General features: G+C 64.3%; 188 protein-coding genes, 3 tRNA genes and 1 pseudogene (1 of these 192 running past the window's edge). 116 read left to right on the top strand and 76 right to left on the bottom strand.

What is annotated here, in order from left to right; genetic code table 11:
- From J3474_RS19925 to bla, 3 genes are all read right to left on the bottom strand, one after another.
- A protein-coding gene (locus J3474_RS19925) for a DUF1153 domain-containing protein (protein WP_013834041.1) crosses the window boundary here: on the bottom strand, positions 1-167 show its 5' portion. Its footprint begins 136 nt before the window's first position; the window shows 167 of its 303 coding nt (coding positions 1-167); its start codon is at positions 165-167; the stop codon falls past the left edge of the window.
- Positions 168-724: 557 nt separating this feature from the next.
- Positions 725-1,624: a 50S ribosomal protein L11 methyltransferase gene (locus J3474_RS19930; protein WP_007014760.1), complete on the bottom strand. Its 900-nt coding sequence runs from the start codon at positions 1,622-1,624 to the stop codon at positions 725-727.
- Positions 1,621-2,541 carry a subclass B3 metallo-beta-lactamase gene (gene bla / locus J3474_RS19935; RefSeq protein ID WP_207095343.1) on the bottom strand — a complete coding sequence of 307 codons (921 nt, stop codon included), beginning with the start codon at positions 2,539-2,541 and terminating at the stop codon, positions 1,621-1,623. The genes J3474_RS19930 and bla overlap by 4 nt, the downstream gene beginning before the upstream one ends.
- 149 nt (positions 2,542-2,690) lie before the next feature.
- Here bla and sdhC point away from each other — a divergent pair, with 149 nt between their 5' ends.
- Genes sdhC through J3474_RS19955 form a run of 4 tightly spaced genes read left to right on the top strand, consistent with a single transcriptional unit; the run spans position 2,691 to position 5,996 of the window.
- Entirely contained in the window at positions 2,691-3,086 is a 396-nt protein-coding gene (gene sdhC, locus J3474_RS19940) for a succinate dehydrogenase, cytochrome b556 subunit (RefSeq protein WP_038576757.1), read from the top strand.
- Positions 3,087-3,098: 12 nt separating this feature from the next.
- Entirely contained in the window at positions 3,099-3,485 is a 387-nt protein-coding gene (gene sdhD, locus J3474_RS19945) for a succinate dehydrogenase, hydrophobic membrane anchor protein (protein WP_207095344.1), read from the top strand.
- On the top strand, positions 3,485-5,293 hold the full coding sequence (gene sdhA, locus J3474_RS19950; RefSeq protein ID WP_007014764.1) for a succinate dehydrogenase flavoprotein subunit: 1,809 nt from the start codon (positions 3,485-3,487) through the stop codon (positions 5,291-5,293). Before sdhD ends, sdhA begins: the two co-directional genes overlap by 1 nt.
- 4 nt (positions 5,294-5,297) lie before the next feature.
- Entirely contained in the window at positions 5,298-5,996 is a 699-nt protein-coding gene (locus J3474_RS19955; RefSeq protein ID WP_207095345.1) for a hypothetical protein, read from the top strand.
- Between the two features lie 220 nt (positions 5,997-6,216).
- Here J3474_RS19955 and J3474_RS19960 read toward each other — a convergent pair whose 3' ends face one another.
- Together J3474_RS19960 and J3474_RS19965 are read right to left on the bottom strand one after the other, a co-directional pair.
- Positions 6,217-6,903, bottom strand: coding sequence for a hypothetical protein (locus J3474_RS19960; protein ID WP_207095346.1), 687 nt, complete (start codon positions 6,901-6,903; stop codon positions 6,217-6,219).
- A gap of 50 nt (positions 6,904-6,953) precedes the next feature.
- On the bottom strand, positions 6,954-7,823 hold the full coding sequence (locus tag J3474_RS19965; protein ID WP_207095347.1) for a neutral zinc metallopeptidase: 870 nt from the start codon (positions 7,821-7,823) through the stop codon (positions 6,954-6,956).
- A gap of 229 nt (positions 7,824-8,052) precedes the next feature.
- On the opposite strand from J3474_RS19965, the gene J3474_RS19970 reads away from it, so the two are divergent.
- The 4 genes from J3474_RS19970 (at position 8,053) to J3474_RS19985 (ending at position 12,869) form a co-directional block, all read left to right on the top strand.
- Entirely contained in the window at positions 8,053-9,567 is a 1,515-nt protein-coding gene (locus tag J3474_RS19970; protein WP_207095348.1) for a M20/M25/M40 family metallo-hydrolase, read from the top strand.
- Positions 9,568-9,672: 105 nt separating this feature from the next.
- Positions 9,673-11,130 (top strand): IMP dehydrogenase, encoded by a 1,458-nt coding sequence (guaB, locus tag J3474_RS19975; RefSeq protein WP_007014769.1) that lies wholly within the window; start codon positions 9,673-9,675, stop codon positions 11,128-11,130.
- A gap of 10 nt (positions 11,131-11,140) precedes the next feature.
- A complete protein-coding gene (locus J3474_RS19980; protein WP_207095349.1) occupies positions 11,141-12,313 on the top strand; it encodes an RsmB/NOP family class I SAM-dependent RNA methyltransferase in 1,173 nt (390 codons plus the stop codon).
- A 13-nt stretch (positions 12,314-12,326) separates the two neighbouring features.
- A complete protein-coding gene (locus J3474_RS19985; protein WP_041559068.1) occupies positions 12,327-12,869 on the top strand; it encodes a tetratricopeptide repeat protein in 543 nt (180 codons plus the stop codon).
- Positions 12,870-12,961: 92 nt separating this feature from the next.
- Here J3474_RS19985 and J3474_RS19990 read toward each other — a convergent pair whose 3' ends face one another.
- Complete coding sequence (locus J3474_RS19990; RefSeq protein WP_013834028.1) at positions 12,962-13,444, bottom strand: RNA pyrophosphohydrolase; 483 nt, start codon at positions 13,442-13,444, stop codon at positions 12,962-12,964.
- A gap of 250 nt (positions 13,445-13,694) precedes the next feature.
- Between J3474_RS19990 and J3474_RS19995 the strand changes: the two genes are divergently transcribed.
- Positions 13,695-15,641 (top strand): 2-oxoacid:acceptor oxidoreductase subunit alpha, encoded by a 1,947-nt coding sequence (locus tag J3474_RS19995; RefSeq protein ID WP_207095350.1) that lies wholly within the window; start codon positions 13,695-13,697, stop codon positions 15,639-15,641.
- Positions 15,642-15,644: 3 nt separating this feature from the next.
- Positions 15,645-16,688: a 2-oxoacid:ferredoxin oxidoreductase subunit beta gene (locus tag J3474_RS20000; RefSeq protein WP_007014774.1), complete on the top strand. Its 1,044-nt coding sequence runs from the start codon at positions 15,645-15,647 to the stop codon at positions 16,686-16,688.
- 106 nt (positions 16,689-16,794) lie between these two features.
- On the opposite strand, the gene J3474_RS20005 is transcribed toward J3474_RS20000, so the two are convergent.
- The gene (locus J3474_RS20005) at positions 16,795-17,502 is read right to left on the bottom strand and encodes a phosphatase PAP2 family protein (protein WP_207095351.1); all 708 of its coding nucleotides are present in this window, start codon (positions 17,500-17,502) and stop codon (positions 16,795-16,797) included.
- Positions 17,503-17,543: 41 nt separating this feature from the next.
- On the opposite strand from J3474_RS20005, the gene J3474_RS20010 reads away from it, so the two are divergent.
- Positions 17,544-18,941 carry a deoxyribodipyrimidine photo-lyase gene (locus tag J3474_RS20010; RefSeq protein WP_207095352.1) on the top strand — a complete coding sequence of 466 codons (1,398 nt, stop codon included), beginning with the start codon at positions 17,544-17,546 and terminating at the stop codon, positions 18,939-18,941.
- Between the two features lie 55 nt (positions 18,942-18,996).
- Positions 18,997-20,304, top strand: coding sequence for a cyclopropane-fatty-acyl-phospholipid synthase family protein (locus J3474_RS20015; protein ID WP_207095353.1), 1,308 nt, complete (start codon positions 18,997-18,999; stop codon positions 20,302-20,304).
- A gap of 32 nt (positions 20,305-20,336) precedes the next feature.
- On the opposite strand, the gene J3474_RS20020 is transcribed toward J3474_RS20015, so the two are convergent.
- The 3 genes from J3474_RS20020 to purF all read right to left on the bottom strand — a co-directional run bounded on the left by J3474_RS20020 (position 20,337) and on the right by purF (position 22,953).
- On the bottom strand, positions 20,337-20,681 hold the full coding sequence (locus tag J3474_RS20020; protein ID WP_013834023.1) for a PilZ domain-containing protein: 345 nt from the start codon (positions 20,679-20,681) through the stop codon (positions 20,337-20,339).
- Positions 20,682-20,765: 84 nt separating this feature from the next.
- Positions 20,766-21,497, bottom strand: coding sequence for an SDR family oxidoreductase (locus J3474_RS20025; protein ID WP_013834022.1), 732 nt, complete (start codon positions 21,495-21,497; stop codon positions 20,766-20,768).
- A 7-nt stretch (positions 21,498-21,504) separates the two neighbouring features.
- Entirely contained in the window at positions 21,505-22,953 is a 1,449-nt protein-coding gene (purF, locus tag J3474_RS20030) for an amidophosphoribosyltransferase (protein WP_007014780.1), read from the bottom strand.
- A gap of 295 nt (positions 22,954-23,248) precedes the next feature.
- Here purF and J3474_RS20035 point away from each other — a divergent pair, with 295 nt between their 5' ends.
- The 6 genes from J3474_RS20035 (at position 23,249) to J3474_RS20060 (ending at position 31,638) form a co-directional block, all read left to right on the top strand.
- Entirely contained in the window at positions 23,249-24,490 is a 1,242-nt protein-coding gene (locus tag J3474_RS20035; RefSeq protein ID WP_207095354.1) for a lipoprotein-releasing ABC transporter permease subunit, read from the top strand.
- Positions 24,483-25,202 carry an ABC transporter ATP-binding protein gene (locus J3474_RS20040; RefSeq protein ID WP_207095355.1) on the top strand — a complete coding sequence of 240 codons (720 nt, stop codon included), beginning with the start codon at positions 24,483-24,485 and terminating at the stop codon, positions 25,200-25,202. Before J3474_RS20035 ends, J3474_RS20040 begins: the two co-directional genes overlap by 8 nt.
- A 116-nt stretch (positions 25,203-25,318) precedes the next feature.
- Positions 25,319-25,603, top strand: coding sequence for a hypothetical protein (locus tag J3474_RS20045; RefSeq protein ID WP_207095356.1), 285 nt, complete (start codon positions 25,319-25,321; stop codon positions 25,601-25,603).
- A gap of 104 nt (positions 25,604-25,707) precedes the next feature.
- The gene (locus tag J3474_RS20050) at positions 25,708-26,196 is read left to right on the top strand and encodes a glutathione peroxidase (RefSeq protein WP_013834019.1); all 489 of its coding nucleotides are present in this window, start codon (positions 25,708-25,710) and stop codon (positions 26,194-26,196) included.
- Between the two features lie 136 nt (positions 26,197-26,332).
- Positions 26,333-29,938, top strand: coding sequence for a DNA polymerase III subunit alpha (dnaE, locus tag J3474_RS20055; RefSeq protein ID WP_207095357.1), 3,606 nt, complete (start codon positions 26,333-26,335; stop codon positions 29,936-29,938).
- 101 nt (positions 29,939-30,039) lie between these two features.
- On the top strand, positions 30,040-31,638 hold the full coding sequence (locus tag J3474_RS20060) for a long-chain fatty acid--CoA ligase (protein ID WP_207095358.1): 1,599 nt from the start codon (positions 30,040-30,042) through the stop codon (positions 31,636-31,638).
- 39 nt (positions 31,639-31,677) lie between these two features.
- Here the strand turns inward: J3474_RS20060 and J3474_RS20065 are convergent, their stop codons facing one another.
- The 5 genes from J3474_RS20065 to cpdR all read right to left on the bottom strand — a co-directional run bounded on the left by J3474_RS20065 (position 31,678) and on the right by cpdR (position 35,295).
- Positions 31,678-31,959: a hypothetical protein gene (locus tag J3474_RS20065; RefSeq protein ID WP_041559067.1), complete on the bottom strand. Its 282-nt coding sequence runs from the start codon at positions 31,957-31,959 to the stop codon at positions 31,678-31,680.
- 112 nt (positions 31,960-32,071) lie between these two features.
- Positions 32,072-33,142: a PA0069 family radical SAM protein gene (locus J3474_RS20070; protein ID WP_207095359.1), complete on the bottom strand. Its 1,071-nt coding sequence runs from the start codon at positions 33,140-33,142 to the stop codon at positions 32,072-32,074.
- Positions 33,143-33,288: 146 nt separating this feature from the next.
- Positions 33,289-34,512 (bottom strand): NADP-dependent isocitrate dehydrogenase, encoded by a 1,224-nt coding sequence (locus J3474_RS20075; protein ID WP_207095360.1) that lies wholly within the window; start codon positions 34,510-34,512, stop codon positions 33,289-33,291.
- A 234-nt stretch (positions 34,513-34,746) separates the two neighbouring features.
- A tRNA-Val gene (locus tag J3474_RS20080) sits at positions 34,747-34,821 on the bottom strand.
- Positions 34,822-34,920: 99 nt separating this feature from the next.
- Positions 34,921-35,295, bottom strand: coding sequence for a cell cycle two-component system response regulator CpdR (cpdR, locus tag J3474_RS20085; protein ID WP_041559465.1), 375 nt, complete (start codon positions 35,293-35,295; stop codon positions 34,921-34,923).
- A 163-nt stretch (positions 35,296-35,458) separates the two neighbouring features.
- On the opposite strand from cpdR, the gene J3474_RS20090 reads away from it, so the two are divergent.
- Entirely contained in the window at positions 35,459-36,412 is a 954-nt protein-coding gene (locus tag J3474_RS20090; RefSeq protein WP_207095361.1) for an N-formylglutamate amidohydrolase, read from the top strand.
- A gap of 319 nt (positions 36,413-36,731) precedes the next feature.
- On the opposite strand, the gene J3474_RS20095 is transcribed toward J3474_RS20090, so the two are convergent.
- Together J3474_RS20095 and J3474_RS20100 are read right to left on the bottom strand one after the other, a co-directional pair.
- Positions 36,732-37,502, bottom strand: a complete 771-nt coding sequence (locus J3474_RS20095) for a SapC family protein (RefSeq protein WP_207095362.1) — start codon at positions 37,500-37,502, stop codon at positions 36,732-36,734.
- 122 nt (positions 37,503-37,624) lie between these two features.
- Entirely contained in the window at positions 37,625-39,046 is a 1,422-nt protein-coding gene (locus J3474_RS20100; protein ID WP_207095363.1) for an FAD-binding oxidoreductase, read from the bottom strand.
- Positions 39,047-39,222: 176 nt separating this feature from the next.
- On the opposite strand from J3474_RS20100, the gene J3474_RS20105 reads away from it, so the two are divergent.
- Together J3474_RS20105 and J3474_RS20110 are read left to right on the top strand one after the other, a co-directional pair.
- Entirely contained in the window at positions 39,223-39,855 is a 633-nt protein-coding gene (locus tag J3474_RS20105) for a hypothetical protein (protein WP_207095364.1), read from the top strand.
- Between the two features lie 156 nt (positions 39,856-40,011).
- Positions 40,012-41,418, top strand: coding sequence for a DEAD/DEAH box helicase (locus J3474_RS20110; protein ID WP_207095365.1), 1,407 nt, complete (start codon positions 40,012-40,014; stop codon positions 41,416-41,418).
- A 72-nt stretch (positions 41,419-41,490) separates the two neighbouring features.
- On the opposite strand, the gene J3474_RS20115 is transcribed toward J3474_RS20110, so the two are convergent.
- Positions 41,491-43,767 (bottom strand): ATP-dependent helicase, encoded by a 2,277-nt coding sequence (locus J3474_RS20115; protein ID WP_207095467.1) that lies wholly within the window; start codon positions 43,765-43,767, stop codon positions 41,491-41,493.
- Between the two features lie 147 nt (positions 43,768-43,914).
- On the opposite strand from J3474_RS20115, the gene J3474_RS20120 reads away from it, so the two are divergent.
- Entirely contained in the window at positions 43,915-44,508 is a 594-nt protein-coding gene (locus J3474_RS20120) for a hypothetical protein (RefSeq protein WP_207095366.1), read from the top strand.
- Positions 44,509-44,577: 69 nt separating this feature from the next.
- Here J3474_RS20120 and rsmD read toward each other — a convergent pair whose 3' ends face one another.
- Complete coding sequence (gene rsmD, locus J3474_RS20125) at positions 44,578-45,147, bottom strand: 16S rRNA (guanine(966)-N(2))-methyltransferase RsmD (RefSeq protein ID WP_207095367.1); 570 nt, start codon at positions 45,145-45,147, stop codon at positions 44,578-44,580.
- Positions 45,144-46,088 (bottom strand): pseudouridine synthase, encoded by a 945-nt coding sequence (locus J3474_RS20130; protein ID WP_207095368.1) that lies wholly within the window; start codon positions 46,086-46,088, stop codon positions 45,144-45,146. The genes rsmD and J3474_RS20130 overlap by 4 nt, the downstream gene beginning before the upstream one ends.
- A gap of 97 nt (positions 46,089-46,185) precedes the next feature.
- Between J3474_RS20130 and J3474_RS20135 the strand changes: the two genes are divergently transcribed.
- Positions 46,186-47,898: an MFS transporter gene (locus tag J3474_RS20135; protein ID WP_207095369.1), complete on the top strand. Its 1,713-nt coding sequence runs from the start codon at positions 46,186-46,188 to the stop codon at positions 47,896-47,898.
- A 65-nt stretch (positions 47,899-47,963) separates the two neighbouring features.
- Here the strand turns inward: J3474_RS20135 and J3474_RS20140 are convergent, their stop codons facing one another.
- Genes J3474_RS20140 through trpB form a run of 3 tightly spaced genes read right to left on the bottom strand, consistent with a single transcriptional unit; the run spans position 47,964 to position 51,324 of the window.
- The gene (locus J3474_RS20140; RefSeq protein ID WP_207095370.1) at positions 47,964-49,298 is read right to left on the bottom strand and encodes a folylpolyglutamate synthase/dihydrofolate synthase family protein; all 1,335 of its coding nucleotides are present in this window, start codon (positions 49,296-49,298) and stop codon (positions 47,964-47,966) included.
- Positions 49,299-49,302: 4 nt separating this feature from the next.
- Positions 49,303-50,079 (bottom strand): tryptophan synthase subunit alpha, encoded by a 777-nt coding sequence (trpA, locus tag J3474_RS20145; RefSeq protein ID WP_207095371.1) that lies wholly within the window; start codon positions 50,077-50,079, stop codon positions 49,303-49,305.
- 3 nt (positions 50,080-50,082) lie between these two features.
- Positions 50,083-51,324 (bottom strand): tryptophan synthase subunit beta, encoded by a 1,242-nt coding sequence (gene trpB / locus J3474_RS20150; RefSeq protein ID WP_207095372.1) that lies wholly within the window; start codon positions 51,322-51,324, stop codon positions 50,083-50,085.
- A gap of 248 nt (positions 51,325-51,572) precedes the next feature.
- On the opposite strand from trpB, the gene J3474_RS20155 reads away from it, so the two are divergent.
- On the top strand, positions 51,573-52,040 hold the full coding sequence (locus tag J3474_RS20155) for an outer membrane protein (RefSeq protein WP_007014806.1): 468 nt from the start codon (positions 51,573-51,575) through the stop codon (positions 52,038-52,040).
- Positions 52,041-52,131: 91 nt separating this feature from the next.
- Here J3474_RS20155 and J3474_RS20160 read toward each other — a convergent pair whose 3' ends face one another.
- Positions 52,132-52,773 carry a phosphoribosylanthranilate isomerase gene (locus tag J3474_RS20160; protein ID WP_207095373.1) on the bottom strand — a complete coding sequence of 214 codons (642 nt, stop codon included), beginning with the start codon at positions 52,771-52,773 and terminating at the stop codon, positions 52,132-52,134.
- Between the two features lie 50 nt (positions 52,774-52,823).
- On the opposite strand from J3474_RS20160, the gene J3474_RS20165 reads away from it, so the two are divergent.
- Positions 52,824-53,246 (top strand): DUF4019 domain-containing protein, encoded by a 423-nt coding sequence (locus J3474_RS20165; protein ID WP_207095374.1) that lies wholly within the window; start codon positions 52,824-52,826, stop codon positions 53,244-53,246.
- A gap of 16 nt (positions 53,247-53,262) precedes the next feature.
- Here J3474_RS20165 and J3474_RS20170 read toward each other — a convergent pair whose 3' ends face one another.
- From J3474_RS20170 to purB, 4 genes are all read right to left on the bottom strand, one after another.
- Positions 53,263-54,015 carry an SIMPL domain-containing protein gene (locus J3474_RS20170; RefSeq protein ID WP_013833998.1) on the bottom strand — a complete coding sequence of 251 codons (753 nt, stop codon included), beginning with the start codon at positions 54,013-54,015 and terminating at the stop codon, positions 53,263-53,265.
- A 78-nt stretch (positions 54,016-54,093) separates the two neighbouring features.
- Complete coding sequence (gene pyrF / locus J3474_RS20175) at positions 54,094-54,774, bottom strand: orotidine-5'-phosphate decarboxylase (RefSeq protein ID WP_013833997.1); 681 nt, start codon at positions 54,772-54,774, stop codon at positions 54,094-54,096.
- A 2-nt stretch (positions 54,775-54,776) separates the two neighbouring features.
- On the bottom strand, positions 54,777-55,127 hold the full coding sequence (locus J3474_RS20180) for a LapA family protein (RefSeq protein WP_013833996.1): 351 nt from the start codon (positions 55,125-55,127) through the stop codon (positions 54,777-54,779).
- A 77-nt stretch (positions 55,128-55,204) separates the two neighbouring features.
- Positions 55,205-56,518: an adenylosuccinate lyase gene (gene purB / locus J3474_RS20185; RefSeq protein ID WP_013833995.1), complete on the bottom strand. Its 1,314-nt coding sequence runs from the start codon at positions 56,516-56,518 to the stop codon at positions 55,205-55,207.
- A gap of 384 nt (positions 56,519-56,902) precedes the next feature.
- Between purB and J3474_RS20190 the strand changes: the two genes are divergently transcribed.
- From J3474_RS20190 to J3474_RS20200, 3 genes are all read left to right on the top strand, one after another.
- On the top strand, positions 56,903-57,430 hold the full coding sequence (locus J3474_RS20190) for a helix-turn-helix transcriptional regulator (protein ID WP_242528506.1): 528 nt from the start codon (positions 56,903-56,905) through the stop codon (positions 57,428-57,430).
- A gap of 203 nt (positions 57,431-57,633) precedes the next feature.
- The gene (locus tag J3474_RS20195; protein ID WP_207095376.1) at positions 57,634-59,268 is read left to right on the top strand and encodes an alpha-D-glucose phosphate-specific phosphoglucomutase; all 1,635 of its coding nucleotides are present in this window, start codon (positions 57,634-57,636) and stop codon (positions 59,266-59,268) included.
- Positions 59,269-59,408: 140 nt separating this feature from the next.
- A complete protein-coding gene (locus J3474_RS20200; RefSeq protein ID WP_207095377.1) occupies positions 59,409-60,251 on the top strand; it encodes an arylamine N-acetyltransferase in 843 nt (280 codons plus the stop codon).
- A gap of 5 nt (positions 60,252-60,256) precedes the next feature.
- On the opposite strand, the gene J3474_RS20205 is transcribed toward J3474_RS20200, so the two are convergent.
- From J3474_RS20205 to J3474_RS20220, 4 genes are all read right to left on the bottom strand, one after another.
- On the bottom strand, positions 60,257-61,462 hold the full coding sequence (locus J3474_RS20205; protein ID WP_207095378.1) for a cytochrome P450: 1,206 nt from the start codon (positions 61,460-61,462) through the stop codon (positions 60,257-60,259).
- Between the two features lie 111 nt (positions 61,463-61,573).
- Positions 61,574-62,101: a molybdenum cofactor biosynthesis protein B gene (gene moaB / locus J3474_RS20210; RefSeq protein ID WP_207095379.1), complete on the bottom strand. Its 528-nt coding sequence runs from the start codon at positions 62,099-62,101 to the stop codon at positions 61,574-61,576.
- Complete coding sequence (locus J3474_RS20215) at positions 62,091-63,905, bottom strand: lytic transglycosylase domain-containing protein (protein WP_207095380.1); 1,815 nt, start codon at positions 63,903-63,905, stop codon at positions 62,091-62,093. Before J3474_RS20215 ends, moaB begins: the two co-directional genes overlap by 11 nt.
- Before the next feature lie 69 nt (positions 63,906-63,974).
- A complete protein-coding gene (locus J3474_RS20220) occupies positions 63,975-64,730 on the bottom strand; it encodes a uracil-DNA glycosylase family protein (protein WP_207095381.1) in 756 nt (251 codons plus the stop codon).
- 103 nt (positions 64,731-64,833) lie between these two features.
- Between J3474_RS20220 and J3474_RS20225 the strand changes: the two genes are divergently transcribed.
- From J3474_RS20225 to J3474_RS20235, 3 genes are all read left to right on the top strand, one after another.
- On the top strand, positions 64,834-66,483 hold the full coding sequence (locus J3474_RS20225; RefSeq protein ID WP_007014821.1) for an electron transfer flavoprotein-ubiquinone oxidoreductase: 1,650 nt from the start codon (positions 64,834-64,836) through the stop codon (positions 66,481-66,483).
- A 75-nt stretch (positions 66,484-66,558) separates the two neighbouring features.
- Positions 66,559-67,374, top strand: a complete 816-nt coding sequence (locus J3474_RS20230) for a 4-(cytidine 5'-diphospho)-2-C-methyl-D-erythritol kinase (protein ID WP_207095382.1) — start codon at positions 66,559-66,561, stop codon at positions 67,372-67,374.
- On the top strand, positions 67,371-68,093 hold the full coding sequence (locus J3474_RS20235) for an N-formylglutamate amidohydrolase (protein ID WP_207095383.1): 723 nt from the start codon (positions 67,371-67,373) through the stop codon (positions 68,091-68,093). Before J3474_RS20230 ends, J3474_RS20235 begins: the two co-directional genes overlap by 4 nt.
- Positions 68,094-68,166: 73 nt before the next feature.
- Here J3474_RS20235 and J3474_RS20240 read toward each other — a convergent pair whose 3' ends face one another.
- Positions 68,167-68,592 carry a DUF3806 domain-containing protein gene (locus J3474_RS20240; protein WP_038576783.1) on the bottom strand — a complete coding sequence of 142 codons (426 nt, stop codon included), beginning with the start codon at positions 68,590-68,592 and terminating at the stop codon, positions 68,167-68,169.
- A gap of 217 nt (positions 68,593-68,809) precedes the next feature.
- Here J3474_RS20240 and ilvD point away from each other — a divergent pair, with 217 nt between their 5' ends.
- From ilvD to J3474_RS20260, 4 genes are read left to right on the top strand one after another with little or no spacing between them, the layout of a single operon-like run.
- Positions 68,810-70,666, top strand: a complete 1,857-nt coding sequence (gene ilvD, locus J3474_RS20245; RefSeq protein WP_007014825.1) for a dihydroxy-acid dehydratase — start codon at positions 68,810-68,812, stop codon at positions 70,664-70,666.
- A gap of 5 nt (positions 70,667-70,671) precedes the next feature.
- Entirely contained in the window at positions 70,672-71,115 is a 444-nt protein-coding gene (locus J3474_RS20250; protein WP_207095384.1) for a hypothetical protein, read from the top strand.
- Entirely contained in the window at positions 71,075-72,514 is a 1,440-nt protein-coding gene (locus J3474_RS20255) for an NAD(P)H-hydrate epimerase (RefSeq protein ID WP_207095385.1), read from the top strand. The genes J3474_RS20250 and J3474_RS20255 overlap by 41 nt, the downstream gene beginning before the upstream one ends.
- Positions 72,511-73,779, top strand: a complete 1,269-nt coding sequence (locus J3474_RS20260) for a class I SAM-dependent RNA methyltransferase (RefSeq protein WP_207095386.1) — start codon at positions 72,511-72,513, stop codon at positions 73,777-73,779. Before J3474_RS20255 ends, J3474_RS20260 begins: the two co-directional genes overlap by 4 nt.
- 30 nt (positions 73,780-73,809) lie before the next feature.
- Here J3474_RS20260 and J3474_RS20265 read toward each other — a convergent pair whose 3' ends face one another.
- The 6 genes from J3474_RS20265 to J3474_RS20290 form a co-directional block, all read right to left on the bottom strand.
- Positions 73,810-74,070, bottom strand: coding sequence for a hypothetical protein (locus J3474_RS20265; protein ID WP_207095387.1), 261 nt, complete (start codon positions 74,068-74,070; stop codon positions 73,810-73,812).
- 95 nt (positions 74,071-74,165) lie between these two features.
- Positions 74,166-74,396 (bottom strand): hypothetical protein, encoded by a 231-nt coding sequence (locus J3474_RS20270; protein WP_041559061.1) that lies wholly within the window; start codon positions 74,394-74,396, stop codon positions 74,166-74,168.
- Positions 74,397-74,473: 77 nt separating this feature from the next.
- Entirely contained in the window at positions 74,474-74,902 is a 429-nt protein-coding gene (locus J3474_RS20275) for an MAPEG family protein (RefSeq protein ID WP_041559060.1), read from the bottom strand.
- Positions 74,903-74,953: 51 nt separating this feature from the next.
- Positions 74,954-75,919, bottom strand: a complete 966-nt coding sequence (locus J3474_RS20280) for a threonine/serine dehydratase (RefSeq protein ID WP_207095388.1) — start codon at positions 75,917-75,919, stop codon at positions 74,954-74,956.
- Between the two features lie 15 nt (positions 75,920-75,934).
- Positions 75,935-76,579 (bottom strand): class I SAM-dependent methyltransferase, encoded by a 645-nt coding sequence (locus J3474_RS20285; RefSeq protein ID WP_242528507.1) that lies wholly within the window; start codon positions 76,577-76,579, stop codon positions 75,935-75,937.
- Positions 76,576-77,793, bottom strand: a complete 1,218-nt coding sequence (locus J3474_RS20290) for a DUF3419 family protein (protein ID WP_207095389.1) — start codon at positions 77,791-77,793, stop codon at positions 76,576-76,578. The genes J3474_RS20285 and J3474_RS20290 overlap by 4 nt, the downstream gene beginning before the upstream one ends.
- A gap of 217 nt (positions 77,794-78,010) precedes the next feature.
- Here J3474_RS20290 and J3474_RS20295 point away from each other — a divergent pair, with 217 nt between their 5' ends.
- The 3 genes from J3474_RS20295 to J3474_RS20305 all read left to right on the top strand — a co-directional run bounded on the left by J3474_RS20295 (position 78,011) and on the right by J3474_RS20305 (position 82,151).
- Positions 78,011-79,222 carry a saccharopine dehydrogenase family protein gene (locus J3474_RS20295; RefSeq protein ID WP_007014834.1) on the top strand — a complete coding sequence of 404 codons (1,212 nt, stop codon included), beginning with the start codon at positions 78,011-78,013 and terminating at the stop codon, positions 79,220-79,222.
- Between the two features lie 131 nt (positions 79,223-79,353).
- Entirely contained in the window at positions 79,354-80,556 is a 1,203-nt protein-coding gene (locus J3474_RS20300; protein ID WP_207095390.1) for a carboxynorspermidine decarboxylase, read from the top strand.
- A gap of 368 nt (positions 80,557-80,924) precedes the next feature.
- Entirely contained in the window at positions 80,925-82,151 is a 1,227-nt protein-coding gene (locus J3474_RS20305) for a type III PLP-dependent enzyme (RefSeq protein ID WP_007014837.1), read from the top strand.
- Between the two features lie 85 nt (positions 82,152-82,236).
- Here the strand turns inward: J3474_RS20305 and J3474_RS20310 are convergent, their stop codons facing one another.
- The 4 genes from J3474_RS20310 to murI all read right to left on the bottom strand — a co-directional run bounded on the left by J3474_RS20310 (position 82,237) and on the right by murI (position 86,501).
- Entirely contained in the window at positions 82,237-83,337 is a 1,101-nt protein-coding gene (locus tag J3474_RS20310; protein WP_207095391.1) for an NADH:flavin oxidoreductase/NADH oxidase, read from the bottom strand.
- A 192-nt stretch (positions 83,338-83,529) separates the two neighbouring features.
- Complete coding sequence (hemA, locus tag J3474_RS20315; protein ID WP_207095392.1) at positions 83,530-84,744, bottom strand: 5-aminolevulinate synthase; 1,215 nt, start codon at positions 84,742-84,744, stop codon at positions 83,530-83,532.
- A gap of 102 nt (positions 84,745-84,846) precedes the next feature.
- A complete protein-coding gene (locus tag J3474_RS20320) occupies positions 84,847-85,659 on the bottom strand; it encodes a hypothetical protein (protein ID WP_207095393.1) in 813 nt (270 codons plus the stop codon).
- Entirely contained in the window at positions 85,656-86,501 is an 846-nt protein-coding gene (murI, locus tag J3474_RS20325) for a glutamate racemase (protein WP_207095394.1), read from the bottom strand. The genes J3474_RS20320 and murI overlap by 4 nt, the downstream gene beginning before the upstream one ends.
- A gap of 94 nt (positions 86,502-86,595) precedes the next feature.
- Between murI and plsY the strand changes: the two genes are divergently transcribed.
- The 5 genes from plsY to J3474_RS20350 all read left to right on the top strand — a co-directional run bounded on the left by plsY (position 86,596) and on the right by J3474_RS20350 (position 92,910).
- A complete protein-coding gene (plsY, locus tag J3474_RS20330; RefSeq protein WP_207095395.1) occupies positions 86,596-87,183 on the top strand; it encodes a glycerol-3-phosphate 1-O-acyltransferase PlsY in 588 nt (195 codons plus the stop codon).
- A 13-nt stretch (positions 87,184-87,196) separates the two neighbouring features.
- The gene (gene dprA / locus J3474_RS20335; RefSeq protein WP_207095396.1) at positions 87,197-88,312 is read left to right on the top strand and encodes a DNA-processing protein DprA; all 1,116 of its coding nucleotides are present in this window, start codon (positions 87,197-87,199) and stop codon (positions 88,310-88,312) included.
- Positions 88,313-88,460: 148 nt separating this feature from the next.
- Positions 88,461-91,103, top strand: coding sequence for a type I DNA topoisomerase (gene topA, locus J3474_RS20340; protein ID WP_207095397.1), 2,643 nt, complete (start codon positions 88,461-88,463; stop codon positions 91,101-91,103).
- Positions 91,104-91,173: 70 nt separating this feature from the next.
- Positions 91,174-91,353, top strand: coding sequence for a hypothetical protein (locus tag J3474_RS20345; RefSeq protein WP_041559057.1), 180 nt, complete (start codon positions 91,174-91,176; stop codon positions 91,351-91,353).
- Positions 91,354-91,443: 90 nt separating this feature from the next.
- Complete coding sequence (locus tag J3474_RS20350) at positions 91,444-92,910, top strand: MFS transporter (protein ID WP_207095398.1); 1,467 nt, start codon at positions 91,444-91,446, stop codon at positions 92,908-92,910.
- Positions 92,911-92,940: 30 nt separating this feature from the next.
- Here the strand turns inward: J3474_RS20350 and J3474_RS20355 are convergent, their stop codons facing one another.
- The 4 genes from J3474_RS20355 to lepB form a co-directional block, all read right to left on the bottom strand.
- Complete coding sequence (locus J3474_RS20355) at positions 92,941-94,062, bottom strand: SGNH/GDSL hydrolase family protein (protein ID WP_207095399.1); 1,122 nt, start codon at positions 94,060-94,062, stop codon at positions 92,941-92,943.
- On the bottom strand, positions 94,059-94,952 hold the full coding sequence (gene era, locus J3474_RS20360) for a GTPase Era (protein WP_207095400.1): 894 nt from the start codon (positions 94,950-94,952) through the stop codon (positions 94,059-94,061). The genes J3474_RS20355 and era overlap by 4 nt, the downstream gene beginning before the upstream one ends.
- Before the next feature lie 124 nt (positions 94,953-95,076).
- Positions 95,077-95,745 carry a ribonuclease III gene (rnc, locus tag J3474_RS20365; RefSeq protein WP_007014850.1) on the bottom strand — a complete coding sequence of 223 codons (669 nt, stop codon included), beginning with the start codon at positions 95,743-95,745 and terminating at the stop codon, positions 95,077-95,079.
- Between the two features lie 2 nt (positions 95,746-95,747).
- A complete protein-coding gene (gene lepB, locus J3474_RS20370; RefSeq protein ID WP_013833964.1) occupies positions 95,748-96,596 on the bottom strand; it encodes a signal peptidase I in 849 nt (282 codons plus the stop codon).
- Between the two features lie 141 nt (positions 96,597-96,737).
- On the opposite strand from lepB, the gene pgi reads away from it, so the two are divergent.
- The 14 genes from pgi (at position 96,738) to J3474_RS20440 (ending at position 114,603) form a co-directional block, all read left to right on the top strand.
- Positions 96,738-98,258 carry a glucose-6-phosphate isomerase gene (pgi, locus tag J3474_RS20375; RefSeq protein WP_207095401.1) on the top strand — a complete coding sequence of 507 codons (1,521 nt, stop codon included), beginning with the start codon at positions 96,738-96,740 and terminating at the stop codon, positions 98,256-98,258.
- A gap of 199 nt (positions 98,259-98,457) precedes the next feature.
- Complete coding sequence (locus J3474_RS20380) at positions 98,458-100,704, top strand: S8 family peptidase (RefSeq protein ID WP_242528508.1); 2,247 nt, start codon at positions 98,458-98,460, stop codon at positions 100,702-100,704.
- A 136-nt stretch (positions 100,705-100,840) separates the two neighbouring features.
- The gene (gene gor, locus J3474_RS20385; protein WP_013833961.1) at positions 100,841-102,187 is read left to right on the top strand and encodes a glutathione-disulfide reductase; all 1,347 of its coding nucleotides are present in this window, start codon (positions 100,841-100,843) and stop codon (positions 102,185-102,187) included.
- A gap of 103 nt (positions 102,188-102,290) precedes the next feature.
- Complete coding sequence (locus J3474_RS20390; RefSeq protein WP_242528509.1) at positions 102,291-103,307, top strand: cytochrome c oxidase assembly protein; 1,017 nt, start codon at positions 102,291-102,293, stop codon at positions 103,305-103,307.
- 162 nt (positions 103,308-103,469) lie between these two features.
- Positions 103,470-104,996: an acyl-CoA carboxylase subunit beta gene (locus tag J3474_RS20395; protein WP_013833959.1), complete on the top strand. Its 1,527-nt coding sequence runs from the start codon at positions 103,470-103,472 to the stop codon at positions 104,994-104,996.
- Positions 104,997-105,190: 194 nt separating this feature from the next.
- Positions 105,191-106,375 (top strand): acetyl-CoA C-acyltransferase family protein, encoded by a 1,185-nt coding sequence (locus J3474_RS20400; RefSeq protein WP_207095403.1) that lies wholly within the window; start codon positions 105,191-105,193, stop codon positions 106,373-106,375.
- A 4-nt stretch (positions 106,376-106,379) separates the two neighbouring features.
- Positions 106,380-106,817 (top strand): methylmalonyl-CoA epimerase, encoded by a 438-nt coding sequence (gene mce / locus J3474_RS20405; RefSeq protein ID WP_013833957.1) that lies wholly within the window; start codon positions 106,380-106,382, stop codon positions 106,815-106,817.
- Positions 106,818-106,924: 107 nt separating this feature from the next.
- Positions 106,925-109,063, top strand: coding sequence for a methylmalonyl-CoA mutase (scpA, locus tag J3474_RS20410; RefSeq protein ID WP_207095404.1), 2,139 nt, complete (start codon positions 106,925-106,927; stop codon positions 109,061-109,063).
- Between the two features lie 20 nt (positions 109,064-109,083).
- The gene (locus J3474_RS20415; protein ID WP_207095405.1) at positions 109,084-109,887 is read left to right on the top strand and encodes a DUF3445 domain-containing protein; all 804 of its coding nucleotides are present in this window, start codon (positions 109,084-109,086) and stop codon (positions 109,885-109,887) included.
- Between the two features lie 10 nt (positions 109,888-109,897).
- Positions 109,898-110,950 carry a biotin synthase BioB gene (bioB, locus tag J3474_RS20420; RefSeq protein WP_013833954.1) on the top strand — a complete coding sequence of 351 codons (1,053 nt, stop codon included), beginning with the start codon at positions 109,898-109,900 and terminating at the stop codon, positions 110,948-110,950.
- Positions 110,951-111,068: 118 nt separating this feature from the next.
- Positions 111,069-111,425, top strand: a complete 357-nt coding sequence (locus J3474_RS20425) for a lysozyme inhibitor LprI family protein (protein WP_242528510.1) — start codon at positions 111,069-111,071, stop codon at positions 111,423-111,425.
- Complete coding sequence (locus J3474_RS20430; protein WP_207095406.1) at positions 111,425-113,446, top strand: acetyl/propionyl/methylcrotonyl-CoA carboxylase subunit alpha; 2,022 nt, start codon at positions 111,425-111,427, stop codon at positions 113,444-113,446. Before J3474_RS20425 ends, J3474_RS20430 begins: the two co-directional genes overlap by 1 nt.
- 3 nt (positions 113,447-113,449) lie before the next feature.
- On the top strand, positions 113,450-113,821 hold the full coding sequence (locus J3474_RS20435; protein WP_207095407.1) for a tRNA-binding protein: 372 nt from the start codon (positions 113,450-113,452) through the stop codon (positions 113,819-113,821).
- The gene (locus J3474_RS20440; protein ID WP_207095408.1) at positions 113,821-114,603 is read left to right on the top strand and encodes a thioesterase family protein; all 783 of its coding nucleotides are present in this window, start codon (positions 113,821-113,823) and stop codon (positions 114,601-114,603) included. The genes J3474_RS20435 and J3474_RS20440 overlap by 1 nt, the downstream gene beginning before the upstream one ends.
- Positions 114,604-114,610: 7 nt before the next feature.
- Here J3474_RS20440 and J3474_RS20445 read toward each other — a convergent pair whose 3' ends face one another.
- The 4 genes from J3474_RS20445 to J3474_RS20460 all read right to left on the bottom strand — a co-directional run bounded on the left by J3474_RS20445 (position 114,611) and on the right by J3474_RS20460 (position 118,281).
- Positions 114,611-116,017: a peptide MFS transporter gene (locus J3474_RS20445; RefSeq protein ID WP_207095409.1), complete on the bottom strand. Its 1,407-nt coding sequence runs from the start codon at positions 116,015-116,017 to the stop codon at positions 114,611-114,613.
- 98 nt (positions 116,018-116,115) lie between these two features.
- Positions 116,116-116,301, bottom strand: a complete 186-nt coding sequence (locus J3474_RS20450; protein WP_041559054.1) for a DUF3008 family protein — start codon at positions 116,299-116,301, stop codon at positions 116,116-116,118.
- Between the two features lie 298 nt (positions 116,302-116,599).
- Complete coding sequence (gene aroB, locus J3474_RS20455; protein ID WP_013833948.1) at positions 116,600-117,715, bottom strand: 3-dehydroquinate synthase; 1,116 nt, start codon at positions 117,713-117,715, stop codon at positions 116,600-116,602.
- The gene (locus tag J3474_RS20460; RefSeq protein ID WP_041559053.1) at positions 117,706-118,281 is read right to left on the bottom strand and encodes a shikimate kinase; all 576 of its coding nucleotides are present in this window, start codon (positions 118,279-118,281) and stop codon (positions 117,706-117,708) included. The genes aroB and J3474_RS20460 overlap by 10 nt, the downstream gene beginning before the upstream one ends.
- Positions 118,282-118,352: 71 nt before the next feature.
- Here J3474_RS20460 and J3474_RS22930 point away from each other — a divergent pair, with 71 nt between their 5' ends.
- From J3474_RS22930 to J3474_RS20475, 4 genes are all read left to right on the top strand, one after another.
- Positions 118,353-118,487 carry a hypothetical protein gene (locus J3474_RS22930; protein WP_256437862.1) on the top strand — a complete coding sequence of 45 codons (135 nt, stop codon included), beginning with the start codon at positions 118,353-118,355 and terminating at the stop codon, positions 118,485-118,487.
- Complete coding sequence (locus J3474_RS20465) at positions 118,484-120,367, top strand: hypothetical protein (protein WP_207095410.1); 1,884 nt, start codon at positions 118,484-118,486, stop codon at positions 120,365-120,367. The genes J3474_RS22930 and J3474_RS20465 overlap by 4 nt, the downstream gene beginning before the upstream one ends.
- 4 nt (positions 120,368-120,371) lie before the next feature.
- A complete protein-coding gene (locus J3474_RS20470) occupies positions 120,372-121,265 on the top strand; it encodes a tyrosine recombinase (protein WP_207095411.1) in 894 nt (297 codons plus the stop codon).
- Positions 121,266-121,348: 83 nt separating this feature from the next.
- Positions 121,349-122,854 (top strand): M48 family metalloprotease, encoded by a 1,506-nt coding sequence (locus tag J3474_RS20475; RefSeq protein WP_207095412.1) that lies wholly within the window; start codon positions 121,349-121,351, stop codon positions 122,852-122,854.
- 105 nt (positions 122,855-122,959) lie between these two features.
- On the opposite strand, the gene J3474_RS20480 is transcribed toward J3474_RS20475, so the two are convergent.
- Both J3474_RS20480 and J3474_RS20485 read right to left on the bottom strand, forming a co-directional pair.
- On the bottom strand, positions 122,960-123,127 hold the full coding sequence (locus J3474_RS20480; protein ID WP_007014874.1) for a Flp family type IVb pilin: 168 nt from the start codon (positions 123,125-123,127) through the stop codon (positions 122,960-122,962).
- Between the two features lie 125 nt (positions 123,128-123,252).
- Positions 123,253-123,438 carry a Flp family type IVb pilin gene (locus J3474_RS20485; protein WP_007014875.1) on the bottom strand — a complete coding sequence of 62 codons (186 nt, stop codon included), beginning with the start codon at positions 123,436-123,438 and terminating at the stop codon, positions 123,253-123,255.
- Positions 123,439-123,538: 100 nt separating this feature from the next.
- On the opposite strand from J3474_RS20485, the gene J3474_RS20490 reads away from it, so the two are divergent.
- The 3 genes from J3474_RS20490 to J3474_RS20500 all read left to right on the top strand — a co-directional run bounded on the left by J3474_RS20490 (position 123,539) and on the right by J3474_RS20500 (position 124,215).
- Positions 123,539-123,958: a (deoxy)nucleoside triphosphate pyrophosphohydrolase gene (locus J3474_RS20490; RefSeq protein WP_207095413.1), complete on the top strand. Its 420-nt coding sequence runs from the start codon at positions 123,539-123,541 to the stop codon at positions 123,956-123,958.
- A gap of 44 nt (positions 123,959-124,002) precedes the next feature.
- Positions 124,003-124,079 (top strand) — tRNA-Arg (locus tag J3474_RS20495).
- 59 nt (positions 124,080-124,138) lie between these two features.
- Positions 124,139-124,215 (top strand) — tRNA-Arg (locus J3474_RS20500).
- Positions 124,216-124,364: 149 nt separating this feature from the next.
- On the opposite strand, the gene J3474_RS20505 is transcribed toward J3474_RS20500, so the two are convergent.
- Positions 124,365-125,711, bottom strand: coding sequence for a chloride channel protein (locus J3474_RS20505; protein WP_013833941.1), 1,347 nt, complete (start codon positions 125,709-125,711; stop codon positions 124,365-124,367).
- A 219-nt stretch (positions 125,712-125,930) separates the two neighbouring features.
- Positions 125,931-126,533, bottom strand: a complete 603-nt coding sequence (locus J3474_RS20510) for a hypothetical protein (RefSeq protein ID WP_013833940.1) — start codon at positions 126,531-126,533, stop codon at positions 125,931-125,933.
- Positions 126,534-126,737: 204 nt separating this feature from the next.
- On the opposite strand from J3474_RS20510, the gene J3474_RS20515 reads away from it, so the two are divergent.
- The 4 genes from J3474_RS20515 to J3474_RS20530 all read left to right on the top strand — a co-directional run bounded on the left by J3474_RS20515 (position 126,738) and on the right by J3474_RS20530 (position 130,778).
- Positions 126,738-126,968, top strand: coding sequence for a hypothetical protein (locus tag J3474_RS20515; RefSeq protein WP_207095414.1), 231 nt, complete (start codon positions 126,738-126,740; stop codon positions 126,966-126,968).
- 61 nt (positions 126,969-127,029) lie between these two features.
- Positions 127,030-128,568, top strand: a complete 1,539-nt coding sequence (locus J3474_RS20520; protein ID WP_207095415.1) for a phospholipase D-like domain-containing protein — start codon at positions 127,030-127,032, stop codon at positions 128,566-128,568.
- Positions 128,565-129,173 (top strand): GTP cyclohydrolase I FolE, encoded by a 609-nt coding sequence (folE, locus tag J3474_RS20525; protein WP_207095416.1) that lies wholly within the window; start codon positions 128,565-128,567, stop codon positions 129,171-129,173. Before J3474_RS20520 ends, folE begins: the two co-directional genes overlap by 4 nt.
- 123 nt (positions 129,174-129,296) lie before the next feature.
- Positions 129,297-130,778: a hypothetical protein gene (locus J3474_RS20530; protein WP_242528511.1), complete on the top strand. Its 1,482-nt coding sequence runs from the start codon at positions 129,297-129,299 to the stop codon at positions 130,776-130,778.
- Here J3474_RS20530 and J3474_RS20535 read toward each other — a convergent pair.
- Together J3474_RS20535 and J3474_RS20540 are read right to left on the bottom strand one after the other, a co-directional pair.
- On the bottom strand, positions 130,764-131,444 hold the full coding sequence (locus J3474_RS20535) for an SDR family NAD(P)-dependent oxidoreductase (protein ID WP_013833936.1): 681 nt from the start codon (positions 131,442-131,444) through the stop codon (positions 130,764-130,766). The genes J3474_RS20530 and J3474_RS20535 overlap by 15 nt on opposite strands.
- Before the next feature lie 197 nt (positions 131,445-131,641).
- Positions 131,642-132,121, bottom strand: coding sequence for a peroxiredoxin (locus J3474_RS20540; protein WP_013833935.1), 480 nt, complete (start codon positions 132,119-132,121; stop codon positions 131,642-131,644).
- A gap of 179 nt (positions 132,122-132,300) precedes the next feature.
- Here J3474_RS20540 and J3474_RS20545 point away from each other — a divergent pair, with 179 nt between their 5' ends.
- From J3474_RS20545 to trxA, 9 genes are all read left to right on the top strand, one after another.
- On the top strand, positions 132,301-132,831 hold the full coding sequence (locus tag J3474_RS20545; protein ID WP_013833934.1) for a hypothetical protein: 531 nt from the start codon (positions 132,301-132,303) through the stop codon (positions 132,829-132,831).
- Positions 132,832-133,006: 175 nt separating this feature from the next.
- Entirely contained in the window at positions 133,007-134,494 is a 1,488-nt protein-coding gene (ahcY, locus tag J3474_RS20550) for an adenosylhomocysteinase (protein WP_007014888.1), read from the top strand.
- A gap of 189 nt (positions 134,495-134,683) precedes the next feature.
- A complete protein-coding gene (locus J3474_RS20555) occupies positions 134,684-137,038 on the top strand; it encodes a PAS domain-containing sensor histidine kinase (RefSeq protein ID WP_207095417.1) in 2,355 nt (784 codons plus the stop codon).
- Positions 137,035-137,481, top strand: coding sequence for a tRNA (adenosine(37)-N6)-threonylcarbamoyltransferase complex ATPase subunit type 1 TsaE (tsaE, locus tag J3474_RS20560; protein ID WP_207095418.1), 447 nt, complete (start codon positions 137,035-137,037; stop codon positions 137,479-137,481). Before J3474_RS20555 ends, tsaE begins: the two co-directional genes overlap by 4 nt.
- Entirely contained in the window at positions 137,478-138,473 is a 996-nt protein-coding gene (locus tag J3474_RS20565) for an aminoglycoside phosphotransferase family protein (RefSeq protein WP_242528512.1), read from the top strand. Before tsaE ends, J3474_RS20565 begins: the two co-directional genes overlap by 4 nt.
- Positions 138,470-139,195 (top strand): nucleotidyltransferase family protein, encoded by a 726-nt coding sequence (locus J3474_RS20570; protein ID WP_007014892.1) that lies wholly within the window; start codon positions 138,470-138,472, stop codon positions 139,193-139,195. Before J3474_RS20565 ends, J3474_RS20570 begins: the two co-directional genes overlap by 4 nt.
- Positions 139,188-142,184, top strand: a complete 2,997-nt coding sequence (locus J3474_RS20575) for a PD-(D/E)XK nuclease family protein (RefSeq protein ID WP_207095419.1) — start codon at positions 139,188-139,190, stop codon at positions 142,182-142,184. The genes J3474_RS20570 and J3474_RS20575 overlap by 8 nt, the downstream gene beginning before the upstream one ends.
- Positions 142,181-145,681, top strand: coding sequence for a double-strand break repair helicase AddA (addA, locus tag J3474_RS20580; RefSeq protein ID WP_207095420.1), 3,501 nt, complete (start codon positions 142,181-142,183; stop codon positions 145,679-145,681). The genes J3474_RS20575 and addA overlap by 4 nt, the downstream gene beginning before the upstream one ends.
- 76 nt (positions 145,682-145,757) lie before the next feature.
- A complete protein-coding gene (gene trxA / locus J3474_RS20585; RefSeq protein ID WP_007014895.1) occupies positions 145,758-146,078 on the top strand; it encodes a thioredoxin in 321 nt (106 codons plus the stop codon).
- 76 nt (positions 146,079-146,154) lie between these two features.
- On the opposite strand, the gene J3474_RS20590 is transcribed toward trxA, so the two are convergent.
- The 3 genes from J3474_RS20590 to argJ are packed head-to-tail and all read right to left on the bottom strand — an operon-like array spanning position 146,155 to position 148,810.
- Positions 146,155-146,964 carry an inositol monophosphatase family protein gene (locus J3474_RS20590; RefSeq protein WP_207095421.1) on the bottom strand — a complete coding sequence of 270 codons (810 nt, stop codon included), beginning with the start codon at positions 146,962-146,964 and terminating at the stop codon, positions 146,155-146,157.
- Positions 146,961-147,584 (bottom strand): glutathione S-transferase family protein, encoded by a 624-nt coding sequence (locus tag J3474_RS20595; protein ID WP_207095422.1) that lies wholly within the window; start codon positions 147,582-147,584, stop codon positions 146,961-146,963. Before J3474_RS20595 ends, J3474_RS20590 begins: the two co-directional genes overlap by 4 nt.
- A complete protein-coding gene (gene argJ / locus J3474_RS20600) occupies positions 147,584-148,810 on the bottom strand; it encodes a bifunctional glutamate N-acetyltransferase/amino-acid acetyltransferase ArgJ (protein WP_013833927.1) in 1,227 nt (408 codons plus the stop codon). Before argJ ends, J3474_RS20595 begins: the two co-directional genes overlap by 1 nt.
- A 71-nt stretch (positions 148,811-148,881) precedes the next feature.
- Between argJ and J3474_RS20605 the strand changes: the two genes are divergently transcribed.
- The 5 genes from J3474_RS20605 (at position 148,882) to J3474_RS20625 (ending at position 156,293) form a co-directional block, all read left to right on the top strand.
- Positions 148,882-149,241 (top strand): hypothetical protein, encoded by a 360-nt coding sequence (locus J3474_RS20605; protein WP_242528513.1) that lies wholly within the window; start codon positions 148,882-148,884, stop codon positions 149,239-149,241.
- 108 nt (positions 149,242-149,349) lie between these two features.
- Positions 149,350-152,088 carry a preprotein translocase subunit SecA gene (secA, locus tag J3474_RS20610; RefSeq protein ID WP_207095423.1) on the top strand — a complete coding sequence of 913 codons (2,739 nt, stop codon included), beginning with the start codon at positions 149,350-149,352 and terminating at the stop codon, positions 152,086-152,088.
- Between the two features lie 223 nt (positions 152,089-152,311).
- Positions 152,312-154,411, top strand: coding sequence for a TonB-dependent siderophore receptor (locus J3474_RS20615; protein WP_207095424.1), 2,100 nt, complete (start codon positions 152,312-152,314; stop codon positions 154,409-154,411).
- A gap of 2 nt (positions 154,412-154,413) precedes the next feature.
- Entirely contained in the window at positions 154,414-154,989 is a 576-nt protein-coding gene (locus J3474_RS20620) for a hypothetical protein (RefSeq protein WP_207095425.1), read from the top strand.
- A complete protein-coding gene (locus J3474_RS20625) occupies positions 154,986-156,293 on the top strand; it encodes a PepSY domain-containing protein (protein WP_207095426.1) in 1,308 nt (435 codons plus the stop codon). The genes J3474_RS20620 and J3474_RS20625 overlap by 4 nt, the downstream gene beginning before the upstream one ends.
- A gap of 215 nt (positions 156,294-156,508) precedes the next feature.
- Here J3474_RS20625 and J3474_RS20630 read toward each other — a convergent pair whose 3' ends face one another.
- The gene (locus tag J3474_RS20630) at positions 156,509-156,925 is read right to left on the bottom strand and encodes a hypothetical protein (RefSeq protein WP_207095427.1); all 417 of its coding nucleotides are present in this window, start codon (positions 156,923-156,925) and stop codon (positions 156,509-156,511) included.
- A gap of 347 nt (positions 156,926-157,272) precedes the next feature.
- Between J3474_RS20630 and J3474_RS20635 the strand changes: the two genes are divergently transcribed.
- From J3474_RS20635 to J3474_RS20645, 3 genes are all read left to right on the top strand, one after another.
- A complete protein-coding gene (locus J3474_RS20635; protein WP_207095428.1) occupies positions 157,273-158,511 on the top strand; it encodes a site-specific integrase in 1,239 nt (412 codons plus the stop codon).
- Between the two features lie 263 nt (positions 158,512-158,774).
- On the top strand, positions 158,775-159,317 hold the full coding sequence (locus J3474_RS20640) for a hypothetical protein (protein WP_207095429.1): 543 nt from the start codon (positions 158,775-158,777) through the stop codon (positions 159,315-159,317).
- Complete coding sequence (locus tag J3474_RS20645; protein ID WP_207095430.1) at positions 159,277-159,507, top strand: hypothetical protein; 231 nt, start codon at positions 159,277-159,279, stop codon at positions 159,505-159,507. The genes J3474_RS20640 and J3474_RS20645 overlap by 41 nt, the downstream gene beginning before the upstream one ends.
- 188 nt (positions 159,508-159,695) lie before the next feature.
- On the opposite strand, the gene J3474_RS20650 is transcribed toward J3474_RS20645, so the two are convergent.
- The 5 genes from J3474_RS20650 to J3474_RS20670 form a co-directional block, all read right to left on the bottom strand.
- A complete protein-coding gene (locus J3474_RS20650) occupies positions 159,696-159,869 on the bottom strand; it encodes a hypothetical protein (RefSeq protein WP_207095431.1) in 174 nt (57 codons plus the stop codon).
- A gap of 125 nt (positions 159,870-159,994) precedes the next feature.
- Positions 159,995-161,044 (bottom strand): sugar phosphate isomerase/epimerase, encoded by a 1,050-nt coding sequence (locus J3474_RS20655; RefSeq protein WP_207095432.1) that lies wholly within the window; start codon positions 161,042-161,044, stop codon positions 159,995-159,997.
- A 32-nt stretch (positions 161,045-161,076) separates the two neighbouring features.
- Positions 161,077-162,051: a sugar phosphate isomerase/epimerase gene (locus tag J3474_RS20660; RefSeq protein WP_207095433.1), complete on the bottom strand. Its 975-nt coding sequence runs from the start codon at positions 162,049-162,051 to the stop codon at positions 161,077-161,079.
- A gap of 19 nt (positions 162,052-162,070) precedes the next feature.
- The gene (locus J3474_RS20665) at positions 162,071-163,219 is read right to left on the bottom strand and encodes a Gfo/Idh/MocA family protein (RefSeq protein ID WP_242528514.1); all 1,149 of its coding nucleotides are present in this window, start codon (positions 163,217-163,219) and stop codon (positions 162,071-162,073) included.
- Positions 163,220-163,223: 4 nt separating this feature from the next.
- The gene (locus J3474_RS20670; protein ID WP_207095434.1) at positions 163,224-164,459 is read right to left on the bottom strand and encodes an MFS transporter; all 1,236 of its coding nucleotides are present in this window, start codon (positions 164,457-164,459) and stop codon (positions 163,224-163,226) included.
- A 219-nt stretch (positions 164,460-164,678) separates the two neighbouring features.
- On the opposite strand from J3474_RS20670, the gene J3474_RS20675 reads away from it, so the two are divergent.
- Together J3474_RS20675 and J3474_RS20680 are read left to right on the top strand one after the other, a co-directional pair.
- Positions 164,679-165,701, top strand: coding sequence for a LacI family DNA-binding transcriptional regulator (locus J3474_RS20675; RefSeq protein ID WP_207095435.1), 1,023 nt, complete (start codon positions 164,679-164,681; stop codon positions 165,699-165,701).
- A gap of 73 nt (positions 165,702-165,774) precedes the next feature.
- Positions 165,775-166,683, top strand: a complete 909-nt coding sequence (locus tag J3474_RS20680) for a LysR family transcriptional regulator (RefSeq protein ID WP_207095436.1) — start codon at positions 165,775-165,777, stop codon at positions 166,681-166,683.
- Positions 166,684-166,685: 2 nt separating this feature from the next.
- On the opposite strand, the gene J3474_RS20685 is transcribed toward J3474_RS20680, so the two are convergent.
- Positions 166,686-167,837, bottom strand: a complete 1,152-nt coding sequence (locus J3474_RS20685; protein WP_207095437.1) for an isovaleryl-CoA dehydrogenase — start codon at positions 167,835-167,837, stop codon at positions 166,686-166,688.
- 97 nt (positions 167,838-167,934) lie between these two features.
- Here J3474_RS20685 and J3474_RS20690 point away from each other — a divergent pair, with 97 nt between their 5' ends.
- A complete protein-coding gene (locus tag J3474_RS20690) occupies positions 167,935-168,828 on the top strand; it encodes a LysR family transcriptional regulator (protein ID WP_207095438.1) in 894 nt (297 codons plus the stop codon).
- 17 nt (positions 168,829-168,845) lie between these two features.
- On the opposite strand, the gene J3474_RS20695 is transcribed toward J3474_RS20690, so the two are convergent.
- From J3474_RS20695 to J3474_RS20705, 3 genes are all read right to left on the bottom strand, one after another.
- Positions 168,846-169,355, bottom strand: coding sequence for a MarR family winged helix-turn-helix transcriptional regulator (locus J3474_RS20695; protein ID WP_207095439.1), 510 nt, complete (start codon positions 169,353-169,355; stop codon positions 168,846-168,848).
- A 185-nt stretch (positions 169,356-169,540) separates the two neighbouring features.
- Positions 169,541-170,533: an ABC transporter substrate-binding protein gene (locus J3474_RS20700; protein WP_207095440.1), complete on the bottom strand. Its 993-nt coding sequence runs from the start codon at positions 170,531-170,533 to the stop codon at positions 169,541-169,543.
- Positions 170,530-171,732 (bottom strand): Gfo/Idh/MocA family protein, encoded by a 1,203-nt coding sequence (locus J3474_RS20705; RefSeq protein ID WP_308632988.1) that lies wholly within the window; start codon positions 171,730-171,732, stop codon positions 170,530-170,532. Before J3474_RS20705 ends, J3474_RS20700 begins: the two co-directional genes overlap by 4 nt.
- A gap of 148 nt (positions 171,733-171,880) precedes the next feature.
- Between J3474_RS20705 and J3474_RS20710 the strand changes: the two genes are divergently transcribed.
- The 4 genes and pseudogenes from J3474_RS20710 to J3474_RS20725 form a co-directional block, all read left to right on the top strand.
- On the top strand, positions 171,881-173,212 hold the full coding sequence (locus J3474_RS20710) for a Rieske 2Fe-2S domain-containing protein (RefSeq protein ID WP_207095442.1): 1,332 nt from the start codon (positions 171,881-171,883) through the stop codon (positions 173,210-173,212).
- Entirely contained in the window at positions 173,209-174,075 is an 867-nt protein-coding gene (gene nadC / locus J3474_RS20715) for a carboxylating nicotinate-nucleotide diphosphorylase (protein ID WP_242528517.1), read from the top strand. Before J3474_RS20710 ends, nadC begins: the two co-directional genes overlap by 4 nt.
- A 79-nt stretch (positions 174,076-174,154) precedes the next feature.
- Positions 174,155-175,339 (top strand): alpha/beta hydrolase, encoded by a 1,185-nt coding sequence (locus J3474_RS20720; protein WP_207095443.1) that lies wholly within the window; start codon positions 174,155-174,157, stop codon positions 175,337-175,339.
- A 235-nt stretch (positions 175,340-175,574) separates the two neighbouring features.
- Positions 175,575-176,597: pseudogene (locus J3474_RS20725) on the top strand (strawberry notch-like NTP hydrolase domain-containing protein); the annotation flags it as partial.
- A 203-nt stretch (positions 176,598-176,800) separates the two neighbouring features.
- Here J3474_RS20725 and J3474_RS20730 read toward each other — a convergent pair.
- The 4 genes from J3474_RS20730 to J3474_RS20745 all read right to left on the bottom strand — a co-directional run bounded on the left by J3474_RS20730 (position 176,801) and on the right by J3474_RS20745 (position 182,767).
- Complete coding sequence (locus J3474_RS20730) at positions 176,801-178,054, bottom strand: site-specific integrase (RefSeq protein WP_037554234.1); 1,254 nt, start codon at positions 178,052-178,054, stop codon at positions 176,801-176,803.
- The gene (locus J3474_RS20735; RefSeq protein WP_152567572.1) at positions 178,051-178,494 is read right to left on the bottom strand and encodes a hypothetical protein; all 444 of its coding nucleotides are present in this window, start codon (positions 178,492-178,494) and stop codon (positions 178,051-178,053) included. Before J3474_RS20735 ends, J3474_RS20730 begins: the two co-directional genes overlap by 4 nt.
- Positions 178,491-180,653: a site-specific integrase gene (locus J3474_RS20740; RefSeq protein WP_207095444.1), complete on the bottom strand. Its 2,163-nt coding sequence runs from the start codon at positions 180,651-180,653 to the stop codon at positions 178,491-178,493. Before J3474_RS20740 ends, J3474_RS20735 begins: the two co-directional genes overlap by 4 nt.
- A gap of 119 nt (positions 180,654-180,772) precedes the next feature.
- Positions 180,773-182,767, bottom strand: coding sequence for a hypothetical protein (locus tag J3474_RS20745; RefSeq protein WP_054946292.1), 1,995 nt, complete (start codon positions 182,765-182,767; stop codon positions 180,773-180,775).
- Between the two features lie 81 nt (positions 182,768-182,848).
- Here J3474_RS20745 and J3474_RS20750 point away from each other — a divergent pair, with 81 nt between their 5' ends.
- The 15 genes from J3474_RS20750 (at position 182,849) to J3474_RS20820 (ending at position 192,641) form a co-directional block, all read left to right on the top strand.
- Positions 182,849-184,213: a strawberry notch C-terminal domain-containing protein gene (locus J3474_RS20750; protein WP_376706549.1), complete on the top strand. Its 1,365-nt coding sequence runs from the start codon at positions 182,849-182,851 to the stop codon at positions 184,211-184,213.
- 113 nt (positions 184,214-184,326) lie between these two features.
- A complete protein-coding gene (locus J3474_RS20755; RefSeq protein ID WP_207095445.1) occupies positions 184,327-184,812 on the top strand; it encodes a hypothetical protein in 486 nt (161 codons plus the stop codon).
- Positions 184,805-185,440 (top strand): hypothetical protein, encoded by a 636-nt coding sequence (locus tag J3474_RS20760; RefSeq protein WP_207095446.1) that lies wholly within the window; start codon positions 184,805-184,807, stop codon positions 185,438-185,440. The genes J3474_RS20755 and J3474_RS20760 overlap by 8 nt, the downstream gene beginning before the upstream one ends.
- Positions 185,441-185,474: 34 nt before the next feature.
- Positions 185,475-186,176: a hypothetical protein gene (locus J3474_RS20765; protein ID WP_207095476.1), complete on the top strand. Its 702-nt coding sequence runs from the start codon at positions 185,475-185,477 to the stop codon at positions 186,174-186,176.
- Between the two features lie 116 nt (positions 186,177-186,292).
- A complete protein-coding gene (locus tag J3474_RS20770) occupies positions 186,293-187,498 on the top strand; it encodes a DUF932 domain-containing protein (RefSeq protein ID WP_207095447.1) in 1,206 nt (401 codons plus the stop codon).
- A 73-nt stretch (positions 187,499-187,571) separates the two neighbouring features.
- Positions 187,572-187,859: a hypothetical protein gene (locus J3474_RS20775; RefSeq protein WP_207095448.1), complete on the top strand. Its 288-nt coding sequence runs from the start codon at positions 187,572-187,574 to the stop codon at positions 187,857-187,859.
- A 131-nt stretch (positions 187,860-187,990) separates the two neighbouring features.
- Positions 187,991-188,245, top strand: a complete 255-nt coding sequence (locus J3474_RS20780) for an antitoxin (protein WP_207095449.1) — start codon at positions 187,991-187,993, stop codon at positions 188,243-188,245.
- The gene (locus J3474_RS20785; protein WP_207095450.1) at positions 188,242-188,553 is read left to right on the top strand and encodes a type II toxin-antitoxin system RelE/ParE family toxin; all 312 of its coding nucleotides are present in this window, start codon (positions 188,242-188,244) and stop codon (positions 188,551-188,553) included. The genes J3474_RS20780 and J3474_RS20785 overlap by 4 nt, the downstream gene beginning before the upstream one ends.
- 163 nt (positions 188,554-188,716) lie before the next feature.
- On the top strand, positions 188,717-190,396 hold the full coding sequence (locus J3474_RS20790; RefSeq protein ID WP_207095451.1) for an ATP-binding protein: 1,680 nt from the start codon (positions 188,717-188,719) through the stop codon (positions 190,394-190,396).
- A 231-nt stretch (positions 190,397-190,627) separates the two neighbouring features.
- Positions 190,628-190,897 carry a hypothetical protein gene (locus J3474_RS20795; protein ID WP_207095452.1) on the top strand — a complete coding sequence of 90 codons (270 nt, stop codon included), beginning with the start codon at positions 190,628-190,630 and terminating at the stop codon, positions 190,895-190,897.
- A gap of 59 nt (positions 190,898-190,956) precedes the next feature.
- Entirely contained in the window at positions 190,957-191,163 is a 207-nt protein-coding gene (locus J3474_RS20800; protein ID WP_067734561.1) for a hypothetical protein, read from the top strand.
- Between the two features lie 142 nt (positions 191,164-191,305).
- Complete coding sequence (locus J3474_RS20805) at positions 191,306-191,551, top strand: AbrB/MazE/SpoVT family DNA-binding domain-containing protein (protein ID WP_039286629.1); 246 nt, start codon at positions 191,306-191,308, stop codon at positions 191,549-191,551.
- Positions 191,548-191,937, top strand: a complete 390-nt coding sequence (locus J3474_RS20810; RefSeq protein WP_207095453.1) for a type II toxin-antitoxin system VapC family toxin — start codon at positions 191,548-191,550, stop codon at positions 191,935-191,937. The genes J3474_RS20805 and J3474_RS20810 overlap by 4 nt, the downstream gene beginning before the upstream one ends.
- Positions 191,934-192,155: a hypothetical protein gene (locus J3474_RS20815; protein WP_207095454.1), complete on the top strand. Its 222-nt coding sequence runs from the start codon at positions 191,934-191,936 to the stop codon at positions 192,153-192,155. The genes J3474_RS20810 and J3474_RS20815 overlap by 4 nt, the downstream gene beginning before the upstream one ends.
- 273 nt (positions 192,156-192,428) lie before the next feature.
- Positions 192,429-192,641: a DUF5818 domain-containing protein gene (locus tag J3474_RS20820; protein ID WP_207095455.1), complete on the top strand. Its 213-nt coding sequence runs from the start codon at positions 192,429-192,431 to the stop codon at positions 192,639-192,641.
- A 76-nt stretch (positions 192,642-192,717) separates the two neighbouring features.
- Here J3474_RS20820 and J3474_RS20825 read toward each other — a convergent pair whose 3' ends face one another.
- Positions 192,718-193,002, bottom strand: a complete 285-nt coding sequence (locus J3474_RS20825; RefSeq protein WP_242528519.1) for a hypothetical protein — start codon at positions 193,000-193,002, stop codon at positions 192,718-192,720.
- Positions 193,003-193,104: 102 nt separating this feature from the next.
- On the opposite strand from J3474_RS20825, the gene J3474_RS20830 reads away from it, so the two are divergent.
- From J3474_RS20830 to J3474_RS20845, 4 genes are all read left to right on the top strand, one after another.
- Positions 193,105-193,566 (top strand): DUF736 domain-containing protein, encoded by a 462-nt coding sequence (locus J3474_RS20830; RefSeq protein ID WP_207095456.1) that lies wholly within the window; start codon positions 193,105-193,107, stop codon positions 193,564-193,566.
- Positions 193,567-193,660: 94 nt separating this feature from the next.
- Positions 193,661-194,659, top strand: coding sequence for a DUF2493 domain-containing protein (locus J3474_RS20835; RefSeq protein ID WP_207095457.1), 999 nt, complete (start codon positions 193,661-193,663; stop codon positions 194,657-194,659).
- 68 nt (positions 194,660-194,727) lie between these two features.
- Positions 194,728-194,949, top strand: a complete 222-nt coding sequence (locus J3474_RS20840) for a DUF6117 family protein (protein WP_207095458.1) — start codon at positions 194,728-194,730, stop codon at positions 194,947-194,949.
- 431 nt (positions 194,950-195,380) lie between these two features.
- Positions 195,381-196,361: a DUF2493 domain-containing protein gene (locus tag J3474_RS20845; protein ID WP_207095459.1), complete on the top strand. Its 981-nt coding sequence runs from the start codon at positions 195,381-195,383 to the stop codon at positions 196,359-196,361.
- A gap of 160 nt (positions 196,362-196,521) precedes the next feature.
- Here J3474_RS20845 and J3474_RS20850 read toward each other — a convergent pair whose 3' ends face one another.
- Positions 196,522-196,830 carry a hypothetical protein gene (locus tag J3474_RS20850; RefSeq protein ID WP_242528520.1) on the bottom strand — a complete coding sequence of 103 codons (309 nt, stop codon included), beginning with the start codon at positions 196,828-196,830 and terminating at the stop codon, positions 196,522-196,524.
- 512 nt (positions 196,831-197,342) lie between these two features.
- Here J3474_RS20850 and J3474_RS20855 point away from each other — a divergent pair.
- From J3474_RS20855 to J3474_RS20875, 5 genes are all read left to right on the top strand, one after another.
- Positions 197,343-197,642 carry a CopG family transcriptional regulator gene (locus J3474_RS20855; protein WP_207095461.1) on the top strand — a complete coding sequence of 100 codons (300 nt, stop codon included), beginning with the start codon at positions 197,343-197,345 and terminating at the stop codon, positions 197,640-197,642.
- A gap of 58 nt (positions 197,643-197,700) precedes the next feature.
- A complete protein-coding gene (locus J3474_RS20860; RefSeq protein ID WP_207095462.1) occupies positions 197,701-199,803 on the top strand; it encodes a type IV secretion system DNA-binding domain-containing protein in 2,103 nt (700 codons plus the stop codon).
- Positions 199,800-202,763 (top strand): MobF family relaxase, encoded by a 2,964-nt coding sequence (mobF, locus tag J3474_RS20865; RefSeq protein ID WP_207095463.1) that lies wholly within the window; start codon positions 199,800-199,802, stop codon positions 202,761-202,763. The genes J3474_RS20860 and mobF overlap by 4 nt, the downstream gene beginning before the upstream one ends.
- A 31-nt stretch (positions 202,764-202,794) precedes the next feature.
- The gene (locus J3474_RS20870) at positions 202,795-203,337 is read left to right on the top strand and encodes a lytic transglycosylase domain-containing protein (RefSeq protein ID WP_308632992.1); all 543 of its coding nucleotides are present in this window, start codon (positions 202,795-202,797) and stop codon (positions 203,335-203,337) included.
- 365 nt (positions 203,338-203,702) lie between these two features.
- Positions 203,703-204,734: an IS110 family transposase gene (locus J3474_RS20875; RefSeq protein ID WP_207095464.1), complete on the top strand. Its 1,032-nt coding sequence runs from the start codon at positions 203,703-203,705 to the stop codon at positions 204,732-204,734.
- Positions 204,735-205,026: the final 292 nt, after the last annotated feature.

Consider the following 205,026-nt stretch of genomic DNA (forward strand, 5'->3'; position numbering starts at 1 on the left):
CAAGCCTCGGTTGCCGACAGCAGCCCGCCATTGACGGCTGCGACGACTTCCGCCTTGCGCCTCACGACCCAGCGCGACGTATTCGCTGGAGGCAGATTCTCTCGCTTGAGAGCTTCACCCAGGGGCCCGACGACCGTCTCAGGACGGGTCCGTTCAGATTGCAGCATGTGATGCCTTTCGAGCTAGTTAGTACCAGCCCCCCTTGGCCTCAGATTCTTGGCTCAAAGTGTTAATGACCGCTCACTTGAAATGGTTAATTTCATCTTAGGGAACGAACTCCAAGAGTTTGAGTAACTTGGGTAATCTTCCAGAGTGTGAGCGGCTGATCGTTTACTTTTGCTTCACGTTTCTTAACCTCTCGGTCCCGGTGCCGAATGGATGTGCAAACCTCTGAATTCGTGCGGATTGCTCCCAGGAGGCGAGGGCCAAAGGAAGCGGGCGCGTTCCTCGCCGGGGCCGCTGCCCGGCCGCCGCAGACGCTGAAAACCCGGCTTCGAAGGGCCTGGAATGACTTTTTGGCGCGGTTATCGGGACGACCTGCGCGAAGAGTGCGATGGGCCGTTGCCAGGGGCTTTCCGTTGGACGCCCGAAACCTTTCGCGCAGAAGTGCCAAGGCGCGCTGCCGTTGCCGCAGCGGTCCTTCGCCAGATCAGGAATCGGTGGGGGATGAGGCCCGATGCGCGGCACAGTATTAAGCCGCGCATCGGGATCTATCCGCAGGGTACTAGCGGCGCTTGCGCAACCACAAAATCGACCAGTCGCCGTTTACGAGTCGGGCTGCGAGTCGCATTCCCGCCTTGCGGCAGGCAGAGCGCACGGCGGTTTCCTGAGTCTCGAGCAGACCCGCCAGGAGCAGGTGCCCGCCCGGAACCAGCGAGGTCGCGAAGTCCGGGGCCAGGCTCACCAGCGGGCCGGCCAGGATGTTCGCCATGATCAGGTCGTAGGGCCCGCGCGCCGCGAGCAGGGGATGGTTCATGCCATCCGCCACCGTCATCACGAGTTGGCCGCCGCGCGGCCCCATGGCGATGCCGTTCGCGGCGGCATTGTCGCGCACGACGTCGACGCAGACCTGATCGATGTCGCTGGCCGTCGCGAGCGCCGATGGCCAGAGCGTCAGCGCGGCGAAGGCGAGAAGACCGGTGCCGGTGCCGATATCCGCGCAGTTGCGCACGACAACGCCCTGCTTGCGCATGTGCGTCAGCATCGAAAGGCAACCCGCGGTCGTCGCGTGCTGGCCCGTGCCGAAAGCCTGGCTGGCGGGAATGGTGAAGTCGGTCACGCCCGGTTCGTTCACAGCCGGGTGATCGGGCGTGTGGACGTGAAAGCGACCGGCGCGGATCGGCTCGAGACCCTGCTGGCTTGTAACGAGCCAGTCGGTGTCCGGCAGCTGCTCGACGATCAGTTCCGGAACCTCGCCGGCAAAGAGCGCGGCAATCGCGCCTTTCTCGGCTTCGCCCGGCTCGTCCGCGAGCCAGGCTTCGAGTTGCCAGTCGTCCGGCTTGTCCTCGGCGATCTCGCTTCCGGACAGGACGATCTGCGGATCCCAGTCGAAGGCGTCCTCATGGGCGAGGAGGGCACCCTCGATGACGCTGCGCGGGGCAAAGGCGGTGATCTTCCAGCTCACTGCGCGGCCTCCCCGGCTTCCTCGGCGAGGCGCTTGGCGAAATAGCTTCCTGCAGCCTGCGAATAGGCGGCGCAGGCCTGTGCGTTCACCAGTGGGGCCTTGCCTGAAAGGCGGTCGAACAGGTTGCTGGCCGAGGGGTGGGGGGTGACGAGAATGTCGCAGGGCAGCTGGGCGATTCGCGACAGGCCGGTGCGGATCCTCGCGATGCGATCGGGATGATCGGAGAAGCGATAGTCGTCGGCCGAGATCGTCGTGGCACTGTCCGCATAGGCGATCATCCTGCAGGTGAAGGCTTCATCGCAGGCCTGCCAGGTCCAGCTTGCCGATCCGGGCGAGTGGGCGGGAGTTTCATGTACGGTCAGGGCAAGCCGGCCAAGCGTGACCGAGTCCCCGTCGACAAGGACGCGCGCGACATGGACAGGGGGAAAGCCCTCGATCAGGCCGGACTGGGGGTCATCGGCAGAAGGCTTGCCGCTTTCCAGCGCCTGCCGAGCCGAGGCCACAGCGGCGATCTGCGCGCCGGTGGCCTTCTGCAGCTCGGCAATGCTGCCGGCATGGTCATGATGTTCGTGGCTGGTGAGAATCCAGCGTACGTCCGCGGGATCGAAGCCAAGCTCGCGGATGTTGGCGAGGACCAGCGGCGCGGCGTCAGCCGGGCCGCTGTCAATCAGGACATGCCCATCGTCGGAGGTGACGAGGATCGAGGCGATGCCGCAGGTGCCGACGTACCAGGTGTTGCCGTATATATGCGCAGGCGGTGCGGGGTGCGACCAGCCTTCGCGGCCGTCGAGGCCCTTGCAGGTCGTCGCGAGAGTGGTTGGGGGCGCTTTGGCCGCGCTGTCGCGGGCCTGTGCGATCGAGGGGGGAGTAGCGGCGATCAGCGCCGCCAGGACCATGTTCTTGACGATGCGACTCATGTGGGCCGCTTTAGTCCCCACCCGTTACATAGGCCAGTAGGCGCGCGATAAGTTGCCTTGCGGAACTTGCACGCTGCCGCGATTTGGCTAAGGGGACTTCGACGAAGGCAGTGTCACTGGCTGCCGCAGGCAAGGGGATTCGCAAGAGCATGGCAAACGCCGGTACCAAGAACCGTCCGCTGTCGCCGCACCTCCAGATCTGGCGCTGGGGTCCGCACATGTTCGTTTCGATCATGCACCGCGTGACCGGAAACGGAATGGCTTTCGCTGGACTGGGCGTGCTGTTGTGGTGGCTTGGCGCACTCGCAAGCGGGCCTGCCGCTTATGCGACTTTTGCATGGGCCATGACCACTCCGATCGGTTACATCGTGCTGGTCGGCATCTCCTGGGCCTTCTTCACCCACATGATGAGCGGCCTGCGCCACTTCGTGCTCGACATCGGCGCCGGCTTCGAACTCAAGACGAATCGCACCTGGTCGATCCTTTCGCCGGTCCTGGGCGTGGTTCTCACCGTCGCCTTCTGGGCGATCCTGCTGCTTCGCTGAGGAACGAAAACAATGGGTAACGGAACATCCATCGGCCGCGTTCGCGGCCTCGGCTCGGCCAAGACCGGTGCGCACCACTGGCTGGTGCAGCGCTTCACCGCCATCGGCAACCTGCTGCTGGTGCTCTGGCTCGCCGTCTCGATCCTGCTGCTGCCGGACATGACTTACGCCTCGGTTTCCGAGTGGCTCTCCACGCCGGTTCCGGCGACGGCAATGGCGCTGCTGGTCGTGTCGACCTTCTGGCATGCACGCATCGGCCTGCAGGTGGTGGTCGAGGACTATGTCCATGAGCACGCCAACAAGTTCGCCTGCATCGCCGCCCTGAACCTTGCCGCATTCGCTGGCGCCGCCTTCGGCGTCTTCTGCGTCGTCCGCCTCGCGCTGGGAGCCCACGCCTGATGTCCGCCCCTGCTTACAAGATCATCGACCACATCTATGACACCGTCGTCGTCGGCGCCGGTGGTTCGGGTCTGCGTGCCACGATGGGCTCGGCCGAAGCCGGCCTGAAGACCGCGTGCATCACCAAGGTCTTCCCGACCCGTTCGCACACCGTTGCGGCGCAGGGCGGCATCGCCGCCTCGCTGCAGAACAACACGCCGGACCACTGGACCTGGCACATGTACGACACCGTCAAGGGGTCGGACTGGCTGGGTGACCAGGACGCCATCGAATACATGGTGCGCGAAGCTCCGCAGGCGGTCTACGAGCTGGAGCACGCCGGTGTGCCCTTCAGCCGCAACGCCGACGGCACGATCTACCAGCGCCCGTTCGGCGGCCACATGCAGAACATGGGCGAAGGCCCGCCGGTGCAGCGCACTTGCGCCGCCGCCGACCGTACCGGTCACGCCATGCTGCACGCGCTGTACCAGCAGTCGCTGAAGTATGACGCGGACTTCTTCATCGAATACTTCGCGATCGACCTGATCATGGACGGCGGCAAGTGCGTCGGCGTGATTGCGCTGTGCCTCGATGACGGCTCGATCCACCGCTTCCGCTCGCAGGCCGTCGTGCTTGCGACCGGTGGTTACGGCCGCAGCTACTACACCGCCACTTCGGCCCATACGTGCACCGGCGACGGTGGCGGCATGGTCCTGCGCGCCGGCCTGCCCCTGCAGGACATGGAATTCGTGCAGTTCCACCCGACCGGCATCTACGGCGCGGGCGTGCTCATCACCGAAGGCGCGCGCGGCGAGGGCGGCTACCTCACCAATTCCGAAGGCGAGCGCTTCATGGAGCGCTACGCGCCTTCCGCGAAGGACCTCGCCTCGCGCGATGTCGTCTCGCGCTCGATGGCGCTGGAAATCCGCGAAGGCCGCGGCGTCGGTCCGCACAAGGACCACATCTACCTGCACCTCGATCACATCGATCCCAAGGTGCTGGCAGAGCGTCTGCCGGGCATCACCGAGAGCGGCAAGATCTTCGCGGGCGTCGACCTGACTCGCCAGCCGCTGCCGGTCGTCCCGACCGTGCACTACAACATGGGCGGCATCCCCTGTAACTATCACGGCGAAGTCGTGACCATCGGCCCGGACGGCAATCCGGACACCGTGGTCCCGGGCCTGTTCGCTGTGGGCGAAGCCGCATGCGTTTCGGTCCATGGCGCCAATCGCCTGGGTTCGAACTCGCTGATCGACCTCGTGGTCTTCGGCCGTGCGACCGGCCACCGCCTCAAGGAAATCGTCAAGGCCGGCGCAGCGCAGCCCGAACTGCCGAAGGACTCGGCGGACATGGCTCTCACCCGCCTCGACCACTTCCGCAATGCCAACGGCGGTTCGCCGACCGCGGAAGTCCGCACCGAGATGCAGCGTACGATGTCGGCTCACGCCGCAGTGTTCCGCACCGACGAACTCATGGTCGAAGGCAAGCAGAAGCTCGCCGACACCTATGAGCGCATGCAGGACATCAAGGTCACCGACCGCGGCCTGATCTGGAACTCGGACCTGGTGGAAACGCTGGAACTCGACAACCTGATCTCGCAGGCTTCGGTAACGCTGCACGGCGCGCAGGCGCGCAAGGAAAGCCGCGGCGCCCACGCGCACGAGGACTTCCCGAACCGCGACGACGCGAACTGGATGAAGCACACTGTCGGCTGGTTCAACGGCTGGGGCGGCAATGGCGGCGAAGTCCGTCTCGACTACCGTCCGGTCCACGAATATACGCTCACCGACGATGTCGAGTACATCAAGCCCAAGGCGCGCGTTTACTAAGATCATGGCGGGGCGCGCGGCGATCCTGAAATCCTGGGTCGCCGCCGCGCCCCTGCTTGCCCTGCTTCACCCGGCCCCCGTCGCCGCGAAGCAGGAGCCTCCCGCCCGGGAGGCAGTAGATCCGGCATCGATTGCCGGCACTTACGACGGTTCCCAGATGGAAATGGCCGCCTGGCTGGAACTGGGCGATGATGGCCGGTACCGCTATGCGCTGAGCTACGGCGCTATCGACGAATATTCGTCGGGAACCTGGACCCGCCAGGATGGCGGCATCGTACTCAACAGCGATCCGTCCACGCCGCCGCAATTCGAACTGCTGGGGACCGAGCAGGGGACGGGCGCACCCGATGCCGTGACGCTCCACCTCGAAGGGACCGGCAACCTGCCGATCTCTTTGTTCAGCGCTGTCGTCGAGCGCGGCGACGGCACAAGATCACTTGTCGACTTTTCCGATGGCGCACTTGAAATCCCGGTTGTCGATGGCGGGCAATTCGTCTCGATCAGCCTGGCCCTGCCGATCTACGAGATCCGCGGTGAAGCGATCCCGGTGCCAGAAGCGTCTGGCAAATCGCTCTATTTCGCGTTCCATGCCAACAGCCTCGGCTTCAAGGCCTTCGACAATGCCGGCCTGTTCGAAAGCGACGGAATGTTCCTGCTTGAACGCCATGGGCGCGAGATTGCGTTCCACAAAGTCGGCGATTGAGGGGATTCGTCTGCCTTGCGGCAAACGCGCGTCTCCAATCTCCGCTGCGAAGGCATGCTCTGCCGGAGTTGTCGTAGACCCCAGTCTCAAGGCGGCTCCCGGGCGACGATCCTAGACGAAGCAGTCCAGGGTTTGGTCGCGGATGGTTTGCATGCGTGGTGGCCGCCGGCAGTGCCAGGGGCGCGTCGCATCGATTTCAGGGTGACGTGAGCGCTCCCTGTCAGGGAACCTTCTGGACGACCGGTTCGGAAACGATGGGAACGCCGGCGCTTGTCGTCTCCTGCGCCTTGCCGTCCTGCTGCCTGTCGTCCTTGCGCTCTTCCTGCGACTTCTTGTCATCGTCCTTCTTATCGTCGTCCTTCTTGTCATCATCCTCCTCGTTCTGGGCGAGATAGGCGTTGATCACCTTGGGCGTAGCGGGTGAGGCGGGGTAGGCGCAGCCGCGCTGGGCGCCCACGCCCTTGAGAAAGCCGCGGCGGGCCAGTCCCGCCTGAATGGCGGCACGCACGGCGCGCTCCTGCGCATTGGCGCCGGAAAGTTCGCGGATGAGCCCGCGGAAGGGAATGAAGGAACTGACCACCCACTTGGCGACGCGCCCGGCACTGACCCGGTCGCGTGCCTCCTGCGGCAGGTCCATGTCCGGGCCGAGGATCGTATCGAGCCGCTCGACCGCGGCAACGAGCTGCTTGCACCTGCCAAGGTCGGTAAGGTCGTAGGGCTTGTCGATTGCCTCGATCAGGATCGGTGGAATTTCTTCCTTTGTGATGTTGAGATCGGTCGTGGGAGTCTTGGCGACGTCCATCACATCGGGGTCGCTGTCGGTGATCGGCTTGTCCTGGCTGCGCGCTTCGGCCTGGCTCAGCGAGAGCGTTGCAGCCACGGTAACCAGGAAAAACGATCTCAGCACTCGCACCCTTCAGGTCCTTTCACTCGGGAAACCGGGAGCGGCCATCTCCCCTACTGTTGATTGAACGTATCGCAGGCGTCCTCGTTCCCGGTCTCGATGCCGCGCCGCAGCCACTGCATGCGCTGGGCGCTGCTGCCGTGAGTGAAGCTCTCCGGGCTCACCGAGCGACCGGCCCCGCGCATCAGGGCATCGTCGCCGATGGCACTGGCAGCGGTCATGCCTTCCTCCATGTCTCCCGGTTCGATCAGGTCGGCATGTTTGCCGGCCCAGACACCGGCATAGCAATCCGCCTGGAGTTCCATGCGCACCGACAGGGCATTGGCCTGCGAGGGGTTCTGCTGCTGCGCATTGCGGACCTTCCGGTCGAGCCCGAGAAGGCTTTGCACGTGGTGGCCGTACTCATGGGCAATCACGTAGTAGCGTGCGAAGTCTCCGCGCGCGCCGAGCTGGCGGTCGAGCTGGTCGTAGAAGGACGTGTCGATGTAGATGCCCCGGTCGGCGGGGCAGTAGAACGGTCCCATTGCGCTTTGCGCAGCGCCGCAACCGGTGCGGGTGCCGCCGGTGAAGAAGTTGAGCGTGGGTTGATCGAAGGCGATGTCGGCCCGTTCGAACAGCGGTTGCCATGTCCGGTTCAGCGAATCGAGCGCGTTGCAGGCCTCCAGCGAATAGGCATTGGCTTCGCAGATCGCGGTGGCATCGGTCGGGGCTGCACGGCTATCGGGCGAGGGCTGCTGCTGTTGCTGCACTTCGCTGATGGTGCCGAGCATCTGCGCCGGATCGAGCCCGAAAACGAGCGCGCCGATCAGGACGAGGACGATCGAGCCGCACCCCAACTTCGCTCCGCCTCCACCCGGAAAACCGCCGCCGCCGCCACCCCGGCGTACCTTGATATTCGCAGGATCGAACCGGTTGAGCCGCATGATGGGGTATCCTTTCCCGTCCGTTTCGCCGTCCGCCCAAGCGCTGGGAGAACAAGACCAAATCTGCCTATCCGGACTGCTAACGAAAGTGAAATTGAATTGGCTTGCATCGGTTCCCGCATCTTCGTGAGGCACTCATGCAACGCTGTTGCTCATCGACGCGCAAAAACGACTGCAATCGCGAAGTTTTCTGACACCTGCCGAATTTCCATCGTATAGAAGAGCGGCAATGAATTGGGGTGCAGTGGCAGGTTCGACGCGAACGGTCAGGGCTATCGCTCTTGGCCTCATTCTCGTTGTTTGCACGCCTGTCCACGCCTTTGCCGCCAGTTCGCGAACCGACCGCGAGATTCAGGCCCAACTGCTCGCGCAGATCAAGGTCCTCGCCAGCGACAATTTCGACGGGCGCGAGCCGGGCACCGAGGGCGAGGCGAAGACCTTGCGCTACATCGCCCGGCAATGGTTCGACATCGGCCTTGTCTCAGGCACCAACGATCCGGGCAATGAGTGGTTCATGCCCGTCACGCTCGTCGCGCGCGAGCCTGCCGCCTCCAAGGCGACGTTCCAGCGCAAGGGCTATCGTACCGCATTGACGCCCGCCAATATCCTCGTCCTGACTTCCGGCCACCGCAGTCTGGTGCGCAATGCTCCGCTGCTTTTCGTCGGCAAGGCGCGCGGCAATGACTTCACCCGCAACGAACTGGCGGGCCGGATCGCAGTCATCCTCGATGGCAGCCGCCCCGACAGCGAGCGGCAGAACGAGTTGCTTTCCCTTGGCGCTTCGGCCGTGCTTACCGTTCTCGACGGCGAGCGCAGCCTCGAGCAGGTTGCAGCGCGCCGCAAGCGATCGGGCTATGCGCTTTCCGATGACGCGATTGGCGGCGACCTTGAGGCCTTCATCACCCGCGAGGACATGGTGAGCCTGCTCAAGGGCACTTCGCAAAGTCTCGAAGAGCTGGAGAAACTGGCCGATGCGGCAGACTTCGCGCCGGTCACCCTCGAACTGACCGCGTCGCTGGAGGCGACGACGCGCGAAACGACGATCCATACGCACAACCTGATCGGCAAGCTGCCCGGCCGCCATCCCGAGGCGGGCGCCGTGCTCTACGTGGCGCACTGGGACCATTTCGGCGAGTGCGGCGAGCCGACCGCGGAGGACCGGATCTGCAACGGTGCGGTCGACAATGCCAGCGGGGTCGCGGCGATGACCGAGGTGGCGCGCCGACTTGCCCGTGGCCAGCCGCTCGACCGCGACGTCTATTTCCTCGCAACGACGGCGGAGGAACTGGGCCTTCTCGGCGCCCATGCCTTTGCCGAGAATCCGCCGCTGCCACTCACCCGGATCGTCGCGGCCTTCAATATCGATTCGGTCGCGATTGCGCCCAAGGGCACGCCTTTCGCCATTGTCGGACGCGGCATGACCTCGCTCGATGCGGACATCGCCAAGGTCGCCAAGGCAGAGAAATTCCGCCTGCGCGACAACGACGATGCCAACGAATTCGTCAAGCGGCAGGACGGCTGGGCCTTGTTGCAGCACGACATTCCTACCGTCATGGTGACCACAGCCTATGGCGACATCGAGCGCATGCGCGCCTTTTTCGACGGGGATTATCATAGACCTAGCGACGATCTTTCGCATCCGATCGAACTGGGCGGGGCGGTTCAGGACGTGAAGATGCTGACCGCACTGGGCCGCTGGTTCGGGGATCTGCGCAAGGTGCCGACGGAGCCCGGCGCCGGTTGACCGGCAATCTGTGCCGCATTGGCGAAATCAGGCACTAGCCCAATTGGGCACCTTTGATTACATGGGCCGCCACGATTCTCCCCCGCACAAGGCATGGTGGCACACATGGAAATCCAGCTCGGACTTACTTTCGACGACGTCCTGCTGCGTCCGGCTAAGTCCGACATCGTCCCGACCCAAGCCGATACCCGCACGCGTCTCACCCGCGAAATCGGTCTCAACATCCCGGTCATTTCCTCGGCGATGGATACCGTAACCGAAGCCGACATGGCGATCGTCATGGCGCAGATGGGCGGCATCGGCGTTCTTCACCGCAACCTGACGATCGAAGAGCAGTGCGCCGCGGTCCGCGCGGTCAAGCGCTTCGAAAGCGGCATGGTGGTCAACCCGATCACGATTTCGCCCGATGCGACCCTTGGCGAGGCGCAGGCGATCATGCTCGCCAACCGCATCAGCGGCATTCCGGTCGTCGAAGGTCCGGGCAAGCTGGTCGGCATCCTGACCAACCGTGACGTGCGCTTTGCCGACAACCCAAGCCAGCCGGTCCGCGAACTCATGACGCATGAGAACCTCGCGACGGTCCAGGTCGGCGTATCGCAGGAAGAGGCGCGCCGCCTGCTGCACCACCGCCGCATTGAAAAGCTGCTGGTCGTCGACGATTCGTTCCACTGCGTCGGCCTGATCACGGTCAAGGATATCGAGAAGGCCGTCACTTATCCCGACGCCACCAAGGACGCAGCGGGCCGCCTGCGGGTCGCTGCGGCGACGACCGTGGGCGACAAGGGCTTCGAGCGCACCGAGGCGCTGCTCGCCGCAGAATGCGACGTCGTCGTGATCGACACTGCGCACGGCCATAACAGGGACGTCGCGCTTGCCGTGGAGCGCGTGAAGAAGCTGTCGAACTCGGCGCAGGTCATTGCCGGCAACATCGCCACGGCCGAAGCGGCCCGTGCGCTGATCGATGCCGGTGCGGACTGCGTGAAGGTCGGTATCGGCCCCGGCTCGATCTGCACCACCCGCGTCGTTGCCGGCGTCGGCGTGCCGCAGCTGACCGCGATCATGGATGCCGCCGAAGAAGCCGACAAGTCGGGCGTTCCTGTCATCGCCGACGGCGGTCTGCGCACTTCGGGCGATGCCGCCAAGGCGCTGGCAGCCGGTGCCTCGACCATCATGGTCGGCTCGATGCTGGCCGGTACCGAGGAAGCCCCGGGCGAGACGTTCCTGTATCAGGGACGCGCCTACAAGTCCTACCGCGGCATGGGCTCGGTCGGCGCCATGGGCCGTGGTTCGGCGGACCGTTACTTCCAGGGCGACATCAAGGACCAGATGAAGCTCGTGCCCGAAGGTATCGAAGGCCAGGTGGCCTTCAAGGGCCCGGCCAAGGATGTCATCCACCAGCTCGTGGGCGGCGTGAAGGCGGCCATGGGCTACACCGGGTCGGCGACCATCGAGGACATGCGCAAGAACGCGCAGTTCGTGCGCATCACCAATGCGGGCCTGCGCGAGAGCCACGTCCACGACGTCACGATTACGCGCGAGGCGCCGAACTACCCGTCGCGTTGAGGGGCGGGCGATGACGCCCGCCGCCCGCGTTCAGGCCGCGATCGAGATCCTCGATCTCGTGATCGCGGCCGCGCGCGCAAATGGCGCGCCTGCTGATCGCTTGATTGCCGACTGGTTCCGTTCGCGCCGCTTTGCCGGCAGCAAGGACCGACGGGCGGTGCGCGAGCTGGCCTACCGGGCAATCCGGGCCTGCGGCGAAGTGCCCGAGACCGGCCGCACGGCGATGTTGCGTGTCGCAGCCGAGGACCTCGTCATCGCCTCCCTGTTCGACGGATCGCGCCATGCCCCGGCGCCTGTCGAACCGGATGAGCCAAGGGCCGAAGGCGGGATCGCGCCCGGCTGGTTGCAGGATCGCCTTGCTGCCAGCGGGGTGATGCCAGACGACGCGGCTTCTTTGCTCGACCGCGCACCGCTCGACATTCGCGTCAATACGCTGCGGGCAGGGCGCGTGGCCCTGCCTCAGGGCGGCGAGCGGACCGTCGCCGCGCATGGCTGGCGCTATCCGCCCGAAACCCGCATCGAGCAGTCCGATGCCTATGTGGCGGGTGCCATCGAGGTGCAGGACACCGGATCGCAGCTGACCTGCGAGGCGGTAGCGGCAAAGCCGGGCGAAACGGTAATCGACTTGTGCGCCGGGGCGGGCGGCAAGACCCTTGCGCTGGCCGCAGCGATGGAAAACCAGGGCAACCTGATTGCCTGCGACGCCGACCGTGCACGTCTTTCGCGACTGGCTCCGCGCGCAGAGCGTGCGGGGGTGACGATGGTCGAGACCGTGCTGCTCGATCCCGGCCGCGAGGTCGAGGCGCTGGAACCGTGGCGAGGCAAGGCCGATGCGGTGCTTGTCGATGCGCCCTGTTCGGGAACCGGCACTTGGCGACGCAATCCCGAGGCGCGCTGGCGTCTCACGCCCGGGCAGCTCGATCGCTATGTCGCGATCCAGTCGCGCCTGCTGGATGTCGCGGCGGGGTTGGTGCGCCCCGGCGGGCGCCTCGTCTTCGTGACGTGTTCGCTGCTGGACGAGGAGGGCGCCGATCAGGCGAGCGGCTTCCTTGCGCGCCATCCCGGCTGGCGGGCCGATATTCCGGTGCTTCCCGCCGGATCCGAGCGCGGCTCCGGGCTGCGCCTGTCACCGTATCATGACGGGACCGACGGCTTTTTCGTCGCACGTATGACTTGCGTATGATAGCGTAATCCCCATGATGAGGACGAAACCCTCGGCCAAGGACATGCTGATGCGTTACACGCCCGCTGCCATTGCTCTTTCGCTTCTCGTTGCCGTTTCTTCCAGCGCCATCCTCTCCGAACCCTCGGAGGCGCTCGATCCGCGTGCCGCGAAGCTGATGAGCGAAGGACGCAACGCCGTCTCTACCGGAAAGCTGCAGGCTGCGATCGATGCCTACGAAGCGGCACTGACCGTCGAACCGGGCAACGTCTCGGTGCTGGTCGCGCTGGCCGATGCCACCCGCCGCACCGGAATGCAGGGCAAGGCCGTGCACTATTACCGCATGGTCCTGGACTCCGATCCCCGCAATCTCGATGCGCTTGCCGGCGAAGGCGTGGCGCTGGCCGAAAAGGGCGCGACCGAGAAGGCAAGCCGCAATCTGGCCCGGCTCGAAACGCTCTGCGGGAATTCCTGCGCCGCGACGGAAAAGCTCGCCGCCGCCATCGCCAAGGGCCCGAGCCCGCGCATGGTCACCGCCGAAGCCGTGACGCCCAAGCCCATCGTCAGCGAGAACTGATCGCGCGCGCTCGGCCGCGACGCTGAAACCGCTTCAGCAGAACGGTCGGACTCTACCCATATTCAAAGCGGAATAGCGCGTCTTGAGTGCGCTCAGATCAGGGCGCGAAACTCTTCCAGTACAGAGCGATAGACGCGCTTCTTGAAAGGCACGATGAGGTCGGGAAGCAGCGCGGCCTCGACCCATTTCCAGTCGCAGAATTCGGGCGGATTGTGCGCCTTCAGGTTCACGTCCTTGTCGCCGCCTTCGAAGCGGGCGAGGAACCAGTGCTGGCGTTGCCCGCGGTACTTGCCCTTCCACAGCTTGCCCAGCAGTTCGTCGGGCAGATCGTAGAGCAGTTCTTCCCTGGTGCGGCTCAGGATCGTCACGTGCCGCTCCGTCACGCCGGTTTCCTCGTGAAGCTCGCGCAGCGCCGCTTCCCTGAGATCCTCGCCATCGTCGACGCCGCCCTGCGGCATCTGCCACCAGTCGCCTTCCTTGGTGTCGATTCGCTTGCCGACGAAGACTTTCCCGTCAGCGTTGACGAGCATGACTCCGACGCAGGGGCGATAGGGCAGGGACGAAAAATCGTTCATCGAGAATAAGGATTCCGTGGGTTATGAGGGGGTGCGGCGGGAGAGAAGGGATGCTGCAATAGCCGGTCCGCGCAACGCATGAAACAGAGAATGACCGATGCCGGTGCTCTTGACTAGCGTCTTTTATGGTTCTCTTGCGGAAATGACAGGTTTGTCCGCCTGAGAGATTTTCTAAATTGCACCCGGGTCCCGGAAAGCCCACGTGCAAAAAGGCAAGAGCAGTTCCGGCGCGCAGCCGAAGAGGAAAATGATGGCATCAATTACAGCCGAACAGGAAAAGCCGGCTTCCGTTCAGGAAGCATCGCCCGAAGCCGTCGTCGTGCGCTTCGCCGGCGACTCGGGCGATGGCATGCAGCTCACCGGCGGTCAGTTCACGCTTTCGACCGCGCTGGCGGGTAACGACCTGGCGACCTTCCCGGACTTTCCGGCGGAAATCCGCGCGCCGCAGGGGACGCTGTTCGGCGTCTCCGCTTTCCAGATCAACTTCGGTTCGAGCGAGATCACGACCGCGGGCGACGCGCCCGACGTGCTCGTGGCGATGAACCCGGCCGCGCTGAAGACCAACGTCCAGGCGCTCAAGCCCGGCGGTCTCGTCATTGCCGACACCGGCGAGTTCTCTAAGCGCAACCTCGACAAGGCGAAGTACGAGACCAGCCCGCTCGAGGATGGCAGCCTCGCCAAGTGGGATGTGCTGGCCTTCGATATTTCGGCGCTCACCCTCGAGGCGGTGAAGCCTTTCGGCCTTGGCAACAAGGAAGCGCTGCGCTGCAAGAACATGTGGACGCTGGGCCTGGCCCTGTGGATGTTCGACCGCGACCGTGAGCCGCTTGTGAACTGGCTCAAGACCAAGTTCGCCAAGAACCCGGTTCTCGCCGACGCCAACATCGCCGCGCTCAACGCCGGCCATGCCTATGGCGAAACCGCCGAACTGGCCGGTCCGCTCAAGAAGCTGCACATCGATCCGGTGCCTTCCGAACCGGGCCTCTACCGCACGATCACCGGCGCGGAAGCCGTTTCGCTCGGCCTCGTGGCCGGTGCGCAGCTGGCCGAACTGCCGATGTTCTTCGGCGGCTACCCGATCACTCCGGCTTCGGCGATCCTTCACAACCTCGTGAAGATGAAGGAATTCGGCGTCACCACCTTCCAGGCGGAAGACGAGATCGCTGCGATCTGCGCGGCCATCGGCGCGTCCTATGCCGGCCAGCTCGGCGTTACTTCGTCCTCGGGCCCGGGCATTGCGCTCAAGGGTGAGGCGATGGGTCTTGCGATCATGACCGAGCTGCCGCTCATCATCGTCAACTCGCAGCGCGGCGGTCCTTCGACGGGCCTGCCGACCAAGACCGAGCAGTCGGACCTCTACCAGGCGGTCTACGGCCGCAACGGCGATGCACCTTTGCCGGTCATCGCCGCCCGCTCGCCCGCCGATGCCTTCGAATGCGCCATCGAGGCCTGCCGCATCGCCACCCAGTTCATGACCCCGGTCATGCTGCTGACCGATGGCTACATCGGCAATGCGTCTGAGCCGTGGCTGGTGCCCGATCCCTCGACCTTCGAACCGTTCCCGGTCAAGTTCCTCGAGGACACCAACAACCCGGACGGCAAGGTCCTGCCCTACAAGCGCGACGAGCGCGGCGTGCGGCCGTGGATCAAGCCCGGCACCGCCGAACTGATGCACCGCGTCGGCGGCATCGAGAAGGCCATCGACACCGGTGACCTCGATTATTCGCCCGCGACGCACCAGGCCCAGACCGACGCGCGCAAGGCGAAGGTCGACGGCATCGCCGCGGCGGTGCCTGCGCAGGACGTCTGCCTCGGTAACGACAAGGGCAGGCTGGCGGTTATCGGCTGGGGCTCGACCTACGGGCCGATCCACCAGGCGGTCCGCCGTGCGCGCCGCAAGGGCTATGACGTCAGCCACATCCACGTCCGCCATGTCTGGCCGCTCCCGGCCAATATGGGCGACCTGCTTGCCGGTTTCGACAAGGTGCTCGTCCCCGAGATGAACACCGGACAGTTCAAGACCGTGCTGCGCGACCAGTTCCTGGTCGATGCCGTGCCGCTCAACAAGACCAGCGGCCAGCCTTTCGCCATCGCCGAGATCGAGGATGCCATCGCGTCCTTCTTCGACGGCGTGCCCGGACATGCCGAAGGCGAAGTGCCCGTCAACGATACCCAGCTCCCGAGCCCGGAGGCCTGAGCCATGAACGACATGACCCCCATCCAGACCACGCTGAAGGACTGGGAATCCGATCAGGAAGTGCGCTGGTGCCCCGGCTGCGGCGACTACGCGATCCTCAAGGCGGTGCAGCGCACCCTGCCGATGATCGGCGCCGACCCGAAGAACACCGTGTTCGTCTCGGGCATCGGCTGCTCCAGCCGCTTCCCGTACTACGTCGAAAGCTACGGCTTCCACACGATCCACGGCCGCGCCCCGGCGTTCGCCACCGGCATCAAGCTCGCCAATCCCGAGCTCGACGTCTGGCTGGTGACCGGCGACGGTGACGGCATGTCGATCGGCGGCAATCACACGATGCACGTGCTGCGCCGCAACCTCGACTGCCAGATCATGCTGTTCAACAACGAGATCTACGGGCTGACCAAGGGCCAGTACTCGCCCACCAGCCGCGTCGGCACCAGCTCGCCGACGTCGCCGGTCGGCTCGGTCGACCGTCCGGCGCTGCCCTGCGCCTTCGCGCTGGGTTCGGGCGCGCGCTTCGTGGCGCGCGGCTACGACGTTTCGAAGGACTTGCCCGAAGTGCTCAAGGCGGCTCACGCCCACAAGGGCGCGGCCTTCATCGAAATCTTCCAGAACTGCATCGTCTACAACAAGGATCGCTTCGACGACTTCACCGCCAAGGGTGTCGCGGCCGAGAACCAGATCTGGTGCACCGACGGTGAGCCGCTGCTCTTCGCCAAGGGCACCAAGGGCCTCTCGCTCGATCACACTACGCTGACCCTCAAGGTTGTCGATGTCGTCGACGGTGACTGGCAGGCAGCCGATGTCGCGGTTCACAACGTGAAGAACCGCGGCCTTGCGCACATGCTGGTCGAAATGCCCTTCGGTCCGTTCCCGATGGCGCTGGGCGTGATCTACGACGATCCGCGCCCGACTTTCGAAGGCGAAGTCGTCGCCGAACGCGCAAAGCTGATCGAAGGCAAGACCGCCAATCTCGGCAAGCTGCTCTCGAAGGGCCAGACCTGGACCGTCGAGGAAAAGGACGCAGCCCACGGCCTGATGGACTGATGACACCGGGGTGAGATCTGCCCGAAGGTTGGTCTCACCCCCACGTTTTCGTTGTCGGTCCGGCGTTCGCGCGGCCACCTTCCGCCGAACCATGGCCGCAGCACGCTCAATCGTGCTCCAGCCGTTCAGCCGTCATCTGCGCGGGCCGATAGAGCAGGGCAGAGGCCGCAAAGGCCCAGCCTGCGCCGCCCAGCCATCCCGCAATAACGTCGCTGGGCCAATGGACGCCAAGCCAGACCCGGCTCCACGCAATCGCCATGCTGGCCAGCACGGCGCCGCCGATCACCGTCATGCGCACCGATTGCCGCGGGCTCAGCGCCGCGAAGGCAAGGGCCATGGCGATATAGACGGCCGCGGAGTTGAAGCTGTGGCCGCTCGGAAAGCTCATTCCGCCGGCCTCTGTGAGATGCGGCACGATTTCCGGCCTCGGCCTGCCGAACAGGACCTTGGCCGCGCTGTTGGCGATAAGGCCGCCGATCACCGTCAAGGCCAGCAAGGCCGCTTCGCGTCGCAGCTTCAGGAAGAGCAGGGCAACGACCGCGCAAAGCGCGAAGAGATTGCGCAAAAGGGTGCCGCCCAGGGCCGTGACGTCGCGCACGGTTTCCAGCAGCCGGGTCGGCCCGACCGGGCGCAAGTCGCTGTCGCGCCAGAACAGCAGGCCGGCCTTGTCGATGGCGGTGATGTGGCCTGTCTCTACCGCCCAGACCGTCATGGCGAAGCCGAGCCAGCACAGACTTGCGGCGATCAGCGCCTTGCGCGGATCGATCCGGTAACTGGAAGTTGGAAAACTTGCGGAATTGTCTGCGGCTACCATAGAGTTACGGAACGTCCCTGAGGCAATCGCGTTCCGGTCCCATGTCAGCCCAATCGTCAGCCAATTCGCACACTCCCGTCATCGTCTGGTTTCGCCGTGACTTGCGGCTTTCGGACCAGGCGGCGCTGGCTGCGGCTGCCGCGCAAGGTCCGGTCCTGCCGGTCTATGTCCTCGACGACGAGACGCCCAGGCACCGGGCGATGGGCGGCGCCTCGCGCTGGTGGCTGCACTACAGCCTCGCAAGCCTCGATGCTACCTTGCGGGAGAAAGGCTCCCGGCTGATCCTGCGCAAGGGCAAGTGCGAGGACGTCCTGGCCGCGCTGGCGCAGGAAAGCGGCGCAAGCGAAGTCCACGCGCTTCACCATTACGAACCCTGGTGGCGCAATGCCGAAAAAAGTGTCGGCAAGCGGCTGACCCTGCACTTGCACCATGGCAATTATCTTGCCCCGCCCGGAACCGTCACGACCGGCTCGGGCAGTCCCTACAAGATCTACACGCCGTTCTGGCGCGCGCTGAACGAGCGCATGCCCCCGCCGGACCCGCAGCGCCGACCGCAGAACATCGCCTCGCCGGACAGCTGGCCCGCATCCGACGCGCTCGATGACTGGGGACTGCTGCCGACACAGCCAGATTGGGCAGGGGGCATGCGCGATATGTGGGAGCCGGGCGAGGAAGGCGCGAAGAAGCGCCTGCGCGCCTTTGCCGATCACGCCTCACGTTACGAAGGGCAGCGTAACCTGCCCGCGGTGGAGGGCACTTCCTTCCTTTCGCCGCACCTGCACTTCGGCGAAGTCTCTCCGGCGCAGGTCTGGCATGCAACCTCGTCGGCGGGCGGCTCGGTCGCGACGTTCCTGGGCGAGATCGGCTGGCGTGACTATGCGCAGAACGTGATCGTGCAGTTTCCCGACTATGGCAGCCGTTCGGCACGGGATACCTTCGATCACTTCCCCTGGCGTGCGGGAAAGGAGGCGCAGGAAGACTTGCGCGCCTGGCAGATGGGCATGACCGGCTATCCTATCGTCGATGCCGGGATGCGCCAGCTCTGGCATACCGGCTGGATGCACAACCGGGTGCGGATGATCGCGGCCAGCTTCCTCATCAAGCACCTGCTGATCGACTGGCAGGAAGGAGAGCAGTGGTTCTGGGATACGCTGGTCGATGCCGATTATGCCTCGAACGCGGTCAACTGGCAGTGGACCGCCGGATCGGGCGTCGATTCCAACATGTTCGTGCGGATCATGGCGCCGCTGACGCAGTCTGAGAAATTCGACGCGGCAGCCTACATCCGTGAATGGGTACCCGAGCTGGCGGAACTGCCGGATGCCGAGATCCACGATCCGGGACCGATGTATCGGCCCGGGGACTATCCCGCCCGAATTGTCGAACATCGCGCCGCCAGGGAGCGGGCCCTTGCCGCATGGGAGAAGGCAAAAGGGTGAATGCGATGGTTGCTGGTGGATTGCCCCGGTGTGACTTTGTGTTCATATCAAGGACATGAACGCGCCAGTTTCCGGGAGAGGTGAGGAACTCGTGGAGGGCGGCCGCGCCATTGGCGTTGGGCCGCAATGGTTCGCCTGGCTGTGGTCGGGCGGCGTCAAGCGGGTCCTCGACCAGATCGACCGCGGTCTTGATCGCGGTTCCATCATTGCCACGCTGCCTTCGGGCGAGACCCGCCTGCTGGGCGGGCGCGACACCGGCTTCGATGCGGTGGTCAAGATCAATTCCTGGCGCGCGATCCTGCGGCTGGCGACAGCCGGCTCGGTAGGCTGGTACCAGGCCTGGGATGCTGGAGAGTGGGAAAGCCCCGACCCGGTCCCACTGTTTGCGCTGTTCATGGACAATGCCGTATCGCTGGGCAATTCGGGCCGCGCCCATGGCCCCTGGCGGCTGCTGACGCGGTTGGTCCACTGGCTGCACCGTAACACCCGCACCGGTTCGCTGCGCAACATCCACGCGCACTACGACCTCGGCAACGACTTCTACGAAGAGTGGTTGGGCGAGACGATGCTCTATTCGAGCGGGGTCTTCGCCGTGCCCGATGACGGGCCCAACGCGCTGAGCCAGTTCGTTACCCGGCTCGACATGGCCCAGTCCAACAAGGTTTCCGCGATTGTCGAGCGTCTCGATATCGCGCCGGACGACAAGGTACTGGAGATCGGGTGCGGCTGGGGCACGCTCGCGGCATTCATGGCGGGGAACGAGGCCGTCCACGTCGATGCGATCAGCCTCTCAGACGAGCAGCTTGCCTATGCGCGTGAGCGCTGGGAGATCGAGAATGGAACCGTCGATTTCCGCAAGCAGGACTATCGCGATGTCGGCCTCGGCGATGAAGGGGGGCAGTACGACGCGGTCGTTTCGGTCGAGATGGTCGAGGCGGTGGGCCGCGAGTACTGGCCCGATTTCCTCGACTGCATCGCGCGCAATCTCAAGGCCGGGGGCAGGGCCGGGCTCCAGCTTATCTCGATGCGCGACGAGATCTTCGAAGGCTATGCGCGCAGCGCGGACTTCATCCAGACCTTTATCTTCCCCGGGGGAATGCTGATCCGCGAATCGGAGTTCCGCCGATTGGCCGAAGAACGCGGGCTATCATGGGAAGACCGCACGAGCTTCGGTCTGGACTATGCGAAAACCTTGCGCGAATGGCGGCGCAATTTCGATGTCGCGGTTGAGGAAGGCCGTCTCCCGGCGGGATTTGACGAGCGCTTCGTGCGGCTATGGCGCTTTTACCTGATGTATTGCGAGGGCGGCTTTCGCGGCGGCGGCATCGACGTCGCACAAGTCACGCTGGTCAAGCGCGGCTAAGCACCGTTCCGCATCCGTTGGGCCCTGTCAGGTCAGGGGCGATACGTCGGATCGTCCGACCAGCGCGAGACGATGTTGTCGAGAATGATGGGGCTGAGCAGATTCTCGAAGGCGCAGCCGGTCAATCCGTTGTCCCACCAGATGACTTTCGCCGAAAGTGACTCCATCCCCGGCAGGGTGATCCAGCAGCGGGTCCCGGGATGCAGGCGGCTGACCGCCGTGGCCGAGAAGCCGGACAGAGAGAGATCCCGCACGACGGTCTGGAAGCTGCGGCCCCCGGACGGGCGGAGCCCGGCCGGAATGGTCAGCTTCACGCGATGTGCGCTGCGGTCTTCCTGAGCGGCGAACTCGTATTTGTCCTGTTCCGTTCCAACCATGGAGATGCAATCCTGTCGTAGCCGGAAACCGGGCAAGATGCCCGGAATGACTCCGAAAGATCGCAGGCAGGGGTTAACGGAAACTTAAGCCGGCTGGTTAACGGTCTCGCGATGTCCCGTAGGGAACGGTTCACCCAGCAGCGCAACCATGCGGTCGGCCACCACTTCGGGCGGTTTGACCGAAGCGGGCGCTTCGCCGGGATAGGCGCGGGCCCGCATTGCGGTGCGAGTGGCGCCGGGATTGACGATGGCGACGCGGATCTTCGAGAGTTTGGCGGTTTCCTGGCCGTAGCAGTCCAGCAGGACTTCGAAGGCTGCCTTGGTCGCGCCATAGGCGCCCCAGAACGCGCGCGGCTGGCCTGCGACCGTGGTGGTCATGCCGATCACCCGGGCATCGGCGCTCTTGCGCAGGAGCGGGTCGAAATTGGCGATCAGCGCCTGGGTCGCCAGTACATTGGTCGTCAGGGCCTTGTTGAAGGCCTTCTGGTCGATGTCCGCCACCGAAGTCAGCTCCGGCAGGATCGCAGCATTGACGACGAGGATGTCGAGCTTGCCCCACCGCTGCGAGACTGCCGTGGCGAGGCGTGCGATTCCGTCGGGCTCGACAAGGTCGACAGGGGCGATCGTGGCAGAACCGCCAGCCTCGAAGATCGCTTGCTCGACGCCTTCGAGCGCCTTGGTGTCGCGCGCAGTGAGCACGACATGCGCGCCCGCAGCGGCCAGCGCCTGCGCGGTTGCGGCGCCGATGCCGCGGCTGGCACCGGTGACGAGCGCAATCTGGCCCTCGAACGGCTTGTCGCTTCCCGTGTCGCTCATCGTTTCGTCACGCGGCCGTGAGCTGTTGCGGACGAAGTTCGGTGAAGTCGGTCAGCTTGGTCGGATATTCGCCCGAGAAGCAGGCATCGCAGAACTGCGGGCACTTCTTGTTGCGCTTCGCTTCGCCCACGGCACGGTAGAGGCCGTCGATGGAGACAAAGGCGAGACTGTCGGCCTTGATGAACTCGGCCATGGCCTGAATGTCCATCTTGGCGGCGAGCAGTTTCGAACGCTCCGGCGTGTCGACGCCGTAAAAGCACGAGTGGCTGGTCGGCGGGCTGGCGATGCGCATGTGCACTTCGGCAGCGCCGGCATCGCGCATCATCTCGACGATCTTGAGCGAGGTGGTGCCGCGCACGATCGAATCGTCGATCAGGATGATCCGCTTGCCTTCCACGAGGGCGCGGTTGGCATTGTGCTTGCGCTTCACGTCGGCATGGCGGGCAGCGTCACCCGGCTGGATGAAGGTGCGTCCGACATAGTGCGAACGGATGATACCCAGCTCGAAGGGAATGCCCGATTCCTGGGCATAGCCGATCGCGGCGGGGACGCCGCTGTCGGGCACCGGGATAACGATGTCGGCAGGCGCCGGCGCTTCCTTGGCCAGTTCGACGCCGATCTGCTTGCGCACGCCGTAGACCGAGCGGCCGTCCATCACCGAATCGGGGCGGCTGAAGTAGACGTGTTCGAAGATGCAGGGGCGCGGGGCGGGGCTGCCGAAGGGACGGTGGCTGGAAATCGTGCCCTTGTGGTCGACCTGGACCAGCTCACCGGGTTCGACTGCGCGGGTGAATTCCGCACCGATCACGTCGAGCGCGACGGTTTCCGAGGCGAACACTGTGGCATCGCCGAGGCGGCCCATGACCAGCGGGCGGATGCCCAGCGGGTCGCGGCAGGCGATCATGCCCTCGGAAGTCATGCAGATCAGCGAATAGGCGCCCTCGACCATGCGCAGCGCATCGATGAAGCGGTCGAGCAGGGTGGGATAGCGGCTGGTCGCGACGAGATGGATGATCACCTCGGTGTCGGAAGTCGACTGGAAGATCGAACCCTTCGACACGAGATCGCGCTTGAGCGTCATCGCGTTGGAGATGTTGCCGTTATGGGCGATGGAGAAACCGCCTGCGGCGAGGTCGGCGAAGAGAGGCTGCACGTTGCGCAGGCCCGATCCGCCGGTCGTCGAATAGCGCACATGGCCGGAGGCCATCGTGCCGGGCAGCGTGTCCAGTTCCTTCTGCGAGAAGACCTGGGCGACATGGCCAAGGCCGCGGTGGGAGTGGAACTCCGTCCCGCTGAAACTGGTGATGCCCACGGCCTCCTGGCCGCGGTGCTGCAGGGAATGGAGCCCGGCTGCGGCAACATTTGCCGCATCCTTGGCACCGATCACGCCGAAAACGCCGCACTCTTCGCGCAGCTTGTCCCCGTCGGCGTCTCGAAAGGGGTGAGTTAGGTTCATGGAGTCGTCCGGCCCGCTGGCGCGTCAATGTCTGCGGCGCATTTGGCGGGGTTCGCCCGCAATTGCAAGGGGTGTGGGAAAGGCTTGTGCAGCTTTGCCTCCTGCGCGCGCTTCGTGACCGGGTCATGACAGCGTTGCGACCCGCTCGTCGAGGGAACCCATAGCGGGCTTGTCGGTTGGGCACAAACCCGGTGTCGTCACGCGTCCCCGGCCAAGTTCGCCCGTGGCTTGCAAGCCTTTGTTCATGTCCTTAATGCCAGCTGCGCATTGACCCGATCACAGACGGACCCGTCGCTTGATCCTTTCCACCTTCGAATGGACTATCGCCAAACGTTATATGTTGCCCGGCAAGGGCGAGCGTTTCATTGCGCTCGTCGCGGGCATCAGCCTTGCCGCGGTGATGCTCGGCGTGGCGGCGCTGGTGATCGTCATGAGCGTCATGAACGGCTTTCGCGCAGAGCTGTTCGACAAGATCGTCGGCCTCAACGGCCACGCCATCATCCAGGCCTATGGCGGCAGGCTCGACAACTGGCAGAATGTCCTTGAGGACGTGCGCAAGACGCCCGGCGTCACCCGCGCCACGCCGCTGATCGAGCAGCCGCTGCTGGCCAGCTTCAACGGGCGGGTCGAGGCGATCCTCGTGCGCGGCAATACCGACCAGGACATCGCCCGGCTTCGCGACAAGGTGAAGGCCGGCAGTCTCGGTCAACTCGAGCCCGGCGGCAACAACGTGGCGATCGGCTCCCAGCTCGCCCAGAACCTGGGCGCGCAAGTGGGCGACATGATCACCGTGATCAATCCGCAAGGCCGCTCGACCCCCTTCGGCACCGTGCCGCGCCAGATCGCCTATCGCGTCGCCGCGATCTTCGAGATCGGCGTCTACGACTACGACAAGGCCTTCGTGGTGATGCCGATGAAGGATGCGCAGACGCTGCTGCTGACCGGCGATTCGATCGGCATGATCGAAGTGACCACGACCGATCCCGACCGTGTCGACCAGATCCTTGCCCCGCTTGAGCGCAAGCTGGCCGGGCAGGCCATCGTCACCGACTGGAAGACGATCAATGCCTCGCTGTTCGAGGCGCTGGCGGTGGAACGCGTGGCGATGTTCGTCGTGCTCTCGATCATCGTGCTGGTCGCGGTGTTCAACATTCTCTCGTCGCTGATCATGCTGGTGCGCGCCAAGACGCGCGACATAGCGATCCTGCGCACGATGGGGGCGACGCGAAAATCGCTGCTCAAGGTCTTCGTCACCACGGGCTTCTGCATCGGTGCGCTCGGCACGGTGGCGGGCGTTATCCTGGGCTTCGTGTTCCTCTATTTCCGCCAGCCGATCGTCCATCTCGTGGAAATCGTCACCGGACAGAACCTGTGGGACCCTTCGATCCGCTTCCTGACCGAATTGCCGGCCCGTTCCGATCCGGTGGAGATTGCCGTTATCTGCCTGATGGCGCTCGCCTTCAGTTTCCTTGCCACGCTCTACCCGGCCTTCAAGGCGGCGAGCACCGATCCCGTGCAGGTGCTGCGCTATGAGTGAACCCGTGAATGTCCAGGAACCGCAAGTCGGCGCCGAGCGCGGCGTTCCGGTCGTGCGTATCGAGAAGCTGACGCGCAGCTTCGAGCAGGGCGGCGTCACTATCGACGTGCTGCGCGGCGTCGACCTTGTGATCCGCCCCGGCGAGATCGTGGCGCTGCTGGGCCCGTCGGGCTCGGGCAAGTCGACGATGCTGCAGGCCATCGGCCTGCTTGAAGGCGGCTTCGGCGGCCATATCGAGATTGCCGGGATAAATGCCTCGAAGCTGGGCAAGGACGAACGCGCCTGGGTGCGCCGCGATCACATCGGCTTCGTCTATCAGTTCCACCACCTGCTGCCCGACTTCAACGCGATCGAGAACGTCGTGCTGCCGCAATTGATCACCGGCAAGCCGCGCGAGGAATGCGAGGAGCGCGCGCGCGAGCTGCTGGGCGCACTTGGCCTTGGTCAACGCCTCGAGCATCGCCCGAGCAAGCTCTCGGGCGGCGAACAGCAACGCGTCGCAGTGGCCCGCGCGCTGGCCAACCGGCCGCGGCTGGTGCTGGCCGACGAACCCACCGGCAATCTTGACGAGGCGACGGCCGACAAGGTCTTCGACCAGTTCCTGCGTCTCGTGCGCGGGCAGGGCAGCGCCGCCTTGGTCGCCACGCATAATGAGCGGCTGGCGCTGGGCATGGACCGAGTCGTGCGTCTGCACGACGGCGTGCTGCAATAGCGACACACCGACTTGGCCTGCATCATTGCAGGACGCAGTGAGGATCCACGTTGATTTCGCTGCGGCAAATGCCCAAGTTGAAAGAAAACCACAGGGAATACGAAAGGACCACGCAGATGAGCGACACTCCCTCCACGATCCAGGGTGAACCGGAGGCGCCGCGCGGTTTCGGCTGGAACGATTCGGCGGAACTGCACAAGTGCGCCGATGGGGGCGGTCTGTTCCACCGGTTCAAGACGATCCGTCGCGGCACCGTGGCCCAATTGATCGACTTCGTCATGGACCTGCCCGAAGAAAAGCAGAGGGAATACGCGATCCAGAAGGAAGGCGATCACCGTCTTTCCATCGGTGAGATTCGCGCGCTTTTCCGCCGCGCGGACTTTCCCAGGACCCCGGACTGACGCAGGTTGCACGGTGAGGCCGACCCGCATTGCCGGGCGGTCTCGCTGGGGCCTGCGCGTGCGCCTGCGAGGTTTCTTCCTTGATAGCGATTTCAGGCAACGAGGTGCCGACCTTGAAGACTATCGCCGATTTCAATGCGACGCTTCCCAATGGTGACAAGCTGGCCCTTGCCGACAAGGCGGGCAAGGTCCTGCTGGTGGTCAACACGGCAAGCAAGTGCGGCTTCACCCCGCAGTACAAGGGTCTTGAAGCGCTCTGGCAGAAGTACCGCGACCGCGGGTTCGAAGTGATCGCCTTTCCCTGCAACCAGTTCGGCGGCCAGGAACCGGGTTCGGCCGATGAGATCGCCGAATTCTGCGAGGTCAATTTCGGTCTCTCGTTTCCGCTTATGGGCAAGATCGAAGTCAATGGCCCGGGCGCGGATCCGCTGTTCGACTGGCTCAAGGCCGAAGCGCCCGGCGTGCTGGGCACGAAGAAGATCAAGTGGAACTTCACCAAGTTCCTGATCGACCGCGAAGGCAAGGTGGTGCGTCGCTATGGTCCGACCGACAAGCCCGAGGGCCTTGCGAAGGACATCGAAGCGCTGCTCTGATCCGGCAGGGGCCCTTTCGCGATTGCGCGGGGGCGGGGCAAGGCCGGCAATTTGCGCCGCGGCAATGCGCGCTATCCCCCGCTTTGTCCCCAGCGCGGCCTTGATCGCGCGGGCGCGCGATGCCTAAATTCCCACTATGCCGTTCTCGCCTTTCGTCCCGCTTCGCATCTTCTCTAGCTTCACGATGCTGGACGGCTCGATCGACCCCAAGGCGATCGCCAAGCTGGCCAAGGAGCGCAAGTTTCCGGCCATCGCCATCTGCGACCGCAATGGTCTCTATGGCGCCCCGACTTTCGCCGGTGCCTGCATGGACGCAGGGGTGCAGCCCGTTGTCGGGACCTTTCTCGCCGTTGCCCGTCCGGGGGCGGTTGCGCAGGGGCAGGATCTGCCGATCGACTGGCTGGCGCTGTTCGCCCAGAACGAGGATGGCTGGCTCAACTTGTGCCGCCACGTCAGCCGCGCCCACCTCGACCGGCCGCTTGAACTCGATCCCCATGTGGAACTGGAATCGCTGCGCGGCCATACCGATGGCCTGATCTGCCTCACCGGCGGCAACGAGGGCGCGCTGGCGCGGCTTTATGCCGACGACCGTCCCGAGGCGGCGGAGCGCTACTGCGATACCCTGCAGGGCCTGTTCGGCGACCGCCTCTACATCGAGATTACCCGCACCGGCGAGCCCGAGGAGGACGCCTCCGAGGAAGACCTGATCGCGCTTGCCTATGAGCGCGACATTCCGCTGGTCGGGTCGAACCCGGCACAATATTCCGAGGCGAGCTTTCATTCCGCGCACGATGGCATGCTGTGCATCGCCAACTCCACGCAGGTCGATGCACCCGACCGGCCGCGCTCTTCGTCCGAGCGCTGGGTCAAGCCGGTCGATGTCATGCAGGAGCTTTTCGCGGACCTGCCCGAGGCCATCGCCAACACCATGGTCGTCGCCCAGCGCTGCGCCTTTGCGCCGCCGCGCCGCAAGCCCCTTCTGCCAAGCCTTGCCGGCGACCGCGAAGGCGAGGCGCGGATGCTGGTCGACGATGCCCGGCGCGGCCTTGCGCGGCGCCTGCTGCCCTACTGGGCCGACGTCAGCGAGGACGAACTCGACGAGGCGCTCGCCTCCAAGGGCGACGAGCGCAAGGCGGCTTACGAGACCCTGCGCGAAAAGGGCGTGACCGAGGACTTCCTTGCCTATGCCGACCGCCTCGATTTCGAGACGCAGATTATCATCGGCATGGGTTTCCCCGGCTACTTCCTGATCGTTGCCGACTTCATCAAGTGGGCCAAGGACAACGGCATTCCGGTCGGTCCGGGCCGTGGTTCGGGTGCCGGCTCGCTGGTCGCCTGGGCGCTGACCATTACCGATCTCGACCCGCTCAGGCTGGGCCTGCTTTTCGAACGCTTCCTCAACCCGGAACGCGTCTCGATGCCTGACTTCGATATCGACTTCTGCGAAACCCGGCGCGGCGAAGTGATCCGCTACGTCCAGCGCAAGTACGGCCACGATCACGTCGCGCAGATCATTACCTTCGGCAAGATGAAGGCCCGCGCGGTGCTGCGCGACTGCGGGCGCATCCTGCAGATGGGCTACGGCCGCGTCGATTCGCTGTGCAAGATGGTGCCCAACCATCCGACCGACCCGTGGAACCTCACCGAGGCGCTGAACGGCCGCAAGGAACACGGCGTCACCAAGGACCCGCCGGTCGCCGAGTTCCGCCGCGAATACGACACGGATCCCGAAGTGCGCCGCATGGTCGACCTGGCCGTGCAGCTCGAGGGCCTGCCGCGCAACTCCTCGACCCATGCGGCGGGCGTCGTCATCGGCGATCGCCCGCTGGAAAAGCTGGTCCCGCTTTACCGCGATCCGCGTTCGGACATGCCGGTCACCCAGTTCGACATGAAATCGGTCGAGGATACCGGGCTCGTCAAGTTCGACTTCCTCGGCCTCAAGACCCTGTCGGTACTGCGCAAGGCCTGCGACCTGCTCGAACGGCGGGGGATCAGGATCGACCTGTCGAGCCTCGGCTGGGACGATCCGGCCGTCTACGAACTGCTCAAGCGCGGCGACACGGTCGGCGTGTTCCAGCTGGAATCGGAGGGCATGCGCCGCACCCTGGCGGCCGTGAAGCCGACCAACTTCGGCGACATCATTGCGCTCGTCTCACTGTATCGACCGGGCCCGATGGACAACATCCCGCTCTTCGGCCGCCGCAAGAACGGGCTGGAGCAGATCGAGTTTCCGCACGAAAAGCTCGAGGGCATCCTCGCCGAAACTTACGGCATCTTCGTCTATCAGGAGCAGGTCATGCAGGCCGCGCAGATCCTGGCGGGCTATTCGCTCGGCGATGCAGACTTGCTGCGCCGCGCGATGGGCAAGAAGAAGAAGGAGGAGATGGACAAGCAGCGTGCCCGCTTCGTGGCCGGCTGCAAGGAACTTTCCGACATCGACGAGCCCAAGGCCAATGAACTGTTCGACTTGATCGACAAGTTCGCCGGCTACGGCTTCAACAAGTCGCACGCAGCCGCCTACGCGCTGCTCGCCTACCACACCGCTTGGCTGAAGGCGCATTACCCGCACGAATTCTATGCAGCGGCCATGTGCTTCGACATGCACCAGTCGGAAAAGCTGGCGATCTTCGTGGACGATGCACGGCGCAACGGCATCGAACTGGCCGCGCCCGACATCAACATGTCGGAAGCGGAATTCATCGTCGAGGAAACCCACGACAGCCACGCCGTGCGCTATGCCTTGGCGGGCATCCGCAACGTCGGTGAAAAGGCGATGGACGCGATCGTCGCGGAGCGTCAGGCGAACGGCAAGTTCGTTAGCCTGCACGACCTGTTCAAGCGCGCTCCGGCCGGATCGATGAACCGCCGCCAGCTTGAAAGCCTGGGCGCGGCCGGTGCGCTCGACAGCCTCGAGCCGAACCGTGCGAAGGTGCTGGCCAATGCGGACCTGCTTCTGGCCGTTGCCGATGAAGCCTCGCGCAGCCGTTCGAGCGGGCAGGCGGGCCTGTTCGGCGGCGACGATCACGCCGAGCCGGGGCTGCGTCTCGTCGATGCCGAACCCTGGAGCCGGATGGACCAGATGGCCAAGGAGCGCGAGAATTTCGGCTTCTACTTCGCCGCCCATCCGGTCGAGCAGTTCCGCGCGGTGGCCTCGGCCAATGGTGCGCGCACGCACGCCAGCCTGATCGCCGGCGGCTCGGGCGGCGGCGGACGATCCGGCGCAGTCATGGCTGCGCTTGTCGAGAACGTGCAGAAGCGCAAGACCCGCAAGGGCAAGGACTTCGTCATGGCCGACTTCTCGGACCAGTCGGGCAATTTCTCCGCGTCGTGCTTCGAGGAAAGTCTGGTCGAGAACTTCGTGAAGTGGGCGAAGGAAGGCACTTGCGTCCTGCTCAACGTCGAACTGGACAGTCCGAGCGCGGACGAGCCTCCCCGGGTTACGGTGCGCGGGGCGCGGCCACTGGCAGAAGTGAAAGCCGATGCGCGCATGCTGCTGCGGCTCGACATCGACCGGGTGGAGGCGGTGCAGGAATTGGCGCTGCTGATGCGTCCCGGATCGCCTGGCGGGGGCGAGGTCATCGCCAACCTCAAGCTGGGCAACGGACGTGAGCAGAAAGTGCGGCTGGGCCGTGACTTCGCGCTCGACGGCGAATTTGCCGAGCAGCTCGCGACGATCGATGGCCTCTCCAACATTTCGCTGACTGCCCGCCGCGGCCCGGAAGGGCTGCGCCGCGCGGCCTGATTTGCAAAGGTCGGTTTGCTATGGCCTAGTGCCGCGCCGATGATTACCCTCCTGTCTCAAGGCATAAGTGCGCAAAGGCACAGCCGCAGAGAGGAGAGCCGATGCTGGGTGCGATGCAGGACTGGGAGCTGCGGGTCACGGGTCTGATCGACCATGCCGCGCGGGAACATGGCGAGCGCGAGATCGTCACCCACTGGGCGGATGGAAAGCAGTCCCGCACCAACTGGCGGGAAGTTCGGCGCGATGCGCTGAAGATGGTGCAGGCCTTGCGGCGCCTTGGCATGCAGCCGCAGGATCGGGTCGCGACGCTGGCGATGAACCACTCGCGCCATCTCGTTACCTGGTACGGCGCGCCCGGAGCCGGCTGCGTGCTGCACACGATCAATCCGCGGCTCTTCGACGACCAGCTCAGCTTCATCATCAACCATGCCGAGGACCGGGTGCTGATCTATGATGCGGCATTCCAGCCCATCGTCGACCGCCTGCGTCCGCTGTGTCCGGGGATCGCGCATTACATCTGCTTCGATTCGCCCGAGCATGCGCCCGCGTTCGACGACTGGATCGGTGCCGAGAACGGCGAGACTGCCTGGGCGCTGGGAGACGAGCGCGATCCGTGCATGCTATGCTACACCAGCGGCACGACCGGGCACCCCAAGGGCGTGCTCTATTCGCACCGTTCGAACATGCTGCACACCTTGGCGATGATCGCCACGTCGTGCCTGGCGCTGGAGCCGCGATCGTGCGTTCTACCCATCGTGCCGATGTTCCATGCCAACAACTGGGGCATGCCCTGGGGCTGCGCGGCGACTGGGGCAAAGCTGGTCTATAGCCAGGTCAACGATCCGTCGGCGCTTTGCGCGCTTATCGAGCAGGAGCGGGTTTCGCATGTCGCCGGCGTGCCGACGGTCTGGTTCGCCTTTCTCCAGCACCTCGACGAGACGGGCAAGGACATGCCGCCGATCGCTTACGCCATATCGGGCGGCGCTGCCTTTCCGCGCAGCGTCGTGGAACGGCTGATGCGCAGCGGTGTGCGGGTGGGCCATGCCTGGGGCATGACCGAGACTTCGCCGATCGCGACGGTTTCCTATGAAGGGGCCGATTGGGACACGCTGTCGTTCGACGAACAGGTCGATCGCAAGTGCCTGCAGGGCAGGGTGGTCTATGGCAGCGAAGTGCGCATCGTTTCGCTCGATGACCATGAAACGCCGCTGCCTCACGATGGCAAGGCCTCGGGCGCGCTGCAAGTGCGCGGGGCCTGGACGATCAGGCGCTACTTCAAGGCGGAAGAAGATGCTGCGAATGAACAGGGCTGGTTCGATACCGGAGACGTGGCGGCGATCATGCCGGACGGTTCGGTCAGGCTGACCGACCGCACCAAGGACGTCATCAAGTCGGGCGGGGAATGGATAAGCTCGGTCGAACTGGAGAACGCCGCGGTGGGGCACCCGGACGTCGTCGAGGCGGCGGCCATCGGAATTGCGCATCCCAAGTGGGACGAACGGCCGCTCCTCATCGTCGTGCCGCGCGGTGGCAGCAGTCTGCACGGTGAGGACGTGCGCGAATTCCTGCGCGACAAGGTCGCCAGCTGGTGGCTGCCCGATGCGGTGGAACTGGTGAATGCCCTGCCGCACACGGGCACCGGAAAGATCAGCAAGAAGGACCTTCGCGTGCAATACAAGGACTACACGCTGCCGGTATGACGAAGGCGGCCGCTAGGCGGGCAGCCGCCTCGGCTCGAATTACTGGTTGGCCGCGTTGCCGGCAGCGGTCTCGGCGGCATCGCCGACCTGTTCGGCCGCGTTGCCCACGCTGTTCGCCGCATTGGCGATGGCGTTGTCCTTGGCTGCTTCGCTGCTCGATGTCTGGCTGAACAGGTAAATCCCGCCGATAACCGCGACGAGGACAATGACCGCCATGACGATTCCGGTTCCACTGGAAGAACTCTTCTCGTGAATTACAGTCGTGTGCGGAGCCTGCGACGTTTCGCGTGTGGTTTCGTGGGTGGTGTATTCTTCGGCCATGAAGACCTCCTTTTGAATTCCTTGTCTGCAGCGAAGAACTCGCCACCCAGCGAGTTGTTTCAAAACTGACATGTCCTGCGCCGAATCGAGCCTGTTCAGGGACGAGACGTGCCTAGAGGAACGACAACTGTCCGCTTGCGTCGGGCGCCTTGAAACCGGAGCAGTCCAGATGGAGATCCGGCGGGCCGAAGCCATGCCGTTTGGCCGCAAGCCGGAAGCGATTGCGGAACAGATCGGCCCACACGCCGCTGGGGCGCATGCGCTCAAAGAAACGCGGGTCGTTGTCCTTGCCGCCGCGCATCTCGCGAATCGTCGCCATGACCTTGGAGGCTCGCTCGGGGAAGTGCACTTCCAGCCATTCGCGAAACAGCGGCGCAACTTCGTGGGGCAGGCGCACCATGATCCACATGGCGCCGCGCACGCCTTGCCCTGCCGCGGCTTCCAGTATCGCCTCCAGGAATTGGTCGGTGATCGCCGGGATTACCGGAGCGATCGAGACATGGGCGGGAATTCCGGCCTCGACCAGCTTGCCCAGCGCGGCAATTCGCCTGGCCGGGGTGGCCGCCCGAGGTTCCAGCAGGCGCGAGAGGTTGGCATCGAGGCTGGTCACTGAAATGCCCACGCCCACCAGATCGAATCGCGCCATCTCGCGCAGGATATCGAGATCGCGCAGGACCCGGTCCGACTTGGTGGTGATCGTCACCGGGTGGCGCGTCTCTAGGCAGACTTCGAGGATCTCGCGCGTGATGCGGTAGTGCGCCTCGATCGGCTGGTAGGGATCGGTATTGGTTCCCATCGCGATCGGTGCCGGCCGATAGCCTGGCTTTGCCAGCGTGGTGCGCAGGAGCCTTGCCGCATCGGGCTTGGCGAAGAGCCTGGTTTCGAAATCGAGGCCGGGCGAAAGGTCGTGAAAGACGTGGCTGGGCCGCGCGAAACAGTAGATGCAGCCATGTTCGCAGCCGCGATAGGCATTGATCGAGCGATCGAAGGGAATGTCCGGCGATTTGTTGAAAGACAGGATCGTGCGGGGATGCTCCTCGGTCACGCTCGTGGCCGGGTTGCGGGGAGGGCCGTCGATGTCGGCGACGCTGTCGAGCCAGTCCCCGTCGGCTTCCCGTCCGGGCAGGTTGAAGCGAGAGCTTGGCGCCCCGCTGGCAGCGCCTCTTCCCTTGAGAGGTTGCATGCCACGATGTGAACATAAAGAGAACAAAAGTCAATGGCGCTACCTGCGCCGCATGACGTGCAGGTAAAGAAAAAGCCCTCCCCGCGTGGGGGAGGGCTCTTCCTGTTCCGGCAGCCGGAGCTGCCCGAATCCATGGACCGTAAAGGTCAGGCCCAGGAGGCCATTTCCTTCTCGAGGTTCTCGACGATGGCTTCGAAGAACTGCTCGGTGGTCATCCAGCTCTGATCGGGACCGATCAGCAGCGCGAGGTCCTTGGTCATCGCGCCGCTTTCGACGGTCTCGATGCAGACGCGCTCGAGGGTCTGGGCGAACTTCACGACGTCCGGCGTGTTGTCGAACTTGCCGCGGTACATGAGGCCACGCGTCCAGGCGAAGATCGAGGCGATCGGGTTGGTCGAGGTCGACTTGCCCTGCTGGTGCTGGCGGTAGTGACGGGTGACGGTGCCGTGGGCGGCCTCCGCTTCGACGGTCTTGCCGTCGGGTGCCATCAGGACCGAGGTCATCAGGCCCAGCGAGCCGAAGCCCTGTGCAACGGTGTCCGACTGCACGTCGCCGTCGTAGTTCTTGCAGGCCCAGACGAACTTGCCCGACCACTTGAGCGCCGAGGCGACCATGTCGTCGATCAGGCGGTGCTCATAGGTGATGCCGGCTTCCTTGAACTTCTCGGCGAAGCCTTCGGTGTCGAACACTTCCTGGAACAGATCCTTGAAGCGGCCGTCGTAGGCCTTCATGATCGTGTTCTTGGTCGACAGGTAGACCGGCCACTTCAGGCCGAGGCCGTAGTTGAACGAAGCACGCGCGAAGTCGCGGATCGATTCGTCGAGGTTGTACATGGCCATGGCGACGCCCGGGGCCGGGAAGTCGAACACGTCGAGGTCGATCTTGTCGCCGTTTTCACCGTCCCAGACGAGACGCAGCTTGCCGGGGCCAGGGATCAGGGTGTCGGTGGCGCGGTACTGGTCGCCGAACGCGTGACGGCCCACGACGATGGGGTCGGTCCAGCCCGGAACCAGGCGGGGAACGTTCGAGATCACGATGGGTTCGCGGAAGACGACGCCGCCGAGGATGTTGCGGATCGTGCCGTTGGGCGACTTCCACATCTTCTTGAGGCTGAATTCCTCTACGCGGGCTTCATCGGGGGTGATCGTCGCGCACTTCACGGCAACGCCATACTGCTTGGTGGCGTTGGCGGCGTCGACGGTGATCTGGTCGTCGGTCTCGTCGCGCTTGGTGACCGAGAGGTCATAGTACTTGAGGTCGATGTCGAGGTAGGGGAGAATCAGACGCTCGCGGATCCATTCCCAGATGATCCGGGTCATTTCATCGCCGTCCATCTCTACGATGGGATTTGCTACCTTGATTTTTGCCATGCTTGAAAGCTCCCCTGGGGATGAGAATTTGGGCGTCTCTTAAGGAGAGGGTGGACGCTTAGCAAGGCAAGGAACGGCATTTTGGCGCCAGTTCGCCTGCGCGGTGGCGTCGATCCGATCTTCCCCGGAGGCGTTGGCGCGCTCCGACCGATTGCGACCGGTCACCATGCCGGTCCCGGAAAGCAGAAAACCCGCCGCTTTCGCGACGGGTTTCTAGCCATCAGGCCTGGGGAATGGTGGGCGTAGCAAGGATTGAACTTGCGACCCCTACGATGTCAACATAGTGCTCTACCACTGAGCTATACGCCCATTCCGTCCAGAGCTCCTTGCGGGCGTTCCCGCTCGGAGGACTGGCCCTCTAGCGTCATGTTTCAGGTGATGCAAGCCGCTTTGGCAGGAATTTTTCAATTAAAGTCGAGCGTGCTCGGGAAGGCCGAAAACCCGCTGCACTTCCATGACAAGATCGCGAAGATGGAAGGGCTTGGAAAGGACTTTCGCCTGCGGTGCCTCGCGGCTGGCGCGCAGGGTGACGGCGGCAAAACCGGTAATGAACATGACCTTGGTCATCGGCGAGACTTCGGCGCAGCGCTGCGCCAGTTCGATGCCGTCCATCTCGGGCATGACGATGTCCGAAAGCAGCAGGTCGAAAGTCTCGGTTTCCAGATGGGGCAGGGCGCTTGTGCCGCAATCGACGGCAACCACATCGTATCCGGCATTTTCCAATGCCCGTGCCAGATAGGTGCGCATCGCCTCATCGTCTTCGGCTAGCAGGATGCGGATCATCGCCTTGTCGTCCCGTATTTCCATGTCGTTGAACGTGGTCGCTTTCGGTGCGACCGGAAGATGGGTCATACGCCAGGACGGGTTAACATTCTCGTCTGGATTTGGGACTGACCGGGAACGGGACGTTTTGACAGGCGAAAGTGAAAGGACCAGTTTCAAGGGCATGGTGAGCAAAGTGGGCGAGAGTGATTCGCAAAGACGAACGGGAGGGCAGATTCCCGGCGCTCCGGCGAGCCCGGCTTTCACGATCACCGCAGCCGAACCCTCGGCGATACCCGTACTCGTTGCCGTCCCCCATGCGGGCAGGGTCTACCCCAGCGGCCTGCTGCGCGAGATGCGCCATCCCGAGTCGGTCTCGCTGCGGCTGGAGGACCGTTACGTCGATCGTCTTGGCGAGGAGATCGCGGCGCGAACCGGGGCGAGCCTGCTGATGGCCCACGCCCCGCGAGCGATGATCGATCTCAATCGCGCGCCCGAGGATATCGATTGGGAAATGTTCGAGCGTTCGGCGCGGCCCGAGCGCAATGGAGAGATGCCGAGCCGGCGGGTCCTGAGCGGGCTGGGGCTGATTCCGCGGCGCTTGCCCGGCCTGGGAGAACTGTGGCGTTCGCGCCACGCAAGGCAGGATCTTACCGCCCGGGTCGATGGGATTCACGCGCCTTATCATGACGCCCTGGCCGAGCAGTTGGCCATTCTGCGTGAGCGCTGGGGGGCGGCACTGCTGCTGGATTTGCATTCGATGCCGCCGTTGCCGAATCGATTCGGCGTTACAGGCGCGCAATATGTCGTCGGCGACCGATTCGGTGTGACTTGCCACGGCAGCGTGATCGCCACGGCCTTTGCCCATTTCGCGGAGCACGGCCTGCCGGCTGCACACAATCGCCCTTATGCCGGGGGTTACGTGCTTGAACGCCACGCGCAGCCGCAGCGCGGGCTGCATGCTTTCCAGCTCGAGATCGACCGCAGTTGCTATCTCGATGCGAATCTTTCCGAGCCGGGAGAGGGCCTGCCGCGAGTCGTCGATGTGCTCGTGGCAATGGTCCAACGTCTGGCGGCTGTCGTCGCCGATCTCGGGCAGGCTGCCGGCGGCAGGGAGTGGCCGCTGGCTGCAGAATGACTTGCGCGCATAAGTTGGCGAAATCTGGCGGTTTTCGCCGGGTTTTCTGAAAACTCTCTCTGGCCATTAAAAAACCACCTCGTGCAATGCACGAGGTGGCCAAGGTTCAGGGAGGAGGTGCACGATGTGCACCAACCCGACCGGGCCATGAGGGTAGCGCCGATCAGGCATTGCAATAATATGCAGGCCTGAGGCGAGATTCAAGAGGTTCTTTAAAACAACTCGGAATCGCTTTGCACGAAGTTTCCGAACCGACCGTGGCGAATTGGACGAGAGTGTGACAAATTTGTCAAAACCCTCGTCCGCATCGGTTTTTCGGTCAGGCGTTGGCCGGCACCAGCGGGCCCTTGCCCTGGCTGATCTGGCGGCCGAAAATGTCACGCACGAGTTCGAGCGAGAACAGGTGTGCGTAGATCAGCGGCAGCATCCCGTTCTGGTTCCACTGGCGCAGGATGTCGCCGCGCATCTCGCGCAGCTTTTCCTCGTTGACCATCTGGAAGCCGCGATAGTTGAAAGGCTGGCCCTGGCCGGTCTCGATGTTCAGCTCGCCGTCCATCAGCAGGTCGTGCTTCTTGAGCTCGGCGATGAAGTTGGCGGTCTTGTTGCCCGCGATCTCGAAGTTCTCGCAGAACTTGAGCATGTTCTTGGTGGCTTCGGCCGGATCTGCGCCGTCGAAGAGCGCTTGGCCTTCGTCAAGCTCGCCGACAAGGTCGCTGGTCGGGTCGAAGCACAGCGAGAGTTCATCGCTTTCCTGACGCAGCTTGGCGAGCATGAAGGGGTAACGACGGACATAAGCCGGGATGTAGACCGGGGAGTTCACGGTGCCGTCTTCGTCGACAAAGACGTTCACGCCCTCGTTCATGCCCATCAGCGCGAGTGGGACCGGATTGTCGCCAGTGGTGAAGATGATGGGGAAGTTGCGCTGGGCCTGCGGGAATTCCTCGACCGTGAGCGGGACGGAATTCACCCCGACCAGCCAGGTGGCCTTGTCGGTCGCGCGCGTCTTCCACGAGGCATGCTGCTGTGAATTGAGCGGGATAAGGTCCTTGTAGAACAAGGGCAGGGCAGAATTTTGCGGCGCGCTGGCCATTACGATCTTCTCCGCAGGCTGGGTAGATTTTTGGATAGGTCGCTTTAGTGGCTGGGTTGCAGGCGCGCAAGCGCGCTGGCCGCGTTGCGCACGGGCACAGGACCTCCTTTTTGCGGAGCGCTTCAGATCAGTTTGCCGGGGTTGAGAATGCCCTTGGGATCGATTGCCTGCTTGACCGCCCGCAGCATGGACAGAGCGACCGGATCGCCGAGACGAGCCAGTTCGTCGCGCTTCATCTGCCCGATGCCGTGCTCGGCCGAAATCGAGCCGCCCCACTCGGTTACGAGATCGTGCACATAACGGCTGATGTCCTTGCCCGGGCCGGTCTGCCAGGCGAGTGCGTCCTCCACGTTCGGCGCAATGACATGATAGTGCACGTTGCCATCGCCCAGGTGCCCGAAAGCGACGGCTTCCGTGCCGGGCCATTTCGCCTCGATCATCGGCGCCGTCGTCTCGACGAATTCTGGCATCTTCTCGACCGGCACGGAAATGTCGTGCTGCATCGCCGGTCCGCGCTCGCGCTCGGCGGGAGAAATCGATTCGCGCAGCAACCAGAAGGCTTCGGCCTGGGCTTCGCTGGCCGACATGACGGCGTCTTCGACCAGTTCGCTCTCGAAAGCCGCGGCCATCATGGTTTCGCACCGCTCGCGTAGCGTATCGACCGCGGCGCGATCGGCCACGACTTCGATCAGTACGTGCCAACCGTGGCGCCCTTCCAACGGCGCGCGGGAATCGGGCAAGTGATGCAGCACGGCATCGAGACAGGCCTGGGGTAGCACCTCGAAGCCCTCGAGCGCCTCGCCCATGGCGTCTTCGCAAAACAGCATGAGCTTGCGCGCATCGCCAAGGGCGGGCACGCCTGCCCAGATCACGACGCGGTCGGCGACGGCGGGCAGCAGCTTGAGCGTGGCCGCGGTGACGACGCCCATCGTGCCTTCTGAGCCGATCAGCAATTGCTTGAGGTCGAAGCCCCGGTTGTCCTTCTTCAGCGGCGTCAGCATCGAGAAAACCTCGCCGTCAGGCAGGACAGCCTCGAGGCCGAGGACGAGCGCGCGCATGGAGCCCTGGCGCAGGACCTGGCAGCCGCCGGCATTCGTGGAGATCAGCCCGCCCACGGTCGCAGAACCTTTTCCGCCCAGGGTGAGCGGAAAGCGCAGGCCCTTGGCATCCGCCGCTTCGTGCAGTGTCTGCAGCACCACGCCGGCCTCGCAGGTGGCGCGGCGACCTTCGGTGTCGATCTCGCGAATCGCGTTCATGCGCCGCAGCGAAAGGACCACAGCTGTGCCCGATTCGTCCGGGGTGGCCCCGCCCGACATGCCGCTGTTACCGCCTTGCGGCACGATAGGTACGCCATGGGCCCCGCATAGCTTGACGAGGGCGACGACTTCGGCGGTGCTGGCGGGAGAGGCCACGCCGATCGCGCGCCCGGTGTAGCGTCCGCGCCAATCGGTCAGCGAAGGTGCAACAAGATCGGGGTCGCGCGTGATTCCGCGAGGGCCAAGCAGGGAGAGGGCTTCTTCGAAAAATGTGTCGGAACCGTTCATGAGTTCGCTATGCCACAGCGAACTGGCCGTTTCATCCTCAATCCTTGCAATTGCTTGCACGCCTTGCCTGACCGTGCGCGATGTGATCGACTTCCGTTTCAAGTTAAGCGGTGGTTCAAGCTCATGGGCTATGGCTGCACTTACGGCGTCACCGTGTTCAGGGAACCTGCTCGACGATGAATCTTGCGACTGCGATGCTTTATCCGATCATGGTGCTGCTTCCGGCAGCAGGCCTGGTCGATAGCGAGCGGTCGATGGATAGGAGCGGATTCGATGCGGGCTGGCTGCCCGACGATGACGGCACGGCGGTCTATTCCAGGCGCGAAGCCGATGCCGTGCCGTTCAGTGACGAGACGCGCGCCGCGCTTCCTGCCTGGCCATTCACCGTTTCTGCCTTTCAGCGGGTGGAACCGCAGGATGCATGGCAGGTCAGGATCGAGCAGCGCATGACGATCCGCATTACCCCGCGCAGCCCGCGCACCGCGCCGCCCGACATGTTCGTGGGCCTTCCGGATGGCGAGATCGGTTCGCATTTTTCCGAGCGCAAGATCGGCAAGTGTCTGTCGATCTCGGGCATCGCCGGGGTTCAGCCGGATGGCGACAATCGCCTGCTCCTGTTCATGCGCGACCGGCGTCTCGTCAGTGCCGAACTGGAGCGGGCCTGCAGGGCGCGGGACTTCTATTCCGGCTTTTACCTGTCGCATACATCCGACGGACAATTGTGCGTCGACCGCGACACGCTGCTTTCGCGCAGTGGCATGAATTGCAAGCTCACCCGGATCCGCCAATTGGTTGAAGTCGATCATTGAGCGAATTCGCGCAGCTCTTTCGCGGATTTCCTTGACTTTTATACTGGATCACGCATAGGGCGCGGCCAGTTGCACAAACGATGCGCGCGGTGATGCAAAATCCCGCTAGCTTCCTTGCGACCTGTTACTCTCGTATTTCCGGAAACTTGTTCGCCTATGAACTTTGCCGATCTCGGCCTGTCTGAAGAATTGCTGCAAGCGGTGGAAGCCGCGGGCTATACCGAACCGACTCCGATCCAGGCCCAAGCGATTCCGCCGGTCCTGATGATGAAGGATCTCATCGGCATCGCCCAGACCGGCACCGGCAAGACGGCCAGCTTCGTGTTGCCGATGATCGACATTCTTGCGCATGGCCGCCGCCGCGCGCTGATGCCGCGCTCGCTGATCCTCGAGCCGACTCGCGAACTTGCCGCCCAGGTTGCCGAGAATTTCGAGAAGTACGGCAAGAACCACGACCTGAAGATGGCGCTGCTCATCGGCGGTGTGCAGATGGGCGACCAGGTGAAGGCTCTGACCGAGGGCGTGGACGTTCTCATCGCCACGCCGGGCCGCCTGATGGATCTGTTCGAACGCGGGAAGATCCTGCTGACGGGCTGCGAACTGCTCGTCATCGACGAAGCGGACCGCATGCTCGACATGGGCTTCATCCCCGACATCGAGAACATCTGCTCGAAGCTGCCGACCAATCGCCAGACGATGCTGTTCTCGGCAACGATGCCGCCGCCGATCAAGAAGCTGTCGGACCGCTTCCTGTCGAACCCCAAGTACATCGAAGTGGCGCGCCCGGCGACGGCCAACATCAACATCGTCCAGCACAAGGTTGCCGTGACGGCCCGCAAGAAGCGCGAAGTCCTGCGACACCTGCTGCGGACCGACAATGTCTCGACCGCCATCGTCTTCTGCAACCGCAAGACGACCGTGCGCGAACTGGCCAAGAGCCTGAAGGGCCACGGCTTCGGTGCCGGCGAGATCCATGGCGACATGGACCAGCCTGCGCGCCTCGCCGAACTCGACCGTTTCAAGAGCGGCGACGTGAACATCCTCGTCGCCTCCGATGTGGCGGCCCGGGGTCTCGACGTGAAGGGCGTGAGCCACGTCTTCAACTTCGACACGCCCTGGCACCCAGACGATTACGTCCACCGCATCGGTCGCACCGGCCGCGGCGGCGCTTCAGGCCGCGCATTCACGTTCGTGGCGCCGGAGGATGCCGAAGCTATCGACAATGTCGAGAAGCTGACCGGGCACAAGATACCGCTGTTCGATCTCCAGACCGAAGAAGCCGAAGAGGCGCGCGAGGAGAAGCCGAAGGCGCGCCGTGCGTCGAGAGAGACGGCAAGGGATACGGACAGGCGCGAGGTTCCCGAAAAGCGCGAGGTTCCGGAAAAGCGCGAGGTTCCGGAAAAGCGCGAGGAGTCGGCAAGGCGTGCGCCGCGACGTGAAGCGCGTGCACCTGCCGAGGAGCCGCGCCGCGAACGCCGCCAGCGCCGTAGCGAGGCCGAGCCCGCCGACGACGGCTGGAACGGTCCGGTTCCCGAATTCCTCAAGGTCTCCGCACTGGCCTGAAATTGCGGTCGCGCGGTCGAGACCGGTCGCGCGTGATCGTGCGGCGGTGACCGTTCCGGTTCCGCCGCCGCGTCAGGCGATCTTGACGAAGCTGTCGATCACGCGCTTGCGGCCCGACTGCTCGAAGTCGATCTCCAGCTTGTTGCCTTCCTGCCCGGCCACGGTGCCGTAGCCGAACTTCTCGTGAAACACGCGCGCGCCGATGGCGATATCGGTGCGCGGCTTGGCCGCGAAGCTGGCCGCGCTGCGCGTCGTCTCGGCGATCCGGCGGGGTTTCGTTTCGAATTCGCGTGCGGCAGCCCGCTGCCAGCCCGGGCCGCGCGTCATCGTGCGCGCGGGTTGGGCGCGGGCGACGTCGGCGAAGGGATCGGCATGTTCTGACCACTGCGCGCGCCACAGCGAAGCACCGCCGGTGAGCGTCGTCTCGCTTTCGACGTGATCTTCGGGCAATTCGGCGATGAAGCGCGAGGGGATCGAGCTGGTCCACTGGCCGTAGATGCGGCGGTTGGCGGCGTGGAGGATGGTGCACTTGCGGCGCGCCCGGGTGATCGCGACATAGGCAAGGCGGCGTTCTTCCTCGAGGCTGGCAAGGCCGCCTTCGTCCAGCGAACGCTGCGAGGGAAACACGCCTTCCTCCCAGCCAGGCAGGAATACGTGGTCGAATTCCAGGCCCTTGGCGGCGTGCATGGTCATGATCGTGACCTTTTCCTCGTCACTGGCCGCGTCGTTGTCCATGACGAGGCTGACATGCTCGAGGAAGTCGCCGAGGCTTTCGTACTCTTCCATGGCGCGGGCAAGCTCGACAAGGTTTTCCAGCCGTCCGGAGGCTTCGGCTGTCCGCTCGGCCTGCAGCGCGTCGGTATAGCCGCTTTCGTCGAGAACGGTGCGCATCAGGTCCGCCGGGTTCTCCGTCTTCTCCAGATCGCGCCACCGGGCGAAGTCGCGCATCAGCGACAGGAAAGTGTTGCGCGCACGGGCGGGCAGTTCGTCGGTATCGACGATTTCGATGGCGGCCGCGGCAAGAGGGATGCCCTGGCGGCGCGCGAGCTGGTACAGCTTCTCCAGCGCCTTGGCGCCAAGTCCGCGCTTCGGGGCATTGTAGATGCGCTCGAAAGCGAGGTCGTCGGCGGGCTGGGCGATAACGCGCAGGTAGGCCAGCGCATCGCGGATTTCGGCGCGTTCGTAAAAACGGAAACCGCCGACGATCCGGTACTTGAGGCCGATCGAGATGAAGCGGTCTTCGAACTCGCGCGTCTGGTACTGCGCGCGCACGAGAATGGCCATCTGGTCCAGCGGGGCGCCCTCGCGCTCGAGCCGCTCGATCTCGTCGCCCACGCGGCGCGCTTCTTCCGGTGCATCCCAGACGCCGATCACGCGCACCTTGTCCCCGGGGTGGCGCTCGGTCCACAAGGTCTTGCCGAGGCGCTGGCTGTTCTCGTTGATGAGGCCCGAGGCAGCGGCAAGGATCTCGGGCGTCGAGCGGTAGTTCTGTTCGAGCCGGATCACTTTCGCGCCGGGAAAATCCTTTTCGAAGCGCAGGATATTGGCGACTTCTGCGCCGCGCCATGAATAGATCGACTGGTCGTCGTCACCCACCACGCAAATGTTCTGGCGGCCCTGCGCGATCAGGCGCAGCCACAGGTACTGGACCTGGTTGGTGTCCTGATATTCGTCCACCATGACGTACTTGAAGCGCTGCTGGTACTGCTCCAGCACCTCGCGATGGGTGCGCAGGATGTTGAGCATGTGCAGCAGCAGGTCACCGAAGTCGCAGGCGTTCAGCGTCTTCAGGCGGTCCTGGTAGAGGCTGTAGAACTTCTGGCCGCGGCCGTTGGCATAGGCTTCGTTTTCCGCTGCATCGAGATCCTGCGGATTGAGCCCGCGGTTCTTCCAGCGATCGATGCACCCGGCAAGCTGGCGGGCGGGGAAGCGCTTCTCATCGACGCCTTCGGCCTGGATGAGTTGCTTGAGCAGGCGCAGCTGATCGTCGGTGTCGATGATCGTGTAGTTGGGTTGCAGCCCCACCAGTTCGGCATGGCGGCGCAGCATCCTGGCAGCGATGGCGTGGAAGGTGCCGAGCCACGGCATACCCTCGACCGCGGGGCCGACGAGCTGGCCGACCCGGTCGCGCATTTCGCGCGCGGCCTTGTTGGTGAAAGTGACGCACAGCACTTCGCTTGGCCATGCAAGGCGATTGCGGATGATGTTGGCAAGACGCCGGGTGAGGGCGGCGGTCTTGCCCGTGCCTGCGCCTGCCAGCATCAGGACCGGCCCTTCGGTGGTCAGCACGGCCTCCTTCTGGGGCGCGTTGAGGCCGTCGATCAGGGGATCGTTGCTGGCGGCAGGCATGCCGCTGGGCGAGGTATCTTGCAGGCTGTTCACACGTGAACAACTAGGGAACGGAACATCGCGGCGCAAGGCCGCTTTGCCGCATGCATGGAACATTCCCGGGCGTGAAACGTCGGTTCGGCAACGGATACACAGTGGAGAGAGACCATGCGAAAATCGATTCTCGCAGGCGGATCGGCGCTTGCTCTGGCGGCCTTGCCCGGTGCGCTACTGGCCCAGAACGCGCCGCCTGCAGCCGCCGATCCGGCGCAAGTCGCCTCGGCGGCGCCGGTAACGCTGACGCCGGAGCAGCAGGCCATGTACGACGGCTGGCCGGCAGACCGCCAGGCCGAGTACGATGCCTGGCCGGACGAGTACAAGGGCTACTACTGGACGCTCGTTCCCGAGCGGCAGGAAGGGTACTGGGCCCTGACGCCCGACCAGCGCGGACAGGTCTACAAGATGAGCCCGCAGCAGCGTGAAACCGCGTGGGCGTCGATCATCCAGCAGCTCAACGGCGAAACTCCCACAACCCCTGCAACACAGGCGAATCCACCCGGCGAGGGCATGCCGACTGCCGGGGTGCCCGCGCCGCAAGCGGCCGAACAGGCCGTGCGCCCCGCGATGCCTGCGGACGAAAGCTATCAGGGCGGCCCCTACAAGGGGGCGCTGACGCCGCCGCCTGCCTCTGCGATGAACAAGGATTATCCGGTCTGCAGCAAGACCGTGCAGGACAGCTGCCGCAATCCCGGTGGCAAGTAACGGCCCCGGTTTTTTGAGTACGAAAAGGGTCCCGCCGCGTGGCGGGGCCCACTTCATATCGGCGCAATATCAGGATTCGATGCGGCGCAGGATGTGAAGCCGTGCCTTGCCGACATCGCGTACGGCGTCGGTTTCGAAGCCGCGGATCGCAACGTCCTCGCCGCGCGCCGTCTCCAGGCTCACCCAGGTGGTTTCCCCGATCCAGCCGAGTCGCGTGAGCTTGTCCACGGCGACCGCACCGGCTCCGGTATCGTAAGGCGGATCGAGCAGCACGAGGTCGAGCGGCTCCTTCGCCGGACCCAGCGATAGTGCCGAGCAGGCCCGAACGTCGCATTGCGACTGGGCCTGCAGGTTGGCGATGTTGCGACGGATGGCGCGGATCGCGGCAGCGTCCTGATCGACGAAGAGGCAATGCGCCGCGCCGCGCGACAGGGCTTCGAGGCCGAGCGCGCCGGAGCCTGCGAACAGGTCGGCGACCTTCAGTCCTTCGAACGTGCCGAGGCGGCTCGTCAGCATCGAGAACAACGTCTCGCGGGTGCGGTCGGCGGTCGGGCGCGTCGCGTCACCTTCGGGCGTAGCCAGCTTGCGCCCGCGCCAAGCGCCGGCAACGATTCGCAGGCCGGTACTTGTGCCCTTCATTCGCCTTTGCCCTTGCCGAGGGAGCGGCGGAAGGTCTCGAGATCGCGCTGCGAAACTTCTCCGACCGTGCCCTTGGGCAGGTCGCCCAGCACGAAGGGGCCGTAGGAAATGCGCAGCAGGCGGCTGACTTTCAGGCCGAGATGTTCCAGCACGCGGCGCACTTCGCGGTTCTTGCCCTCGGTCAGGGTCATTTCGATCCACTGGTTGCGCCCCGTCCGACGCTCCATGTTCGCGTCGATCTTGCCGTATTGGATGCCGTCGATCTCGATGCCGTCGATCAGGTCCTCGAGCTGGGCCTGCGTGATATCGCCGAAAGCGCGGGCGCGGTAGGTGCGCGGGACGCCGTTGGCGGGCAGTTCCAGCTGGCGCTTGAACTCGCCGTCGTTGGTCAGCAGCAGCAGGCCCTCGGTGTTGAGGTCAAGTCGGCCGATCGGCATGACCCGGCCGCTGCCGGCAGGCAGGGCATTGCGCAGGGCATTGTAGATCGTCGGGCGGCCGGCGGGATCGCGTTCGGCGGTCAGCAGTCCGGCAGGCTTGTGGAAGACGAACAGGCGGGTCGCCTCGGGTGCCTTCACCGGCTGGCCGTCGACGGTTACGCCGCGCAGATCCTTCAGGACGGTCGAGGGCGCGGTAATCGGCTCGTCGCCCAGCTTGATGCGGCCCTCGGCGATCATGCGTTCCGCTTCGCGGCGGCTGGCGACGCCAGCGCGGGCGAGCAGCTTGGCGATCCGTTCGCCCTCGCGCTCGGGCAGCGAGGGATCGCGGGGCGTCGGCGGTGCGGCCGGGCGCGGGACACGAGGCTTGCGCGGCGCATTGCCGCGCGCGTCGTCGCCGCCGGGACGGCTTTTGTCGCTGCCGGGACGGCTGTTGAAGGGACGCTTGCTGCCGGTGGCCGCGCGCGGGCGTCTCGGTTCACCGGGTTTCTGGGGAGGTCTGGCCATGGCAGCGCCTTAGCTGTTGATCGCCGGTTCATCCAGCCTTCCCATACAGGTGGGGGCTGCGTATCCCGAAGCCCCGCACGCCGATGGAGTTTCATGAATGGCCGCAGCCGCGACAGATCAGCCGAAGAAGCCGGGCTGGCGCCGCGTCCTTCGAGCACTCGGGAACCGCAAGACGGGTTTCATGGCGCTGTTCGGCTTCGCATCGGGCCTGCCTTACGCGCTGCTGCTCGGCACGCTCTACGCATGGCTGTCCGACGCCAAGGTCGATCTGGAGACGATGGGCGTATTCTCGCTGATCGGCCTTGCCTACTCGTTCAAGTTCCTCTGGTCGCCCTTGCTCGACCGGGTGGAACTGCCGCTGCTCAAGCGGCTCGGCAAGCGCAAGCAGTGGATCGTCTCGGCGCAGCTCATGCTGGGGCTGATCCTGCTGGTCCTCTCGACCCTCAATCCGCTCACGGCCCTTGGCTGGTTCTCGCTGCTCGCCGGGATCGGCGCCTTTGCGTCGGCGACGCAGGACGTCGTCGTCGATGCCTGGCGGGTCGATGTCGCCGACGAGGAAGCGACGATCGACATGCTCTCGACCGTCTATCAGATGGGCTATCGCATCGCGGCGCTGGTCGGCGGCGCGCTGGCGCTGTTCTTGGCCGAGCGCACCGACTGGCCGACGGTCTATGCGACGATGGGGGCAATCATTGCGCTTGTCGGCGTGCTGGGTCTCTTCGCGCCCGATGCCGAAGTCACCGCCGCCACGATCGGCGCTGCCGAAGATGAGCTGCTGGCACTGCGCGAAGCGGGCGAGATCGATCCGCGCGTGCGCAAGTGGACGCTTTTCGGCATCGGCCTGCTCTGGGCCTGGGCGCTGATCACGGTGGGCCTGTTCATGGTCCGCTCGCTTGGCAGCGATCCGGAAACACGCCCCGATTCGGTCGCCTTCATCGCCACGAAGGGACCGCTTGTGGTCATCGCCACCGTCGTCGTGCCGGCGCTGGTGGCTGCATGGCTGGTGCGCATGAAGGACAAGGGGCGCTACGTGCTGACCGCCGCGACGCCCGCCCGCAGCGCGATGGACCGCTTCGTCGACCATGGCTACCGCGCCCTGATCCTGCCCCTGACCGATTTCGTCGGGCGACTGGGCTGGGCCGTCATCCTCGTTTTCGCACTGGTGCTGACCTACCGGATCACCGATGCGATCTGGGGCAGCTTTGCCTATCCGTTCTACCTTGGCGAACTGAAGTACTCCAAGGACGAGGTCGCGATTGCTTCCAAGTTCTTCGGCGTCGGCGCACTCGTCGTCGGGCTGGCGCTGGGCGGAACCTTGCTCACGGTCATGGGACGCATGGCCACGCTGACCTTCGGTGCGCTGATCGCCGCGCTGACGAACCTGCTCTATGCCGACCTTGCCCTGGGCGGCGCGCGTATTGCCGCGGTCAGCGATGCGAGCGGCTTCACCTGGCTCGTCTCGCACCTTGGCGGAGACCAGCGGCTGGCCAAGCTGATGCTGGCGATCGCGGGCGAGAACATTGCCGTGGGCATCGCCGGCGCGGCTTTCGTCGCATATCTCTCCTCGGTCGTCGCCAAGGGCTACAGCGCCGTCCAGTACGCCTTGCTGTCATCCCTGACCTTGCTGGTCGGCACGCTCGGGCGCGGCGCACTCGGGCAGATGATCGAGGAATACGGCTATTATCCGGTGTTCCTGCTCACCACGGCCATGGGGATGGTCGCGGTCGTCCTGTGCCTGATCGAGTGGGCGCGCGTTGCAAGGCTGGGCCGGGCATCGGGCATCGACGCGACCGCGCTCGAAGGCGCCTGACCGGCTCGATCCTGCGCTGAGCTATTCAAGCCATCGCGCGGCGCCAGCGTAAGCCGGGGCGGCGCCTAGTCGGGAATTTCGTCGTTGTCCCGCAGCACCGTACCGGCGAGGTACAGCGAGCCGCCGATCAATACGACGTCATCCTGCTGCGCATCGATCCGGAGCGCTGACAGCGCCTCGCGAACATTGGCCGCTGCAACGGGGGCGGGGATATCCGGGACCTGGCGGAAGGCTTCGACGTCATGGCAATCGTGGCCGGGCACCGGCACGACCGTGACGCTGGCAAGTCTTTCGCGCAGCGGTTCGAGCAAGGCCTGCGGGGCCTTGTTGGCCAGCATGCCAAGAACGAGGTGAACCCTGGTCGGTCGCCGGAAATGCGTGGCGATGGCGTTGCCGGCGTCCGGGTTATGCCCGCCGTCGAGCCAGCAAGCGGTGCCTGCAGGAAGCAGCGCCGTCAGCGGACCATTGCCGAGCCGTTGCAGGCGGGCAGGCCAGCTGGCTTGGACCATCGCCTCGGCATAGGCGCTTTCCGGGATCTCGACGGCCTGCTGGTGGCGCAGCATGGCGATGGCCAGTCCGGCGTTCACGCCCTGGTGCAAGCCCGGCATGCGGGGCGTGGGCAGCGACAGGCTGCCTTGGGCGTCCGAGTACGTGAGCCCTTCGGGCGAAGCGACGATCGTCCAGTCCTGGCCGCGGCGGATCACCGGCGCGCCGACGATGGCGGCCTGCCCCTGGATCGCCTGATTCATCGCCGGTGTATAGTCGAGCGTGACCAACGCCGCGCCGGACTTGGCAATGCCCGCCTTCTCGAAGGCGATACGGGCCATGGCATCGCTCGGCACATTGTCTTCGGGCACGAGGAGGAAAGCCTCGTGGTCGATGCCGAGCGAGGCGATGCCGCCCACTACCGGGGTCTCGATGACATTGGTCGCGTCGTAGCGGCCGCCAAGGCCGACCTCGATCACGCAGGCATCGGCAGGATGGCGCGAGAAGGCAAGGAAAGCCGCCGCGGTCGACACTTCGAAGAAACTTGCGCCGATCCCGGCGGCCTCGGCCACGTCCAGCACTTCGTCCAACTGCCGGGCCAGCGTTTCGTCCTCGATCAGCTTGCCCGAAACACGGATGCGTTCGTTGAAGCGCACGAGGTGCGGGCTGGTGAAGACGTGGACGGTCTTGCCGGCTGCTTCCAGCGCGGCGCGCAGGAAGGCGCAGGTCGATCCCTTGCCGTTGGTCCCGGCGACGTGGAACACCGGTGGCAGGTTGCGCTGCGGATTGCCGAGCCGCTCGAGCAGCACGCGCACAACGTCGAGACCGATGCGGCCCTGCGGCACCGAAAGGGCGCCGAGGCGATCGAGCTGGGTCTGGACGCGGGGGTCGTCCGAAACCGCAAAGTCGCGCATGGGATCAGCGTGCCGAATGTACCGCCTGGGCCAATGCCGCGGTCAGTTCGCGCAAAGGACCCGCGGCATTGTCGCCATGCTGCTTGACGAGGTCGATGAAGGCCGAGCCGACGACGACGCCATCTGCGACCTTGGCGATTTTCCCGGCCTGCTCGGGCGTGCGCACCCCGAAGCCGACGGCCACGGGAATGTCCGAAGCGGCCTTGAGCCGGGCTACGGCGTCCTCGATCGAGGCCTGCGCGGCCTGCTGCATGCCGGTGATCCCTGCAACCGATACGTAGTAGAGGAAGCCGGAAGAGCCTTCGAGAACGGTCGGAAGACGGGCAGTGTCGGTCGTCGGCGTCGCCAGGCGGATCAGCGAAACGCCGGCCTCGCGCAGCGCCGGACCGAGTTCGGGGTCTTCCTCGGGCGGAATGTCCACGCAGATGACGCCGTCGACACCGGCTTTGCGGCATTCTTGCGCGAACCATTCCGACCCGCGAATCGTCATCGGGTTGGCATAGCCCATCAGCACCAGCGGTACTTGTGGGTGGCGGGCGCGAAATTCGGCGGCCATGCGGAAGATGTCGGCCGTGCGCGTGCCCTTGGCGAGACTGCGCAGGTTCGCTTCCTGGATCGCGGGGCCATCGGCCATCGGATCGGTAAAGGGCATGCCCAGTTCGATCACGTCGGCGCCGCCTTCGACAAGCGCGTCGAGATTGGCTGCCGTATCGCCGTCACCGCCGGTAATGAAGCAGACGAGCGCAGGGCCCTTGGAAAAGGCAGATTCGAAGCGGGTCATGTCTTAGAGTTCCACTCCCAGCGCTTCGGCGACGGTGAAGATGTCCTTGTCGCCGCGGCCCGAGACGTTGACGACGAGGATCTTGTCCTCGTCCATTTCGGCAGTGAGCTGCGGCAGGGCGGCCAGCGCGTGAGCGCTTTCGAGCGCCGGGATGATCCCTTCGAGTGCGCAGCACAGCTTGAACGCCTCGAGCGATTCGTCATCGGTGATCGGCACGTAGCGCACGCGGCCGCTTTCGTGCAGCCAGGAATGCTCGGGCCCGAGGCCGGGATAGTCGAGACCGGCGCTGATCGAGTGCGCCTCGGTGATCTGGCCGTCCTCGTCCTGCAGCAGGTAGGTCTTGTTGCCGTGGAGGATGCCGGGCTTGCCGCCGGTTAGGCTGGCAGCGTGCTGGCCGGTTTCGATACCGTGCCCCGCCGCTTCGACACCGACCATCGCCACTTCCGGATCGTCGAGGAAGGGGTGGAACATGCCGATCGCGTTCGATCCGCCGCCCACGCAGGCCAGAACCATGTCGGGCAGGCGGCCTTCGGCTTCGAGAACCTGCTGGCGGGTCTCGTTGCCGATCACGCTCTGGAAGTCGCGCACGAGTTCCGGATAGGGGTGCGGGCCTGCCGCGGTGCCGATGATGTAGAACGTGTCGTGGACGTTCGCGACCCAGTCGCGCAGCGCCTCGTTCATCGCGTCCTTCAGCGTTTCCGCGCCGCTGGTGACGGGCTGGACCTCGGCGCCAAGCAGCTTCATGCGGAACACGTTGGGCTTCTGGCGCTCAACGTCCTTGGCGCCCATGAAGATCGTGCAGGGCAGGCCGAAGCGCGCGGCGACGGTTGCCGTGGCCACACCGTGCTGACCGGCGCCGGTCTCGGCGATGATCCGGGTCTTGCCCATGCGGATCGCCAGCAGGATCTGACCGATGCAGTTGTTGATCTTGTGCGCGCCGGTGTGATTGAGGTCTTCGCGCTTGAAGTAGATCTTCGGGCCCTTGCCCCGGGGCGCCAGCTTGCGGAAGTGCTCGGTCAGGCGCGGCGCGAAGTAAAGCGGGTTCGGGCGGCCCACGAAGTTCTTCAGCAGGTCCTGGAACTCTTCCTCGAACGCCGGATCCTGCTTGGCCTTGCGATACTCCTTCTCGAGATCGAGGATCAGCGGCATCAGCGTTTCGGCGACGTAGCGCCCCCCGAACTTGCCGAAGTGACCGGTTTCGTCGGGCTGGGAACGCAGCGAATTCACGGGCGTGATGGAAGTCATAATCGGGCCGATTGGCAGAGGAGCGCGGCCAAGTCCAGAGCCTTCGCGCGCTGGGAGCTTCACTCACGAATTCAATTGCAAATTATGCATCTGCACGTGAGCATATAACACGATAGTGTCCTTAAATGGCCGATTTGTGACACTTTCAACCTTTTCTGAATAATTTTGTTCATCTGGCGGCAAGGATGCGGGGGCCAGCGGGGCGGTCCCCGATGAGGGTCGGGGGAAGAATACTGGAGTTTAAAAATATGCGTATTGCACTTGTCTCGCTCGCCGCGGTTGCTGCCGCAGCTGTTGCCACCCCCGCCATGGCCAACGAAGCCCGTATCGAGGCGCGCACCGGCCTTATCTGGAACGGCAGCGACAGCGACGCAGTTGCGGGCGTCGCAGCCGGCTACGACTACGACTTCGGCGACAAGTTCTTCGTCGGCATCGAAGGTTCGGCTGACAAGATCCTGACCGACGACACCCGCGTTTCGTGGGGTGCTGGTGGCCGCGCCGGCGTCAAGGTCCTCCCGGGCAGCAAGCTCTACGCTGCGGCCAACTGGCAGTCGAAGCCCTGCCGTTACTGCAACAGCGCCGTCGGCGTTGGCGGTGGCTGGCAGCAGGACCTCGGCCAGAAGATCTATGCCAAGGTCGAGTACAAGCACCAGCTCATCGGCGACAACACCCCCGATGCCGATCTCGGCCTCGTCGGCGTTGGCGTGAAGTTCTGATTTCGGGCTTAGGCCTGAACTGAAATCGCTCCTCGGAGCGTAAGCCAGGGGAAGGGCGGTCCATGAGGGGCCGCCCTTTCTCTTTGCGCGTTCAGCGCGCCTGGACTGCGCGGCAGAAGGCGGCGATCAGGTCGTCGTCCTTGACGCCGGGCGCACTTTCCACGCCCGAGGACGTGTCGACGAGCGGCGCTGCAGTCAGGTCGAGCGCCTGGGCGACATTGTCGGGCGTCAGACCGCCGGCGAGCCCCCAGGCCACCGGGCCCTTCCAGTTCGCCACCAGCTTCCAGTCGAAGCTCAGCCCCATGCCGCCGGGCAGGGTGCCCGCAGGCGTCTTGGCGTCGAACAGAACCCGGTCGACGGCGCCGGCATAACTATCGGCGCGCGCGACGTCCGTTTCGCTCGCCACCGAAAGCGCCTTCCAAACGGGAATGCCGAAGCGTGCGCGCAGTTGGGCGGCACGCTCGGGCGTTTCCTTGCCGTGGAGCTGCAGGACGTCGAGCCGGGCTGCGGCCACCGCTTCGCCGAGCATGGCATCGTCGGCATCGACGAACAGGCCCACGCGGAAAATGCGTCCCTGTGCACGGGCGGACAGAGCTGCAGCTTCAGCAGTCGTGACATTGCGCGGGCTCCTGGGGAAGAAGACGAACCCGGCAAAGGCGGCGCGCGCGCGGATCGCCGCATCGAGCGAACCGGGCTCGCGGATTCCGCAAATCTTGATCTCGGGTGTTGGCATCGCGCAGTCGTCGCCTATGTAATGGCCCCCAGTCATTGCCGGGGACGAAGATGTACCGTGTCGCGCGCTATCTAATGCCATTTGCCGCCGCCGCAATGCTGGCGGGCTGCGGGATCAAGGAGTCGGTGAAGGACGCGAGGGTCGAAGTGGGCCAGTTCCACGCCGCGCTGGATGGTGGGCAATGGAAGAAGATCTGGATCTCAGCGGATCCCGATCTTCGCAAGAACACGCAGAAGGCGAAGTTCGAAAAGCTGCTCGAGGCGGTCCATCGCAAGCTGGGCGGCGTGAAGGACAGCCAGCAGGTCAGCCTCAACGTGAACACCGGAACCGGTGGCACTTTCGTGACCGTGATCATGCAGACCACGTTCGAGAAAGGCACCGGCACCGAGGAATTCGTCTATCGTCGCGGCGAGGGGAATGCGTTGGCGCTGGTGCGCTACGACATCAAGTCGCAGGACATGATGTTGAACTGAGGACGATGTCCGGGCGTCAGGGCGCCAGTTCGAACTGGACCGTGACGCTGGTGTTGAGTTCCAGCTCACCCGCGGCGACCGGCGGAGCCGCACCGACCTTGCTCGATTCCATGCGCACGGCCATCGGCATCGGCCGCGGTGCATAACCGCCGCTCTCGCTGATCGAGATGATCCGCACCACGCGCAAGCCTGCCGCTTTCGCGTAAAGCTCTGCGCGTGCGCGCGCCTGCTTCATGGCGTCGATCCGGGACTCGTCGCTCGCCGCATCCGGTTCGGCCAGCATGAAGTTGGGGCCGTTGACCTGGTTGGCGCCCGCGCTAACCAGTGCGTCGATTACCTTGCCCATGTCGTCCAGCTTGCGCTGGCGCACCATGACGTTGTTGTTGGCCTCGTAGCCGACGATAGTCCGGGTATCGCTGTCATAGCTGCCGTCGGGCTGGCGCTTGGGCTGCGAATAGACCGGGTTGAGGCTTAGATTGCTGGTCTGGATGTCCTTGTCGGCGATACCTGCCTTCTTCAGTGCAGCCATGACCTGCGTCATCTGACGCGAATTGGCGGATAGCGCTTCGCTGGCGGTGCGACCCTGCGTGGCGACACCGGCGGTGTAGCCCGCCATGTCGGGCGTGCGCGTGGAACTGCCCTGTGCAGTGACAGTCAGAAGCGTATGCCCCGCCGCAATGGCGGGAACGACATCGCTCTGCTGGGCAAGAGCCGGCGGCGCGATGGCAGTGGCAAGCGCGGCGGCGGCAATCAGGCTCAGGCGTTTCATTGTGTATCTCTCCGTCTTGGTGACCGTGCAACGGTCTGGACGGAAAGAGGTTTCAGCGCGCTGAACCGAGTTGGCGATTCAGAGGGTGCCTTCGATCGCCCGGGCAGCGGCGAGGGGGTCTTCGGCGCGGCTGATCGGGCGGCCGATCACCAGCACGCTGGCGCCGTTGTCGCGCGCCTGACGCGGGGTGACAATGCGCTTCTGGTCGCCGTTGCCATTGCCGCTGTCGGGACGCAATCCGGGGACGACGAAGTATCCGTCCTTCCACTGCTTGTGCACCGCGCCGACTTCGTGGCCGGAGCAGACGATGCCGTCGAGCCCGGCCGAATGGGCCAGATCGGCAAGGCGCAGGGCCTGTTCGGCGGGGTCGGACTGGACGCCGATCGCCGTCAGGTCGTCATCGTCGAGGCTGGTGAGCACGGTGACGGCTACGACCTTGCAGTTCTCTCCGGCAGCGGCCTTGGCGTCTTCCATCATCGCCCGGCCGCCGGCGGCGTGAACGGTGACGATCGCCGGTTCCAGCACGTGGATCGCCTGCATCGCGGCGGCCACCGTATTGGGAATGTCGTGCAGCTTGAGGTCGAGAAAGATCGGCAGGCCGAGCTTGTGCAGCTCATGCACGCCGTGATGACCGTGCGCGCAGAAGAATTCGAGCCCCAGCTTGATCCCGCCGACGTGGCCCGCGACCTTGCGCGCCAGCGCTTCCGCTGCATCGAGGCGGGGCACGTCGAGGGCGAGATAGATGGGGTTGTTGCTCATTCTCAGGCTTCCGGAGAGGGGGTGGGCGTTGACGTATCGAGTGGATCGACAGCCAGCGGGGTATCGCCGGGCTGCGAAGTCATGGACGGCATCGAGCTTGCCCGGATCGAGTTCTCCAGCGAGGCGATGCGGCGGGTCAGGCGCCAGCGCACGGCACGCAGATAGAGCCATACCGGAAGCATGCCCAGGAGGAAGAACAGCAGGGCGACGACGCCCACCGGCCATTCGAAGTGGACGTAGTTGCCATCGTCGAGCGGCCAGAAGTTCACCGGAACCTTGGTCCAGTTCATGGCAATGAACGCCACGAGGATCGCCGTGAGTGCGATCCACAGGACGGTGCGTATGACCTGCATTTTTCCTCCTGTGCTCCCTTCGGGATTTTCACGATGCTAGGCGTGAAATCAGGGCATTGGAAGACCGGGCAAAAGGCTTAGTTGCCGAACACCCGCGCGAAGATCGTGTCGACGTGCTTGAAATGGTAGTCGAGATTGAACTTGTCCTCGATCACTTCGGCCGGCAGGGCCTTGGCAACGTCTGCGTCGGCCTTGAGCAGTTCCAGCAGGCTGAGCTGTCCGTCGGATTCCCATACCTTCATCGCGTTGCGTTGAACGAGGCGGTAGCTTTCGTCGCGGGTAAGACCTGCCTGCGTCAGCGCCAGCAGGACGCGCTGCGAGTGAACCAGCCCGCCCATGCGGTCGAGGTTCTTCTGCATCCGTTCGGGGTAGACGAGCAGCTTGTCGATCACGCCGGTAAGGCGCGCGAGCGCGAAGTCGAGGGTGATCGTCGCGTCCGGACCGATGAAGCGTTCCACCGAGGAGTGCGAGATGTCGCGCTCGTGCCAGAGCGCCACGTTCTCCATCGCCGGGAAGGCATAGGATCGGATCATGCGCGCCTGGCCGGTCAGGTTCTCGGTGAGGACCGGGTTGCGCTTGTGCGGCATGGCCGACGAGCCCTTCTGGCCCGGCGAGAAGTATTCTTCGGCCTCGAGCACTTCGGTACGCTGGAGGTGGCGGACCTCGACGGCGATGCGCTCGATCGAGCTGGCGATCACGGCGAGTGTGGCGAAGAACATGGCGTGGCGGTCGCGCGGGATGACCTGGGTCGAAACCGGTTCGATCTCGAGGCCCATCTTATCGGCGACATAGGCTTCGACCGAAGGATCGACGTTGGCGAAGGTGCCGACGGCACCGGAGATGGCGCAAGTGGCGATCTCTTCGCGCGCGGCGACGAGGCGCTTGCGGCAGCGCGCGAACTCGGCATAGGCCTCGGCCATCTTGAGGCCGAAGGTGACCGGCTCGGCATGGATGCCGTGGCTGCGGCCGATGGTCGGGGTGTACTTGTGCTCCTCGGCGCGGCGCTTGATCGCGGCCAGCAGGTCGTCGAGGTCGGCAAGCAGGATGTCGGCAGCCTTGGCGAGCTGGACGTTGAGCGTCGTGTCGAGAACGTCCGAGCTGGTCATGCCCTGGTGCATGAAGCGCGCCTCGGGACCGACCTGCTGGGCAACCCAGTCGAGGAAGGCGATGACGTCATGCTTGGTAACGGCCTCGATGGCGTCGATCGCGGCGACGTCGATCACCGGATTGGTTGCCCACCAGTCCCACAGGGCCTTGCCGGCGCTTTCGGGCACCACGCCCAGTTCACCCATCTTGACGGCGGCATGCGCCTCGATCTCGAACCAGATGCGGTAACGGGCTTCGGGTTCCCAGATCGCGGACATCGCGGGGCGGGCATAACGGGGGACCATGGTTCGACTCCTTCAGACCTGACGCGCGTGTGCCGCTAGGGGCAGGGCGCGCGAAAGGCAAGGGCGGGTAGGACTGAAACGCAAAAGCCGTTGTCGGATCTTCGCCGGCCGGCCCTGCGCGATAGCGCGGCCTGGTCGCGGGAACGCTATCGCGCGATCGAGATATAGCCGCGTGCCGCCCGGTGCCCCTCTTTCGTCCCGTCCGCGAATATAAGGGATGTTACGAGGTCGGCCAGAAGCGATACTGCCTCGGACATTTTTTCGTCTCTGCGGCTTGCTAGAAAGTCAAAGTCAGCCTTATAATGCAACAAGTTAAGTGCCGAAAAAGGGTGTCGGTGCGACACTGGGGTTTATAAATGAACAATGCTATCAGCCGGGCGGGGCATGGGTGATGATGGCGCCGATCCGGCGCCTCGTCCGCTCGACGTGTTTCCCAGCCTGACGCCAAAGCAGCACGAAGTCCTGGGCTACGTCGCGGAGAATCGCACGAGCAAGGAAATTGCGTTCGAACTCGGCATTTCGGTCAGTGCCGTCAATCAGCGCATCGAGAGCATCCGCAGCCGCACCGGCTCACCACCGCGAGCAGAACTGGCACGTGCCTATCGGGCCTACCTGCAGGAGCAGGAAAAGGCGGTCGAGCCGGAGGAAGAGGCGTCTAGATCAGTGGAGCCGGTGGAGCTCCTGCGCGAAGACGATGAGCAACAGCGCGCGCCGGAAGTTGGCACTGCCAAGGTCAGTGTCGATGCCCGGGCACAGTTTCCGCAATCCCAAAACCCGGAAAGGGCGGATTTTTCCTTCGGGGATGCGCCATCCCGCACTCTCCTGGCAAAGGCCTTCATCATCACCGGGGGCACGGTCGTTGTCGTGCTGGTAGCGCTCGGCATCGTCGTAACGTTGCACAAGGTCTTCTGAAGCCGAGCGGGATGGGCATGAGAAATGCTCCGGCTCGTTTCAGCCAATTGCGCACTCGCGTCATCCCATCGGGCGTTTGACTTCAAGGGAAACGCCATGAAAGTGTTCGCAGGTGCAAACGCGTCGTTCCGACAGGCGGTCCTGCCTGCGGTTCATCCCTTTTGGGCTCAAGCTATTCAACTCATCCCGGTGGAGACTTCGGATTGACCCAGATCGTCACGGTTCAAACCCAGCCTTTCGATGGACAGGCCCCCGGCACGTCCGGCCTGCGCAAGAAGGTGAAGGTGTTCCAGCAAGCGAACTACGCCGAGAACTTCATCCAGTCCGTTTTCGATTCCGTGACGCGTGAGCGGGGGGCGACCCTGGTTATCGGCGGGGATGGACGTTTTCATAACCGTACCGTTATCCAGCAGGCGATCCGCATGGCGGCGGCGAACGGCTATGGCCGCGTGCTCGTGGGGCGCGGCGGCATTCTCTCGACCCCGGCGGCTAGCCATGTGATCCGCAAGTACAAGGCCAGTGGCGGACTGGTCCTGTCGGCCAGCCACAACCCTGGCGGTCCCGACGAGGATTTCGGCATCAAGTACAACATCGCCAATGGCGGTCCCGCGCCCGAGGGCGTGACGAGGGCGATCCACGCCCGCACGCTGGAGATCGACCGCTGGCTTACAGTGGAAGCCCGGGACGTCGATCTCGACCGGATCGGCGACGTCGAAGTGGGAGCGATGACGGTCAGCGTGATCGACCCGGTCGCCGACTATGCGGACCTCATGGAAGAGCTGTTCGACTTTGCCGCGATCCAAAAGGCTGTTGCTGGCGGGTTCACCATGCGCTTCGACGCGATGAGCGCGGTGACCGGCCCTTATGCCGTCGAGATCCTCGAAAACCGTTTGGGTTTTGCGAAGGGCACGGTCGTCAACGGTACGCCGCTTGAGGATTTCGGCGGTCATCATCCGGACCCCAATCTCATCCACGCCCGGGAACTCCACGATCTGATGATGGGTGAGGACGCGCCGGACATCGGGGCTGCCTCCGACGGTGACGGAGACCGCAACCTGATCATCGGGCGCGGGCGCTTCATCACGCCCTCGGATTCGCTGGCCATGCTGGCGGCCAACATAGAGATTGCGCCGGCCTACAAGGGACGCCTGGCCGGAATTGCCCGTTCGATGCCGACCAGCGCTGCTGCCGACCGCGTGGCCGAAGAGCTGGGTGTGCCGTGTTTTGAGACGCCGACGGGCTGGAAGTTCTTCGGAAACCTGCTCGATGCCGGCAAGGTGACGATCTGCGGCGAGGAAAGCGCCGGTACAGGTTCGGACCATGTGCGCGAGAAGGACGGTCTTTGGGCCGTGCTCCTGTGGCTCAACATCCTGGCGGTAAGGCAGATCCCCGTGGATCAGCTGGCCCGCGAACACTGGGCCCGGTTCGGCCGCAATTACTATGCCCGCCACGATTATGAGGGGATCGACAAGGACGGCGCCGATGCCCTGATGGCAGGTCTCAGGAACAGTCTGGATTCTCTTGCGGGCCGCTCCGTTGGCGCGCTGCGCGTGAAGCTCGCCGACAGTTTCTCCTACACCGATCCGGTCGACGGCTCGGTCAGCGAGAATCAGGGCGTTCGGGTGCTGTTCGAGGATGGCTCGCGCATCGTTTTCCGTCTTTCCGGCACCGGTACGCAAGGTGCCACCTTGCGCGTCTATCTCGAACGGTATGAACCGGCAGGCGGCCGGCTGGACGAGGATACCGGGGCGATGTTGGCGGAGCAGATCGCGGCAGCCGATGCGATCGCCGGGATTGCGCGCCATACCGGTCGTATCGCGCCAGACGTCATTACCTGACGGGCAGCACCCAAGGGTAGGGGCGGGGCCATGGCAATGTCCGCGGTCTGCGCACAGCGTTTCCCCTGTCCATGCACCGGTTATCCCGGAGTTATCCACAGGCTTGCCCGAACCGGCGTGAACATGCCATTCCGCCGGGAATGGAACTCGAACAGTACCTTGGCCGCATCGGCCTGAGCGAAGCGCCCGCCCTCGATCCGGGCGGGCTGGCCCAGTTGCAGCTCGCCCACAGGCGCGCCATCGGTTTCGAAAATCTCGATATCCGCCTGGGCCGCGGCATTCGCATCGACAGCGCTTCGGTGTTCGACAAGCTCGTGGTGCGTGAGCGGGGCGGATACTGCTTCGAGCAGAACCGCCTCTATGCCGATATGCTCACGTTCCTCGGCTTCGAAAATCGCCCGCTGCTGGCGCGCGTCCTGCTTGGCATTCCCGAGGGAGTCGCGCCGCCGCGCACCCATACGCTGCTGCTTGCGCAAGTGGATGGAAAACCATGGATTGCGGATGCGGGCTTCGGTGGCAGCTTCGTGCCGCCCCTGCCGCTGGAACACGCTGCGGAAGTGGGGACGTCTGACGGCGCCCGCCACCGCCTGCTTCGCGTGGACGAGCCGGGTTCGCTGCTGGGCGAATGGCGGCTGGAGCGCGCCGGGCCGGTAAGCGCGACCGATGGCCGCAGTGCACCGCACGGGGACTGGCAGCCGCAGTACGCCTTCGATCTCACGCAAGTCGCTCCCGATGACCTGGAGATGGGCAATCACTGGACTTCGACGCGGCCCGATACGCGCTTCACTTCGCTGCATATCGCCAGCATCGTCCTGCCGGGAGGTTTCGCGGCGCTCAGCGAAAGGCAGCTGGCTGTCTATCGTGACGGGAAGAGCGAAACGCGCACGATCGACGATCCGCGAGACTACGCGCGTCTGCTGCGCGACCTGTTTCGTATCGACCTGACCGACGAGGAAGTCGCCGAGCTACCGCTGTTCGCCTGAACAGGTCAGTCCCATTCCAGCCTTAGCTCGGTGAGCGCCCCGACATTGCCGGCGCGATATCGCGGCGGCGAACCGGGCTTGACCCGGAACGACGGAATGCCCTTGAGCCATTCCTCGATGAACAGGATTGCCTCCAACCGGGCGAGCCCGGCGCCAACGCAGCGGTGCGGCCCAACGCCCATGGTGGTGTGGCGCACGGGCGACAGATTGCGCTCGAAATCGACCTTGTGGGGATTGTCGAAGCAAGCGGTGTCGAGGTTGTGGATCGAACTGTTGAGGTAGACGAGATCGCCTGACCTGAGGGTGATGCCGTCGATCTCGACGTCCCTCACGAGATTGCGGGTCACCGAGACCATCGGATAGCGGCGCATCAGTTCGTCCGCAGCTTGCGGGATAAGCTCGGGACGATTGCGCAGCAGGTTCTGGTCCTCGGGATGGCGCGCGAGATGCAGGGCAATGTTGCCAAACATCGATACCACCGTGTCGAGCCCGCCGAAAAGCAGGTTGCGGCACATGCGCTGCGCCTCGTCGAAGGTCCATTCGCGGCCCTCGATGGGAATGGAGAGGATGCGACTGAACAGGTCCTGCCCGGGTTTGCGTAGTCGTTCCTCGATATAGGGGCGCAAGTAGTCGTCGGCGGCATCGCGCAGCTGCTCGACCGTCATCGAGCCGTCGGGCCGGGTAAGCTGCTGGCCCAACGGACGCAGGCGCAGGCGGTCCTGCGTCGGCACGTCGATCAGCGTGAGGAAGATGTGAATCGGCAGGACTTCTGCGTATTCCTCCATGAATTCGCACTCGCCGTGCGGGGCGATCTGCGCGGTCAGTTCACGCGCGACCTCGCGGATCAGCGGTTCCATCGCGACGACGTGATTGTTCGCAAAGCCTTTCATTACGGCCATGCGGAACGGCTTGTGTTCGGGCGCGTCCTGCTGGAGCGGGATGAAGTTCATCGCTTCGCCGAGCCCGGGCGTTACCGCTAGCGCCTCGTTCGACAGGTTCTCTGCGTCGTTCCAGAGCTTGCGCGTCGTCTCGCCGTCGGCGGCGATCCAGTGCCCGCCATTGGCCGTTGTCCAGACCAGGGCATGGTCGCCGCGCACCGAGGCCCATGCCGCGAAGTAGTCCTCTTCGGAGCCGGGCGGGGCGAAGATGTCGAAATCGACGACCCGGTCCGCAGGAACATGGTCAGGGCGGTTCGCCGCCACAGTCGCCATAGCACTTTTCTCCCAATGTCTTGTCGGGAGCGAGGCTAGGGGGACGCGCTTGGTCGGCCTACTCGCACAAGGACGAGGTGGCGAATGACGCCGTGCCGATCTATTGGCCGGTCAGACTTCGCGCAGACGCGGCATGAGTTCGACGAAGTTGCAGGGCCGGTTGCGGCTGTCGAGCTGCTCGGCAAGGATGCCGTCCCAACCGTCCTTCACCGCGCCATTGGAGCCGGGTAGGGCGAAGATGTAGGTCCCGCGCGCCACGACGGCAATTGCGCGGCTCTGCACGGTCGAGGTGCCGATGGTCTTGTAGGACAGCCAGCGAAACAGCTCTCCGAAGCCGGGGATTTCCTTGTCTTTGATCTTGTCGAGTGCCTCGGGCGTGACGTCGCGGCCGGTAAGGCCGGTGCCGCCGGTCGAGATGATGGCGTCTATGCCGCGATCGTCGACCCAGTTGTTCAGCCGGTTGGCGATCCGCACCGCATCGTCGCGTTCGATCGCCCGCTCGACAAGCTTGTGGCCCGCTTCCCGGATCCGCTGCTCGAGAATGTCGCCCGAGGTATCGTCCTCGGGGCCTCGGGTGTCGGATACTGTCAGAAGGGCAATGTTGATCGGCTTGAATGTCCGGTCGGGGTCAATGGCCACGCAAGATCGCTCCGTTCGCTGCCATGCGTACGCCCTTCGATCCGGCCAGTTCCGGGAAAGTCGGCCACATGTCCTGGGCAAGCGCCACCCGGCTTTCCGAAACGCCGCCCGCCTGGCGCTCGTACATCCAGTAATTGCGCAGGACAATGTTCACGTAGCCGCGGGTTTCCCAGTAAGGGATCGATTCCATCCAGAGCAGCGGATCGCCGTTGTCATTGATCTCGGTATTCCAGCGCGTGACCGGAGCGAGACCGGCGTTATAGGCCGCCATGACCTTGGGTAGCAGGCCCTGCGTTCCCGACGCACTCTTCAGCATTTCGAGGTGCCGCTGGCCGAAGGCGAGATTGATTTCGGGCTTGTTGAGGTCGCTGGCCGATCCCGACACGCCGATGTCCGAGGCATGATCGCGTGCGGCGGAAGGCATGATCTGCATCAGGCCGCGCGCACCGGCGGGGCTGACGACGCTGGCCTGGAAGATGGATTCCTGGAGCGCATGGGCATAGACCAGCGCCGGATCGACTTTCCAGCCGCCGATGGGCGTCCACTTGGGAGTGGGGAAACGGGTCGCCGGTTCGGGCTTGCCGCCGCGCGGGGCATTGTAGGCCATCCACAATTGCGTCGAAGGCAGGCCAAGGTCGCGGGCAAGGCGGGAGAGCGGTTCGTACTGGCCGGGATCGCCGATGCGGGCCTGATGGCGCAGCACTTCGTCGGCAAGGCCGTCCTCGCCGATCTCGGCGAGTTCCACGGCCGCGCGCACATTGGTGTTGTTGCGCAGCGATTGCCAGTCGGCCTGGGTAAAGTCCGCACCTGCATGCTGTTCGGGCAAGTGCACGCCGAGCTGTTCGCTCGCCAGCATGCCGTAAAGCGTCTCGTCGCGCTTGGCCGCCATGCGCAGGGGTTCTGCGGCGAGGTCCGGGCGGCGGCAGCGCACGAGGGCGCGGCTCTGCCAGTAATAGGATGCAGAAGTCAGTTCCGCGTTCTCGGACGTTTTCGCGGCCTTGGCAAAGGCGTCGCCGGCGGCATCGCAATCGCCCAGGCGCCATGCGGCGAGGCCTGCCGTCCACCATGCCTCGCCAACCCAGGGGCCGGTACCGAGGGTTGCCAACTGCGCCATCTGGTAGGCCGCGGCGTCCTGGTTCTCGATAAAGAAGCTCCAGGCGACGCGCTGGCGCCACTCTGCGCGCGCCGAATTGCTCAGCCCGGCGTCGATCCCGTCGAGCAGGACTCGCGCGCCCATCGGGTCGTCGTTCTTGATGCGGTCGAGGATGCCGGAGGAAATTGCCTCGGGCATCGTGCCGTCGTTGATCGAGGAGGGGCGGGTGCGCTTGGGCATCGAGGGCAGGCGGGCGAACTGCTGCTCGGTCGGCAGGTCGGGAATCGCCTCCGCCCCGCGCTTCAGGGCAAGGCGGGAAATCTGGTCGGCGCCGGGAAGCTGCGTGCCCTTGGCCAGCCAGTCCTGCAGGTCGGGCAGCTCGATCTTGGGCGAACCGGCGGCAAGATAGTATTCCGCGCGGGCCTGCTGGTGCAGCGGGCCGTCGGGCCGCTCGGCCAGCATCTGCTGGACCTTGGACCAGTTCTTGGCGTCGATCGCGTCGAACACCTGCTTGTAATAGGCGCGATCATCCTGGCTCAGCAGCGAAGGCACGGCAGTGCGGTCCGCACGGGTGCGGAAATAGTCGACGGCGGCACTGTTCGCATATGCAGGAGCGGTCGCCACGGTCGCGGTGCACGCGATGGCGAGTCCGGCGATCCATCCTGCCTTGGCAAGTTTAGTCAAAATTCGCTTCCCCGATCGTTCGATCACTCCGCCTGCCCGGTGCGGCCCCGGCCGGTCAGGCGCAACCTGGCTCTGCGGTATCTGCGCCGGGCCGGTTCAGCCGGTCGTCCACTTGAGCCAGGCCTGCCAGAGAACGGCTTTCCATCGCGGCTGCGCCAGCAATGCAGGTAGCCCCCTCGAAGCAAGCAGAGGTATCGTTCCTCCTTCATGATGGAATGTGTGTAAAACGGCAGAGCGTTGCGGCAATTCGTGCCCAATGAGCGGCAGGACGTTTGTTCCCAGTAGGATAAGCCGTTCCGGCGCCACCAGATTGACATGATGGACAAGCACCTGGCCGAGCCCGCGCTCGTTCATCGCTGCCCAGTCGGGCGCCGGTGTCGCGCGGGGCAGGGCGCTTGCAAGGTAGATGTCCTCGCGGCGCGTGCCGAAGGCGGCCAACATGGCATCGAGCAGTCTGCCTTGCGGTCCGCCGAGCAGCGCCTGGCTGTCCTCGGGTTCCGGCATGTCGACAACGACCATCAGTTTCGCGCCCGCCTGGCCCTGTGGCAGCATCCTGCCCTCGGTGGAGCCATCGTCGAGCAGCGGTTCGCTCAGCCACCACTGGCCGAAGGCGGCGAGGTCGCCGGGCAGCGCTGCAGGATCGAAGCGGCTGGGCGGCGGCGTTGCTTCCACCTGTTCGACCGGTGTGCGCCGGGGACGCCGCGGTCCGGTGGAATGGGCGTCTTCGTCCTCGGGCGGGGTCAGCCACTGGCGCGGCTCGTCGAGGAAGGCATAGTCCACCCCCGCATCGCGCCACCAGTCCAGTGCACCTGCGATATCGTCCAGAAATTGCGTATTCGTGGCTTGAACCATCGCCGGGGTCTTGACCTGTCGGCGACGAGCAATCAAGGCACAAGAGAAATTAATCGTACGACTAAGTTGATACCGGATAACAGGATCGGAGTTGGGGGCCCCCATGATTGAACGCGAAGAGATGCCATACGACGTCGTTGTTGTCGGCGGCGGTCCGGCCGGCCTGTCGACGGCGATCCGGCTCAAGCAGGTTGATCCCGAGCTGCAGGTCTGCGTGCTGGAAAAAGGCTCCGAGATCGGCGCCCATATCCTGTCCGGCGCGACGATCGACCCCAAGGCGCTCGACGAGCTGCTTCCGGGGTGGGCCGACGACGGCTGTCCGCTGGCCGAAACACCGGTGACCGACAACCTGCACTGGCACCTGACGAAGAAGGGCAAGGTCTCGATGCCCGAGATCGTGATGCCGCCCTTCATGTCGAACGAAGGCAACTTCACGGGCTCGCTCGGCAACTTGTGCCGCTGGCTTGCCGAAAAGGCCGAGGAACTCGAAGTCGAGATCTTCCCCGGCTTCCCGGCTGCCGAGATCCTCTATGACGACAACGGCGCGGTGATCGGCGTCCAGACCGGCGACATGGGCGTTGACCGCGAGGGCAATCCCAAGGGCGACTTCCAGCCGGGCATGAACCTGCTCGGCAAGTACACCGTCTTCTGCGAAGGCGCGCGCGGCCACCTGACCAAGCGTCTCAAGGCCAAGTTCGACCTCGAGGCGAACTGCGAGCCGCAGATCTATGGTCTGGGCATCAAGGAACTCTGGGACATCGATCCCGACAAACATGCGCCGGGCCGGGTCATCCACACCCAGGGCTGGCCGCTCAGCGAGAGCGATTCCTGGGGCGGCGGCTTCCTGTACCACCAGGCCAACAACCAGGTCTCGCTCGGCTTCGTGACTGCGCTCGACTACAAGAATCCCTACGTCTACCCCTTCGAGGAATTCCAGCGCTGGAAGCAGCACCCGGAAATCCGCAAGATCCTCGAGGGCGGCAAGCGCGTGGCCTATGGCGCGCGCGCAATCAACGAGGGTGGCTGGCAGTCGGTGCCGCAGCTTGCCTTCCCGGGCGGCGTTCTGGCCGGTTGCTCGGCAGGGTTCGTCAACGTGCCGCGCATCAAGGGCACGCACACCGCGATGAAGTCGGGCATGCTCGCTGCCGAGGCGATTGCCGCCGCGATCAAGGCGGGCCGTGAGCAGGACTCGCTCATGGAATACGACAGTGCCGTTCGCGAAAGCTGGATCGCCAAGGAGCTCAAGCTCGTGCAGAACGCCGAGCCGCTGGTCGCCAAGTGGGGCGGCGAACTGGGCACGATCCTTGCCGGTGCGGACATGTGGCTGCGCACCTTGTTCGGCTTCGGTCTTGCCAAGCCGATGAAGCACCACACCGATGCCTCGACGCTGCAGCGGGCCGATCTGTACAAGCCGATCGAATATCCCAAGCCCGACGGCGTCATCAGCTTCGACCGCCTGACCAGTGTCGCCTACTCGTTCACCAACCACGAGGAAGAGCAGCCCTGTCACCTGCGGCTCAAGGATCCGACGGTACCCACCGCGATCAACCTGCCGGTCTATGCCGGGCCGGAAGCGCGCTACTGCCCGGCAGGCGTCTACGAGTTCGTCGACCCGGATGGTGCGGGGCCGCGTCTGCAGATCAACGCGCAGAACTGCGTCCACTGCAAGACCTGCGACATCAAGGACCCGACCCAGAACATCGAATGGGTCACGCCCGAAGGCGGCGGCGGTCCGAACTACCCGAACATGTGATTTTCGGATCATGGCGAAATGACTGTGAAGCGTCGGGGGTTGCTCCGGCGCTTCACTCGTTTCAGGGAGGGCGCGATGACTCTTTCCGAAACCGCTTATGCGAAGATCAATCTCGCGCTGCACGTGCGCAGGCGACGCGAGGACGGCTATCACGAGCTGGAGACGCTGTTCGCCTTCGTCGATGATGGCGACCGGCTGACAGCTTCCGTCGCGGACCGCGATCACCTGACGACGCACGGTGAATTCGCCGGTAAGATCGACGATCCCTTCGACAACATCGTCGCCAGGGCGCTCACCGCCCTGCCGCACGGCAAGCGCTGGTCGGTCGACCTCGACAAGCGACTGCCGGTCGCGGCGGGGCTGGGCGGCGGTTCGGCCGACGCGGGCGCGGTATTCCGCATGGTCGAGCGCGTCCACGGCCTGCCCGATGACTGGCACGCGAAGGCGGCGGAGCTGGGGGCAGACGTGCCGGCCTGCGTCCTCTCGCGCCCGTGCATCGGCACCGGGACAGGCACCGACCTTGAGGAAGTGGCCGAGAACGACCTTGCCGGATGCCCGGTCCTGCTTGTCAATCCGCGCTTGCCGGTGCCGACCGGGCCGGTGTTCAAGGCGTGGGACGGCGAGGATCGCGGGGCAATGCCGACAGGATCGCTGCGCGAGATCGCGCTAGCGGGGCGCAACGACCTGGAGGTCCCGGCCATCTCCATCTGCCCGCAGGTGGCCGATGTGCTTGCGGCACTCGGGCGCACCGATCCATTTCTCGCCCGCATGTCGGGCTCGGGCGCTACCTGTTTTGCCCTTTACGAAAGCCGCGAGGCCATGCTGGCCGCCGCCGAGGCGATTGCGCGCGACCATCCCGAATACTGGAAGATGACCGGAGCCCTGCGTTGATTCACGAAGCCTATCGCATCGTCGGAACCCCGCGTTTCGGCGGCATCCTCGTCGTTGCCGATCATGCCTCGAATCGCGTTCCGGACGACATCGCGCTTGGCATCGATGCCGCGCTGATGGACGAACACATCGCCATCGACATCGGCGTGGCCGGAATCGCGGAGAAGATGGCGCGTAATACCGGCACGGCGGCCTTCCTCGGCAATGTCAGCCGCCTCGTATGCGATACCAACCGCGACGAGACCGACCCGGCCGCGATCCCCGAAAGGAGCGACGGCCGCGTCATTTCCGGCAATCTCGACATCGACCGCGAAGCGCGTCTGGCGCGTTTCCATCGCCCGTTCCACGAAGCGCTGGGAGAGATCCTGCACGGCACGCCGCAGGCGCTCACTCTGATCCTGCACAGCTTCACCCCGGCGCTGGAAACCCGGCCCGACGAGGAGCGCCCCTGGCACTGCGGCCTGCTCTACGACGAAGACGACCGCGGCGCGCGCCTTGCCGAGCCCTTGCTCGAGGCCGATGGCCTGATCGTCGGGGACCAGCTTCCCTATTCGGGCAAGATCTACAATTCGACGATCTGCCGCCACGTCGAAAGCGAGGGACGGCCATACCTCTACCTTGAAGTGCGGCAGGACCTGATCGCCGACGATGCCGGACAGGAGGAATGGGCCGAGCGCCTGACGCGCATCTGCAATGAAGTGGCGATCGGCCTGGAGTAGCGCTCAAATTGTCGCGTCGGCTGCGACAGGACAGGACCGAGAGCAGCCTGCAAGGGGGCACCCTCCGTCTGAGCTATTCCGCATCGCCGCCAAAGGCGATCTCGTTCAATTGCTCGCGCGTCTGTTCGTACATCATGTCGATGTCGACCCGCTCGCCTTCCTCGACGCGCTGCGAGATCATCGTCACCGGGAAGCACAGGATGCTCGTGCCCGGCCAGTTGAGCGCGGGCTGGCGGCCGTACTCGTCGTCCACCGTCACCCAATCGAGCATAAGGTCCTGCGCCAGGGCATCGCCCATGGCGATCCCCAGCGACTGCAGTTTCCAGGTGTCTTCGGGGCCGACCCATCCTTGCGCCAGGTTGGCGCGGATCACGGCCAGCTTGCCCTCGATCGTGTCGTAGGCCTCGTCGGGGTTGTTGGCGAAGTGGCCCTTGATCCATCCCCTGGCCAGATCGAGCCACTCTTGCTCCTCGGGTGCGAGGGTAAGGGGTTCAGGCATGTCCATGGGGCCATGATAGCAGCAAGGCGGCCGGCGGCCAAAACCGGCTTGTGAATAGCCTGTGTGCAATTCCCGCAAGTGCCGCTTGCGCAAGAAAAGGTGCGGCGCAGGCGCCCTTCATGGTATTTTTTCGCTTCGGATGAGGCCCCATATGGCGTAGGGGCGCACCAAGCACTTGTGCGCCTGTGGGGCGCTGTTTTCGACCGGAGTTTCGCTGATGCCTGCCTATCGTTCCCGCACTTCCACCCACGGCCGCAACATGGCAGGTGCCCGTGGCCTGTGGCGCGCGACCGGCATGAAGGACGGCGATTTCGGCAAGCCGATCATCGCCGTGGTCAATTCCTTCACCCAGTTCGTGCCCGGTCACGTCCACCTCAAGGACCTTGGCCAGCTCGTCGCCGGTGAGATCGAGGCCGCGGGCGGCGTCGCCAAGGAATTCAACACCATCGCGGTCGACGACGGCATCGCCATGGGCCACGACGGCATGCTCTACTCGCTGCCCAGCCGCGACCTGATCGCCGACAGCGTCGAGTACATGGCCAATGCGCACTGCGCCGATGCGCTGGTGTGCATCTCCAACTGCGACAAGATCACCCCGGGCATGCTCATGGCCGCGCTGCGCCTGAACATTCCGGCGGTCTTCGTTTCGGGCGGGCCGATGGAAGCGGGCAAGGTCGTGCTCAAGGGCAAGGAACACGCGCTCGACCTCGTCGATGCCATGGTCGCCGCTGCGGACGAGAGCTACACCGACGAGGAAGTCACCGCGATCGAGCGCTCGGCCTGTCCGACCTGCGGTTCGTGCTCGGGCATGTTCACCGCCAATTCGATGAACTGCCTCACAGAAGCGCTGGGCCTTTCGCTGCCGGGCAACGGCTCTGTGCTGGCCACCCATGCCGACCGCGAGAAGCTGTTCCGTGAAGCAGGCCGCCTCGTGGTCGACTTGTGCCACCGCTACTACGAGCAGGAGGACGAGAACGTCCTTCCGCGCAAGATCGCCAGCTTCGGTGCTTTCGAGAACGCGATGAGCCTCGACATCGCCATGGGCGGTTCGACCAACACCGTGCTGCACCTGCTTGCGGCCGCATACGAAGCAGGCGTGGACTTCACCATGACCGACATCGACCGCCTTTCGCGCAAGGTGCCGTGCCTGTCCAAGGTCGCGCCGGCAAAGTCCGACGTCCACATGGAAGACGTTCACCGCGCTGGCGGCATCATGGCGATTCTCGGTGAGCTGGACCGCGCCGGACTGATCCATCGCGATCTGCCCACCGTTCACAGCCGCACCCTTGGCGATGCGCTGGAGCGCTGGGACATCGTGCGCACCAAGGACGCCTCGGTGCAGGAATTCTTCAAGGCTGCTCCGGGCGGTGTGCCCACGCAAACCGCGTTCAGCCAGTCGCGCCGCTGGAAGGAACTGGATATCGACCGTGAAGGCGGCGTGATCCGTTCGAAGGAACATGCCTTCAGCCAGGACGGCGGCCTCGCTGTCCTGTCGGGCAATGTCGCGCTCGACGGCTGCATCGTGAAGACGGCGGGCGTTGATGACAGCATTCTCAAGTTCACCGGCCCGGCGCGGGTCTATGAAAGCCAGGATGCGGCTGTTGCCGGTATTCTCGGCGGCGAAGTCGTTGCCGGTGACGTCGTAGTCATCCGCTACGAAGGACCGCGCGGCGGACCGGGCATGCAGGAAATGCTCTATCCGACCAGTTACCTCAAGTCGAAGGGCCTCGGCGCGGCCTGCGCGCTGATCACGGACGGGCGCTTCTCTGGCGGCACTTCGGGGCTGTCCATCGGCCACGTTTCACCCGAGGCGGCCGAAGGCGGTGCGATCGGTCTGGTCGAGAACGGCGACGTGATAGAGATCGACATCCCCGGCCGCTCCATTTCGCTGAAGATTTCGGACGAGGAACTGGCTGCGCGTCGAGCCAGGATGGAAGCGCGCGGGGCCGATGCCTGGGCGCCGGTCCATCCGCGCAAGCGCAAGGTCTCGGTTGCGCTGCAGGCCTATGCGGCGATGACCACCAGTGCCGCACGCGGCGCGGTGCGCGACGTAAGCCAGCTCAAGCGGAACTGAGCTGCATGGCGCGCGGCGCGGCGGTTGTCGGACTTTCGCGCGGCGTGCTCGCGCTGCTGCCGCTGATCGCGCTGATCGCATGCTCGAGCGGGAAGCCGCAGGCGCCGGCGACGGCCGAAGGGGCCGACCACATCGCCTGCGCCGTGGGCGGCGCGCAAAAGCTGACCGAGGCCTGCGCCGTCGAGCGCGGCGAGGTCGACGGCAAGCTGATGCTGGTCGTTCATCATCCCGATGGCGCCTTTCGCCGCTTTGAAGTGCTGACCGACGGGCGCGGCATAGCCGTGGCCGATGGCGCCGACGAGGCGGTGACTGCGCTCAGGGATGGCTCGCTCGACGTGAGCGTGGGAACGGATCGTTATGTATTCCCCGCGAAAGTGCGGCCCAGGCCCGATGCCACCGGAGAAACTGATGTCCAGCGAACAGACGCCCAGCGATCGGACGCGAATTGACCAGATCCTGACTGTCGCGCAGATGCGCGATGCCGAGCAGGCCCTTATCGACGCCGGGACATCTATCGACGAACTGATGCAGGTGGCCGGTCGAGGAGCTGCGGATTGGGTCTGGCGGCTGGCTGGACATCACAAGGTCACGGTCCTTTGCGGCCCGGGCAACAACGGCGGCGACGGCTATGTGATCGCCGAGGCAATCCGCGAGCGCGGGGGGCATGCCGTGGTCATCGCTGCGACCGAGCCAAAAACCGACGCTGCCCGCAATGCGCGGGCGCTCTTCAGGGGCGAAGTCGTCGCCCTCGATGACCCTGGCGGCGATGTGCAGGTGGAAGGCGACGTCTTCGTCGACTGCCTGTTCGGCAGCGGCCTTGCGCGTCCCCTGACCGGAGAGCACGCGGCCGTCGTCAACGCTCTGGCGGCATCGCACCGCCTGTCGATCGCGGTCGACTTGCCCAGTGGCATCCAGTCCGACAACGGCATGCTGCTCAACGGGCATTTGCCGAAGTACGACCTGACGATCGCGCTGGGGGCCTGGAAATTCGCGCATTTCCTGATGCCCGCTTCTGCGCGCATGGGCGAATTGCGGCTGGTGCCGATAGGCGTGGAACCGGTCGCGGGGGCCGCCTTCGCGGTGGCGCGTCCGGCAGTTGCCGCACCCTCTCCGGATTCGCACAAGTACAAGCGCGGGCTTCTTGCCGTCGTCGGCGGGGCCATGCCGGGCGCGGCGATCCTCGCCAGCATCGCCGCGCAGGGCGCAGGGGCCGGCTATGTCAAGCTGTTCGCCGACAGCAAGCGCAATGCGCCCGCCGATCTCGTCGTCGATACAGGCGCGTTGTCCGATGTGCTGGCCGATGATCGCAACAGCGCGGTGTTGGTCGGCCCGGGTCTCGGACGCGACGGTCTTGCGCGCGAAAGGCTCGCCGTCGCGCTCGCCGATGCGGTACCCGCAGTCGTCGATGCCGACGCGCTGATCCTGCTTGCCCCGCGCCATCTCGCCGAACGGCAGGCCGCGACGATTGCCACGCCCCATGAAGGCGAGATGGTCGCGCTCGAACGTGCCTTCGACCTCGATGGCAGCGGTTCGCGGCCCGAGCGCGCCCTCGCGCTGGCGGCGGAAAGCGGCATGATCGTCGTTGCCAAGGGGCCGGATACCGTCATCGCTGCGCCTGACGGTCGGCTCGCCTGCGCACCGCGCGCGACCACGTGGCTTTCGACCGCTGGTACCGGGGACGTGCTTGCCGGAGCGATCGCCAGCCGGGTCGCCGGCGGGGTGCCCGCCTTCGAGGCGGCCTGCGAGGGCGTATGGCTCCACGGCGAGGCTGCGCGGCTTTGTCCGCCGGCTTTCACTGCCGGACAGCTTGCCGAGAGGATACCGGCTGCGCTAGCGGCCTGTCTGTGAGCGAAACCGAAGAAATCCTGCGCATCGCCTCCAAGGGCGATGGCGTAACCGCAAGTGGCCGATTTGCCTGGGGCGCCGCCCCGGGGGACATGCTGCACGAGGACGGCACCCTGGAATGGGGGCCGCATCACGTGGAGCCGCCCTGCCGCCATTTCGGCCGCTGCGGTGGCTGCCAGTTGCAGCAGCTAGACGAGGAGAGCCTTGCAGCCTTCGTCGAGGCGCGCGTGGCCAATGCCTCGGTTTCGCAGGAGCTGGGCGCCGAGACGATCACGCCGCCGCATCTCTCGCCGCCGATGAGCCGCCGCCGCGTCTCGCTGCGGGCGGAAAGTTCGGGAGGTCGCATCGTCGTCGGCTTCCGCGAGGCGCGTTCGCACCGGCTGGTCGAGCTTGAGGAATGCCATGTGATGGCGCCCGAGCTGGCGGCGCTGCTGGCGCCCTTGCGCAAGCTGCTGATCACGATGGGCAAGGGCGCGCCCAAGCCGAAGAAGGGCGGAAAGCAGGGCAAGCGCCAGGAAAAGGGTGGCGCAATGCCGCGAATGGCCGCCGACATCGAAATGACCCTGGTCGAGCAGGGCGTCGACCTGGGGGTCAAGGGCCTGGCCACGGAAGGGCTAGCGGCAACCGAGGCCATGCTGGACTTCGCGCGCGACCACGGTCTTGCGCGCCTTACCATGGATGGCGGCTACGGCCACGAAGTGGTCTGGGAGCCTGAACCGGTCACGGTGAAGCTGGGCGAAGTCTCGGTGCCGTTTCCGCCGGGCAGCTTCCTGCAGGCGACGCAAGACGGCGAGGAAACGCTGGTCGGCGCGGCCAGGGAATGGCTCGCCGGGATGCCGACGGTTGCGGATCTTTTCTCCGGGCTGGGCACATTCGCCTTCGCGCTGGCGGGACCGGATAGGAAAGTGCTGGCCGCAGAGGCCGCGCGCGATGCGCACCTGGCCTGCAAGGCCGCCGCGGACCGCTCACAGCAGCCGGTCTTCGCCGTCCACCGCGACCTGTTCCGCAATCCGCTGCAGGCAGACGAGCTGGGCAAGTTCGCGGCGGTTCTCCTCGATCCGCCACGCGCCGGCGCGCGTGAGCAGGTGGACTGCATTGCCGAATCGAGCGTGGGGCGGGTGGTCTATATTTCCTGCAACCCGTCGAGCTGGTCACGCGATGCGGCGCGGTTGATCGATGCGGGATTCCGCCTTGTCGAACTGCGCCCGGTAGGCCAGTTCCGCTGGTCGACGCATGTCGAGCTGGCGAGCCTGTTCGTTAGGGACTGAGAGTGCGCGGGCGGCTTGTTGCGCGGCCCGTTATTCTCCGGCGGCCTTGGCCATCATGTCCATGAAGTCGCGCGCGGCTTCGCGGTCTTCCTCGCTCTTGAATGCAACGTCTAGGTCGGGCGCGGCGCCGAACATGTACATCAGCGTCCACAGCGCGAACTTGCGGCTACGGTCCTTTTCCATTCCGAAGTCGACATTCATCCGGTCGATGCCCACCTCAAGCGTGGTCGGGGCAATGGTGGTCAGGTCGTCGGTGCCGAAGTAGCGGCGAAGCTGGTCGTCGAAATCCATGCCTCACGCCTTACCAGCAGGCGCGCATCAGGCGAAGCTGCAAAGTGATGCAGGCCGATCGGCATCGGCCGAGACATCGGCCGGCAGCCGTGGGTTCAGTCGCGCCGCTTCGTCCAGCCGAGGCAGGAGGCGCACAGCTGGTAGGAGACGATGCCCCAAGCGCTGGCGATAAATCCGACGAAGAAGGTGTACCAGTTCAGACCCCAACCGGTTTGGAGGACCTTGTCCACCAGCGAGGTCAGGGTCAGCAGGATGAAGAAGACCACTACGCCGAAGAAGGCGTACTTTCCTGGCTTGATAGCCGGAAAAGAGCGACCAGCTGCCACGCTCGAACTCCCAAGTTCATTGTTTCTTGGAGGTACAATATGTCGATTCGGCGCCTTGGTCCAGAGCCTGCCGGGCGTCAGAACATGGCGAGTGCAGCGCGGGCGACGAGGAACATCAGGCAGAAGCTCGAGAGCGCGAAGACACCGAAGCGCAGGCTGATCTTGTTGATGGTCGATTGCACGATCGAGTGGATTACCCGCAGGGCAACGTAAGCCCAGCCGATCTGGGCATTGAGACCATCTCCCTGGCCGATGATGGCAAGGGTGATCGCAACGGCATAGAAGACGGTCGGCGCCTCGTGCAGGTGGTTGTAATTGTGGGCCTTCCACTGGACCTGCGGCGGAAGGAGATTGTCGAGTGAATTTGCCGGGTCGCTGGCCAGCTCTTCGGGATCGACCTTTGCGGCGCTGAGGGCCGGAATGCGGGTGCCGTAGAGCCAGAACCACATGACCATGGTCCACGCGGCCAGCGCGACCACAGGTTGCAGTATCGCCATTCCGATCATTCGATTTCCCCCTCTGCCAGTGCCTTAGCGTCTGCCGAGACGGGGAACTTGTCAATCGTTCCCGGCCAGTACCGAGGCAAAGCTCGCAGGATCGGTATTGCCGCCGGACAGCACGATGGCCGTGCGCTCCGCAAGCTCGACCTTGCCCGCCAGAACGGCGGCCAGCGCAGCCGCACCTCCCGGTTCGACGACGAGGCGCAGCCTCTGGAATGCAAGCCGCTGTGCGGCCCGAATTTCCGCTGGCGTCGCGATCAGGCCGAAGGGGCAGCGTGCTTTCAGAACCTCGAAATTGACCGGACGCGTCGCCGGGGTCTGCAGGGCATCGCAAGCGGTCGGCGGCGCATCGGGCGCAACGGGGAGGATCTTGCCCGCTGCCAGGCTGCGGCAGACATCGTCCCATCCTTCCGGTTCGACCGGGATCACGCGCGAATCGGGGCAGGCAAGGGCAAGGCCTGCGGCAAGTCCGCCGCCGCCGCAGGGGGTGACGATCAAATCGGGTGCGCCGTTCATTTGCCGGGCAATCTCGATGCCGACAGAGCCTTGCCCCTCGATGATCCACGGGTCGCCGAAGGCATGGACCAAGGTAGCACCGCGCTCGGCCGTCAGCCGTTCGGCCACTTCATCGCGGTCCTCGCCGCCAGGCCGGTCGTAGAGCACGACTTCGGCGCCGAGCGCACGCGTGTTGGCGAGCTTCACCTGCGGCGCGTCGATGGGCATGACGATGGTCGCGGCAATGCCCAGTTCACGGGCGGCCCAGGCGACACCCTGCGCGTGGTTGCCGCTCGATACGCCGATGACGCCGCATTTGCGTTCTTCTTCGGACAGCGCGGTCAGGCGGTGCCAGGCGCCGCGAATCTTGAACGCGCCGACAGGTTGCAGGCACTCGGCCTTGCACCAGATCCTTGTGCCCTCGACTTCGAGCGGGAGCAGGGGAGTCATGGGAAGGATTTCGCCGACCTTGCGCGCGGCGAGGCTCACGCCCTCGGCGGTCGGCTTGCGGGGGGATGCATTGCTCATCGCCGCGCTATAGTCTCAGCGCGAGATGTGCACCATCTGGTAATAGCCGAGCGGTCCGCGCAAGTGCTCCAGCCTGAGGTGCTTCTCGCGCGCAATTCGGGTGCAAACGGATTCCATCCCGGTGCGCGGGGTGACGTGGAAATGCGCGAGCCACTTGCGCAATCCCCCCGCGAGCGGCGCGGGCAGGCCGGCCAGATCTCCGAAGTCGACGACGCGCACGGAGCCGCCCGGGGCCAGTGCCGCAACCGCTTGCTCCAGAGTCGCTTCCCAGCCCGGGATCATCGAGAGCGCATAGGACAGGACGATGCGGTCGAAGCCCTCGCGCCCGAACAGGCCGCGCGCATCGAAACGGGAGGCATCGCCGAGGGCCAGCCGACCGGACAGGCCCAGCCGCTTGCGGGCGTTCTTGAGCATCTCGGCGGAAATATCGAGGCCGTGGCAGTGCACGCCGGGCCAGCGGCGGGCAATGAGCTGCAGGTTGCGTCCGGTGCCGCAGCCCAGCTCGAGCACGGCGTGACCGGCGCGGCATTCCAGCTCGTCGATCAGACGGTCGCGGCCGAACAGGTAGTACTTGCGCGTAAGGTCGTAGATGTGCCGCTGGCCGCGATAGACCCTGTCCATCAGTGCGGCATGGTCGGTCGCAGGTGTCGAGCCGGTCACGCGCGCAGCTCGTAGAGGTGCACGCCGCCGTAGATCGAGGAGCGGTCGGCCAGTGTCGCCGCCTGCGACTCCACCTCCCGGTATTCCCAGCGATCGAGGATGGCATCGGGCACACGGCCGGGCAGCAGCGAGGGCTCGGCGGCTGTGCGGAACAGTACGCGCGATTTCGGGCGGGCGGTGCGGGTGATCTGGCTCCACAGCTCGGCCAGTTGCGCATCGCTCATCCAGTCCTGCGCGTCGAGCAGGATGTAGCGGTCGTAGGAGGCATCGCCGGCTTCGGCGAGGACCTGGGTGAAATTGGCATGGCGCACGGTGAGCCGGTCGAGCCGCTCGCGCACGAGGGGCAGGTTGCCGCGCTGCAGGTAAGGGGGCAGGGGATGCTCCGCGCCGCGCCCATAGCCGCGCCCGAAAGCCTGCCAGGCGAAGTAGTTGTCGTTGACGGGGAAGTGGCAAGCCAGCTTCTCGAGCCGGGCGCGCAGGACGTCCGCCATGCGCTGCTCGCCGGCAAGGGCAGAGTATTGGGCGGGCGGAATGCCAAGGCCGAACAGCGATGCGGGGTGATTGGTCAGCCAGCGGACCAGGCGGCGTTCGAAGATGGGCGCGAAGCGTTCGTCGAAGACGCGGCGCTGGTCCTCGAGCGACCCTGCGCCGAGGATTTCGGCAGGATCGATCCGGTACAGCTTGGCAAGGATGTGGGCGAGGCCGATGAAATTGCCGAGCAGTCCGTGCTTGTAGATCCCGCGGGTGAAGGCACCGATCCGGCGGCGACCGACGAGATCGCGTCCTTCCCAGTAGCGCCGCGTCGCCTCGTCGAGATGGGGGGCGAGCAGCAGCGAGTAGGTTTCGACATTGGACGGATGATCGGCCTCGGCAATGAAGCGTCGCACGTTTGCATAGTCTGGCAGATGGCGCACGGCGGCGTGCTTGAGCTTGTTGAGAGCGATGTGCGCGGTGTTGAGGTCGACGCAGGTGATCGAGTGCGGGTTGGCCGTCAGGTAGCTCAATGCATTGCAGCCGCCGCTGGCGATGGTGATGATGCGGCTGTCGGGCCCGATCTTCAGCGCATCCATGTCTGCCACCGGGTCTTCCCAGATCTGGGCATAGACCAGACCCTTGAACGCCATCGCGAAAGCCTTGTCGAGCAGGCGGGAGAGGCGGGGGGATTCGTGGCGGACAACAGCCTTTTCGATGAGGGTCGAGGCACTCTTGGGCATCTGGATCAGTCCTTCGCCGCTGACGGTTTTGCGACCTTTGTGCGCCGCGCGTGACCGGGTGATGACGCGACGAAGGCAGTTTATGACAGCTCGACAATCGACATATCCGTGAACTTCGCAGGCGGATCGGCGTTGAGTTGTCACACAGGCATTCTATATGCGGCCCTTCGCACCTGTTCGTGCGCGCCCCGTCCGGGTGAATTGAAGGAGAAGATCGGTGAGCAAGGTTCTGGTGATCGGCGCAGGCGGCGTCGGCTCGGTCGCAGTCCACAAGATGGCGATGAACCCGAATATCTTCAGTGACATCCACCTCGCCAGCCGCACGGTCTCCAAGTGCGAGGCGATCGCGGAGTCGGTGAAGGAACGCACCGGCGTCACGATCGGCACTTACGCCATCGACGCCGACGACGTGGAGGCCACTTCGGCGCTCATCCGCTCGATCGGTCCCGAGCTCGTCGTCAATCTCGCGCTGCCCTATCAGGACCTGGCGATCATGGACGCCTGCCTGGCGACCGGCGTCAATTACATGGACACGGCGAACTACGAGCCCAAGGACGTGGCGAAGTTCGAGTACCGCTGGCAGTGGGAATACCAGGACCGCTTCAAGGAGGCAGGACTCATGGCGCTGCTCGGTTCGGGCTTCGATCCGGGCGTTACCAGCGTTTTTGCGATGTGGCTCAAGAAGCACAAGCTCAAGACGATCCGCACGCTCGACATTCTCGACTGCAACGGCGGCGATCACGGCCAGGCCTTCGCAACCAATTTCAACCCGGAAATCAACATCCGCGAAGTGACTGCGCCCGCGCGCCACTGGGAAAACGGCGAATTCGTCGAGACTCCCGCGATGGGCGTGAAACAGTCGTTCGACTTCGAAGCTGTCGGCCCGAAGAACATGTACATGATGTACCACGAGGAACTGGAAAGCCTTGCGAAGTTCATCCCCGAGATGGAGCGCGCACGCTTCTGGATGACTTTCGGCGACGAGTACATCAAGCACCTGACCGTGCTGCAGAACGTGGGCATGACCCGCATCGATCCGGTCATCTACAACGGTGTCGAGATCGTCCCGCTGCAGTTCCTCAAGGCGGTTCTGCCCGAGCCGGCCTCGCTCGGCCCGACGACCAGGGGCAAGACCAACATCGGCGATATCGCGACAGGCGAGGCACTCGACGGATCGGGTGAGAAGACGTTCTACATCAAGAACATCTGCGACCATGAGGACGCCTACGAGGAAACCGGCAACCAGGCGGTGAGCTATACAACCGGCGTTCCGGCGATGATCGGCGCTGCCATGATGCTGACCGGCGCCTGGAAAGGTGAGGGCGTGTTCAACATGGAGCAGTTCGACCCCGATCCGTTCATGGCGATGCTCAACGAGCACGGTCTGCCGTGGACCTGCGAGGAACTGGCCGAACCGCTGCCGTTCTGAGGCTGTCTGGAGGAAATCGTTCCGGTTTCCTCCGTCATCCCCGCTCGGACGGGGATCGCGCTTGTTTTCCCCGCGGCGATGAAGCGGGGCCCTGCCTGTGCGGGGGCGACGGTGATGTTGGGGTTTGAGTGATGGAAACCAGAGCCGGTGATCCGGGCGCATTCGCCCAATTCGACCTGTCGCGCGTCGACAGTCCCAGCTTCGTCGTCGACGCGGCGAAGCTGCGCGACAACTTGCGCGTGCTCTCCGAGGTCGGCGAGCAGTCGGGCGCAAAAGTGCTCTCGGCGCTCAAGGCGTTCTCGATGTGGTCGACCGCCCCGATCATCGGCGAGTACCTCGACGGCGTGTGCACCTCGGGCCTGTGGGAAGCGCGGCTGGCCTCCGAGTTCTACGACGGGGAGATCGCGACCTACTGCGCGGCCTACAAGCCCGACGATCTCGACGAGATCCTGCGCCTTTCGGATCACGTGATCTTCAATTCGCCCCAGCAGATCGAACGGTGCTGGCCGATCATCGAAGCCGCCCGTGCCCGTGGCGAGGATTTCGATATCGGGCTTCGCATCAATCCACTCCACCCCGAGGGCGAAGTGCCCCGCTACGATCCGTGCGCGCCGCATTCGCGCCTGGGTTTCCCGATCGACCAGCTGACAGAAGAGCATGTCGAGTTGATCGACGGCGTGCACATGCACACCTTGTGCGAGCAGGATTTCGAACCGCTCCACCGCACCTGGGACAAGGCATTCGATTATCTCGAGCCTTATTTCGGCCAGTTCAAGTGGATCAACATCGGCGGCGGCCATCACATCACCCGCGCCGACTACCAGCGCGAGGAACTCGTCGAGTTCCTGCGCGACATGGCCGAGGACACCGGCGCGGAAATCTATCTTGAACCGGGCGAGGCGGTCGCTCTCGACGCGGGCATCCTCGTCGGCACGATCCTCGATGTGGGCTTCAACGGCATGCCGGTTGCGATCACCGATATCTCTGCGACCTGCCACATGCCCGATGTAATCGAGGCACCCTATCGCCCCGCGATGCTGGGTGAGGTGCCCATCGAGGGCGACGACCTCGTCGACGAGGCGCAAGGGGGCAGGGTACGCCTTGGCGGACCGTCCTGCCTCGCGGGCGACGTGATCGGCGACTATGTGCTTCCGGTCGAGGCCAAGCCGGGCGAGCGCTTCGCCTTTCTCGACCAGGCGCACTACTCGATGGTCAAGACAACCACCTTCAACGGGGTACCGCTGCCCTCGATCTGGCTGTGGGATTCGGAAACGGATTCGCTCGAGTGCGTCCGCAAGTTCGCATACGAGGATTTCCGCGACCGCTTGAGTTGAAGGGCTTAGGTGAGTAGGGGCCTTTCGTCTCAATGCAGGCGCGATCGGGCCCCTTGGCGGCGAGTCGCCGGGACCTTCTTGTGAGCGCTGGCGTTGTTATTGGTGTGAGGGGCGGTTCTGCCGCCCCGGGTTTGCATTTTTCCGAGTGGAGAGATTTCTGGGTAACATACGGAAATCACAGGAGATAGTCACCGGGAACCACCCTGCTGAGCAGGGCTGGAAACCCTATGTGACGTTTTTGTGAACCTTCCGGATTTTCACTTGCGATTCATCACCGCAGGCTTATATCCCGCCCCTCGCTGCCCCATGGGGACTTCCAAACCGCAAGGCAGCTTTGACGCTAACACACCGATTGGGGGTCCCTTGAGTTGCTCGAACATCCTGACGCACCGGCTGTAGTTCGCGCCCTCGCGCCTGACGAACCCGTTATCCTGAACCGCCCGCACGCTGCTGCGCGCGCTGCCCGCTTCTTTGCAACGAAGTTTCCGGGCAAGTCGCTCTATGCGGTGAAGGCGAACCCGTCCCCGGATCTCGTACAGATCCTGTGGGACAACGGCATCACGCATTACGATGTCGCCTCGATTGCCGAGGTGCGCATGGTTCGCGGCGTCCTGCCCACGGCAACGCTGTGCTTCATGCACCCGGTCAAGACCGCGAGCGCCATTCGTGAGGCCTATCGCGTTCATGGCGTGCGCACTTTCAGCCTCGATACGCAGGAGGAACTGGAAAAGATCCTCGCCGCGACTGCCGACGATGAAGGCAATCTCGCCGCCGACCTGCGCCTCTGCGTGCGCCTGCGCGTCTCGTCCGAATATTCGGAGCTGAGCCTGGCCTCGAAGTTCGGCATCGACCTGGCCGATGCCGCGCCGCTGCTGCAGGCGACCCGCCAGGTCGCCGACTGGCTCGGCGTCTGCTTCCACGTGGGTTCGCAGGCCATGACGCCTTTCGCTTATGTCCAGGCGCTGGAGCGCGCGCGTGCCGCGATTGCCGATGCCGGCGTTGTCATCGACATGATCGATGTCGGCGGTGGGTTCCCGTCGAGCTATCCGGGCATGGAGCCGCCGCCGCTCGAGGACTACTTCGCGATCATCCACCGCCACTTCGAGGCGCTGCCGATTGCCTACAACGCCGAGCTTTGGTGCGAGCCGGGCCGGGCGCTGTCGGCCGAGTACAACTCGCTGATCGTCAAGGTCGAGAAGCGTCGCGGCGATGAACTTTACATCAACGATGGTGCCTATGGCGCTCTCTACGATGCCGCGCACGTCGCCTGGCGCTTCCCGGTGCGGCACCTTCCGCGCGGTGGCAGCAACGACAATGCGGCCATCGACGTTGCCGAAATGCAGGAATTCTCGTTCTATGGCCCGACCTGCGACGATGCCGACTTCATGGAGGGCCCCTTCATGCTGCCGGCGGAAATCAAGGCGGGTGACTGGATCGAGGTGGGCATGCTCGGCGCTTACGGCGCGGCCATGCGCACTGCCTTCAATGGTTTCGGCCAGGGCGATGTCGTGACCGTATCGGACGAGCCGATGGCGAGCCTGTACACCGGCCGCAAGGATCCGCGCGTTTCGGACAACGTCGTCTCGCTGCGCTGACCGGCACGGCACAGACCGGAATTTGAAAAGCCCACCGCAGCGATGCTGCGGTGGGCTTTCTCGTTTCAGGCCTTGCTGGGGTCGGTCAGTCCTGTTCGAACAGGTCCTTGTAGGTACGCGGCTGGCAGCGCAGGTACTGCGGCGCGGCCTTGACCTGCGCGCCCAGCTTTGCAGCAGCGTGCCAGGGCCAGCGCGGATCGTAGAGGATCGTGCGGGCAATCGCGATCATGTCGGCGTCACCGGTGGCGACAATGGCCTCGGCTTGTTCCGGCTCGGTGATCAGGCCGACGGCGATGACCGGTATCGAAACCGCTTCCTTGACCTTTCGTGCCAGCGGGACCTGGTAGTTGGGGCCGACCGGGATCTTCTGTTCGGGATGGAGGCCGCCGCTGGAGACGTGGATGGCGGCGCAGCCGCGCGCTTCCAGTGCGCGGGCGAAGGCGGCGGTCTGCTCGGCATCCCAGCCGCCGTCGACCCAGTCGGTGCCCGACACGCGCACGGTCACGGGCTTATCGGCCGGTAAGGCCGCGCGCACGGCGTCGTAGATTTCGAGGGGGAAGCGCATCCGGTTTTCCAGGTTGCCGCCGTAATCGTCGTCGCGATGGTTGGAGAGCGGCGAAAGGAACTGGTGGAGCAAGTAGCCATGCGCGGCGTGGATCTGGATGGCTTCGATGCCCAGGCGCGCTGCGCGGCGCGCGGAATCGGCAAAGGCATCGCGGATGCGGGCAAGACCGGCTTCGTCGAGCGCTTCGGGCGGATTTTCATGCGGCTGGAACGGCACCGCAGAAGCGGAGAGGGTCTGCCAGCCGTTCTGCTCGCCCGGCGCGAGTTGTGCGCCGCCATCCCAGGGGCGCGCCGTGCTGGCCTTGCGGCCGGCATGGGCAAGCTGGAGCGCGATCGGCATGTCCGACCAGCGTCGCACACTCTCAAGAACCTTGCCCATGGCCGCTTCAGTCTGATCGTCCCAAAGGCCGACGTCGGCATAGGAGATGCGTCCCTCGGGCGTGACCGCTGCAGCCTCGATGGTCAGGATTCCTGCGCCTGACTGGGCAAGCGTGCCAAGGTGAACGGTGTGCCAGTCGGTCATCCGCCCGTCCTCGGCGGAGTACTGGCACATCGGCGCGATGACGATGCGGTTGGCGAGGGTGAGATTGCCGACCTGAATTGGCTCGAAAAGCTTTGTCATGTCATTCCTCATGATCGTGTCGCCGCCGGGGGGGGAGGGGATGATGCGCCTCGCGGGGACGGGCGCGCAGCCGCGACGGGCAGAACTTGGGGATTGGCCGGGCCGCAAAAAAGGGCTCCGCCGCCTGAGCGGGGAGCCCTGAGGAGTAGAAATTGTTGCAGGCGCCAAAGTGAGCCTGACCATGCCTGAAAATCAGGCGGCCAGCTTCATCTCCATGCGCTCCCAGATCTCGACCAGCGCGTTGGTCAGGTCGCGCATCATGGCCTCGGTATGGGCAGGGCCCGGGGTGAAGCGCAGTCGCTCGGTGCCGCGCGGCACTGTCGGGAAGTTGATCGGTTGGACATAGGCGCCGTACTCGGCAAGCAGGATGTCGCTGATTTTCTTGGCCTTGACCGGATCGCCCACCATCAGCGGGACGATGTGCGTGGTCGAGTCCATCACCGGCAGGCCGGCGTCGCGGAACATCTGCTTGAGCATGCCGGCCGAACGCTGCTGGCCTTCGCGTTCCTCGTTCGAACTCTTGAGGTGCTTCACCGAAGCCAGCACGCCCGCGACCAGAACCGGCGAGAGTGAGGTGGTGAAGATGAAGCCCGGGGCATAGGAGCGGATGCAGTCGATGATCTTGGTGTCGGCCGCGATGTAGCCGCCCATGACGCCGAACGCCTTGCCCAGCGTGCCCTCGATGATGTCGATGCGGTGGGCTGCCTCGTCGCGGTCTGTGATGCCGCCGCCGCGCGGGCCGTACATGCCGACCGCGTGAACTTCGTCGATGTAGGTGAGGGCGTTGTACTTGTCGGCAAGGTCGCAGATCGCGTGGATCGGCGCGACGTCGCCGTCCATCGAGTAGACCGACTCGAACGCGATCAGCTTGGGCAATGCGGGATCGGTTTCAGCCAGGAGTTCCTCGAGGTGTTCGAGGTCGTTGTGGCGGAAGACCTTCTTATCGCAGCCGGAATTGCGGATCCCTGCGATCATGCTGGCATGATTGAGCTCGTCCGAGAAGATGACGCAGCCGGGCAGCAACTTGGCCAGCGTCGAGAGCGTGGCGTCGTTCGAGACGTAGCCGGACGTGAACAGCAGCGCGCCCTGCTTGCCGTGCAGGTCGGCCAGTTCGCTCTCAAGCTCGATGTGATAGTGCGTGTTGCCGCCGATATTGCGGGTTCCGCCCGATCCGGCGCCGACGTCCTGCAGCGCCCCTTCCATCGCTTCGATGACCTTGGGGTGCTGGCCCATGGCGAGGTAGTCGTTCGAGCACCAGACCGTGATCGGCTTCGGGCCATTGTGACCGGCGAAGCACCGCGCGTTGGGGTAGGCCCCCTTGTTGCGCAGGATGTCGATGAAGACACGGTAGCGGCCTTCAGAGTGCAGGCGTTCGATGGCCTGGTCGAAAATGTGCTCGTAGTTCACGTAGGCGGTGTCCTGCGTTACCTCTGCGGGGCCTTTTACCCTAAAGACGGCGGCCGTTTACATTATACTTCGGTGCATGACCAGTCAGATGTCTCATTCACCTTAATCCGCAAATCCGCGCTTTACCGAGGTAAGGACTGACGGTTCATGGCCCGAGATGACGGTCATATGGGGAGCGGCTCGTGCCAGGGCATTGATCGTCATCAACCAGGAGACGATTTCCTTGCGCTCCTGCGGACGCAGGTAGCTGGTGACGATGCGCGCCGGCGGCAGCACTTCCTTCCAGCTGCTGTCGATCATCGCGGCGTCCCCGGTGAAGAGGAATTCGCGCCCGTTTGCGAGGCGGGCGTAGATCATGTTCGAACCGATGGTGAGGCCGGGGAGCGGAATGACGACGACGCCCGGCGCCACCGCATGCGGCTCGCCGGTTTGGGCCATTGGCATCGCCCGGGCGCGGGGCAGGCTGAAGCCGTCATTGCCGTTATGCAGCGGGTGATCGACCAGAAGCAGGGACAGGCTGGCGTTCTTTGCCGCGTTGTCGATCCGGCGCTCGGCCATATGATCGAACTCGCGGACATTGTACTGCTCGGCTGCGGCGGGCGTCGTGCCGCCGTCGATGGTGATCGGACCTTTGCCCGGAACGATAAGCTCATAGGCCCGCAGCGCCGAGCGGGCAGGGCGCAGGCCTGTGCCTGCCGCCAGCTTGTTGCTCAGGATGTAGCGATAGCCAAGCTGCTCGTATTTCACAGCGGTCGGCTTCTGGCCCGGCATGCTCTCCGCGAGAGAGCGCAGCTGCGCGATCGAAAGCCCCTTCGGCATGGCGCCGTCACGGTCCGCGTCGAGCTGGAACCAGTAGTAGGGCAGGCCGACAATCAGGATCAGTGCGATAAGAAGCAGGTTCAGCCTTGGAGTCAAAATTTTCCGCCCTCGATCAGCCCAAAGTTCGCCAGCGCTTCGCGATATGCGCCCGGCGTGCCTTCCGGTCCGGTGAAGAGCGCCCGGTCGGGTACCTGGCGAGTGCATGCCTGTTCGTCAGTGAGCCGCGCGATCTGGCGCGCGATACCTGCGGCCCCATGCACGAAGCGCACGTTCGGCCCGAAGACTTCGGCCAGCTCGATCCTGAGCAGTGGAAAGTGCGTACAGGCGAGAACGACGGTGTCGATCCGCTCGCCATCGGGCCTTGATCGCAGGGCCTCGCAGGCCTCCCGGATGATTCTCATGTCCACCGGCTCGCCGCGCAGCTTCGCTTCGGCTGCCTCGACGAGACCCGGAGCGCCATGGCGCAGCAGGATCTTGTCGGCGGCGAATTCGTGCTCGAGCCGGTCGACGTAGGCCTGCCGGATCGTCGCTTCGGTGCCCAGCAGGCCGATCACGCCGCTGCGCGTCATGGCCGCAGCCGGCTTGATCGCCGGAACGGTGCCCACGATCGGAACCTCGAGCACGTCGCGAACCATGCCCAGGGCGATCGTCGAGGCGGTGTTGCAGGCGATGCATACGAGTCGGGGCTTGAAGCGCTCCGTCATGCGGCCGAGCAATCCGGCGACGCGGGCGGCGACTTGCGCCTCGCTCTTGGTGCCATATGGCAGGCCGGCCGTGTCCGCCGCGTAGATCACCGGCATGGCGGGCTGGAGCTTGCGCACTTCCTCCAGCACCGTGAGGCCACCAACCCCCGAGTCGAACAGGAGAATCGGAGCCGACGGGTCGTTGCTGGCCCGGTCTCCTGCGGTCTGCCCATTGGTGGAACTATCGGAGGACATCATTTTTCCCTGAACCTTGCGACCTGTTAACCGCTGCCATGACGAAAGAGCAACTAGGCTTCGCCATTCCAGAGCAAACCGCTAAGGGAGGCGCATGCAGTGGATATTCGCTTTGGCACTGGGCTACGCGCTCGGCTCCGTACCCTTTGGCCTCGTCATCACCCGGATTGCCGGTGCGGGCGACTTGCGCTCGATCGGTTCGGGCAACATCGGCGCAACCAACGTGCTGCGCACCGGACGCAAGGGGCTGGCTGCGGCCACCCTCCTGCTAGACCTGCTCAAGGGCCTTGCCGCGGTGCTGATCGCCGCGGCGCTGTGGCCGGCATCGGTCTGGCTGGCTGCACTCGGCGCATTTCTGGGGCACTGTTTCCCGGTGTGGCTGAAGTTTCGCGGCGGCAAGGGCGTCGCGACGACGGCGGGCATTGCCTTCGGCCTCGCCTGGCCGGTGGGCCTTGCCTATGCCTTGACCTGGATCGGCCTGCTCCTGACCGTGAAGATTTCTTCTGTCGCGGGCATGACGGCGGCCGTGGTCGCTCCGCTGGTGGCCCTGGCGCTGGGGCACCAGGACGCCGCGCTCGTCCTCGCCGTCATCGCTGCGATCGTGCTGTTCCAGCACCGCGAGAACATCGCGCGGCTTCGCGCCGGAACCGAGCCCAGGGTGGGCGGCAGCAAGAAGCCCTGACGGGGGCCTGCGCGTGAGCGGCGGGCAGGCGCTCGCCGCGATCGACAGGGAGGAAGCGCTCGCGCGCATCCGTCTGCTGCGCTCGCCCAATGTCGGTCCCGTCACTTACGCGCAGCTGCTTGCGCGCTTCGGCGATGCGCGCCGAGCCGTCGAGGCGCTGCCCGAAATCGCGGGGCGCTCGGGCAAGCGCTATCGACCGGCGCCCGAGCAGGTTGCACTCGATGAGGCGAAGGCAGTGCGCCGGGCAGGGGCGCGCTATCTCTTCCACGATGCGCCCGAGTATCCTGCGCTGCTGGCCGCAAGCGAGGCGCCGCCGCCGATCCTGATCGTCAGGGGCGATGCTGCATTCCTGGCAGCGCCGTGTGTTGCGCTCGTCGGCGCGCGCAACGCCTCCGCAGCGGCAGTCAGGCTTGCCCGGATGCTGGCCGGAGAACTGGCGGACGCGGGCATGACGGTCGTCTCTGGCCTTGCCCGCGGCATCGACGGCGCCGCCCATCACGGCGCGCTTGGCGCTGGCGGCGCGACCGTGGGGGTGATCGCCAGCGGCATCGACGTGACCTATCCGCCGGAACACGCAGAGTTGCAGGAACGGATTGCACTGGACGGCCTGCTGATCGCCGAGCAACCGCCGGGCACGGAGCCGCTGGCGCGGCACTTTCCGTCGCGCAACCGGATCATCGCCGGCCTGAGTTCAGGAACCCTGGTGGTAGAGGCCGCCCCGCGTTCCGGTTCGCTGATCACGGCGCGGCTGGCCGGAGAGATGGGCCGCGAAGTCATGGCGATCCCCGGCTCGCCGCTCGACCCGCGATCGCACGGCTGCAACCAGCTCATTCGCGACGGCGCTATCCTCGTCCAGCGTGCCGAGGACGTGATCGAGCTGCTCAGCGGTTTCGATGGATCGGCGCGCTCGACATTCCGCGAAGCCATGCCGGACTGGGGGGACTGCGAGGATATTTCCGAGGCGGAGCCCGCGCCGCTCGCCGACCTGCTCACCACGGCCCCGGTGCCCGTCGACGAGTTGATCCGCCAGTCCGGCGCCAGTCCGGCGGCCGTGCAGCTTGCGCTGCTGGAACTGGAGATCGCCGGTGCGCTCGTGCGCCATGCCGGAGGCCGGGTCAGCCGGGCGTGATGGCTTCCCCCATGATTCGCAGCTCGATCGGCATTGTCCGGTGCATGGTCGATGCCCTCTTGACGGGCGCTCAAAGCCCGACCCAACTTGTACGTGTGTATATGTGTGCGTACATGCGCACGCGCGTAGCGCTTATCGAAAGTCTGAAATGCAGCTTGTCATCGTCGAATCGCCGGCCAAGGCGAAAACCATCGAAAAGTACCTGGGCAAGGACTTCAAGGTCCTGGCGAGTTATGGCCACGTCCGCGATCTTCCGCCCAAGGATGGCTCGGTCCGCCCGGACGAGGGCTTCGAGATGGATTGGGAGCTCTACGGCGACAAGCAGAAGCAGGTTCGCGCGATCACTGATGCCGCGAAGGCTTCCGACCGCCTGATCCTCGCGACTGACCCTGATCGCGAAGGCGAGGCGATTTCGTGGCACGTGCTGGAACTGCTCAAGAAGCGCCGCGCGCTGCCCAAGGACGTGCAGCGCGTGACTTTCAACGCAATCACCAAGGACACGGTGACCAAGGCGATGCAGGCCCCGCGCGAGCTCGATCAGGACCTGATCGACGCTTATCTTGCCCGCCGCGCGCTCGACTACCTGTTCGGTTTCACGCTTTCGCCTGTCCTCTGGCGCAAGCTGCCGGGCGCCAAGTCCGCGGGCCGCGTGCAGTCCGTGGCGCTGCGCCTGATCGTCGACCGGGAGCGTGAGATCGAGGCGTTCAGGCCGCAAGAATACTGGTCGGTCGCCGCGCTCATGGAGCAGGATGGCACGCCTTTCACCGCCAAGCTGGTCGCCTTCGAGGGGCAGAAGCTCGATCGCCTGAGCCTGGGCGACGAAGGCATCGCGATGCGCGCGAAGGCCGCCGTGGAGCAGGGTGCGTTCAAGGTCGAGAATGTCGAGACCAAGCCGCATCGCCGCAATCCGCAGCCGCCGTTCACGACTTCGACCCTGCAGCAGGAAGCCTCGCGCAAGCTCGGTTTTTCGGCCAGCCAGACGATGCGCGTGGCGCAGTCCCTCTATGAGGCGGGCGCGATCACCTACATGCGTACCGACGGCGTGCAGATGGACCCTTCGGCCATTTCCGCGTGCCGCAAGGCGATTTCGGACCGCTACGATGGGCACTACTTGCCCGAGAAGCCGCGTCACTACGAGACCAAGGCGAAGAACGCGCAGGAAGCCCACGAGGCGATCCGTCCCACCGAGTTTACCCGCGACCGTTTCGGTTCGGGCGACGAGGCGCGCCTCTACGACCTGATCTTCAAGCGCGCGATGGCCAGCCAGATGGCCTCTGCCGCCCTTGAGCGCACGACGATTACGCTGCGCGACGGCACCGGCCGCAACGAACTGCGCGCCACCGGCCAGGTCGTGAAGTTCCCCGGCTTCCTTGCGGTCTACGAGGAAGGACGCGACCAGAAGGAGGACGACGAGGAATCCGGCCTGCTGCCCATGATGCGCAGCGGCGACGCGCCCGCGAAGAAGGACGTGACCGCCGAGCAGCACTTCACCCAGCCGCCGCCGCGCTTCTCCGAGGCCAGCCTCGTCAAGCGGCTCGAGGAACTGGGCATCGGCCGCCCTTCGACTTACGCCGCGACGATCCAGGTCCTGAAGGACCGCAACTACGTCCGCACCGAGAAAAACCGTTTCTTCGCAGAGGAATCGGGGCGACTTCTCACCGCATTTCTCGAGCGCTTCTTCGAACGCTACGTGGCCTACGACTTTACTGCGGGCATGGAAGAGGAACTCGACGACGTCTCGGGCGGCCGCCATGCCTGGAAGGAGCTGCTCGAGGCCTTCTGGCGCGATTTCAAGCCGAAGTCCGACGAGGTGATGGAGCGCAAGCCCTCGGAAGTCACCGAGGTGCTCGACGAGTTCCTTTCCGACTACCTGTTCCCGCCCAAGGATGACGGGTCTGACCCGCGCGCCTGCCCCAAGTGCGCCGATGGCCGGCTGGCGCTGCGCGGCGGCCGCTATGGCGCCTTCGTCGCCTGTTCGAACTATCCGGAGTGCAAGTTCACCCGCAAGTTCGCGCAGCCCGGCGGCAATGGCGAGACGGCCGATGACGAGGAACTGGGCAAGCACCCGGAAACCGGCGAAGAGATTACCCGCCGGGTCGGTCGCTTCGGTCCCTACATCCAGCTGGGTGAGGGCAAGGAAGCCAAGCGCGCCTCGATTCCCAAGGACATCGACGAGCTGACACTGGACTGGGCGCTCAAGCTGCTCAGCCTCCCGCGCGAAGTCGGCAAGCACCCCGAGACTGGCAAGGAAATCGTCGCGAATATAGGGCGTTACGGACCTTACCTGCTGCACGACGGCAAGTACGGCAAGCTGCGCTCCACTGCCGACGTTTTCGAGACAGGCATGAATGCGGCTGTTTCGATCCTGGCCGAGGCCGCGCAAGGCGGCGGACGCGGTCAGCGCGCCAAGGCGGAGCCGATCAAGGTGCTGGGCAAGCATCCGACGAGCGAGGGCGAGATCAAGGTCCTCGCTGGACGCTATGGTCCCTACGTCACCGACGGCACGACCAACGCCACCCTCCCGCGCGACCAGAAGCCCGAGGACCTGACCGCCGAGCAGGCGATCGCCCTGATCGATGCCAAGGCCGCCAAGGGTCCGGCCAAGGGCAAGAAGAAGGCTTCCGCAAAGAAGGCTCCGGCGAAGAAGGCAACCGCCAAGAAGGCGGCAGGCAAGTCTGGCGAAGCCAAGACGGCGACCAAGAAGGCCCCCGCCAGGAAAGCTTCAGTCACGAAGACTTCGACCGACACGTCCGAACAGGACGGTGAGGTGCCCTGGGATGTAGACGCGTGAGCGCAATGGCGCCGGATTTCGCGACCGGCTTTCGTTTCATTGCCCGGCAACCGACAAAGGAAGACAGGCAATGAGCCAGAAGATCGCCAAGCATAAGCAACCCTGGAAACCCGATGAACTGCAAAAGCTGCAAATGCTGGCGGGCAAGGGGAAGGGGCTCAAGGAGATTGCCAAGGCGCTTAACCGCACCGAGGAATCGACCAAGGACGCAGCGCGTCAGCATGGCATGACGATTGCCAAGCTGCGCTGAAGCGCAGCCCTGTAGTTGAGATTTATACAACTGTAGGGAATTTTATGGCGATTGCCGGGACACATCGGGCCGCGTAGGCGTTTTTCCATTATGCTGCAGTTGCGAAACGAAATGTCTTCGGCTTCGGCTGGGAAGCCGGCAGGAAGCGATCTCTCCTTTGCCGATGACGCGACGCCTGCCAACGCGAAAGCATCCGCCGGGCACGAGGACGATGGCCTGGCCATGCCGCGCCGGATCTGGGCGATCGTTGCCATTTCCTTCGGCACGGCTCTTTTCGTGCTGGATGGCACGATTGCCAATGTCGCCCTGCCGACGATTGCGCGGGACCTTCACGTCGAAGGCGGTGCCATCGTCAACGTCGTCACCCTGTACCAGCTCGTCATGGTGATGGCTTTGCTGCCGTTCTCCAACCTCGGCGAGCGGCTGGGACTGCGCCGGGTCTACCAGATCGGCCAGGTCATTTTCATGGCCGCCTCGGCGCTTACGCTAGTGGTCAATTCGCTGCCTGCCCTGCTGATGGTTCGCGTCGGACAGGCGCTGGGCGCCGGCATGGCAATGAGTGTGTCGACGGCGATGATCCGTCAGATCTATCCCAAGACCAAGCTTGGCAGCGGCCTTGGCATCAACTCGGTGATCGTTGCGTCATCGAATGCCGTGGCGCCGGTCCTCGGGGGTCTCATCGTCGCGCGGGCTGACTGGCGGCTGATCTTCGTGGCGGCCGTTCCCTGCGCCCTCGTTTCGCTGCTGATCGGACGCTTCCTTCCCGACCCGGTGCGCGGCAAGGTACCGTTCAACTGGCGTTCGGGCCTGTGGAGCGCGGCGACTTTCGCCATGCTCGTGGGCGGTATCGAACTGGCGGTGCACGGTGGTTGGCTGTTTGCCGGAATCGCGCTGGCCCTGGCCGGACTCGCATCGGCGCTGTTGCTGGCCCGCAGCGAAAAGGCGCGGATCAACCCGGTCTTCCCGGTGGACCTGTTGTCGCGCCCGGCCATCGGCATTTCGATCCTGGCGGCGATGGCCGGTTTCATCGGCTCGGCCGGGCTCGTCGTCGCACTGCCGTTTCGTCTGGAGCAGGGCATGGGCTTCAGCCCGTCCGAAGTGGGGCTGCTGATTCTGCCGCTGCCGCTGACGATGCTGTTCGTCTCGCCCGCGGCGGGATGGTTGTCTGACCGCGTTTCGCCTTCGATTCTCGGGCTGACCGGCATGGTGATCGCCGCCATCGGGCTTATCCTGCTGGCCTTCATGCCGGTTCAAGCCGGGGCTGCGGCAATCGCCTGGCGCCTCGTCGTCTGCGCCCTGGGGTTCGGCCTGTTCTTTTCGCCTAATGCGCGCATGGTCGTGAGCAATGCCCCGCGTGAACGGACGGCAGCGGCTGGCGGATTGCTGGCGACCGGACGGCTCTTCGGCCAGACCCTCGGCGCGGCTTCGATTGGCCTGTTCCTCTCGTTCGGAGCCGGACTGGGGCCGATTCCGATGCTGTTTGCGGCAGGGTTGGCATTGCTCGCCGGTTTGGGAAGCCTCACGCGCTGGCGCGTCGCCGAGAACCCGCGCGGCTAAGCGAAAAGGCGCGGAGCTCCGCGAGTTTGCCTAAACCTTGGGTCCTTTGCTTGCCGCCGGGCTCTCCTGCTTGAGGCGGGACTTGTCTTCCTTTGCCGGTTCGGCCGTGTCGGGCTCTTGCGGCTCGGGCGCGGCCTCGGTGTTGACCGGAGCGAGTGGTGGCTGCGCAATGGTCTGCATTTGCGGGACCTTCGGCTGCACGCCGCTCTTTTCCAGCCAATAGGCAATGCCGTCTGCCGTCGCCTTCATGCCGGCGAGGTTGAGGTGCCACTGCAGACCCTGCTTGCCGTCGTAGCCCTTTGGCGCGCCGATCATCCAGGGCTCGGCATCGCAGGGGGTGTGATTGGCGGAGGCCTGGTTCATTTCCACGACGATGGCCCTTTGCGCCTGCGCTACCTTGCCGGTGATCTCGGCCAGCCGGGCGCCGATCTGGCGCACGATGGCTGCGGCATCCTCGCTGACCGGAGTGTTCGCGCACAGCGTCCCTGCGGGCAGCGGCGTGAGGTACTGGACGAAGACGAGTCGCGCGTTCGGCGCGACCTCGCGCACGCGGCGGGCAATGGCGTTGAGCTGCTCCTCGACGCGCAGGTAGTCGGCTTCGGTGGGATTGCGAATCGCGCCGCACGGTTTCGGGGCGAAACCGGCTGCGGCCAGTTCGCCGGCGCGCTGGATGCAGGTCGCCGAAAACAGGTCGCCGACATAGCTGAGGTCATTGCCGCCGATGGTGACGGTCACCAGCCGGGTCGCTGCATCGACCGAAGCGAGCTGCGCCGGGACGTCTCCCCAGGGGCCGAGGACGTGGTCCGTCGTCGCGCCCGAACAGGTGCGGTCGACCAGAACCATCCCGAAGCGCTGCGCCAGCAGGGTCGGATAATTGTTCATGCTCTGGCCGCAGCGCGCCGGCGCGCCGGGCGCCGCGGGCTTGCCGGGTGGCAGCAGAGGTCCGGCAGCATAGGAGGAGCCGATCGCAACGTAGCGCGCGCCTTCCAGGCTCTGCGCAACGGAGGTTTCGGGGTTTGCCTGCTGCGAAGCGATCTGGCCGACGGATTCGATGTTATCGGTCTCGGTGGCCTGCGCCTCGACCAGCGGGGCAGTCGCGCAGCTGAAGAGAAGTGCCGCACAGGCGGCAGCAACGCGGTGCATCCGGATCATTTTACCCAGTCCAGTCCGATCTCTTCGTAGATGTCGCGAGCCTCGGCCCAATCTTCCTCGACCTTGACGTGGAGGAAGAGGTGAACCTTTTGCCCGAGAACTTCTGCCAATTCGTTACGCGCGGCCTCGCCGATGGCGCGGATCTTCGCGCCGCGCTTGCCCAGGACGATAGCCTTCTGGCTGTCGCGTGCGACGACGATCTGCTGGCGGATCTCGACCGATCCATCCTTGCGCTGGGTGTAGGATTCGGGGCGCACCGCGCTATCGTAGGGCAATTCGTCGTGGAGCTGCTTGTAGAGCTGTTCGCGCGTCACTTCGCAGGCCAGCAGGCGCTCCGAGGCGTCGGAAACCTGGTCCTCGGGGTAATGCCACGTGCCTTCGGGCATGAGCCCGGCAAGGTGCGTCTTGAGTTCGGGCACGCCGTCGTTGGTAAGCGCCGATACGAAATACACCTCGTCGAAGCTGACCGCCCCGGTCAGTTCTTCGGCCAGCTTGAGCAGGGGTTCCTTGGCGCTGGCGTCGACCTTGTTGAGCACGAGCAATTTGCGCTCGGGACGGTCTTTGAGCGTTTCGAGCAGCGGCGCCAGTTCGTGCCGGCGTTGCTTGACCGCGTCGACCACGAGCAGGATCGCGTCGGCCTCCTGCGCGCCTTCCCAGGCGGCGGCGACCATGGCGCGGTCGAGGCGGCGCTTGGGAGCGAAGATGCCGGGCGTATCGGCCAGGATGATCTGCACTTCGTCCTGCAGGGCAATGCCCATCAGGCGGGCGCGGGTGGTCTGCGCCTTGGCCGAGGTGATCGCCACCTTCTGGCCGACGAGCGCATTGACCAGCGTGGACTTGCCGGCATTGGGAGCGCCGATCACGGCGACGAGACCGCATTTCTCGGTCATGGGCGAATTCCTTGATAGTCAGGTTGGCACGCGCGCCTCGACAGGCTTGGCTCGCGCGAAACAGGGCAATGGGTCAAGCCGATAACGCCCCAAGTTTGCCTGAGGACGTGCGCGGCATAATCCATCATGCGAATTTTTTCATGAACTCTTCGGCGGCCTGCGTTTCCGCATCCTGCTTGGACGAGGCTGTGGCCTGGGCGCTGCCGACGTGGTGGATCGTGACTTCGACCGTGAATTGCGAGGCGTGATCGGGTCCGGTGCGCTCCAGCAGGCGGTATTCGGGCATCCGGCGACGATTGCCGGCGGCCCATTCCTGCAGAGCGGACTTGGGATGCTTGCGCTTGCCCGTCTTGCCCTGCACCGCATCGGCCCACAGCTTGCGCACCATGGCCTTGGCGCTTGCGAAGCCGCATTCGGTGAAACATGCGCCGATCAGCGCTTCCATCACGTCGCCGAGGATGTTGTCGCTGTCCTCGCCGCCGTCGTCGCGGGCCTGCTTGCCCAGCCGCATGCGCGGCCCGAGTTCGATCTGGCGCGCGATCTGGGCACACATCGCCCGGCTGACGAGGGCATTGAGGCGCTGCGACAGGCGGCCCTCGGCCTCGTTGCTGGTCTGGTACAGCCATTCGGCGACAACCAGGCCAAGGACCCGGTCGCCAAGGAATTCCAGCCTTTCGTAATTGCGCTTCTCGCCCGTACTGCCGTGGGTGAGGGCGGCCAGCCAGAGGGCCTCGTCCCGAGGCGCGCTGCCGGTAATTCTGGTTATGAAGTCGCGGGTAGCATCGTCCAGCAAGGTCAGAAGGTCCCGCCGATGCGGCTCCAGCGTGCCGCGGTGAACCAGGTCCAGGGCTTGATCCATTCGGCCGAGCCATCGGTCGAGAACATCATGACCGCGGCCTTGCCCACCAGGTTGCCCTGCGGGACGATGCCGATGCCCTGGCCTTCGACGGCAGGGAAGCGGCTGTCCATGGAATTGTCGCGGTTGTCGCCCATCAGGAACAGGTGATCCTCGGGCACGATGTAGACTCCGGTATCGTCCTGCGGCGTGGTGCCGAGGTCGAGCACATTGTAGCTCTTGCCGTTGGGCAGCGTCTCGCGGAACTGCGGATAGTGGCAGACCGGCTTGCCGTCCTTGCCCGTCGCTTCGAATTCGGGGCCATAGCAGTCGGTGTTCGGCGAGACCGGCAGGATGAAGTCGTCCACGCGCTGCTTGGGCACTGCCTTGCCATTGATGAAGACCTGGCCGGACTTGATCTGGATCTCGTCACCCGGCAGCCCGATGACGCGCTTGATGTAGTCGACGTCGTTGCCCGGGGGCGCCTTGAAGATGACGACGTCGCCGCGCTCTGGCTGGCTGGCGAAGATGCGGCCCGGGATCAGCGGCAGGCTGAAGGGCAGCGAGTACCTGGAATAGCCGTAGGACCACTTGGTCGCGAACAGGTAATCCCCGGTCAACAGGCGCGGCAGCATGGATTCGCTGGGGATGTTGAACGGCGAAATGATGAAGCTGCGCAGCACCACCACGGCCAGCACCAGCCAGAAAAGAAACGAGAAGAAACCCTCGTCCTTCTTCTCCGCCGCCGCAGGCTTCTTCGCTGTCGAGTCGATGGCCGGCTTGGCGGCGTCGCTATTGGTCTCGCTCATGGGCGGAACCCTTGTTGCGCAAGGTGCGATCCGTCAAGTTCAATCCCGCCTTGCAACCGTCTCTTCTCGACGAAGAACCGTCTTGGCCTTCGCAGCCGCAACATGCATAAGGCCAGCAAGTACACTGTTCAGGAGCAATTTATGAGTGAATCAGCCTGGGAAAAGCTCAGGGGACTGGCCAAGCCGTCGCTGGCTGAGCTCTTTGCAGGCGATCCGGCCCGGCTCGATACTCTGGCGACCCGCTTCGAACTGGGCGAGGACGAGGCGGCGACCACGATCCGTTTCGACTGGTCGAAGACCCATCTCGATGCCGCTCACATGGCCGCTTTCGAGGAACTGGCTCAGGCGATGGATTTCGCCGGTCGCCGCAAGGCCCTGTTCGGCGGCGAGATCGTCAATCCGACCGAAGGCCGTGCCGCCGAGCACACCGCCCAGCGCGGCGTCGGCAAGGAAGAGAGCGTGATTCTCGCGGCCGAGAACCATCATCGCATGGCTGCGATCGTCGAAGCGATCCACCGCGGCGCGATGGGTGAGGTCAAGCACCTGATTCACATCGGCATCGGCGGTTCGGCGCTCGGACCGGCGCTCGCGGTCGATGCACTGGCGCGCGACGGTGCGATGGTCGATGTGCACGTCGTATCGAACATCGACGGCTGCGCGATGGAAGAGGCCTTCAAGGGCTGCGATCCGGCCAAGACGATGCTGGCGGTCGCGTCCAAGACGTTCACCACCATCGAGACGATGACCAATGCCGAAAGCGCCATCGAGTGGCTGCGCGAGAATGGCGTCGAGGATCCGTACGGCAGGGTCGTCGCGCTGACCGCCTCGCCGGAAAAGGCGATGGAATGGGGCGTCGACGAGACCCGCATCCTGCCCTTCTCGGAAAGCGTAGGCGGCCGCTACTCGCTATGGTCCTCGATCGGATTCCCGGTGGCGATGGCGCTGGGCTGGCCCGATTTCGCCGAGTTCCTGGCCGGGGCCGCGGCGATGGACGAGCATTTCCGCGACACTGACGGAAGCGCCAACCTGCCGCTGCGCGCGGCCTTTGCCGACCAGTACTACACGCGCCTGCGCGGTTGCCAGACGCGCGCCGTGTTCGCCTATGACGAACGGCTGGCCTTGTTGCCCGACTACCTCCAGCAACTCGAGATGGAATCGAACGGCAAGAGCGTGAAGGCAGACGGCAGCCCGGTCGACGGCCCGACCGCGCCGATAACCTGGGGCGGGGTGGGCACCGACGCGCAGCACGCGGTGTTCCAGCTTCTCCACCAGGGCACGAACCTCGTGCCGGTGGACTTCATCGCCTCGATCGCTCCGGGCCATGACCTGAACCTCGATCATCACCGCATCCTCCTGTCGAACTGCTTCGCGCAAGGCGCGGCGCTGATGGCGGGCAAGGAAAGCGACGATCCGGCCCGCGCCTATCCGGGCGACCGCCCCTCGGCGACGATACTGCTCGACGAAGTGAGTCCGGCCACATTCGGCGCGCTGATCGCGTTCCACGAGCATCGCACTTTCGCCAATGCGGTGCTGATGGGAATCAATCCGTTCGACCAGTTCGGTGTCGAACTGGGCAAGGAAATCGCCAAGCAGATCGAGAAGGGCGGGACCAAGTTCGATCCTTCGACCGAGGCGCTGCTGGAACTGGCCGGAATCAGCTGAGGCCGCTTCGGGGCATTTCCGGCCCTGAAATGACCGAGTGGCAATTTCAGTATTCGGCAAGAATTAACCCTGTAAGGTCGGCCGCGATCGGTGATTGCGGCCCGCCTTTTTTCCGGATGCGCGGCGAAGGCATGCGGGCCTGCATGGGCAGGGGGACAAGGCCATGGCGAGGCCTTCGCGAGTGGTACGTGATGCGGTCATGGCGAGTGTCCTCGCAATGGTCCTGGCAGGTTGCGGCGGCGGCGGTGGCGGGAGCGTCAATTCGACACCGGGCCCGGCGCCCAGTCCGACTCCCGGCCCTACACCAAGCCCGACCCCGGCACCTACGCCCACTCCAACGCCGACTCCGGTGCCTACCGGCTACGTCATCACACCCGAGAGCCAGCAGCCCCGGCGATCGGTGCAGGACGATGCCGAATATCGGAACAACTACGTCTCGTTCGAGTACGTCAATGCGCTCTATGCGCTCGACAACGGATGGACCGGGCAGGGCGTGAAGGTTGCCGTGCTGGATGATGGCGTGAAGGAAGTGTCCGAACTTCAGGGCAAGATTTCCAGTCTCAGCCGCGATTACGGTACGGTCACCGAGAACGGCGTCACCACGCAGCGCAATGTCATCGGGGACGACTATTCCGACCATGGCACGATGGTCGCGGGCGTGATTGCCGCACGCAACAACGGCACCGGTGTGCAGGGCATTGCACCCGGCGCCGAGGTCGTCGCCCTGCGCATCAGCGAGATCGACCTGGACACCACCGATCCCGACGCGCAGGAGACCCTGGGCATCGGAATCTCGCAGGCCATGGCCTATGCCGGGGACAACGGCATCAAGGTTGTCAATGCCTCGATCGCCAAGATCGATCCGGAAGTGGCGAGCCCGACCTGGGCGCAGATGGTGGCGCGCTACCAGACGAGCGGGGGACTGTTCGTCAATGCGGCCGGCAATGACAGCGCGGCCAATGTCGACGGCTACCTCGACCTCAATTCCAGCAATTCGCGAAGCTGGCTGTTCGTCGTCGCACTGGAGGGCACGCAGACCAGCTACGAACTTACCGATTATTCGAACCAGTGCGGCACGAAGGCGATGAACAATTGCGTCGCAGCCATGGGCACGAATGCAACGCAATATACCGATGGCTCGCTCGTCTTGTTCAGCGGGACGAGCTCGGCAACACCGCAGGTCAGTGGTCTTGCCGCCCTGATCCTGAGCAAGTGGCCCCAGCTGACCGGCGTCGAGGCCGGGGAAGTTATCGTCAACACGGCCCGCGACATCGGTGCGCCGGGCGTGGACCCGGTCTTCGGGCACGGCCTGATCGACGTGAAGGCAGCGCTTTCGCCGGTCGATCCGACCCTGTCCAACGGCGTGACCCAGACATCACTGACAAGTTCCAGTCTCGTCGTTCCCACAGCGGTCGGCGCTGCCGGGCTCAAGGCACGGGCGCTGGGCAATGTGACGGTACTGGATGCCTACGGGCGGGATTTTACCGGCGACCTGTCGGGCCTCGTCGCGCAGCCCGGCGTTGACCGCTTCTCGATAGAGCGCCGGATGCGGGTGCAGGCCAACGCCGGAAGCACGAGGCTGGCGACCCGCGATCTCGATGCCAGCGCGGGCTTCACCCGCTTGCGGGTCGGGCCGGGTGAGGATGAAGTGCGCACGATGCTGACCAACGGCCATGTCGCCTGGCGAAGCGGCAAGACGTGGTTCAGCGCCTCGCTCAATTCCACCGACAGCGTTTCCAGCGAATTCATGGGCCTCGCTCCGAGTTCGGACGCGGTCTTTGCCTATTCTCCGGTCGCCGATCTGGCGGTGACTGCGGAACGTCCCCTCGCCGGGGGACGCCTTGGCTTGTCGGTGGTGGGTGGCCGAGCCGACTACGGTTCGGCCAATGGCGCGCTCATTTCCTGGCGCAAGGGAGGAACCGGTCTCAAGGCTGGGCTGCTGAATGAACAGGGAACCGTCTTCGGCACGCCCACCGGTAGCGGCGCACTGCGCTTTGGCGACGGCGCCCGAACCGCTTTCCTCGAAGTCGCGCAGTCCGCGCAGCTGGGGTCCTGGAGGCTCTCGGGCTATGCCAGCCTTGGGGCAACCAGGCTGAAGCTGGCCGACGACATGCTGCTGACCGATGCCGGGACATTCCTTACCAGTCGTTTCGCAGTCACGATCAGCCGGGTGGCTCTCGGCGGGATGCTTCGGCTTGGCCTTGCCCAGCCCCTTACGGTCGTTTCGGGCGAGGGGACCTACACGATCGGCTCGGGTTATGACCTCGCCACCCGATCGCTGTTGTTCACCGACCGGCGCGTCGACTTTGCAGGAGCGATAGATCCGCTGCTGACCGTGGGTTTCGAGAAGGGCGCGCCGCGTTCGCAGCTGCGTGTGGTCGTGGCAAGTACTGCCGATACGCGGGATTTGCGGGCAATGGGTGCCTGGCGGCTGGTCCTGAACTGACTGCAGCGCCGGCCCCGCGAGCCGGGGCAGGCCGCGATTAAAAATTGCGCCATCGCGCTCAGGCGGTTGGCAATCGCTGATTCTATGCCCCATATGCGCCCCGACCAGTCCAATGGCGCAGGCCGGGAGCACGTGAATGTCCGAGTACGATTATGACCTTTTCACCATCGGCGCCGGTTCGGGCGGCGTGCGCGCCAGCCGCGTTGCGGCAGCGCACGGCGCGCGGGTAGCCGTGGCGGAAGAGTTCAGGGTTGGCGGGACATGCGTGATTCGCGGCTGTGTTCCCAAGAAGATGCTGGTTTACGGCGCCCATTTCGCCGAAGATCTGGAAGACGCCAAGCACTTCGGCTGGGACATTCCCGAGGCCAAGTTCGACTGGGTCAAGCTGCGTGACAACGTGCTCAACGATGTCGACCGCCTCAATGGTCTCTACACGCAGACGCTCACCAATCACGAGGTGGAGATCTTTCACGAGCGGGCACGGATCACAGGGCCGCACGAAATTACCTTGTCGAACGGCGAGAAGAAGACCGCCAGGGTCATTCTCATCGCGACGGGCGCGCGGCCGCATGTGCCCTCATTCCCGGGGCATGAGCTGGGCATCACCTCGAACGAGGCCTTCCATCTCGATGCGATTCCGGGTCGCGTCCTCATCGCCGGTGCGGGCTACATCGCCAATGAGTTCGCGGGAATCTTCAATGAGTTCGGCGCCAAGGTGACGCTGATGAACCGCTCCGACCAGCTTCTGCGCGGATACGATGAAAGTGTGCGCGACCGGCTGCTGCAGATCTCGCTGACCAAGGGCATCGAGTTCCGATTCAATGCCGAATTCGAGAGGATCGAGCAGAATGAGGACGGCTCGCTCAAGGTCTCGATGAGCAATCACGACCCGATGGACGTCGACTGCGTGCTGTTCGCTACCGGTCGCGTACCCAATGTCGAGGGACTTGGCCTCGCAGACGTCGGCGTGGAAGTCGACGACAAGGGCGCAATCAAAGTCGACGAGTACTCGCAGACCAGCGTCGATCATATCTACGCCGTGGGCGACGTCACGAACCGCGTGCAACTGACCCCGGTCGCCATCCGCGAAGGACAGGCCTTTGCCGATACGGTCTTCGGCGACAAGCCGACGACGGTCGACTACAGCTGCATTCCTTCAGCCGTTTTCAGCCATCCGCCGATCGCGGGCGTGGGCATGACCGAGGGAGAGGCGAACCAGAAGCTGGGCACTGTGCGGGTCTATACCAGCGACTTCCGGCCGATGAAGAACGTCGTCGCCCACCGCAACGAACGCTCGCTCTACAAGATGATCTGCGACGCCGAGACGGACCGCGTCGTGGGGCTGCACATGATCGGGCCCGAGGCCCCCGAAATCATGCAGGCGGCTGCGATCGCGGTAAAGGCGGGGCTGACCAAGGCGGACTTCGACGCCACGGTCGCGGTGCACCCGACGATGTCGGAGGAACTCGTCCTGCTCAAGTAGGGCAGGCCTGCCCTCGCGCTTTGCGGGGGGTTGCATGACGGTGCGGGGGGGCTATGCCCCTCGCATGCGTGTTTTCCGATGGTTGCCCGCGAGTCTTCTCGCGGTGCTTTCGACCCCTGCGCTGGCCCATGGCGGGCACGTCCACGCCGATGCCAGCCCCTGGACGCTCTGGCAGTTGTCGCCCGAGATCATTGTCGGTCTCGTGGTCGTTGCCCTGATCTACTGGAAGGGCAGCCGGCATGGCCTCGTCGCCGAGCGATGGCGGCTGCTGGCGTTCAACGGTGGCTTGCTTGCCCTCTTCGTGGCGTTGATCTCTCCGGTCGAGCGGCTGGCCGACCACATCTTTGCGGTCCACCAGGTCGAGCATATGCTGCTGCGCACGGTGGCGCCGATGCTCATCTTCCTGTCGCGACCGCAGGCCGCGCTGGTGCGCGGGTTGCCCAGGGGCGTTAGCCGGTTCTTCGCGGGTTCCGGGCCCTTGCGTGGCCTCGTCGAATTCCTGCGCATCCCGTTCGTGGCGACGGTCCTGTTTCTCGCGGCCAGCCTGTTCTGGATGTTGCCCCACTGGCACGATCTCGCGATCTTGGACGAGCCGATCCACTACATGTGGCACATCAGCCTGCTGGTGACAGGGCTGATCTTCTTCTCGGTCATCTTCGACCGGCGCGCCGCACCGCAAGGGCCGGGGCTGGGCGCGCGCCTTGCGATGTTCGTCTTTGCGGCGCTGGGCAACATCGTCCTGGGCGCGTTCCTGACCTTCAAGACGATCCCGCTCTACGATGCCTACCTGACGCTGGGGCACATGTGGCATGTCTCGATGCTCACCGATGAGCAGACCGGCGGCATCGTCATGTGGATCCCGGGCACGATGATGTTCGCGATCTCCGCGCTCGTGGTGATCCACCGCTGGGGCAGCGAGGAGGAGCGGCTGGTGTCGCGCCGGATGCGGACGGGACGCGAACTGACCGCTGAGCGAGCACCTGCAAATCGTGCCCTCGCGATCGGTCTGGCGGGCTTTGCGTTGCTCATGCTGGCGATCACCGTCAGCGTGGTCGCAGTGATCGATCATCCCCACGACAAGGCCCGCGATTTCGGCCTCTCCGGCAAGATTCCCGGTTGAGCGAAACTTGCGCTCCCGGGCCATCGGGTATGCCAAATGTGGCGGTTTTCGAGGCTGTGTTGATTTAATCGGTCGGTTAAAAACTATTGACCTGAGGCTCGCAACCTGCCTTAGGCACGGACACGAGAACAAGCTGAAACCTCTTCGGAGAAGGGAAGCCGAATGTCCGCGAATATTGCCGAAATGGAGAAGCGTCGCGCCGCCGCCAGAATGGGTGGGGGGCAAAAGCGTATCGACGCTCAGCATGCCAAGGGTAAGCTGACCGCGCGTGAGCGTCTGGAAGTTCTGCTCGACGAGGGCAGCTTCGAGGAACTCGATCTCTACGTCGAGCATGACTGCGTCGACTTCGGCATGCAGGACCAGCGTATCCCCAGCGACGGCGTCGTGACCGGTTCGGGCACGATCAACGGCCGACTGGTCTACGTGTTCAGCCAGGACTTCACCGTGTTCGGCGGTTCGCTCTCGAACCGTCACGCGCAGAAGATCTGCAAGGTGCTGGACAACGCGATGAAGGTCGGTGCGCCGGTGATCGGTCTCAACGATTCCGGCGGCGCGCGCATCCAGGAAGGCGTCGCCTCGCTTGCAGGCTATGCCGAAGTGTTCCAGCGCAACGTGATGGCTTCGGGCGTGATCCCGCAGCTTTCGCTGATCATGGGTCCCTGTGCGGGCGGCGCGGTCTATTCCCCGGCGATGACCGACTTCATCTTCATGGTGAAGGACAGCTCCTACATGTTCGTCACCGGTCCCGACGTCGTGAAGACCGTGACCAACGAAGTCGTCACCCAGGAGGAACTCGGCGGTGCGGTCACGCACTCGAGCAAGACCTCGGTGTCCGACCTGGCGCTGGAGAACGACGTCGAGACGCTGCTTGCCGCGCGCGACTTCTTCGACTTCCTGCCGCTTTCCAACCGCGAGGAAGTGCCCGAGCGTCCGACCGCCGATCCGTGGGACCGTCTCGAGGAAAGCCTCGACACGATCATCCCGCCCAATGCCAACCAGCCCTATGACATGCACGAAGTCATCAGGAAGACGCTGGACGAGGGCGAGTTCTTCGAGATCCAGCCGATGCATGCGGCAAACATCATCTGCGGTTTCGGCCGCGTGGAAGGCAAGACCGTGGGCATCGTCGCCAACCAGCCGATGGTGCTGGCCGGCGTGCTCGACATCAACTCGTCGAAGAAGGCCGCGCGCTTCGTGCGCTTCTGCGATGCCTTCAACATTCCGATCATCACCTTCGTCGACGTTCCCGGCTTCCTTCCCGGCACCGACCAGGAGCACAACGGCATCATCAAGCACGGCGCGAAGCTGCTCTTCGCCTATGCCGAAGCCACCGTGCCCAAGATCACCGTGATCACCCGCAAGGCCTATGGCGGTGCTTACGACGTCATGGCGTCCAAACACCTGCGCGGCGACCTCAACTATGCCTGGCCGACCGCCGAAATCGCGGTCATGGGCGCCAAGGGCGCGGTGGAGATCATCTTCCGCGGCCGCGACGCCGACGGCATGGCCGCTGCCACCAGGGAATACGAAGACCGCTTTGCCAACCCGTTCGTGGCTGCCAGCCGCGGCTACATCGACGAAGTCATCTACCCGCATTCCACCCGTCGTCGCATCGCCCTCGGGCTTCGCAAGCTGCGCAACAAGCAGCTCGAGAATCCCTGGAAGAAGCACGACAACATTCCATTGTAATCCGTGGTGGGCAGGACGACATTGCCTTCATGCGTCGTCCCTGCCGATCCGGACGTGATCGATGGCTGCCCCCGCGCTGTATCCGCTTCGAAAGACGCGGGACGCAAGCTCAAGGGACGGCATTTGGATGAAATCAGGACGGCTGCAGGTCCCGCCAAGAGGATCGCGTCCTTCCGCAGGAGAAAGTACAGATCATGGAAGATATCTATATCCTCAGCGGCGCCCGCACTGCTATCGGCTCGTTCGGTGGCTCGCTGGCACCTTTCCGTCCGGCCGAGCTTGGCACGATCGTCATGGAAGAGGCGATCAAGCGCTCGGGAATCAGTGCTTCGGACATCCAGAACGTGGTGGTCGGCAATGTCGTGCCCAGCCAGCCGAAGGACGCCTACATCTCGCGCGTTGCCTCGGTAAACGCGGGCGTCCCGGTTTCCTCGCAGGCCATGAACGTCAATCGCCTGTGCGGCTCTGGACTTCAGGCGATCGTTTCAGCGGCCCAGGCCATCGCCCTTGGCGAGCATGACTTCGCTATCGGCGCCGGTGCGGAATCGATGTCGAATGCCCCGCACATGACCAGCTCCGCCCGCAACGGCGTGCGCATGGGCAATGTCGTGTTCGAGGACGCGATGCTCGGTGCGCTGCACGATCCCTTCGAGGGCATCCACATGGGCGTGACCGCGGAGAACATCGCGTCGCAGTGCCAGATCAGCCGTGAAGAGCAGGACGCGCTGGCCGTCGAGAGCCACATGCGCGCCGCCAAGGCGATTGCCGAAGGTTACTTCAAGGACCAGATCGTCCCGGTCGAGATCAAGTCGCGCAAGGGCACAAAGGTGTTCGACACCGACGAGCATGTCCGCGCCGATGCCACGCTGGAAGGCATGGCCAGCCTCAAGGCGGTGTTTCAGAAGGACGGTACGGTCACGGCCGGCAATGCCTCGGGCCTCAACGACGGCGCCGGCGCAGTCGTTCTCGCCAGCGGCAAGGCCGTTGCGGCCAAGGGACTCAAGCCCCTCGCCAGGATTCTCGCCTGGGGCCATGCCGGCGTCGAGCCGAGCGTGATGGGCCTGGGCCCGGTCAAGGCAGTTCCTGTCGCTCTCGAGCGTGCGGGTCTCAGCCTCGACCAGATCGACGTGATCGAGAGCAACGAGGCATTCGCTGCGCAGGCTTGCGGCGTTGCCAAGCAGCTCGGCTTCGATCCTGCCAAGACCAACCCGAACGGTTCGGGCGTATCGCTGGGCCATCCGATCGGCGCGACCGGCGCGATCCTGACGATCAAGACGGTCTACGAACTCAAGCGTACGGGCGGCAGGTACGGCCTGATCACGATGTGCATCGGTGGCGGCCAGGGCATCGCCATGGTCATCGAGAACGTGGAGGACTGACTTCGTGAAGCTCGGCCGGATGAACCACATCGGCGTCGCGACGCCGGATCTCGATGCCTCGATCGCCTTCTACCGCGACGTCATGGGCGCCACCGACATTACCGAGCCCTTCGTGCTCGACAGCCAGAAGGTGCGCGTCTGTTTCGTCAACACCCCGGGCGAGAACGGGACCGCGGGCACGCAGGTCGAGCTTCTGCAACCGACAGAAGCGGATTCCGCGGTGGGCAAGTGGCTGGAGAAGAACCCGCTCGGGGGGCAGCACCACATTTGCTACGAAGTGCCCGACATCCATGAGGCGAAGGCCTGGTTCGAAGGGCAGGGCAAGCGGGTGCTGGGCGAGCCGCGCATCGGCGCACACGGAACGCTGATCTTCTTCGTCCACCCCAAGGACATGGGCGGCCAGCTCACCGAGATCATGGAAACGCCCAGGGAAGCGCATTGAGGAACAAGGCGTCCCGGGTCTGACCCGGGACCGCTGGCCGGGCGCGGCCTGTGAATGCCAGCGATCCCGGTTCGTACCGGGAGGAAAATATACGAGGGAAACGGGAAATGGCTGACATCAACGACTGGAAGGCAGCGGCGGACAAGGAGGTCAAGGGCAAGGACCTGACCTGGCACACGCCCGAGGGCATTGCGGTCAAGCCGCTCTATACCGCCGAGGACGTCAAGATCGATCCGGGCCTGCCCGGCTTTGCGCCCTTTACCCGCGGCGTCAAGGCATCGATGTATGCAGGCCGTCCCTGGACGATCCGCCAGTACGCCGGTTTCTCGACCGCCGAGGAATCCAACGCCTTCTATCGCCGCAACCTTGCGGCGGGCCAGAAGGGCCTGTCGGTCGCCTTCGACCTTGCCACCCACCGCGGCTACGATTCCGATCACCCGCGTGTCGTTGGTGACGTTGGTATGGCAGGCGTCGCCATCGACTCGGTCGAAGACATGAAGATTCTTTTCGACGGCATTCCGCTCGACCAGATGTCGGTCTCGATGACCATGAATGGCGCCGTGATTCCCGTGCTCGCCTTCTTCATCGTCGCCGGCGAGGAGCAGGGCGTTCCCACCGAACAGCTTTCCGGGACCATCCAGAACGACATCCTCAAGGAGTTCATGGTCCGCAACACCTATATCTATCCGCCCGAACCCTCGATGCGGATCATTTCGGACATCTTCGCTTACACGGCGGACCACATGCCGAAGTTCAACTCGATCTCGATTTCCGGCTACCACATGCAGGAAGCCGGGGCGACGCAGGTGCAGGAACTGGCCTTCACCATTGCCGACGGCATGGAGTACGTGAAGTACGGCGTGGCCTCTGGCCTCGACATCGACAAGTTCGCCGGCCGCCTCTCGTTCTTCTTCGCGATCGGCATGAACTTCTTCATGGAGATCGCCAAGCTGCGCGCCGCGCGCACGCTGTGGTATCGCGCCATGACCGAGCTCGGCGCGAAGTCCGAACGCTCCAAGATGCTGCGCACTCACTGCCAGACCTCGGGCGTCTCGCTGCAGGAGCAGGATCCTTACAACAACGTCATGCGCACCACGATCGAGGCGATGGCCGCGATGCTGGGCGGCACCCAGTCGCTGCACACCAATGCCCTCGACGAGGCGATTGCGCTGCCGACCGACTTCTCGGCCCGCATCGCACGCAACACCCAGATCGTCATCCAGGAAGAGACCGGCATGTGCAATGTCGTCGATCCGCTGGGCGGCTCCTACTACATCGAGGCACTGACGCAGGAACTGGTCGACAAGGCCTGGGAGATCATCGAGCGCGTCGAGAGCGAAGGCGGCATGGCCAAGGCGGTTGCCGCCGGCTGGCCCAAGGCGATGATCGAGGAAGCCGCTGCCGGTCGCCAGGCACGCGTCGACAAGGGCGATGACGTGATCGTCGGCGTGAACAAGTATCGCCGCGACCAGGAAGACGCGATCGAGACGCTGGAAGTGGACAACCACAAGGTCCGCGAAGCGCAGATCGCCCGCATCAATCGCGCCCGCGAAAGCCGCGACGAAGCGGCCTGCCAGGCAGCGCTCAAGGCGATCACCGAAGGTGCGAAGGGCAAGGGTAACCTGCTGGCGCTGGCAGTCGAGGCTGCGCGCCACCGCGCGACCCTGGGCGAGATCTCGGACGCGATGGAAGCCGTCTTCGGCCGTCACGGCACGTTCCCCACCCCGGTCAAGGGCGTCTACGGTTCGGCCTATGCCGGCGACAACCGCTACCAGCAGGTGATCGACGGCGTGGAAGCGGTTACCCGCCGCCTGGGCCGCAAGCCGAAGATGTTCGTCGCCAAGATGGGCCAGGACGGCCATGACCGCGGCGCCAACGTGATCGCCTCGGCCTTCACCGACATGGGCTTCGAGGTCGTCTCCGGCCCGCTGTTCCAGACGCCGGAAGAAGCCTGCCAGATGGCGCTGGAAAGCGGCGTTGACGCGGTCGGTGCCTCTTCGCTGGCGGCCGGTCACAAGACGCTGATCCCCGAACTGATCGGCCACCTGCGCAATGCCGGACGCGCCGACATCAAGGTCGTCGCGGGCGGCGTCATCCCGCCGCAGGACTACGACTTCCTCAAGAAGGCGGGCGTTCAGGGCATCTACGGTCCCGGTTCGAACGTGGTCGAGTGCGCCGCCGACATGCTGCGCCTGCTTGGCCACAACATGCCGCCCGCCGGCAGCGAACTGGAAGCGGCCGAGTAAGGCGCGAGGGGCGAGGGGCGATGTCACTGGGTTTCTCTGTCGAGGCGCTCTTGCCTGACGCGCGGGTCTCCGGCCCGCTGCGCATGGGGCTGGTGCGTCTAGACGAAAGCCGGTGGCTGGATCCCGAGCCGAACCTGGCCGCGCGCGCGGCGGGCTTTGACGCCCATCCCGAGAGCGTGATGGTCCTGCCCGAAGCCGAAGCGGGGATTGCCGAAATGGCAGACCTGCTTGGCGTGAAGGGCGGACTGGAGACTTGCGCACGCTCGGTCTGGGAGGACCTGTGCGTGATGGTGCAGGATGCGCCGGGACAGCCGTTCCGCCTGGGGGCAGGGGCCGTCGCCTTTCCGACCGACTGGCGTCTGTCCGAAAAGATCGGCCGCCCGCTGCACCAGGTCCATGAGCCGATCCACGGCTATGCCGAGCAGTTGGCCTCGGGCGTGGACAAGTTCATGAACGGATTGCAGTCGTTCAACATCTTCGGACGCACCAATGCCTTCGTCGTGGCCTCGAATGACTTGCGCTACATGCCCGCAGCTGCGCCGGAGCAGCGCTTTGCCCATGTCACTGCGGACAATGCAGGCGAGACGCTGTTCGTGCGCTGCGAACGCGAAGCACTGCGGCGCTTGCCGAAATCGCGCGCGATCGTCTTCACCATCGGCATTTACCTAACCCCCCTCTGCCAGCTCAGCGACGCTGCGGTGGCGCGAATTGCGCAGTCGGTGGAGGGATTTGCAGGTGGGGAACTGGAACGTCGCGCCGGACCGCACTATGCAGCGGCGCTGACCGCCTATGCCGCGCGCCGTGCGCAGGCCAAGGCTGCCTGAGGAATTCGAGATGACCAACGCCCCCCAAACCGAGCCCCGTACCGACTGGACCCGTGAGGAAATCGCTGCGCTGTTCGACCTGCCCTTCACCGAGCTGGTCTTTCGCGCCGCCGAGGTCCACCGCGCCAATCACCCGCATAACGAAGTGCAGCTCTCGACGCTGCTCTCGATCAAGACCGGTGGTTGCGCCGAGGACTGCGGCTACTGCTCGCAATCGGTCCATGCCGACAGCGGCGTCAAGGCGACCAAGCTGATGGACGTGCAGGCCGTGCTGCAGCGCGCGGCGCAGGCGGCCGATCAGGGCTCCACCCGCTTTTGCATGGGCGCCGCGTGGCGCAACCCCAAGGATCGCGACATGCCGGCCATCATCGAGATGGTGAAGGGCGTGCGCTCGATGGGCATGGAAACCTGCATGACGCTGGGCATGCTCACGCCTGAGCAGTCGCAGATGCTGGCAGATGCCGGGCTCGACTACTACAACCACAATATCGACACCTCGCCTGAGCGCTACGACCAGGTCATCACCACGCGCACGATGGACGATCGCCTCGAGACGCTTTCCAACGTGCGTTCGGCCGGGATCAACGTCTGTTCGGGCGGGATCGTCGGCATGGGCGAAACGCGCGAGGACAGGGTCGGCTTCGTCCACACGCTGGCGACGCTGCCCGAGCATCCCGGCTCGGTACCGGTCAATGCTCTCGTCCCGGTCAAGGGCACGGTGCTGGGTGACATGCTCGCCGATACCCCGCTTGCCAAGATCGACGACGTGGAATTCGTGCGCACGGTCGCCGTGGCGCGAATCACCATGCCGCGTTCGATGGTGCGCCTTTCGGCGGGCCGCGAGTCCATGTCCGAGATGACCCAGGCCATGTGCTTCATGGCCGGCGCGAACTCGATCTTCACCGGTGACAAGCTGCTCACCGCGCCCAACGCGGGCGATGACAACGACGCGGCGATGTTCGCGCGCCTCGGCATCAAGCCTATGGCGATCAGCGAAACCGATGCGCAGGTCGAAGCGTCGCGCATGCCCAAGGGCTGCATCAAGCTGGAAGCGATGGACTGATGGCCGCGGCCCTCCCTCGTCATCCCCGCGCAGGCGGGGAGCCCGCTGCACGGCGGGACCTTGCGTTCAAGCGGCAATCCCGCCTTCGCAAGGGTGACGGCAATGGGGAGGGGGCCGAGTGATCTTCACGCTGTTGCTGATGGCGGCCGAGCCGCAAGTCGATTGCTCCAATGCAATGACGCAGACGGACATGAACATCTGCGCTTACAAGGACCTCCAGGCCGCCGACCGCTCGCTTAACGCGGCGTGGAAGCAGGCCGCGGCCAAGGCCCGGTCCGAAGGCGCACAGCAATTCGCAAGGCTCCTCGATGCCCAGCGCAAGTGGCTCGCGTTCCGCGACGCCCAGTGCCTGGCCGAGAATGGCCCGCGCGAGCAGAGCGGCACGATCTGGCCGCTCGTTCAGAACACCTGCATGCAACGACTCACCGAGGCGCGCACCGATCAGCTGCGCGAATACGTGGAAACGGAGAACTGATGTTCAAGAAGATCCTCATCGCTAACCGGGGCGAGATCGCCTGCCGTGTCATCAAGACCGCGCGCCGCATGGGCATCCAGACGGTCGCCGTCTATTCCGATGCGGATGCCCGCGCGCCATTCGTGCAGATGGCCGATGAGGCAGTGCATATCGGTCCGGCGCCTGCCGCGCAGTCTTACCTGATCGCAGAGAAGATCATCGAGGCCTGCAAGCAGACCGGCGCCGAAGCGGTTCACCCGGGCTACGGCTTCCTGTCCGAACGCACCTCCTTTGCCGAGGCTTTGGCCGCAGAGGGCATTGAGTTCATCGGCCCGCCCGTGAACGCGATTGCCGCGATGGGCGACAAGATCGAGTCCAAGAAGCTCGCCAAGGAAGCGGGCGTCAACGTCGTGCCCGGCTACGTCGGCGAGATCGAGGACACCGAGCACGCGGTGCAGATCTCCAACGACATCGGCTACCCGGTGATGATGAAGGCTTCGGCCGGCGGCGGCGGCAAGGGCATGCGGCTGGCCTATTCCGAGAAGGACGTCCGCGAGGGCTTCGAGTCCGTCAAGCGCGAGGGCCTCAACTCCTTCGGTGACGACCGCGTCTTCATCGAGAAGTTCATCCTCAATCCGCGCCACATCGAGATCCAGATCCTCGGCGACAAGCACGGCAACATCCTTTACCTGAACGAGCGCGAGTGCTCGATCCAGCGTCGCCACCAGAAGGTGGTCGAGGAAGCGCCGTCGCCCTTCGTCACAGAAAAGATGCGCAAGGCCATGGGCGAACAGTGCGTCGCGCTGTCCAGGGCCGTGGGCTACTACTCGGCGGGCACGGTCGAGCTGATCGTCTCGGGCGCCGACCCGAGCGGCGAGAGTTTCTACTTCCTCGAGATGAACACCCGCCTGCAGGTGGAGCACCCGGTCACCGAAGCGATTACCGGGGTCGACCTCGTCGAGCAGATGATCCGCGTCGCTGCCGGCGAGAAGCTGGAGATGACGCAGGATGACGTGAAGATCGACGGCTGGGCCATCGAGAACCGCGTCTATGCCGAAGATCCCTATCGCGGCTTCCTGCCCTCGACCGGTCGCCTCGTGCGCTATCAGCCGCCGGTGGATGGCTGGACCGATGACGGTGCGGAGAACGGGCGCCGCGGTATCGATGGCATTCGCGTCGACGACGGCGTCTACGAGGGCGGCGAGGTCTCGATGTTCTACGACCCGATGATCGCCAAGCTGATCACCTGGGGCAAGACCCGCGATGAGGCCGCCGACAAGCAGATCGCCGCGCTCGACGCCTTCGAGATCGAAGGTCTCGGCCACAATATCGACTTCGTCTCGGCGATCATGCAGCACCCGCGCTTCCGCTCGGGCGAGCTGACCACCGGCTTCATCGCCGAGGAATATCCCGAGGGTTTTACCGGCGCGGCGACGTCGGAAGAACTGAAGGTGAAGCTTGCCGCCGTGGCCGGCTTCGTCGCGACTGCGCGCTCGGACCGCTCGCGCCGCATCTCCGGCCAGCTTGCCGATCCGACCGATCCGCCGGCCGACTGGACGGTGACCATCGACAAGACCGACTACGTGGTCGTGCTTGACGAGGATGTGGTGACGGTGAACGGCGAGGAAGTCGAACTCGCGCTCGAATACACGCCGGGGGATCGCCTGGTCGAAGCCGAAGTCGACGGCGAGGACCTTGGCATCAAGCTCGAAGTTACCCGCACCGGCTTCAAGATGACCACGCGCGGCGCGATCCACAAGGTCGACTGCCTGCCGACCCGCGTGGCCTATCTGTCGCAGCACATGATCGAAAAGATCCCGCCGGATCTTTCCAAGTTCCTCATCTGCCCGATGCCGGGCCTGCTCGTCGCGCTGAACGTGAGCGAGGGCGAGAAGGTCGAAGCCGGCCAGCCGCTCGCGGTGATCGAGGCGATGAAGATGGAAAACATCCTGCGCGCCGAGAAAGCGGGCGTGGTGAAGTCGGTCAATGCCAAGGCCGGCGAAAGCCTCGCGGTCGACGCCGTCATTCTCGAGATGGAGTGACGATTGCACCTCGATCATGATCCGGCCGCACCTGCAGCCGATGCGATTGCCTTCGACGATTTCCTGAAGGTCGACATTCGCATCGGCACCGTCGTGGCGGCCGAAGTCTATGAAGGGGCGCGCAAGCCGAGCTACAAGCTGCGGATCGATTTCGGTCCCGGCATCGGTGAGAAGAAGAGCGTCGGGCAAGTCGCGGCGCTCTATTCTCCTGAAGGCCTGATCGGACGCCAGGTGGCGGCCGTGGTCAATTTTCCCGTTCGCCAGATCGGCAAGGCGCTGTCCGAAGTGCTGACACTGGGCTTTGCCGATGAGGAGGGCCGGGTGACGCTGTTCTCGCCGGACAAGGCGGTCCCCAACGGATCTCGCCTGTTCTGATGACCGGCTTTGCGCAGGTGCTTGCTGCAGGCGAGACGCTCGAGGACGGCCTTGCCGTCGAAGTGCCGTCCCGCTGGCTCCAGGGGCGCACGGCCTACGGCGGATTTTCCTCTGCCCTGGCGCTGGTCGCCGCGCAGCAGGTGGGAGGGGACCTGCCGCCCCTGCGCTCAGCGCAACTGGCGATGATGGCGCCGCTTTCCGGTCGCATCGAGGCGCGTGCCAAGGTCGAGCGCCAAGGGCGCAATGCCACCTGGGTCTCGGCGCAGATCACCGGCGACAAGGGGCCGGCGTTCACCGCCAGCTTCGTGTTCATGCGGGCGATCGAAAGCACGCTGACCTTGGACGAGCGCCCGGTGCCGGACGACGTCGTGGCGCTCGAGGATGCGCCGCCGATGGCGCCCGACTTGCTTGCGCCGTTCATTCGCGACCATTTCGATGTGCGCCTTGGCGTACCCGTGCAGGGCGAGCGAGAGCCCGACTACTGCTGGTGGCTGCGCTCACGCGACTGCGGTACGCTCGATCCGATGGTCGAGATCCTGCTGTGCGGGGACGGGTTGCCGCCGGGCGTCCTGCCGATGATGCCTGCGCTGGTTCCGGTCAGCAGCATGCATTGGCAGGTCAATCTGCTTACGGCCCTGCCGCAGACGCGTGATGGCTGGTGGCTGCTGCGCTCCACCGGCGACTTTGCCCGACACGGCTGTTCAAGTCAGCGCATGGCCATGTGGAACGCCCAAGGGCAGGCGATTCTCGCTGGAATGCAGTCCATCGCGCTCTTCGGTTGAGGCCGGTTCAGGCCCCTTGCGATTGCTCCTCGTCCTTGTCGGCAAGGATCTTGCCGAGGAACATCCTGAGCACCGCGAAGGCGACAAGGCCGAAGGCTGCGGTGGCGACATGGAGCAGCCAGAAATGGACCGTGTCCATGCTGGAGTACCAGCCGCCGACGATGCCCACCGTCTTGTTGGCCGCAAAGAAGGCCAGGTAGTAGATCCCCACGACCGTTGCATTGAGCGCGCGCGGGGCGACCTTGGTGAACAGGGCCAGGCTGACCGGCAGGACGTGGGCGAAGCCGATCGAGTTGAACAGGTGGAACATGACCGGCCAGAACAGGCCGATCTTCGCGTCGCCCGCTGTCGCCGCGGCGATCACCAGGCACATGCCGCCCATCACGGTGAAGACCGAACCGATGATCATCTTGCCCAGTTCATCCGGTTCGCGGCCGGTGCGATCGCTGCGCCACTTCCAGAATGCGGCAACTGCCACCAGCTTCGAGAAGCTGAGCGTTGCATCGATGGTGATCATCCAGCTTGTCGGCAGGGTTTCGCCGAAGAAGGTGAGCTGGAACTTCGCGTCCGCCCAGACGAGATAGGCGTTGAAGATTTCCTGATTGGTCAGGATGGCGATCGCGAGCACCGGGACCAGGATCGCCAGAGCGCCAAGTCGGGGCCAGTCGCTCCGCTCCAGTCCCGTGGACTTTGCCTTGCCATCCTTGGTGTCGGCGGCATCGGCCGGGAGATACGGCCGCGCGCGCAGGTACAGCACCAGGCCCAGGACCATGACGACGCCGGCAGTGCCAAAGCCGTAGTGCCAACCGACCTTCTCGCCGAGCGTGCCCGAGATCAGCGGGGCCGCGATGACCGAGACGTTGATGGCAATGTAGAAGATCTGGAACGCCATCGCCCGGCGCAGGTCGTTGGGTTTGTAGAGCTCCCCGACCTGGCTGGCGATGTTGCCCTTGAACAGACCTACGCCGACGACGAGCGAGACCAGAGCGAAGAGGAACATGCCTTCGAAGGCCATCAGGAAATGGCCCAGGGACATGATCAGCGCGCCCGCAATCAGCGTGGCGCGGCGCCCGAGCCAGCGGTCGGCGACAATTCCCCCCAGGATCGGGGTGAGATAGACCAGCGAAGTGTAATCGCCGAAGATCGCGGAGGCGAGCGGCTGCCCGCTCAGCCCTGCGTAGTATCCGGTGCGCAGCCAGTCGAGGCCGATGACTTTCCCGATGTTCTCCGGAAGCAGGAGATACTTGACCATGTAGAGCACCAGCAGGGTCTGCATGGAGTAGTAGGAAAAGCGTTCGCAGCCTTCGACGAACGAAAGATAGCCAAGGCCCTTGGGATGTCCGAGAAAGGCGCGGTCGTCCGCGACGGCTTCTTCGGGGAAATCCAGTTCCGGAGTTGCTTCGGCAACAGTCATTGCGCCCTTCGCATTATTGTTATCCAAGTGGGTAACTTAGAAACATTTTCGCGTAATGTCACGGGGCGCTGGATACCCTGCCGGATCGTGGCAACGGGCTACTCGTCGATGTGATCCGGTTTGTCCTTCCGAGAAGTGCCCGCAAAGTCCTCGAGCTGCTTTTCGTTCATCGATTCATACATTTCCCGCGAAGCGCCCTTGAGGTCGCTCTTGTTGGCTTCGCCGCGCTTGGCGGCAAGTGCCGCACCGGCGGCTTTCTGCTGGGCCTTGGATTTGGCAGGCATGGTCCGCGTGTCCTTTCCTTGCTTGTGCTTCCGCAATGCCCTGCGATTCGCGCCAAGGAAAAGGCGGCAGGCCCGATCGACCCACCGCCTTCCGGTGCCCCCGGGTGCCTCGGGGACGTTCCCCCCCGGCCAAGGGCAATCCTTTGCGACCCGCTCGTGGCTCTTAAGCGGTACTCCAATCCATCTCGGGAACGCGCGCAAATGCGAGGCCGTTCCCGCTTGGGGGGACGGCCCGCCGCTTGTGCTGCACGGTGCATCCAGAAAGGTACGCGCCCTCGTTAAGACGCGCGTCTTAGCCTCAGGCCGGCTCGCGGGCGAGTTCGCCGTCGAGGAACTGGGCGACATCGTCGAGCGAGACTTCCTTGTCGAGGTAGGTCTTGCCGATGCCCTTCATGAGCAGGAAGGGCAAGGTACCAGCATCCATCTTCTTGTCATGGAGCATGTGCTTCACGAGTGCGGCTCCATCGCAGTCGAGGCCGAGCGCCGAGAGGTTGGCGGGCAGGCCGACTTCGCCGAAATGCTGCGCAACATGATCCGCGCTCGCCATGGGCATGAGGCCCTTGCGTGCGGAATAGCGCGCCGCCAGGACCATGCCGAGCGCCACTGCCTCGCCGTGGAGCAGGCGCTGGGAAAAGCCGGTTTCGGCCTCCAGCGCGTGTCCGAAGGTATGGCCGAGGTTCAACAGGGCGCGGCGCCCGGTGGTTTCGAACTCGTCCTCTGCAACGATGCGGGCCTTGGCGGCGACCGAGTGGGCGACGGCATATTCGCGCAGGGCGCTGTCGCCGGCGACCATTCTTGCGCCGTTGGCATCGCACCATGCGAAGAAGTCGGCATCGTCGATCAGGCCGTACTTCACGACTTCCGCATAACCGGCGAGTAGCTCGCGGGTCGGCAGCGTCTCGAGCGCAGAGAGGTCGGCGAGGACCAGCGAGGGCTGGTGGAAGGCGCCGACGAGGTTCTTGCCTGCCGGGGTGTTGATCGCGGTCTTGCCGCCGACGCTCGAATCGACCTGCGAAAGCAGGGTGGTCGGGACCTGGATGAACCTGCACCCGCGCTTCAGCACTGCCGCGCAAAAGCCGGTGAGATCGCCGATGACCCCGCCGCCAAGCGCGATGATGTGATCTCCGCGCTCAACCTCCAGGCTAAGCAACCAGTTCACCGTGGCCGCCAGTTCGTCCCAGGACTTGGTGTGCTCGCCCGGCGGCAGGATGCGCCAGTGCGGTTCATGGCCGTTGTCGCGCAGGCTGGCCTCGACAAGGTCGCCCCAGGCGGCGTGGACATTGGCGTCGGTGACGATCGGCACGTCCCGCTTGCGCAGCTTGCCGCGGCAATGGGGCACGAGTTCGGCGAGGAGCCCTGCGCCTACGCGTACTTCGTAGGGGCGACCGGCGATATTGACCGGGATCACAGCCATTGCGAAATTCCCTGAAGGACCTTGTTGATAGTCTGGACGTGCGGTCCGGGTCCGCTCAGGACATGGATCGGCGCCTGCGAATAGTGTGGACGGCGTTCCTCGCGCAGCCGGGCCAGGATCTCGCGCGGTTCCCCGTCCTTCAGCAGCGGGCGGTTGTCCTTGCGGCCGGTCCGCTCGACCAGGGTATCGACTTCGCTGTCCAGCCAGATGGTGAGGGCGCGATGCAGAATCAAGGCGCGGGTCTCGGCATTGCAGAAGGCGCCGCCGCCCGTCGCTATCACGCGGCACCCTTCGCTTTCGTCGATCAGGCGGGCGATTACACGGCGCTCGCCGTCGCGGAAGTAGTCCTCGCCGTAAGTCTCGAAGATCTCGGGAATACCCATCTGGGCGGAGCGTTCGATTTCTTCGTCGGCATCGACGAAGGGGCAGTTGAGCAGCGAGGCCAGCCTTTTGCCCACGCTCGACTTGCCAACCCCCATCATGCCGACAAGCACGATCGGGCGATCGATGCGCCTTGCCAGTGCGGCAATTTCCTGTGCGGAGAAGTGGGTCTGTTGAACGTCCATTGCCCCACCGCCTATAGTTGCGCTAGGTCGCAGCGCAAGCATCGGTGAAGGAAGGCGAGTTGACGGTTACAATGCGAAGGCGCACGATTCTGGGAGCCGTCGCCATCCTGGTCATTGCATTGCTGGCATGGAGCTGGATCGACGCTGGCCGGGAACCGGTGCGCGAGATCGTTCAGCCCGTCCCGGTACCGGAGTTGCCGAAATGAGGCGCGCCTATCTTCTGGCCGGTGTGGCCCTGACCCTGACATCGGCCTGGGCCGTGGCGCAGGATGCGCCCGAATCGCTGCTTCCCAAGATGTTCCAGGACCCGGCGCCTGCGCCCAGTCCGACACCGACCTCGCGCGCTACCGCGGCGCCGGCCGCCTCGTCCAATGCCTCGAGCGGCAATCCAGCCGCGCCGCGCGCGGTTTCGACCCCGGTCGTGCAGGCGCTTCCCGGCAACGCGACGGGACAGGCTGCGCAAACGCAGCAGCAGGAGGGCGAACTCGCCCTGACCCGGCTTCCCACTCTCGAGGAAATCGAGAAGATGACGCCGGACGACTTCGAGGAGTTGCTGGGCAGCAAGATCCAGCTCGACATGCCGCCTGCCGCGCGCCGCTCGATGGAGCAGGTGGGCATGCTGGCTGAGGGCGAGGGCGGGCTACCTGCGGCCTCGCTCGCCGGGCAGAACCCGAAGCTGGTGGAACTGGCACTGTCTTCGAACCGCGGCGCGCTCGTTTCGCGCTGGGGCCACATCCTGCTGCGCCGCGCGCTCGTTTCTCGCCTGCAGGCGCCTGCGGGCATGGAGCCGCAGCAATTCGCCGCACTGCGCATCGGCCTGCTGCTGCGCATGGGTGAAATCGATGCCGCGCGCGCCGTGCTGCAGGACATCGATATCGACAATTATACGCCCACCCTGGGCGAACTGGCGATGAGGACCTATGAGCGCACGGCCGATTTCACTGGCCTGTGCCCGGTCATGGCGACCCAGGGCAAGCTGCGCGACGATCCGCAATGGGATGTTGCCAAGGCGATCTGCGAGGCTTTTCGCGGCAACAGCAGCTCGGCGCTGTCCAGGCTGGAGCGGGATCGCCGAACCGGCAAGATGGACAACATCGACATGCTCCTTGCGCAGAAATACGCCGGTGCCGCCGGCAAGGCGCGCCGGGCGGTCACGATCGAATGGGACAAGGTAGAAGGCATGACGCCCTGGCGTTACGGCCTGACGATCGGCACCGGCATGGAGCCGCCCGCTCGCCTGATGAACAAGGCCAGCGTGCAGTACGACTACACCAATGCGCTCGCCCCGATGGTCAGCCTGCAACGCCGGGCCGCGTCCTCTGATCGCGCCGCCGCAGCCGGCATCCTGTCGAACGCGGCCATGGTCGACCTCTATTCGCAGGTCTATGCCGATACTGACATTACCGGCGACTTCCAGGACGCGGCGGAGTCCCTGCGCGATGCCTATACGCTGCAGAGTCCGGATTCCCGGCTGGCCGCCATGCAGGCCCTGTGGAACAGCGCGAGCGATCCGGCTTCCGGTTATGCCCGCAAGGTCCTTACCGCAGCGGCGGCGGCCCGCATGCCGGCCTCGGAGGATTACGCGGACAATGCCGCCTCGCTGATCACGTCGATGCTCTCGGCCGGTTTCGATGCCAATGCCATGCGCTGGTCTTCGGTGGTGGAGAAGGGGAGCCCGGCCTGGGGCCTGTTGGCGCTGGTCTCGAAGGATGGCAGCCACTCGGTCGATACCGGCGATCTCGATCGCTACATCGACGACGATGAAAGCGCCAACAAGCGCAAGGCCGCGTTTCTCGTTGCCGGACTGGCAGGTCTGGGGCGTCTGGGTGAAAACGACATCTCGCGCTATTCCAACGACCTCTCGCTGGAACTGGCGGGCTCGACCCGCTGGACGACTGCGATCGACAGCGCGGCGGGGCGCGGCGATGCCGCCAGCGTGGTGCTGCTCATGGGCTTCGGCATGCAGGGATCAAACTGGCAGCGCATGACGCCGCGCTATCTCTACCACATCATTTCCGCCCTGCGTCAGGTGGGCATGGAAGCCGAGGCGCGCCTGATTGCCGCCGAAGCGGTCGGCCGCGCCTGATCGCATGATCGGGGCGGGAGAAGACCTCGCCGAACGGTTTCTCGCTGTGCTGGCAGTGGAGCGCGGTGCGGCGGCCAACACCCTGGCGGCCTACCGGCGCGACCTTGCCGCCGCTCGGGAACAGCTGGGCGATCTGGCCAGCGCTGATGGCCCCGCTCTTGCCGGGCTGGGCCAGGCATGGAGCGACCTTGCTGCCTCGAGCCTTGCGAGACGGTGTTCGGCGTTGCGGCAGTTCTACGGTTTCCTTGTCGACGAGGGCTTGCGCAAGGACGATCCCTCCGGCTCGCTGCCCAAGCCGCGTACGCGCCGTCCCCTGCCGCGCCTGCTTTCCCACGAGGACGTCGAGCGGCTCCTGGTACTCGCCGAAGAGGAGGCCAGCACGGGGCGTGCGGACGCGCTGCGCATGCTCGCGCTGCTCGAGTTGCTCTACGGTTCGGGCCTGCGTGCAAGCGAACTGGTCTCCTTGCCGCTGACGGCGGTACCGCGCGATGCGCCGTTTCTGCATGTGACGGGCAAGGGCGGTCAGCAGAGGATGGTCCCGGTCAGCGGCCGCGCCCGCCAGGCGCTGTCGCGTTGGCTGGAAGTGCGCCGCGGGCAATCGAAGTTCCTGTTTCCCTCCAGCGGCGCGAGCGGACACCTGACGCGTGTGCGCCTGTTCCAGCTCCTGCGGGCGCTCGCGCTGCGGGCAGGCATCGACCCCACCCGAGTTTCTCCGCACGTCCTTCGCCACGCCTTCGCCACGCACCTGCTGGAAGGCGGCGCGGACCTGCGCGTCCTGCAAACCCTGCTTGGCCACGCCGACATTGCCACCACGCAGATCTATACGCATGTCGAGAGCAGCCGCCTCGTCGAACTCGTCAACGCGCGTCACCCGCTCGCCGGCAAGCGCAGCGGGTGAGGGGAACAAGCGAGGCACCTCGCCGTTGTGTGAGGCGGAAGATCACGAACTGTGCAAAAGTGAATGAAGGGAAGGGCATGACCATGGCATCGCGACGCTTGAGGGCCGCAACTCTGATCGGCACGAGCCTGGGTTTCGTGGCCCTGGGATCGGCTGCATGCGTTCCGGCCGCCAGTGGCGGCAGCGTGGGATCGACGGGGATGCCGACAACGTCGGCCTCGATCAGCCAGGCCGACAAGGCCGAAGGCGCCAAGGCGCATCCCCAGTTGCTGGAAGAATTCGGCGGTTCGGTGTCCGGTCCCCAAGCCGCTTACGTGGAATCGGTAGGCAAGACGATCGCCGTGCAGTCCGGATTGAGCAACGCGCGCGGCGACTTTACCGTCACCTTGCTCAACAGCCCGGTGAACAATGCCTTCGCGATTCCCGGTGGCTATGTCTACGTCACCCGCCAGTTGACCGCGCTGATGAACAATGAGGCGGAGCTGGCCGGCGTGCTGGGCCATGAAGTGGGCCATGTCGCCGCGCGGCATGCCGCCAAGCGCCAGCAGGCCGCCCAGCGCAACCAGATCATAGGCGTGCTTGGCTCGATCCTCTCGGGCGTCCTGCTCGGCGACAGTTCGTTCGGCCAGTTCGGCCAGAAACTGTTCTCGCAGGGCTCGCAGCTTCTGACGCTCAAGTACTCGCGCTCGCAGGAGCTTGAGGCCGACAATCTCGGGATCACTTATCTCAAGCGCGCGGGTTACGATCCGCGGGCGATGGCGACGGTGCTGGAAAGCCTCGCGCGGCAAAATGCCCTCGAGGCACAGTTGCGTGGGACGAGCAATCAGGTGCCCGAGTGGGCCTCGACCCACCCTGACCCCGCTTCGCGTGTGCGCGATGCGCTGAACCGGGCGGGCAGCAACGCGACGGGGCTAACCAATCGCGACCGGTTCCTTACCGGCGTCGATGGTCTTGTCTATGGTGACGATCCCAAGCAGGGCGTCGTCGAAGGCAGCAAGTTCACCCATCCGGTGCTGCGCTTCGCCTTCGAGGCTCCGGACGGCTTCTACATGGTCAACGGCTCCAGTGCGGTGTCGATCAACGGTCAGTCGGGCAAGGCCCAGTTCTCGGGCGGCAAGTTGAGCGGAAGCCTCGAGACCTACATTCAGACCGTCTTTTCCGGGCTGACCGATTCGGGGCAGGCAAAGATCGCTCCGTCCTCGGTCGAGCGCACGACAGTGAACGGCATTCCGGCCGCTTATGGCGTCGCGCGCGTGCAGTCCTCGAATAGCAGCGTCGATGTCGTCGTCTTCGCCTACGATTTCGGCAACGGGCAGGCCTATCACTTCGTCACGATCGCGCAGGCGGGCGGCGCCAGGGTGTTCAATCCGATGTTCCGCAGCCTGAAGCGGATATCCGCCAGCGAGGCAGGCAGCGTGAAGCCGCGCCTGCTCGATGTCGTCACTGTAAAGTCAGGTGACACCGTGCGTTCGCTGTCCCAGCGCATGGCGTACAGCGATGCGCAGCTCGAACGCTTCCTGGTGCTCAACGGTCTGCAGTCGAATGCGACGCTGACGCCGGGGCAGAAAGTGAAAATCGTCACTTACTGAGGCGCCAGTTCTGTCGAGTATGGAGAACAGCGCGATCGGGCAAAAGAAAAGGGGCGGCAGGTTTCCCTGCCGCCCCTATCCGGTTCTTGCTATGACTACGCCGAATTAGGCGTTGGCCATCGCCGAAGACGTCTTCTCGAAGGTCGAGGTGAGCTGCGAGCCCATGCCCTGCATGGCAGCGATCGCGGCAACCGCGATCAGAGCAGCGATCAGACCGTATTCGATTGCGGTTGCGCCTTCTTCATTGCGGCGCAGCTTGGCGAGAAACTTCATGTCGTGTCTCCTGATAAGTGCAGTCTTGTGTACCCGGTCCGGCAAGCTCAAAACCCCATTAGCGATCCGGACATCTTGCTGAATTAAGGATCATTCGTTGAAAAATGCTTAAATCGATTGATCCACTAGGTTCCACTGACTGCAGTGGCCGTCTTGTCGGCGATGTCGGTCCACATATCGACTGTGACTGTGGCAACGGAATCGATCGACACGATGACGACCAGGACCACCAGGCCGAGTATCAACGCATACTCGACGGCGGTGGCGCCGCGTTCGTCAGCGTACAGTTTCGGCAGGATGTCTTTGTACATCGTGAGTGTCCCGCAGTTCCCCTAGTAATCCGGGAGATCTCATCTTGGACTTAATTCATTCTTAAAAAGGCGCTTGGATCTGGAAAATTCTTTTACAGCTATGCTGGTGGTCGCAGTTGCACTTCGCGATGCCACTGGCCGTATCCTCATGCAGCAGCGCAGTTTCCGTGCCGAACATGGGGGGCTATGGGAATTCCCGGGGGGCAAGGTTGAACCTGGCGAAAGCCCTGAATTGGCAGCCGTACGAGAGCTGGAAGAGGAACTGGCCGTGCGAATCGAGCCCGAGGCGCTGGTGCCAGTGGGCTTCGCCAGCGGATCGACAGGCGGCGGGAAGGGGCCGTCCCGCCCGCTTGTAATCCTTCTTTACGAATGCAGCCGCTGGCATGGCGAGCCGCAGCCCCATGAGGCCGAAGCCATCGCATGGCACGTCCCCCGGGCGATCGGGGCGCTGTCGATGCCGCCGCTCGACTACCCGCTTGCAAAGGCCCTGTGCAGTTTCCTTGCAAGAAAGACGATATAGGCGTTGACCCGAGGCGAATCCCTTTCTAAAGGCGCCACTCCAACGCGCCCGTAGCTCAGCTGGATAGAGCATCAGACTACGAATCTGAGGGTCGGACGTTCGAATCGTTCCGGGCGCGCCAATTCTTCCGATCGGGCTTTTCAGGCCTGCCGGTGGAAGCGGATAAAATTTGGATCATGCGCGCCCGTAGCTCAGCTGGATAGAGCATCAGACTACGAATCTGAGGGTCGGACGTTCGAATCGTTCCGGGCGCGCCATCATCCCCCGCCAGGCTTTCGGCCTCGGCGGGGTTTGTTTTGTCCGGGCTGGGTGAAGGCTTCGGGCGCCATGTCACAGGCGCAAAAGGAAAGCCCCCGCACTTGAGGCGGGGGCTCCTTTGTTCGGTGCCAGGCCTTGAGGGGCCGTCTCAGGCCTGCTTGGCTGCGGAATCGCCCTGGCTGCTGCGCTGGACCACAAAGCCCTTCGATAGACCGTGGTAGAGCTTCTCGCGGCACACCAGCTTGCTGACGGCATCGGCGATGATGGCGGTCATGAACAGGGGCAGGATCATGCCCCGGCTGGCGGTTGTTTCCATGAGAATGATGACGGCAGTCAGCGGCGCACGCACGACGCCCACGAAGTAACCGGTCATGCCCAGCAGCACGATGGCGGCCATCGGGTCGTCCGGGAACAGGAACGAGAGCAATTGGCCGAAGCCCGCGCCCACGGACAGCGATGGGGCGAAGATGCCGCCCGGCGCGCCTGAAACGGCAGTCGCCGTTGTCACGAGGAACTTGGCGGGGCCGAACCAGATCGAGGCATCGCCCTGGCCTTCGACGAGCTGCTTGGTGGTCTCGTAGCCGGTGCCCCAGGTCGAGCCGCCGGTAAGCAGGCCGGCGATGGCGACGATGAGGCCGCAGGCAAAGGCGGCAAGCACCGGGCGCTTGCGTACTGCGACAAACCAGGAATGACCGCTGCGGGCGAATGCCAGCAGGCAGCGCGAGAACAGGCCGCCTGCCGCACCGCCGAGGATGCCTGCAACCGGTGCGGCCAGGACGACCGAGCCGACATCGAGCGTTTCGTGCATGACGCCGAAGTAGACATAGTCTCCGGCGATGCCGAGGCTGACGAGGCCAGAGGCGACGACTGCGGCCATCACCAGCACGGCGACGCGCTGTTCGAAAGCGGAGGCCAGTTCCTCGATGGCGAAGGCGACCCCGGCGAGCGGCGTGTTGAACGCGGCGGCGACGCCGGCGGCGCCCCCGGCGATCAGGACGCCTGCGGTCATCGGGACGCGCAGGATCTTGTGGCAGGTGATCATGATCGCGGCGCTGACCTGCACCGTCGGTCCTTCGCGGCCGACCGATCCACCGACCAACAGCATGGCGACCGTCAGCACCAGCTTCGCCATCGCGGTCGGCAGGGAAAGCAGCTTGGAATAGGCCAGGTCGAGGTCCTTGCCCGCTGCGATGACCTGCGGGATGCCCGAGCCCTTGGCCGCAGGTGCCCAGGTGTTGGTGATCCAGACGACAGCGGCAAAGACGCTGGGCGTGAGAATCAGCGGCAGGTAGGGATAGCTGCGCGTGATCGAGAGGAAGATCTGCTGTGCCTTGTCGCCGGTCCAGGCAAAGACGATTGCCAGTAGTCCCAGGGAAATGGCGCCGGCGGCAGTGGCCGCTCGGCGGCGGGCAAGGTCGAAGGAGGTGTCAAAGCCGGGAACGGCTTTCGCGAATTGTTTGAAATGCTCCTGAGGAGACAAGGCGCCGCAGCTCACTGTGTTTGGATCTGGAAATTGCCGCGCAGCACTGCACGGCGGGATTCGCGGACCCTATTGGGCTAACAGACATGGCGACCGCAAGGATTTTCCCCAGAAATCGCCACTTCAAGCGAATCGGGCTGCGCAAAAGAACAGGGCCGGGAGCGACAATGTCGTCCCGGCCCTGCTGAATTTGCCATGGCAGGCTATATCAGGCCTGCCACAGGCCCGTTGCGATCACTCGCTTTCGGTGGAGGCGTTCTCGGCCTCGGCGCCTGCCGGGGCAGCGGCATCGGCACTGGCCTGGGCCGTACCGGCTGCCGACTGGGTGGCGGCGGCGAAATCGGCGGCGGTCATGCCAAGTGCAAGCGAGCTGTCGGCGGTGAGACCGATCGAGGCCTTCTTGAGCGCGACAGCTGCGCCGTCGCTGAGCGTCAGGGTCACATCGTCACCTTCGATCTTGGTGACGGTGCCGAGCACGACGCCGTCGCTGCTCTTGATCGGAGCGTCTACGACAAGCGCTGCGTCCTTGGCTTCGGTCGACTGGGCAGCAGCACCGTTAACGGCTGCTTCGAGCTGAGCTTTCGTCATGCCGATGGTCAGGCCCTTTGCGCGCATTGCAAAGGCGCTGGTCGGAAGACCGGCGCGTGCCGTACCGGTCGAAACCGTGATCACGTCGCCCTGGACGGCTTCAACGGTACCAACTTCATTGCCTTCGGGGCCGAAAACCTTGGCTCCCACCGTCGGGGCGACGGCGGTAGCGGCAGCATCCTGCGCCACCGCGGCGACGGGAGCCAGGCTCGCTGCAGCAATCGCGGCGGCGATGAGCGATTTCTTCATGTGTTACTCCTTCTCGTGCAGGACCGTCATGCGATCCCAATGCCGGCTCCCGGTCATGCAGGAGCGCGAAAGGGGGTCCGGAAAGTTGCCGGACGACTGACCCGGCCCAAAAGGACCAGGGGTTCATTTCTGGCGAAACGATCGCTCAGCGAAACGAACTACGATGGTGCAATAGTTACACGCGCCAAGACGAATGGCGCCTGAATGAAACGAGATCAACCGCAGAAAGTGCCATTTTCTGATAAAAATTGGCCAGAATCCGCCATGCGGAAAGAAATTCCCGACGACCGGCAAGCGATTCGCAGTGCCTTGCTCGCTCAAGGCCGTCGATTTCCTGCGGGGGCTTGCTTGGCGATTCTGATGGTTGAATCGGCAGACCTCGTCGATATCGAGTCGATGAACGGGGCAGGGGCGTTCAGCATCGAGTGTACGTAAGGGAACAAGCGGGCGTTTGGGGACTTGATCGCCGCAGCGGGGTGATCCAGCAAGGCGGGTGATGAACGAAGAGGGAGGCAAGGCGGCACACGATGCCGAGGGTCACGGGCCTTCCGTCTGGCGTTTCGCCATGGCGAAGCGCGCGCATCTCGTGATCGACGCTGCCGATTATTTCGATGTGATCCGCGAGGCCATGGTCGATGCGCGCCAGAGGATCTTCCTGATCGGCTGGGATTTCGATTCGCGCATCCTCCTGTCATCCGGGCGCCGTTGGTGGCAGCGCGGCCGCAAGGTGCGGTTCCCGGCGCGACTGGGCTCGTTTATCCTGTGGTTGGTGCGGCGCAACGCAACGCTTGAAATTCTGCTGCTCAAATGGAATTTTTCGCTGATCCGCACCTTGTTTCGCGGCACGATGCTGGTCGATCTCATTCGTTGGGCAGTCCACAAGCGCATCGATTTCAAGTTCGATTCGGCTCATCCGATCGGTTGCAGCCATCACCAGAAGATCGTGGTGATCGATGATGTCCTTGCCGTGTGCGGGGGTATCGACATGACCTCCGACCGATGGGACACGCCCGAACATCGGCCCCGGGATACCCGCCGGCGCAGACCGACGGGAGGGCTTTACGGGCCCTGGCACGACGTCACGATGATCATGGAGGGCGAGATCGCCTCCGCGCTCGGAGAGCTTGGGCGGGCCCGCTGGCAGGCCGCGGGCGGCGATGCAATCAGCCCCTGCGCGCCGCAGCAGGAATCGCCCTGGCCGAGCACGCTCGATGCCGAATTCGAGAACGTGGAGATCGGCATTGCGCGCACCCGCGCGAAGTGGGGAGAGTGCTCGCAGGTCTGCGAGGTCGAAGACTTGTTCATCGAGCAGATCCGCCGCGCCAGGCGCTTCGTCTATGTCGAGACCCAGTACTTTGCGTCGCGGGCCATTGCCGAAGTCATCTGCGAGCGGCTGATGGAGGACGATCCGCCCGAGTTCGTGGTGATCAATCCGCGCACCGCGGACGGTTGGCTCGAGCAGTTCGCCATGGACACGGCGCGCGTCGAACTGGTCGAGACGCTCAACCACGCCGATCATGCCAGCCGCTTCCACATCTACACGCCCCTGGCCGCCGACGGGACGCCGATCTATGTCCATGCCAAGCTGATGATCGTCGACGACGAGATCATCCGTGTCGGATCGGCGAACATGAACAACCGCTCGATGGGCCTCGACAGCGAATGCGACGTCTTCATCGATGCGAGCAGGCCCGCCAATTCCCACGTCGGGCCCTCGATCAAGCGTCTGCGCATCCGTCTGCTGGCCGAGCATTGCGGTATCGAGGAGGACATCGTTGCCACCGAACTGGAACGACAGGGCAGCATGTCCGCGATGATCGATGCTTTTGCGCCATTGGGCAAACATCTGGCGCCCTTGGCCTTGAAACATTTGTCGGATGCTGAAAGAGCGATTGGCGAGAGCGCCTTGCTCGATCCCGAGCGTCCCGATGAAATGTTCGAACCGATCGAGCGCAGAGGGCTGTTTCGCCGCAAGGGGCAACTCATGCGCGTTCGATTGATGCAGAAATTGAAGATGAGGAGTTTGAAAGGATGAGCAGCCTGATCGGGCCCGATGAGGACAATCCTCTCGGCAAGCCCCCCGTCCCCGAGGACGTGCAGGAAGCGATCCGCACCCTCATCCGCTGGGCGGGTGACGATCCGGACCGCGAGGGACTCATCGACACGCCCCAGCGCGTCGCGCGCGCATGGAAGGAATACTGCTTAGGGTATGCCGAGGATCCGGCCATTCACCTCTCCCGCATCTTCGAGGAAGTCGGCGGCTACGACGAGGTCGTGCTGCTCAAGGACATCCCCTTCCAGTCGCATTGCGAGCACCACATGGCGCCGATCATCGGCAAGGCGGCGATCGCCTACCTGCCGCGCGACCACGTGGTCGGCATTTCCAAGCTGGCGCGCGTTCTGCACGGCTTTGCCCGCCGCCTGCAGATCCAGGAGCGGCTGACCGCGGAAGTTGCGCAGTGCATCTGGGATCATCTCAAGCCGCACGGCGTTGCCGTCGTGATCGAAGCGAGCCACGCCTGCATGTCCGCCCGCGGGGTGCGTACGCCGGGCGTCGGCATGATCACCAGCCGGATGATGGGCACATTCCTCGAGGACCAGCGCACGCGCAAGGAAGTGCTGAGCCTGATGGGCTATTGATCGCGGAGCACTGATCTTGCGCAGGTTTCTTGGCGAACCTGCGCATTGCCCACTTGCGCCGCGACCCGCGATCGGTTTCCCTGTCCACGATTGATCCGACCGCACCGGACGGGGGGGCAGGGGATGCCTTTGCAGGAAAATTCGCAAAGCACCGGCAAGACGGCTCGATTGCCTTGGGGCGAACTTGCCGAATGGGCGCTGGTCCTTGCGCCCGCGATCATTCTTGCCTTGCTCCTGACCCGCAAGGTCTGGGACGTCGATATCTTCTGGCAGCTCAAGCTGGGCGAGATGATCCTGGCCCACCGCGGCCCGGTTGCGCACGAGCCCTTCGCAGCTTCCCATATCGGAGATCCGCTTCCGGCGCTGGCCTGGCTGGGGCAGGCGGTCATGGCCGAGGTCCGGCTGCTGGGCGGCTGGGACGCGCTGCGCGTGTTCGATGCCTTGTGCTGGGCAGGCGGCTTCTGGGCTGTTGCACTGGCCTGCCGCTGGAAGGGGGCTGCGCCGGTGGCGGTTCTGGTGGCCTTGTGCCTGTCACTGGTCGCGGCACTGGCGACGGCGAGCATCAGGCCGCAGAGCTTCTCGGTGCTGTGTTTCGGCCTGCTGCTGGCGCTACTGCGCCTGGAACTGCGTACGTGGTTGACCGTGGCGCTTGCAGCGCCTCTGTTGGTCCTGTGGCAGAACCTGCACCCATCGGTCAGCGTGGCTGCCGGAGCGCTGGGCGTCTATGCCGCCGCCGGGTGGTTCACATGGTGGCGCCAAACAGGAAAACGGCCACCGATTGCCGAGACCATCCTGATCCCGGTTGCTGTCCTTGCCATGTTCGCGACCCCGGACGGCGGCTCGATCCTCGCACTTTCGGCGCGCAATGCGCAGGCGAGCTTTGACATCGGCGTGTCCGAATGGCTGCCCATGTGGGCTCCGGACAACTGGCTGGATTCGCTCCCGATCCTCTATGCCGCGTCGCTGGCGCTATGGTTGGTGCTGCGCAATCGCCAACGCGTGGATCTGGGCGAACTTGCCCTGGCCACGGCGCTTTTCATCATGACGCTGGTCACGATCAGGTTCGTCCTCTTCTGGGCAGTTGCGCTTGTGCCCTTGCTGGCGCGCGTCGTCTCGTCCCCGCAGCCGGCACCGATGCGTGTACCGCGCTGGACAGGAACATTCGCCGTCGCACTGGTTGGCTTGCTCGGGCCGATGTTGTTGCCCACGCGTTTCGACGAGAGCCTGCCGATGGCCGCCATCGAGCGTCTGCGCCGGGAAAACGTGCGCGGCGTGATCTACGCCGACTTTCCCTATGGCGGGCCGATCATCGATGCCGGTTATCCGCAGTGGCGTGTCGCTTTCGACGGGCGGTATTATCGCTACACGCCTCAGGAGTGGCACTTCAATGGCAAGGTCGAGGCAGGAAAGCTGGGCCTTCAGGCCATCCAGCGCAAATGGCCGGTGGCTGCCTTCCTGCTCAAGGCGCAGCATAATGCCCCGCTCGCGCACGAGTTGTCGCGCGCGCCAGGCTGGCGCAGGATCTGGGACCGGGACGGCATCGTCGTCTATGTTCCCGCAGACAGGCCGAATGCCTCCCCGGCTGGCCGATCAGCCCCCGCGTGAAACGGGGATCAGTGCGCCGGTAATCGACCGGCCGGCGTCCGAGGCAAGGAAAGCGATGACTTCGGCGATGGCTGCAGGCTGGACCCATGTCGAGAAGTCGGCGTCGGGCATGTCGGCGCGATTGGTCGGCGTGTCGATGATCGTGGGAAGGACCGCATTGACGGTCACTCCCGTGCCGCCAAGCTCTTCGGCGAGGGCTTCGGTCAGCTTGTGCACGCCGGACTTCGAGGCAGCGTAGGAGGCCATGCCCATGCCTGCCTTGAGCGCGCCGCCCGCGCCGATGTTGACGATCCGCCCGGCCGAAGACGCCTTGAGCGCGGGCAGGGCCAGCTTGGTGATCGTGGCATTGGTCATGAGGTTCATCGCATGCATTTTCGCGAACGTCTCGAGCGAGCCGTCTTCAAGGGTTTCCCATGCGAAGCCGCCTGCGACGTTGACGAGAACGTCGATCCCGCCGTTGGCCGCGATGACCTTGTCGAGCGCTGCCTGCGTGGCTTTTGTATCGGTGAGGTCGACGCTGCCGATATCCATTGCGCCGTCGATCGCCTGCGCTGCGCTGGGCGCGAAGTCGATGCGGGTGACCTTGTCGCCAGCCGCGGCGAAAGCCTGCGCGACGGCCTGGCCGAGTATACCGAATCCGCCTGTGACGATTACCGAGCGTGTCATTATCTCTCCTCCAGTCCCCGATGCCGGTTAGCTAGTTGCACGAGGGGCGCAGGGCAAGGCGACTGCGGCCCAATCTGCTGGGCGAGACGCGCTGGTGATCCGTGGCGGATCATGCGGTGATACCTGCGAGACATACGAAAAAGGGCGGCCTTCGTCTGCCGAAGGCCGCCCCGATCGCGTCAATCGCTCTGAAAGTTTCAGAGCTTGCCGAGCATGTATTCGGCCGAGCTGACCTCGAACGTGCCGGGTGCCTCGACGTTGAGCTGTTCGACGACGCCGTCGTTGACGACCATCGAGAAGCGCTGGCCGCGGCTGCCCAGGCCGAAGCCGGAACCGTCCATGACCAGATCCACAGCCTTGGCGAAGTCGCCGTTGCCGTCAGCCAGCATGGTGACGTCGTCGGAACCGGCGGCCTTGCCCCACGCGCCCATCACGAAGGCGTCGTTGACGGCAGTGCAGACGATCTCGTCGACGCCCTTGGCCTTGAGGTCTGCGGCCTTCTCGACGAAGCCCGGCAGGTGCTTGGCCGAGCAAGTCGGGGTGAAGGCACCGGGAACCGAGAACAGCGCGACCTTCTTGCCGGCGAAGTAGTCGGCGGTCTGGACCGGTTCGGGTCCGCTTTCGCCAGCCTTGATCAGCTTGACGTCAGGCAGCTTGTCTCCAACGGCGATGGTCATGGAATGCATCCTTTATTCTGCAAGTGAATCGCAACGTGGCGAGATATAGGGTGCTGCGGCATTCCGGCAACGCCTCTGCGTGGTAAATTTCGATTTACGGTGACCGTTCAATCCTCGGTAAACGCCCGGGGTGATCCTCGGTCTCATGCAGGACTCGGCCTGCGGGGGGGACTGAGACAATGGGCACTTTAGAGAACATATTCGGGGCAACGCGCAAGTCAGATCGCTTTGCGAGCGGCGAACGGCGGCTGTTATGGGCATCGCTGGTCGGCATCATCGTCGCGATCTGCATCGGCTTGCCGATGCCTGCGAATGCGGCGGGCAATGACGGCAGTGCGGAAAAGTTGCGCCGGCTTGACATCATGCTGATGGTCACCGGCCTGCGCTGCCGGACAACCGCTGACAACTTCACCGCCGATTACGGGGACTTCACGCGGCACCACTTGAGCGAACTGAACGAGGCCAGCAACGACCTCAAGACCGACCTCGCGCGGCGCTACGGGGCGAAGGGCGCGAACCGGGCGCTCGATCGCATGAGCGTCGTCATGGCCAATGAATACGGCGGCGGCCATCCCTGGCTGACGTGCGCCGAACTCAAGGACGTGACGCGCAGTCTGGTCAGGGTCCAGGGCCGAGAAACCCTGGTCGAAGCGGCCGGGCAACTGCTCTCGCGCCAGCCGGCTCCCTTGCTGGCGCTGGCCACTCGCTAGACTCCAATCGTCGAATTCCCGTCGCCCGCGCATGAGCGGGGGCTAGCGCGAAGGCGGCGGCCCTATGGCCGCGGGAGGAAATGGCTCCACTCCCGCGGCCATATAAAGATATCTTTATATTTGCTTCTCGCTGACTGAAACGGTAGGTACGCCGCATTCAGGTTGCTGCATCTGCATGCCCAAGGGACAGGCGCGCGGCACCCCGTCGAACCTAACCGAACCGTTTCAGGAGTACCTGTCCGTGGCCACCGCCCAGACCGCCGCACACGATTACGCCATCGCCGACATCGGCCTTGCCGAATATGGCCGCACCGAGATCGCGATCGCAGAAACCGAGATGCCGGGCCTCATGGCCCTGCGCGAGGAATTCGGCGAGAGCAAGCCGCTCAAGGGCGCGCGTATCACTGGCTCGCTGCACATGACGATCCAGACTGCGGTGCTGATCGAGACGCTGGTCGCGCTGGGCGCCGAAGTGCGCTGGGCCACCTGCAACATCTTTTCGACCCAGGACCACGCCGCCGCCGCAATCGCCGCGCAGGGCATCCCGGTCTATGCCATCAAGGGTGAGAGCCTTGCCGATTACTGGGACTATGTCGGCCGCATCTTCGACTGGTCGAGCGAGGGCAATCCCGATCTCACCTGCAACATGATCCTCGACGATGGCGGCGATGCCACCATGTTCGCGCTGTGGGGCGCGCGCGTTGAAGCCGGTGAGCCGCTTTTCGAACCCTCGAACGCCGAGGAAATCGAGTTCGTGCGCGCACTTAACGCCTTCCTCAAGGCGAAGCCGGGCTTCCTGTCGCGCACTGTCAACGCGATCAAGGGCGTTTCGGAAGAGACCACAACCGGCGTCCACCGTCTCTACCACCTCGCCAAGGACGGCAAGTTGCCGTTCCCGGCGATCAACGTGAACGATTCTGTCACCAAGTCGAAGTTCGACAATCTGTACGGCTGCCGCGAATCGCTGGTTGACGCAATCCGCCGCGCGACCGACGTCATGCTTGCCGGCAAGGTCGCCTGCGTTGCCGGTTTCGGCGATGTCGGCAAGGGTTCGGCCGCATCGCTGCGCAACGGCGGCGCGCGCGTCATGGTCACCGAGATCGACCCGATCTGCGCCCTGCAGGCGGCCATGGAAGGCTATGAAGTCGTCACCATGGAAGAAGCCGTGAAGCGCTGCGACATCTTCGTCACCGCCACCGGCAACGAAGGCGTGATCACCGGCGCCCACATGGAGGCGATGAAGGACAAGGCCATCGTCTGCAACATCGGCCACTTCGATTCCGAGATCCAGATTTCGGCGCTCGACAATTACAACTGGCATGAAGTGAAGCCGGGCACCGACCTGGTGACTTTCCCCGACGGCAAGCAGATCCTCGTTCTTGCCAAGGGGCGCCTGGTGAACCTGGGCTGCGCCACCGGCCATCCCAGCTTCGTGATGTCGTCCAGCTTCACCAACCAGGTGCTTGCGCAGATCGAACTCTTCGCGAAGTCGGACGACTACGAGAACCGCGTCTATGTCCTGCCCAAGCACCTCGACGAAAAGGTCGCCGCGCTGCACCTCGAGAAGCTCGGCGTGAAGCTGACCAAGCTTTCCAAGCGCCAGGCCGACTACATCGGCGTGCCGCAGGAAGGCCCGTTCAAGCCGGACCACTACCGCTACTGATCGGAATTTCATCCCGGCCTTGCTCCTGCTGTAAGGCCGGCGGTGCCCGAGATCCGGTACTTGCCCAGGCAGGTGCCGGATTTTTTGGTTGCGCGCTGCCGAACGGAGGCGCGCGGATGGGGGATTGCGTCCATTGCAGCGCAACCAACCCATTGTCATCACGGGCAAGGCACACCATAGCCATCTCCGATGGACCAGGAGCGCCTCGTAACACTGTTGATCGGATTGCTGCTCGCGGCGTGGACGCTGGGAGCAGCCTGGGCGATCCTCTCGGCGCGCACGCGCCAGAAGCGGGCGGAAGGGGCGCTTCGCTCGGCGCGCAGGCTTGCCCGCATGGTGGAGGAATCGCCAGCGATTCCCCTGCTCGTACGTTCCGACGGGCGGATCGAGGCGAGTCCGCGTCTGGCGCAGTGGCTCGGGCTCGACGGCGTGCCGCAGTTCCTGTCCGAACTCGATACCGCCGAACGGGGCCTGCCTGCCGAGAAGCTGGCGGAGCTGACCGAAGCGGTGCGCCGCTGCCAGAAGACGGCCGCGCCTTTCCGCCTGGTCGCCACCCCGCGCAATTCCACCCGCAGCCTGGCGCTGCGCGGGCATCTCGCCGATCCGCAGGTCTCGCCCGGCGGCGCCGCGCTCGTCTGGGTCTTCGACTTTTCCGACAGCGAAAGCGAACTGGCTCGCCTGCGCGAGGAAGCGGCCCGGGCGAGAGGGGACTTCACCGCGCTCGTCTCGCTGATCGAGGCCGCGCCCATGCCGATGTGGTTCCGCCGCCCCGACGGCGAGTTGCAGCTGGTCAATTCGGCTTATGTCGCGGCTGTCGGCGGTCAAAGCGCCGAAGCGGTCGTGGCGGCCGGCGTCGAACTCGTCGAGACGGTTGACGGCCATACGCCTGCGCACGTGGCGCAGGCCGCGCGGGAGAAGGGCGCGCCGATCGAGCGCATCGTTTCGGCCACGATCAATGGCCAGCGGCGGGCGCTGCGCGTCAGCGACTTGCCGCTCGGGAACGACGGCGTTGCCGGCTATGCCGTCGACATCGAGGATCTCGAGGAAATGTCGCGCTCGTTCCGCGCCTTCCGCGATGCCCAGCGCTCCATGCTCGACCAGCTTTCGGCCGGTGTGGCGCAGTTCGATGCCAAGCGGCGCCTGTCGTTCGCCAACCAGCCATTCCAGCGCCTGTTCAAGTTCTCCGCCAGGATGATGCAGGACCCGCCTGCCTTCGAGCGCCTGCTCGACGCGGCGCGCGATGTCGGTCGTGTTCCCGAAGTGCGCGACTTTCCGGTCTGGCGGCGCGAACGCGCAGGGTGGTTCGCCTCGGGCGACACGCAGGAGGAGGCCTGGTCGCTGGCCGATGGCACCCATCTGCGCATTGTCGCCCAGCCTGACCCGGACGGCGGCCTGCTGCTCATTGTCGAAGACCGTACCGAACAATTGCGCCTGTCGGCCGTGCGGGACACCCTGCTGCGCACCCGCACGGCGACATTCGACAGCCTCTTCGAATCGATTGCGGTCTTCGCGCCCGACGGCCGCATGCAGATCTGGAACCGCCGTTTCGCAGCCGACTGGGGGCTCGACAGCGATTTTCTCGACACCCACCCGCATGTGGAGGCACTGCTCAAGAAGATCGCATCGCGCCTCAAGCGCGGGGCGGAAGCCGAACTTGTCGGCAATGTCGTGCGCGCGGCGACGCTCGATCGCACCCAGAAAGGTGGCCGGATCACCCTGGCCGACGGGCGTATCCTGGAATTTGCAGGCGTTCCGCTGCCCGACGGCAACGGCCTTCTCGCGGTGCTCGACATCACCGATTCGCAAAAGGCCGAAGACGCCCTGCGCGAAAGCAACGCGGCGCTGATGGAAGCCGATGCGATCAAGACCCGCTTCCTTGCCAACATGAGCTACGAACTGCGCACGCCGCTCACCTCCATCGGCGGCTTTGCCGAATTGCTGCAGGCGGGTCTCGGCGGCGATCTTAGCGACAGCGGACGCGAATATGTCTCCGACATTCTCGCCTCGGTCGACCAGCTTGGCGAACATATCGAGAGCCTCCTCGATCTCTCGCAGAGCGAGGCCGGCATGCTTCCGCTCAAGAAGGAAGAGATCGAACTCATGCCCTTCGTGCGCAGCGTTGTGGAAGAGCGCGCCGGGCGGCTGGAAAAGGCGGGGCTTGAGCTGGACCTGCAGGCCAAGGGGCTGCCGCGCCCGATTACTGGCGACCGCAAGCGGCTGGGCCGTGCCATCGGCCATCTGGTGGACAACGCCATCGCCGCTTCCAGGCGCGGGCAGCGGATTCTCGTGCAGGTCGCCTCGCGCAAGACACCGCAGGGCGAAGTCGCGCAGATCCTCGTTCAGGACAAGGGATCGGGCCTCGACAGCCGCAGCTTGACGCGCGCTCTGGACGGGATGAAGGTCAGCGCCGACGGCAAGAGCGTCGAACGGCGCCAGGGCCTGGGGCTCCCGCTCGCCCGGCAGCTGGTCGAGGCGCACGGCGGATCGCTCAAGCTCGAATCCGAGCCGGGCCGGGGCACCAGCGCCATCGTCGAACTGCCATGAGGATAGATCTGCCCGATCTCGCCGCGATGGAGCGGTTGGGCCGCGCCATTGCCGCGAAGTTGCAGGTGGGCGATGTCGTGGCGCTCGAAGGCGGTCTGGGCGCCGGCAAGACGACACTGGCCCGGGCAGTGATCGCCGGCCTCGGGTACCTGGGCGAAGTGCCGTCGCCCAGTTTCGCCATTGTCGAGCTTTACGAACCGCCCCTCGTGCGCCTGCCGCTCGTCCATGCCGACTTCTACCGCCTCGCGCATCCGTCCGAGGCCGAGGAAATCGGCCTGGACGACTACCGCGAGGGTGCTGCCATGATCGCGGAATGGCCCGATCACGCCGGTGGCTTCGCGCATGAGCCGGGCTGCCTCTCCATCACGCTGGAAATTGCGGATGAGGGGCGGATCGCCATTGTCGAGGCGGGGGGGGATTGGCTAGGGCGAATGCCGATATGACGGACACTGCCGTGATGCTGCCTGCGGGCCTCGATTCCTTTCTTGAAACTGCCGGCTGGGCCGGCTCGCAAGTCGAGCCGCTACCGGGCGACGCCTCGTTTCGCCGCTATTTCCGCATTCGCCGGGGCGACGAGACGGCGATGCTGATGGACGCTCCGCCGCCCAACGAGGATCCGGGGCCGTTCCTGCGCGCCGCGCACTGGCTCAATGCCAATGACATGCGCGCGCCGCGAATCCTCGCCGAGGAGGCTGAACGCGGCCTCGTCCTGATCGAGGACTTCGGCGAGGCGCGCATGCGCGACTACCTTGACCAGTGGCCCGCGGACGAGACCGATACCTACAAGGGTGCCGTCGATGCGCTGGTGAAGCTGCACCGCCTGCCGCCGGGGCCGTTTCTCGAGTACTCGATGAGCGAATACCAGCGCGAGGCGCGGCTTTTCGTCGACTGGTACTGCGCGGCGCGGGGCCTCAAGGTCGACGTGCCCGGCTTCGTCGCCGCCTGGAATGCGGCGCTGGGCAGCATGCTCCCGCGCCAGCATCCGGGCGTGACCGTGCTGCGCGACTATCACGCGGAAAACATCATGCTTCTGGGTGCGCTGGAAAAGCAGGGGCTGCTCGATTTCCAGGACGCGCTGGTGGGCCATCCGGCCTACGATCTCGTTTCGCTGCTGCAGGATGCGCGCCGCGATGTCCCGTCTGAACTGGAAGCGCAGATGTTCGACCATTACACACAGGCGAGCGGCGTGGATGCCGACACTTTCCTCGCCGACTACGCAAGGCTGGGCGCGCAGCGCAACACCAAGATCGTCGGCATTTTCGTGCGCTTGTGGAAGCGTGACGGCAAGCCGCGCTACCTCGACATGATCCCGCGCGTCTGGGCACTGCTGGAGCGCGACCTTGCGCATCCTGCCCTCGCTCCGGTGGCGCATTGGTTCGATGCGAATATTCCGGCTGATGTGCGGCAGGCTGGTGGAGGCAAGTTCGAGCTATGAGCGGCAAACCCCTCGCAAGCGACACGGCGATGATCCTGGCCGCCGGGCTGGGCAAGCGCATGCGCCCGCTCACCGCCTCGCAGCCCAAGCCGCTGGTGCGCGTCGGCGGCAAGGCGCTGATCGATCATGCGCTGGAAAAGCTCGAAAACGCGGGCGTCGCCAAGGCGGTCGTCAACGTCCACTATCTTGCCGATGCGCTCGAAGGCCACATGAAGGTGCGCAAGACGGGGCCAGCAGTCACGATCTCGGACGAGCGCGAGGTGCTGCTGGAAACCGGCGGCGGCATGGTCAAGGCCGCGCCGATGCTGCCCGATCCGTTCTTCTGCCTCAACAGCGACAACATCTGGCTCGACGGGCCCAGCGACGTTTTCGCCGAGCTTTCGCAGGCGTGGGATCCTGAACGGATGGACGCGCTGCTGCTGCTGGTGCCGCACCCGCGTGCGCTGAACTACCGCGGGGAGGGGGACTTCCACCTCGATCCGGCGGGCAAGGTCAGCCGCCGCGGCAAGGGGCGGGTCGCGCCGTTCATCTACACCGGCATCCAGATCGTGTCGCACCGGTTGCTGCGCGATGCGCCCGAAGGTCCGTTCTCGACCAATGTCCTGTGGTCCCGCGCGATCGAGGAAGGCCGACTCTACGGCATTTCGCATACCGGCCTGTGGTTCGAAGTCGGTGATCCGGGCGCCATCAAGCCCACCGAGGCATGGCTGCCCCGTGCCTGATCGGGCCGGGCCGCGCGTTTACTCGATTGCTGCGCACCGCGGGTTTGCCGATGCCCTCGTGGCCGGCCTCGTGCCGCGCTATGCGCAAGGGGAGCTCGGCCTTGCCCGGCTGACGCTGCTCCTGCCCAGCCGCCGTGCGGTGCGCACCGTCACCGAGGCTTTCGTGCGCCATTCGGGTGAGAGCGAGACGCCTGGCATGCTGCTGCCGCGCATGGCCGTGGCAGGTGACCTCGATCTCGACGAGACGCTCGGCCCCTTGCTCGATCCGCTGGGCGCTGCCGACATTCCGCCGGCTGCCGATCCGATGCGGCGCTGGCTGCGCCTTGCCCACTACCTGCGGGAAGTCGAGGGCGACGAGGCCGGGAAGGGCGCGGCCCTCCTGCGCCGCGCGTGGGAACTGGGCAGCACCATGGACCGGCTGCTGGTCGAGGGGATTGCGCCGATCGACCTGATGACGGAGCGGGTCATCGGCATCGTCGGAGATCTTGCCGGGCACTGGACGGACAATACCCGCGCTTTCCTGAAAGTGCAGCAACACTGGATCGCCGAACTGGCCGAACGCGGGCAGATCGACGCGCCCGAACGCCGCAACCGCCTGTTTGAACATGCCGCGAAGCGTTGGCGCGCCGAACCGCCGCAGCATCCGATCGTTGCCGCCGGTGTTACCAGCGCCTCTCCGGCGCTGGCGAAGATGCTGCGCGTGGTCAGCGAACTGCCCGGCGGTTCGGTGATCCTGCCCGACCTCGATCTGGCGCTGGATGCTGGCGTCTGGGACGAACTGGGTACGGCCGGAAATCCGGTCGAGCCGGACGATCCCCCCTTCGGTCGCAGCGATGCGGTGACCCATCCGCAATATCACCTCAAATTGCTGCTCAACCGCATGGGCATTGCGCGCGACGAAGTGCAGCCCTGGCACCGTTCGGGGCACGGCGCCGCACCGCCGGAGCGCAGCAAGGTCATTTCCAACCTGTTCCTGCCGCCGCGCGCCTCCTCCGTCTGGGTCGATCTGCCCGCTGAAAAGCGCCGCCTCTCCGGCGTGCGGCTCATGGAAAGCGCACATCCCGGCGAAGAGGCGCAGGCAATTGCGGTGATGATCCGCGAGGCGCTGGAAACGCCCGAACGCCGCGTCGCGCTGATCACGCCCAACCGCGGCCTTGCCGGGCGGGTCGTTGCGCATCTGGAACGCTGGGGGATCGAGGCAGACGATACCGCCGGACGGCCCTTGCCACAGACCGCTGCGGGACGGCTGCTGCTCCTACTGGCCGAACTGGTCGCCGAACAGGGCGCGCCGGTGCCGCTCATCGCCCTGCTGACGCATCCATTGGCCGGGTCGGGGGAAGGGCGCGCGCGCTGGCTGGAAAATGCCCGCAGGCTCGACCTCGCCTTGCGCGGTCCGCGACCGGGAGCGGGGCTGGCGCCCATCGCCGTGCTCGCCGAAGAAGCCAGGCTCGGCGAGTGGTGGGCATCGGTTGCGGACATGTTGGCGCCGCTGTTCGCCTTTGGCGAGGCAGAGCCGCTCGAAGTCCTGCTCGGCGCCTTCAGCGAAATTGCCGAGACGCTTTGCGGGGATGCCTTGTGGACCGGGCCGGACGGCCGCGCCCTCAGCGCGTTCGTTGAGGAATTGCGCGGCGCGGCGAGCGCGGCGGGCACTGTCCTAGATCCGCGCGAACTGCACGCGGTGCTGCGCGATGCGATGGACCGCGTCTCGGTGCGTCCGCCCTGGGGCGGGCATCCGCGCGTATCGATCTACGGCCTGCTCGAAGCGCGCATGAGCCGTGCCGATCTGGTCATCTGCGGCGGACTGGTGGAGGGTACCTGGCCTGCGTCGCCTTCGCAGGATTCGCTGTTGCCCCCTGCCGTTCTGCGCGCGCTGGGCGTGCCGGGAGCCGATTTCCGCATCGGCCTTGCCGCGCATGACCTTGCTGCAGCACTGGGCGCGCCCGAAGTGGTGCTGAGCTGGGCGCAGCGCGACGAAGGCGGCCCGGTCATTCCTTCCCGCTTCGTATTGCGCGTGAAGGCGATGCTCGGCGATCAGGCCGCGCGCCATGTCGAGAGCGAGGCGCTGCGACTGGCGCGCAGGCTTGACGAGGCGGCGAAGGTGGCGCCTCATCCGCGGCCCCAGCCGATGCCCGATGCCGAGCAGCGCAAGGTTGACATCTCGGTCACCGGCCTCGATCGCCTGCGCGGCGATCCCTATCAGTTCTATGCCAGCTCGATCCTCGGCCTGCGCACGCTCGATGCGCTCGATGCTGAACCGAGCGCAGCCTGGAAGGGCGAGATTGCGCACAGGATCCTCGAACTGTGGCACAAGTCGGGTGAGCCCAGGGGCGGTCTGCACGCCATAGCCGAACAGGTGCTTGACGAAGCGAATGCGCACCCGCTGATGCGGGCGCTTTGGTGGCCGCGTCTGGCCGCGGCGCTCGATACGTTCGATGCAATGATTGCCGACCAGAAGGGTCAGGGCCGCGAAGTGCTGTGCGTCGAGGCCTGGGGCGACATGCGGTACCGCGATGTGCGCATCCATGGCCGCGCCGACCGTATCGACCGCAAGGCGGACGGCACGCTTGCGGTTGTCGACTACAAGACCGGAGGCCCGCCCCGGCCGCTGCAGGTCAAGGAAGGCTTTGCGCTGCAGCTCGGCCTGATCGCGATGATCGCCGAACAAGGCGGTTTCAAGGGCGTCGAGGGCGAAGCCAGCGGTTTCGAGTATTGGTCGCTCGCCAAGAAGCCGCGCACCGACGACTTTGGCTATGCGGTTGAACCGGTCACCGACGATCCGAAGAAGCAGGAGAAGATGGTCCTGCGCGAAGAGTTCCTGGACGAGACCGAGGCTTTCCTCAACGATGCGCTCGACAAGTGGATCCTGGGCGCCGAGCCCTTTACCGCGCGGCTCAATCCCGAACTGGCAAGCTATGCCGATTACGACCAACTGATGCGCCTGGACGAGTGGATCACCACGCTCGGCGGCAGCGGGGAGGACGCGGCATGAGCGGTCCGGCCACCGTCCATCCCCTTCACGGCAACCAGATGCGCGCGGTCGATCCCGAAGAGACCGTGTGGCTCTCCGCTTCGGCCGGAACCGGCAAGACGCAGGTTCTGTCTTCGCGCGTGCTGCGCCTGCTGCTGCAGCCGGGCGTGGATCCTTCGCAGATCCTGTGCCTGACTTTCACCAAGGCTGGCGCGACCGAGATGGCGGCGCGCATCAACGGCACTCTCGCCGAATGGGTGCGGCTTGAGGATACGCAGCTTTTCGCCAGGCTCGATGCCATCGGCGCCAAGGCCGATGGCGAGACCATGGCACGCGCACGCACACTGTTTGCCGCCGTGCTCGACTGTCCCGGCGGCGGCCTGCGCATCGATACGATCCACGCCTTTTCGCAGTGGCTGCTGGCGACGTTCCCGCTCGAAGCGCAGCTGATCCCGGGATCGCGGCCGATGGAAGACCGCGAGCGCTTGCTGCTTGCGCGGCAGGTTCTGGCCGACCTGCTGGTCACGGCCCAGAGCGAGCCCCGGGGCGATCCGCAATTGCTGCGCGCCATCAGCGACCTCTCGCTGAGGCACGGACCCGATGCGGTCGAGGCTTTCCTGCTGCGCTGCGCCTCGGCGCGTGAGGCGTGGTTCGGTCCCGGCGGCTGGCAGGAACCGATGCGCGAGAACGTGCTGCGATTGCTGGGCCTGCCGAGCGATGCCGACGAGGTCTATCTGGCAGATCTGTGCAGCGACGAGCGCTTCGACGTGCGCTCTCTGCGCCGATGCTGCGAGACGTTGGCAGACTGGGACACCAAGGCCGGGCGAGAAGGCGCCGAAGCCTCGGTCGTGTGGCTCTCCGCTTCGCCGGAGAAGCGCGCCGCGACCATCGACGATCTCTATTTCGGGCTGTTCACCAAGACGACCGATGCGCCCAAGCAACTGACGAATATTCTCAAACGCGATCCCGACTACGAGGGTTACGTACTGCGCGTGCAGGAGAGCATCGCCCGGGTGCGCGAGGCCAAGGCATTGCTGGAACTGACTGAGCGACTGGTCCCCGCGCTGCGGCTAGGCCGGACCTTTGCTCTCGCATGGGACGAAGCCAAGCAGCGCGAGGGCCTGATCGACTTCGACGACCAGATCCGCCGCGCGGCCGATCTGCTGCGCAACCAGTCGCAGGCGGACTGGATCCGCTACAAGCTCGACCGCCGCTTCGACCACATTCTCGTCGACGAGGCGCAGGATACCAATGCCGCGCAATGGGACATCATCCTTGCCATGGCCGAGGAGTTCTGGGCCGGCCTTGGCCAGCATGGCGACCTGATGCGTACGCTCTTCGTTGTAGGCGATTACAAGCAGGCGATCTTCCGCTTCCAGGGCACGAGCCCCGAGAACTTCCGCCGCGCCGCCGAGAAAGTGCGCGCAAAGATGAACGAGGCGGCGCAGAATGCAGAAATGCTGCGCAGCAATTTCCGTCCGCGCAACCTGCTCGAACTTGGCCTCGACCGCAGTTTTCGCACTGCGCAGAAAGTCCTCGATTTCGTCGACGATGCGATCGGCGGGATCGGCCATGCCAATTTCGGTCTCGCCGATGCGCCCGAGCGCCATGACGGGCAGGACCGGCCCGGATACGTCGCCTTGTGGAAGCCGGTTGGCGCGGCGGTCGGCGACGATGACGATGACCCGCGCGACGAGGGTGAGGATGAAGGGCAGGAGGGTTGGCTTTCCAAGCCCGACCGCCAGATGGCCGAAGGCATCGCCCGGCAGGTGAGGGCATGGCTCGATCCGATGGCTCCGGGCTTCACCTTGCAGAAAGGCAAGCCGCGCCGCGCCCATGCCGGGGACATCATGGTGCTGGTGCGCCAGCGCAAGGAACTTGCCGGGCTGATCGTCGGGCGGCTTCATGCTGCAGGCGTGCCCGTTGCCGGTGTCGACCGCCTCCGGCTCGGCGCGCCGCTGGCGGTAAAGGATCTCGTCGCCGCGCTGCGCTTCGCGGTCCAGCCGTTCGACGATCTCAACCTCGCCAGCCTGCTCGTCTCGCCGCTGGTGGGTTGGAGCCAGGAGCAATTGCTGCGCCACGGCTACCGGGACAAGCACACGCGTCTCTGGTCGCATTTGCGCGCCAGCTCGGATCCGCAAGTTGCTGCCGTGCTGCAGCAACTGGGCGCGCTGCTGGCACTGGCCGACTTCGAACCACCGCAGCAATTGCTGCACTGGCTGCTGGTGGGACCGTGGCAGGCCCGGCGCAAGCTGGTCGGCCGGCTCGGCAGCGAGGCCAACGATCCCATTGACGAACTGCTCAACGCCGCGCAGGCCTATGTTGCCACCGACACGCCAAGCCTTGCAGGTTTCCTTGCCTGGTTCGATGCCGGTGACGGCGAACTGAAGCGCGAGGCGGACAGCGCCGCCGGGCTTGTCCGGGTGATGACGGTCCACGGCTCGAAAGGCCTGCAGGCGCCTATTGTCATTCTCGCCGATGCGACCGGCAATCCCGAGCGCAGCCGCGACCGCGGCCTCGATCTGCCCGACCCGCGCGATGAGCATCGCAAGATCCCGCTTCCCCCTATCCCCTCGGCGGCAAAGAAGATCGGGCGGATCAGGGACGAGATCGAGACCAACCGTGCGGCGGACGAGCAGGAGCATTGGCGCCTGCTCTACGTCGCGATGACCCGCGCGGAAGAAGCGCTGTTCGTCGGCGGCGCGCTGGGCAAGAGCGACAAGGGCGTGCCTGCGCCCAAGAGCTGGTACGCGCGCCTGCGCGATCTTTTTCCGCCCGAAGCCGAAGTCGCCGATCCGGTCTGGGGTGCGCGCTGCGAATGGGGCGAGCTGCCGGAGCCCGTCGCGCCTGAAACCGGCCCGGTCGAATTGCCCTTGCCCGAGCCGCTGCCGGTCTGGCTGGACCGCGCGCCGCCTGCCGAACCGCGTCCGCCAAGGCCGCTCGCGCCTTCGGCCCTGGGCGAGGAGGAAGCGCCTGATCCGCCGTTCCCGCCCGGAGCGGGCCGCGATGCCGCGCGGCGCGGTACGCTGGTCCACAAGCTGCTAGAGCGCCTGCCCGAAGTGGCGCTGGCCGAGCGCGAAGCGGCGGGGCGCGCCTGGCTTGCGCGCAATGCTGCCGATCTGGAAGAGACGCAGCGCGAGGCGATGCTGGGCGATGCCCTGGGGGTTCTTGCCAATCCGGACTGGGCACCGCTGTTCGCCGAGGGGAGCCTTGCCGAAGTACCGGTGGCCGCCATCGTCGGTGGGCAGGTCGTGGCGGGCGCCATCGACCGGCTGGTCGTCGAGCCCGAGCGCGTCCGCCTCGTCGACTACAAGACGTCGCGCCGGCCGCCCGAATCGCTGGAGGGCGTACCCAAGGGCAACCTGCGTCAGATGGCTGCCTACGCAGCCGCGCTCGAAGTGGCCTTTCCGGGCCGCGCTGTGGAAGTGGCGTTGCTCTACACCACCGCCCCGCGGCTCATCACCGTGCCTGCCGAGATCCTTGCAGCGCACAAGCCGGACTTCTTGCCACCCGAGTAAAGCTTCACCGCACAGGCGTTGTCACGAGCGGTTTCTTCCCTAGATTGCAGTCAAACCCGATTTGAGGAGTCATTTCATGCCGACCATTGCCGTCACCGATGCCAGCTTCGAGGACGATGTCCTGAAGTCCGACAAGCCCGTTCTCGTGGACTTCTGGGCGGACTGGTGCGGTCCGTGCAAGATGATCGGGCCGGCTCTCGAGGAAATCAGCGACGAACTGGGCGAGCAGGTGACCATCGCCAAGATGGACATCATGGCGAACACCGACACGCCGGCCAGCTTCGGCGTGAAGTCGATCCCCTACCTCGTGCTGTTCAAGAACGGCGAGAAGGTGGCCGACAAGCTTGGCGCCGCTCCCAAGAGCGCGCTCAAGGGCTGGATCGAAAGCAGCATTTGAACGATCCCTACACGGGCGCCCCGGCGCCTGCGATGCGAAATGCCGAACCCCTCTCACCTTACAGGGTGGGAGGGGTTCAGCGTATGCGGGCGATGATTTCGGCGAATTCGTCCCACAGCTTGGGCGATGACGCGCCCAGGAGTTCGCGGCGTTCGTATTCGTCGACGCGATAGGCGCTGCCGTCCGGCCGCGCGGCCTTGCCGCCCGCCTCGTTGAGGAAGAGTACGCCCGCGGCATGGTCCCAGGGCAGGGTGCGGTTGAACACCGATATGTCGTTGGTGCCCAGTACGAGGCGTGGATACTGTTCGGCCGCGCAGCGCGGAATGTCGACCAGCCGGTAATGCGGGGCGATATGGCGGATGACCTTCTCGCGCGCGTCTTCGTCCATGAAGATCGTCGAGATCGCCGCGACGGGCGGAGACTCGCCGCTCGTGCGCGCGGCCACGCGTTCGCCGTCGATCCAGGCGCCCGTGCCGATTCCGGCATGGCAGAAACGCCCGGTCAGCGTGTCGAGAATCCAGCCGCCGATGGTCTCACCCTTGTCGGCCAGTGCGACGAGAATGCCGAACGGCGGCTTGCCCTGTGAAAAGTTCATTGTCCCGTCGAGCGGGTCGACGATCCAGCAGAGCCGGTCCTTGAGTCGTTCGAGCACCGACTTGTCGGCATGGACTGCCTCTTCGCCCACGACATCGGCATCGGGCATGAGTGCGGCCAGTTTTTCGGTAAGGATCGCCTCGCTCTCATGATCGGCGACCGTCACTACATCGTCCGCGGCCTTGGCGATGATCTCGTGGGAGGCAAGCGAGCGATAGCGCGGCGCGATGGCGCGATCCGAGGCATCGCGCATGATAGCCTCTACGGCACGGGTGAGTTCGGGGGTGATCATGTCAGCGGGATCATCACCTGCTGGGCGAAGCCGGGACGCTCCCTGATACGCTCATACCAAGCCGTGACGTTGGGGAACTCTGGCTTGTCGAACGGCAGCGAGAACAAGGTATAGGCATAGACGCCCATGGGAATGTCGCCGACGCCGAACTGGCCACCCGACAGCCACGGCTTTTCGCCGAGATACCGCTCCATCACCGCAAGCTGCTGCGCGCACCTTGCGATATCGCGCGCAATGGCGGACATGTCGCGCTCTTCCGGCTTTGTCCGGGCAAAGCTGAGGAAAGGCAGGCGCTGGGCGTCGGCATAAGTGATCTGCCAGTCCATCCAGCGGTCGGCGAGCGCGCGGTCGATAGGGTCGTGCGGGTACCAGCGCGGGCCGCCGTATTCGGCCGCCATGTAGCGCAGGATCGCATTCGATTCCCACAGGACCAGCTTTCCGTCCTCGATCGTCGGGATCAGGCGGTTCGGGTTCTTTTCGAGATAGTCCTCGGTGTAGCCGAACTGGCCGCCGATATCGTGGCGCACGTACTTCAGGCCCAGTTCCTCGGCGAACCAAGCGACCTTCTTGACGTTGTGGGAGTTCAGCCGCCCCCAGATGGTGAATACCGGAACGCTCATCAGCTGCGGTAATCCGCATTGATGGAGATGTAGCCGTGCGTCAGGTCGCAGGTCCACACGGTGGCCCGGCCGTCCCCGAGGCCAAGGTCGACCTCGATGGAGATGTCCTGTCCCTTCAGGTGCGCGGCAACGGGGGCCTCATCGTAGTCGGCGAGCGGCAGTCCTTCGCGTGCGGCCCAGGTGCCGCCGAAGCCGATGGAGAGCTTGTCGCGGTCGGCCGGCTCGCCCGCCTTGCCCACGGCCATGACGACGCGGCCCCAGTTGGCGTCCTCGCCGGCGATGGCGGTCTTGACCAGCGGCGAATTGGCGATGGCAAGGCCGACCTTGCGCGCGCTTTCGTCCGAGACTGCGCCCGAGACGGTTACGGCGATGAACTTCTGCGCCCCTTCGCCGTCCCGCACGACGAGGTGCGCAAGCTGGCGGCACACGTCGTGGACGGCAGCGGCGAAGGCATCGGCACCGGCGCTTTCGAACGAGGCGAGGGGGGCATTGCCCGCCTTGCCGGTGGCGAAGGCCATGACCGTGTCGCTGGTCGAGGTGTCGGAATCGACGGTGATGCACGAGAAAGTGCGCAGGTTCGCGGCGGAGAGGCATTCCTGCAGGAATGCCGGCTCAACGGCCGCGTCGGTGAAGAGATAGCCGAGCATCGTTGCCATGTCCGGCGCGATCATGCCCGAACCCTTGATGATGGCGCTGATCGTCACCGTCTTGCCATCGACGATGGCTGTTGCAGTCGCGCCCTTGGCGAAAGTGTCGGTCGTGGCGATGGTATTGGCGGCGTCTTCCCAGGTGCAGGGCGGCGCCGTCAGCGCCTTGTCGACGCCCTCGCGAGCCTTGTCCTTGGGCAGCGGCACGCCGATCACGCCGGTCGAGGACACGAAGACCTGTTCCAGCGGGCAGCCGAGGTGTGCGCTGACCTGGCCCATGATCTGCTCCACCGCTTCGCGGCCGCGGTACCCGGTGAAGGCATTGGAATTGCCGGCGTTGACGACGAGCGCGCGCGCCTTGCCCTGACGCACATTCGCGCGGCCCAGCTCCACTTCGCTGGAACAGCACAGGTTGCGGGTGAAGACTCCTGCGACGCTGGTGCCTTCGTCGAGTTCGACATAAGTCAGGTCGCATCGGCCCCAGTCCTTGTACCCGGCGCGCACGACGCGCGCGGTTACGCCGGCAATCGGCGGCAGGGCGGGAAAGGGCGATGCGAGCGGTGAGACGGGGTATGCCATGCCTGCAGCGGGTAACGCGTGCGCGCGCGGCGTCAAGCGCATTGCGCGCACGACCGGGACCGCTTCCGGACTTGGTCGAGCTGTGCAAATTGCAGGTCGAAGCTATGGTTCGGGTGGACTATTACATCGCCCACCCCTATCTGGTCCGCATGGCGAACCGCCTGATCCTGACTCTGCTCGCACTTCTGACGGGCCTTGCCGCGCAGATCGGTCCGGCCGAGGCGCGTGCGTCGCAGGTTGCGAGCATGCAGGTCGGTACGCTGGCCGAGTCATCGGCGGTCAAGGCGCCGCGTGCGCCCGTGGCGCTGGCACAGTTGCCTGAGCCGGGTCTGCGCAATACCCGCAGGCATGCGCCCGTGCTCGTTTCGGCAGAGCCGCTCGCTCTTGCCGCGCCCGCCGTCCTGGCAGGGATAGATCGCGCCCGCGAATAGCGCCGGCGCGCGCATTCTTTCGCTTCTTCGCGATATTCTGTCGTGCCTGCCATGATCGCGGGCGCGCCTTCAGACCATACGCATTCATGTAAAACAGGGATTCCCGCCATGCTCGGCGCACTCGTCAAATCGATTTTCGGTTCGTCCAACGAACGCTACGTCAAGTCACTCGAAAAGATCGTCCAGCAGATCAACGGCTACGAGCCGACGCTGGAAGCCTGCACCGACGAGGAACTCGCTGCGCAGACGCCCAAGTTCCGCGAAATGCTGGCGGCCGGGGCGACGCTCGACGATATCCTGCCCGAAGCTTTCGCCACCGTGCGTGAGGCCTCGAAGCGCGTGTTCGGCATGCGCCACTTCGACGTCCAGATGATCGGCGGCATCGTCCTGCATCGCGGTGAGATCGCCGAGATGCGCACGGGCGAGGGCAAGACCCTTGTCGCGACGACCGCGACCTATCTCAACGCGCTGGAAGGCAAGGGTGTTCACATCGTCACGGTGAACGACTACCTCGCCCGCCGCGACGCGGAAATGATGGGGCAGCTGCACAATTTCCTCGGCCTGACCGTCGGCGTGATCGTGCCCAACCTCAACGAGTTCGAGCGCCGCGAGGCCTACGCTGCCGACATCACCTACGGCACGAACAACGAGTTCGGCTTCGACTACCTGCGCGACAACATGAAGCATGAGCGCAGCCAGATGGTGCAGCGGCCCTTCAACTTCGCCATCGTCGACGAAGTCGACTCGATCCTGATCGACGAGGCGCGTACGCCGCTCATCATCTCGGGTCCCACCGACGACAAGTCGGAGCTGTACATCTCGGTCGACGCGATCGTGAAGCAGCTCGACGCGGAAGACTACGAGACCGACGAGAAGACCAAGAACATCACCCTCACCGAGGACGGTGTCGAGAAGGCCGAGCGCATGCTCGAGGATGCCGGTCTGCTGGTGGGGTCGAACCTCTACGACGTCGAGAACACGCAGGTGGTTCACCACCTCGACCAGGCTCTCAAGGCCGTGGTCATGTTCAAGCGCGACACCGACTACATCGTCAAGGACAACAAGGTCGTCATCATCGACGAGTTCACCGGCCGCATGATGGACGGCCGGCGCTGGTCGAACGGCCTGCACCAGGCGGTCGAGGCCAAGGAAGGCGTCAAGATCGAGCCGGAGAACCAGACTCTCGCCTCGATCACCTTCCAGAACTATTTCCGCATGTATCCCAAGCTTTCGGGCATGACCGGCACTGCCGCGACCGAGGCGGCGGAATTCTACGACATCTACAAGATGAACGTGGTCACCATCCCGACCAACCTGCCGGTCGCGCGCGTCGACGAGGAAGACGAGTTCTACAAGAACACGCTCGACAAGTTTGCCGCCATCGCCAAGCTGATCCGCGAGAAGAACGAGAAGGGCCAGCCGGTCCTCGTCGGTACCGTTTCGATCGAAAAGTCGGAACTGCTTTCGGACTTCCTCAACAAGGAAGGCGTCAAGCACTCGGTCCTCAATGCGCGCTTCCATGAGATGGAAGCGCATATCGTTGCCCAGGCCGGTCGCTATGGCGCGGTGACCATTGCCACCAACATGGCCGGTCGCGGCACCGACATCCAGCTTGGCGGCAACTACGAGTTCCGCATCGACGACGAGCTCTCCGAAATTCCCGAAGGTCCCGAGCGCGAAGCTGCGATTGCGCGGATCAAGATGGAAGTCAGCGACGAGAAGGGCCGCGTCATCGCTGCTGGCGGCCTGTGCGTCATCGGCACCGAGCGCCACGAGAGCCGGCGCATCGACAACCAGCTGCGCGGCCGTTCGGGCCGTCAGGGCGACCCGGGCCTTTCGAAGTTCTACCTCTGCCTCGAGGACGACCTGCTGCGCATCTTCGGTCCGGACACGCTCTTCGCCAAGATGATGAACAGCAACCTTGCCGACGGCGAGGCGATCGGCTCGAAGTGGCTGTCCAAGGCTATCGAGACGGCGCAGAAGAAAGTCGAGGCGCGCAACTACGAAGTGCGCAAGCAGGTCGTCGAATACGACGACGTGATGAACGACCAGCGCAAGGTGATCTACGAGCAGCGCTCGGACATCATGGACGCCGAGACGGTCGACGACGTTGTGGTCGACATGCGCAACGACACGGTCAACTCGCTTGTTGCCGATGCCTGCCCGCAAGGGTCGTACCCTGAGCACTGGGATGTCGATGGCCTCAAGGAAAAGGCGAAGGACATTCTCGGGGTCGATGCCCCGATCGACGCCTGGATCGACGAAGACGGCATCGAGCCGGAAATCGTCGAGGAACGCCTGGCCGAGCTGGCTGGTGCGCACATGAGCGCGAAAATGGCCAGCGACGATCCGGCGATCTGGCGCCAGGTGGAAAAGTCCATCCTGCTCGACCGCATCGATCATCACTGGAAGGACCATCTCGCCACTCTCGACGCGCTGCGTCAGGTCGTGTTCCTGCGCGCCTATGCGCAGAAGACGCCGATCAACGAGTACAAGCAGGAAGCCTTCGGCCTGTTCGAGCACATGCTCGATACGATCCGCGAGGACGTGACCCGCATTCTGTCGGTCAGCGAACTGCGCATTCCCGAGCCGGCCCAGCTGCCCGAACTGCCCGACTTCCTGACCGGTCACATCGATCCGCTCACAGGTCTCGAGAATTCCAACGACGGCGACGGTTCGGCCGAACGTGCGGCGCTGTTCGGTTCGCTTGCGGGCAGCCCGCAGGCGACGGCAAGCCCGGGCGGCACTGCCGAGAATCCCTATGCGGATCTGCAGATCAGCCGCAATGCGCCTTGCCCCTGCGGTTCGGGGAACAAGTACAAGCACTGTCACGGCGCGCTTGTCTGACGCTTCAGGCCGCCGGGCTCCCTGATCGGGGTGCGGGCCGGCGCAGCAGATGAAACGAGAGCCCCGGAGCGATCCTCCGGGGCTCTTTTTTGTGTCTGCAAAGGCGCTGTTCCTGCACGATGCAAGCGATTGTCATTGATGTGAAACGATAAATTACAAAGCCTGACTTGCTAATGAGAATGACTCGCGTTAACTGGGCGCCGTCCAGTCAACAGGGGATTTCATGAAGACGATCCGGATTATGGCCGTTTGCTGCACGGCATTGGTGTCGCTGCCGGCTATGGCAGAGGAAGCTGCAGACGTTCGCAGCGACATCATTGTCACAGGTGAGCGCGAAAGCAGCGGCCTGACCCTGAAGACCGATACGCCGGCAATCGAAACGCCCCAGCCGGTCACGGTCATCCCGGAAGACCTGTACACCGCGCAAGGCGCGATTTCGGTCAGCGATACACTGCGCTACGTCGCAGGCGTCCAGTCCAATCCCTATGGTCCGGACAGCCGTGTCGACGGCGGCTTCGTGCGCGGCATCAATGCGCTGCAGTTCCGCGACGGCATGCGCGACGTCTACAGCTACTACGCCAGCATCCGCGCCGATCCCTACAACTTCTCGTCGGTCCAGGTGATCCGCGGCCCGGCCTCGGTGCTCTTCGGCCAGGGTTCGCTCGGCGGAATCATCAACCTGGCATCGAAGAAGCCCCAGTTCGAGAGCGCCGGGGAAGTCTCACTGCTTTACGGTTCGCACGATCGCAAGGAGATGCTGGCCGACCTGACCGGGCCGATCTCGTCGACGCTCGCCGGGCGAGTGGTCGCTCGCGTCCGCGATTCCGGCACACAGACGGACCACGTTCCCGATGACCGGGTCATGATCTCGCCGTCGCTGACCTGGAGCCCGGACGCGCGCACCGACCTGACGCTTATCGGGCTCTACCAGGAGGACGACGGTGGAACGACTTCGCAGTTCCTGCCGCTGGTCGGCACGATCCTGCCCAATCCGAACGGCCAGCTGAAGAATAGCCTGTTTGTCGGCAAGCCGGGATGGGACCGCTATGACGGCCGCCTGCTGCAGGGCACGGCGATGCTCGGCCACCGCTTCAGCGACAACGCGAAGATCAATCTCAAGGCGCGCTACATCGATAGCGACCTGACCTATTTCTCGCACTATCCGAACAGCTATTCGAACCCGGCCAATCCCTATCTCGACGAGGATCAGCGGCTGATCACGCTGATTGCCGCGGGTTCGAAGGCACGCATGGAGATCTTCTCCAGCGACAACAATGTGCAGTTCGATTTCAACACCGGGGGCGCAGTCGAGCACAAGCTGCTGGCCGGCGTCGACTACAGCTGGAACCGCGTCCGCAAGACAGACGGCTATGCCTATGAAACGATCGATATCTACGACATCGACCGCGATGCCCTGAGCGATTTCGGCGGCGGTCTGCCTCCGGGCGCGGCACAGTCGGACGATACCAGGCAGGAGCAGCTGGGCCTATATCTGCAGGACCAGGTCCGCTTTGCCGACCGGGTTTCAGTGGTCTTCGGCGTCCGCCGGGACAAGGTGACCTCGCGCAGCTTCGGCGTTAAGGCCATCGACGAAAGTGCGACCTCCTTCCGCGCCGGCGCGATCGGCGAAGTGGTTCCGGGCGTCTCGCCGTTCTTCAGCTTTACCGAGAGTTTCGAGCCGATTGCAGGCACGGATGTATATGGCGATGCATATGCGCCCAAGCGCGGCCGGCAGTTTGAGGCAGGGGTCAAGTTCCACCCGGGCGAGGCGACGTTGGTGACGGTTACCGCCTACCACATCAAGGAGCGCAATCGGCCGGTTTCGGTTGCGGTGGAGGACCCGGACAATCCCGGAAACCAGATCACCGGAATGCTGCAGATTGGCGAGTCCTTCTCCAAGGGCATCGAAGTCGAAGGCAGCACCGTACTTCCGGGCGAATTCCAGATCCTGGCCAACTTCAGCTACAACAAGGCCGAAGAAGCCGGAAGCGGTCAGCAACTCGACAACGTACCCAAGTACAACGCCTCGCTCTGGGCGACGCGGCCCTTCCAGCTCTCGCCGGATGTCGCGCTCCTGCTGGGCGGCGGCGTTCGCCACACCGGGGCCCAGCGTTCTTACGGGCCTGCGTTCCCCGATGGCCTTCGCACGCCGGGCTACACGCTGGTCGATGCGCTGGCCGAGGTTAGCTGGCAGAACTGGTCGTTCCGGGTCAATGCCACCAACCTGCTGGGCAAGAGCTTCTACTCTTCCTGCCTCGCCCGCGGCGACTGCTTCATGGGTGAAGAGCGCAACGTGTTCGGCACGGTGAGCTATCGCTTCTGATGGTGGGTGACGCGCTCCTCTCTCTCGGAGCGGCGCTCGCTGTGGCTGGCGTGGCAATGCTGCGCCGGTCATGGTCGCGCCGCACCCGCTCGCACGGCCTCAACCTTGCGGCCTGGGGGGCTCTGGCCCTGTCCATCGCGCTGGGCTGGTCAAGCGCCGGTGCCTGGGGGACTGCTGTCGAGATCATCGTGGCGATGGCGCTGGCTTTTGTCCTCCTGGGATGGGCCGCCTGGTCATCGCCGCCCGGCAAGGCGACGGCCTCGAACCGGCGTGTCGGCATGCTGCCCGAGAATGGAGGGGCGCTGCGTGTCGGCCGGCGCTTCGTCACTTTCGCCTTCGTCGCGGTCCTGGCGCTGGTATCCTCGCTGGGGCTTGCCGTGGCGGCGCGCGGGCTGGCGCTTGCGGCGGGGGCAGGGGAGGTCAACGCCAATGCGATCAGCCTCTTCGTTACGCCGCTGGCCTGGACGGGGCTGGCCTACGCCCTGATGATGACCGGCAGCCGTCGCCGCCAGCTGGTCATGCTTGCCTTCGGCACGGTCGCTGCCGTTCCCGCCTACATGATCGGAGCCATGACATGAGCGCCGCTATCGAATCGGGCACGGTCAAGCGCGCCCTTTCCGCCCATGCCGCCATCGGCCTGATTGCCGGGGCATTGCTCTATCTCGTCTCGCTGACAGGCACGATCTGCGTCTTTGCAGAAGAACTGCAGAGGATCGAGCAGCCGGATGCGCCGGAAATGGCGCAGATCGCGCCCGATGCGGTCCAGCGCGGTGTGGAGGCGATGCTGGCCGCAGAGGCGGACAAGCCGGTGACCAGCCACCTCTATGTGCACATGCCCAGCGCGGACCTGCCGCGAGCAACGATCACCACGGACAACGGCGCGCGCCATCTCCATCCCGATGGCTCGCTTGCAGAGCCCGAGGAGATCGCGTGGACGGACTTCCTCGTGGCGCTGCATTACAAACTCAACCTGCCCAGCCTTGTCGGTATTTCCATAGTCGGCGCGCTCGGGGTGATGATGCTGGCCCTCTCGCTGTCCGGTGTCGTGGCGCACCCGCGCATCTTCCGCGATGCCTTTCGCCTGCGTGCGCGGGACAAGGGCGGGGTTGGCCTGGCCGACTGGCATAACCGCATGAGCGTGTGGACGCTGCCGTTCTCTATTGCCATTGCGCTGACCGGTGCGGCGATCGGCCTTGCGAGCCTGACGGCGTTCTCGGTCGCCAGCGCCGGCTATGGCGGCGACGCCGAAGCGGTATTCGCCACCATCTTCGGGGATGAACCCACTCCCGACAAGGCGCCCGCGCCGATGCCCGATGTGGCAAGCGCCCTGCGCCACATGGCCAGCGAGAAACCGGACATTGCCGTGGACTACGTCGTGCTTGAAGACCCGCAGACTGCGGGACAGGCCGTACGGCTGATTGGCAAGCCAGAGCGGCGGCTCATTTTCGGCGAATATTACGGTTTCGACGCCCGGGGGCGGTTCACCGGCAGCGTGGGCCTGTCCGATGGCGCGCTGGGGCAACAGGCCGCGGCATCGACTTATGACCTGCATTTCGGCAACTTTGGCGGGCTCTGGGTCAAGATCGCCTATTTCGTCTTCGGAACGGCGCTTACCGCAATCTGTGCGACTGGCACTTATATCTGGCTCGGCAAGCGCCGCAGGCGTGGGCAAGATGAGCTGGTTCTGCGCGCCGGATGGGACGGCATTGTCTGGGGGGCGCCGCTTGCAGTGGCAGCGACATTTGCTGCGCGGCTGTTGTGGGGCAACGAGACGCCATTCGCGGCCATTTTCTGGATAATTTATCTTATCGTTGTCGTTGCTTTCATTGCATTGAAATATAAGTGTTTTTACGTATTTAGCAGATCTAAGTTAGCTTCCTGAGTCAAACGTAAACGGGTTGTTAACCAAGTTGGGCTGATAATTCTTAACCAGCGTGTAAGAAGTATGACGCTCAAGAGCTGCGGAAGAACAGGCTCAAACCCCACAGTTTGCCATATCTCCACACAAAAATAGCCCGGCTTCCCCGCCGGGCTTTTTTTGTGTCCTGTCAGTAGATCCATCTTCCGGCGCGCTGGCCTGACCTGCCTGTACGCGATTCAGCGTTCCGGGCAGTTCTCGACGCATGTGTCCCCAGGCGTTGCGATCAGCCCGCCACTCGTGCGGATGGTCGCGCCGCTGCCTACCCTGTAGGCCGGGGCATCGGTGCTGGTCAGGGGGTCGACGCCGCCGGGATGAGGGGCAACCTGGCTCGCGGCTGCTGCGCCGTTTCGTGAGCTGTGCTGCCGCCTGTTGCTCGTTTCGATCCGTGCCGGACGGGCGCGGCCGCCCTCGATGGCCCGCGCGGTTGCGTCCATGCTGTGCGAAATCGCCGAACCCAGCGAGCGGCCCGCACCCGATTGCTGCGCCGGGCCGGAGAGGATCTGGGCCGTTTCGAAGGCGTCCTGTGCGGCAGCAGGCCATGTAGCGCCCAGAAGGATCATCGCTCCTACGAAGCGAAGTCGCGCACCAGTCATTGCCCTTGCTCCCTTCAGGTGTCTGGTCACAGCAAGGCTGAACCTCCTTCGTGTCCATGGCAAGCCTTTGCCAGGCGGAGGGCACGGCGCAGCACTTCCAGGTACAGCCGGGCAATTGCCCCGGACGACCCCATTTGGCGAATCGATCTGGTGGTGTCGGAAAATAGGCTGCGGGCTGCGGGCAAAAAAATAGCGGCCCGAAGACCGCTGATTTTTTCCTTCTTGGAAGAAGGAAGGAAGTTGGCTCCCCGAGTAGGAGCCGTTTATGGATTTCCGCGGTTCTCATCGTCTCTCAAGCCGTCTAAAAGAATTATTGTATAACAATATGTTGGTGCAATCTCCGTCCCATGGGAGTGATTGACGTCTTCAAAGATCTCAATCATTGTGTGGTAACGAATGTGGTAACGAATTGGATGGCTCCCATGGGGAACCTTACTCTGTTGAAAGCCAAGAATGCTAAGCCTGGTCGGCACAGTGACGGCAAAGGCCTCATGCTGCTGGTGAAGCCGAGTGGTGCTCGGTCCTGGGTGCTTCGGGTTCAGCATAAGGGAACTCGCCATGAGATTGGGTTGGGCTCGATAGATGACCTCTCGCTAGCTGAAGCTCGCGACAAGGCTGCGGAGCTGCGCAGGATCGTCCGCCAGGGAGGAAATGCACGTGCATTTCGCGACAAGGTGGATCCTGTTATTCCGACTTTCGCGGAAGCAGTTGGTAAGGCGCATGCGGCTCTTCTGTCTGGGTGGTCGGATAAGACCGGGGATGCGTTCAAGCGTTCATTGGAAGAGCATGCTGTCCCAATTATCGGTGCTCGCCGTGTCGATGAGATCGGCGCAGAACATGTTGTCAGTGCATTGGCGCCGATTTGGGTTTCGAAGCCTCAGCAGGCCCGGAAAATTCGAGTCCGTATCCTTCAGGTTCTTGGTTTTGCCAAAGGGCGCGGATGGCGCTCAAGCCCGCTTCCGGACCCGTTGGACATTACGCGTGCGCTACCCAAGCAGCCACGAGGCCGTAACTTTGCTGCAATGCCGTATTCTGCGCTGCCATCATTTGTTAGCGACCAACTGAAGGCTAAAGACTCGTCGGCGCGATTAGCTTTGCTCTTTACGATTTTGACGGCCGCAAGGAGCGGCGAGGTGCGATGGGCAAGCTGGCAGGATATCGATCTTCGGGCGCGTACTTGGACGCGATCTGCTGAACTGATGAAATCTCGCCAACCACATGTCGTCACGCTGAATGCGGCTGCGCTTGCAATCCTTGAGCGCGCCGCCACCCACTTTGGCAATGACGCCTTGGTGTTTCCGTCATCAAATTCTCGAAAGCCGCTGTCGGATATGGCGTTGAGCAAAATGCTACGCGATGCCGGACGCCCAGAAACCGTCCATGGATTTCGATCAACCTTCCGTGATTGGGCGGCGGAGAAAATGCCGAGGGTGCCCTCAATGGTCGCAGAGATGGCGCTGGCGCATAGTGTCGGCAACGCAACCGAACAAGCCTACTTACGATCCGATCTTCGTCAGCTACGATTTCAACTGATGGATGCATGGGGGACCTTCGTGGCGCCATCGATATCCAGGGCAGTTGAATGAATGGTGACCTCAGTTTCTGATCGGCGACATGATCGTCTTCGGGCTGAGCGACACACGCTGGTGAACATCGTCGGCCGCCCGACGGTGGCCAACTGGCGCGAGTGCCAGGCGTCACTCGGCAAGTTCGACGTCACCTGCGATCGTGACGAGCGCCGGGTGGACAATCCGCTGCCGCGCCGGACGTTCCGGTTTCAGGTTCAGGATCCCGATGCCTGGGCGCTGCTGGAGGAACTCAACGGCAGCGCGATTGACCAGCCTTTCAGATGGGCGAATTGTCGGTCGCGGGCCGTCGGCTCGGTTCGCTGCGCCACGGCATGGGCGGGGCGCCGGGACCGGAATTCTGGGGGCCGGTCGCTCTGTACGACGAGGTGCGCAACGCGATCATCGAAGCCGGCCAAAAATACGGCCTGCGGCTGGTCGGCGCGCGCGCCTATGGCACGGCGGCTGTGGATTCGGGGTGGCTGCCTTGTCTCTATGCCGGAGAGGCCATGCACCCGTACCGCGAATGGCTGCCCGCCGCGAGCCATGAAGGCATGGCATCACTGGGGGCAGCTTCGTTTCGGACAAGATCGAGGATTATTTCTTCACACCCTGGGATTTGGACTACGGCCGGACAATTCGTTTCGATCACGATTTCGTTGGACGCGAAGCGCTGGAAAGAATCCAGGATCGCCTCTATCTCCGGAAGGTGTCGCTGGTCATCGATCCGGATGACGCCGCAGCGGTGTTCCGCAGTCAGATGGGGACGGCCGCAACGGCAAGGCAATGGAAATGCCCAACGGGCACTATGCGGCCTATCCCTATGACGCGGTGCTCGACGCCGGCGGTAACCAGCGCCGCGTCTCCACCTATGTTTCCTTCTTTGACACCGACAAGGCGCTGGTCTCGCTGGCCGTGGTGGATGAGAAATTCGCCGCCGTCGGCAGCAAGGTCACGCTCCTCTGGGGTGAGCCGCGAGGCGGCCCGTACCGCCCGCTGGTAGAGCCGCACGTGTAGATGGAACTGCGCGCGACCGTGGCGCAATTGCCTTTCTCCAGCGTGGCGCGAACCGGCTATCGCCCCGCGGCATAGCAAGGTCGGCACCGTCCGGGCCGTGATGTGGCCGGGGTCGGCACTGACGGCACCAGCGCATCACTGGTCCGCGCGGTGCGGAAGATCGTCGCGCCTGTTCGGGCACCGCATGATCAGCCTGCCGCGCCGCCCACCGGATGCACCAGCGCGAACTTTTCGAGCACTTTCTGCAGCTGGTCCTCGGCCCTGGCCATGACTGTCGCCTTCGCTTCCGGGCTTTTCTGCAAGCCCTCGGACGGCGTCACGCCCTTGGTACCATGAACCACATCGCCCTCGCAGGCGTTCATTGCCGAGATCCGCCAGAATACCGTCCTCATAGGTCGGGATCACTGCACCGTGGTAGAAGCCGGACGCGACCGCATTCAAAATTTGTGTCGCTGTCAGAGGCCGCCGGTCGGCACGAATTCCTGCCCTACAGGCCCATGAGGCCGCGCAGCGATGCCCGGTCGATGCCTGCATCGGCGAAATCGTCGAAGGCATGCGGGGTGACGCGGATGATGTGGTCGCGAATGAAGTGGGCGCCTTCGCGGGCGCCGTCGTCGGGGTGCTTCAGCGCGCATTCCCATTCCATCACTGCCCAGCCATCGAAATCATATTGGGCCAGCTTGCTGAAGACGCGGCCGAATTCCACCTGGCCATCGCCCAGCGAGCGGAACCGCCCGGGTCTTTCGACCCAGCCCTGATATCCGCCGTAGACGCCGCTGCGGCTGCTGGGCCGGTATTCCGCATCCTTGACGTGGAAAGCCTTGATCCGCGCATGATAGACATCGATGAAGCCGACGTAGTCCATCTGTTGCAGCATGAAATGGCTGGGATCGTAGAGTATCGCGGCGGCCGGATGATCGTTCACCGCGCCGAGGAAGCGCTCGAAGGTCACGCCGTCGTGAAGATCCTCGCCCGGGTGCAGTTCGAACGCGCAATGCACGCCGTTTTCCGCGAAGGCGTCCAGCAAGGGCTTCCAGCGCTTGCCCAGTTCGGCGAAGGCTTCTTCCACCAGTCCCTGCGGCCGCTGCGGCCAGGGGTAGAAATAGGGCCAGGCGAGGGCGCCCGAGAAGGTGGCATGGGCGGTAAGGCCCAGGCGGCGGCTGGCGCGCGCGGCCAGGGTGACCTGCTGCACCGCCCAGGCCTGCCGCGCATCGGCATTGCCCCGTACGTGCGGCGCCGCGAAGCCATCGAACAGTGCGGAGTAGGCGGGATGCACCGCCACGAGCTGGCCCTGCAGGTGGGTCGACAGTTCGGTGATCTCCACACCCGCTTCGGCAAGGCGGCCTTGCAGGTCCTGGCAATAGCCGTCGCTTTCGGCAGCCGTTTCCAGATCGATCAGCCTGGGATCGCAGGGCACCTGGATGCCCTTGTAGCCCAGCCCGGCGGCCCAGGATGCCAGGCCGTCCAGGCTATTCCGTCCGGGGGTGTCCGAAAGGAACTGTGCCAGGAAAACCGCCGGCCCCTTGATCGTCTTCATGCGTCTGCTCCTCAAGATCCGTCAGCGCCGGCTCAGCGCACCACGTGGAGATAGGCCATGCTTTGCGCCAAGGCCGCGAAGGGCCCGTTCGCAAAGGGGGGCTCCTGTTCGACGAAATATCCATGCACGCCGCTGGCATAAGCCAGGTCGAGCAGTTTCGGCCAATCGACGATGCCCTTGCCCAGCGGGACGGAAATCTGCTCGGCGACGAAATTGGCCTTGGTCCGGGGGTCGATGTCCTTCATGTGCAGCATTTGCACCCGGCCCTTGGCTTGCGCCAGCACCTCCACCGGATCGCGGCCGGCGGCGGCCACCCAGCCAATGTCCATCTCAAAACCCACCAGCGCCGGGTCCGTTTCGCGCAGCAGGATGTCCCAGCCGGTGGTGCCGTCCACGGGGGCGAATTCGAAGTTGTGGTTGTGGTAGGACAGGCGAATGCCGGCTTTCCGGAATTCCTCTCCCCGCCGGTTCAGGAAGTCCGCCGTCCGCTTCCAGTCCGCTTCGGTAAAGGCGCCGATAAGGCTCCTCAGCTTTGGCAGCAGCTTGTCGTCCAGCGCCGGCACGGTGCCTTCGGCCAGCAGCGGCAATGCCATGACCACGCTCTTGGCACCGACGGTTTGCAGATCGGCGATGATCGGCGCGACGTCTTCCGTCAGCATGTGGTCCTGCGGCGATCTGTGCCATTGCACGGGAATGTGCATGCCCCGGATCGCAAGTCCGTTCGCGTCGGCGGCGGCCTTCAGTTCGGCGGCGGTGTGGCCGTGCAGCCCGGCCGTCTCGATCGCCTTGAAGCCCAGCTTTGCCAGCTTGGCGAAGCTGCCCTGCAGGTCCCGCTCGACTTCGGCCGATAGGGGGTAGAGCTGGATGCCCAGTTCCAGATCGCGGTGGCGCCCGAAGAAGGGCCTGCGCGCGCGCGCGGCGGCCGGCCAGCTTGCCGCCATGCACGCCAATGCGGCTCCCGCCACGAACTGCCGGCGGGACGGCGTGAGGCCGTTTGTCATGTCCATGTTTTCCACTCCCTTCCTATCAGTCGGCCAGGATGACCCAGCTGTCCCGGGCGCGGCTGGCCGTCACCGCCAGCTCGACGAAGCGCATGGAGCGCACGCCTTCCTCTATCCCGGGCACCAATCCGCCCGCCGCACCGGCTCCGCCGCGCACGATCGTCGCGAAGTCGGTGTAGATATTGGCGAATGCCTCGATGAAGCCCTCCGGATGGCCGATCGGCAGCCGGGTTCCCGGAACCGCGCCCTGGCCGGCCCGCAGGATTTCCGTCCGCCCGTCCGCATGATCGATCCGCAGGGTGCCGCAATCCTCGTGGCTCCAGGAGAGCGTTGCCGCCGTTCCGTGCACTTTCAGCGTCAGGTCATTGCGCTCTCCCGTGCAGATCTGGGAAGCCACCAGGACGCCGGGCTGGCCGCCGGCGAAGCGCATCAGGATGTTGCAATCGTCATCCAGCGTCCGTCCCCCCACCACGCTGGACAGGTCGGGCATGATTTCGACCACCCGCTCGCCGCTGACGAACTCCGCGAGGTTGAAGGCATGGACGCCGATGTCCCCGATGCAGCCGCCCACGCCTGCCTGCCTGGGATCGACGCGCCAGTGCGCCTGCTTGTTGCCGCCATGCTCGGCCGGTTCGGCCAGCCATCCCTGGATATACTGGACCGCGACTTTCCTGACGCGGCCGATGGCACCTTGCGCCACCAGCGCGCGGGCGTGCCGGATCATCGGATAGCCGGTATAGGTATACGTCAGCGCATAGTGCCCGCCGGTGCGCGCCACTGCATTTTCGAGCATGAGGGCTTCGGCAAGGTTGCTTGCGGCGGGCTTGTCGGAAATGACGTGAAGGCCCGCTTCCAGTGCCGCGATCGCCAAGGGCTGGTGCAGATGGTTGGGGGTGACGATGGCGACGAATTCGGCGCCGTCGGGCCGCTTTGCCTCCTCCGCGATCAGCTTGCGCCAGTCGCTGTAGATGCGCTCGTCGGGCAGTCCCTGGGCCCGCCCGCCCGAGAGCGAGCGGTCCGGGTCGCTGCTGAATGCGCCGGCCACCATCCGGATGCGCCCGTCAAGGCGGGCGGCCATGGCGTGAACCGGCCCGATGAAGGCGCCGGGCCCGCCGCCGATCATCGCCATGCGCACGGGATTTGTGGTGCTTGCTGCGGGAATGTCTGTAGTCATGATGTCAATGTCCGATGGGGAGCAGGGCAGGGCCGCGGGACGGCGGGCGGAAGCCGAAGGCAAGGATCAGCGCGCTGAGCAGCGAAAGTCCCACGGGAACCATGAAGAGCGTGCGATAATCGACCACGCTGATCGGGCCGGCCGGTCCGGCGACCGTTTGCGTGATCTTGGTCATCAGCAGCGGGAACAGGAAACTGGCGACCACCATGCCGATCCCCAGCACCAGCAGGTTGACCAGCCCCTGCGCGCTGGTGCGCAGGTCTTCGGGAAAAACGTCGTCGAAGAAGATGTAGACGACGGCGAAGAAGAACGCATAGCAGATGCCGTGCAGCAGCTGCGCGATCATGATCACGGGCACGCTGTCAGGCGCGAACGCGAATACCGCGAAGCGCACCGCGTGCCCCAGCACGCCGATGATCAGCGTGGTGCGCCAGCCCAGCCGCGCGACCACTCGGCCCAGCACGAACATCGTCAGCAGTTCGGCGATCTGGCCAAGGCTGAGCACGATCATGCTGAGGTTGCCGGCGATCCCGACCCGATCGGTCAGGAAGGCGTCGGCCATCACGAAGTAGCCGTTGTGGATGACCGAATCGATGAACGTGACCACGAACAGCACCGCCACGAACGGCTGGCGCAGGAGAAGGAATGCGCTGCGCCACGCCAGGCTGTCCACGCCCTGATGCTTGCGCGGCGGCGTGTGGGGCAGGGTGAGGGAGAACGCGGTGAGCACGAACGAGATGATCGCCGCCACCAGGAAGATCCACCGGATCTGCTCCAGCGTGGCATGCGCGCCCAGCAGGAAGAAGAACGGCCAGCTGACCAGCACCCATCCCAGCGTCCCGCCGGTCCGCACCTTGCCGAAATCGCGCGCCGGCTGGGCCAGGTTGGCGAAGGCAAGCGCGTTGGAGACTGATAGCGTGGGCACGTAGATCAGGCTGTAGACCAGGAAGAAGCCGAAGAACGTGGCGAAGCTGGCGGACCAGGCGACGCCCAGCAGGCAAAGGCCGGACAGCGCGTGGTTGAAGGCCATGAACCGTTCGGCGGCGAAGTTGCGATCGGCGAACTGGTTGGAAAAGAACAGGCCGGCGAAAGCGGCGATGCCCCAGCTGCTTCCCACCAGCGCTTGCTGGCCGGGGGTGAAGCCAAGGCCGGTCATGTAGGGAAAGATCTTCGGCGCCCACGCCCCCCACACCGCCAGCTGCATGGCCATCATGATGAAGAGTTTCAGCTTCGTATTCATTTCAGGCGCCCCTCGCGCTTTGTCCTGTTCCGCCGTGTTTTATCTGCCCGGCCTGCACGCCGCGAACCAATCGTGCAGGCAGGGCATTCGCGGACCGTCGCCCACGGGATAGGCATGTGCGAGATGAATGTAAACCATTACATTTTGATGCCCGTCATGGCACGATGCGATGGGATTCGGTGCTGGTCTTTCCGGGGATTTGCAGCCAAGGGATACGCGATGGCCACGATAATCGACATTGCCAGACGAGCCGGAGTGTCCGTCGCGACAGTTTCGCGGACGTTCAGTCACCCCGACAAGGTTCGGTCCGGCACGCGGGAAAAGGTGAGGAAGGCGGTCGCCGAACTCGACTACAGCCCCAACGCGCTGGCCCGCAGCCTGCGCCAGATGCGCAGCGGCACCGTGATCGTGATTGTCCCCTCGATACAGAACACGTTTTTTTCCGGGATCGTCCAGGGCGTCGAAAATGTCGCCCATGACAACGGCTTCCGGGTCCTGCTGGGCGAAACCCAGGGGCGGCAGGAACGGCTGGACTATTACGCCGCGATGGTTTCAAGCCGTGTCGCGGATGGCCTGATCCTGCTGGGATCGCTCCTGCCCGGTGAAGTTACGGAGCGGATGAAAGAGGGCGCGGGGCTGCCGATGCCGCTTGTCCTGGCGTGCGAGCGGTTCGAGGACCTTACCTGCCCCCATGTCGCGATCGACAACGAGAAGGGCGCTTATGAGGCAACGCGCCACCTGATCGACCAGGGCTGCCGACGGATCGCCACCGTTTCGGGGCCGGCCGGCAACACGCTCAGCCAGGATCGCGTCGTCGGCTATCGCCGTGCCCTGGCCGAGGCGGAGCTGCCGTTCCTGCCGGACTATGTGCTTGAGGGCGATTTCACCGTGGAATCGGGCTATTCCGCCATGGCGGACCTGCTGTTGGTGGAACCGCGAGCAGACGGCATATTCTTCGAGAACGATGAAATGGCGATCGGCGCGCTGCGGGCCATCCGCGAGGCGGGGCTTTCGGTTCCGGGCGATTTCGCCATAGTCGGCTTTGACGACATCCGGTTCGCCGAGTTCGTCGATCCTCCGCTGTCGACGATCCGCCAGCCGACGGTGGAGATCGGGGAGGCCGCGATGGAGCTGATGATGCGAACCTTGCGGGCCGAGGATGCGGGCGCCACCGAGATCATCCTGGATCATCAACTGATCATCCGCGCCTCGTCCGATCGGAGCGCCGGCTGGACCGGTTAAAGGGGCTGGACCGGAAACCACCTGCCCGCAGTCGCGCGATTGCAAGGTGGCGTGACGGGCGCCATAAGGCGTCATGTCCATCAGTCGATCAGACCTTGCTGATTTCACGTATTTTCTTGCGATCGCCAGGCACAGCAGTTTCCGCCGGGCCGGTATCGAGCTGGGCGTCAGCGCCTCTGCCGTAAGCCATGCGATCAAGGGTCTTGAGGATCGGCTGGGCGTTCGCCTGCTGAACCGGACCAATCGCAGCGTGACGCTGACCGCCGCCGGCGAGGAATTGCGCAACGCGATCACCGAGCCGTTCAGCGCGATCGGCCAGGCGGTGGAAGACCTCAACCGATACCGGGACGCGCCGGTAGGGCGAATTCGCCTCAACGTCCTGGTCGATGCCGCGGCCTTGCTGCTGGCGCCGGTCCTGCCGGTCTTCGCGGAGCGTTACCCCGACATCGAAATCGAAATCGTCGCTTCCAATCGCATGGAGGATGTCGTGGGCGGCGGGTTCGACGCCGGCATCCGTTTTGGCGGCACCGTGCCCGAAGACATGATCGCACAGCGCCTGTCGGCCGACATCCGCTGGATAGTGGCCGGTTCACCGCGCTATTTCGAACAGTACGGGGAACCTGAAACGCCGTACGATCTGCAGGATCACCGGTGCATCGGCATCCGCCTCGGCGATGGCCGGCTCTATCAGTGGGAGTTCAGCGGCCCGGCGGGAGAGTTCGCGGTTCCCGTGCCAAGCAAGATCATCGTCGACGAAACGCGCACCATGGTGATACTGGCTTCGTCGGGCGTGGGGCTGACTTACGGGGCGCGGGCCGTGCTCGAACCCTATCTTGCCTCGGGAGTGCTCAGGACCACGCTGGATGACTGGGCCACGACGGGGGGCGGGCTGCAGATATATTACTCCAGCCGGCGCCAGGTCCCCGCCGGCCTGCGCCTCCTTGTCGACCTTATTCGCGAGATGAGGCCGTTGGGGTTCTGACCTTAGGCGCCGATCAACTCGCGCCCGATCAGCATCCGCCGGATCTCGTTGGTGCCCGCGCCGATGTCGAGCAGCTTGGCGTCGCGCATGAAGCGTTCCACCGGCCAGTCCCGGGTATAGCCGGCCCCGCCCAGCGCCTGCACGGCTTCCAGCGAAACCTTCACGGCGTTTTCCGAAGCCAGCAGGATGGCGCCCGCCGCGTCGAAGCGCGTAGTCTGGCCGGCACCGCAGGCGCGCGCCACCGCATAGACATAGGCGCGCGCCGAATTGAGCGCGACATACATGTCGGCGATCTTGGCCTGCATGAGCTGGAAGTGGCCGATCGGCTGACCGAACTGCTTCCTTTCGCGCACGTAAGGCAGCACCACGTCAAGGCAGGCCTGCATGATGCCGAGCTGGATTCCCGCCAGCACCGTGCGTTCATAGTCCAGCCCCGACATCAGGATGCCGACGCCGCCGTTGAGCGGCCCCATGATATTCTCTTCGGGCACTTCGCAGTCGTCGAAGACCAGTTCCGCCGTCGGGCTGCCGCGCATGCCGACCTTGTCGATCTTCTGCCCGATCGAAAAGCCCTTGAAGTCCTTTTCGATGATGAAGGTGGTGATGCCGCGCGCGCCTTCGCCCGTCTTTGCATAGACGACCAGCGTATCGGCGTAAGTGGCGTTGGTGATCCAGAACTTGGTGCCGTTGAGGATGTACCTGTCGCCCTTCTTTTCCGCCCTGAGCTTCATCGACACGACATCGGAACCCGCGCCGGCTTCCGACATGGCAAGGCTGCCGACGTGCTCGCCGGAGATGAGCCCGGGCAGGTACCGGGCCTTCTGCTCGGGCGAGGCCCAGCGGCGGATCTGGTTGACGCACAAGTTGGAATGCGCGCCGTATGACAGGCCGATCGAGGCGGAGGCGCGGGCCACTTCCTCCTGCGCCACGACATGTTCCAGATAGCCCAGCCCCAGGCCGCCGTCCGCCTCGTCCACGGTCATGCCGTGCAGGCCAAGTTCGCCCATTTCCGGCCACAGGTCGCGCGGGAACCAGTCTTCGGCATCGATCCGCGCGGCCAGGGGGGCAATGCGGTCGGCAGCAAAGCGTGCGGTCGTCTCGCGGATGGCATCGGCGGTTTCACCCAGGCCGAAATCCATGTTGGGTTGGGACATTGCGTGGCATTCCTGATTTATCGTTCACGGCCGATGTACAGGCCTTGGCATTGCAGGTGAAATTGAAAGATTTGCGCGCAGGGTATAGATAGCATCTATGATCGAACGCTATCTGCTGCGCTATTTCCTGGCCGTCGTGAATGCCGGCAGCTTTTCCAAGGCTGCGGCGCGGGTTCATGTCACGCAGCCGACCCTGTCGGTCGGCATCGCCAAGCTGGAGACGCTGGTCGGCGCGCCGATCTTTCACCGGACCAGCCAGCGCGTCCACCTGACGGAAGCCGGCGCGCGCCTGTTGACACATGCCCGGCGGATCGAGAACGAGTTCAACGTCCTGGCGCGCAGCGCGATCGGCGCCGGCGAAACCAGGCTTGTGCGCCTGGGCGTGCTCTCGACGATACCGACCGCGTCGCTCGAACGGCTGGTGGCCGAGCACCGGCAGCGTGACGACGGCGGGCAGATAGAGATCGTCGAAGGCGGAGAGCGCGATCTGGTCGTGAGGCTTGGACGGGGCCGCATCGATCTGGCGCTGACGACCCTGCGCGAGGATGGCGAATGGCGGCAGGAGCCGCTCTACCAGGAGCACTATTCGCTGGCACTGCCGCGCTGGCATCGCTTTGCCCCGGCCGATACGGTGCGGGCGGAGGATCTGGCGGAGGAAACGATGATCGTGCGCCGCCACTGCGAGGCCCTGAGCAAGATCAGCCGCCATTTCACCGAGCGCGGCGTGCGCCCCCGGTTCAGCTTCCGCACGACGAACGACGACAAGGCATTGTCGCTGGTGCGCGCCGGGCTCGGCATCACCGTCATGCCCGATGGCTACCGCGATCCGGATGTTGCGCGGCCGCGCCTTGCCGGCTTCGAACTGACGCGCCGGATCGGCATCGTCCACGGCAACGGCAGTGGGCTTTCGGGTGAGGAGGCGCCACTGCTCGATGCGATCAGGGCGGTGATGGGTTCCTCAAGAAAGGGTGGCGGTGTGGTTATCTCGTGACGCTGGCGGGCGACGCTTCAATCCGCGGAGGACCCATTGCAGGTATCGTCGTTCTCGCAGATCTTGCCATCGGGGTCGTCGAAGGCGCGGGCCAGATTTTCTGACATGCGGTTCAGAACTGACAGGCAGGTGTCGATTTCCTTGCGATCAATCCCTTCCAGCGCCCGCAGGTTGATGTCCACCGCATAGTGCATCAGTTCCGCCTCAAGCGCTCTTCCGCGGTCGGTCAGGACGATGCGCTGTTTCCGCTTGTCCTGAGCATCGCGCATGCGCTTGACCAGTCCGTCCTTCACCATGGCGTTGATGATGGAAGCTGTGGTGTTCTCGGTCACGTTGGTGCGGTGGCTCAGGGCACGCTGGGTCAGGCCGTCCTCGATCCACAGGATGCGAAGATAGTACCAGTAGCCGGTCTTGAGGCCATGGGGTGCAAGGCAGGCGTTCAGCAATCGATCGAAACGCCGGTGACAACGGCGGACCTGATATCCGGCGCTTTGCTGCGGGTCCAGCGGTAGCGGTTTTGAGGGCAAGTTGCTTTCCTTTCAAAACGTTTCGCCGTGAAACGCCGGTTTGCCTCGGATGAACCGCCCAAGCTACGCAGCAACGGGCAACGTGTCGAGCCTTGTGGCCCGGACCATGCCCGCCCGTGCGCGGCGGCCGGAATGGGGAGACCACTCCGGCGCCGCCACGGTTCATGGCTCCGATCTGGCAGTTCCTAGATCCGGAACTCGGTAAACGTCTCTGGCGCGAACATCTCCTCCACCGTCAACTGGCGGGGGGAAAGCCCCTGCTCGTGGTGGTAGCGAGTGAAAGTCTCGATAACGTGGCGGTTCCGGTCGATCCCGTAAGGCCACCATTCCTTGCCGAGCGTGGCGATCGTATCCTCGACCGCCGCGATCTGCCAGGGCAGCATCGTCTTCAGCGAGGCCGAGATGACAAGCTCCTCGTAGGTGCGGCGTTGCGCCTCGATGAAGGCCTTGGTCAGGGCCTGCGCGATCCAGCGGTTCCGCTCGTAGATGTCGCGGCGCAGTGCGACGACGTGCATGATCGGGAAAATGCCGGTCTTCGCGAAATAGGCCCTTTCGACCTCCACGAAATTGCCGAACAGCCGCCGCACGTTGTGCGGCTCGGTATGGAACGTCGATGGCGCCCGGGCGGCGTGCAGGGCGTCGATCTCCCCGTCCGCCAGCATGCGCGACAGCGTCTGCGTGGGTCCGATCGGCTGGACGCTGAACTTTTCGGGCAGGTTCAGCTTCAGCTTTTCCTCGCGCCCCGGCTCCTCCTCTCCGCCCGTCACGTAAGTGACCGATGCCGGATCGACGCCGTATTCGTCCTGCAGGATGCCTCTGATCCAGACCGGCGCCGTCATCTGATATTCCGGCACGCCGATCCGCTTGCCGACCAGATCTTCAGGCTTTTCGATGCCGCTCTTGGCGGACACGAAGATGCACGAATGGCGGAAGAAGCGGGAGGGGAACACCGGAATGGCGATGAAATCGGGATTGTCGCGTCCCAGCGTCACGCAATAGGAGGACATCGACATCTCGGCCGCGTCGAACTCGCGGTTGCGGAGCATCCTGAAGAAGGTCTCCTCGACGTCCAGCACCTGATAGTTGAGGTCGATGCCGTCGGGCTGCACTTCGCCCGAGCGCAACGCCTCGGTCCGGTCATATCCCCAGCAGGCGAACGAAAGGTTCAGTCTGGTCACGGTCGGTTCTTCTCCTTTGTCTGATTGATTATCGATGCCGGGGCAATCTCGCGGCGGTGCCTGCTGGATTCGAGCAGGGCCTCGCAGCAGGCCATTGTCTCCAGGCCCCAGCGCCCGTCGTGAATGGGTTCCCTCTCGCCGGTGATGGCGCCGATGAATTCGGCAAGGACTTCCGCGCGGGGAAGCGCCGGCGGCGGGATATCGATGAAGCGCCTTTGCGTATCGCCGTATATGGCAATGCCTTTCGGCGTGATCTTGAGGTCCGCACGTTCGCAGCTTGCGAGAACGAAGCCGAAGTGCTCGTGATGCGGCGCGGGTGGAGACGCTTCCTGGGCCGCCTGCGCTCCATAGGCGCGGCTGAGCTTCGCGGCCTCTTCATCCTCGCGGGACAGCGCGGCCAGTTTCCGCCGCGCGTCTCCGTAGGCCGCCGGGTCCTTTTCATGACCCAGTTCGGAAATCCAGCCGACAAGTTCGTCGCTGTCATAGTGGGCATAGCCGCTGTAAGTCAGCGTGGCGCAGGCGCCGTCGGCAAAGCTGATGAACGCGCTGTAGGCGCCTTCGCTGGGCCGGCTATCGTCCCAGTTGCCCGCTGTCGCGCGGATAGAGGTGACCGGGCGCCCGACGATCCGGCGAACCACGTCGATCTGATGCGCGGCCTGGCTATAGACCACGCCGCCGCCGCGCGCGGTGTCCAGCTCTTCGGGACGGCGGGGGCGGAACATGAAATCGGTAAAATTGAGCGCGGTCACCATCCGCAGCGCGCCGAACTCGCCGGAGTGCACCATGTCCGCCGCCGCCTGGACCGGCGCGTCGAACCCGTGGCTCGGGCCGACCACAAGCACCCTGCCGGAAGAGCGCGCGGCGGCCTCCATCGCCATGCAGTCCCGGATGCCGGTCGCCATGGGTTTCTCTACCAGGACGTGCTTGCCCGCGCGGAGCGCGGCGATGGTCTGCTCGGCATGGAATTCGTGCGGAGAGGCGATGTAGACAGCATCGACATCGCCCGAGGCCAGGAGCGCGTCGACGCTATCGAACGCGGCCGCCGCGAACTGCGCGGCGAAATGTTCGCGTGCCTCCTGCCGCACGTCGAAGGCTGCCGTCAGGCGGATGCGCGGGTGGGCGCGCAGGGCCGGGAGCGTGAGCATGAAGCCGCGCCCCAGGCCTATGATTCCCAGTCTAATTCCCATGTTTTCCGCCATTTACACCCTCAAACCCGCAAAATTTCTTCATCATGCTTGTCAGCGATAATACTTCGATATAGAAGTAAGTTCGAAGAGTCGATATAGAAGTGCAAGCACGGAGTCGAGCGCTCCCGCAAGCAAACTTCAGCAGCGAACGAGAACGAGGATGACACCCGAACAAAACGATATCCTGTGCCGCGTCGAGGGCGACGCGCCGATGGGGAAACTGATGCGTCAGCACTGGATTCCCGCGTGCATGATCGAGGAAGTGGCGGAGCCGGACGGTACGCCGCTGCGCGTTCGCCTGCTGGGCGAGAACATGGTGGTGTTTCGTGACACCGAAGGGCGGCTGGGCGCTCTGGACGAACATTGCCCGCATCGCCGCGCGTCGCTTGCCTTCGGCCGGAACGAGGAATGCGGCCTGCGCTGCCTCTATCACGGCTGGAAGTTCGACGTCGAAGGAAATGCCGTCGACATGTCGTCCGAACCGGCAGATGCGAAGCTGCGTTCGACGATGAAGACCAAGGCTTATCCGGTGGTCGAATCCGGCGGGTTCGTGTGGGTCTGGATGGGCGATCCGGCGAATGTCCTTCCGTTCGATCCGCCCAACTGGTCGGTCGCGCCGGATGACAAGATCGCCATCATGAAGATACACGGCGAATGCAACTGGGCGCAGATCCTGGAGGGGGCGATCGATTCCTCCCACAGTTCCAGCCTGCATTCCACCAACATGCCCACGGCAACCAATGTCAGCGGCTCCACGGCGACGGAAACCGCGTGGCTGCGCCCTTCGGCCGACAAGGCGCCCCGCATCGAGGTGGAGAAGACCAGCTTCGGCTTCCGCTATGCGGCCATCCGCAAGCCGATCGTCGACGCGGACAAGCAGGACTACGTCCGATCGACGCTGTTCGTGGCGCCGTTCACGGTCCACATTCCTTCGAACAACCAGTATCACCTCAGCCAGTTGCTGATCCCGATCGATGATGTGAACACGATGTTCTACTGGATCGCCTGGCACCCCACCAAGGGGATAAGCCAGGACGGGTGGCGCAAGTTCTGCGGCGCCGAGGTCGGCAAGGATGTCGAACCGATAACCTTCCGGAAGATCCGCAATCTGGAGAACAAATACCTTCAGGATCGGGCCGCCATGAAGGCGGGCGACTTTACCGGGATCTACGGGATACCCTGCCAGGACATGGCGATGTGGGAATCGATGGGCCCCCTTGCGGACCGCAGCGAGGACCGTCTGGGTTCCAGCGACAAGGCGATCTTCACATTCCGCACCGTCATGTACCGCGCGGCGCAGGCGGTGGCCAAGGGAGAGCCGGCCATCGGAACCACCGAGCCGCATGTTCCCCAGGTCAAGCTCATGTCCTTCGAAGGGATGGTTCCCAAGGGAGAGGACTGGAAGGAGCGCAATATCTCCGATGAGGAGAGGGCGCTGCGCACCGAAAGCGGCGGCACCGCGCAGGACGAGGAACAGGAAGTCGTTGCGTGAACGGGCAAGGCGATCTTGTTGCAGGATTGACCGCCGATCAGCTTGACCGGTTCGTGTCCTTCGCCCTTGCCGAGGATCTCGGCGAGGGCGGGGACGTGACCAGTGCGGTCACGATCCCGGAAGGCGCCCGCTTGCAGGCCGTCATCGCGACGCGTCAGCCGGTGGTTCTGGCGGGCATCCCCCTCGCTGAGGCTTTCTTTCGCCGCACTGACCCTGATGTAAGGATCGAGAGGCTGGCGGACGACGGTAGCCGCGTCGAGGCGGGAGCGCCCGTGCTCCGGCTGGAAGGCGCGGGCCGGGCCATGCTGGCGGCGGAGCGATCGGCGCTCAACACTCTGCAGCATCTTACCGGCATCGCCACCCTTACCCGGCGCTATGCGGACGCGATCGAGGGGACGGGCTGCACTCTGCTCGATACCCGCAAGACCATCCCCGGCCTGCGCGTGATCGAAAAGTACGCGTCCCGGATGGGCGGGGCGCAGAACCATCGCATGCGGCTGGATGACGGTATCCTGATCAAGGACAATCACGTCGCGGTGGTCGGCGGCATTGAAGGTGCCGTTCGTTCCGCAAAGGAGGCCGCGACGGGGCTCTGCCTGCAGGTCGAGGTTGACCGGGTGGATCAGATCGAGCCGGCCCTCAGCGCAGGGGCGGAGCGCCTGCTTTGCGACAACATGGGGCCAGCCCAGCTTCGCGAGGCGGTCAGCCTCGTGGCTGGGCGCGTTCCGATCGAGGCATCCGGCGGAATCACGCTGGAGACCATCCGGGACGTGGCGCTGACCGGCGTCGACTATGTTTCCGTGGGCCGCCTGACGCAAAGCGCACCCGCCGCTGACATCGGCCTGGATTACGCACTTGGATAGCAAGGATGCTCTGAATTGAAATTTGCCCCGGCCGGACGTGCCGAGCCGGATCAAGACAGCATGACTAGGGAGAAATGAAATGCATGATGCCGTGACTAGCCAGGCGGTCAACCTGGAGTCGCCAACCAAGAAGAGATACAATCACGGGCAATATCCGTGCAACGGCATATATGTTGCACCGGCGGGCAAGAAGCCGAAGACGGCTGTCATTGCTTCGCATTATGTCGGCGATTGGTCCACCCACTACCTTGGCCCCTACATGGCCAAGCGGGGATACGGCTTCCTGGGCTGGAACACCCGCTGCGTCGGCACCGCCGTGGCGACCGGCTTCAACCTTGAACATTCGCTGATCGACATTGGCGTCGGCGTACGCTGGCTGCGCGAGGTGGCGGGCGTGGAAAACGTCGTCATCATCGGCAATTCGGGCGGCGCCTCGCTGATGGGGTGCTATCAGGCGCAGGCGCTTGATCCGCATATCGATCCGGGCTCGGCACCGGCCGAACTGATGGAAAACCTCATTCCCGCGGACCTGTACATCTCGCTGGCGGCGCATCCGGGCCGGGCCAAGGTCTTCACGGAATGGTTGGACCCGTCGGTCACCGACGAGAACGACCCGCTCTCCCGCGATCCCGAACTCGACATGTTCAACCCGAAGAACGGGCCGGCGTACTCGCCGGAATTCCTGGAACGCTATCGGGCTGCCCAGGTGGCGCGCAACGAACGCATCACGCTGTGGGCCGAGGCGGAGCTTGAGCGCCTTCGCGAGGGTATCCCCGCGAGCGAGCAGGAACTGGCCGGCAATGCTACCTTCGGCGTAGCGTCGAAGGACGGGGTGTTCGATCGCTTCTTCGTGATCCCGCGCCAGTTCGCCGATCCGCGGTTCCTTGACCTGACGATCGACCCGTCCAAGCGGCCCGTCGGCTGCTACATGGGTGATCCCATGCAGTCGAACTATTCGGGCTATGGCCTCGCGCCGATTTCGTCGGCGCGCGAATGGCTGGCGATGTTCTCTCTTTCTCGCACGCAGGTGCGGATCGAGAACCAGCTGCCGCGCATCACCCAGCCGGCGCTGGTGATTTCGGCGAACCATGACCAGGGGTGTTTCCCCAGCCATGCGCAAGCCATCTTCGATGTGATCGGATCGGCCGACAAGAAGCTTATCTCGCTCGATGGCGCGCATTTTTTCGAGCACTCGGGCAGCCGCGACGAACTGGCCGATGTCATCGCCGGCTGGCTCGAAGACCACGGCGCGCAGCCAGTTTGAGGCTGGTCGTGGTGTCCTGACAACTGGGCATCGCCGGCGTGCTTGGAAACACTTCAAACATGAAGGTCCAGGCAACCCCGCCGGCGATGCCGCAGCGGAGAGTATGTCTTGTGAAGCACTTACTTCAGATCAATTCGAGCATCTTTGGCGAAGGCGGCCAGTCCACGCAGTTGGCAAATCGCTTCGTGGAATTGTGGCAGGCGATGGACTCGTCCCGGACCGTCACGGTCCGGGAACTGGCCGAGCGAACCTGTGCTACGCCGCCCGCCTGGGGTTGTGGGGACCGGGCACGGCCTTTCGCGACCGGGGCGGGTTCATGGCGGCGATGGAGGATGGCGGGATCGCCGCCATGGAGATCGTCGCGCGCGATTTGAAGGCCATGGGGCTCTATACCGCTCGCGCCTTGAGCTTCGCAGGTGTCGAATACGAGGCCTTCGAACACAAGCTGACGCCGGACCAGATCGCGATCTATGATGCCTATGCTGATGCGTGGGGCATCATACATCAGCACCTCGACGAGGCTCTGAAAGCCACTGGCGTCGTCGATCGCATGTCGGGCGACACTTTGAACTCGCAGGCCAAAGGATCCGCGCTCTCCCGGTTCGAATGCGCCAAGCAGCGATTCTTCAGCCAGGTCCTGCTCTCGATGAAAATGCCGAGCCTGATCCGGGCGATCGAAGCCGAAGTGGCGGCCGGCCATGCCGCCGTCGTGCAACTGGTGACGACCGGCGAGGCGGTGCTGGAGCGGCGTCTGTCAGGCCTCTCCGCGCAGGAGCGCGCGCATCTCGCTGTGGACGTTTCGCCCAGGGACGGGCTTGTGGATTACCTCAGAAATGCCTTTCCAACCCGGCAGATGCGGGTCTTCACGGCCAGTGACGGTACCGCCCGTTCCGAACTGATGGTCGATGAACACGGCGCGCCGGTGCCGTGCCGCGAAGCCATGGCTGCGCGCGACGATCTGATCGAGCAGCTTTGCGGCATGCCGCCCATTCCCGCTGCGCTCGATGCCTTGATCGCACACTTCGGCAGGGATGTGGTCGCTGAAGTGACTGGCCGAACCAAACGCATTGTTCTCGATCCGCACGGCAACCAGAAACTGGAAACGCGCAGCCCCGGCGCGCGCAAGGCCGACAGCGATGCCTTCATGGCCGGACGCAAGCCGATCCTCGCCTTTTCCGATGCCGGCGGCACGGGGCGTTCCTACCATGCGGACCTCGGCTGTGGCAGCGCCGGGAAACGCCGCATTCACTTCCTGCTTTTGACGTATTCCTCGTTGGATATCCTTAGCGCGGTACGGCCGCAGAGTCGACGGTTACGGGAGACTTGGCCGCGACACTTACGGCCGGGATCGGCTGCTGCTGTGTTGGCGGAGGGCGTAGCCCGGAGCCAACACAGCAGCAGCCGATGGCCTTTCAAATTCTGGGGTGCAGGGGGTTGCGGGAGCGAGCCTTATGGAGATCCTCAACTTGTCGCGGGCCGGACGGCGCGGTTGAGAGCAGCATAGTTTCGAGCCGCCCTGTTGAGATAGTATCGCAAGCTACGCCAGTCGGAATGCCCAAGTTCTTCTGCGGCGTCGATCAAGATCTGGTGGTCATCGAACAGGATGTCGGAACTCCCCTTTGCCAATGCATACAGCCGGAAGACGACTTCCTCCGCAAAGCAGGCACGCAATCGATGGCCGCTACCCCGAACGTCAGCCACGACGAAGGCATCCTTGACGATATCTCCGACTGCCTTGGCGGTTAATCCATCTTTGGTTTTCAGCGACAGCCACAAATATCCGTGAAACACCGGCCCGGAAGACTGCACCTTGGCGCGTTCCGACCATATAAAGTCGAGGGTCTGGTGGAGTAGTTGAAACGGCACCTTGATTTCGCGGGTCTTTCCGCCCTTCTCTATGATCTCTGCGGTGACGAATGTGCGGCCGCTCTGACGGAAGCGTTCCACCGCGCCGCGCATCTCCGTACGAGATTTCGATGATGTGCCTGCGCGCGTAAAATGTTCGTTGGGCGCGAGAATGCCCTCGGCGACCAGCGACGCCCGCAAGCGTTCGATCGTCAACGAGGCAACGCCCGCACGACGTAAGCCCACGTCTCGCATCCAGCGTGCGATCAGCCAGTTCCTCGCGGCGAGATAGGGATTATCCGGACTGGAAAGCACATCCAGCACCTGTTCGACCGCATCATCCGACGGCGTCGGGCGGCCACCGTTTTTGGCTTTTGCGCTATAACCGAACGTCACCTTGCCTGTGCTGGGGTCAGATAAACGGGCATCCAGACGCGCAACATAGTTTGCCGCGCGCCATTCCTCATGGCCCTGCGAGTAGCTGTGTTCCTGAAGCAGGTAACGATGGAAGCGTGAGATTACGTCGAGGCAGCGCGACAGGCGGCGACGCGTTCTGGCTCCCGGGTTTCCGAGCCTCAGACGTTCGAGTTCCGTTCCTGTCCAGCTGACAATCGAGTCGAGGCTTATGCTGCTCGTCGCGGGTTGCCCGAGTACGAAGTCCCACCAGGCGCAGAGAATATAAGCCTCATCTTCAATACTTCCCGGCGCCAGATGGCGCTGAACGGCCTGGGCGCGCAAATAGTCGAAGATCGGTTCGACCAACGCCCCGCCAGGATCGAGAACGAGCGGGAATCGCGGTAGACGATGCTTTTGCAGCACAAAGTCTTCGGATGCCCGCACGATCCTGGTACGGCCTAAGCTGGCCTTCATCGGATCGGCACAATGCGGGCGAGCTCGGATCGCGCTTCCGCAAGTTGGGCCTGGGCGATCTCCTTCAACTGTCGCTCACGGGTCAGAGCTTGTCCCATAAGTCGGTGCTCGCTGGAGAGGACAGCCATTTGCTGGGCGAGCGCCTGGACCTCTCGTTTCAGAGACTGAAGTTCCGTGCCCGGTCGTTGTACGGGTTTCAAGAGCTTGGCCGCAACCGTATCAAAACGCGCGCGCAATTCTGGATAATGACCGGACGGGGCCGGAGCTGCCAAATTGGGATTCGACCAGGCGGTGAGCCCCCGTTCCATATCGACCCAACGGGCAAGTTCTGCTGGCCCGCGTGGGCAATATTCTCCCTCCGGAAGGCCTCCCTTCGCAGCCCAGGATTCGAGCAATTCAACTTTGCGCTGAAAGGATTCCCTGGCAGCAGATGGTTTCATTTCTGATCGACTCCATGGAAACGGGCCAGGTGATCTTCGGCCGCTTGCCGTCTTTCGGCCATCCTGGCTGCCAGCACTGTTCCCGGGCACATGAGGCAAGCGCTATTGGCGCTTTCTATCACCTTTTCCCAGTATCTCCTGTTCTCGGCCAACTGCACATTGTGCGGGCATCCGGCGCAGATCAGATCTTCAGCGTACCGTAAATCGGGACCTTGGCGTCGTTGTGCCTCCGGATTCTTTCTTCGGGCCGCAATCACACAGCCCGCCACGCTGAGGTCCTTTTCCGAGTTACCACACGCGCAATAGGAATGGCCCTGGCCATTCGGTTCCAGACTTTGCGCCCCCGCAAACTCAATGAGCAGTCGATCGAATGTCGGCCCGTCTGCACCGTAGTCGCCGACCTCGGCGCGTGCTTGCCAATCAGCCTTGAGACGTTGAAGGTCGTTCAGGATCCTTGTCCCGGCCCTGCCGCTGAGTTGCTCATGACCATCGAGTGCCCGACGATAGATCTCGAGACGGAAGTCGAGGCCGACCTCCTCGAATGTTCGCAGCCTCAGGTCTTCGCGTGCAAGCGCACGCCTGGCCTGTTCAAGGTCTGCTCGGGCATGGTCGACAAGCTTGAAGAAACCTCCGAACCGCGCTTCGGTGATGTACGAACGGGTGCTGTCCGGATCATAGTGGCAAAGATATTGGGATAGGGCGGTCAGCGAGCGGTCCCGATACCGATAATAATAGACGACCGCGAAAAACCGACGGAACTGGTGTGGAGCGAAGGACCAATAAGTGCCGTCGGGAAGCGCAGGCACCTTCATCTCCTCGGCAAAGGCCAGCAAGCCGCGGCTGATGTTGGGGGTCTGGACCGACGGGGCCCTGGCGAATGGGTTGTGTAACTGTAGCAGCCACCGTGATCCGGATTCCTTGCGTGCGGTTGCACTCAGCCACATCAATATCTCCACGGCTTTTGCTACCGCCGCCGGGGCCGGAATCCGCTCCCGACCGCGGACGCTTTTGGCGATGAAGGTCTTGAGCCAAAGCTCACCGCCATCATCCTCCAGGCAATCATCTCGTAAGCTGAGAATTTCCTCGATCCTTCTTGCCGAGAAGGCCGCGATGACGATCACGCACGCAGTGGGAAGCAGGCGCAGGAAGATATGGTGGAGGCTGGTCGTGACATTGTTGATAGCCGCGCCATCGAAATGGCCGATGCTGGGAATGCCCAGTGCTCCATCCTCGCGCACATGCTTGAGCGCCGGACTGTTCCAGATGTCGTGGACCAGTTTTGCACGACGCCATTTGCCAGGCTCGTTCCTGAACCCTCGCTCGGCATGACGGACGTCATCGACAAGTGTCTTCAGATCGTCGGCGTAAAACAATACCCATCGAAGTGCGCGATCAATGAGAAAACAGGTTTGGGTTGCCGGCGCGGTCGGGGTTTTGGAAAGCGGTGCACCGAGCTTCCTGGCTAACCGGGCGGAGTCGATCCTTCTGTTGAATGGTCTATATCCAATCGGATCATGTGTGAGTTCTTCCTGGAGGCGGCCAAGTCGTTCCCAAACGCGCATATAGCGATCTAAGGATTGCCCACAGAATGTCTGATCTCTCTTGCGATTGTTTACCCGGTTATGAAGACAGGGGGTGATTTTGAGGCCGTTCTCAACGGCCCAATCAGCAAAAATCTTCGCCGCATTGTCCGATAGCTGTTTGCTATATTCGAAACCGGCCAGCCTGCTGGCCGCTTCGACGGAGAAAGTATTCGGGTCACTTTGTTGAACAGGCGGAGCGCGGCCGGCATGACGACATCTTTTAACGGCTTCTCGCGCCGCAGCTTCAGATCGGATCAGTCCTTCCATGCCGGCGTGCTTCAGGCTGTCGCAAAACTCCTCGAACCAGGCCTGTGTCAGATCCGACATGCCAGGAAGCCCACACGCGGTGCGCCAACGAAGGAATGCAACGAACCCCGCATATTCCTCCCGGATGGTCGAGGCAGAGCGGACCCAGGCATTCGGCCCGGTAAGCGCGTAATAGACGTATTTCTTGGCGGTAAGGAGATCTCGCCATTCGGCGTAGTCCGTCAGGCGTCGGTCTGGTGCGATCAAGATGTCGAACCGGATCGTCGTGCTCGCGTGCCGGCGTATCGTCGGGTTGTCGAGCTCAACCAACCAGGCATTATCCTCGAGAGTGCCGTCCTTGAGCCAGAGCGGCCTCGGGTTTTGCAGGAACTCGCAAAAGGCGGCAGCACCTGCCTCGCGGGCGTGTCGTGGCGGTTGATGGACCCGGCTCACCATAACTCGATGGCCCGCACAGTGCCCGCCGTCAGGCCGGCATCGACTTCGGCCTCCATCATCCTGAGAGCGCGACGGTGATGGGAGGACCGCAACCGATCAAGAATGACTTCGCAGAGAGCCTGGAAATTCAGCCAGACCTCGGCCCATCTTGCAGGATTGTTCGCCTTGAACGCTTCCTCCTGCCGGCCAAGAGATCGTTGGAAAAGGACAAGCGCCCGGATGCTATCGTTGCTCGGCCGGAACTGCCGGAAATGACAAGTCGCGCATTTGTCGATGGCCATGCAGGGTCCTGTATCCTCGTTGTTGGACGTCTTGGGGGCCGTGCAGAGAAAGCCCAGGCCCGTGGTTCTGGCGTGGTCCAAGGCGCTCTCGTGCGTCATCGATGTTCCAAGGGTATCGGCCGCTCCTTCGATGGGTTCGATGAGGCCCGCTTCTAATGCGGCTAGGAATGTCCGCATTTTTGAGGCAAGAAGGGCTTTGAACCACGGACGGCTCAGATACCGCATGGTGGTGGCTGAGTTCTTGTGCTGAGCCAATCGCGCCGCGACCGTATGTTCGAAATTGGCGCGCGCCGCTTCCAGTTGAAGGACCGTGGGCCGGATCATCTGGCGACGTAGCGGTAGCCGGCCAATGACGGGGTGCTCGAAATTCTCGGCCAGCATCGCCTGCCAGTGGTGATCGATGGCAGCGGTTGTCATCGGACCGATACGGTTGCGGTCGGATTTATATCCAGGCACGATCCAGAGCTTATCGGCAGTGGGCAATTCGAGGTATCGGGCCGTTGCCCGAATGCGCTCCGACAGCTTCTGCCAGGCGCGGATCGCTTCGGCACCGCTGAGATCGCCGTCGTTGTGGCGGACGTCAATGTCGGCGCCTTCCCAAAGGGTGCCTTCCTGGATTTCGCCACGGGCGCGCAATTTTGCCGCGGCGACGGTGATGATCCGGACTTTGCCCCGGTGAATATCACCGATGAAGGGATCTGCGGCGAGCCGGTCACAGGTCGATACATTGAATGCGGTGTCGATCATGACGATGGTTTGCGCAGCGAGCAGCAACCGAACGTTGCCCTCAACGTGACTGACGGCTTCCGTCCAGCCACCGAGCGCCGTGCCATGGCAGCCCAGCATCGTATTCTTCCAGTCGTTGAAACTCCGTCGATGCGGTTCCGCCAGCGCGAGATAGCGCACCATGATGGCCATGCCTCGCTGTCTGGCATTGGCACGATTCTCGTCGGAGAGCGTGGCTCTTCGGACGTGAAGCGCGCTCAATTCCTGGAGGAGGTCCTCTGGTGTCCGCGGTGTCGGTAGATCCCGCGCTGCTGTGAAAGCCTGACCAGTTTCCCACTTGGCTATTCCGGCGCGCAGAGTACGCACGCAGATTGCCCGCAGCGCATAAAGTCGTTCATCGTTGAGACGGATGACTTCGCGCCAGTCGAGCTGGTCGTATTTCGGTCGTACCCACCCTTGTAGATCCGTCGGCAGTTCGACCTTGTTGAGTTCGCCGAATGATGGAATGTTCCGTCCCGTCAGTTGCCCCCGGGCAACGGGTGTAAATCTACCGGGATCGCTCCAGAGGCCGGCGCGGGACAGCCGCCGCAGGCAACTGACAACGGCTTCGAGGAGAGCTTTCCTGGAAAGCAGGTTGGTGTTGTTGATGATTTCGAAGCACTCGATGTCGCGTAACCGTGACGCCCAAGCCTCGCCCACCTCGTACATGAGCATTTTCGTCAAGCGCTCTGACCGCCCGAGCTGGATCGAATTGAAGAATAGGGCCTCTGCAGATTCTGCGCATATTTCGGCCCTCAGAGCCACCCAGCGGAGAAAGCGGACGAACGCCCGAAAATAACCCGCAGTTGTCGACGCGGTACAGCCGATGAATTGCTGCTCCCACGCAGACGCGAGGCGCTTGGCCGCCGCGGTGCCATAGAGCGGAACCACCACGGCGAAATCGAAAATCCTGCCGTCGACCTTGACTTCGAAGCTGTCCAACGTACCCTCCAATCAAGCCTGTGAGGATACATATCGAGTCGAGCAGATTCGCTAAGCGGCTGTGTTGATAGCGAAAATCTGATTCGATATCGATCGCAAAACGCCAAAATCCTGCTCGAACCGGGCTGGAAGGCGGCGAGCGCCATCCAGGGGCTTGGGCGCACCCATCGCACCAACCAGGCCAGTGCGCCGGTCTTCCGTCCCGTTACCACCGACTGCAAGGGCGAGCGGCGCTTCATCAGCACCATCGCTCGGCGGCTCGACAGCCTGGGGGCCCTCACGCGCGGCCAGCGCCAGACCGGAGGGCAGAACCTCTTCAATCCGGCCGACAACCTCGAAAGTACCTATGCGCGCGAAGCCCTGACTCAGTGGTATCACCTGCTGCACGCCGGCAAGCTTTCCAGCACAACACTTCCCGACTTTACGAACATGACCGGTCTCAAGCTGGTCGAGGATGATAGCGGCGCTCTGCTGGAGCGCCTGCCGCCGATCCAGCGCTGGCTCAATCGCATCCTGGCGCTCAGGATCGCAGCGCAGAATGCCATTTTCGAGGAATATGGCGGCCTCATCCAGGCACGTATCGATGCCGCGCGCGAGGCGGGCACGCTCGATTTGGGCGTCGAGACCATTGTCGCCGAACGTATCGTGCCGCTTGGCGAGCAGGTCCTGCGTACCGATCCCGTCACCGGTGCGCAGACGCGCCTCCTGCGCCTGAAGCTGCACACCAAGCCTCGCACCATGTCATGGGCGCGGCTCACGCGCATGTGGGAAGGCAGTGAGGGCATTGCCTGGCTGAGGAACGGCCGCTCGGGCAAGGTCGCGCTGCGGGTTCCCTCCTGGTCGATCACCGATGACGAGGGGCGCCCGGTACCCATGTGCCAGCTTGTCCGGCCCACAGGAAGCGAACGCCTGTCCGCGCATGCCCTGGAGGGCACCCACTGGCTGCCGATCGAGCAGGATGCGTTCCGCACATTGTGGGAGGCCGAAGTGACGGCGGCCTCGGCCCAGCTCGATGTCGAGACCATCAGTCTGGCGACCGGCCTCCTGCTACCTGTCTGGCACAAGCTCCCATCGGACGATGTTCGGGTCCGGAGGATTACCGACAGGTCCGGCGAGGCTCTGCTCGGCCGGATCGTCATGCCGGCCGCCGTCGAGAAGCTTCAGGCCGAATTTGGCTTGACGGAATCCGTACGCCTGACACCGGCCGAACTGATAGCTGCCGCGCGAAGCGATGGCGGCGTGCTGGTTGCCGGGCTCGATGGTGTTCGTCTGGCCTCGGTCTTCGTCAACAACAGCCGCCGCCTGGAACTGCGCGGGGCGGCCCCCGGCGACCGCGACTGGCTCAAGGCCCGCGGCTGCTTCACCGAGGTCATCCAGTACACGACACGCATTTTCGTGCCCAGCGATCGGGCTGAAGAGGTGCTTTCAGCGATCTCGCGAGGCTGATCAGGCTTCGGCATCCACACCATCACGCCGCGGATCGTGAAGGGAGTGGGGGAGGGTAGGTGTGCCCGGTTGGCCGGGCGCGCATTTCTGAACCTCAAATATGGAGAACCCAGATGGCTGACCGGGCAAGTGCGTCGATCCGCATTGGCGGCGTGATTCCTCATTCGTGTATTTCCGGCCTCTTCGAAGCGATCGAGCTCGACGGAGGGCGAGCCGATTGGGAAGGCGAACCACTCGATCCTGCATCGCTGCGCCCCGGCGAGACTCTCGCGGCCTTCGCCTATGCGCAGCCCGGCGGCATGTTCGAGTGGACCGAGCAGTTCTGCGAAGACCATGGCATCGCCTTTGTGCGCGATTCCGGCAGTTGCAGCGGCGCGTTCGGCCCCGAGCGCGTGGTCTTTACCGGCACCGGCACGCCTGCACAGTTCGACATGACCGAGAACGAGGAAATCGTCCTTGCCCGCAGCATGATCCGCGCGCTGGGGACCATGGAGGCGATCGAAGCATGGTTCGACAGCGCGGAATTCCAGCCCCCGCCAATCAGCATCGCAGGAGGCATTGCGGACGCCGGCGAGAACGGGGAGACGGACAATGGCTGACTCATACGTGCAGGGCAGTTTCTCCTTCAGTTGCACCCATGCCGAACTGGCGCTGATCGAGGAGGCTTTCGAGGCGAGCTACGCCTTCATGGCCGAAGATACGCCCGCCGATCCATCGCCGGAGTTTCAGGCCGCCTTTCGGCCGGTCAAACCGGGCGATCCGTGGAGCGGGTTTCTTGCCATCTTTTCCGATCCGGATTTTCCGGACTTCGGCGTGGAATTTGAAGCCGAGAACCCGCGTGAACGTCCGGAGCTATCCACCGTCTTCATGTACTCGACGACCGACTTCCAGCCGGATGCGCTCGCGCAGCTGATCCGGCATTGCTGCCAGGATACCTTGCGCCAGGCGCCCATCGGGTTCGAATGGGCCTGCAGCTGTTCTCGGCCCCGTGTCGGGGAATTCGGGGGCGGGGCCTGCGCGATCTTTGCCGATGGCATGGTCTTCAAGACCACACGGGCCATGCTGAGTGACATGCTGTCGCGAAAATCCCATGCAGCCTCCGCCGCCGAAGGCGGCGATGGCTGGAGCGAGGATTCCGAATATCCCATCGTCGACTGGCAGGCCGAAGTGGCCGATGGCGGTACACGGCTCGGCTACTGGCCCTGGGTTGCCTTGGGCCGGGCCTGACCCTCCTTCTTACTCCATGAAAAAGGACACGATGATGCCATCCACCACCCCGGTGGAGGCGCCCGCGCGCCTCTACAGCGAGACACCCTACGACGAGTACGGCAATTTCTATTACCAGGGCGACCTCTATCGTCCCTCCGAGGATCTGGGCACATTGTGCCGCCGGATCGAGGCGCACCTTGCGAGCCATTTCCCTGAAATCCGCTTCGCCTTTCGCAGCGAGCGATTTACCGGTGGCCGCAAGATCACGGCCGAAGTTCTCGACGCTCCCGGCGATCTGTCCACGCGCGACGCACAGGAGACGTTCATCACGACGGTGCGGGATCAGATCGAACGCTTCGGCTTTTGCCGCACCAATCCGCTGCAGGATTACTGGAGCTGCTCGTTCTATGCGGAAGTCGCCATCGGGCAGGCCTACTGGGCGGCGCTTGCGACCCGTCGCGGGAAGGCCAATCCGGTCGATAATCTGGTCTCGCTCGCCGGCTTCAGGAAGCGCCTCAAACCCGGCGATACCCTCACTCTCCTGCACGCGCCCTTCAACCATCGGGCACTGGGCGCGGCGCGCAAGGTTATCCAGGTCCGCTCGCGCGATCTCGTGTTCGAAGGGCGCAGTTACTGCGACTTCCCGCGCGCCAGCAATTTTGCCTGCGATGGACGCCTGGTGCGGATCGCGATCGGGAATGAACACGATCCGGATGCGCATCTCCTCTACGAATGGCACGCCTTTGGGGGGTGACGCCGTGCGGGACAGGTCCTGCAAGCAGGCAGCGAAGGGGGAGGAGGTGGGGAAGGGCGAGTGCGGGGCAAGTGACGCTCCGGCTCATGTCCTTTTCCCATACGAGGAGCCCTGTCATGACCACATTCGCCCGTATCATCGAAAACCCTTCTGACGCGCCCGTCAGTGGTGGTTACCGCGTCGATATTTCGCGCGGTCAGAACATTGGCCGTGTATCGTCCGAATGGTTCTCCCGGCCCGACGATGAGCGCTTTCTTTCGCTTCCCGATCTCCACGACCATGTTCGCTCTCGCGCAGAGCATTCTACGACGCGCATCGTCGAAAGTAAGTCCGTTCGGGTCGAAGCGCGTAGCGACAATCCCGAACGCTTGGCGCTGATGGTGCCGGGCCAGGATGAACCGATCGCGCCCACGCACTGGTCGTTCGGGCAGCTTTGCAGTCTGGTTGGCGCGCCGGCATCCTATCTTCGAGGCCTGCCCGCTGCTTTGGCCGGGATCAACATGCAGCACGGACTATTGTCACATCGCAGCGAACAAATGAAGCTCTATGAAATGAAGGGCGAGAGGTCGCATTTAATGGCTGCAACGGGTTCCGATTATGGGAGGATATTCGATAAAGAACTTGTAGAAGCGATCATGAATATTGCTGGAAATGGAACCGGAGATACACGCTGGAAGGTGCCGGGTGTGCTCGACTGGTCAAGCATGCGTCATAATCCATACATCGATGTGACGAAGGATACCACGACTCTATACGCTTCGGACAGGGATGTTTTTGTTTTTCTCGTCGATGACACCCACCCAATCGAGGCGGGCAAGCTGCCTAATGGCGACCCTGATCTCTTCTTCCGGGGGTTCTATGCGTGGAACTCCGAAGTTGGCGCCAAAACCCTTGGAATTGCGACGTTTTACCTGCGTGCAGTGTGCCAGAATCGCAACCTTTGGGGCGTCGAAAACTTCGAGGAAATCAACATCCGACACTCGAAATTCGCCGCCAACCGGTTCGCGCATGAGGCAGCGCCGGCTCTGGCACACTTTGCGGACTCCTCGACCAGGAGCTTTGTCGATGGCATCAAGCAGGCGCGCGAGCGCATCGTTGCCCCCAAGGACGAGGATCGCGAGGACTTCCTGAGGAAGCGCGGTTTTTCCAAGGCCGAGACGGGCAAGATCATCGCCAGCGTGCTGGCCGAAGAAGGTCGCCCGCCCGAGAGCCTCTATGACTTCGTGCAGGGGATCACCGCCCACGCGCGGAGCAAGACCAACCAGGACGCCCGGCTCGAGATCGAGGGCAAGGCGCGCAAGATCCTCGAAAAGGTCAATTGAACCGCCACGTGTCGGCCACGCGATCCTCGCATTGGTCGGCACGTCTCCATCCCCATTACCGTTGGAGGTGCCTGTGGAATTCGGGCGCTATCTCGTGCTCAGCACATCGCATGTGTGCCTGAGCACAGCCGAGCGGCTCGATGCCTGGGCCGCGCTTGACCGCGCGCTTCGGCCCCTGGCTGTCGCATCGACCCATGAAGGCTGGTTCGTGGCCAGCCGTGAGATCCCCGAACCCTATCGCAGGAAGGTCCCGCAGGAGCTTTTGGCGGCCATGCGGTTCGCCCGGGATCTGGGGTGCAGCTACCTGCTGTTTGACTGCGATGCCGACACCATTGATGCCCTGCCGGTGTTTCCGTGGTGACTCCGGCCCTGCATTTGCCAGGAGCGCGAGGCACAGTGTGAGCAGTGAAACCATTACAGCCTTGCTGGCATGCATGACAACGGACCCACATTTCTGTAAATGGTGGTTTGTAGAAACTTGCGAGGTCCCCCATGAGTCGGCTCACCATCGATATCTCCGAGGAGCAGCACCAGAGCCTGAAGGCCCTGGCGGCCTTGCAGGGCAAGACGATCCGGCAGTATGCGATCGAACGGCTTTTTCCGGCCGATGGTGGCACCGATCAGGCTTGGGCTGAACTGAAAGAGCTTCTGGGCGAGCGGATCGGCCAAGGCCTTGCAGGCGGCATTTCAGGCAAGAGCATTGGTACGATACTTGATGACGAACTCGGTGAGGATCGCCGGGATTGACTCCCCCCTATGTCCTGACGGCGGCAGCGGAAGACGATTTGCGTTCGATCGTCCGCTATACGCGCAAGCAATGGGGAAGCGCACAGGTACGATCCTATATCGCAAAGCTTGAACAAGATATCGTTCGCCTTGCGAGCGGGCAGGGACCGTTCAAGGAGATGGGTGAGCTCTACCCGGGGCTCCGGTTGGTTCACTGCGAGCACCACTACATCTTCTGCCTGCCGCGCGGTGCTGAGCCGGCACTCATCGTTGCAATCCTTCACGAACGTATGGATTTGGTGATGCGTCTGGAAAGCAGGCTGAAATAGGCCGAGCCGGATGACGCTGCGGTGCCGCGCGATCCCTGCGCGGCAGGATCTGTATTACAGGCGCAAGCCTTGATCGTGGCTGCATCTCTCCAGGGAACGGGAGGGAGAATGGGATGGTGTGATGATGCGGGATGGACCGCATCGCTACATCGGAGCCTGTGCCATGTCCCTTCCTTCCACAATCCATGCTTCAGTCGGCCAATCGCTGATCGGCAAGGTCAGTCGCCTGTTTAATAACGGCGTCGCCGACGTTCTGGCCGAACTGTTGCAGAATGCGCGCCGGGCCGGTGCCCATGAGATCGACATCGAGGTAATCGAAGCCGGTGACCGCAAGTTTCTGGTTCTTCGTGATGACGGCTCCGGGATAGACGATCCCGCAAAGATACTCACGCTGGGAGATTCTGGCTGGAGCGGCGATATCGCGCGTAGCGAGGATCCGGCCGGAATGGGCGTGTTCAGCCTGGCCGGACGATATGTCGAAATCCGCTCCTATTCCCCGACTCTAGGTACGGGGTGGCGCGTTGTCATACCGCCCGAAGCCTGGGAAAGCGGTGCGCCGCTTTCCATCGAACCTTGCGATATCGGTTCCGGAACAGAAATCAGGATCGACATGCCCGAGGCGTGGCAACGCGATCTTCCGAGCGCGGCGTCGAACGCTGCCCGCCATTATCCGCTGCCGGTCCGGTATCGCGGCGACAAACTCGATCGCGAGGACTTCCTCGCCGGCGCGTGCCGGATCGAGGAATGGCAAGGCTGCCGGATCGGCGTCTACCGTGATCGCGGTTCGTGGCCCACCAGCTATCCCCGGTTCAACTTTCACGGGCTCACCGTCCTGTGCCCGATGCCGAGCGTTACCGAAGTCGGCGTCGACCGGTGCTGGCAGGTCCGTGTGGACATCCTGGAATCAGCAGTGCTGCACCTTGTCCTGCCCGCGCGGAAGGAAATGGTTCAGAACGCGGCGCTCGAAAATTTGCGCGAGGCGGCAGAACGGGCGATCTACCGGACGATTGCTGAAAGCCCTGGCCATCGCCTCGCTTACGCTCAATGGTTGCGCGCCCAGGAACTCGGCGTAGATCTCGCCGAAGCAGAACCCTGGTTGCCGGTTTGGCTGCCGCACACAGCTGACGGAATGCGCAATGGCGAATTCGAACGCATTGCAGATGTGCCGATGATCCTGTTCCCGGAACGTGGGCCGGCCATCGAGCAATGCGCCGCGCGCGTTCTGGAGCGCGGCGATCCGCTGGGCGGAAAGCTGGTGTGCGAAGTCACCGCGTTCACCGGCTATCGCTGGTATGACCGCCTGCCGCGCATCGCACGCTTGTCGTTTGCGATCTCGACCGAAGCCGGGATGTTCCGCTTCGAGGACGATCAAGTCCCGCTTACGGGGCTTGAGTCCGGGCGGGTAACATCGATCAGACTTGATGTTGCGGTCAGGCTGCCAGATCACGGTGAGGACAAGGCGTCTTCACACGTAATCCCCGCGGATGTGCTGATCTTACCCGATGATGGCTGGTCTTCCGACCTCGATACGGTCATGGTCCTGCTCGCGCAGAGCTGCACGATTGATCCGGAGGATCTGGCCATTCTCCTTGAGGATGCCTGCTTTTGTGCCGGAGACGACGCTGACCACGACAGCTGGGAAACCCAGTGGCGCGAATTCCGGATGCGGGCGCGGCAGGTCGCCAATACTCTGCTGCTTGGCGAGGACGCCGCAATTCTCGAGCGGATACGCGACATCGTCTCCGAGGAAGTTGCCTGGCTCATTCCCGCCGGACGGAAGGTGAACATTCTGACTGGAGAAGCCAGCGTGGAACTGTCCTTCGCCGATGATGCTGGAATGTGACGCGCCTGAATGACGTGCGACCCGTCACACGCAGGGGGGCATCGACATGCATCACCCGGCTTTCCATCATTCCTGGAATGTGCAGACTTGAGACATTGGAGGACCACCTGATGAGCGCAGAGCCGGAGGAACAACCAAACACTGACCTTGCAAGGTTCGTCGAACGCTTGCGGGAACCAGGCACATCCTTCATCTCGCCGAAGCGCGTGTCCAAGGTTTTTTGGCGTTGAGTTGGCAGGTCTGGCCGTCCTCGCAGGTCTCGATGGCGAAACCTTGGGGAACTCGGGTTCCGAACGCCTGCAGAACAGGCTGTGCGAAATGGTGCGGGTGATTTCGGCGGTCGCGACGCTGACCGGCGATGTGTCGAAGGCTATCTGCTGGTATCGCAATGAGCCGATTGCCGATTACGATCACAAGACAGCCGCCGAACTGGTCGCTGCGGAGCATACCGATGCGGTGATGGCGCATTTGCACGATCTGGAGAATGACGCGAGCGGGTGACGATCAGCCCGCTCGGGCGACATTGATGATCGTCGCGAACCCAGGATTGGAGAAGCTCCATGCACAATGCCGATACCGGCTGCACGCTATCGCCGCGCCGGGCAGAACTCACAAATTTTGATCGGGCTTATAATGTTGCCCTCCGCGCGCGCCAGCAAACGGGTCTGCGCCAGTTCATCGTCAGGACCGGCAATCCATTTCAACCGATCCGCACAAGCTGTCTGGCGCCTGGAAATGATGAGATCATTCTCGCACTTGTTGCATGAAGGGCGGCCATTCGCCGCGCCTGCTGCCGTCAAGCGTTGTCGCGCCGAGCTTTGATTTTTGATGCATGACAGGATTTGCAAATTGTGGCATACATTATCATTCATGTCACAATATTGATCATTAGCCATATGGGCCTGTTCTATGACAATCCAGATTTCCATTACACCTAGTGGCAGGCTGAGCTTGCCCGCCGATATCCGCAAGCGGCTTGGCCTTGCAGGTGGCGGCTCGCTGATCGTCGAGGAAACCCCTGACGGCGTGATCCTGCGCACTGTCGCCCAGTCAGTCGCGCATGCGAGGGCGCTCGCCCGGAAATATACCGCTGACCGGCCTGATGCCTCGGTCGATGCGTTTCTCGCGAACCGGCGTGAAGACAGCGGGGCATGAGCGCATTCATTCTCGATGCGTCTGCACTCCTGGCCATGCTCCGGGAGGAGCCGGGCGGTGACAAGGTGGCCGAAGCGCTTGGCGATGCGCGCATGAGCGCGGTCAACTACGCGGAAGTCGTCAGTCACTTCATTCACAATGGTATGCCTCCACACGAAGTGGATGACATGCTGCATCCCTTGCCAATCGCCCTTGTCCCGGCTGATGCCGATACCGCACGGCTTGCGGGGCACTTGCGTGCCTTGACTGCTGACGCCGGGCTGTCCCTGGGCGACCGCTTTTGTCTCGCCCTGGCCTCGATCGAGAATGTGCCGGCCTGGACATCGGACCGACAGTGGAGCGCAGTTGCCGAAAAGGTCGGTGTTGAAGTGGTCGCCATTCGGTGAAGACCGATGGAACGGGCCGCCGACCCTATCGTCGAACCGCCAGCGATAGCCTTGGTTTGGCCAAGGAACAGGAAGCAACGCGTCAGGGGCGGCTCGATGCGCTTCGCGCCGAGATCGAGCATGGTGCTACCAGCGGTCCCGGCATTTCCGGCGATCAGGTATTCGCGAACGCCCGCAAGTGCATCGCCGGCATCGCCGCCGGCGCTACGAACAAATGATGGATCTGCACTTTTTGCCTGAGGCGGAAGCAGGCCGTATCCAGACCGTTGCCGTCATCGCTCGCGATCTCGGCAAGATATTTTCGTCCGGTTAGCCGCTTCCTTCTGCACCGCGACGCGCAAACACCAGGATAGCATCGGCCATATGTTAAGCCTTGATCATTGCGGAGGATCGCCGGACAGGGGGCGCATGGTCTTGCTGCGAATCAATTGCTGGACGTTTCGCGCTCGCTTCGGCGCGCACGGTGCGTCGCGCTCGAAAGCCATGGTTTGATGGCGTCACACCATCCTACCTATCGCCGTCTGACGGGCTTGCTGCGTCTCAACGGCCGCAGCGCCGTTCTCGAAACGGGCGATGGGGATTTGATCTTCCTCGTTTCCGAGGACGACCTTGCCCCATTCCATGACCAACAGGTTGTCGCCGAGGGCCAGATGGCCGGACCAGACCGCCTCGTGCTAACCTGGATTGCCCAAGCTACAGTCTGAACTTCAACGCTCACTGCATCTGTGGTGCGGTGATCCGGAACGCGACCGGATGGCCCTTCTATCCACGGGGCGCTGATCAGTTCCGTCTTCGCCGCGAACCGGTAGTGCGCTCAAGTTCGGCCGCGGAAACTTCGAGATCCACAGCAAGCTGGGTGAGGGCGCGTGCCGCGCCCAGCCGCATCATGCCGTCGCGATGCGCGCCTGAACACCCGCGCGCTGCGCGCTTGCGGGCAAGGTCCGCGACGGTGCGAAGCGTTTCCGAGTCCATCGCCCAAGAATACCCCTGAAATGAGGAGCCGGCCAGTCCGCCCAGGTTGGCGGACGGTGCGGCGCGCGATGCGAGGGCGTTGCGCCCGGCCACGCGGGGGTAAGGCCGCGAGGGCGGGACATAGAGGAGAGGAGGTTCGGAGAAAGTGTCGCGAAGAAATTGGTTCGAGAGCGACATCATCAAGGAGTGAAGATCATGAACATTGGAGAAATTCGCAACGTCAATGGCCGCCTTACCGGAGCCATCGCTACCCGCACCATCGACCTGCCGCGTATCGGTTTGCGCAAGGTCGAGAGCATGAGCGACCGCGCGCCTGCCTACGAGATCCTGGCGCTCAACGTCGCCCGGCGCTGGGTGCAGATCGGTGCGCTTTGGGAGGCCTTCTCGAAGAAGACCGGGGAAGCCTTCCTCGCCGGATCGGTCGATGATCCGGGCCTTCCCGAACCGCTGCCCGTCGCGCTCTTCCCGACCGAAGACGGCGGCTACACCATCGCCTGGCGGCGCGAGACGATGCGGTCCGAGTTCGCCGGAGGCTTTGGCGGGATGCAGCGCTCCTACGACGAGCGTGGACAGGAAGGCTTCGGCGGCAGCACCGCAGGCGCCGATGGCGCGCTGATGGGCGCGGGCGCCGATGAGGGCGACGAACCGCTGTTCTGATCCTGCACGAACAGCACCTCGTGAAGGCCGGGGGCGCAATCAGCGCCTCCGGCCTTTTCTTGTCCAGATCCCGAGATGTGAAAGGCACCCTGCCATGACCAGCACCAATCTCACGCGCAGCGTCGATCGCTTCGCCGACCTCAAGAGCCTCTATGCCGAGATGACCGCCACTCCGGAATTCCAGGCTGCCTTCGGGGAGCCGCTTGCCGTTTCCATCACCCAGCCGGGCGAGGAACCGGGTGAACATGACATGCCCGAACCCTTCGCAGCGCAGGCCGAATGCGGCGGGGTGATCGCCGCGATCTTCGACCTTTTCACCGGCACCCGGCTCGAGCCGCTTGGCGCCGAAATCGCCTGGGGTTTCGTCAACAGCTTCCACTTCGTCGCCGGAAAACTTGAACGTCGCGAGGACGCCATCGCGCTCGAACTGGGTGATCTGGCGCGCCATCCTGACATGAGCGAGATCTACAACAACGAGCTCGAAGAAAAGCAGCTCCTGTGCCAGTCGCTGGCCGAGCAGCGCGCCGCGATCGAATGCATGCGCAACTATGCCGCCGAGATGTACCGCGTGCAGTCGGGCTGGCCATGGTCCCCGGCGCGCGGCAGCAAGGCTTCATCGGCCTCGTCCGCCAGCCAGATCGCGGCGCTGGACTTCCTGCGTGCCCGCGAACTGACCGCGCGCGAGAAGCACAGTCCCAGGGGACCAATCGTGGTGTTCTCTGGCCCCGCCCAATGGCACGACTGGGAAACACTGTGGGCACGGCTCGACGAGATCAAGGCGCGCGTACCGCACATGACATTGGTGACGACCGGACAGCGCAAGGGCGCCGATGCCATCGCGGCGGCCTGGGCAGCGCGTCCGGAGAACAGCGTGCCTCTGGTCGCCTACGGGCTCTATGGTTCGGGACGCAAGACGGCGTTTACCCGCAACCGCAAGCTTGCTGAATTGAAGCCGGTCGAAGCACTACTGTGCGAAGGATCGGGTCTTCAGGCGAATCTCTACCAGGTTCTGCGCGAGGCCAATGTTCCGATCCATGCCTTCCGCAAGGCGGACCAGATCGCTGACGCCGTTGTCCCACGCATGCTGGCGTGAGGCCAGCGTGATCATCCGGGGAAGGGCCATTGGCCCGCCCCATCATATTCCCATAACAGGAGGTTCGCATGGCAATCCCTGAACCCTATCGCCGCAATTTCGAAACCCTGCTTCGCGCAGCAGCCGATGGCAATCTTGCGCTTCTGGAGTGCAGGGATGCCCAGACCGGCGTTGCCCGCTATGTCGTAACGGCTGTGGGCCGCGACGGGGACGACTACGTCATGACGCCCTTCGGGCATCTCCAGGAAGGGAACCCTTTTGACGCCTACCTTCCGCCTGATCCGGGGTGATGGCGCACCTCCGACCGCGTGATAACGCCGCCGTGGACATAACTCGTCCGCGCGACTGAACTGGACAATTCGGGCTGGCCGCACTCCTCGCGCGCCAGCCCATTTTTGTGCTGCCGGGGAATTCACACTTTCCGCTGATCCGTCCGTCAAAGATGCAACCCTTGGCTGTCAAAAGCCCCGTCATGGGCATCGAGCCCATGCCAAGGCTCGGGCGTATGGGGCAGGCGTTGTGTATTATTCTCTCTTCCAACAAGTCCAAGTTTGGCACGGGGTCAGCCCCGGCCTCAAGGATCGACGGCCCCTCCAATTTGCTTCGCAAATCGGTTCCTCCGTCGCCCGCTTCGCGGCCGGGCTGCGCCCGGTCCTTGACCCCGGCGCTCGCAGCCCGTGCAGGAGGGAAAGCCTCTTTTCCTGAATTCAAGGAGGCTACGATGAACACCAAGCGCACCGTTCGCGACTTTTCAGAAATCGCCGATCTCATTGCTGCGGAAACCCTGACGCCGGCCGATGGCTTCTCTACCGCTTTCGAAACCAGCCTCGATGCGAGCCGGATGGGTGTCGCCGAAGACGAACTTACCTGTGACATGCCGGACGCCATGCAGGCCCAGCTCGCCACCGAAATGCTGGTCGCCACGCTCTTCGACGTGCTGCGCGATACCCGCATCGAAAGCCTCGCGCCGCGTCTCGCCTGGGGGATCGTCAACTCCTTCCACAAGGTGGCTGAACAGCTCGACGGCGAAGCCGACCGGGCGGCGATGAAGGTGCGCGATCTCGCTCGCGATGCCGACGGCAGCGAGGTGCTGATGAGTGAACTTGAGGAGGCGCAGGTGCTCTGCCAGTCCCTCGACGAAGCGCGCGAAGCGGTGGCCTACATGCGCGACCACGCAGCGGCAACCTACCTTGCCGAAAGCGGTCGTCCATGGTCTTCCCCGAGGGGATCGCTGGTCTCGTCCAAGCGCACCGCGTCAGTCATTGCCGCGCAGGACTTTCTCGCCGCGCGGCGGATGCGCAAGGCCGAGGCGCACGCCCCGCAAGGTCCGGTGGTGGTGTTCTCGGGAGGGCAGGTATGGGAGGATCACGCACTACTGACGGACGCGCTTGATGCGGTGAAGGCGCGCGTGCCGAACATGGTGTTGGCGACCACCGCACAGGACAAGGGCTGCGATGCCATCGCGGCGGCCTGGGCTGCGCGCAGTGGCACCATGCTCATCGCCTTCACGCTTGACCGGCGTCTCGGCAAGCGGGCGGGGTTTGCCCGCAACGAGCAGCTCCTGGGCCTGCGTCCGGTCGAAGCGATCGTCTGCGAGGGCTCCGGGCTGCAGTCGCATCTTGCCCGTGAGGTGAGGGCAAAGCGGATACCGGCGCACTTCTTCGCGCTGAAGGACCAGCGCACCAATCGGGCGGCGGCGTAGGCGGCAAGGAACGGGACCGGTCGGGCTTCGGCTCGGCCGGTCTCCTTCTTTTTGCCCGCGTGGAAATCGCCCCCGCTCAGGGACCCGAAGCCCTCCGGCTTCGCGCCCGTCGCGGGGCCGATGCGGAGCCACAAATGTGGCTCCGGCCTCCTGCGCGTGGCTACGCCATGCTCGTCGCTGGGCCATCCCTGCGGGATGACTTCGTATGGCGGAGAGTACTTCGCTGGGAGGAAGTGCTCACCTCCGGGAGAGCGCGAAGGGCAGTCACAGCAGCTGCGCCGCCACTCCGGATCGCGGCAGCAAGCAGGTCGTAAAATTCCCGTTCGGTGAGCTCCTCAACGGGGAGGCCGGTGACGATCTGGGCGTATTTGCCGCGCAGGGCGCGGCGGGTCTTTTCCACCTCTTCGGCCATCATGCGTTGGCGAGCTTCAAGGTCGGCGAGGCGTTCGCGGTCGGTCTTCTTGGGCATGTCCATCGATCCTTCGATGGTCTGCCCGCCGCCCCCTTTATCTGCCGCCCGAAGGCGGCCTGCAATCCCTGGACTGGGAGGTCATCGTGACTTCGAAGGTTCCCCTATGCGGCACCATGATCAGCCTGCCGGTGTCCCACCGGCGAAAGGACAAGGCCCCCTTCGGGGGAGCCGCGCCCCTTCCGGGACGTGGCGACGCAGCGAGAAATCGCTGCGCAAGGAAGGACGCACGGCCGTGGCCGTTATGTAATGCACCGTACGCACGGGTGCTGCGCCGGTTTCGCGCGCGTTTTGAAAGGCTTGCGAGGGATGCCGTGTCACCCACCGGACACGCGCAGCGGACTACGCGTCATACCGGATTTCCGGCGTGATCTGCCAACCTCTTGGAATCTCGGATTATTGCCCGGTATGACGCGTAGTCCAGTTGAATCTGTTGAGAAATCCGCCAGCTTCGGCTATGTAAGGCGCGCTTCATGACATCCTGACGCCGGGCTCCACAACGGAGCGACGGCATGCCCAGAATAAGCGTCCGGGTCGACGACACCCTGTACTCGCGCCTGCAGCGCCGCGCGTACGGGGCAAACCTCTCCCTTTCTGCATTCGTGCGGTCGGTCGTCACCGAAGCGGCCGATCCCAACGGGCGCTACATCTATTCCTCGCAGGACGAGGTGCTGGCGACCTCCATCCAGATTCTCACCTTGCTTGCGACTTCGATCGGCGCGCGCTCGCCGGAACTGCTGCAACGTGGAATGTCCGATGCGAGGGTGATCCTCGGCGAGCGGGGCCTTCTCGGACCGGAGCAGGACCAGTGAGTGGGGGACTATCGCCGCGCGGGCCGTCCTGTGCCGCGGGTACGAAGGAGGGGCGGCCGTGAGCATCTTTCGCAACGACACCCTGGGGAGCTGGACGCGCGGCGGCCAGTCAATCGTTCACAATGTCCGCATGACCACGCAGGTCTTCTTCCAGACCGTCCTGGCAAGTCTGGCGATCTGGGTGATGCTGACGGTGTGGTGGGTTCTGGAACATACCACAGACTATCAGCGCTACGTCCTGGTCAAGCTCATCGAGGCGGGCTTCAAGGTCGACGCCGCGCCCGGCGCGAACGATCCGGTCCTCTTCAGGACGCCCGCCGGCTACCAGTACTGGACCTCGGCCGACTGGTTGATGGCATCGCCGATCGCGGCCCGCACCCTCCACGTTTTCGAAGTCGAACTCATCCATGGAGCACTCGTGACGGGAGCGGTTTCTCTCGGAGTGCTTGCCTGCGCGTGGTTCGCCTTCACCCGTACCGGCAGAGGGCTGGGATCGAACGAATACCTGCGCGGCGCAAGGTTCGGGACGATCCGCCAGGTGCGCCGCGCATTGGCGACCTTCGAAAAGGGGAGCCTCAGGATCGGCGGAGTGCCGGTTCCCGATGCCTTCGAGCCGGAACATGTCCTCCTGTGCGGGGCGCCTGGCACCGGCAAGACCAACCTCATCGTCAAGATGCTGGAGGGCATCCGCAAGGAAGGCCGGCGCGCGATCGTCTACGATACCGCCGGGACATTCGTCGAAAAGTTCTACCGGCCGGGCAAGGACATCATCCTCAATCCGCTCGATGCGCGCACGGCCCGCTGGTCGCCCTGGGGCGACGTTCCGCGCGAGTACCACTACGACCAGATCGCGGAATCGACGATCCCCGACAAGGCGGGCGATCCCTTCTGGGCCAAGGCCGCGCGCGGGACGCTTGTCGCGGTCCTGAGGAAGCTCGCGCGCGAAGGCGAGATGCTGGTCTCGGTGCTCCTCGACCGGCTGCTTCGCTCCCGGCTCAAGGACCTTGCCGCCTTTGCTGCCGGCACCGATGCCGCCGCCTTCATCAGCCTCGAGGGCGAGCGGACCTCAGCCGGTATCCAGGCCGAACTCGCCTCGGTGATGCGCAGCTTCTCCTACCTCGACGATACCCGCACGGGGCTTTCGATCCGCGACTGGGTGAGCAACGAGGAGGGGGACAACTGGCTCTTCATCACCGTGAAGGCCGACCAGCTTGCCTCTCTGCGCCCGCTCATCACCGTCTGGCTCGACATTGCCATCTCGGCGATCATGAGCCTCGCGCCCGATCGCAGGCGGCGCCTCTATTGCGTCATCGACGAACTTCCGTCCTTGCAGAAGCTGCCTTCGCTTTCCGACTTCCTTGCCCGCGCGCGCAAGTATGGCGGCTGCGGCATCCTCGGCTTCCAGTCCTATCCCCAGCTCGAGGCGACGTACGGTATCCAGGATGCAGCGGCGATTACCGGCTATTGCTCGACCTGGGTGGCGCTGCGCGCGAACGATACCCCCACCGCGAGGCATGTTTCGGAAAATCTCGGCCAGGTCGAGCAGATCGAGGCCAACGAAGGCATGTCCTACGGCGTCAACGACATGCGCGACGGGGTCAACCTCTCGCGCATGCAGGTGACCCGCCCGCTCGTCATGCATACCGAGGTCACCAACCTCCCCAATCTGTCGGGCTACCTGCGCTTCGGGCGTGATCTGCCCGTGGTCCGGTTCAGGGACAAGTTCAACACCGTACCGACGATTGCCGAGGGCTTTGTGGAACGCGGTTGCCCGCCGGTGCGCGACAGCGACAGCGAGGCGATCATTGCCTCGTTTCGTGCCGAGGAGGAGACGGAAGAGCACTGCGAACCGGATGAGGCGCGTACCGCGCAGAAATCGCCGAAGAGGCCGGGCAAGCAGCGCCCATCGCCCGGAACGAACGGCGAGAATGACGCGCAGCCCGATCTTTTCGGGAAGGCGCCCCGGCCGGGTGGAGATGCTCCCGCAGATGCCGCCGCGCCGGGCGAACCCGCTCACGGCGAGAGCACTGAGGGCGCTGATCCGCGGTCGCCGCGGGAGGTCCGGGACTTCACGCTGGCACCGCGCCGCGGCCATCCGCGTATCGAGATCAATGTCTATGACCGCGCCGGTGGGCCTCATCGCAAGGCGCGCCCGGCATGATCCATCCCCGCCGCCTTACGGGCACATCGGGTAATATCGCGCGCTACTATACGGTGGGCGACTACTACACGAAGGGCGGCAGCGAACCGAGCGAATGGGGCGGCAAGCTCGCGCCCGAACTCGGGCTGGAAGGCAGGGTCGAGCCCCATGTCTTTACCGAACTGCTGGCCGGGCGCGTGGCCGGGCAGCAACTCGGGCGGCACCGCGCGAACGGAGAAATCCAGCACCATCCCGGGTGGGACTTTGCGGTCAATGCGCCCAAGTCGGTCTCGATCATGGCGCTGGTCGCGGGCGATCACCGGATCATCGAGGCGCACGAGCGCGCGGTGACGACGGCGCTCTCCTATCTGGAGGAACATGCCGCGCTGCGCCGGCGCGAGGATGGCGAGATCATCCACGAGACCACCGGGCGGCTGCTCTTCGCGCGCTTCACCGAGCACGCGAGCCGCGAACTCGACCCGCATCTGCACACCCACGTCGTCGTCCTCAATATGACCAGTCGCGAACCGGAAGCGCCGCTGGCGAGCCTCGAAACCCGGGCGATGTTCGCCGAGCAGATGGCTGCGGGCCAGGTCTATCGCAACGAGCTTGCCCGCGACCTTCGCGCGCAGGGCTTCGAGATCGAGTTCGATCCGCGCCGCGGCCTCTTCGAGATCGCCGGTGTCCCCAAAGACTTCATCCGCGACACCTCGCGGCGCTCCCGGCAGATCGATGCCCATGCACAGGAACACGGGCTGACAGGGCAGGCCGCGCGGCGCGCCTCCTTCTACGAAACGCGCGGCGCCAAGGCGAAAGCCGGGATCGAGGACCTGAAGGAGCAGTGGGCCGAGCGGTCCAGGCCCTATGCGAAGGATCTGGACGAACTTCGAGCCCGGGCAGCGGACCGGGACGGGGAGGGCCGCGAGACCGATCCTTTCGCTGCCAGGCGCGCGGCCCTCTTCGGGATCCGCCAGGCCGAAACCCGCGAGGCGGTCTCGAACCTCGGCTTACTCCATCGCCATGCGCTCGCAAGCCATGTCGGGGAGGTGCGCCTTTCCGATGTCCGTCCGCTGATCGGCGAACACGAGGCGCGGCGCAAGCTGCTTGCGGCGCGCGAGCCGACCGGGGACCGCACACTGCCCCGGGGGCGCACGACGCGGCGCAGTGCCCGGCTCGAGCAGACCTTGTCGCGCGAACTCGCGCTTGCGCTGGGCGATGCCAGGCCGATTGCTTCGTCCGATCGCCTGCTGGCACGGCTCGAACCCGCAGGGCTCAACCCGGCGCAGGAACAGGCGCTGGTCATGCTCGCATCGTCGCGCGACCGCGTCACGGGACTCCACGGCGTCGCCGGTGCAGGCAAATCGACCTTGATGCGCACGCTTGCCGAAGCGGCCGAACCGGGAACCCACTTTCTCGCTCTGGCGCCGACGTCCTCGGCCGCCGCCAATCTAGGCGACGGGGCCCGTGTGGAAGCGCGAACCGTCGCCAGCCTGCTGGCAGGCGGCGGGCACGGGATCACCGATACGCATGTCCTGCTGGTCGACGAGGCGGGGCAATTGGGGAACCGGCAGGCACAGCGTCTGCTCCAGATCAGCCGGGAGACGGGCGCCAGGCTCATCCTGCTCGGCGACAACCGGCAGACCGGCGCGATCGAGCAGGGCAAGCCGTTCTGGCTCCTTCAGCGCCTGGGGCTTCCGACGGCCGAGCTTACCGAATCGATGCGCCAGGAAACGCGAACGATGAAGGTCGCGGTGACCGAGGCGCGCGCCGGCAACTATGCTGCCTCGCTCGAAAGGCTCGACAAGGTGGTGAGCGGGCAAAGCGCGGAGCGCCTGGCGGGGGGGCTCGTCGAGGAATGGACCCGGCTCGGGCCAGAGACCCGCGAGACGACCAATATCCTCGTGCTCGAGAACAAAACCCGGCTTCTGGTCAACGCAAAGATCCGCGAGACCTTGAAGTCCGAGAGCGCGATCGCGGCCGACGATACCCGCCTGTCGGTGCTCACCCCCGCAGGCATGACCGCCCAGGAAAAGCGCTTCGCGCGCTTCTATGCTGGCGGGCAGGTCGTGATTTTTGCGCGCGATCTGGCTGGCCCCGGTATAGCCCGTGATATCGAGTACCGCGTCGTCGGCCTCGTCCAGGATGCCAATGGCCGCCAGCTTGTGAGGCTTGTCGACGAGAATGGCCGGATAATCCGTTGGGATCCGCGACTGGGGCAAGCGCGTCACGTCAACGTATTCCACCGTGAAGAGCGCGACCTTGCGCAAGGCGACCGCATCCAGTGGCGGCTCGTCAACCGCGAACTGGATATCAAGAACGCCGAGCGGGGCACGGTCGAAAAGCTCGACGGTAGCCTTGCCACCATCCGCTGGGACCGCGGGGAGCGCGTCCAGACCATCGACCTATCCCTGCACAAGACCTGGGACCATGGCTATGCCGAGACGGTCTATTCCGCGCAGTCGAAGACCTATGCGCGGGTCTATGTGCTGGCGCCGGTGAACTCGGCATTGGTCAATGGCCAGAACTACTACACCGCGATCACCCGCGCGCGCCTTGGCGTGAAGCTCTGGACCGAAAGTGAGAAGAAGCTGGTCGAGAAGCTGGAAGCGCGATCAGGGAAGAAGACTTCGGCGCTGGAGGGGCTGGGCAGGCTCGATCGCGATACCGCGCGGGCCCTTGCTGATCGTCATGCGGGACGCTTGGCACAGACACGAGAGGTGCAGCAACGCTTGCGACAGGACCGGCGCGACCAACTGCTGGAACGTCAGCTTGATCAGCGTCGCTCACCGCAGGGCCTGGGTGAGCATCTCGCAGAAAGCGCGCGCGGCATTGCGGAAATCATGGATCGTATCCTGAAATCGGCACTTGATCGCCGTGCCAGCTCCGGCCGCCGTCATGTTGAAGCGGGCAGGGGACATGCTTCGTCCACCGCCGATCATGATCGCCAGAAATCCAACGATCGATCCGGCTTCGACCGCTGATGCCATTGCTCAACCGTGAGGGAGTTCGTCCATGTTCGCCAATGTCCTTCGACCAACGCTATTCGGGCAGGTATCTCGTCTTTGGCTGCCGGCGTCGGCGCTCATGCTTATGGTGACACCGGCGCATGCCGCAATACGTAAGGCCGATGAGGCCCGTATTGCCGGTTGCATCCACGGCGCCGCAGCGGGCCGTCCCTGGCTTGAAAAGACCCTCTGGGGCCTGCGCGACCAGGAGGCGGGCTGGATCGGCGCCGAGGTTAGAAACACCAATGGCACGCACGATCTGGGCCCCTTGCAGATCAACACCTGGTGGGTGCCAAGGATCGCCGCACTCGTGGGCCGGCCAGCGCCTGAGGTTCGCCATTGGCTGCGCTTCGACGCCTGTTTCAATGTGGAAGCGGCACGCTGGATTTTTCTAGCCGCACTGAGCGACACTGGGGATTTCTGGAAGGCTGTCGGTGTCTACCATAGTCCCACAGGCTGGCGGCAGCGGCGCTATGCATTGAATGTTGCAAAGCGCCTGAAACGCCGGTTTGGCGAAAGTGCCTTCGCACCGGTGCTATCTGCACCCTGATTGCAATGGCTTCCAGACCAACTGGCGTTCCGGACCAGGAATGACCTGTTGGATGGTGTCGTCCATTCACCTCTCAGCCTGAGATCTGCAAGGTACGAGTTTGGGACCGTAAAAATGGTCTGCTTTGTGGCAAGGACTGGGACCTTGCGCTCGGTCAGCTTCGGAGCGTTCCCGATCGGATAGCTGACCTACCTGTCTCAGCGCATTGATGTCAGCTCCCGCCGACATGTACGAACATGACGTAATCGCGGAGGGTGCCGACTGAGGCACAATCACGGGATTACTGAAAGGTTGGTTGCCCTCCGATAGGATGAAGAACGGGCTCACGATTTTGGACCGGGCCCAGCATCATATGGAGGACAACCGTGGATCAGCATATCGGACTCGACGTTTCTCTAAAAGACACTTCGATATCGGTTCGTGAGAATGGCAAACGCGTTTGGCGCGGCAAGTGTGCATCTGATCCCAAGCTGCTTGCAGACTTGATCCGCAAGCGGGCACCCCGCGCAAAACGGGTGGTTTTCGAGACGGGGCCACTGGCTGTTTGGTTTTACCACGCTTTGACCGCGGAAGGTTTGCCTGCGATTTGCATAGATGCGCGTCATGCCAAGGCCGCGCTGGACATGGCTGCGAACAAGACGGACGCCAATGATGCTGATGGCTTGGCTCATTTGGCCGAAGTGGGCTTTTATCGGGAGGTTCGCGTCAAAGGCTTCGACAGCATGCTCATGAGGACGCTGATCTCTGCCCGGCGCCAGCTCATGAAGATGCGGGTGCAAATGTCGAACCAGATACGCGGGCTGCTGAAGACGTTCGGCCTTGTGGTTCCCAAGGGCGCCGGCAGCGCCTTTGAACGCAACGTCGTGGCTCTTCTGGAAGGCGAAGACAATCTGGCGCGTATCATCCTGCCGCTTCTTAAAGCCTGGAGTGACATTCGGCTTCGCGTGGCGGAGTTGACGAAGCAATTGGTCGTCATGGCGGGTGCAGACCAACGTTGCCGTTTGCTCACCTCGGTGCCTGGCGTGGGCACGGTCACTGCCACGGCCTTTGCGGCCGCGGTCGAGGATTCTATCAATTTCAAGAACTCGCGCGCCGTAGGCGCCTGGGTGGGGCTGACACCGAAGCGATATCAATCAGGCGAGGTTGATTATGAAGGCCACATCTCGCGGCGTGGCGACGCCAGGCTACGCACGCTGCTGTACGAGGCAGCGTCCGTGATCTTGAACAGGTCGTCTGAGACCAACGCGTTGCGAACGTGGGCATTGGCGCTGAAAGAGCGGTTGGGATTCAAACGGGCGGCCGTTGCATTGGCCCGCAAACTGGCAGTGATCATGCACTCAATGCTGAAAACGGGCGAACTGTTTGATCCGAATGCAGGAGCCGCCGTCCCCGCCTGATCCGCAGAACGCCAAAGCCATCATTCTCAATACATTCATCAGTTAGCGCCTCTCGGGGCGCGTAGAGCCGTCCCTGCCGGGACGCAGTTGAGATCATTCCGCGAAGCGGGAAGCAACTGCCTTTGCCGCGGATTGCGTCACGAACATAGGAAGATCTCGGCTACGGAACCCATCCTGCGGCGATCAAGATTGTGTCGACCGCGTAGACGACCCTGTTCCCGGCACACGCATGGCATCACGTTGAACGATTTGTGGATGGGGCTTGACGTAGGGGCGATTAGACGACCCGCTG

It is taken from the genome of Novosphingobium sp. PY1 (assembly GCF_017312445.1).
Classification (GTDB): domain Bacteria; phylum Pseudomonadota; class Alphaproteobacteria; order Sphingomonadales; family Sphingomonadaceae; genus Novosphingobium.

What these genes read in the sequence shown, in the direction of transcription:
- J3474_RS20045 (WP_207095356.1), top strand. Translation starts at nt 25,319, where the DNA reads ATGAGCGACACTCCCTCCACGATCCAGGGTGAACCGGAGGCGCCGCGC.
- J3474_RS20065 (WP_041559067.1), bottom strand. Translation starts at nt 31,959, where the DNA reads ATGGCCGAAGAATACACCACCCACGAAACCACACGCGAAACGTCGCAG.
- J3474_RS20440 (WP_207095408.1), top strand. Translation starts at nt 113,821, where the DNA reads ATGACCGGCTTTGCGCAGGTGCTTGCTGCAGGCGAGACGCTCGAGGAC.
- J3474_RS20230 (WP_207095382.1), top strand. Translation starts at nt 66,559, where the DNA reads ATGACTCTTTCCGAAACCGCTTATGCGAAGATCAATCTCGCGCTGCAC.
- J3474_RS20250 (WP_207095384.1), top strand. Translation starts at nt 70,672, where the DNA reads ATGGCGCGCGGCGCGGCGGTTGTCGGACTTTCGCGCGGCGTGCTCGCG.
- J3474_RS20545 (WP_013833934.1), top strand. Translation starts at nt 132,301, where the DNA reads ATGGGCACTTTAGAGAACATATTCGGGGCAACGCGCAAGTCAGATCGC.
- J3474_RS20300 (WP_207095390.1), top strand. Translation starts at nt 79,354, where the DNA reads ATGGAAACCAGAGCCGGTGATCCGGGCGCATTCGCCCAATTCGACCTG.
- J3474_RS19985 (WP_041559068.1), top strand. Translation starts at nt 12,327, where the DNA reads ATGATGAGGACGAAACCCTCGGCCAAGGACATGCTGATGCGTTACACG.
- J3474_RS20530 (WP_242528511.1), top strand. Translation starts at nt 129,297, where the DNA reads ATGCCTTTGCAGGAAAATTCGCAAAGCACCGGCAAGACGGCTCGATTG.
- J3474_RS20095 (WP_207095362.1), bottom strand. Translation starts at nt 37,502, where the DNA reads ATGGCCAGCGCGCCGCAAAATTCTGCCCTGCCCTTGTTCTACAAGGAC.
- J3474_RS20850 (WP_242528520.1), bottom strand. Translation starts at nt 196,830, where the DNA reads ATGCCCAAGAAGACCGACCGCGAACGCCTCGCCGACCTTGAAGCTCGC.
- J3474_RS20255 (WP_207095385.1), top strand. Translation starts at nt 71,075, where the DNA reads ATGTCCAGCGAACAGACGCCCAGCGATCGGACGCGAATTGACCAGATC.
- J3474_RS20520 (WP_207095415.1), top strand. Translation starts at nt 127,030, where the DNA reads ATGAACGAAGAGGGAGGCAAGGCGGCACACGATGCCGAGGGTCACGGG.
- J3474_RS20730 (WP_037554234.1), bottom strand. Translation starts at nt 178,054, where the DNA reads ATGAAGGCCAGCTTAGGCCGTACCAGGATCGTGCGGGCATCCGAAGAC.
- J3474_RS20430 (WP_207095406.1), top strand. Translation starts at nt 111,425, where the DNA reads ATGTTCAAGAAGATCCTCATCGCTAACCGGGGCGAGATCGCCTGCCGT.
- J3474_RS20040 (WP_207095355.1), top strand. Translation starts at nt 24,483, where the DNA reads ATGAGTGAACCCGTGAATGTCCAGGAACCGCAAGTCGGCGCCGAGCGC.
- J3474_RS20075 (WP_207095360.1), bottom strand. Translation starts at nt 34,512, where the DNA reads ATGGCAAAAATCAAGGTAGCAAATCCCATCGTAGAGATGGACGGCGAT.
- J3474_RS20510 (WP_013833940.1), bottom strand. Translation starts at nt 126,533, where the DNA reads ATGAAGAAATCGCTCATCGCCGCCGCGATTGCTGCAGCGAGCCTGGCT.
- purB (WP_013833995.1), bottom strand. Translation starts at nt 56,518, where the DNA reads ATGGTCCCCCGTTATGCCCGCCCCGCGATGTCCGCGATCTGGGAACCC.
- aroB (WP_013833948.1), bottom strand. Translation starts at nt 117,715, where the DNA reads ATGGCTGTGATCCCGGTCAATATCGCCGGTCGCCCCTACGAAGTACGC.
- J3474_RS20690 (WP_207095438.1), top strand. Translation starts at nt 167,935, where the DNA reads ATGATCGAACGCTATCTGCTGCGCTATTTCCTGGCCGTCGTGAATGCC.
- J3474_RS20465 (WP_207095410.1), top strand. Translation starts at nt 118,484, where the DNA reads ATGAGGCGCGCCTATCTTCTGGCCGGTGTGGCCCTGACCCTGACATCG.
- J3474_RS20770 (WP_207095447.1), top strand. Translation starts at nt 186,293, where the DNA reads ATGACCACATTCGCCCGTATCATCGAAAACCCTTCTGACGCGCCCGTC.
- guaB (WP_007014769.1), top strand. Translation starts at nt 9,673, where the DNA reads ATGGAAATCCAGCTCGGACTTACTTTCGACGACGTCCTGCTGCGTCCG.
- J3474_RS20540 (WP_013833935.1), bottom strand. Translation starts at nt 132,121, where the DNA reads ATGACCATCGCCGTTGGAGACAAGCTGCCTGACGTCAAGCTGATCAAG.
- era (WP_207095400.1), bottom strand. Translation starts at nt 94,952, where the DNA reads ATGACCGAGAAATGCGGTCTCGTCGCCGTGATCGGCGCTCCCAATGCC.
- J3474_RS20555 (WP_207095417.1), top strand. Translation starts at nt 134,684, where the DNA reads ATGGACCAGGAGCGCCTCGTAACACTGTTGATCGGATTGCTGCTCGCG.
- bla (WP_207095343.1), bottom strand. Translation starts at nt 2,541, where the DNA reads ATGAGTCGCATCGTCAAGAACATGGTCCTGGCGGCGCTGATCGCCGCT.
- trxA (WP_007014895.1), top strand. Translation starts at nt 145,758, where the DNA reads ATGCCGACCATTGCCGTCACCGATGCCAGCTTCGAGGACGATGTCCTG.
- J3474_RS20020 (WP_013834023.1), bottom strand. Translation starts at nt 20,681, where the DNA reads ATGGTTGGAACGGAACAGGACAAATACGAGTTCGCCGCTCAGGAAGAC.
- J3474_RS20855 (WP_207095461.1), top strand. Translation starts at nt 197,343, where the DNA reads ATGCCCAGAATAAGCGTCCGGGTCGACGACACCCTGTACTCGCGCCTG.
- J3474_RS20845 (WP_207095459.1), top strand. Translation starts at nt 195,381, where the DNA reads ATGAACACCAAGCGCACCGTTCGCGACTTTTCAGAAATCGCCGATCTC.
- J3474_RS20140 (WP_207095370.1), bottom strand. Translation starts at nt 49,298, where the DNA reads ATGCGCGACTTTGCGGTTTCGGACGACCCCCGCGTCCAGACCCAGCTC.
- J3474_RS20805 (WP_039286629.1), top strand. Translation starts at nt 191,306, where the DNA reads ATGACAATCCAGATTTCCATTACACCTAGTGGCAGGCTGAGCTTGCCC.
- J3474_RS20595 (WP_207095422.1), bottom strand. Translation starts at nt 147,584, where the DNA reads ATGAGCGTTCCGGTATTCACCATCTGGGGGCGGCTGAACTCCCACAAC.
- J3474_RS20515 (WP_207095414.1), top strand. Translation starts at nt 126,738, where the DNA reads ATGAAACGAGATCAACCGCAGAAAGTGCCATTTTCTGATAAAAATTGG.
- J3474_RS20800 (WP_067734561.1), top strand. Translation starts at nt 190,957, where the DNA reads ATGCACAATGCCGATACCGGCTGCACGCTATCGCCGCGCCGGGCAGAA.
- J3474_RS20470 (WP_207095411.1), top strand. Translation starts at nt 120,372, where the DNA reads ATGATCGGGGCGGGAGAAGACCTCGCCGAACGGTTTCTCGCTGTGCTG.
- pyrF (WP_013833997.1), bottom strand. Translation starts at nt 54,774, where the DNA reads ATGAGCAACAACCCCATCTATCTCGCCCTCGACGTGCCCCGCCTCGAT.
- J3474_RS20490 (WP_207095413.1), top strand. Translation starts at nt 123,539, where the DNA reads ATGCTGGTGGTCGCAGTTGCACTTCGCGATGCCACTGGCCGTATCCTC.
- J3474_RS20665 (WP_242528514.1), bottom strand. Translation starts at nt 163,219, where the DNA reads ATGACTACAGACATTCCCGCAGCAAGCACCACAAATCCCGTGCGCATG.
- rsmD (WP_207095367.1), bottom strand. Translation starts at nt 45,147, where the DNA reads ATGAAGGGCACAAGTACCGGCCTGCGAATCGTTGCCGGCGCTTGGCGC.
- J3474_RS20380 (WP_242528508.1), top strand. Translation starts at nt 98,458, where the DNA reads ATGGCGAGTGTCCTCGCAATGGTCCTGGCAGGTTGCGGCGGCGGCGGT.
- J3474_RS20225 (WP_007014821.1), top strand. Translation starts at nt 64,834, where the DNA reads ATGATTGAACGCGAAGAGATGCCATACGACGTCGTTGTTGTCGGCGGC.
- J3474_RS20485 (WP_007014875.1), bottom strand. Translation starts at nt 123,438, where the DNA reads ATGTACAAAGACATCCTGCCGAAACTGTACGCTGACGAACGCGGCGCC.
- J3474_RS20100 (WP_207095363.1), bottom strand. Translation starts at nt 39,046, where the DNA reads ATGAACGGTTCCGACACATTTTTCGAAGAAGCCCTCTCCCTGCTTGGC.
- J3474_RS20480 (WP_007014874.1), bottom strand. Translation starts at nt 123,127, where the DNA reads ATGAAGTTTCTCGCCAAGCTGCGCCGCAATGAAGAAGGCGCAACCGCA.
- J3474_RS20765 (WP_207095476.1), top strand. Translation starts at nt 185,475, where the DNA reads ATGCCATCCACCACCCCGGTGGAGGCGCCCGCGCGCCTCTACAGCGAG.
- J3474_RS20590 (WP_207095421.1), bottom strand. Translation starts at nt 146,964, where the DNA reads ATGATCACCCCCGAACTCACCCGTGCCGTAGAGGCTATCATGCGCGAT.
- J3474_RS20345 (WP_041559057.1), top strand. Translation starts at nt 91,174, where the DNA reads ATGAGCCAGAAGATCGCCAAGCATAAGCAACCCTGGAAACCCGATGAA.
- J3474_RS20060 (WP_207095358.1), top strand. Translation starts at nt 30,040, where the DNA reads ATGCTGGGTGCGATGCAGGACTGGGAGCTGCGGGTCACGGGTCTGATC.
- sdhC (WP_038576757.1), top strand. Translation starts at nt 2,691, where the DNA reads ATGGCAAACGCCGGTACCAAGAACCGTCCGCTGTCGCCGCACCTCCAG.
- J3474_RS19980 (WP_207095349.1), top strand. Translation starts at nt 11,141, where the DNA reads ATGACGCCCGCCGCCCGCGTTCAGGCCGCGATCGAGATCCTCGATCTC.
- J3474_RS20650 (WP_207095431.1), bottom strand. Translation starts at nt 159,869, where the DNA reads ATGAACGCCTGCGAGGGCGATGTGGTTCATGGTACCAAGGGCGTGACG.
- J3474_RS20160 (WP_207095373.1), bottom strand. Translation starts at nt 52,773, where the DNA reads ATGCCAACACCCGAGATCAAGATTTGCGGAATCCGCGAGCCCGGTTCG.
- J3474_RS20705 (WP_308632988.1), bottom strand. Translation starts at nt 171,732, where the DNA reads ATGGCGGAAAACATGGGAATTAGACTGGGAATCATAGGCCTGGGGCGC.
- J3474_RS19990 (WP_013834028.1), bottom strand. Translation starts at nt 13,444, where the DNA reads ATGAACGATTTTTCGTCCCTGCCCTATCGCCCCTGCGTCGGAGTCATG.
- trpB (WP_207095372.1), bottom strand. Translation starts at nt 51,324, where the DNA reads ATGACTTCCATCACGCCCGTGAATTCGCTGCGTTCCCAGCCCGACGAA.
- J3474_RS20120 (WP_207095366.1), top strand. Translation starts at nt 43,915, where the DNA reads ATGCGAAAATCGATTCTCGCAGGCGGATCGGCGCTTGCTCTGGCGGCC.
- J3474_RS20395 (WP_013833959.1), top strand. Translation starts at nt 103,470, where the DNA reads ATGTCCGCGAATATTGCCGAAATGGAGAAGCGTCGCGCCGCCGCCAGA.
- J3474_RS20165 (WP_207095374.1), top strand. Translation starts at nt 52,824, where the DNA reads ATGTACCGTGTCGCGCGCTATCTAATGCCATTTGCCGCCGCCGCAATG.
- ilvD (WP_007014825.1), top strand. Translation starts at nt 68,810, where the DNA reads ATGCCTGCCTATCGTTCCCGCACTTCCACCCACGGCCGCAACATGGCA.
- J3474_RS20205 (WP_207095378.1), bottom strand. Translation starts at nt 61,462, where the DNA reads ATGGCGACTGTGGCGGCGAACCGCCCTGACCATGTTCCTGCGGACCGG.
- J3474_RS20615 (WP_207095424.1), top strand. Translation starts at nt 152,312, where the DNA reads ATGAAGACGATCCGGATTATGGCCGTTTGCTGCACGGCATTGGTGTCG.
- J3474_RS20565 (WP_242528512.1), top strand. Translation starts at nt 137,478, where the DNA reads ATGACGGACACTGCCGTGATGCTGCCTGCGGGCCTCGATTCCTTTCTT.
- J3474_RS20760 (WP_207095446.1), top strand. Translation starts at nt 184,805, where the DNA reads ATGGCTGACTCATACGTGCAGGGCAGTTTCTCCTTCAGTTGCACCCAT.
- lepB (WP_013833964.1), bottom strand. Translation starts at nt 96,596, where the DNA reads ATGAGCGAGACCAATAGCGACGCCGCCAAGCCGGCCATCGACTCGACA.
- J3474_RS20190 (WP_242528506.1), top strand. Translation starts at nt 56,903, where the DNA reads ATGGGTGATGATGGCGCCGATCCGGCGCCTCGTCCGCTCGACGTGTTT.
- tsaE (WP_207095418.1), top strand. Translation starts at nt 137,035, where the DNA reads ATGAGGATAGATCTGCCCGATCTCGCCGCGATGGAGCGGTTGGGCCGC.
- J3474_RS20835 (WP_207095457.1), top strand. Translation starts at nt 193,661, where the DNA reads ATGACCAGCACCAATCTCACGCGCAGCGTCGATCGCTTCGCCGACCTC.
- J3474_RS19965 (WP_207095347.1), bottom strand. Translation starts at nt 7,823, where the DNA reads ATGCGGCTCAACCGGTTCGATCCTGCGAATATCAAGGTACGCCGGGGT.
- J3474_RS20755 (WP_207095445.1), top strand. Translation starts at nt 184,327, where the DNA reads ATGGCTGACCGGGCAAGTGCGTCGATCCGCATTGGCGGCGTGATTCCT.
- cpdR (WP_041559465.1), bottom strand. Translation starts at nt 35,295, where the DNA reads ATGATCCGCATCCTGCTAGCCGAAGACGATGAGGCGATGCGCACCTAT.
- mobF (WP_207095463.1), top strand. Translation starts at nt 199,800, where the DNA reads ATGATCCATCCCCGCCGCCTTACGGGCACATCGGGTAATATCGCGCGC.
- J3474_RS20010 (WP_207095352.1), top strand. Translation starts at nt 17,544, where the DNA reads ATGTCAGCCCAATCGTCAGCCAATTCGCACACTCCCGTCATCGTCTGG.
- J3474_RS20015 (WP_207095353.1), top strand. Translation starts at nt 18,997, where the DNA reads ATGAACGCGCCAGTTTCCGGGAGAGGTGAGGAACTCGTGGAGGGCGGC.
- ahcY (WP_007014888.1), top strand. Translation starts at nt 133,007, where the DNA reads ATGCCCAAGGGACAGGCGCGCGGCACCCCGTCGAACCTAACCGAACCG.
- J3474_RS20155 (WP_007014806.1), top strand. Translation starts at nt 51,573, where the DNA reads ATGCGTATTGCACTTGTCTCGCTCGCCGCGGTTGCTGCCGCAGCTGTT.
- J3474_RS20170 (WP_013833998.1), bottom strand. Translation starts at nt 54,015, where the DNA reads ATGAAACGCCTGAGCCTGATTGCCGCCGCCGCGCTTGCCACTGCCATC.
- J3474_RS20710 (WP_207095442.1), top strand. Translation starts at nt 171,881, where the DNA reads ATGACACCCGAACAAAACGATATCCTGTGCCGCGTCGAGGGCGACGCG.
- J3474_RS20635 (WP_207095428.1), top strand. Translation starts at nt 157,273, where the DNA reads ATGGGAGTGATTGACGTCTTCAAAGATCTCAATCATTGTGTGGTAACG.
- J3474_RS20680 (WP_207095436.1), top strand. Translation starts at nt 165,775, where the DNA reads ATGTCCATCAGTCGATCAGACCTTGCTGATTTCACGTATTTTCTTGCG.
- J3474_RS20105 (WP_207095364.1), top strand. Translation starts at nt 39,223, where the DNA reads ATGAATCTTGCGACTGCGATGCTTTATCCGATCATGGTGCTGCTTCCG.
- J3474_RS20810 (WP_207095453.1), top strand. Translation starts at nt 191,548, where the DNA reads ATGAGCGCATTCATTCTCGATGCGTCTGCACTCCTGGCCATGCTCCGG.
- argJ (WP_013833927.1), bottom strand. Translation starts at nt 148,810, where the DNA reads ATGGCATACCCCGTCTCACCGCTCGCATCGCCCTTTCCCGCCCTGCCG.
- purF (WP_007014780.1), bottom strand. Translation starts at nt 22,953, where the DNA reads ATGAACCTAACTCACCCCTTTCGAGACGCCGACGGGGACAAGCTGCGC.
- J3474_RS22930 (WP_256437862.1), top strand. Translation starts at nt 118,353, where the DNA reads ATGCGAAGGCGCACGATTCTGGGAGCCGTCGCCATCCTGGTCATTGCA.
- J3474_RS20240 (WP_038576783.1), bottom strand. Translation starts at nt 68,592, where the DNA reads ATGCCTGAACCCCTTACCCTCGCACCCGAGGAGCAAGAGTGGCTCGAT.
- J3474_RS20135 (WP_207095369.1), top strand. Translation starts at nt 46,186, where the DNA reads ATGGCCGCAGCCGCGACAGATCAGCCGAAGAAGCCGGGCTGGCGCCGC.
- J3474_RS20630 (WP_207095427.1), bottom strand. Translation starts at nt 156,925, where the DNA reads ATGACTGGTGCGCGACTTCGCTTCGTAGGAGCGATGATCCTTCTGGGC.
- gor (WP_013833961.1), top strand. Translation starts at nt 100,841, where the DNA reads ATGTCCGAGTACGATTATGACCTTTTCACCATCGGCGCCGGTTCGGGC.
- J3474_RS20660 (WP_207095433.1), bottom strand. Translation starts at nt 162,051, where the DNA reads ATGGACATGACAAACGGCCTCACGCCGTCCCGCCGGCAGTTCGTGGCG.
- secA (WP_207095423.1), top strand. Translation starts at nt 149,350, where the DNA reads ATGCTCGGCGCACTCGTCAAATCGATTTTCGGTTCGTCCAACGAACGC.
- J3474_RS20645 (WP_207095430.1), top strand. Translation starts at nt 159,277, where the DNA reads ATGGAAATGCCCAACGGGCACTATGCGGCCTATCCCTATGACGCGGTG.
- J3474_RS20280 (WP_207095388.1), bottom strand. Translation starts at nt 75,919, where the DNA reads ATGAGCAATGCATCCCCCCGCAAGCCGACCGCCGAGGGCGTGAGCCTC.
- J3474_RS20870 (WP_308632992.1), top strand. Translation starts at nt 202,795, where the DNA reads ATGTTCGCCAATGTCCTTCGACCAACGCTATTCGGGCAGGTATCTCGT.
- J3474_RS20570 (WP_007014892.1), top strand. Translation starts at nt 138,470, where the DNA reads ATGAGCGGCAAACCCCTCGCAAGCGACACGGCGATGATCCTGGCCGCC.
- J3474_RS20415 (WP_207095405.1), top strand. Translation starts at nt 109,084, where the DNA reads ATGTCACTGGGTTTCTCTGTCGAGGCGCTCTTGCCTGACGCGCGGGTC.
- J3474_RS19970 (WP_207095348.1), top strand. Translation starts at nt 8,053, where the DNA reads ATGAATTGGGGTGCAGTGGCAGGTTCGACGCGAACGGTCAGGGCTATC.
- J3474_RS20535 (WP_013833936.1), bottom strand. Translation starts at nt 131,444, where the DNA reads ATGACACGCTCGGTAATCGTCACAGGCGGATTCGGTATACTCGGCCAG.
- J3474_RS20685 (WP_207095437.1), bottom strand. Translation starts at nt 167,837, where the DNA reads ATGTCCCAACCCAACATGGATTTCGGCCTGGGTGAAACCGCCGATGCC.
- J3474_RS20780 (WP_207095449.1), top strand. Translation starts at nt 187,991, where the DNA reads ATGAGTCGGCTCACCATCGATATCTCCGAGGAGCAGCACCAGAGCCTG.
- J3474_RS20450 (WP_041559054.1), bottom strand. Translation starts at nt 116,301, where the DNA reads ATGCCTGCCAAATCCAAGGCCCAGCAGAAAGCCGCCGGTGCGGCACTT.
- J3474_RS20275 (WP_041559060.1), bottom strand. Translation starts at nt 74,902, where the DNA reads ATGATCGGAATGGCGATACTGCAACCTGTGGTCGCGCTGGCCGCGTGG.
- J3474_RS20445 (WP_207095409.1), bottom strand. Translation starts at nt 116,017, where the DNA reads ATGACTGTTGCCGAAGCAACTCCGGAACTGGATTTCCCCGAAGAAGCC.
- J3474_RS20200 (WP_207095377.1), top strand. Translation starts at nt 59,409, where the DNA reads ATGGAACTCGAACAGTACCTTGGCCGCATCGGCCTGAGCGAAGCGCCC.
- pgi (WP_207095401.1), top strand. Translation starts at nt 96,738, where the DNA reads ATGAGTGAATCAGCCTGGGAAAAGCTCAGGGGACTGGCCAAGCCGTCG.
- J3474_RS20625 (WP_207095426.1), top strand. Translation starts at nt 154,986, where the DNA reads ATGAGCGCCGCTATCGAATCGGGCACGGTCAAGCGCGCCCTTTCCGCC.
- dnaE (WP_207095357.1), top strand. Translation starts at nt 26,333, where the DNA reads ATGCCGTTCTCGCCTTTCGTCCCGCTTCGCATCTTCTCTAGCTTCACG.
- plsY (WP_207095395.1), top strand. Translation starts at nt 86,596, where the DNA reads ATGCAGTGGATATTCGCTTTGGCACTGGGCTACGCGCTCGGCTCCGTA.
- J3474_RS20115 (WP_207095467.1), bottom strand. Translation starts at nt 43,767, where the DNA reads ATGCCTGCCGCCAGCAACGATCCCCTGATCGACGGCCTCAACGCGCCC.
- murI (WP_207095394.1), bottom strand. Translation starts at nt 86,501, where the DNA reads ATGTCCTCCGATAGTTCCACCAATGGGCAGACCGCAGGAGACCGGGCC.
- J3474_RS20675 (WP_207095435.1), top strand. Translation starts at nt 164,679, where the DNA reads ATGGCCACGATAATCGACATTGCCAGACGAGCCGGAGTGTCCGTCGCG.
- J3474_RS20220 (WP_207095381.1), bottom strand. Translation starts at nt 64,730, where the DNA reads ATGGTTCAAGCCACGAATACGCAATTTCTGGACGATATCGCAGGTGCA.
- scpA (WP_207095404.1), top strand. Translation starts at nt 106,925, where the DNA reads ATGGCTGACATCAACGACTGGAAGGCAGCGGCGGACAAGGAGGTCAAG.
- J3474_RS20670 (WP_207095434.1), bottom strand. Translation starts at nt 164,459, where the DNA reads ATGAATACGAAGCTGAAACTCTTCATCATGATGGCCATGCAGCTGGCG.
- J3474_RS20005 (WP_207095351.1), bottom strand. Translation starts at nt 17,502, where the DNA reads ATGGTAGCCGCAGACAATTCCGCAAGTTTTCCAACTTCCAGTTACCGG.
- J3474_RS20460 (WP_041559053.1), bottom strand. Translation starts at nt 118,281, where the DNA reads ATGGACGTTCAACAGACCCACTTCTCCGCACAGGAAATTGCCGCACTG.
- J3474_RS20720 (WP_207095443.1), top strand. Translation starts at nt 174,155, where the DNA reads ATGCATGATGCCGTGACTAGCCAGGCGGTCAACCTGGAGTCGCCAACC.
- J3474_RS20290 (WP_207095389.1), bottom strand. Translation starts at nt 77,793, where the DNA reads ATGCCCAAGAGTGCCTCGACCCTCATCGAAAAGGCTGTTGTCCGCCAC.
- J3474_RS20640 (WP_207095429.1), top strand. Translation starts at nt 158,775, where the DNA reads ATGGGCGAATTGTCGGTCGCGGGCCGTCGGCTCGGTTCGCTGCGCCAC.
- J3474_RS20310 (WP_207095391.1), bottom strand. Translation starts at nt 83,337, where the DNA reads ATGACAAAGCTTTTCGAGCCAATTCAGGTCGGCAATCTCACCCTCGCC.
- folE (WP_207095416.1), top strand. Translation starts at nt 128,565, where the DNA reads ATGAGCAGCCTGATCGGGCCCGATGAGGACAATCCTCTCGGCAAGCCC.
- J3474_RS20350 (WP_207095398.1), top strand. Translation starts at nt 91,444, where the DNA reads ATGCTGCAGTTGCGAAACGAAATGTCTTCGGCTTCGGCTGGGAAGCCG.
- J3474_RS20735 (WP_152567572.1), bottom strand. Translation starts at nt 178,494, where the DNA reads ATGAAACCATCTGCTGCCAGGGAATCCTTTCAGCGCAAAGTTGAATTG.
- J3474_RS20830 (WP_207095456.1), top strand. Translation starts at nt 193,105, where the DNA reads ATGAACATTGGAGAAATTCGCAACGTCAATGGCCGCCTTACCGGAGCC.
- J3474_RS20025 (WP_013834022.1), bottom strand. Translation starts at nt 21,497, where the DNA reads ATGAGCGACACGGGAAGCGACAAGCCGTTCGAGGGCCAGATTGCGCTC.
- J3474_RS20820 (WP_207095455.1), top strand. Translation starts at nt 192,429, where the DNA reads ATGGCGTCACACCATCCTACCTATCGCCGTCTGACGGGCTTGCTGCGT.
- bioB (WP_013833954.1), top strand. Translation starts at nt 109,898, where the DNA reads ATGACCAACGCCCCCCAAACCGAGCCCCGTACCGACTGGACCCGTGAG.
- J3474_RS20130 (WP_207095368.1), bottom strand. Translation starts at nt 46,088, where the DNA reads ATGGCCAGACCTCCCCAGAAACCCGGTGAACCGAGACGCCCGCGCGCG.
- J3474_RS20355 (WP_207095399.1), bottom strand. Translation starts at nt 94,062, where the DNA reads ATGATCCGGATGCACCGCGTTGCTGCCGCCTGTGCGGCACTTCTCTTC.
- J3474_RS20000 (WP_007014774.1), top strand. Translation starts at nt 15,645, where the DNA reads ATGAACGACATGACCCCCATCCAGACCACGCTGAAGGACTGGGAATCC.
- J3474_RS20180 (WP_013833996.1), bottom strand. Translation starts at nt 55,127, where the DNA reads ATGCAGGTCATACGCACCGTCCTGTGGATCGCACTCACGGCGATCCTC.
- J3474_RS19995 (WP_207095350.1), top strand. Translation starts at nt 13,695, where the DNA reads ATGGCATCAATTACAGCCGAACAGGAAAAGCCGGCTTCCGTTCAGGAA.
- J3474_RS20110 (WP_207095365.1), top strand. Translation starts at nt 40,012, where the DNA reads ATGAACTTTGCCGATCTCGGCCTGTCTGAAGAATTGCTGCAAGCGGTG.
- sdhD (WP_207095344.1), top strand. Translation starts at nt 3,099, where the DNA reads ATGGGTAACGGAACATCCATCGGCCGCGTTCGCGGCCTCGGCTCGGCC.
- J3474_RS20070 (WP_207095359.1), bottom strand. Translation starts at nt 33,142, where the DNA reads ATGCAACCTCTCAAGGGAAGAGGCGCTGCCAGCGGGGCGCCAAGCTCT.
- topA (WP_207095397.1), top strand. Translation starts at nt 88,461, where the DNA reads ATGCAGCTTGTCATCGTCGAATCGCCGGCCAAGGCGAAAACCATCGAA.
- J3474_RS19955 (WP_207095345.1), top strand. Translation starts at nt 5,298, where the DNA reads ATGGCGGGGCGCGCGGCGATCCTGAAATCCTGGGTCGCCGCCGCGCCC.
- J3474_RS20265 (WP_207095387.1), bottom strand. Translation starts at nt 74,070, where the DNA reads ATGGATTTCGACGACCAGCTTCGCCGCTACTTCGGCACCGACGACCTG.
- sdhA (WP_007014764.1), top strand. Translation starts at nt 3,485, where the DNA reads ATGTCCGCCCCTGCTTACAAGATCATCGACCACATCTATGACACCGTC.
- addA (WP_207095420.1), top strand. Translation starts at nt 142,181, where the DNA reads ATGAGCGGTCCGGCCACCGTCCATCCCCTTCACGGCAACCAGATGCGC.
- J3474_RS20475 (WP_207095412.1), top strand. Translation starts at nt 121,349, where the DNA reads ATGGCATCGCGACGCTTGAGGGCCGCAACTCTGATCGGCACGAGCCTG.
- J3474_RS20090 (WP_207095361.1), top strand. Translation starts at nt 35,459, where the DNA reads ATGGTGAGCAAAGTGGGCGAGAGTGATTCGCAAAGACGAACGGGAGGG.
- J3474_RS20840 (WP_207095458.1), top strand. Translation starts at nt 194,728, where the DNA reads ATGGCAATCCCTGAACCCTATCGCCGCAATTTCGAAACCCTGCTTCGC.
- J3474_RS20655 (WP_207095432.1), bottom strand. Translation starts at nt 161,044, where the DNA reads ATGAAGACGATCAAGGGGCCGGCGGTTTTCCTGGCACAGTTCCTTTCG.
- J3474_RS20400 (WP_207095403.1), top strand. Translation starts at nt 105,191, where the DNA reads ATGGAAGATATCTATATCCTCAGCGGCGCCCGCACTGCTATCGGCTCG.
- trpA (WP_207095371.1), bottom strand. Translation starts at nt 50,079, where the DNA reads ATGACCCGCTTCGAATCTGCCTTTTCCAAGGGCCCTGCGCTCGTCTGC.
- J3474_RS20790 (WP_207095451.1), top strand. Translation starts at nt 188,717, where the DNA reads ATGTCCCTTCCTTCCACAATCCATGCTTCAGTCGGCCAATCGCTGATC.